193 protein-coding genes and 1 pseudogene (1 of these 194 cut by a window edge) are annotated in these 230,686 nt (G+C 67.6%); 105 read left to right on the plus strand and 89 right to left on the minus strand.

The annotated features are described in order from the left end of the window. Nucleotides 1–91: 91 nt before the first annotated feature. The gene (locus tag FHS74_RS11695) at nt 92–3,193 is read right to left on the minus strand and encodes a phosphoenolpyruvate carboxylase (protein WP_184800606.1); all 3,102 of its coding nucleotides are present in this window, start codon (nt 3,191–3,193) and stop codon (nt 92–94) included. A gap of 411 nt (nt 3,194–3,604) precedes the next feature. Here FHS74_RS11695 and FHS74_RS11700 point away from each other — a divergent pair, with 411 nt between their 5' ends. Continuing rightward, entirely contained in the window at nt 3,605–5,467 is a 1,863-nt protein-coding gene (locus FHS74_RS11700) for a CYTH and CHAD domain-containing protein (protein WP_184800608.1), read from the plus strand. Between the two features lie 15 nt (nt 5,468–5,482). On the opposite strand, the gene FHS74_RS11705 is transcribed toward FHS74_RS11700, so the two are convergent. The 3 genes from FHS74_RS11705 to FHS74_RS11715 form a co-directional block, all read right to left on the minus strand. Continuing rightward, entirely contained in the window at nt 5,483–6,181 is a 699-nt protein-coding gene (locus FHS74_RS11705) for an HdaA/DnaA family protein (RefSeq protein WP_184800610.1), read from the minus strand. 63 nt (nt 6,182–6,244) lie between these two features. Continuing rightward, complete coding sequence (locus FHS74_RS11710; protein WP_184800612.1) at nt 6,245–7,399, minus strand: AI-2E family transporter; 1,155 nt, start codon at nt 7,397–7,399, stop codon at nt 6,245–6,247. A gap of 89 nt (nt 7,400–7,488) precedes the next feature. After that, nucleotides 7,489–8,691 carry a DUF2066 domain-containing protein gene (locus FHS74_RS11715; protein ID WP_184800614.1) on the minus strand — a complete coding sequence of 401 codons (1,203 nt, stop codon included), beginning with the start codon at nt 8,689–8,691 and terminating at the stop codon, nt 7,489–7,491. Between the two features lie 213 nt (nt 8,692–8,904). Here FHS74_RS11715 and purM point away from each other — a divergent pair, with 213 nt between their 5' ends. Together purM and purN are read left to right on the plus strand one after the other, a co-directional pair. After that, nucleotides 8,905–9,972, plus strand: a complete 1,068-nt coding sequence (gene purM, locus FHS74_RS11720; RefSeq protein WP_184801181.1) for a phosphoribosylformylglycinamidine cyclo-ligase — start codon at nt 8,905–8,907, stop codon at nt 9,970–9,972. Next, on the plus strand, nt 9,960–10,637 hold the full coding sequence (purN, locus tag FHS74_RS11725; protein ID WP_184800616.1) for a phosphoribosylglycinamide formyltransferase: 678 nt from the start codon (nt 9,960–9,962) through the stop codon (nt 10,635–10,637). Before purM ends, purN begins: the two co-directional genes overlap by 13 nt. 58 nt (nt 10,638–10,695) lie before the next feature. Here the strand turns inward: purN and FHS74_RS11730 are convergent, their stop codons facing one another. Together FHS74_RS11730 and FHS74_RS11735 are read right to left on the minus strand one after the other, a co-directional pair. Further along, the gene (locus FHS74_RS11730; protein WP_184800618.1) at nt 10,696–11,046 is read right to left on the minus strand and encodes a hypothetical protein; all 351 of its coding nucleotides are present in this window, start codon (nt 11,044–11,046) and stop codon (nt 10,696–10,698) included. Between the two features lie 74 nt (nt 11,047–11,120). After that, on the minus strand, nt 11,121–11,573 hold the full coding sequence (locus FHS74_RS11735) for a MarR family winged helix-turn-helix transcriptional regulator (RefSeq protein WP_184800620.1): 453 nt from the start codon (nt 11,571–11,573) through the stop codon (nt 11,121–11,123). A 120-nt stretch (nt 11,574–11,693) separates the two neighbouring features. Here FHS74_RS11735 and FHS74_RS11740 point away from each other — a divergent pair, with 120 nt between their 5' ends. Both FHS74_RS11740 and FHS74_RS11745 read left to right on the plus strand, forming a co-directional pair. After that, a complete protein-coding gene (locus FHS74_RS11740; RefSeq protein WP_184800622.1) occupies nt 11,694–13,196 on the plus strand; it encodes an FAD-dependent oxidoreductase in 1,503 nt (500 codons plus the stop codon). 100 nt (nt 13,197–13,296) lie between these two features. Beyond that, a complete protein-coding gene (locus FHS74_RS11745) occupies nt 13,297–13,524 on the plus strand; it encodes a hypothetical protein (RefSeq protein ID WP_184800624.1) in 228 nt (75 codons plus the stop codon). A 138-nt stretch (nt 13,525–13,662) separates the two neighbouring features. Here FHS74_RS11745 and FHS74_RS11750 read toward each other — a convergent pair whose 3' ends face one another. The 10 genes from FHS74_RS11750 to FHS74_RS11795 all read right to left on the minus strand — a co-directional run bounded on the left by FHS74_RS11750 (nt 13,663) and on the right by FHS74_RS11795 (nt 25,126). Further along, nucleotides 13,663–14,013 carry a tRNA-binding protein gene (locus FHS74_RS11750; RefSeq protein ID WP_184800626.1) on the minus strand — a complete coding sequence of 117 codons (351 nt, stop codon included), beginning with the start codon at nt 14,011–14,013 and terminating at the stop codon, nt 13,663–13,665. Between the two features lie 116 nt (nt 14,014–14,129). Continuing rightward, nucleotides 14,130–15,590 (minus strand): NCS1 family nucleobase:cation symporter-1, encoded by a 1,461-nt coding sequence (locus FHS74_RS11755; RefSeq protein WP_184800628.1) that lies wholly within the window; start codon nt 15,588–15,590, stop codon nt 14,130–14,132. 105 nt (nt 15,591–15,695) lie between these two features. Further along, a complete protein-coding gene (gene hydA, locus FHS74_RS11760) occupies nt 15,696–17,156 on the minus strand; it encodes a dihydropyrimidinase (protein ID WP_184800631.1) in 1,461 nt (486 codons plus the stop codon). 179 nt (nt 17,157–17,335) lie between these two features. After that, nucleotides 17,336–18,034, minus strand: coding sequence for a TetR/AcrR family transcriptional regulator (locus FHS74_RS11765; RefSeq protein WP_184800633.1), 699 nt, complete (start codon nt 18,032–18,034; stop codon nt 17,336–17,338). Nucleotides 18,035–18,075: 41 nt separating this feature from the next. After that, entirely contained in the window at nt 18,076–19,332 is a 1,257-nt protein-coding gene (locus FHS74_RS11770) for a Zn-dependent hydrolase (RefSeq protein ID WP_184800635.1), read from the minus strand. 29 nt (nt 19,333–19,361) lie between these two features. Next, entirely contained in the window at nt 19,362–20,648 is a 1,287-nt protein-coding gene (preA, locus tag FHS74_RS11775; protein ID WP_184800637.1) for an NAD-dependent dihydropyrimidine dehydrogenase subunit PreA, read from the minus strand. 17 nt (nt 20,649–20,665) lie between these two features. Then, on the minus strand, nt 20,666–21,982 hold the full coding sequence (locus FHS74_RS11780) for an NAD(P)-dependent oxidoreductase (protein ID WP_184800639.1): 1,317 nt from the start codon (nt 21,980–21,982) through the stop codon (nt 20,666–20,668). 139 nt (nt 21,983–22,121) lie between these two features. Next, nucleotides 22,122–23,417: an omega-aminotransferase AptA gene (gene aptA / locus FHS74_RS11785; protein ID WP_184801183.1), complete on the minus strand. Its 1,296-nt coding sequence runs from the start codon at nt 23,415–23,417 to the stop codon at nt 22,122–22,124. 412 nt (nt 23,418–23,829) lie between these two features. Continuing rightward, a complete protein-coding gene (ndk, locus tag FHS74_RS11790) occupies nt 23,830–24,252 on the minus strand; it encodes a nucleoside-diphosphate kinase (protein ID WP_184800641.1) in 423 nt (140 codons plus the stop codon). Between the two features lie 277 nt (nt 24,253–24,529). Then, entirely contained in the window at nt 24,530–25,126 is a 597-nt protein-coding gene (locus FHS74_RS11795; protein WP_184800643.1) for a TetR/AcrR family transcriptional regulator, read from the minus strand. An 84-nt stretch (nt 25,127–25,210) separates the two neighbouring features. Between FHS74_RS11795 and FHS74_RS11800 the strand changes: the two genes are divergently transcribed. The 5 genes from FHS74_RS11800 to FHS74_RS11820 all read left to right on the plus strand — a co-directional run bounded on the left by FHS74_RS11800 (nt 25,211) and on the right by FHS74_RS11820 (nt 30,474). Further along, nucleotides 25,211–25,567 carry a hypothetical protein gene (locus FHS74_RS11800; RefSeq protein ID WP_184800645.1) on the plus strand — a complete coding sequence of 119 codons (357 nt, stop codon included), beginning with the start codon at nt 25,211–25,213 and terminating at the stop codon, nt 25,565–25,567. A gap of 36 nt (nt 25,568–25,603) precedes the next feature. Beyond that, nucleotides 25,604–26,413 (plus strand): DUF2145 domain-containing protein, encoded by an 810-nt coding sequence (locus FHS74_RS11805; protein ID WP_184800647.1) that lies wholly within the window; start codon nt 25,604–25,606, stop codon nt 26,411–26,413. A gap of 254 nt (nt 26,414–26,667) precedes the next feature. Then, nucleotides 26,668–27,597: a TolB family protein gene (locus FHS74_RS11810; protein ID WP_211106245.1), complete on the plus strand. Its 930-nt coding sequence runs from the start codon at nt 26,668–26,670 to the stop codon at nt 27,595–27,597. A 63-nt stretch (nt 27,598–27,660) separates the two neighbouring features. Then, nucleotides 27,661–29,547, plus strand: coding sequence for an ABC-F family ATP-binding cassette domain-containing protein (locus FHS74_RS11815; RefSeq protein ID WP_184800649.1), 1,887 nt, complete (start codon nt 27,661–27,663; stop codon nt 29,545–29,547). Nucleotides 29,548–29,802: 255 nt separating this feature from the next. Then, nucleotides 29,803–30,474 carry a class I SAM-dependent methyltransferase gene (locus tag FHS74_RS11820; protein WP_246463077.1) on the plus strand — a complete coding sequence of 224 codons (672 nt, stop codon included), beginning with the start codon at nt 29,803–29,805 and terminating at the stop codon, nt 30,472–30,474. A 59-nt stretch (nt 30,475–30,533) separates the two neighbouring features. Here the strand turns inward: FHS74_RS11820 and FHS74_RS11825 are convergent, their stop codons facing one another. After that, complete coding sequence (locus tag FHS74_RS11825; RefSeq protein ID WP_211106246.1) at nt 30,534–31,463, minus strand: LysR substrate-binding domain-containing protein; 930 nt, start codon at nt 31,461–31,463, stop codon at nt 30,534–30,536. 131 nt (nt 31,464–31,594) lie between these two features. Here FHS74_RS11825 and FHS74_RS11830 point away from each other — a divergent pair, with 131 nt between their 5' ends. Both FHS74_RS11830 and FHS74_RS11835 read left to right on the plus strand, forming a co-directional pair. Further along, complete coding sequence (locus FHS74_RS11830; protein ID WP_184800651.1) at nt 31,595–32,068, plus strand: RidA family protein; 474 nt, start codon at nt 31,595–31,597, stop codon at nt 32,066–32,068. 1 nt (nt 32,069) lies between these two features. Then, the gene (locus tag FHS74_RS11835; protein ID WP_184800653.1) at nt 32,070–33,287 is read left to right on the plus strand and encodes an aminotransferase class V-fold PLP-dependent enzyme; all 1,218 of its coding nucleotides are present in this window, start codon (nt 32,070–32,072) and stop codon (nt 33,285–33,287) included. On the opposite strand, the gene FHS74_RS11840 is transcribed toward FHS74_RS11835, so the two are convergent. After that, entirely contained in the window at nt 33,284–34,072 is a 789-nt protein-coding gene (locus tag FHS74_RS11840; protein ID WP_246463078.1) for an SDR family NAD(P)-dependent oxidoreductase, read from the minus strand. The two genes, FHS74_RS11835 and FHS74_RS11840, sit on opposite strands and share 4 nt — an antisense overlap. Before the next feature lie 245 nt (nt 34,073–34,317). Between FHS74_RS11840 and FHS74_RS11845 the strand changes: the two genes are divergently transcribed. Both FHS74_RS11845 and gmk read left to right on the plus strand, forming a co-directional pair. Continuing rightward, nucleotides 34,318–35,187, plus strand: coding sequence for a YicC/YloC family endoribonuclease (locus tag FHS74_RS11845; RefSeq protein WP_184801193.1), 870 nt, complete (start codon nt 34,318–34,320; stop codon nt 35,185–35,187). 11 nt (nt 35,188–35,198) lie between these two features. Then, nucleotides 35,199–35,861, plus strand: coding sequence for a guanylate kinase (gene gmk, locus FHS74_RS11850; protein ID WP_343066915.1), 663 nt, complete (start codon nt 35,199–35,201; stop codon nt 35,859–35,861). A gap of 66 nt (nt 35,862–35,927) precedes the next feature. On the opposite strand, the gene FHS74_RS11855 is transcribed toward gmk, so the two are convergent. Continuing rightward, nucleotides 35,928–36,824, minus strand: coding sequence for a hypothetical protein (locus FHS74_RS11855; RefSeq protein WP_184800657.1), 897 nt, complete (start codon nt 36,822–36,824; stop codon nt 35,928–35,930). A 94-nt stretch (nt 36,825–36,918) separates the two neighbouring features. Then, nucleotides 36,919–37,857: a GlxA family transcriptional regulator gene (locus FHS74_RS11860; RefSeq protein ID WP_184800659.1), complete on the minus strand. Its 939-nt coding sequence runs from the start codon at nt 37,855–37,857 to the stop codon at nt 36,919–36,921. 135 nt (nt 37,858–37,992) lie between these two features. On the opposite strand from FHS74_RS11860, the gene FHS74_RS11865 reads away from it, so the two are divergent. After that, nucleotides 37,993–38,799, plus strand: coding sequence for an SDR family NAD(P)-dependent oxidoreductase (locus tag FHS74_RS11865; protein WP_184800661.1), 807 nt, complete (start codon nt 37,993–37,995; stop codon nt 38,797–38,799). Nucleotides 38,800–38,841: 42 nt separating this feature from the next. Here FHS74_RS11865 and FHS74_RS11870 read toward each other — a convergent pair whose 3' ends face one another. Further along, nucleotides 38,842–41,295: a penicillin-binding protein 1A gene (locus FHS74_RS11870; protein ID WP_211106247.1), complete on the minus strand. Its 2,454-nt coding sequence runs from the start codon at nt 41,293–41,295 to the stop codon at nt 38,842–38,844. A gap of 146 nt (nt 41,296–41,441) precedes the next feature. Continuing rightward, nucleotides 41,442–42,785 carry an N-acetylmuramoyl-L-alanine amidase gene (locus tag FHS74_RS11875; protein WP_184800663.1) on the minus strand — a complete coding sequence of 448 codons (1,344 nt, stop codon included), beginning with the start codon at nt 42,783–42,785 and terminating at the stop codon, nt 41,442–41,444. Nucleotides 42,786–43,508: 723 nt separating this feature from the next. On the opposite strand from FHS74_RS11875, the gene FHS74_RS11880 reads away from it, so the two are divergent. From FHS74_RS11880 to FHS74_RS11920, 9 genes are all read left to right on the plus strand, one after another. After that, a complete protein-coding gene (locus FHS74_RS11880; RefSeq protein ID WP_184800665.1) occupies nt 43,509–46,763 on the plus strand; it encodes an Rne/Rng family ribonuclease in 3,255 nt (1,084 codons plus the stop codon). A 119-nt stretch (nt 46,764–46,882) separates the two neighbouring features. Further along, nucleotides 46,883–47,515 (plus strand): bifunctional nicotinamidase/pyrazinamidase, encoded by a 633-nt coding sequence (gene pncA / locus FHS74_RS11885; protein WP_184800667.1) that lies wholly within the window; start codon nt 46,883–46,885, stop codon nt 47,513–47,515. Between the two features lie 148 nt (nt 47,516–47,663). Continuing rightward, complete coding sequence (locus FHS74_RS11890; RefSeq protein ID WP_246463079.1) at nt 47,664–48,428, plus strand: glycosyltransferase family 2 protein; 765 nt, start codon at nt 47,664–47,666, stop codon at nt 48,426–48,428. A 3-nt stretch (nt 48,429–48,431) separates the two neighbouring features. Then, on the plus strand, nt 48,432–48,767 hold the full coding sequence (locus FHS74_RS11895; protein WP_184800669.1) for a lipid-A-disaccharide synthase N-terminal domain-containing protein: 336 nt from the start codon (nt 48,432–48,434) through the stop codon (nt 48,765–48,767). A 56-nt stretch (nt 48,768–48,823) separates the two neighbouring features. After that, nucleotides 48,824–50,656 carry an ArnT family glycosyltransferase gene (locus FHS74_RS11900; protein ID WP_184800671.1) on the plus strand — a complete coding sequence of 611 codons (1,833 nt, stop codon included), beginning with the start codon at nt 48,824–48,826 and terminating at the stop codon, nt 50,654–50,656. Next, nucleotides 50,653–51,348 carry a phosphatase PAP2 family protein gene (locus tag FHS74_RS11905; protein WP_184800673.1) on the plus strand — a complete coding sequence of 232 codons (696 nt, stop codon included), beginning with the start codon at nt 50,653–50,655 and terminating at the stop codon, nt 51,346–51,348. The genes FHS74_RS11900 and FHS74_RS11905 overlap by 4 nt, the downstream gene beginning before the upstream one ends. Before the next feature lie 19 nt (nt 51,349–51,367). Further along, a complete protein-coding gene (locus FHS74_RS11910; protein WP_184800675.1) occupies nt 51,368–51,835 on the plus strand; it encodes a RidA family protein in 468 nt (155 codons plus the stop codon). A gap of 85 nt (nt 51,836–51,920) precedes the next feature. Then, nucleotides 51,921–53,144 carry a GNAT family N-acetyltransferase gene (locus tag FHS74_RS11915; RefSeq protein WP_184800677.1) on the plus strand — a complete coding sequence of 408 codons (1,224 nt, stop codon included), beginning with the start codon at nt 51,921–51,923 and terminating at the stop codon, nt 53,142–53,144. Further along, nucleotides 53,141–53,881, plus strand: coding sequence for an alpha/beta fold hydrolase (locus FHS74_RS11920; protein ID WP_184800679.1), 741 nt, complete (start codon nt 53,141–53,143; stop codon nt 53,879–53,881). The genes FHS74_RS11915 and FHS74_RS11920 overlap by 4 nt, the downstream gene beginning before the upstream one ends. 1 nt (nt 53,882) lies before the next feature. On the opposite strand, the gene FHS74_RS11925 is transcribed toward FHS74_RS11920, so the two are convergent. Continuing rightward, on the minus strand, nt 53,883–54,659 hold the full coding sequence (locus FHS74_RS11925) for a sulfite exporter TauE/SafE family protein (RefSeq protein WP_184800681.1): 777 nt from the start codon (nt 54,657–54,659) through the stop codon (nt 53,883–53,885). Nucleotides 54,660–54,792: 133 nt separating this feature from the next. Further along, nucleotides 54,793–55,560, minus strand: coding sequence for a helix-turn-helix transcriptional regulator (locus FHS74_RS11930; RefSeq protein ID WP_184800683.1), 768 nt, complete (start codon nt 55,558–55,560; stop codon nt 54,793–54,795). Nucleotides 55,561–55,689: 129 nt separating this feature from the next. On the opposite strand from FHS74_RS11930, the gene FHS74_RS11935 reads away from it, so the two are divergent. Beyond that, entirely contained in the window at nt 55,690–56,307 is a 618-nt protein-coding gene (locus FHS74_RS11935; RefSeq protein ID WP_184800685.1) for an acyl-homoserine-lactone synthase, read from the plus strand. A 14-nt stretch (nt 56,308–56,321) separates the two neighbouring features. Next, nucleotides 56,322–57,662, plus strand: a complete 1,341-nt coding sequence (locus tag FHS74_RS11940) for a cytochrome P450 (RefSeq protein ID WP_184800687.1) — start codon at nt 56,322–56,324, stop codon at nt 57,660–57,662. Here the strand turns inward: FHS74_RS11940 and FHS74_RS11945 are convergent. Together FHS74_RS11945 and FHS74_RS11950 are read right to left on the minus strand one after the other, a co-directional pair. Further along, entirely contained in the window at nt 57,659–58,879 is a 1,221-nt protein-coding gene (locus tag FHS74_RS11945) for an SAM-dependent methyltransferase (RefSeq protein WP_184800689.1), read from the minus strand. The genes FHS74_RS11940 and FHS74_RS11945 overlap by 4 nt on opposite strands. Before the next feature lie 15 nt (nt 58,880–58,894). Then, the gene (locus FHS74_RS11950; RefSeq protein ID WP_184800691.1) at nt 58,895–59,761 is read right to left on the minus strand and encodes a DUF1365 domain-containing protein; all 867 of its coding nucleotides are present in this window, start codon (nt 59,759–59,761) and stop codon (nt 58,895–58,897) included. A 106-nt stretch (nt 59,762–59,867) separates the two neighbouring features. Here FHS74_RS11950 and FHS74_RS11955 point away from each other — a divergent pair, with 106 nt between their 5' ends. From FHS74_RS11955 to FHS74_RS11970, 4 genes are all read left to right on the plus strand, one after another. After that, on the plus strand, nt 59,868–60,638 hold the full coding sequence (locus FHS74_RS11955) for a sigma-70 family RNA polymerase sigma factor (protein WP_184800693.1): 771 nt from the start codon (nt 59,868–59,870) through the stop codon (nt 60,636–60,638). Between the two features lies 1 nt (nt 60,639). Further along, the gene (locus tag FHS74_RS11960; RefSeq protein ID WP_184800695.1) at nt 60,640–61,293 is read left to right on the plus strand and encodes a ChrR family anti-sigma-E factor; all 654 of its coding nucleotides are present in this window, start codon (nt 60,640–60,642) and stop codon (nt 61,291–61,293) included. Nucleotides 61,294–61,299: 6 nt separating this feature from the next. Beyond that, complete coding sequence (locus tag FHS74_RS11965) at nt 61,300–62,133, plus strand: DUF1295 domain-containing protein (RefSeq protein ID WP_184800697.1); 834 nt, start codon at nt 61,300–61,302, stop codon at nt 62,131–62,133. A gap of 66 nt (nt 62,134–62,199) precedes the next feature. Further along, nucleotides 62,200–62,688 (plus strand): hypothetical protein, encoded by a 489-nt coding sequence (locus FHS74_RS11970; RefSeq protein WP_184800699.1) that lies wholly within the window; start codon nt 62,200–62,202, stop codon nt 62,686–62,688. On the opposite strand, the gene FHS74_RS11975 is transcribed toward FHS74_RS11970, so the two are convergent. The 5 genes from FHS74_RS11975 to FHS74_RS11995 all read right to left on the minus strand — a co-directional run bounded on the left by FHS74_RS11975 (nt 62,667) and on the right by FHS74_RS11995 (nt 67,958). After that, complete coding sequence (locus FHS74_RS11975) at nt 62,667–63,098, minus strand: DUF2177 family protein (RefSeq protein ID WP_211106248.1); 432 nt, start codon at nt 63,096–63,098, stop codon at nt 62,667–62,669. The genes FHS74_RS11970 and FHS74_RS11975 overlap by 22 nt on opposite strands. Before the next feature lie 97 nt (nt 63,099–63,195). Further along, a complete protein-coding gene (locus tag FHS74_RS11980; RefSeq protein ID WP_184800701.1) occupies nt 63,196–63,432 on the minus strand; it encodes a hypothetical protein in 237 nt (78 codons plus the stop codon). A 90-nt stretch (nt 63,433–63,522) separates the two neighbouring features. Then, nucleotides 63,523–65,166 (minus strand): DEAD/DEAH box helicase, encoded by a 1,644-nt coding sequence (locus tag FHS74_RS11985; RefSeq protein ID WP_184800703.1) that lies wholly within the window; start codon nt 65,164–65,166, stop codon nt 63,523–63,525. A 389-nt stretch (nt 65,167–65,555) separates the two neighbouring features. Continuing rightward, nucleotides 65,556–66,260: a 4'-phosphopantetheinyl transferase family protein gene (locus FHS74_RS11990; RefSeq protein ID WP_184800705.1), complete on the minus strand. Its 705-nt coding sequence runs from the start codon at nt 66,258–66,260 to the stop codon at nt 65,556–65,558. A 114-nt stretch (nt 66,261–66,374) separates the two neighbouring features. Beyond that, entirely contained in the window at nt 66,375–67,958 is a 1,584-nt protein-coding gene (locus FHS74_RS11995) for an acid phosphatase (protein WP_184800707.1), read from the minus strand. A gap of 115 nt (nt 67,959–68,073) precedes the next feature. Here FHS74_RS11995 and FHS74_RS12000 point away from each other — a divergent pair, with 115 nt between their 5' ends. From FHS74_RS12000 to FHS74_RS12010, 3 genes are all read left to right on the plus strand, one after another. Then, nucleotides 68,074–69,273, plus strand: a complete 1,200-nt coding sequence (locus tag FHS74_RS12000) for a cytochrome-c peroxidase (RefSeq protein WP_246463080.1) — start codon at nt 68,074–68,076, stop codon at nt 69,271–69,273. Between the two features lie 220 nt (nt 69,274–69,493). Further along, nucleotides 69,494–70,537 (plus strand): EAL domain-containing protein, encoded by a 1,044-nt coding sequence (locus tag FHS74_RS12005; protein ID WP_184800711.1) that lies wholly within the window; start codon nt 69,494–69,496, stop codon nt 70,535–70,537. 169 nt (nt 70,538–70,706) lie between these two features. Then, nucleotides 70,707–71,066 (plus strand): catalase-related domain-containing protein, encoded by a 360-nt coding sequence (locus FHS74_RS12010; protein WP_184800713.1) that lies wholly within the window; start codon nt 70,707–70,709, stop codon nt 71,064–71,066. Between the two features lie 39 nt (nt 71,067–71,105). On the opposite strand, the gene FHS74_RS12015 is transcribed toward FHS74_RS12010, so the two are convergent. The 3 genes from FHS74_RS12015 to FHS74_RS12025 are packed head-to-tail and all read right to left on the minus strand — an operon-like array spanning nt 71,106 to nt 74,418. Continuing rightward, nucleotides 71,106–72,716, minus strand: a complete 1,611-nt coding sequence (locus tag FHS74_RS12015; protein WP_343066904.1) for a DHA2 family efflux MFS transporter permease subunit — start codon at nt 72,714–72,716, stop codon at nt 71,106–71,108. Further along, nucleotides 72,713–73,852: an HlyD family secretion protein gene (locus FHS74_RS12020; RefSeq protein ID WP_184800715.1), complete on the minus strand. Its 1,140-nt coding sequence runs from the start codon at nt 73,850–73,852 to the stop codon at nt 72,713–72,715. The genes FHS74_RS12015 and FHS74_RS12020 overlap by 4 nt, the downstream gene beginning before the upstream one ends. A gap of 14 nt (nt 73,853–73,866) precedes the next feature. Then, nucleotides 73,867–74,418, minus strand: a complete 552-nt coding sequence (locus FHS74_RS12025; RefSeq protein WP_246463081.1) for a winged helix-turn-helix transcriptional regulator — start codon at nt 74,416–74,418, stop codon at nt 73,867–73,869. Nucleotides 74,419–74,537: 119 nt separating this feature from the next. Here FHS74_RS12025 and FHS74_RS12030 point away from each other — a divergent pair, with 119 nt between their 5' ends. The 3 genes from FHS74_RS12030 to FHS74_RS12040 all read left to right on the plus strand — a co-directional run bounded on the left by FHS74_RS12030 (nt 74,538) and on the right by FHS74_RS12040 (nt 77,139). Continuing rightward, complete coding sequence (locus tag FHS74_RS12030) at nt 74,538–75,032, plus strand: MaoC family dehydratase (RefSeq protein WP_184800719.1); 495 nt, start codon at nt 74,538–74,540, stop codon at nt 75,030–75,032. Nucleotides 75,033–75,141: 109 nt separating this feature from the next. Further along, nucleotides 75,142–75,579 (plus strand): 6,7-dimethyl-8-ribityllumazine synthase, encoded by a 438-nt coding sequence (locus tag FHS74_RS12035; RefSeq protein ID WP_343066905.1) that lies wholly within the window; start codon nt 75,142–75,144, stop codon nt 75,577–75,579. A gap of 153 nt (nt 75,580–75,732) precedes the next feature. Beyond that, nucleotides 75,733–77,139: an MFS transporter gene (locus FHS74_RS12040; RefSeq protein WP_246463082.1), complete on the plus strand. Its 1,407-nt coding sequence runs from the start codon at nt 75,733–75,735 to the stop codon at nt 77,137–77,139. Here the strand turns inward: FHS74_RS12040 and FHS74_RS12045 are convergent. Continuing rightward, nucleotides 77,124–78,056: a Gfo/Idh/MocA family protein gene (locus FHS74_RS12045; RefSeq protein WP_184800721.1), complete on the minus strand. Its 933-nt coding sequence runs from the start codon at nt 78,054–78,056 to the stop codon at nt 77,124–77,126. The genes FHS74_RS12040 and FHS74_RS12045 overlap by 16 nt on opposite strands. A 211-nt stretch (nt 78,057–78,267) precedes the next feature. Here FHS74_RS12045 and FHS74_RS12050 point away from each other — a divergent pair, with 211 nt between their 5' ends. Continuing rightward, nucleotides 78,268–79,017 (plus strand): SDR family NAD(P)-dependent oxidoreductase, encoded by a 750-nt coding sequence (locus FHS74_RS12050; protein WP_184800723.1) that lies wholly within the window; start codon nt 78,268–78,270, stop codon nt 79,015–79,017. A 13-nt stretch (nt 79,018–79,030) separates the two neighbouring features. Here the strand turns inward: FHS74_RS12050 and FHS74_RS12055 are convergent, their stop codons facing one another. The 3 genes from FHS74_RS12055 to FHS74_RS12065 form a co-directional block, all read right to left on the minus strand. Then, nucleotides 79,031–79,702: a DUF3313 domain-containing protein gene (locus FHS74_RS12055; RefSeq protein ID WP_184800725.1), complete on the minus strand. Its 672-nt coding sequence runs from the start codon at nt 79,700–79,702 to the stop codon at nt 79,031–79,033. 192 nt (nt 79,703–79,894) lie between these two features. After that, on the minus strand, nt 79,895–80,476 hold the full coding sequence (locus tag FHS74_RS12060; protein ID WP_184800727.1) for a TetR/AcrR family transcriptional regulator: 582 nt from the start codon (nt 80,474–80,476) through the stop codon (nt 79,895–79,897). A gap of 179 nt (nt 80,477–80,655) precedes the next feature. Further along, complete coding sequence (locus FHS74_RS12065) at nt 80,656–83,685, minus strand: ATP-binding protein (protein WP_184800729.1); 3,030 nt, start codon at nt 83,683–83,685, stop codon at nt 80,656–80,658. Between the two features lie 480 nt (nt 83,686–84,165). Between FHS74_RS12065 and FHS74_RS12070 the strand changes: the two genes are divergently transcribed. Then, nucleotides 84,166–84,804, plus strand: coding sequence for a YbhB/YbcL family Raf kinase inhibitor-like protein (locus tag FHS74_RS12070; protein ID WP_184800731.1), 639 nt, complete (start codon nt 84,166–84,168; stop codon nt 84,802–84,804). 120 nt (nt 84,805–84,924) lie between these two features. Here FHS74_RS12070 and FHS74_RS12075 read toward each other — a convergent pair whose 3' ends face one another. After that, a complete protein-coding gene (locus FHS74_RS12075) occupies nt 84,925–86,226 on the minus strand; it encodes an MFS transporter (RefSeq protein WP_184800734.1) in 1,302 nt (433 codons plus the stop codon). 170 nt (nt 86,227–86,396) lie between these two features. Here FHS74_RS12075 and FHS74_RS12080 point away from each other — a divergent pair, with 170 nt between their 5' ends. The 3 genes from FHS74_RS12080 to FHS74_RS12090 all read left to right on the plus strand — a co-directional run bounded on the left by FHS74_RS12080 (nt 86,397) and on the right by FHS74_RS12090 (nt 91,941). Continuing rightward, on the plus strand, nt 86,397–87,878 hold the full coding sequence (locus FHS74_RS12080) for a FadR/GntR family transcriptional regulator (protein WP_184800735.1): 1,482 nt from the start codon (nt 86,397–86,399) through the stop codon (nt 87,876–87,878). An 81-nt stretch (nt 87,879–87,959) separates the two neighbouring features. After that, nucleotides 87,960–90,131 (plus strand): TonB-dependent receptor, encoded by a 2,172-nt coding sequence (locus FHS74_RS12085; protein ID WP_184800737.1) that lies wholly within the window; start codon nt 87,960–87,962, stop codon nt 90,129–90,131. A 40-nt stretch (nt 90,132–90,171) separates the two neighbouring features. Continuing rightward, nucleotides 90,172–91,941 carry a tannase/feruloyl esterase family alpha/beta hydrolase gene (locus tag FHS74_RS12090; protein ID WP_184800739.1) on the plus strand — a complete coding sequence of 590 codons (1,770 nt, stop codon included), beginning with the start codon at nt 90,172–90,174 and terminating at the stop codon, nt 91,939–91,941. A 4-nt stretch (nt 91,942–91,945) separates the two neighbouring features. Here the strand turns inward: FHS74_RS12090 and FHS74_RS12095 are convergent, their stop codons facing one another. The 7 genes and pseudogenes from FHS74_RS12095 to FHS74_RS12120 all read right to left on the minus strand — a co-directional run bounded on the left by FHS74_RS12095 (nt 91,946) and on the right by FHS74_RS12120 (nt 97,721). After that, entirely contained in the window at nt 91,946–92,917 is a 972-nt protein-coding gene (locus tag FHS74_RS12095) for a DMT family transporter (RefSeq protein ID WP_211106250.1), read from the minus strand. A 92-nt stretch (nt 92,918–93,009) separates the two neighbouring features. After that, nucleotides 93,010–93,285, minus strand: a complete 276-nt coding sequence (locus FHS74_RS12100) for a type II toxin-antitoxin system RelE/ParE family toxin (RefSeq protein WP_184801209.1) — start codon at nt 93,283–93,285, stop codon at nt 93,010–93,012. A 129-nt stretch (nt 93,286–93,414) separates the two neighbouring features. Beyond that, nucleotides 93,415–94,721, minus strand: a pseudogene (locus tag FHS74_RS12105) (IS701 family transposase). Nucleotides 94,722–94,896: 175 nt separating this feature from the next. Continuing rightward, nucleotides 94,897–95,460 (minus strand): hypothetical protein, encoded by a 564-nt coding sequence (locus FHS74_RS12110; RefSeq protein ID WP_184800741.1) that lies wholly within the window; start codon nt 95,458–95,460, stop codon nt 94,897–94,899. Between the two features lie 249 nt (nt 95,461–95,709). Next, the gene (locus FHS74_RS12115) at nt 95,710–96,615 is read right to left on the minus strand and encodes an IS5 family transposase (RefSeq protein ID WP_184800743.1); all 906 of its coding nucleotides are present in this window, start codon (nt 96,613–96,615) and stop codon (nt 95,710–95,712) included. Between the two features lie 88 nt (nt 96,616–96,703). Further along, complete coding sequence (gene relB, locus FHS74_RS31150) at nt 96,704–96,901, minus strand: type II toxin-antitoxin system RelB family antitoxin (protein WP_343066906.1); 198 nt, start codon at nt 96,899–96,901, stop codon at nt 96,704–96,706. 58 nt (nt 96,902–96,959) lie between these two features. Then, nucleotides 96,960–97,721 carry a helix-turn-helix transcriptional regulator gene (locus FHS74_RS12120; protein WP_184800745.1) on the minus strand — a complete coding sequence of 254 codons (762 nt, stop codon included), beginning with the start codon at nt 97,719–97,721 and terminating at the stop codon, nt 96,960–96,962. A gap of 311 nt (nt 97,722–98,032) precedes the next feature. Between FHS74_RS12120 and FHS74_RS12125 the strand changes: the two genes are divergently transcribed. The 4 genes from FHS74_RS12125 (at nt 98,033) to FHS74_RS12140 (ending at nt 105,801) form a co-directional block, all read left to right on the plus strand. Further along, the gene (locus tag FHS74_RS12125; RefSeq protein WP_184800747.1) at nt 98,033–99,199 is read left to right on the plus strand and encodes a porin; all 1,167 of its coding nucleotides are present in this window, start codon (nt 98,033–98,035) and stop codon (nt 99,197–99,199) included. 257 nt (nt 99,200–99,456) lie between these two features. Beyond that, nucleotides 99,457–102,909, plus strand: coding sequence for a hybrid sensor histidine kinase/response regulator (locus FHS74_RS12130; RefSeq protein WP_184800749.1), 3,453 nt, complete (start codon nt 99,457–99,459; stop codon nt 102,907–102,909). Beyond that, nucleotides 102,902–103,837, plus strand: coding sequence for a response regulator transcription factor (locus FHS74_RS12135; protein WP_246463083.1), 936 nt, complete (start codon nt 102,902–102,904; stop codon nt 103,835–103,837). The genes FHS74_RS12130 and FHS74_RS12135 overlap by 8 nt, the downstream gene beginning before the upstream one ends. 317 nt (nt 103,838–104,154) lie before the next feature. After that, entirely contained in the window at nt 104,155–105,801 is a 1,647-nt protein-coding gene (locus FHS74_RS12140) for a porin (protein ID WP_246463107.1), read from the plus strand. A 3-nt stretch (nt 105,802–105,804) separates the two neighbouring features. Here FHS74_RS12140 and FHS74_RS12145 read toward each other — a convergent pair whose 3' ends face one another. The 7 genes from FHS74_RS12145 to FHS74_RS12175 all read right to left on the minus strand — a co-directional run bounded on the left by FHS74_RS12145 (nt 105,805) and on the right by FHS74_RS12175 (nt 112,755). Beyond that, nucleotides 105,805–107,052 (minus strand): hypothetical protein, encoded by a 1,248-nt coding sequence (locus tag FHS74_RS12145; protein ID WP_184800751.1) that lies wholly within the window; start codon nt 107,050–107,052, stop codon nt 105,805–105,807. A 93-nt stretch (nt 107,053–107,145) separates the two neighbouring features. Then, nucleotides 107,146–107,874, minus strand: a complete 729-nt coding sequence (gene urtE, locus FHS74_RS12150) for an urea ABC transporter ATP-binding subunit UrtE (protein WP_184800753.1) — start codon at nt 107,872–107,874, stop codon at nt 107,146–107,148. Then, nucleotides 107,867–108,670 carry an urea ABC transporter ATP-binding protein UrtD gene (urtD, locus tag FHS74_RS12155; protein ID WP_184800755.1) on the minus strand — a complete coding sequence of 268 codons (804 nt, stop codon included), beginning with the start codon at nt 108,668–108,670 and terminating at the stop codon, nt 107,867–107,869. The genes urtE and urtD overlap by 8 nt, the downstream gene beginning before the upstream one ends. Continuing rightward, nucleotides 108,667–109,794, minus strand: a complete 1,128-nt coding sequence (urtC, locus tag FHS74_RS12160) for an urea ABC transporter permease subunit UrtC (protein WP_246463084.1) — start codon at nt 109,792–109,794, stop codon at nt 108,667–108,669. Before urtC ends, urtD begins: the two co-directional genes overlap by 4 nt. Before the next feature lie 28 nt (nt 109,795–109,822). Next, the gene (urtB, locus tag FHS74_RS12165; protein WP_184800759.1) at nt 109,823–110,731 is read right to left on the minus strand and encodes an urea ABC transporter permease subunit UrtB; all 909 of its coding nucleotides are present in this window, start codon (nt 110,729–110,731) and stop codon (nt 109,823–109,825) included. 172 nt (nt 110,732–110,903) lie between these two features. Beyond that, nucleotides 110,904–112,106 (minus strand): urea ABC transporter substrate-binding protein, encoded by a 1,203-nt coding sequence (gene urtA / locus FHS74_RS12170; protein WP_246463085.1) that lies wholly within the window; start codon nt 112,104–112,106, stop codon nt 110,904–110,906. A gap of 160 nt (nt 112,107–112,266) precedes the next feature. Beyond that, a complete protein-coding gene (locus tag FHS74_RS12175; RefSeq protein ID WP_184800761.1) occupies nt 112,267–112,755 on the minus strand; it encodes a hypothetical protein in 489 nt (162 codons plus the stop codon). Nucleotides 112,756–113,079: 324 nt separating this feature from the next. Here FHS74_RS12175 and FHS74_RS12180 point away from each other — a divergent pair, with 324 nt between their 5' ends. Further along, the gene (locus FHS74_RS12180) at nt 113,080–113,268 is read left to right on the plus strand and encodes a hypothetical protein (protein WP_184800763.1); all 189 of its coding nucleotides are present in this window, start codon (nt 113,080–113,082) and stop codon (nt 113,266–113,268) included. 17 nt (nt 113,269–113,285) lie between these two features. Beyond that, nucleotides 113,286–114,740, plus strand: coding sequence for a sulfotransferase family protein (locus tag FHS74_RS12185; protein WP_211106253.1), 1,455 nt, complete (start codon nt 113,286–113,288; stop codon nt 114,738–114,740). A 7-nt stretch (nt 114,741–114,747) separates the two neighbouring features. Here FHS74_RS12185 and FHS74_RS12190 read toward each other — a convergent pair whose 3' ends face one another. The 4 genes from FHS74_RS12190 to FHS74_RS12205 are packed head-to-tail and all read right to left on the minus strand — an operon-like array spanning nt 114,748 to nt 120,740. Next, on the minus strand, nt 114,748–116,832 hold the full coding sequence (locus tag FHS74_RS12190) for a 3-hydroxyacyl-CoA dehydrogenase NAD-binding domain-containing protein (protein WP_184800767.1): 2,085 nt from the start codon (nt 116,830–116,832) through the stop codon (nt 114,748–114,750). A 27-nt stretch (nt 116,833–116,859) separates the two neighbouring features. Then, the gene (gene bktB / locus FHS74_RS12195) at nt 116,860–118,038 is read right to left on the minus strand and encodes a beta-ketothiolase BktB (RefSeq protein WP_184800769.1); all 1,179 of its coding nucleotides are present in this window, start codon (nt 118,036–118,038) and stop codon (nt 116,860–116,862) included. Between the two features lie 28 nt (nt 118,039–118,066). Beyond that, nucleotides 118,067–119,920, minus strand: a complete 1,854-nt coding sequence (locus FHS74_RS12200; RefSeq protein WP_184800771.1) for an acyl-CoA dehydrogenase — start codon at nt 119,918–119,920, stop codon at nt 118,067–118,069. A 16-nt stretch (nt 119,921–119,936) separates the two neighbouring features. Further along, nucleotides 119,937–120,740: an SDR family oxidoreductase gene (locus FHS74_RS12205; RefSeq protein WP_184800773.1), complete on the minus strand. Its 804-nt coding sequence runs from the start codon at nt 120,738–120,740 to the stop codon at nt 119,937–119,939. Between the two features lie 305 nt (nt 120,741–121,045). Here FHS74_RS12205 and FHS74_RS12210 point away from each other — a divergent pair, with 305 nt between their 5' ends. The 8 genes from FHS74_RS12210 (at nt 121,046) to FHS74_RS12245 (ending at nt 129,306) form a co-directional block, all read left to right on the plus strand. Further along, nucleotides 121,046–121,810, plus strand: a complete 765-nt coding sequence (locus tag FHS74_RS12210; protein WP_184800775.1) for a FadR/GntR family transcriptional regulator — start codon at nt 121,046–121,048, stop codon at nt 121,808–121,810. Between the two features lie 652 nt (nt 121,811–122,462). Continuing rightward, nucleotides 122,463–123,359, plus strand: coding sequence for a ubiquinol oxidase subunit II (cyoA, locus tag FHS74_RS12215; RefSeq protein WP_184800777.1), 897 nt, complete (start codon nt 122,463–122,465; stop codon nt 123,357–123,359). Between the two features lie 3 nt (nt 123,360–123,362). Beyond that, the gene (cyoB, locus tag FHS74_RS12220; protein ID WP_184800779.1) at nt 123,363–125,342 is read left to right on the plus strand and encodes a cytochrome o ubiquinol oxidase subunit I; all 1,980 of its coding nucleotides are present in this window, start codon (nt 123,363–123,365) and stop codon (nt 125,340–125,342) included. Between the two features lies 1 nt (nt 125,343). Next, nucleotides 125,344–125,979: a cytochrome o ubiquinol oxidase subunit III gene (gene cyoC, locus FHS74_RS12225; protein ID WP_425491290.1), complete on the plus strand. Its 636-nt coding sequence runs from the start codon at nt 125,344–125,346 to the stop codon at nt 125,977–125,979. Then, nucleotides 125,979–126,374 (plus strand): cytochrome o ubiquinol oxidase subunit IV, encoded by a 396-nt coding sequence (gene cyoD / locus FHS74_RS12230; protein WP_184800780.1) that lies wholly within the window; start codon nt 125,979–125,981, stop codon nt 126,372–126,374. Before cyoC ends, cyoD begins: the two co-directional genes overlap by 1 nt. Nucleotides 126,375–126,588: 214 nt before the next feature. Then, nucleotides 126,589–127,902: an ATP-binding protein gene (locus FHS74_RS12235; protein ID WP_184800783.1), complete on the plus strand. Its 1,314-nt coding sequence runs from the start codon at nt 126,589–126,591 to the stop codon at nt 127,900–127,902. Beyond that, nucleotides 127,889–128,458 (plus strand): response regulator transcription factor, encoded by a 570-nt coding sequence (locus tag FHS74_RS12240; RefSeq protein WP_184800785.1) that lies wholly within the window; start codon nt 127,889–127,891, stop codon nt 128,456–128,458. The genes FHS74_RS12235 and FHS74_RS12240 overlap by 14 nt, the downstream gene beginning before the upstream one ends. Before the next feature lie 83 nt (nt 128,459–128,541). Beyond that, nucleotides 128,542–129,306 (plus strand): SDR family NAD(P)-dependent oxidoreductase, encoded by a 765-nt coding sequence (locus FHS74_RS12245; protein WP_211106254.1) that lies wholly within the window; start codon nt 128,542–128,544, stop codon nt 129,304–129,306. Here FHS74_RS12245 and FHS74_RS12250 read toward each other — a convergent pair. Further along, nucleotides 129,296–130,222: a LysR family transcriptional regulator gene (locus FHS74_RS12250; protein WP_184800788.1), complete on the minus strand. Its 927-nt coding sequence runs from the start codon at nt 130,220–130,222 to the stop codon at nt 129,296–129,298. The genes FHS74_RS12245 and FHS74_RS12250 overlap by 11 nt on opposite strands. Nucleotides 130,223–130,368: 146 nt before the next feature. Between FHS74_RS12250 and FHS74_RS12255 the strand changes: the two genes are divergently transcribed. The 3 genes from FHS74_RS12255 to FHS74_RS12265 all read left to right on the plus strand — a co-directional run bounded on the left by FHS74_RS12255 (nt 130,369) and on the right by FHS74_RS12265 (nt 133,038). Then, nucleotides 130,369–131,067 (plus strand): pirin family protein, encoded by a 699-nt coding sequence (locus FHS74_RS12255; protein WP_184800790.1) that lies wholly within the window; start codon nt 130,369–130,371, stop codon nt 131,065–131,067. Between the two features lie 291 nt (nt 131,068–131,358). After that, nucleotides 131,359–131,820, plus strand: coding sequence for a Dps family protein (locus tag FHS74_RS12260; RefSeq protein ID WP_184800792.1), 462 nt, complete (start codon nt 131,359–131,361; stop codon nt 131,818–131,820). A 387-nt stretch (nt 131,821–132,207) separates the two neighbouring features. Next, nucleotides 132,208–133,038 carry an alpha/beta fold hydrolase gene (locus FHS74_RS12265; RefSeq protein WP_184800794.1) on the plus strand — a complete coding sequence of 277 codons (831 nt, stop codon included), beginning with the start codon at nt 132,208–132,210 and terminating at the stop codon, nt 133,036–133,038. 39 nt (nt 133,039–133,077) lie between these two features. On the opposite strand, the gene FHS74_RS12270 is transcribed toward FHS74_RS12265, so the two are convergent. Then, nucleotides 133,078–134,304: a glycoside hydrolase family 55 protein gene (locus FHS74_RS12270; RefSeq protein WP_246463086.1), complete on the minus strand. Its 1,227-nt coding sequence runs from the start codon at nt 134,302–134,304 to the stop codon at nt 133,078–133,080. A gap of 741 nt (nt 134,305–135,045) precedes the next feature. Here FHS74_RS12270 and FHS74_RS12275 point away from each other — a divergent pair. From FHS74_RS12275 to FHS74_RS12345, 15 genes are all read left to right on the plus strand, one after another. Next, on the plus strand, nt 135,046–135,585 hold the full coding sequence (locus tag FHS74_RS12275) for a hypothetical protein (RefSeq protein WP_184800798.1): 540 nt from the start codon (nt 135,046–135,048) through the stop codon (nt 135,583–135,585). Nucleotides 135,586–135,613: 28 nt separating this feature from the next. Beyond that, entirely contained in the window at nt 135,614–136,405 is a 792-nt protein-coding gene (locus FHS74_RS12280) for a response regulator (RefSeq protein ID WP_184800800.1), read from the plus strand. Then, nucleotides 136,332–137,876 carry an ATP-binding protein gene (locus FHS74_RS31155; RefSeq protein ID WP_184800802.1) on the plus strand — a complete coding sequence of 515 codons (1,545 nt, stop codon included), beginning with the start codon at nt 136,332–136,334 and terminating at the stop codon, nt 137,874–137,876. Before FHS74_RS12280 ends, FHS74_RS31155 begins: the two co-directional genes overlap by 74 nt. 163 nt (nt 137,877–138,039) lie before the next feature. Then, entirely contained in the window at nt 138,040–140,052 is a 2,013-nt protein-coding gene (locus FHS74_RS12290; RefSeq protein WP_184800804.1) for a sulfatase-like hydrolase/transferase, read from the plus strand. A 263-nt stretch (nt 140,053–140,315) separates the two neighbouring features. After that, a complete protein-coding gene (locus FHS74_RS12295) occupies nt 140,316–141,779 on the plus strand; it encodes a mannose-1-phosphate guanylyltransferase/mannose-6-phosphate isomerase (protein ID WP_184800806.1) in 1,464 nt (487 codons plus the stop codon). A 353-nt stretch (nt 141,780–142,132) separates the two neighbouring features. After that, a complete protein-coding gene (locus tag FHS74_RS12300) occupies nt 142,133–143,371 on the plus strand; it encodes an outer membrane beta-barrel protein (protein ID WP_184800808.1) in 1,239 nt (412 codons plus the stop codon). A 194-nt stretch (nt 143,372–143,565) separates the two neighbouring features. After that, nucleotides 143,566–144,225, plus strand: a complete 660-nt coding sequence (locus tag FHS74_RS12305) for a polysaccharide biosynthesis/export family protein (RefSeq protein WP_184800810.1) — start codon at nt 143,566–143,568, stop codon at nt 144,223–144,225. Beyond that, the gene (locus tag FHS74_RS12310) at nt 144,225–146,513 is read left to right on the plus strand and encodes a GumC family protein (RefSeq protein ID WP_184800812.1); all 2,289 of its coding nucleotides are present in this window, start codon (nt 144,225–144,227) and stop codon (nt 146,511–146,513) included. The genes FHS74_RS12305 and FHS74_RS12310 overlap by 1 nt, the downstream gene beginning before the upstream one ends. A 25-nt stretch (nt 146,514–146,538) precedes the next feature. Continuing rightward, nucleotides 146,539–147,864: a glycosyltransferase gene (locus tag FHS74_RS12315; RefSeq protein ID WP_184800814.1), complete on the plus strand. Its 1,326-nt coding sequence runs from the start codon at nt 146,539–146,541 to the stop codon at nt 147,862–147,864. Beyond that, on the plus strand, nt 147,854–149,113 hold the full coding sequence (locus FHS74_RS12320; RefSeq protein ID WP_184800816.1) for a glycosyltransferase: 1,260 nt from the start codon (nt 147,854–147,856) through the stop codon (nt 149,111–149,113). Before FHS74_RS12315 ends, FHS74_RS12320 begins: the two co-directional genes overlap by 11 nt. Before the next feature lie 185 nt (nt 149,114–149,298). Further along, nucleotides 149,299–150,816, plus strand: coding sequence for an undecaprenyl-phosphate glucose phosphotransferase (locus FHS74_RS12325; protein WP_211106255.1), 1,518 nt, complete (start codon nt 149,299–149,301; stop codon nt 150,814–150,816). A 41-nt stretch (nt 150,817–150,857) separates the two neighbouring features. Further along, the gene (locus FHS74_RS12330; RefSeq protein WP_184800818.1) at nt 150,858–152,057 is read left to right on the plus strand and encodes a glycosyltransferase; all 1,200 of its coding nucleotides are present in this window, start codon (nt 150,858–150,860) and stop codon (nt 152,055–152,057) included. Further along, a complete protein-coding gene (locus FHS74_RS12335) occupies nt 152,054–153,472 on the plus strand; it encodes a hypothetical protein (RefSeq protein WP_184800820.1) in 1,419 nt (472 codons plus the stop codon). The genes FHS74_RS12330 and FHS74_RS12335 overlap by 4 nt, the downstream gene beginning before the upstream one ends. A gap of 58 nt (nt 153,473–153,530) precedes the next feature. Further along, entirely contained in the window at nt 153,531–154,961 is a 1,431-nt protein-coding gene (locus FHS74_RS12340) for a hypothetical protein (protein ID WP_184800822.1), read from the plus strand. Nucleotides 154,962–154,988: 27 nt separating this feature from the next. Beyond that, nucleotides 154,989–155,231 carry a hypothetical protein gene (locus FHS74_RS12345; RefSeq protein ID WP_184800824.1) on the plus strand — a complete coding sequence of 81 codons (243 nt, stop codon included), beginning with the start codon at nt 154,989–154,991 and terminating at the stop codon, nt 155,229–155,231. A gap of 12 nt (nt 155,232–155,243) precedes the next feature. On the opposite strand, the gene FHS74_RS12350 is transcribed toward FHS74_RS12345, so the two are convergent. From FHS74_RS12350 to FHS74_RS31160, 8 genes are all read right to left on the minus strand, one after another. Then, nucleotides 155,244–155,657 (minus strand): hypothetical protein, encoded by a 414-nt coding sequence (locus FHS74_RS12350; RefSeq protein WP_184800826.1) that lies wholly within the window; start codon nt 155,655–155,657, stop codon nt 155,244–155,246. 235 nt (nt 155,658–155,892) lie between these two features. Next, entirely contained in the window at nt 155,893–156,402 is a 510-nt protein-coding gene (locus FHS74_RS12355; RefSeq protein WP_211106256.1) for a hypothetical protein, read from the minus strand. 2 nt (nt 156,403–156,404) lie between these two features. Continuing rightward, nucleotides 156,405–157,370, minus strand: coding sequence for a hypothetical protein (locus tag FHS74_RS12360; RefSeq protein ID WP_184800830.1), 966 nt, complete (start codon nt 157,368–157,370; stop codon nt 156,405–156,407). 93 nt (nt 157,371–157,463) lie between these two features. Continuing rightward, nucleotides 157,464–158,297: an FkbM family methyltransferase gene (locus tag FHS74_RS12365; protein ID WP_184800832.1), complete on the minus strand. Its 834-nt coding sequence runs from the start codon at nt 158,295–158,297 to the stop codon at nt 157,464–157,466. Further along, complete coding sequence (locus FHS74_RS12370) at nt 158,294–159,829, minus strand: lipopolysaccharide biosynthesis protein (RefSeq protein ID WP_184800834.1); 1,536 nt, start codon at nt 159,827–159,829, stop codon at nt 158,294–158,296. Before FHS74_RS12370 ends, FHS74_RS12365 begins: the two co-directional genes overlap by 4 nt. 158 nt (nt 159,830–159,987) lie before the next feature. Next, nucleotides 159,988–160,962 carry a GDP-L-fucose synthase gene (fcl, locus tag FHS74_RS12375; protein WP_281384644.1) on the minus strand — a complete coding sequence of 325 codons (975 nt, stop codon included), beginning with the start codon at nt 160,960–160,962 and terminating at the stop codon, nt 159,988–159,990. Next, nucleotides 160,931–162,034 (minus strand): GDP-mannose 4,6-dehydratase, encoded by a 1,104-nt coding sequence (gene gmd, locus FHS74_RS12380; RefSeq protein ID WP_184800836.1) that lies wholly within the window; start codon nt 162,032–162,034, stop codon nt 160,931–160,933. Before gmd ends, fcl begins: the two co-directional genes overlap by 32 nt. 123 nt (nt 162,035–162,157) lie before the next feature. Further along, nucleotides 162,158–163,444: a glycosyltransferase gene (locus FHS74_RS31160; protein ID WP_184800838.1), complete on the minus strand. Its 1,287-nt coding sequence runs from the start codon at nt 163,442–163,444 to the stop codon at nt 162,158–162,160. 456 nt (nt 163,445–163,900) lie between these two features. Between FHS74_RS31160 and FHS74_RS12390 the strand changes: the two genes are divergently transcribed. Together FHS74_RS12390 and galE are read left to right on the plus strand one after the other, a co-directional pair. Next, nucleotides 163,901–165,211, plus strand: a complete 1,311-nt coding sequence (locus tag FHS74_RS12390; protein ID WP_184800840.1) for a glycosyltransferase family protein — start codon at nt 163,901–163,903, stop codon at nt 165,209–165,211. 66 nt (nt 165,212–165,277) lie between these two features. Beyond that, complete coding sequence (gene galE, locus FHS74_RS12395) at nt 165,278–166,312, plus strand: UDP-glucose 4-epimerase GalE (protein ID WP_184800842.1); 1,035 nt, start codon at nt 165,278–165,280, stop codon at nt 166,310–166,312. On the opposite strand, the gene FHS74_RS12400 is transcribed toward galE, so the two are convergent. Further along, nucleotides 166,309–166,710: a Rieske (2Fe-2S) protein gene (locus FHS74_RS12400; RefSeq protein ID WP_246463087.1), complete on the minus strand. Its 402-nt coding sequence runs from the start codon at nt 166,708–166,710 to the stop codon at nt 166,309–166,311. The genes galE and FHS74_RS12400 overlap by 4 nt on opposite strands. Next, a complete protein-coding gene (locus tag FHS74_RS12405; RefSeq protein WP_281384645.1) occupies nt 166,707–167,918 on the minus strand; it encodes an amino acid aminotransferase in 1,212 nt (403 codons plus the stop codon). The genes FHS74_RS12400 and FHS74_RS12405 overlap by 4 nt, the downstream gene beginning before the upstream one ends. A 151-nt stretch (nt 167,919–168,069) precedes the next feature. Here FHS74_RS12405 and FHS74_RS12410 point away from each other — a divergent pair, with 151 nt between their 5' ends. The 8 genes from FHS74_RS12410 to FHS74_RS12445 all read left to right on the plus strand — a co-directional run bounded on the left by FHS74_RS12410 (nt 168,070) and on the right by FHS74_RS12445 (nt 174,404). After that, on the plus strand, nt 168,070–168,540 hold the full coding sequence (locus FHS74_RS12410) for an Lrp/AsnC family transcriptional regulator (RefSeq protein ID WP_184800846.1): 471 nt from the start codon (nt 168,070–168,072) through the stop codon (nt 168,538–168,540). A 202-nt stretch (nt 168,541–168,742) separates the two neighbouring features. Then, nucleotides 168,743–170,062, plus strand: a complete 1,320-nt coding sequence (hmgA, locus tag FHS74_RS12415) for a homogentisate 1,2-dioxygenase (RefSeq protein WP_246463088.1) — start codon at nt 168,743–168,745, stop codon at nt 170,060–170,062. Nucleotides 170,063–170,073: 11 nt separating this feature from the next. After that, nucleotides 170,074–171,393 carry a fumarylacetoacetase gene (gene fahA / locus FHS74_RS12420; protein ID WP_246463089.1) on the plus strand — a complete coding sequence of 440 codons (1,320 nt, stop codon included), beginning with the start codon at nt 170,074–170,076 and terminating at the stop codon, nt 171,391–171,393. A gap of 28 nt (nt 171,394–171,421) precedes the next feature. Next, complete coding sequence (locus FHS74_RS12425) at nt 171,422–172,099, plus strand: SDR family NAD(P)-dependent oxidoreductase (protein WP_184800848.1); 678 nt, start codon at nt 171,422–171,424, stop codon at nt 172,097–172,099. Between the two features lie 42 nt (nt 172,100–172,141). Further along, nucleotides 172,142–172,426: a 4a-hydroxytetrahydrobiopterin dehydratase gene (locus FHS74_RS12430; RefSeq protein ID WP_184800851.1), complete on the plus strand. Its 285-nt coding sequence runs from the start codon at nt 172,142–172,144 to the stop codon at nt 172,424–172,426. A 56-nt stretch (nt 172,427–172,482) separates the two neighbouring features. Next, entirely contained in the window at nt 172,483–173,127 is a 645-nt protein-coding gene (locus FHS74_RS12435; RefSeq protein ID WP_211106257.1) for an ANTAR domain-containing response regulator, read from the plus strand. After that, a complete protein-coding gene (locus FHS74_RS12440; protein WP_184800853.1) occupies nt 173,124–174,164 on the plus strand; it encodes an ABC transporter substrate-binding protein in 1,041 nt (346 codons plus the stop codon). The genes FHS74_RS12435 and FHS74_RS12440 overlap by 4 nt, the downstream gene beginning before the upstream one ends. A 126-nt stretch (nt 174,165–174,290) precedes the next feature. Then, on the plus strand, nt 174,291–174,404 hold the full coding sequence (locus tag FHS74_RS12445; RefSeq protein ID WP_184800855.1) for a type II toxin-antitoxin system CcdA family antitoxin: 114 nt from the start codon (nt 174,291–174,293) through the stop codon (nt 174,402–174,404). Nucleotides 174,405–174,487: 83 nt separating this feature from the next. On the opposite strand, the gene FHS74_RS12450 is transcribed toward FHS74_RS12445, so the two are convergent. Beyond that, nucleotides 174,488–174,910, minus strand: coding sequence for a DUF1842 domain-containing protein (locus FHS74_RS12450; RefSeq protein ID WP_184800857.1), 423 nt, complete (start codon nt 174,908–174,910; stop codon nt 174,488–174,490). 162 nt (nt 174,911–175,072) lie between these two features. Next, entirely contained in the window at nt 175,073–176,776 is a 1,704-nt protein-coding gene (locus FHS74_RS12455) for a bifunctional protein-serine/threonine kinase/phosphatase (protein WP_246463090.1), read from the minus strand. A 425-nt stretch (nt 176,777–177,201) separates the two neighbouring features. Here FHS74_RS12455 and FHS74_RS12460 point away from each other — a divergent pair, with 425 nt between their 5' ends. From FHS74_RS12460 to FHS74_RS12495, 8 genes are all read left to right on the plus strand, one after another. Beyond that, on the plus strand, nt 177,202–178,413 hold the full coding sequence (locus FHS74_RS12460) for a nitrate/nitrite transporter (RefSeq protein WP_184800859.1): 1,212 nt from the start codon (nt 177,202–177,204) through the stop codon (nt 178,411–178,413). A 45-nt stretch (nt 178,414–178,458) separates the two neighbouring features. Continuing rightward, nucleotides 178,459–180,933 (plus strand): nitrite reductase large subunit NirB, encoded by a 2,475-nt coding sequence (gene nirB / locus FHS74_RS12465; protein WP_184800861.1) that lies wholly within the window; start codon nt 178,459–178,461, stop codon nt 180,931–180,933. Further along, nucleotides 180,933–181,271 (plus strand): nitrite reductase small subunit NirD, encoded by a 339-nt coding sequence (nirD, locus tag FHS74_RS12470; protein ID WP_184800863.1) that lies wholly within the window; start codon nt 180,933–180,935, stop codon nt 181,269–181,271. Before nirB ends, nirD begins: the two co-directional genes overlap by 1 nt. Before the next feature lie 11 nt (nt 181,272–181,282). Next, nucleotides 181,283–183,964, plus strand: a complete 2,682-nt coding sequence (locus FHS74_RS12475; protein ID WP_343066907.1) for a molybdopterin-dependent oxidoreductase — start codon at nt 181,283–181,285, stop codon at nt 183,962–183,964. Next, complete coding sequence (cobA, locus tag FHS74_RS12480; protein ID WP_184800867.1) at nt 183,945–184,766, plus strand: uroporphyrinogen-III C-methyltransferase; 822 nt, start codon at nt 183,945–183,947, stop codon at nt 184,764–184,766. The genes FHS74_RS12475 and cobA overlap by 20 nt, the downstream gene beginning before the upstream one ends. A gap of 20 nt (nt 184,767–184,786) precedes the next feature. Then, complete coding sequence (locus tag FHS74_RS12485) at nt 184,787–185,764, plus strand: glycosyl transferase family protein (RefSeq protein WP_184800869.1); 978 nt, start codon at nt 184,787–184,789, stop codon at nt 185,762–185,764. Nucleotides 185,765–185,793: 29 nt separating this feature from the next. Then, on the plus strand, nt 185,794–186,585 hold the full coding sequence (locus tag FHS74_RS12490) for a DUF4304 domain-containing protein (RefSeq protein WP_184800871.1): 792 nt from the start codon (nt 185,794–185,796) through the stop codon (nt 186,583–186,585). A 102-nt stretch (nt 186,586–186,687) separates the two neighbouring features. Then, nucleotides 186,688–187,113, plus strand: a complete 426-nt coding sequence (locus tag FHS74_RS12495) for an SgcJ/EcaC family oxidoreductase (protein ID WP_184800873.1) — start codon at nt 186,688–186,690, stop codon at nt 187,111–187,113. A 32-nt stretch (nt 187,114–187,145) separates the two neighbouring features. Here FHS74_RS12495 and FHS74_RS12500 read toward each other — a convergent pair whose 3' ends face one another. The 3 genes from FHS74_RS12500 to FHS74_RS12510 all read right to left on the minus strand — a co-directional run bounded on the left by FHS74_RS12500 (nt 187,146) and on the right by FHS74_RS12510 (nt 191,006). Further along, entirely contained in the window at nt 187,146–187,787 is a 642-nt protein-coding gene (locus FHS74_RS12500) for a GntR family transcriptional regulator (RefSeq protein ID WP_184800875.1), read from the minus strand. Between the two features lie 109 nt (nt 187,788–187,896). Next, nucleotides 187,897–189,417 carry a glycoside hydrolase family 27 protein gene (locus FHS74_RS12505; protein ID WP_184800877.1) on the minus strand — a complete coding sequence of 507 codons (1,521 nt, stop codon included), beginning with the start codon at nt 189,415–189,417 and terminating at the stop codon, nt 187,897–187,899. Beyond that, on the minus strand, nt 189,414–191,006 hold the full coding sequence (locus FHS74_RS12510; protein WP_184800879.1) for an alpha-N-arabinofuranosidase: 1,593 nt from the start codon (nt 191,004–191,006) through the stop codon (nt 189,414–189,416). The genes FHS74_RS12505 and FHS74_RS12510 overlap by 4 nt, the downstream gene beginning before the upstream one ends. A gap of 127 nt (nt 191,007–191,133) precedes the next feature. Between FHS74_RS12510 and FHS74_RS12515 the strand changes: the two genes are divergently transcribed. After that, on the plus strand, nt 191,134–192,912 hold the full coding sequence (locus FHS74_RS12515) for an alpha-amylase family protein (RefSeq protein WP_343066908.1): 1,779 nt from the start codon (nt 191,134–191,136) through the stop codon (nt 192,910–192,912). 55 nt (nt 192,913–192,967) lie between these two features. On the opposite strand, the gene FHS74_RS12520 is transcribed toward FHS74_RS12515, so the two are convergent. The 3 genes from FHS74_RS12520 to araD1 all read right to left on the minus strand — a co-directional run bounded on the left by FHS74_RS12520 (nt 192,968) and on the right by araD1 (nt 198,840). Then, nucleotides 192,968–194,380: an amino acid permease gene (locus tag FHS74_RS12520; RefSeq protein ID WP_184800881.1), complete on the minus strand. Its 1,413-nt coding sequence runs from the start codon at nt 194,378–194,380 to the stop codon at nt 192,968–192,970. Nucleotides 194,381–194,617: 237 nt separating this feature from the next. Then, nucleotides 194,618–197,560, minus strand: a complete 2,943-nt coding sequence (locus FHS74_RS12525) for a TonB-dependent receptor domain-containing protein (protein WP_184800883.1) — start codon at nt 197,558–197,560, stop codon at nt 194,618–194,620. Between the two features lie 272 nt (nt 197,561–197,832). Next, the gene (araD1, locus tag FHS74_RS12530; protein WP_184800885.1) at nt 197,833–198,840 is read right to left on the minus strand and encodes an AraD1 family protein; all 1,008 of its coding nucleotides are present in this window, start codon (nt 198,838–198,840) and stop codon (nt 197,833–197,835) included. Nucleotides 198,841–199,151: 311 nt separating this feature from the next. Between araD1 and FHS74_RS12535 the strand changes: the two genes are divergently transcribed. The 6 genes from FHS74_RS12535 to FHS74_RS12560 are packed head-to-tail and all read left to right on the plus strand — an operon-like array spanning nt 199,152 to nt 206,380. Then, nucleotides 199,152–200,156, plus strand: coding sequence for an ABC transporter substrate-binding protein (locus tag FHS74_RS12535; protein WP_281384646.1), 1,005 nt, complete (start codon nt 199,152–199,154; stop codon nt 200,154–200,156). Next, on the plus strand, nt 200,156–201,688 hold the full coding sequence (locus tag FHS74_RS12540; RefSeq protein WP_184800887.1) for a sugar ABC transporter ATP-binding protein: 1,533 nt from the start codon (nt 200,156–200,158) through the stop codon (nt 201,686–201,688). The genes FHS74_RS12535 and FHS74_RS12540 overlap by 1 nt, the downstream gene beginning before the upstream one ends. Further along, complete coding sequence (locus tag FHS74_RS12545) at nt 201,685–202,707, plus strand: ABC transporter permease (RefSeq protein ID WP_184800889.1); 1,023 nt, start codon at nt 201,685–201,687, stop codon at nt 202,705–202,707. The genes FHS74_RS12540 and FHS74_RS12545 overlap by 4 nt, the downstream gene beginning before the upstream one ends. Beyond that, on the plus strand, nt 202,704–203,780 hold the full coding sequence (yjfF, locus tag FHS74_RS12550; RefSeq protein WP_211106259.1) for a galactofuranose ABC transporter, permease protein YjfF: 1,077 nt from the start codon (nt 202,704–202,706) through the stop codon (nt 203,778–203,780). The genes FHS74_RS12545 and yjfF overlap by 4 nt, the downstream gene beginning before the upstream one ends. An 11-nt stretch (nt 203,781–203,791) precedes the next feature. Then, the gene (locus tag FHS74_RS12555) at nt 203,792–204,526 is read left to right on the plus strand and encodes a FadR/GntR family transcriptional regulator (RefSeq protein WP_184800891.1); all 735 of its coding nucleotides are present in this window, start codon (nt 203,792–203,794) and stop codon (nt 204,524–204,526) included. Between the two features lie 42 nt (nt 204,527–204,568). Next, a complete protein-coding gene (locus tag FHS74_RS12560; protein WP_184800893.1) occupies nt 204,569–206,380 on the plus strand; it encodes an IlvD/Edd family dehydratase in 1,812 nt (603 codons plus the stop codon). 59 nt (nt 206,381–206,439) lie between these two features. Here the strand turns inward: FHS74_RS12560 and FHS74_RS12565 are convergent, their stop codons facing one another. The 5 genes from FHS74_RS12565 to FHS74_RS12585 form a co-directional block, all read right to left on the minus strand. Beyond that, the gene (locus tag FHS74_RS12565; protein WP_184800895.1) at nt 206,440–207,948 is read right to left on the minus strand and encodes a tryptophan halogenase family protein; all 1,509 of its coding nucleotides are present in this window, start codon (nt 207,946–207,948) and stop codon (nt 206,440–206,442) included. Next, complete coding sequence (locus tag FHS74_RS12570) at nt 207,945–209,462, minus strand: tryptophan halogenase family protein (protein ID WP_184800897.1); 1,518 nt, start codon at nt 209,460–209,462, stop codon at nt 207,945–207,947. Before FHS74_RS12570 ends, FHS74_RS12565 begins: the two co-directional genes overlap by 4 nt. 157 nt (nt 209,463–209,619) lie before the next feature. Beyond that, the gene (locus tag FHS74_RS12575) at nt 209,620–212,922 is read right to left on the minus strand and encodes a TonB-dependent receptor (RefSeq protein WP_184800899.1); all 3,303 of its coding nucleotides are present in this window, start codon (nt 212,920–212,922) and stop codon (nt 209,620–209,622) included. Between the two features lie 468 nt (nt 212,923–213,390). Beyond that, a complete protein-coding gene (locus tag FHS74_RS12580) occupies nt 213,391–214,317 on the minus strand; it encodes a Gfo/Idh/MocA family protein (RefSeq protein ID WP_184800902.1) in 927 nt (308 codons plus the stop codon). A gap of 71 nt (nt 214,318–214,388) precedes the next feature. Then, entirely contained in the window at nt 214,389–215,966 is a 1,578-nt protein-coding gene (locus tag FHS74_RS12585) for an aldehyde dehydrogenase (NADP(+)) (protein ID WP_184800903.1), read from the minus strand. 394 nt (nt 215,967–216,360) lie between these two features. Between FHS74_RS12585 and FHS74_RS12590 the strand changes: the two genes are divergently transcribed. Further along, nucleotides 216,361–217,644 (plus strand): MFS transporter, encoded by a 1,284-nt coding sequence (locus FHS74_RS12590; protein WP_184800905.1) that lies wholly within the window; start codon nt 216,361–216,363, stop codon nt 217,642–217,644. Nucleotides 217,645–217,777: 133 nt separating this feature from the next. On the opposite strand, the gene wrbA is transcribed toward FHS74_RS12590, so the two are convergent. Continuing rightward, nucleotides 217,778–218,380: an NAD(P)H:quinone oxidoreductase gene (gene wrbA, locus FHS74_RS12595; RefSeq protein ID WP_184800907.1), complete on the minus strand. Its 603-nt coding sequence runs from the start codon at nt 218,378–218,380 to the stop codon at nt 217,778–217,780. Between the two features lie 215 nt (nt 218,381–218,595). Here wrbA and FHS74_RS12600 point away from each other — a divergent pair, with 215 nt between their 5' ends. The 6 genes from FHS74_RS12600 (at nt 218,596) to FHS74_RS12625 (ending at nt 222,794) form a co-directional block, all read left to right on the plus strand. Then, on the plus strand, nt 218,596–219,453 hold the full coding sequence (locus FHS74_RS12600; protein WP_184800909.1) for a TauD/TfdA dioxygenase family protein: 858 nt from the start codon (nt 218,596–218,598) through the stop codon (nt 219,451–219,453). Between the two features lie 124 nt (nt 219,454–219,577). Continuing rightward, nucleotides 219,578–220,456, plus strand: a complete 879-nt coding sequence (locus FHS74_RS12605) for an oxidoreductase (RefSeq protein WP_184800911.1) — start codon at nt 219,578–219,580, stop codon at nt 220,454–220,456. A 71-nt stretch (nt 220,457–220,527) separates the two neighbouring features. Further along, complete coding sequence (locus tag FHS74_RS12610; RefSeq protein ID WP_184800913.1) at nt 220,528–221,277, plus strand: hypothetical protein; 750 nt, start codon at nt 220,528–220,530, stop codon at nt 221,275–221,277. Nucleotides 221,278–221,288: 11 nt separating this feature from the next. Beyond that, nucleotides 221,289–221,630, plus strand: coding sequence for a PadR family transcriptional regulator (locus tag FHS74_RS12615; RefSeq protein ID WP_211106260.1), 342 nt, complete (start codon nt 221,289–221,291; stop codon nt 221,628–221,630). Next, nucleotides 221,623–222,366 (plus strand): permease prefix domain 1-containing protein, encoded by a 744-nt coding sequence (locus tag FHS74_RS12620; protein ID WP_184800915.1) that lies wholly within the window; start codon nt 221,623–221,625, stop codon nt 222,364–222,366. Before FHS74_RS12615 ends, FHS74_RS12620 begins: the two co-directional genes overlap by 8 nt. 29 nt (nt 222,367–222,395) lie before the next feature. After that, nucleotides 222,396–222,794 carry a hypothetical protein gene (locus tag FHS74_RS12625; RefSeq protein ID WP_184800917.1) on the plus strand — a complete coding sequence of 133 codons (399 nt, stop codon included), beginning with the start codon at nt 222,396–222,398 and terminating at the stop codon, nt 222,792–222,794. Nucleotides 222,795–222,804: 10 nt separating this feature from the next. Here the strand turns inward: FHS74_RS12625 and FHS74_RS12630 are convergent, their stop codons facing one another. The 6 genes from FHS74_RS12630 to FHS74_RS12655 form a co-directional block, all read right to left on the minus strand. Continuing rightward, on the minus strand, nt 222,805–223,518 hold the full coding sequence (locus FHS74_RS12630; RefSeq protein ID WP_184800919.1) for a cysteine hydrolase family protein: 714 nt from the start codon (nt 223,516–223,518) through the stop codon (nt 222,805–222,807). Continuing rightward, nucleotides 223,518–224,351, minus strand: coding sequence for a TauD/TfdA dioxygenase family protein (locus FHS74_RS12635; RefSeq protein ID WP_246463091.1), 834 nt, complete (start codon nt 224,349–224,351; stop codon nt 223,518–223,520). Before FHS74_RS12635 ends, FHS74_RS12630 begins: the two co-directional genes overlap by 1 nt. Nucleotides 224,352–224,356: 5 nt before the next feature. After that, entirely contained in the window at nt 224,357–225,466 is a 1,110-nt protein-coding gene (locus FHS74_RS12640) for an LLM class flavin-dependent oxidoreductase (RefSeq protein ID WP_184800923.1), read from the minus strand. Nucleotides 225,467–225,484: 18 nt separating this feature from the next. Then, complete coding sequence (locus FHS74_RS12645) at nt 225,485–227,794, minus strand: TonB-dependent receptor (RefSeq protein WP_246463092.1); 2,310 nt, start codon at nt 227,792–227,794, stop codon at nt 225,485–225,487. A 249-nt stretch (nt 227,795–228,043) separates the two neighbouring features. Then, nucleotides 228,044–229,321: an MFS transporter gene (locus tag FHS74_RS12650; RefSeq protein ID WP_184800925.1), complete on the minus strand. Its 1,278-nt coding sequence runs from the start codon at nt 229,319–229,321 to the stop codon at nt 228,044–228,046. A gap of 186 nt (nt 229,322–229,507) precedes the next feature. Beyond that, nucleotides 229,508–230,686, minus strand: partial view of an amidohydrolase family protein gene (locus FHS74_RS12655; RefSeq protein ID WP_184800927.1) — the 3' portion only. The gene runs 216 nt beyond the window's last position; only the last 1,179 of its 1,395 coding nucleotides appear in the window; its start codon lies beyond the right edge, outside the window; its stop codon occupies nt 229,508–229,510.

The following is a 230,686-nucleotide window of genomic DNA, read 5'->3' on the forward strand; positions in this document are numbered from 1 at the left end:
ATATGACTTGCCCATGATCCACCTCCGATAAAGATGAATCACATTCGACCTTCAATGGGAATCCTCTGATTCCGACTTCTGGTGCGATGCTCTAGCCGAAGAAGCCGATGCGCTGGGTGATGCCGTTGCCCACGCGGCGCACCAGGTCGTAGAGGTTGGCGATGGGCTTGAAGATGCGCTCGTTCTCCTGACCATAGTTCTGGCTGTCGTCGCTGGCGTAGGTCGCCGTCTCGCCGAAATCGCCATCGCCGGCCGCCTCACCCGTCACCGGGAAGATGCGGGACAGCAGGTCCAGCGCCCAGGGCACGTCCAGCTGCATCAGGCGGGCCAACAGGCGGCGGTGGGTGATGTTGTGCTGGCTGGAGAACTGCGGCACGTGGGTCGCGCGCAGGAACACCTCCTGGATCAGGGCGATGCGCAGGGCGTGCAGGACCAGCAGGCCGTTGCTGAGCGCCTCATCGGGCGGCGGCACCTGGCCCGGCACCGGCTGGCGTTCCACCCGGGCCAATCCCTCCTCCAGGATGTCGAAGTCGCGGTAGAGCTTGCGGAAGATGCGGATCAGGCGGCTGTGGAGGGGGTTGTCCTCCAGGATGCCGGCCAGGCGCCGCATCTCCTCCACCCGGGCGGGATCGGCGGTATGCGCCGCGCGCAGCAGCCAGAAGGCGGGGTCCAGGGTGTCGATATAGGCCTTCAGCGCATCCGGGCTGGCGATGGCCACGCCGTATTCCACCATGCCCATCAGCTGTCGGAAGCGGGGTGAAGCGCGGTACAGGTCGGCGAAGTGCTCCGGATCCTTGTCGATGGCCTCGCCCACGCCGCTGACGGTGTTCGCCGGCAGGCCCATCTGCTGCAGGATGGCGTTGTGGGGGATGGCGCGGAACTGCGAGGCGCGGCTCTGGTCCACATCGTCGGCGTTGCCATCGTGCTGGCGCTTGATGGCCCGGCTGCCCGAGGGATAAAGCAGGTTGGTGCCCAGCGCCGACAGCAGCGCGCCGTAGTTCGGGTCCTCCACCAGCGACACTTGGAACTGCTTCACCGTGGTGAAGAATTCGCGGATGTAGTCGGCGTCGCCGTAGAACGGGTCGTCGTCCAGCGTGGCGTGCTTGCCCCCCAGCATGTGTTCCAGGATGCGGGTGACCACCGCCAGCGCCCCCGGCGGGGTCACGAAGTAGAGATAGCCGTCGCCGCCCTGGAAGCTGACCTCCTGCTTGAAGGCGATCTTGTGGTGGCTCATGAACGACAGGGTGGCCGGCGCCGCGACATAGGCCAGCCGCTCCGGGAAGCCCGCCGGGTGGGCGCCACGGCCGATGGATTCGCCGTGGGTGTCGAAGATCACCAGTTGCACGCCATCCAGGCGGTGGCGGGTGAACAGACGGGCGATGCGCAGGCGCAGGCGCTCGATGCTGGCCGATGCGGGCGTCTGGCCCAGGTAGCGGCCGGCGTCGGAGAAGCCGGTCTGGATGCACAGCCGCCCCCGGCGCTTCACGTAGTCACGGTAGTGCGGGTTCTCCAGCAGTTGCTCGATCACCCGGCTGCCCACCTCCAGCGCGCGCTCCGTCTCGAACAGCGGACTGATGTCCACCTTGTCCGACACCCCGAACAGGCGCGCGTAATAGAGGGCGGTGAGCACGGTGAATGCGGATTCCGACTCCGCGATGAGGAAGCGGACCGGCACCGAGGCGTCGGCGTACTTCAGCATCTGGGCCACGACCATGAACAGCCGCTTGGCCGAGGTGCGCTCCGCAATGATGCTGCCGAAGTTGATGCGGGCGGGCCGCACCTCGTCCAGCAGGCCGGAGATGGCGGTGAGGTAGGACTGACGATAGCGCGGATCGTCCGGCGCGGTTTCCATGCCCACCGTCTTGCGCACGGCGTTGTGCAGCTGGGTGGCGTTGATGCGCACATGGGTGTGAGCCTGGCCCAGGCCGTAATTGGCCAATTCCGCCTTCAGGATGGCCAGGCGGTGCACCACCTCATGGCCCTTCTTCTCGCCCTTGCCCCCCTCTTTTCCGGCGGATGTCGCGAGACGGATGGCGCGCTCCACCTGCTCGATGGCGTGTGCCGCCTCCACCAGGCGCAGGGGCAGGCCTTCATGCATGCGCCGGGCGATGGTCTCGATGTCCTTCTGGCTGGCCTCCTGCCCGAAGGCGGCGATCTCATCCGTCACCTGGGCGATGGCCAGCGCCAGGCGGGATTCCAGCAGATCCAGGACATTGCGCAGGTCCTCCTGCACCGGGGCCACCTTGCGGATGCCCTGCACCTCGGCCAGGTAGTGGCGCAACTGGCCCACCTGCACCACCAGGCGCTTGTGCAGGGTGTCGGACCAGCGGATGTCCGACCGGCCGTCCAGGTCATAGCCGACCCAACTGGCCACGGTCAGCAGCCGGGGCGTCAATTCCGACCATTGGTCCGGGTAATGGGCCCGCGCCACGTCCAGCACGATGTCATAGACGGTGCGCAGAGCGGCCTGGATGTTGGTGATGGCCTCCAGCGACAGCCGATGTTCATCGATCAGCGACAACTCACCCGGGCGCAGCTCCGCCGACGCGACCGAGGCGATCAGGGCCTGGCGCGCGGCGGCCGTCAGCGGCACGCCGGCGTGGTCCCGCCCGGTGGCCAGCTGGGCCATGGCGTCCATCAACGTGCCCGTCAGATTGAACGTCGGGTGCGCGGTGATGACGATGCCGAAGATCTCCTTCTCCACCTGGCCGCGGAAGGCGTCGAACGCCGCCGTCTTGCCCTCGGCATCCACCGCCAGCCGCTCGATCAGGGCGCGGATGCGGGCGGCGTTGGCGGCGGGATCAGCCTCCCCCAGATAGGCGCCCAGGCGCCGGGCGCGGGCCAGGAAGCCCTCCGCGCCCAGATACTGGATGGCCTGCTCCACCGCCGCCAAATCCAGTTCCCCGTCGTGGAGGCGGCGGGACACGTCCAGCGCCAGCAGGGAGACGGGGTTGGCGAAGGGATCGGCGTCGGCCAGCTCGGTATAGCGCTTCAGCCGCGTCACCAGGTCGGCCGTCAGGCCCACGGCATCGCCCCTGTCCGCCGCCGGGCCTGAGCTGGTGAACTTGGCGACGGGTCGGGCCAACAGGGGACCGGCCTTGGCGAGCGCCGCCAGGGCCGCGACATCGGCCGCCTTCACGTCCACGCCGGGGGTGGCCGTGGCAGTGGTTTTGGGGGTCTTCGCCGGCGTCACTGTCTTGTCCGGGGACTGCCCGGAGTCGGTGGACTTTTCAGCGGACTTTTCAGCAGCCCGCGACGCTGCCAGCGATGACGTCATGATGGTTCAATGCCCAGTTTGGTTGCTCATCCCTGCCGCGCCGGACCGCCTGTTCCCATCGGGCCGCGTCCGACCGGTGCCAAGGACGACTGGGAAGCATTCCGAGTCATTATCCTACCTCGCACTGGCGAAAACGGCTGCCAGGGTGGGGGCCGATCGGGGGGTGGACCAAGGTGGCGATTTATTGTGACGCAACGGAGCGCTCAGACTATCGCAACTGTGCGCTGCAAAGCAACATGGCGGAAATAATTTTACCGTTCGCCCTGAATCGATGTAATTCCGCAACACGGCTTTAACGTAAGCCCCATCTTCGGTTATCCATGCGGGATGACGACAGGCCCCGCCCGCCCCCCATCGACCATCAGCGGCTCCGACCCCTCGCCCGAGGCGTCGGAACCTGACGCTGTCCTGGCCGGCGCCGGGATCGCCCAGCCGATACCCGATTCCCCGGCGCCCACGTCCCCGGCACCCAGGCCGCCGACCAAGCGCGCGCTGGCGGTGCGGGAGGTGGAGGTGAAGCTGGCGGCGACGCCGGCCGCCCTCGGCCGCCTGCAAGCGCTGCCCTTGCTGGCGCGCCTGGCCGATGGTCCGCCCGCCCATCGCCACCAGGTCACGACATATTATGACACCCCTGATCTGGCGCTGGCCGCCCACGGCCTGGCCCTGCGCGTGCGCCGGCAGAGCGGCCAAGGGGGCGGGAGGCGGGTGCAGACCGTAAAGACCTGGGCCTCGGACGCCGGCACCGCCGCCGCGGCCGGCCGGCGGGAATGGGAATGGGAATTGCCGGTGGACGGTGACGGGCCGGACCGGGCCCTGCTGCCCGCCACCCTGGCGGGGCTGCTGACGGAAGCGCAATGGGCGGAGGTGGCCCCCCGCTTCGCCACCGATATCCGGCGCACCGCCCTGCTGCTGCACCCCGACCCACGCACCACGGTGGAGATGGCCCTGGACCAGGGGGAGGTGAGCCTGTCCGTCCCGGGTGCCGGCGACGACACCACCTGGCCGGTGGCCGAGGTGGAACTGGAATTGAAGGGCGGACGCGTCGCCGCGCTGTTCGAGGTGGCGGCGGCCCTGCACCACCACGTGCCCTTGCGCCTGACCACGGGCAGCAAGGCGGACGCGGGCCTGCGGCTGCTGACGGGCCGCCCGGCGACAGCCATCGCACCCCATGCGTCGTCCCTGACGCCGGTGAGCACGGTGGCCGAAGGCTTCCGCCACACGGCACGCCTGGCCCTGGGCCACCTGCTGGAAAACGCGACCGTCCTGCTGGAAAGCGGTGACGTTCAGGCCGTGCGGCAGATGGCGGCGGCCAGCCGCCGGCTGGATACCGCCCTGCGGCTGCTGCGCCTGGTTATGGCCCTGCCTCCGGCGGCCCCCGCCCTCACCAACCCGCAGGGCGAAGCGGCGGAGTCCCTGCGGCGGCGGCTGACCACCCTGCGCACCCTGTTGGAAACCGCCCGCGGCTGGGACCGCCTGGCCGAGCGCGTCGCCCTTCTGCCAGACCGCAAAGGTGCGGCTGGCCTGAGCCGGCGTCAGCGCCTGGCCCTGGACCACGCCGCCGGCCAAGCCCGCCGGCGGTTGACCAAACATCTGCAGGGCGCCGGCCACACCGCGCTGGTGCTGGACCTGGCCGCCTGGATCGAAGGCGGCGGCTGGGCCTGCCCGGCCTTGGACCAGCCGTTGAAAGCCGTGGCCCCCCGCCTGCTGGCCGATTTGCAGGACAAGGTGGCCAAGGCCCTGACGCGGCTGGACCTGCCTCCCCCACCGTCCCCCGGCGCCAAACCGACCCCCATTACGACCAAGGCCGCAACGCCCGACGCCGACGCCCTGGAACGCCTGCGCCGCCGGGTCCAGCGCCTGCATGAGATGGCCGAGGTCTGCCGCGGCCTCTACCCCGTGACCGCCGCCAAGCCCAAGACGCCCAAGGGCACCAAGGGAGCCGGTACCAAGCGGCCGGCCGCCGACCCATTGGCGCCACTGATCCGCCTGCATGCCGCCGCCACCGCCCCGGCCAGCGCCCGCCAGGCCGCACGGCTGGTGGCGCAGCTGGCGAAGACCACCGGCCCCGGGGCCCGCAGCACCCGCCTGCTGTCACGGCTGGCGCAGGAAGAGGCGCTGGCCCTGGCCAAACTGCCGGCAACCTGGCGCGGTTATAGCCGGCGGCGCATGTTCTGGACGGTGGGGCGGTAACGCTACTGCCGGCCCCTATCCCTGCGCCGGCTTGTCCTTGGGCTCCAGCACCTGCCGGCAGAAGGCCACGGTGATGGGCTTCTTGGCGGCCAAGGCCGCGCGGTCCAGCAAGGCGACCGTGCGGCGGGCACCGTCGAAGGAGCGCTCAGTGTGGGTCATCAGCCAGGCGATGACATCCTCCCCCACCCGTACCTGGCGATCATCGAACAGCTTGACCAGCACGGCCATGAGCAAAGCGTCGTCGGGGGCGGCCATGCCGACCGCCGGGGCGGCGACGAGGCGGGAGCGCAGGTCCGGCAGGCGCAGGGTCCAGTTGACGGGGGCGTAGTGGGCCAGCAGCAGCAGCTGGCCGCCCGCCTCCTTGGTCAGGTTGTAGAGGTGCAGCAAGGCGCGCTCCCGCGCCGCGTCGCCCGAAACCTCATGGGTGCGGTCGATGACGGCGGTGCGGGTGGGCCCCAGCAGATGCGGCACCTCCGCCGGAACCAGATCCTCCGGCCCCAGCAACGGCGCGCGCGAGCGGGCGCGCCATACCTGGGCCAGGTGGCTTTTGCCGCAGCCCGGCGGGCCGTACAGCACCAGGGCCGGCGCCGGCCAGTCGGGCCAGGCGTCCAGCCAGGCCACCGCGTCGGCGTTGCCCGGCGCCACCAGGAAGTCGGCCTCCCCCATGGCGGAACGGTGCCCCAGATCCAGGGGCAATTGTCTCAAGTCGGCCATGATCCCAGGGTCTTGAACGGCGGCGTGCACTGTGGGCGGAACGAACGGGGGGCGGCACCGGGCTCAGGGAACCGGGGGCGAGGCCCCGGCATCCATCCCCGGCGGGACCAAGCCTTCCTGGGCCGGATCCGCGCGCGGCACCTCCACCTCCGGAGGCACGCCGGTGTAATAGCTGCTGGCGAGGTATTGGCGCAATGCGAAGCGCACCAGCACCCCGATGATGGCCGCCACCGGCACCGCCAGCAGCACGCCGGTGAAGCCGAACAGGCTGCCGCCGGCCAGCAGGGCGAACATGACCCAGACGGGGTGCAGCCCCACCTTGTCGCCCACCAGCTTGGGCGTCAGCACATACCCTTCCAGCAGGTGACCCAGGACGTAGAGCGCCACCACCAGCCCCTCCCGCCACACATCGTGGAACTGGAACAGGGCCACGCCCACGCTGGCGCCGAAGCCCACCACGGTGCCGACATAGGGGATGAAGGACAGGATGCCGGCGATCAGGCCGATGACCAGGCCGAAGTTCAGGCCCACCGCCGTCATGGTCAGCGCGTAGAAGGCGCCCAGCGCCAGGCAGACAGTCGCCTGGCCGCGGACGAATCCGGCCAGCGTCCGGTCCACGGCCCGCAGCTGCTCGCGGATCACGCCGGCATATTCGCGCGGCAGCCAACCGTCCAGGGTCGCCACCATGCGGTCCCAGTCGCGCAGCAGGTAGAAGGCCACCACCGGCGTGATGAACAGCAGGGAGATGAGACCGAACAGGGCGGCGCCGCCGGTGAACAGGTTCTTGATGAAATCGGCGCCCCAGCCCACCAGCGTGCCGGCATATTCGCTGGCGGCGCCGCGCAGCCGCTCGATATCGTCCGGTGGCAAGGCCGCGATCAGGCTGCGGACGCGCTGCATGGTCTCATCCCTGGCCCAGGTGATGATGGCCGGCAGGCTTTCGATCAATTGGCCAACCTGTTGCTGAATCAGGGGCACCAGCAACAGGATGCCCAGCCCCACCACGATGATGAAGACCAGCAGCACCACGCACGTGGCGGCCAGGCGGGGCATGCCGAAGCCCTCCAGCCGGTCGGCCACGGGGTCCAGCAGATAGGCGATTGCCATGCCAGCGACGAACGGCAGCAGCATGCCGCGCAGCAGCCAGATAAAGGCGACACCCAGCGCCAGCCCGATCAGCCAGAACCTTATCTGCCGCCCCACATGTGTCTCCGCCATCGTTCCCCCGACAAGCCCCTGAAGAGTGATCCGGCCGAACTGTAGCAGACAAGGCGCTGAATTCAGGCAGCCTTATGCCGGCGGCGACGTCAGGATCCGGCCAGACCGATCTGATAGCGAACCTCCGCCGGGCCCGGGCCGGCCGCAGGCTCCGCACCCGTCGCCGGCACGGCGGGCAGTTCCGACAGGATCAGGTCCCGCTGGGCCAAGGCCGTCTTCAGGTGGGCGACGTCACCCAACACCGTCAGGGTCAGCAGCGCCTCGGTGGTCTTCAGGGCCGTGGTGTCGACCTGGATCACCATGGGCACGCCGGCCAGGCGGCGGCGCACCTCCACCAGGGTGACCAAATCGGTCACCGGCACGCGCACGGCGACCTGGCCCGATAGATGGGCATCCACCACCACGCGGCGTTTCCACCCCTCCTCCACCCGGTCGACCACCGTGGCCACGGCCAGGCCCAGGGCCGGCGGCGGAACGGCGGCCCCCGGGACTGGCGCCGGGGCGTCGGCCGGGGCCGGAAGGGCGCGGGCGACGAACGCCGCCTGCGGCACCGTTTCAGGAGACGACAGCCCCTCCCCCGGAATGAAGATGCTGAGCGTCAGCTGGTAGCCCTTGGTGGCGTCGCCCTCCAGCCGCGCCAGCACCACCTGGCCGGCACCATGGCGGGCGGCGATGCGGGCCAGCACGGCCCCCAGTGTTCCAGGATCGGGGGTCAGCGCCGCCTTGGCCGGCAGGTCATTCTGGTCCGCCTGCTCCGGCGGGGCCAGGGTCACCGGCACCAGCCCGTCGACCGTCCCCATCTGCGCCCAGGCCTGGCGCCAGGGACCATCGGTCCACAGCGACGGCTCCCCGCCCGTGGCGTCCAGCGGCAGGACCAGGGCCGGCTTGCCTATCATCTCGGCATAGCGCACGCCGTTCTGCTGCAACAGCTGGCGCACGGCGCTGGGGCGGAAGCGGACGGTGAAGCGGCCGACATAACGGACGGAGGAGGCGCGCTCCTGCTCCAACTCGAAGCCCGACACCAGGGACTCCAGTTCCCCCTGGCTCACGGCCGGGGGCTGGTGGCCGTCGGCGGCGGGCGTCAGCTTGCGGAACAGGCGGGTCAGCGCCTCGCGCTGGGCTTGCAGGATGGCCTGGTCACGGGCCTGGTTGGCGTTGGCCGCGGTGACGTCGACCTCCACCCCCCGCTCCAGGAAGGCCTGCTCCGCCGCGGTGTCCGCCCTGCCCGCCTCGGCCCGGGCGGTTCCGGCAACCATCACGGCGGTCAGCGCCCCCATGGTCAACGCGCCCATGGCCGAAGCCAGGAAAAGCGCGCCCCGGAACCCGGTTCGGCGCAAGAGGGGGATGCAGCGCTGCGGCATTGCAAAGCCTTCCGATATTGCTATGTTCGGCGCCGAAACCGGGTGGGTCACGGCGCCGTCTCACAAGGACGGCCGTGGGTGGCGGCGTTGACGCCGGCCGCCCTGGCGGACGCCCCTTCTTAGCCCAGGCCCTGCGAGGACGCCATAAGCACCTATTCGTACAAGGACGCCGGTGTTGATATCGACGCGGGCAACGCCCTGGTCGAGGCGATCAAGCCCCTGGCCAAGTCCACCGCGCGCACCGGCTCCGACGCTGGCCTGGGCGGCTTCGGCGCCCTGTTCGACCTGCGCGCCGCCGGCTTCACCGACCCGCTGCTGGTGTCCACCACCGACGGCGTCGGCACCAAGCTGAAGGTCGCCATCGACGCCAAGCGCCATGACACGGTCGGCATCGACCTGGTGGCCATGTGCGTCAACGACCTGGTGGTGCAGGGTGCCGAGCCCTTGCTGTTCCTGGATTATTTCGCGACCGGAAAGTTGGACGTGGCCGCCGGTCGCGCCATCGTCGCCGGCATCGCCGAGGGTTGCCGCCAGGCCGGCTGCGCCCTGGTGGGGGGTGAGACGGCCGAGATGCCGGGCATGTACGCCGACGGCGACTATGACCTGGCCGGCTTTTCCGTCGGCGCCGTGGAACGCAGCCAGGTGCTGACCGGCGCCGGTGTCGCCGCCGGCGACGTGGTGCTGGGCCTGGCGTCCAGCGGCGTGCATTCCAACGGCTATTCCCTGGTGCGCAAGCTGGTCTCCGTCTCCGGCCTGTCGTATGAGGACGCCGCCCCCTTCGCCCCGGGCAAGACCCTGGGTGAGGCGTTGCTGACCCCCACCCGCATCTATGTGAAGAGCACGCTGGCCGCGGTGCGCGCCGGCCTGGTGAAGGCCATGGCCCACATCACCGGCGGTGGCCTGATCGAGAACATTCCCCGCGTGCTCCCCGATGGCCTGGGCGTCACGCTGGACGCCAACGCCTGGACCCTGCCGCCGGTGTTCCGCTGGCTGGCTGGCGTGGGCAACATCGCCGACCTGGAACTGGCCCGCACCTTCAACTGCGGCATCGGCATGGCCGTGGTCGTCCCCGCCGACAAGGCGGACGAGGCGATATCCGTCCTGACCCAGGGGGGCGAGACCGTCACCCGCATCGGCCAGGTGGTGGCCGTGGGTCCGGAAGCCGCCCATCGCGTCACGGTGACGGGCACGGACAAGGCATGGCACGCCTGAACGACGGGGCGCCCGGCCGTAGGCTTAAGCTGGGCGTCCTGATCTCCGGCCGGGGCAGCAACCTGCAGGCCCTGCTGGACGCCGCCACCGTCCCGGATTTCCCGGCGGCGGTGGCGCTTGTCCTGTCCAACAAGGCGGATGCCGCCGGGCTGGAGCGGGCGCGCGCCGCCGGCATCCCGGCCCTGGCCCTGCCGCACAAGGACTATGCCGACAAGCCGGCCCATGAGCAGGCCATGACCCGCGCGCTGGAGGATGCCGGCGTGGAGCTGGTCTGCCTGGCCGGCTTCATGCGCCTGTTGTCGCCCTGGTTCGTGGACCATTGGCGTGACCGGCTGATCAACATCCACCCGTCGCTGCTGCCGGCCTTCCCCGGCATCGACACCCATCAGCGTGCGCTGGACGCCGGCGTGCGCTTCCACGGCTGCACCGTGCACTATGTGCGCAGCGAAGTGGACAGCGGCCCCATCGTGGCCCAGGCGGCCGTGCCGGTGGCCCCGGACGACACCGCCGAGAGCCTGGCAGCCCGCGTGCTGGCGGCGGAGCATCAGATCTACCCGCTGGCTGTGCGCCTGATCGCGCAGGGCCAGGTGACGGTGGAGGGCGACCGCGCCCGGATGAGCGGCCCGCTGGTCCAGCCGGCCACGGCACTGAACCCCGCAGGCTAAAATGCGATCGGTTCACATGGAAACATCTGAACCGTGAATCGCACGACGGAACAATAGCTCAGCCCGGCACGGCCGGCACCTCCTGCCGCAGGTCGGGTTCGTTGTGGATGAAGGTGAGGCTCAGCGCCGCCGTCACCTCGACATCCGGGTCGCGGGCCGTCTGTCCCCGATCCACCAGGCTTGCCCGGCTTTCGTCATCCAGGACCACCCCCGCCGCCGCCAGGGCAGCCCCCCAGCCGGCCAGGCTTCCGGCGGGAATGGTGAAGCGCAGCGTGATGGCGATGTTGGAAAACCGGGTGCTGTCGGCCAGCCAGCCGCCCGCATCCGTGATGGCATCGATGACCGCCGTGGTGGCTTGGTGACGGTCCCGACGGGTCACGCCCGCCAGCATGAGAATTCGCGCCCTCATGGGCTTGCCTACCTTCGATGTTCAGGCGGTCGATGTTCAGGCGGTCCCCGACAAGCGGTCACGCCGGCCGGGGATCAGCCGCCGCCCTCTTCCTTGACCCACACCTTGGCGTCATCCGCCAAGCGCCGCAACAGATGGGTCAGGGTGGCCTTTTCCTCTTCCGTCCAGTGGGCCAGCACCGACGCGTACATGCGGCTGCGTGCCTGGCCGATGGCATCGACCATGGCCTGGCCGGCGGGGGTCACCACCGCCTCGCGCACGCGGGCGTCGGTGTCCCCCGCCCGCCGACGCACCAGCCCCAGGCTTTCCAGCTTCGCCACCTGGCGGCTGACCGTGGAATGGTCCCGGCCGACCAGTTCCGCCAATTCCACGACGCCGATGGGTCCCCGCAGACCGACGCGCACCAGCAGGGGAAACAAGGCGCGGTCCAAGGACACGCCGGCCAGTTTCAGCAGGTGCTGATCAGGCTGGGGTCGGTTGACCACCCCCACCAAATCCATCAGCGCTTCATGCAGATCGTTCTTCATGCGTGCATTATGCACATTTTCCTTGCTGCCCGTCCAGTCTGCGGATATATGTGCATTATACACGGATATCACGTCCGCTCGTCAAAATATGTGCATCGCGCACACATCAAGGAAGAAGCCATGGACCGTTTCGACACTGACATCCTGATCGTGGGCGCCGGCGCCGCCGGCCTCACCCTGGCGCTGGACCTGGCACGGCGGGGCGTCGATTTCCAACTGGTGGAAAAGAACCTCAGTCCCTTCCCCGGCTCCCGCGGCAAGGGACTGCAACCCCGCAGCCTGGAGGTGTTCGAGGATCTGGGCGTGCTCGCCGACCTACAGGCCGTGGGTGGCCCCTACCCCACCGTCGTGACCTATGACGGCGCGCAAGCGGTCCGCACCCAGGTGCATGACGCCGTGGCACCCACCCCGGCGGAGCCTTACGGGAGTCCGCTGATGGTGCCCCAGTTCCAGACCGAAGCCGTGCTGCGCCGCCATCTGGCGGTCCTGGGCCACACCCCGGCCTTCGCCTCCGAACTGGTGGCCTTTGACCAGGATGCCGACGGCGTCACCGCGCGCCTACGTACCACCGAGGGGGAAGCCACCGTGCGCGCCCGCTATCTGATAGGCACCGACGGCGGCCGCAGCTTCGTCCGCCACGCGCTGGACATCGGCTTTCCCGGCGAGACGCAGCCCTTCCGCGCCATTATCGGCGACATGCCCATCGCCGGGCTGGACTTCGGCGCCTGGCACCGCTGGTACACACCCGACGCCCTGTTGGCGCTCTGCCCGCTGGCCGGCACCACCCTGTTCCAGGTGGTGGCCCAGGTCACCGACGAGGTGACACCCACCCTGGATTTGGTGCAAGACATCGTCCGCACCCGCAGCGGCCGGGACGATCTGGTGGTGGGGGAACCCACCTGGCTGTCCACCCTGCGCGTCAACTTGCGCCTGGCCGACCGCTACCGCGTGGGTCGTGTCTTCATCGCCGGCGACGCCGCCCATGTGCATCCGCCCACCGGCGGCCAGGGCCTGAACACCAGCGTACAGGATGCCTATAATCTGGGCTGGAAGCTGGCCGCCGTGCTGAAAGGCGCGCCCGACAGCCTGTTGGACAGCTACGAGGCCGAGCGCCGCCCCATCGCCGCCCATGTCCTGGGCCTCAGCGGCCGGCTGCTGGGCCAGGTCGGCCAGCCGGAGGGGATGCGCCGGGGCCGGGAGATGCGGGAACTGGACCTGACCTACCGCGGCGGCCCCCTGGCGCCGGACACCCCTGCGCGGCCTGGCCGCGTGCAGGCCGGCGACCGCGCGCCCGACGCCCCTTGCCGGGCGCGGAACGGCACCTCCACCCGGCTGTTCAAGGCGTATCAGGGCCCACACTTCACCCTGCTGGGCTATGGCGCGGCAGTGGCGGACGTAGCGGCCGGCCTGCCCGGCGTGACGGCCCTCTCGGTCGCGCCGCAGGGCGGCGGCGAAGACGCGGATCTGGTGGACGACTCCGGCCACATCCGCGACGCCTACGATATCGCCCCCGGCACGCTGCTGCTGGTTCGGCCGGACGGCTACGTCGGCGCGCTGACCGACGACCCCGCCGCCCTACGCGACACCCTGAGCCGCTGGCTGGGCGTCACAACCAAGGCGTGACCTGAACCGTTCGCCGGACAACGCGGCCCCTTGCCAGCGGACGGGTTTGTGCATAAACCAGAGGAAACGGGTTTGGTCTCGGCATAAGGGAGGGCTTGATATGGCCAGTGCTCACGGCGGTGCGGTCGCGGTCAGCGACGTTGTGGTCAAGGAACATGCCGAGGGCTGGCATGCGTTCACCCGCTTCGTGACGGCGGGCATCATCGCCGTCGTCCTCCTGCTGCTGATGTTCCTGGCGCACTTCGCGCTGGGCTGGGGCTTCTCCATGTTCCTGATGATCGTCGGCGACATCATCCTGGTCCTGGCCCTGCTGCTGGGCAAGGTGTAGCCCCCCCCTTGCAAGCATCCTGATCCCGCCGACGGACGGCGGGCCTTCACGCCGGTTCCCATCGGCGCTTTCCGTAATTCGTGCGTCACGAACCCCCGGAAGGCGCCGACGTGTTTTCAGCCCTTGAGAGCCACGGCCTCAGTACACCGTTTCCCCCGGCGGCACGGCCGACCAGGGGGTCAGCACGATGACGTTACCCTCGGCATTGCGGGCGCCCAGGATCAGGACTTCCGATTGGAAGCCGGCGATGTTGCGAGCGGGGAAGTTGCAGACGCAGACCACCTGGGCCCCCACCAGATCATCGGGCGCATAGTGGGTGATCTGGGCGCTGGACCATTTGACACCCAGCTCGCCCAGGTCGACCGCCACCTTGTAGGACGGGTTGCGCGCCTTGGGAAAGGGCTGCACCTCCACCACCCGGCCGACGCGAATGTCCAGGTTCAGGAAATTCGCCACCTCTGCTGGTGGTTTCAGGGGGGCGACCGCCATCGTCTTCTCCTCGCGCCAGGTCATGCACAGGGCGCGGAGTATGGCAGGGGCCGTCCTGGCGGTCTTGGCCCAGGCTGCCGAATCCTGGGCCAAGACTCCCATTGATCACAGGACCATCAGGCCGGCCGGCGCATCAGCGCCGCATAGACGGCGGTGGCGATGAACAGGCCGGTGAACCAGGCATAGCTGTAAATGGCCTGGAAAAAGGCCGGCACACCGCCGAACGTGGCGGGGAAGGCCGCGTGCAGGAAGCCTGGGATGTTGGGCAGCACGGCGGCGGCGAAGGCCAGCAGCGCCGTCAGGTTCCAGCCGCCGTTGTAGGCGTAGGGTCCGTTGAGGTCGAACAGCCCCTCCAGGCTCAGCTTCGCCCGCCGCACCAGCCAGTAGTCGGCCAGCATGATGCCCAGCAGCGGCCCCAGCAGGGCGCCATAGCCCAGCAGCCAGGTGAAGATATAGCCCTGGGTGCTCTCGATCAGCTTCCACGGCATCATGATGACACCGATGGCGGCGGTGATGTAGCCGCCACGGCTGAAGTTCACCGCGCGGGGGAAGATGGCGGCGAAATCATAGGCGGGGCCCACGGTATTGGCCGCCAGGTTCACACACAGCGTGTCGATGACGATGATGGCGAGGCCGATGGCCACCGCGATGCCCTCCATCCGGCCCGCCAGGTCCACCGGATCCCAGATGGCCTTGCCATAGACGGTGATGGTGGCCGAGGTCACCGCCACGCTGATGAAGGCCAGGCCCGCCATGGGCAGGGGCAGGCCCAGCGCCTGGCCCTGGTACTGGTCCTTCTGGCTGCGGGCGAAGCGGGTGAAGTCCGGGATGTTGATGGCCAGGGTGGACCAGTAGCCCACCATGGCGGTCAGGCCCGGCAGGAAGGCCACCCAGAACCCACCCTCCTTGGCGCCACCGGGGCCGAACTGCGATTGCGCGGACAGCAACGTGCCCCAGCCGCCGGCTTTGTCATAGGCCCACCACAGCAAGGCCAGGACGATCAGGATCTTCAGGGGCGCCGTCACCGTCTCCACCCAGCGGATGGAGTCGGGGCCCTTGGCGATGAAATAAAGGTGCAGCGCCCAGAAGATCATGAAGCAGACCAGCTGGCCGGCATTGATGCCGATCCAGCCCAGCCTGGCCCCCTCCAGCGCGCCGGCGGTCAGTATGTTGCCGATGGCGTAGATGGCGCTACCGCCGACCCAGCATTGGATGCCGAACCAACCGCAGGCGATCAGCGCGCGCAGCAAGGCCGGCAGCTTGTTGCCGCGCACCCCGAAGGAGGAGCGAACGATGACGGCGAAGGGCACGCCATACTTGGCGCCGGAATGCCCCACCAGCAGCATGGGCACCAGCACGATCAGGTTGCCCAGCAGCACGGTGCCCACCGCCTGCCACGCCGACATACCCTGCTCGATGAGGCCCGACGCCAGCATGTAGGACGGGATGCACATCACCATGCCCACCCACAGCGCCGCGAAATGCACCCAGCGCCAGGTACGGTGGGCCGCGTCCACCGGCGCCAGATCCGCGTTCCAGATTTCCGACGCCGTGTCGACGCCGCTGCCCGTACCCATTCTTGCCCCCAGTCCAACCTTATGGTTGCTTATACCCCTGGCGACGCCGTCCCCGTTTTCGCTTTTTATTATGTGCGCAAATTATTCTGTACGCGAAATGGCGTCTCAGCCCCGGTCGACTCCTTCAGGCCTCAGCGCCTCGCGCCGCTTGGCGGCGGCGTCGAAGCCCGGCGCGAAGGCCGGGCGGTTGACGTAGCGGCCGGCGCCCCGCACGGCCCGCAAATCGCCATCCTGCCAGGCGATCTGGCCAGCGGTCAGGGTCACGCGCGGCAGGCCCCGCACCTCCATGCCCTCGAAGATGTTGTAGTCCGCGTTCTGGTGGTGGGTCCTGGCGGAGATGGTCTTGGTGGCCGCCGGATCCCACACCACCAGATCAGCATCGGCACCGACAGCCACCGTTCCCTTGCGCGGATAGATGTTGAAGATCTGGGCGGCGTTGGCCGAGGTGACCTTCACGAACTCGTTCATCGTCAGGCGGCCGCTGTTCACGCCGTGGTGCCACAGCACGGCCATGCGATCCTCCACCCCGCCGGTGCCGTTGGGGATGCGGGAGAAATCGTTGCGGCCGGCGGCCTTCTGCGGCGCGCAGAAGCAGCAATGGTCGGTGGCGGTGGTGTGCAGGGTGCCGGACTGCAGGCCGTGCCACAAGGCGGCCTGATGCTCCTTGGGCCGGAAGGGCGGGCTCATGACATGGGCGGCGGCCACGTCGAAATCCGGGTGGCGATAGACGCTGTCGTCCACCAACAGGTGCCCGGCCAGCACCTCGCCATAGACGCGGTGGCCATCCATGCGACCGCGCGCGATGGCCTCCAACGCTTCGCGACAGCTGACATGCACGATGTAGAGCGGTACGCCCAGCACCTTGGCGATCTGGATGGCGCGATTCGCCGCCTCCCCCTCCACCGCCGTGGGGCGGGACAGGGGATGGGCCTCCGGCCCGGTCAGGCCTTGCGCCAGCAGCTGCTTTTGCAGCTGGAACACCAGCTCGCCGTTCTCGGCGTGAACGGTGGGCATGGCGCCCAGTTCCAACGCCCGGCTGAAGCTGTTCACCAGCACCTCATCATCGCACATGATGGCGTTCTTGTAGGCCATGAAGTGCTTGAAGCTGTTAACGCCATGGTCGCGCACCAAGGTGCCCATGTCGGCATGCACGCTCTCATCCCACCAGGTGATGGCGACGTGGAAGGAGTAATCAGCCGCCGCCTTCTCGGCCCAGCCGCGCCAGGTGCGGTAGGCCTCCATCACGTTCTGCTTCGGGTTGGGGATGACGAAGTCGATGATCATGGTGGTGCCGCCGGCCAAACCGGCCGCGGTGCCGCTGTAGAAATCGTCGCTGGCCACCGTGCCCATGAAGGGCAGCTGCATGTGGGTGTGCGGGTCGATGCCGCCTGGCATGACGTAGCAGCCGCCGGCATCCACCACCGTGACCCCCGTCGGCGCCTCCAGATCCGGCCCCACCGCCCTGATCACGCCGCCCTCGGCATAAACGTCGGCGCGGAAGGTCTGGTCGGCGGTGACGACGGTGCCACCCCAGATCAGGGTGCGGGCGGTGGGGGTGGCGGTCATAGGGTCATCTCCCGTTCTCTTTCAGTACGCCCTCTGCCAGTACGCCCTCAGGCGCCGGGCGCCGCCATCCGGCGGCTTGGATTCCTCATTTTCCAGTCCGCTACGCTCCCCGGAAAACTCCGGCGGACGCGATCGCGTCCTACAACGGCATGAGCCAAGGCTCACGCCGTTGACATATCTCAGGTGCTCGGCAGGGACAGCCCCGCCCCGCGCAGGATGAAGCGCACGACCTCGGCCGTGATGGTGTCGAAGTCGCGGCGGGTCAACTTTTTGCGCCCCAGCACGGCACGGACCTGGGCGTCGAAGTCGGCGTAATGCTGCGTCACCGCCCAGATGAAAAAGAAGAAGTGCCGGGTGTCCACCGGCGCCATGCGGCCTTCCGCGATCCAGCCGTCCAGCACCGCCGCCTTCTCGTCCACCAGGCTCTTCAGATCGGCGGTCAGGAAGCCCCAGATCTCCTCGGCGCCATGGATGATCTCACCGGCGAAGACCTTGGACACCACCGGCCGGTCACGCGTCGCCCGCATCTTGGCGCGGATATAGCCCGCCAGCGCCTGGGCCGGGTCACTGTCCGGCGTGACATGGGCCAGCGGGTCCAGCCACTGCTTCAGGATGTCGGCCAGCACAGCGCGATAGAGGTCACGCTTGGTGCTGAAATAATAGTGCACATTGGCCTTGGGCAGCCCCGCCCGCAGCGCGATGGCCGCCGTGGTGGCACCGCCATAGCCTTGCTCCGCGAACACCTGCTCCGCCGCCGTCAGGATGCGCCGCAGATTCTCCCGCCGAATTCCACCCTCCGGCGCCGCGGCCGCCACGTCCGCCCGTACCGTCCCACCCGCTTTTTCCTTCCGGGGAACGCCCCCTGACGCTTGCGCCATGTGTACTCCCAACACCCGTACCGTTTTAGTCGGAACGCGGGTCAGGCAGCATCGGCCTTCGCCACCACGGCCCGCAACAGAACATTGCACCCGGCTTCACACCATTCCGGATGCGCATGTTCAATCTCGTTATGGCTGATGCCGTCGACACAAGGAATGAAGATCATCGATGTCGGGGTCACACGCGCCAGGTAGCAGGCGTCATGCCCCGCCCCGGACACCATGTCGCGGTTGCTGTAGCCCAATTCGGCGACGGCGCCGCGCACGGCCTCCACGCAACCGGCGTCGAACTTCACCGGGGCGTAGTACCAGATCTGCTCGAATGCCGTTTCCAGGCCGATGTCCTCGGCGACTCGTGTAACCGTGTTACGCAGCTTGGCGTCCATCTCCGCCAGCACCGCGTCGTCGGGGTGGCGGAAGTCGACGGTGAAGAACACCCGGCCGGGAATGACGTTGCGCGAATTGGGATGGATCTGCATCAGGCCCACGGTGGCGCAGGCGTAGGGCGCATGCTCCAGCCCAATGCGGTTCACCGCCTCGACGATGCGGGCGGCACCCAGCAGGGCGTCGCGCCGGCGGCTCATCGGCGTGGGGCCGGCGTGGGCCTCCTGCCCCGTGAAGGTGATCTCATACCAGCGCTGGCCCTGGCAGTCGGTGACCACGCCAATGGTCTTGTCCTCCGCCTCCAGGATGGGGCCCTGCTCGATATGGGCCTCGAAATAGGCACCCAAATCCCGGCCGCGGATGGGGGCGTCGCCGGCATAGCCGATGCGGGCCAACTCCTCCCCCATGGTCTTGCCGTCCAGATCCTTGCGCGACAGGCCGTACTCCAGGTCGAAGGTGCCGGCGAACACGCCCGAGGCCACCATGGCGGGCGCGAAGCGCGACCCTTCCTCATTGGTCCAGGCCACCACCTCGATGGGCGCCTCGGTCTGGTAGTTCAGGTCGTTCAGGGTGCGCACCACCTCCAGCCCGGCCAGCACGCCATAGACGCCGTCGAACTTGCCACCCGTCGGCTGGCTGTCGAGGTGGCTGCCCATCAGGATGGGCGGCAGGGCGTTGTTGCGGCCGGGGCGGCGGGCGAAGATGTTGCCGATGGCGTCCACGGTGATGGTGCAGCCGGCGGCCTCGCACCACGCGACGAACAGGTCGCGGCTCTGCTTGTCGAGGTCGGTCAGCGCCAAACGGCAGACGCCGCCCTTGGGCGTGGCGCCGATCTTGGCCATTCCCATCAAGCTGTCCCACAGGCGGCCGCCGTTGATGGCGACGTTCGTGCCGAACTTCGTTTCCGTGGTCATGGATAAGACGCTCCCTTATTCGGCGGCCCTTATTCGGCGGCTTGCGGCGGCTGGACGCGCATCGGGTTGCCGGGATGCTCCGGCCAGGTCAGGTAGGGCAGGCCGTTGGCCTGCGGGTGCATGGTGATGCATTCCGGCACCGGGCAGACATGGGCGCACAGGTTGCAGCCCACGCAGTCCTCATCCACCACCTCGAACAGCCGTTTGCCGTCGCCGGGCAGGATGCGGATGGCCTGGTGCGAGGTGTCCTCGCAAGCGATGTGGCAACGGCCGCAGTCGATGCACAGATCCTTGTCGATCTTCGCCTTGGTAACGAAGTTCATGTTGAGATCGTTCCAGTTGACGACGTTCCGCACCGCCCGGCCCTGGAAGTCGGCCAGGGTGCGATAGCCCTTCTCATCCATCCAGGCGGACAGACCATCGATCATGTCCTCAACAACGCGGAAGCCATAGACCATGGCGGCGGTGCAGACCTGGACCGAACCGCAGCCCAGCGCCAGGAACTCCGCCGCGTCGCGCCACGTGCCGATACCGCCGATACCGGAGATGGGCAGGCCATGGGTCTCGGCGTTGCGCGCGATCTCCGCCACCATGTTGAGCGCGATGGGCTTCACCGCCGGCCCGCAATAGCCGCCGTGGGTGCCCTTGCCGTCCACCGTGGGGGTGGGCGCCATGGCGTCCAGGTCGATGGAGGCGATGGAGTTGACGGTGTTGATCAGCGACACGGCGTCGGCCCCGCCGCGCTTGGCGGCCTCCGCCGACCACAGCACGTTGGTGATGTTGGGCGTCAGCTTGACGATCACCGGCAGGCGGGTGGCGTTCTTCACCCAGCGGGTCACCTGCTCCACCATTTCCGGCACCTGGCCGATGGCGGAGCCCATGCCACGCTCACACATGCCATGGGGGCAGCCGAAGTTCAGCTCCAGCCCATCGGCACCCGTCGGCTCGATCCGGCGGGCGAGGCCGGCCCAGGCCTCCTCCGTCATCACCGCCATGAGGGAGACGACCATGGCACGGTCGGGCCAGGCCTTCTTCACCGCCGCGATTTCCCGCAGGTTCACCTCCAGCGGGCGATCGGTGATCAGTTCAATGTTGTTGAAGCCGATCAGGCCGCGATTGCCGTCCAGCAGGGCGCCATAGCGGCTGCTGACGTTGACCACGGGGGGATCCTCGCCCAGGGTCTTCCACACCACGCCGCCCCAGCCGGCCTTGAAGGCGCGGACGACGTTGTATTCCTTGTCCGTCGGCGGGGCGGAGGCCAGCCAGAACGGATTGGGCGATTTGATGCCGGCGATGGTGCTGCTGAGATCGGCCATGGGTCGTCCCTCCCCGTTCAAGCCTTGAGGTAGGCGTCGATGGCGAAAGCCGCCGCCTTGCCGTCCGCCACGGACTGCACGGTCAGGTCCTCACCGCTTTTGATGCAATCGCCGCCGGCGTAGACGCCGGGCAGGCTGGTGGCGAGATGCCCGTCCACCTGGATGCGACCGCCGGCCAGGGCCAGGCCGTCCAGCCCGCCCGCCACCAGCTTCTGGCCCACGGCCTTCAGCACCACGTCGCAGGGCTCCGTCACCCGCTCGCCGGTGCCGATGAGGCGCCCGCCTTCCATCACCATCCGCTCGAACTCGACGGCGGTGACGGCCCCGCCCATGCCCTCGATCGCGCGGGGCGCCAACCAGGTGCGCAGAACCACGCCCTGGGTACGGGCCAGATCCTGCTCGTGCCCGGTGGCGCCCATCTGGGCGGAACCACGGCGATAGGCCAGGACCACATCGGCGGCGCCGGCGCACAGCGACTGGATGGCGGCGTCGATGGCGGTGTTGCCGCCGCCGATGACCACCACGCGGCGGCCGGCAAGCTCCACCGGCGGCGCGGTTTTCTGGCGCAGGGCGGCGATGACGTCCACCGCGGCCACCACGCCGGCCAGATCCTCGCCCTCCACGCCCAAGGTGTTGGTGCCGGCGAGGCCCAAGCCCAGGAACACGGCGTCGAAATCCTGGCGCAGTTCGGTCAACGTCACATCACGCCCCAGCGCGACGCCCGTCTTCACCGTGATGCCGCCCAGGGACAGGATGAAGTCCACCTCGCGCTGGGCGAAGTCATCCACCATCTTGTAGGCGGCCAAGCCGTATTCGTTGAGGCCGCCAGCCTTGGCCCGCGCCTCGAACACCGTGACCTCATGGCCCAGCATGGCCAGACGGTGGGCGCAGGCCAGGCCCGCCGGGCCGCCGCCCACCACCGCCACCCGCTTGCCCGTGGGCGCCTGGCGGGCGAAGGGCTGAACCCCCGCCGTGAACAGCGCGTCGGTGGCGTAGCGCTGCAGGCGGCCGATCCGTACCGGCTCGCTTTCCGCCTTGTTGCGCACGCAGGCCTGTTCGCACAGCACCTCCGTCGGGCAGGCACGGGCGCAGGTGCCGCCCATGATGTTGGCGTCCAGGATGGTGCGGGCGGCCCCCTTCACATTGCCGGTGCCGATCTTGCGGATGAAGCCCGGAATGTCGATGGCGGTCGGGCAGGCCGTCACACAGGCGGCCTCATAGCAATACAGACACCGGCTGCTCTCGGCCATGGCCTGCAGGGCGGTGAAGGGGGAAACCAGGTCCCGGTCCAGACCCAAGGCGCCCCCCGGGGCGGCCCCATGAACGCCACTCATCTACAGCTCCCGTCCTTGCCGCCGCCGGGACGGTCGTGCGTTCCCGGCGGCCCTGTTCCAAAGGTACGCGTGTCGCAGGCGTATGCCCTTGATTCTTTTTATTAACAAGCCCGCCCATGCCCGTGGGCGGGGAATCCGCTCACGGCAGGTCGCGCAGAATGTCGGCCAGAATGCCGAAGATCTGGTCGATATGGTCCTTCTCGATGATCAACGGCGGCGACAGCGCGATGATGTCACCCGTGGTGCGGATCAGCAGCCCCTTGTCGAAGGCCCGCAGGAAGGCCTCGAAGGCCCGCGCGGTGGGTTTGCCGGCGATGGGTTCCAGCTCGATGCCCGCGATCAGACCCAGATTGCGCACGTCGATGACGTGGGGCAGGCCGCGCAGGCTGTGCGCCGCCTCCTGCCAGTACGCCGCCAGGTCCGCGCCACGGGTCAGCAGCCCCTCCTCCTTGTAGATCTTGAGGGTGGCGAGGCCGGCGGCGGTGGCCAGCGGATGGCCGGAATAGGTGTAGCCGTGGAACAGCTCGATGGCGTTCTCCGGCCCGGTCATGAAGGCGTCGTAGATCGCGTTCTTGAAGAACACGGCCCCCATGGGAACGGTGGCGTTGGTCAGGCCCTTGGCCGCCGTGATGATGTCCGGCACCACGCCGAAATAGTCGGTGGCGAAGGGCGTGCCCAGGCGGCCGAAGCCGGTGATGACCTCATCGAAGATCAGCAGGATGCCGTGGCGGTCGCAAATGGCCCGCAGCTTTTCCAGATAGCCCTTGGGCGGCAGCAGCACGCCGGTGGATCCGGCCACCGGCTCCACGATCACGGCGGCGATGGTGGAGGCGTCATGCAAGGCGACGATGCGTTCCAAATCGTCGGCCAGGTGGGCGCCCCACTCCGGCTGGCCCTGGGTGAAGGCCTGGTGGGCCTTGTCATGGGTGTGCGGCAGGTGGTCGACGCCGGCCAGCATGGGGCCAAAGAACTTGCGGTTGGTGACGATGCCGCCGACGGAGATGCCGCCGAAGCCCACGCCGTGATAGCCGCGTTCCCGCCCGATGAAGCGGGTGCGCGTCCCCTCCCCCCGGGCACGGTGATAGGCCAGCGCCACCTTCAGCGCCGTGTCCACGGATTCGGAGCCGGAATTGGTGAAGAACACCTTGTCCATGCCGGTGGGCAGCAGGGCCGACAGTTGCGCCGCCAGCTCGAAGGCGCCGGGATGGCCCATCTGGAAGGCGGGGGCGTAGTCCATGGCCGCCACCTGGTCCTGCACCGCCTTGACGATTTCCGGGCGGCAGTGGCCGGCGTTCACGCACCACAGGCCGGCGGTGCCGTCCAGCACCTGGCGCCCGTCATCGGTGGTGTAGTGCATGTCCTTGGCGCCCACGAACAGGCGCGGCGCCTTCTTGAACTGGCGGTTGGCCGTGAACGGCATCCAGAAGGCGTCCATGTTGTTGGGCACGCTTCCGGACCCGCGACCGTCCGGGGCCGCGAAAGGGATGGAGGGGTGGACGCCGAAGCCGTCGTGACGCTGTGCCAAAGCCGCTCTCCCACAAGCGCCCAGCCCCTGTCGGCCAGGCATTCCCGCGATTATAGCCCGTGATTTATGAGAAGGAGAGTGACACGATTTTGACCATTTGGTCAGGATTTTTTGGCCCACGGCCAGAAAAATGCGCGAATTCGCGCCAACCCCATGGCTGCCTAATCCAGCGGCAAAATCCGATCGCTTCCACCTCTCCACAATCCGGATCGCCCGCGCGGACAAGCCCGGAGGCCCCCCATCGCGATCCTGCCCCTAAGAAAAACGGCCCCGAGATCACTCCCGGGGCCGCTTCCTAAATCATCATCCGTGACGCCGGCGATCAGCCGACGATCTCGGTACCGGCGAAGAAGTAGGCGATCTCGATCTTCGCGTTCTCCAGGCTGTCGGAGCCGTGGACGGAGTTGGCTTCGATCGATTCGGCGAATTCCTTGCGGATGGTGCCGGCGTCGGCGTTGGCCGGGTTGGTGGCGCCCATGATCTCGCGGTTGCGGGCCACGGCGTTCTCACCCTCCAGGATCTGCACGACAACGGGGCCGGAGGTCATGAAGGCCACCAGGTCGCCGTAGAACGGACGGGCGGCGTGCACTTCGTAGAACTTCTCGGCCTGCTGCTTGGACAGCTGGACGCGCTTCTGGGCAACGATGCGCAGACCGGCTTCCTCGAACTTGGCGTTGATCTTGCCGGTCAGGTTGCGACGGGTGGCGTCGGGCTTAATGATCGAGAAAGTCTGTTCGACGGCCATGGCCGGATCTCCTGGGATTTGAAGTCTGGAATTTGAAGTACGGAATCTCGAAAGTGGCGGCGTTATATACGGGCGCACGCGGGGCTGCAACGCCCGACGTCGCCCCGCCACCCCAATGCGCGCCGCCCTCCCATGCGAACGGCACGGAACATCTGGCCCGCGCCGCGCCGTACTGAAATGGCCCCGTCGGCAAGGCCGTCTGAAAACCATCGCAGCGCGGACTCTTGCTCCTCCAACGGCACCGGTTGCCAGAGCTTCTGTGAACGTCGGGGGAACTTTAATCAGTCCCCGTCAGGTATCGCCTGACGATCGACCGGGCGATTTCCTTGGAGTCGATGTCTCCGGCGAAAAACTCGTAATTGCCCCCACTGGCAAGCGATGCAACGCCTTGCAATGCCGCCCACAGGGCGACGACAGCTTTCTGCCTTGCCAAGGCGTCGGTAAAGAGTGGGGCGATCGCCGTGGCGACAATCTCAATCAATCGCGCGCGCGGACGAGAATAGGATTCGGGAACCGCTTCTCCCGGCCGGGGCGGTTGCTTCAACAGTGCCGCCCAGAGCCGTGGGTTCTTGAGGACGAAATCGACATACTTTTCGGCGATCGCCAAGGCGTTCTCGAGCGTGCCCGGCACATGGGCGGCCATGACCGCGTCAAGTTGATCGGCCATCTCCGTCAATGTCGTCGCGTTGACCTGGCGTAGCACCGCCTCCAGATCACCGACGGCATTGTAGATGCTGCCGGGCGCATACCCGATCAGGGCGCCCATCTTGCGCATGGTCACGGCTTCGGCACCCTCCTCCACGACTATCTTTCGCGCCGCTTCCAGCACAAGTGCCGCCAACTCATCGCGGGAATGATCGGATCGTCTGGCCATGGATGCTCCAAAAAATATATTGAACGATGTTCATAATCCGTATATAAATTTGAACGTTGTTCAATTCTAGCTCCGGAGCGACAGATGTCAAAAATCAAAATCACTGGCTTGGCGGGCGTCGGACTTTTCGCCGCCATCGCCGTCACAGGCTGCGCTGGCGGCAACTCGAATGCCGGTGTCGCCATCAAGCAGGCATCGCAGGCGGGTGGACTGGCAAGCGCCAGCACGGCGCATGCCGTCGTCGCCTCGGGACAGGCGGTCTTAGGCGCGGCTTCCGTCCCCTTGGCGATAGGCGGCGCTGTACTTGGCGACGTCGGTGGCGCGAGCGCAACCGTGGCGAGGGCATCAGCGCACGCAGCCTCGGCGCCAACCGGAAAGGCGCTGCCTGTTACCGATCAGACGATCACCGTCATTCCCCCCGACCGCGCGTTGGAAAAGTAGTTCCGCATTTCAGATGCGTTGGCCATGGAGAGGCAAATGGTGGGATTTTGGGCGAGGGCTTTTGTCCTCCTTTGTATTTCCGCATCAACCATCTCGAAAGCCGATGCGGCCGGCCTGAGCGCAAGTAGCCGTGGCGCAACCGACGAGAGTCATTTTAGACCGGCTGAACTCGCGACCTTCGCAAAGAAGGTTGAGAGAGAGCTCGCGGCAACGGGAGTCCGCGTGGCAATCGTCGGCAGGGTCGGGGTGCCGCTTGATCAGGTTCCGGAAGGCTTTCACTACTCCCATGTCGGATTTGCCATTTACTCTCAAATAAAGACAAAAAGCGGGGACACAATTCCCGGATATGCTATGTATAATTTATATCAGGATGACAAACATCCAGATGTCAGCAATCTTGTACAAGATTATCCGCTCGATTTTTTCTCGGGTATCCAATCCCTCGATGCTGGCGTCATCATACCATCGGACGAGCTACAAAGCCGTATCCTGGGCATCATAACGTCACCGACCTACGCTGCTCTGCATGACCCCCATTACTCGATTATCGCTAACCCATATAACCTTGGTCGGCAGAACTGTACGGAGTTTGTGCTCGACGTCTTGATGGCAGCGATTTACAGGACCGACAACATCGCCCAGATCAAAGCGGCGGAAAACGCCTATTTTAGAGCTCAGCCGGTCACGGTGAGCCCGTTCAAACTCTTAGTCGGGTCGATGTTCATGCCCGGGGTATCCACCTCGGACCAAACCGAGGCGCCCGTCACCGCGACATTCGAGCGTATTTCCGACTTCTTGCGCAAATATGACGCAGGATCCCAAGAATTCACCGTTCTATCAGACTGAAATCTATCACCTGACTGCAAATACGATCCGGTGCCTGGCTAATACTCCCGCCGCTGCCGAGCGCTAAAATCCCTAACATTAGAAAATCTGCCAATTCTCACGCAGCCAGGGATCGAATTGGCTGCTTTTTATTGGCCACCCGCAGGCGGCGGCGAGATGCGCCTGGATTGCCGGATTGATTGTGCCCCACACGAACGGCAAGATGAAACCGCCCCGGCCGCGACGCGGCTTCCCCCATGCCCCATGAGAGCCGAATGAGACTTGGTCGCCACGTCGCGTATGTCCCCGTCGTCCTCAGCGCCCTGATGGCAAGCTGCGTCGGCGCGATGGCGAACCCGGGAGCCGAACGGGTGGTGCACTGGGCGCCGGCCGGTGTCGCGTCGGACCAATATGAGTCGCATCCAGCTTTCGATCCCCTGACCGGCGACCTCTATTTCGTGCGCAGCACCCCGCAGTTCCGCGGGTGGCGCATCCTCTACAGCCACTGCACCCCCTCCGGCTGGAGCCCGCCGCAGGACGCCCCCTTCGCCGGCGACGGGGTGGAGGCCGACCCCTGGTTTTCACCGGATGGGCGCACCGTGTGGTTCATATCCAACCGCACGACCGACGGCATACACCGGGAGGACCTGGACATCTGGCGCGCCGACCGCGACGCCGACGGCCATTGGGGGCAGCCCGTAAGGCTGCCGGCACCGATCAATTCGACGGGATATGAATGGTTCCCCCGCCCGGCCCCCGACGGCTGGCTCTATTTCGGATCCGACCGGCCCGGCGGTTTCGGCAAGACCGACATCTGGCGCGCCCGACCCGACAACCAGGGCGGCTGGACGGTTGAGAACGCCGGCCCCGCCCTGAACGGGCCGGACGATGAGTACGAGGCCTTGCCCTCACCGGACGGCCAACGCCTGGTGCTGATGGCGGAAAACGCGGCGGGGGACGTGCGCACCCTGTATGAAAGCCACAAGACCGGCCAAGGCTGGTCGCCGCGCCGCCAGCTTGGACCGGAGGTGAACGCGACCGGCTCCGAAATCGGCGCGCTGTTCTCGCCCACCGGCCGGACATTGATGTTCGCGCGGGATCTGCACGGAAGCCAAAGCGGGGAGTTCTTCGTCTGGCGCCGCCCGGCGGATACGGGCGGCGGGGTGGAGGACTGGCCGCCGGCCTGCCCGGCGGCACCCCCCTGACACCCCACCCCCTCTCAGGCCGCCCCTTTCAGGCCGCCCCACGCCCATGCTAAGAGGGCGGCCATGCTGACCATCACCGACCTCACCTATCGCATCGCCGGCCGGACCCTTTTGGACCAGGCCTCCGTCGTCGTTCCCAAGGGCCACAAGGTGGCCCTGGTGGGACGCAACGGCACGGGCAAGTCCACCCTGTTCAAGCTGATCGCCGGCGAACTGCACCCCGACGGCGGGGAGATCAGTCTGCCGGCGGGCCTGCGCATGGGCATGGTGCGGCAGGAGGTGCCGGCCGGCTCCACCAGCCTGCTCGACACGGTGATGGCGGCGGATACCGAACGCACGGCCCTGCTGGCGGAGGCCGAGACCGCCACCGACCCCGCCCGCATCGCCGACATCCACACCCGCCTGGCCGACATCGGCGCCCATTCGGCGGAGGCGCGGGCGGCGCAGATCCTGTCCGGCCTGGGCTTCGACGCGGCGGCGCAGCAGCGGCCCTGTTCCGATTTTTCCGGTGGCTGGCGCATGCGCGTGGCGCTGGCCGGTGTGCTGTTCACCCAGCCCGACCTGCTGCTGCTGGACGAGCCCACCAACCATTTGGACCTGGAAGCGACGGTGTGGCTGGAGAGCTATCTCAAGAACTATCCCCACACCATCCTGCTGATCAGCCATGACCGTGAACTGCTGAACAAGGTGCCGACCACCACCATCCACCTGGACCAGCAGAAGCTGACATCCTACAGCGGCGGCTATGACCAGTTCGTGGTGGTGCGGGCGGCCAAGCTGGAGAACCTGAAGGCCCAGTCGGTCAAGCAGGAGGCCCAGCGCCGCCACATGCAGGACTTCGTGGACCGCTTCCGTGCCAAGGCCAGCAAGGCCAAGCAGGCGCAAAGCCGGCTGAAGGCGCTGGAGAAGCTGGGCCCCGCCATCACCGTGCTGGAGGAGCACCGCACCCGCTTCGATTTCCCCTCGCCCGAACCGATGCCGCCGCCGCTGATCAACATGGACAACGCGGTGGTGGGCTATGGCGACAAGGCCATCCTGCGCAACCTGAACCTGCGCATCGACCCGGAGGACCGCATCGCCCTGCTGGGCGCCAACGGCAACGGCAAGTCCACGCTGGTCAAGATGCTGGCCGGCCGGCTGGACGCCATGGGTGGGGAGGTCCGCCGCTCCTCCAAGCTGAAGGTGGGCTACTTCGCCCAGCACCAGGCGGAGGAGCTGACCCTGGGCTGGACGCCGGTGCAGCAGACCCAGGCCGCCATGAAGAACGCGACCGAGCAGCAGGTGCGCAACCATCTGGGCCGCTTCGGCTTTCCCCAGCTGAAGGCCGACACCCTGATCCGCGACCTGTCGGGCGGCGAGAAGGCGCGGCTGCTGTTCGCGCTGATGAGCCGCGAGGCGCCGGGCATCCTGCTGCTGGACGAACCGACCAACCACCTGGACATCGACAGCCGCGAGGCGCTGGTGGAGGCCATCAACGGCTACCGGGGCGCCGTCATCCTCATCAGCCACGACCCGCATCTGGTGGAGCTGACGGCCGATCAGCTGTGGCTGGTGGCCGATGGCACCTGCAAGCCCTATGATGGCGACCTGGACGAATACCGCGCCTGGCTGCTGGACCAGCGCCGGGGCGACAGCGCCCCACGGGACGCCACGCCCGCGGCATCGCGTGATCGCAAGGAGGAACGCCGGGCGGCGGCCGAATTGCGCCAGCAGCTGGCCCCCCTGCGCCGCAAGGTGGAAGACGCGGAGAAGCGCATGGCGCAGCTGGGCGCCAAGAAGACCAAGCTGGACGAGAAACTGGCCGACCCCGCCCTGTATCAAGGCCCCAAGGAGGCCGTGACCAAGCTGCAGATCGAGCTGGGCCAGGTGCAGAAGGACCTGGAGACGGCGGAGGAAACCTGGCTGATCCTGTCGGAGGAGTACGAACAGGCCATGGCCGCCGGGGCGTGATTCGGCCCGGGAACCGGCCCTGCGCCCCTGCGTCGCACCCCGGCCCTTGGACCAAATCGGAAATTGCGTAACGGAAACCGGGGTGTAACACACCCGTCATTGCAAAACGGGGCGCTGCGTGCCATCTCTGCCCCTATGTTCCGTGCACGCACTTGTTTCGGGGGCCCCCGGCCCCTGAGTACCGATCTGGACAGCCCTACGCCCCATCGTGGGTGCGCCACCGCTGGAATGCCGATGCTGAGGAACGCCTAAGCCATGCCGACCGACCGCGCCGAGACGACCTTGAACGGCAAGAAATTCGCCGCGCGGGGAACCGCAAAGAACGGCCACCCGCGCGGGCATGGCCCCCGCCCCCACAGCCCGGCCCAGGAGAACCCCGCCTGGCTGTTCTTCCGTCGTTGGGCCGCTAACCCCGTCTCCATCGCCTCCATCACCCCATCGGCCCCGTCGCTGGGCCGGCTGATGGCCCGCCATGTGCGGCGGGAGGCTGATGAGATCGTGGTGGAATATGGTGGCGGCACCGGCGCCATCACCCGGGCCCTGCTGGAATCGGGCATCCCCGCCTCGCGCCTGTTCGTCATCGAGCGGGACAAGGAGCTGCACGCCTATATGGCGGCGAAGTTCCCCACCGTCACGGTGCTGCACGGCGACGTGAAGGACGTGCGCAGCCTGCTGCCCCCGCAATATCTCGGCAAGGTCGGCACCATTGTCTGCGGCATCCCCATGATCCTGATCCCCATCGAGGCCCAGCGCCAGATCATCGACGAGGCCTACGCCGTGATGCCCCAGGGGCGCCAGTTCCTGGCCTTCACCTATTCCCTGCGCTCCCCCCTGCGCCGGCAGGCCCTGACCCTGACGGGCAAGCGTCTGGGCTGGGCCATGTCCAACATCCCGCCGGCGGCGGTGTGGGGCTATACCAGGTCCTAATTTGCCTTCCGCTCCGGCCGGCCCCAAAAGGTCCGGCGGCCGCCGTCGCGGCCTGGAATTCAGACGGGGGGAGCCACAAGGGGGGCGGCCACCTCCGCGGTGATCCAGTCCATGAAGGCCGTCATGGCCGGCGTGCACGTCCGCGCCTCGGCCCAGACCAGCCAGTGGGCGACGCGGGGTGTTTCCACCAGAATGCCGGGGAACAGCCGCACCAGCAGCCCCGCCCGGATGCGATCCTCGATCAGCAGCGCGCGCCCCATCGCCACGCCCTGGCCGTCCACCGCCGCCTGCAAGACGATGTTGTAGTCGGTCAGCTGCAGGGTGCGGGCGCCCCGCAGATCTAGCTGCGCCGCCACCGCCCAGGCGTCCCATTCGAACGGGCGGAGCGTGAACAGCAGCGGATGGGCCAGCAGGTCCGCCGGCACCCGGAGGGGCGGCCCCCGGCGCAGCAGGTCGGGGCTGGCCACCGGCGCCAGGCGATCCATATGCAGCAGGCGGCCCACCAGCCCGTCCCCCGGCTGCGGACCGGGGCCGTAGCGGATGCCGATGTCAGCCGCCCCGCCGGCCACGTCCACCCGGTCCAGCGTCGGGTCCAGGGTCAGATCGATGTCCGGATGGGCGGCGGCGAAGCGGGCCAGGCGCGGCGCCAGCCAATTGGCGGCGAAGGATGGCACCATGCTGACCTTCAGCGCCCGGCGCGCCGCCTGCCCCCGCACATCGCGCGTGGCGCCGGCGATCAGGTCGAAGGCCTGGCACACCACCGCCAGGTAGCGCGCCCCCGCTGTCGTCAAGGTCACGCCCCGGGCGTGGCGGATGAACAGGGCGACGCCCAAGCTATCCTCCAGCTGGCGGATATGATGGCTGACGGCGCTCTGGGTGATCAGCAACTCCTCCCCCGCCTGGCGGAAGCTCAGCAGACGGCCGGCGGCTTCGAAGGCGCGCAGGGCCGGCAGGGGCGGAAGGGTGGCGGACAGGCGCATGAACGCCATTGTAGCCAGGCACCGACCCATGAGCCAGATCGATCACCGCCCCCGGCCTCTTTGAATTAGCCAGGGGTTGGGTGGGCCGGCATGCTGTCTCCCGAACGAATGAATTGCGCCATCAGGGAATCGCCGCCGCCATGTCCGCCACCACGCCCCCGGGCAGCATCACCGGAAAGGTCCACGCCCTGGGCCTCACCCTCCCCCAGCCGTCCGGCCCCGGCGGCAATTATGTCTCCACCACCAGGATTGGCCCCCTGCTGTTCGTGGCGGGACAGATAGACCCCGCCGCCGCCTTGGGACGGCTGGGGGACACCGTGTCGGTGGAAGACGGCGCGCGCGCCGCCCGGGCGGCCGCTCTCAACATCATCGCCCATGTCGTCAAGGCGGCGGGCGACGACCTGGCCGCCGTGCGCCGGGTGGCCAAGCTGACCGTCTTTGTCGCCAGCACGCCGGACTTCACACAGCAGCCGCTGGTGGCCAACGGCGCGTCGGATCTGCTGGTGGCGGTGTTCGGCGATGCCGGCCGGCACGCCCGCTCCGCCGTCGGCGTCGCGGCCCTGCCCCGGGGGGCGTCGGTCGAGGTCGAGGCCATCGTCGAGCTGTCGGTGTGAGATGACCGGACTGACGGACGACCAGATCGAGGGCTTGCGGGCCGACACGCCGGGCTGCGGCCCAGACCATGTCCACTTCAACCACGCCGGTGCCAGCCTGCCCTCCCGCCAAACCCTGGCGGCCATCACCGACCATCTGCGTCTGGAGGCCCGCCTGGGCCCCATGGAGGCGGGGGCGCTGGCGGCGGAGGGCGTGGCCAAGGCCCGCGCGGCGGCGGCCACCCTGCTGAACGCCGCCCCGGGGGAGATCGCCTTCGCCACCGGCGGGTCGGTCGCCTGGGGCATGGCGGTGGCGAGCCTGCCCCCCTTGCGCGCCGGCGATCGCGTCCTGGTCGGCCGGCAGGAATGGGGCGGCAACCTGACCACCCTGCACGACAAGGCGGCCCGCGCCGGCGCGACGGTGGAGGTCATCCCCAGCCTCGAGGATGGGCGCGTCGATGCGGACGCCCTGGCCGGCCTGATCGACGACCGTGTGCGGCTGGTCAGCCTGACCTGGGGGGCGGCCAACAGCGGCCTGGTCAATGACGCGGCGGCGGTGGGCCGGGTGACGCGGGCGGCCGGCGTGCCCTATGTCATCGACGCCGCCCAGGTGGTGGGCCAGATCCCGGTGGACGTGGCGGCCCTGGGCTGCGACATGCTGAAGGCACCGGGCCGCAAGCATCTGCGGGGGCCGCGCGGCACCGCCCTGCTGTATGTCCGCCACGACTTCCTGGACAAGGTCGCGCCCGCCTGGCTGGACGTGCAGTCAGCACCCTGGAATTCCCCTTGGGGGGCAGACCACAGCCCGGTATCGCCCCGCGACGACGCCCGCCGGCTGGAATCGGCGGAGGCGTCCGTGGCCTTGCTGCTGGGCCTGGGGGCGGCCTTGAATCTAGCGCTAGACCTGGGCGTGGCCGCGATCCGCGCCCGCATCCACCATCTGGCCCAGGAACTGCGCGCCCGCCTGGACGCCATTCCCGGTGTCACCATCCGTGATATCGGCGATCCCGAAACCCGCAGCGGCCTGGTGTCCTTCACCGTTGACGGCCTGACGGGGTCGGCTGTGCGGACCCGGCTGGCGGACCAGGGCCTGACGCTGGGCGCCAACGGCGTGCCCTACACCCCCCTGGACATGACGGCCCGCGGCCTGACGGAGATCGCCCGCGCCTCCGTCAGCTACCTGACGAGGGAGGGTGAACTGGACCGGCTGGCCAACGCCGTGGCCGGGCTGACGCCTTAAGCCTTGCGCGGCGCCTGGGCCAGTAGGGCGTCCGTCCACCCCGGTGGCAACACGCCCAGCAGCCAGGACACGGCGTAGGTCGGCCAGGGGAAGGCGATGCGCGCCCGGTTGGCGGCCAGGCCGTGGACAACGATGCGTGCGGCCTTGTCCGCGTCCATCAGGAAGGGCATGGGGAAGGTGTTCACCGCCGTCATGCGGCTGCGCACGAATCCGGGGCAGATGACGGAGACCCGCACGCCCTTGCCCATCAGCTCCCCCCGCAGGCCCTCGCCATAGGAGCGGACCGCCGCCTTGGACGCGCAATAGGCGGGTGCCCCTGGCATGCCGCGGAAGGCGGCCAGGGAGGACATGAGCGCCAACTGCCCCCGCTTGCGCGCCACCATGCGGGGGATCAGGGGGTGGATGGTGTTCAGCACGCCCTCGATGTTGACGGCCAGGATGCGGCGCGCCTGTTCCTCCGTCTCGCCCAGCATGCCCTCGCCACCCCCGCCGGTGCCGCCGGAAATGCCGGCGTTGGCGATGGCGAGGTCGATGGGCACACCGTCATCGGCCGCCTGGATCCAGGCGCTGAGCGCCGGGCGGTCCAGCACGTCCAGTGCCGCCGCCGTCACCCGGGCGCCCTTGGCGCGCGCGGCCTCGGCCACGGCGTCCAGCCGGCCCTGGTCCCGCCCCGTCAGCCACAGCTGACGTCCCGGCACCGCATAGGCCAGGGCCAAGGCCTCGCCGATGCCGCTGGAGGCGCCGGTGATCAGAATACTGTTCGGCGACTGCAACCCGTCCCCCATCGCTCGGTCCCGTCCGGCGGGCCCACCCCGTCAAGGATCACCGTCCCCGTGGCCCGCCCCACGGTGTTGTGACCCTCGCTTGTTTGTGGCCGCCGCCACGGGCTATAACCCTTGGCACTCAGACGATGCAGCATGTCTCGCCGCCGGTCCAGCCGGCAGCGTGGGCCCGATGCCTCCGTCCCCCGTCCTTCTCCCTCACCCTCATGGGGACCCGCCCTTTGACCAAGCCCTCCCCCATCGCCAGCATGACCGGCTTCGCCCGCGCGGAAGGGGCGGCCGGCGCCGCCTCGTGGATCGTCGAGGTGAAAAGCGTCAACGGCCGCGCGCTGGATCTGCGCACCCGCCAGCCCTCCGGCCTGGACGGCGTTGAAGCCCTGGCCCGCGCGGAGGTGAGCCGCCTGATCCGCCGCGGCAACATCACCCTGAACGTCAACGTCAGCCGCACGGCCACCACCGCCCCCTTGCGCCTGAACCGCGACTTCCTGGCCCAGGTGCTGGAACTGGCCCGCGAGATCGAGGGGGCCGGCGCCGCCCCACCCCGGCTGGATGCCCTGCTGGCCATCCGGGGCGTCATCGACACGGGCGAGGAAGCGGAACAGCCGGAGGATCGCGCCGCGCTTGAGGCCGCCATCGGCAAGACCGTGACCCAGGCCATCCTGGCGCTGTCCACCGCCCGCCTGGCCGAAGGCGCCCGCCTGGTCACCGTGCTGGCCGGCCATCTGGAGGAGATCGCCTCGCTGACCGAGGCCGCCGCCAACACGGCGACGCTGCAGCCGCAGGCCCTGCGCGACAAGTTGAAGGCCCAGGTCCAGGCCCTGCTGGAGGCGGTGCCCGCCCTGCCGGAAGAGCGCCTGGCCCAGGAAGCGGCATTGCTGATCGCAAAGGCCGACGTGCAGGAGGAACTGGACCGTCTGCGCGCCCACATCGCCCAGGCCCGCGACATGCTGGCCGAGGGGGGTGCCGTGGGCCGCCGGCTGGACTTCCTCTGCCAGGAATTCAACCGCGAGGCCAACACCCTCTGTTCCAAGTCCGCCGACGTGGAACTGACCCGCATCGGCCTGTCGCTGAAGGCGACGATCGAGCAGTTCCGCGAACAGGTCCAGAATATCGAATGAGCACGCCGCCGATGACCACCGACACCCCGTCCCCCGCCCTGCACCCCTACATGCACCGCCGTGGCCTGATGCTGGTGCTGTCGTCGCCGTCCGGCGCCGGCAAGACCACCATCGCCCGCCGCCTGCTGGAGCAGGACGCCGAGCTGACCATGTCGGTCTCCGCCACCACGCGCGCCAAGCGGCCGGGCGAGGTGGCGGGCGTGGACTATCACTTCACCGACCTGACCGAGTTCGACCTGATGGTGAACCAGGGCAGGCTGCTGGAATACGCCAAGGTGTTCGACAACTATTACGGCACCCCGCGTGAGCCGGTGGAACAGGCCCTGGCCGGCGGCCGCGACGTGCTGTTCGACATCGACTGGCAGGGCACGCAGCAGCTGAAGGAAAAGGCCCGCGACGACCTGGTCAGCATCTTCATCCTGCCGCCCTCGGCCCGTGAGCTGGAACGCCGCCTGACCAGCCGCGCCCAGGACAGCCAGGCCGAGATCGCCAAGCGCATGAGCAAGGCGTCCAACGAGATGAGCCACTGGGCCGAGTACGACTACGTCATCATCAACAACGACGTCGACAGCTCCGTCGCCAAGGCCCACGCCATCCTGACGGCCGAACGCCTGGTGCGCCGCCGCCAGGTAGGCCTGTCGGAATTCGTGAAGGGGCTGCAGGCGGGGGTGTGATGCCCAATCGCGACTAGGCGAGGCCGCCCCACGTATCACGTTGGGCGGCCAATCCCCGGAAATCGCTTAGAACGACACGCGGCCGGTGAAGATCCAGGCGTGGTCCAGGGTCGGCGTCAGGGCCGGTTCGCGCTGCAGCGTGGGTGACACCGCGAACTGGTAGCCGAAGCCGAAATTGGCCTTGGAGTGGCCCCCCAGGGGGAAGCGGCCGAAGATGATGCCGGGGGTCAGCAGCACCTGGTTCTTGCCGTCGCGCAGGCCGCCGGCCCAATAGGTGTCGTTCACCTCCAGCTCCGGCCAGAAATAGTCGGCGACATGGTATTGGAAGGTCACGTTGGTCGCGACCGCCTTGCCGATGGTGTCCTCATGCGCCATGGGCAGGGCCACGCCCACGGTTCCCTGGACGTCGAACCGGCCGAAGCCCTTGCCGGCGGCCAGGGTGGGTGTCACCAGCCAGGCGTTGTTGGTGAAGGCCTTGATGCCGGTGGGCGCCTGGAAGCCCAGGAAGGCGGTGACGATGTAGTCCCCGCCCCAAGCGTGGTCCGGGTCGGCATTGGCGGACAGCAGGCGCTGCTTGACCAGCAGCACGGGATCGTCGCCGAAGCCCTGCACCGGCTTGACGTTGGAGCGCACCTGGTAGGGCGGGATGTTCAGCACCACCTCGGTGGTGGCGGTCGGGATCAGTTCCAGCCCCTTGCCGCCCCCGTAGTTGCGCACCATGGCGCCCGTGCCCTGGTACTGGTTCAGCTGGTCGAAACGGAATTCCTGCTCCAGCCGGGGCGTCACCGTCACCAGCGGCGTCACCCAGCCGGGCTGGCTGGACTGCGCCTGGTCAACGTGGGCGTACCAGTTAACGAAATACTCGCTGATGGCGTCGGTGGCTTCGGCCTGGGCCGTACCCACCAGGGCTATGGAGACAAGAAGGCTTGACATCACCAGGCCAGCGATAGCGTGACGGATCATGATGAGGGCTTCCTTACGGGATTTTCGTTATGTTCTCCCGTATATATCGGACCTCATCACCAGACCGATTAAATTACGTTTTAATCGGACACTCTCAGGCGCTGAGGCGGGCCGCCCGCTGGAAGGCCTGGGGCGGCTGGCCAAAGGCGCGCAGGAAGGCGCGGCGCATGCGTTCCCGGTCGCCGAAGCCGGTTTCGCGCACGATGATCTCCATGGGGTGGCGCCCCTCCTCCATCAGCACCCGGGCCGCCTCCAGCCGCAGGTTCTCCACCGCCTTGGCCGGTGACTGGCCCGTCTCGGCATGGAATGCGCGGCTGAACTGCCGGGGGCTCAGATGCGCCACCTCCGCCAGGCGGTCCACCGACAGGTCTTGCTTCAGGTTTTCCCGGGCGAAGCGCAGGGCGGTCTGGATGCGGTCGGACCGGGGCTCCAGTTCCAGCAGGGCGGAGAACTGCGATTGCCCGCCGGGCCGGCGGTGATAGACCACCATCTTGCGCGCCACGGCGCGGGAGACATCGGGGCCCACATCAGCCTCCACCAGGGCCAGCGCCAGGTCGATGGCGGCGGTCATGCCGGCGGAGGTCCAGATCGGGCCGTCCTGGGTGAAGATGCGGTCCTCCTCCATCCGCACGCGGGGAAAGTCCCGCTGCAGGGCGCGCGCGACCATCCAGTGGGTGGTGGCGCGCCGCCCATCCAGCAGACCGGCCTGGGCCAGGATCAGGGCGCCGGTGCAGATGCTGGCGGTGCGACGGGAGACGCGGGCCGCCGCCCCGACCAGGTCCACCAGGCTGGCCGGCGCCGGCCCCATCTCCAACGCCCCCGCCACCATCAGCGTGTCGTACGCCAGGTCGCCGGGCGCGTCGGTCTCCACCGCCACGCCGGCGGAACTGACCACCCGGCCCCCGCCCTCCGACAGCAGATGCACCTCATAGATCGGCCGCCCGGCCAAGCCGTTCGCGACCTCGAACACCGTGGCCACCACCAGGTCCAGGATCTGGAAACCGGGGAAGACGACAATGCCGACGCGCTTCATGGGATTCTCCTGGTCACGGCACGGATTGATGTCTCAAAAGGTGGCATGAATGACATTCAGGCCAAGACCCTGCGCGCCTATCCTTCCCTTGTCAACGCCGGCACCCCGCCGGCGGATGGAAAAGGGACCCGGATCATGAGCACCATTTCTTCCTCAAAGGGGACGGCCGTCGTCACCGGCGCCTCCTCCGGCATCGGCGCGATCTATGCCGACCGCCTGGCCCGCCGCGGCTATGACTTGATCCTGGTGGCGCGCAACGCCACCCGCCTGGCGGAGCGCGCCCAGCGTCTGGCGGCGGAAACCGGCCGCAATGTCCAGGTGCTGGCTGCCGACCTGACCAAGGCCACCGACCTGCGCGCGGTCGAGGCCCGGCTGCGGGAGGATGCCAGCATCACCGCCCTGGTGAACAACGCCGGCGTCGGCGCCGCCGGCCCCCTGCTGGACACCGACGTCGACGCCATGGAGGCCATGATCCAGTTGAACGTGACGGCGCTGACCCGCCTGACCTACGCCGCCGTGCCGGGCCTGGTGAAGCGCGGCGGTGGCTTGGTGATCAACATCGCCTCCATCGTCGGCATCGCCCCGGAGATGCTGAACGGCACCTACGGCGGCACCAAGGCCTTCGTCCTCGCCTTCACCCAGTCACTGCACCATGAACTGGCGGGTAAGGGCCTGCGCGCCCAAGCCGTGCTGCCCGGCGCCACCCGCACGGAGTTCTGGGATGTCGCCGGCGTGCCGGTCGATCATCTGCCGCAGGAGATCGTCATGTCGGCGGAGGAGATGGTGGACGCCGCATTGGCCGGGCTGGACCAGGGTGAACTGATCACCATCCCGGCACTGCCCGACGCCGCCGACTGGCAGGCCTATGAGGCCGCCCGCCAAAAGCTGATGCCCAACCTGTCGCGCAGCGAAGCGGCGGCGCGGTTCAAGCCGGCGGCGTGAGCCTGTTCACCTGAAAATGGGCGGGCGCCGGCACCAGAGGCGCTAATAGACCGTGCCGGTCCCCGTCCCCATCTGATTGTTCTGCTGCTGGGCGGCGGGCGCGGCCTGCACCCAGACGCTGCCGCCGTCACCGCCATCCAGCACGCCTTCGCTGCCCTTGGGCTCGGTGCCGGGGATGAAGGCTTCCCAGATGGCGCGGCGGTCGCCCGGTTCGGCCAGGCGGCCGTTTTCGGGGTTCACGCGCACCAGGCGCACCCCCGGCGGCACGCGGAAGGGCAGCGAGGGCTTGTCGGCCAGCGCCGTCTCCATGAACTCCTTGAAGATGGGCACGGCGACTGAGGCGCCCGTCTCATGATCGCCCAGGGAGCGCGGCTGGTCATAGCCGGTGAAGACACCGAACACCAGGTCGGGGGAGAAGCCGACGAACCAGGCGTCCTGGCTGTCGTTGGTGGTGCCGGTCTTGCCCGCCAGGGTCTTGCCCAGCACCCGCAACTGCGCCGCCGTGCCCCGGTCCACCACCCCCTGCAGAATGTTGACGATCTGGTAGACGGTGCGCGGGTCCTCGATCTGCTCGCGCGTGTCGGGCACGTCGGGCACCGCGCCCACGTCGGCGGCGGCGTCCACGGAACCGGGCGTCAGCTGGCAGCCCTCGCAGGCGCGCTGGTCGTGGCGGTAGATGGTCTTGCCGGTGGCGTCCTGCACGCGGTCGACGAAGGTGGGGGTGATGCGCTTGCCGCCATTGTCCAGCATGGCATAGGCGGTGGTCAGCTTCAGCACCGTGGTCTCACCCGCACCCAGCGCCATGGACAGTTCCGGCGCCAGATGGTCGCTGATGCCGAACAGCTTGGCCTCATTCACCACCGCCTGCATGCCGATGTTCTGCGCCAGGCGCACGGTCATGACGTTCCGCGACTTCTCGATGCCCACGCGCAAGGGTGTGGGGCCGTAGAACTGGTCGGTGTAGTTGCTGGGGCGCCACTTCTCCTGCCCCGGTCCCTGCTCCAGCGAGAAGGGCGCGTCCAGCACCAGGCTGGACGGGGTGAAGCCCCGGTCCAGCGCCGCCAGATAGACGAAGGGCTTGAAGGACGAACCGGGCTGGCGGTTGGCCTGCGTCGCCCGGTTGAACGAACTGATGCGGGCGCTGAAGCCGCCGCTCATGGCCAGCACGCGACCGGTGCGCGGGTCCATGGCGACCACGGCGCCCTGCAGCTCGGGGATCTGGCGCAGGGCGTAGATGCCGGGAATGGGCGCCGGCTCTTCCGCCTTCTGGCCTTTCGATGCTGGCTTGGCCTCGGACATAGCGGGCTCGACCAGGATCAAGTCACCGGCCGTCAGCGCGTTGGCGCGCTTGGCCCAGCGGACGTCGGCCGCCTGCAGCCGGCCCTGGGCGCCGTCCTTCAGGCCCAGGGCGGCCTCCTCGCCATCGGCCTTCAGCACGACGGCCAGTTGCCAATGCTCCCCACCCGCGGGCAGGGTGGCCTTGGCCAGCTGGTCCTGCCAGTTGGCCGTGCTGTCGAGATGGGCCACGGGGCCGCGCCAGCCCTTGCGCCGGTCAAACGCCTCCAGCCCATGGCGCAGGGCCTCCACCGCCGCCTTCTGCAACTTGGCGTCCAGGGTGGTGCGGATGGACAAGCCGCCTTCATAGAGCTTGGATTCGCCGTAGACGGACAGCAGCTCGCGCCGCACCTCCTCCACGAAGTAGTCGGCATCCACCTGGTCGCCGGCGTGGCGGTCGCGGAATTCCAGGGTGCGGGCCTGCGCCTCCTTGGCCTCCGCCGCGGTGATGTAGCCATCCTCCGCCATGCGCCCCAGGACGTAATTGCGGCGGGCCACGGCGGCGTCATGGAAACGGTCGCGGTAATAGCGGTCCGGCGCCTTGGGCAGGGAGGCGAGGAAGGCCGCCTCATCAACCGTCAGCTCATCCAAGGACTTGTTGAAGTAGTTCAGCGCCGCCGCCGCCACGCCGAAGGAGCGGTTGCCCAGGAAAATCTCGTTCAGGTACAGCTCCAGGATGCGGTCCTTGGACAGCGCCTCCTCAATCCGGTAGGAGAGGATGGCTTCCTTGATCTTGCGGACGTAGCTGACCTCGTTGTTCAGCAGGAACAGGCGCGTCACCTGCTGGGTGATGGTGGAGGCGCCGATGGGCCGCCGGTCCTGGCCGACACGCTCCACATTGGTCGCCATGGCGCGGGCGATGGCCAGCCAGTCCACGCCGCCATGTTGATAGAAATTCTGGTCCTCGGCCGAGACGAAAGCCTGGCGCACGCGCTTGGGGATCAGGCTGATGGGCACGAACACCCGCCGCTCCGCCGCGAACTCCGCGATCAGGCGGCCATCGCCGGCCTGCACCCGGGTGGCCGTGGGCGGCTGATAGTCCACCAGCTGGTGATAATCCGGCAGGTCGGCGGCGTAGTGGCGATAGCCCAGGTACAGGCCGACGCAGCCCGCCCCGGCCAAAATCAACAACAGCACCAACAGCTTGACGAGAATGCGCATGGAACCGACCGACACCCGCAGGCGATAGGGACAAAAGACGGCGGCACCCTAGCAGGAAGCGCCCGCCCTGTCGCCGTCCGGCCGGCGGCGGCGCGCATGCCCCAGGCGCACGACTGCCTTCAGCACCCTGCCCCTGTGACTATGGCTTATTTGCGGGAGGTGGCGCGGCGCGGCCCGAAATACCGGTCGATGGCCCGCACCAGATCGGTGGCGAAGCGGCGGCGGTGGCCGTCCGTCGTCAGCAGGCGGGCATCCACGGGGTGGGACAGATAGCCCATCTCCACCAGGATGGCGGGCACATCCGGTGCCGTCAGCACGGCGAAGCCGGCGGAGCGCAGGGGCGAATTCAGCAGCGCGATGTCACGCCCCACGCTGTCCACCACCAGGTTGGCCAGGCGGCGCGACTGGTTGCGGGTGTCGCGCTGCGCCAAATCGATCAGGATGGTCGCCACCTGTTCGCTCTGGTCCGCCAGATCCATGCCGACGATGGCATCGGACCGGTTCTCACGCTGCGCCAGCATATCGGCCTCGCGGTCGGTCGCCTTGTCGGACAGGGTGTAGACCGACAGGCCGCGCACCGGCCGCCCCACGACAATGTCGGCATGCAGGGAGATGAACAGGTCGGCCCCCAGCGCGCGGGCCTTGGCCGGCCGGTCGCGCAAGGGGATGAAGACATCGCTGTCGCGGGTCAGCGCCACACGATAGCGGCCAGTCGCCTCCAGCGCGCGGGCCACCGCCCGGGCCATGGCCAGGGTGATGTCCTTTTCATGATCACCGTTCACGGACGTGGCGCCGGGGTCATCGCCGCCATGCCCCGGATCCAGGACGATCAAGGGCGTGCGGTCGCGCAAGGTGGGCTTGGCCCCGGGGGCCGGGGGCACCATCATGACCGGCGCCGCCTTGGGCGGGGGTGGCGGCTCGGGCGCCTGGTTGGACAGGGACGCGTTGGGAAGGGGTGCGGGCAGCGCCCCCATGCGGCTGGCGGCGGGAACGACGGCGCCACCCGACGCGGGCGTGTCCGGCACCGGCGTTCCCGGCAGCAGGGCGATATCCTTTTCCTCAGACCGCGCGGGGGGCGGTGGAAGGGAGGGACTGGCCACGGCCGCCATCAGGCTGCCCAGGTCGCCATGGGCCAGATCCAGCACCAGGCGCGGCGGGTGGCCATCGCGTGCCGGCAGGAAATCGGCGTTGGCCACGCGGACGGGGCCATCGGTCTCCAGCACCACCTGGGCGGCGCCCATCAGGCTGTTGCTCATGCGCACGGCCTTGACCAGCCCACGTCCGCCGCCGGGCAGCGCCGCCTGCCACGCCACCGCCGGCAGGTCGATGACCACCTGGGTCGGGCTGACCGATGTCGCCACGCGATAGTCGGTGCGCTCACTCATTTCCAGGACGAAGCGGGTCATCTCCCCCTGAAGGCCCAGCCGCACAGCCAGGACGGCGCTACGCTTGGGCGAGGAGGGTACCCGCAGCACCTGGGCCTGGGCCATGTCCACGGTGCCCAGGCTGCCGGCTGAAACCGGGGATGAAAGGGTGAGGCCGGCCAGACCGAGGATGGCCGCAAGGGCGGCCGTCCGGGCCGCTGCCCGCGTCCCCCGGCATCCCAAGAACAACCATGGTCGGCGCCCAAAGGCGGGCAAGACAGGATCCCCCCGAACCGAACGAGACGAGCCTCAGTACGGGCGGTTATACCGCCCTTGAATCAATCGCTTCAAGCATGATCATCAGATCTTGCCTAAGAAACGGCGGAGAACCGCCACCCCCGGGGCGGCGGCGGGACCAGGATGCGACATCCGTGTCATGCCCCGCCCCAACGGGTGCGATTCTTTCATTGTAGTATGGGGACACCCGTGTTTATCTTGAATTGCGACAACCAGCATCCTGGCCCGCCCCTCCCCGGGGCGGGGGGCGTCGCTCCCGGTTCCCCGTGTTACAGCCAGCCAAGTCCGCTGCGATACGGTCCGAGGGTGGGACGCCTGGAAGGATGCTCGGTCCTGTGAAACCACGAAGCTGGCGTTGGCCCTCCATTGGTACGGGGCCGGTGCCAGGTTCCGGTCGCCCGCCCCCCCGCTGGCCGCTTCCTGGAAGCGCCGTTTCGGGGTGTTCTTCCCAAGGCGGCGATGGGGGCCCGATGCTTCGGCTATAAACGGTGGCACACCGGTGGGTTCGTCCGTCGCGCGGACCCCGCCGTCCCTGTGCCATGAGGATAAAAAATGGCCAAGCGTATGCTTGTCGACGCGACGCATCCGGAGCAGACCCGGGTCGTCGTCCTTAATGGCAACAAGCTCGATGAGCTTGATTTCGAAATCGCCAGCCGGAAGCAGCTGAAGGGCAATATCTATCTTGCCAAGGTGATCCGGGTGGAGCCGTCGCTGCAGGCGGCCTTCGTGGAATATGGCGGCAACCGCCACGGCTTCCTCGCCTTCTCTGAAATCCATCCCGACTATTACCGCATCCCGGTCGCCGACCGCGAGGCCCTGATCCGGGAACAGGAAGAGCTGGAGCGCGAGCGCGAAGCCCTGGAGCATGAGGAGGAGGAGGCCCTGCACGCGGCGGAGCATCCGCCCCTGCTGGAGGCCGGCGCCTCCGCCGCCCCGACCTATGAGCCCACCGAAGCGTCGGCGGCCGTGGCCGACGAGGTCGGCGCCCATGAGACGGTCGCCACCGACCTGGTGGTGCCCCAGGGCCATCCCGAGGACGCCTACGTCCCGGCCGCCCAGCCCCTGAACATCGAGCAGCCCTACATCACCGAGGAACTGCCGGTCGAGGCCACGAGCGGCGACGCCGATGGCGAGACGGCCGAGTTCACCGAGGGTGAGGATTACGACGCCGACTATAACGGCGGCGACTACCAGGGCGGTGACTACAACGGCGAAGGCGACGAGGGCGAAGCCCACGAAGGCGAAGCCGCGGAAGGTGAGAGCGCCGAGGGGGCGAACAGCCGCCAGGGTGGCGATGCAGGCCGCCGTCATCGCGGCCGCCGCGGCCGTCGCGGTCGCGAGCGGGGTGACCGCGCGCCGCAGGAAAGCGGTAACGCCGAAGCCGTGCACGCCGAGGGTGAGGGCGAGGAACGCCGCCGTCCCCGCTCCCTGCGGTCCTACAAGATCCAGGAAGTCATCCGCCGCCGGCAGATCCTGCTGGTGCAGGTGACGAAGGAAGAGCGCGGCACCAAGGGTGCGGCGCTGACCACCTACCTGTCCCTGCCCGGCCGCTACTGCGTGCTGATGCCCAACACCCCCCGGGGCGGCGGCATTTCGCGCAAGATCACCAACCCGCAGGACCGCAAGCGCCTGAAGGAGCTGCTGGAAGAGCTGGACATCCCGAAGGGCATGGCCGTCATCCTGCGCACCGCCGGCATGGAACGGTCCAAGCAGGAGATCAAGCGCGACCTTGAGTACCTCATGCGGCTCTGGGACAACATCCGCGAGCAGACCATGCAAGCGGTGGCGCCGTCGCTGATCTATGAGGAAGCGAACCTCATCAAGCGGTCGATCCGCGACCTCTACGCCAGCGACATCGACGAGGTCCATGTGGAAGGCGAGGCGGGCTACCGCACCGCCAAGGACTTCATGCGCATGCTGATGCCCAGCCACGCCAAGAAGATCCAGGCCTACACGGACGATATTCCGCTGTTCCACCGCTTCCAGGTGGACGCCCAGATCGACGCCATGTTCAACCCGGTGGTGCAGCTGCGCTCCGGTGGCTACATCGTCATCAACCAGACGGAAGCCCTGGTCGCCATCGACGTCAACTCCGGCCGCGCCACCAAGGAGCGGAACATCGAGGAGACGGCGCTGCGCACCAACCTGGAGGCCGCGGAGGAAGTGGCCCGCCAGCTGCGTCTGCGCGACCTGGCCGGCCTGATCGTCATCGATTTCATCGACATGGAGGACGGCCGCAACAACGCCGCCGTCGAGAAGCGCCTGAAGGAGGCCATGAAGGCCGACCGGGCGCGCATACAGCTGGGTCGTATCTCGCCCTTCGGCCTGATGGAGCTGTCGCGTCAGCGCCTGCGCCCCAGCCTGCAGGAAATCAACTTCGAACGCTGCCCGCACTGTGAAGGCACCGGCATGGTCCGGTCGCTGGAGAGCGCCGCCCTGGCCGTGCTGCGCGCCATCGAGGATGAGGGCATCCGTCGCCGCTCCACCGAGATCACCGTGACGGCCGCCAGCGCGGTCACCTTGTACATCCTGAACCAGAAGCGCGACGCCCTGACGGCCATCGAGCGCCGCTACAGCTTCCGCGTCTTCCTGTCGGCCGACGACAGCCTGGTGCCGCCGGATCACCGTCTGGAGCGCATCCGCGCCCGCACGGCCGCCGACGACGCGCCCGCCGCCGCCGTCAGCGCCGAGCGGATCTACGCCGAAACCGACCGCGCGCTGGAGCACGTGGACGAAGTGGAGGACGAGGTCGCCGAGGAGGAGGTCGAGGAGACCTCGACCGAGGCCGCGAATGGCGAGGGCAGTCCGCAGGACCGCCGCCGCCGCCGTCGCCGCCGCCGTGGCGGCCAGGAACGTCCCGAGGGCGTGCCCCAGGTCGCGGAAGCGACTGAAGGGGAGCAGCCCGCCGCCGAGGCCGAGTTGGCCGGTGGCGAGGACGCCGATGGCGAAGGTGCCGAGACCGTCGAAACCGCCGACGCGGGCGACAGCGATCTGGACGCCAATGGTGAGCGCAAGAAGCGCCGGCGCGGCAAGCGCGGCGGCCGCCGGCGTGGCCGCCATGGCGCCGAAGGCGCGAACGGTGAGGATGGCGAGGACGGTGACGTCGCCGCCGAGGGTGCCGAGGAAGCTGGCGACGCTGGTGAAGATGTGACCGCCCCGGCGGAAGCGATCGAAGCCGCCGCCGACGTGCCGGTGCCGGCGACCGAACCGGTGGTTGAGGCCCCGGCGACGGACGCCGACGCCGCACCGGCCGAGGCTGTCGCTGCCGAAGCCCCGGCTGCCGAAGCTGCGGTAACGGAAGCCGCTGTGGCGGAAGCCACCCCGGTCGCCGAGGAAGCGCCGGCCAAGCCCAAGCGCGCCACCCGCAGCCGCAAGAAGGCCGCCCCCGCCGCTGAGGAAGCCCCGGTGGTGACCGACGGCGAGGCCACGCCGGCCGAAGCGCCGGTTGCGGACGCCGCCCCGGCCGAGTCGGTCGCGGAGGAAGCGCCGGCCAAGCCCAAGCGCGCCACCCGCAGCCGCAAGAAGGCCGTCCCCGCCGCCGAGGAAGCCCCGGTGGTGACCGAGGCCTCGGTCGAGGCTGTCGTCGAGCCCACCCCGGTTGAACCCACGCCCGTTGAACCCACGCCCGTTGAACCCACGCCGGCCGCCGAGCCGGTGGCGGTGGAACCGGCGGCCGCCGAGACCGCCCCTGTGGCGGCACCCGAGGCGGCACCGGCGGACGAGACCCCGGCGGTCCATCCGGCGGTTGAGCTGAACCCGACGGTGGAGCAGCCCAAGAAGGGCTGGTGGAACCGTATCCTGAAGTAAGCGCCGTGTGGCCTTGATCCCAAGGCCCCGATGCGACGGACAAGCCCCCTCAGTCTTCGGATCGAGGGGGCTTTTTCATGTATGCTCTCCCCGTCCCTCTCCCCGCGCCAGGCCACCCCATGCCTACCGACAGCGACGCCCTGATCCTGATCGACATCCAGAACGACTTCTGCCCGGGTGGCGCGCTGGCGGTGGCGGACGGCGACGCGGTGGTGACACCCGCCAACACCCTGGCGGCCCACTTCGGCATCGTCATCCTGACCCAGGACTGGCACCCCGCCGGCCATCACTCCTTCGCCAGCGCCCACGCGGGCAAGCGGCCCTTCGACGTGGCGGAACTGGCCTACGGCCCCCAGGTGCTGTGGCCCGACCATTGCGTCCAGGGGACCGCCGGCGCCCAGTTCCATGCCGGCCTGGCCCCGGCGGTGGACAGGGCGCAACTGATCGTGCGCAAGGGCTTCCGTCCCACCATCGACAGCTACTCGGCCTTTTTCGAGAATGACCGGGTCACGCCCACCGGACTTTCCGGCGCGCTGCGCGACCGGGGCGTGCGCCGGGTGTTCCTGGCTGGCCTCGCCACCGACTATTGCGTGGCCTACTCCGCGACCGACGCGGCACGCCTGGGTTTCGAGGCGCTGATCGTGGAAGAGGCCTGCCGCGCCATCGACCTGGACGGCTCCCTCGCCGCCGCCCGGCGCGACTGGATGGCGGCCGGGGTGAAGGGCGCCACCGTGGCGGAGGCCTTGGCATAGGCGCCGAACGATGAGCCGGCGCGCCGTTCAAGGCGCCCCGCCGCAAGGCACCCCTGCCCCCTGCGGCCGGCGACGGCAGGCCGCCCTTGTTGACGCTGGCGGCAAACTGTAGCTTTCTGCCCCGAATGATCCCCGGGGCGCCTCAACCATGGCGGCGACCCGGCCTTGTCTGTTGCCCTTCGTGCCCGAGGTGATGGGTTTGCGCTACACCATCCTGATTTCCGTCCTGAACGAGCAGGGCAACATCCTGCCGTTGCTGGAAGAATTGCAAGCCGTCGCCCCCTACCCCGGCGAGTACGAGGTTCTGTTCGTCGATGACGGCAGCACCGACAACACGCCGGTGGAGTTGCAGCAGGCCAAGGCCAAGTTCCCCTTCGTGCGCGTCATGCGCCACGGCACCCGGGCCGGCAAGAGCCGCGCCATCCGGACGGGCTGCCACGCCGCCAAGACCGACTGGATCATGATGGTCGATGGCGACATGCAGAACGACCCCCGCGACATCGCGCCCATGCTGGCGGCGGTGGAACGCGACCCGGAGGTGAAGGTGGTCTGCGGCATCCGCCGCCGGCGGGACGACACCCTGGCCAAGAAGATCACCTCGCGCCTGGGCAACGGCATCCGCCGGTCGCTGCTGCGCGATGGCTGCCCGGACACGGGCTGCGGCTTCAAGCTGGTGCACCGCGCCGCCATGCTGGAATTGCCGCAGTTCGACGCCATCCACCGCTTCATCCCCACGGTGGCCACATACAGCGGCTGGAAGATGGCCAACGTGCCCATCAACGACCGCAAGCGTCACGCCGGCCGGTCGAAGTACACCAATTTGGGTCGGGCGGCGGTGGGCTTCTTCGACCTGCTGGGCATGCTGTGGATGCTGCACCGGAACACCATGCCCGGCACGGCGCGGGAGGTCTGATCCATGGTCTGGGATCACATCGCGCAGTTCCTGATGCACTGGTGGCAGGAAGCGTTGGGCAAGAACGGCTGGATCGCCGCCTTCGGCCTGTTCGGCCAGGCGATGTTCATGTCCCGCTTCATCGTGCAGTGGATTTCCAGCGAGCGCGCCCGGCGCAGCGTCGTGCCCGTCGCCTTCTGGTATTTCAGTCTGGCGGGCGGCAGCCTGGTGCTGTTGTACGGCCTGCTGAAGCCCGACCTGGTGATCATCGCCGGCCAGTTGCCGGGCCTGGTGGTCTATGCCCGCAACCTGCACCTGATCCATAAACACAAGCGCACCGAAACCGCCGCCGCGACCTGACGCCCGGCGCCTCCGGGGCCGCCCCCGGGACGCATGTCCCCAAAGACGCGAGTCCGATGACCGATACTTTCCGCCCCGCCGTCCTGCGGCCCGTGCACTATGTGATCCTGGCGCTGCTGGCGCTGGCGACCTTCCTGCCCGGCTTCACCACCATCCCGCCCTTCGACCGGGATGAAAGCCGCTTCGCCCAGGCGACACGGCAGATGCTGGAGACGCACGACTTCGTCTCCATCCGTTTCCAGGACGAGGCGCGCAACAAGAAGCCGGTAGGCATCCACTGGCTGCAGAGCGCCACGGTGACGGCGGTGCAGGCCATCACCGGCGACACCAATCCCGAGACCACGCCCATCTGGGCCTACCGCCTGCCCTCGCTGATTGGCGCCGTCGTCGCCGTGCTGCTGACCGCCTGGGCGGGGCAGCTGCTGTTCGGCGCCACCGCCGGTTTCGGCGCCGCCCTGCTGATGGCGGTCAGCGTGCTGCTGGGTGTCGAGGCGCGCATGGCCAAAACCGACGCCGTGCTACTGGCCACGGTGGTGGCGGCCATGGGCGCATTGGGCCGCATCTATATGGACCGGCGCAAGCCCATCCCCCCCACCTGGGGCCTGACGCTGACCTTCTGGGTAGCACTGGGCGTCGGCATCCTAATCAAGGGGCCGGTCATCCTGCTGCCCGTGCTGGGCAGCATCATCACCCTGGGCTTCGCCGACCGCGACTGGTCCTGGCTGAAGGGCCTGCGCCCCCTGCCCGGCCTGGCCATCGTGTTGGCCATGGTCCTGCCCTGGGCCATCGCCATCGCCATCGCCACCAAGGGCCAGTTCTTCGCCGACGCCATCGGCCATGAGTTCCTGGGAAAGGTGAATTCGGGCCAGGAGAAGCACGCGGGCCCGCCGGGCTATTACCTCATCACCTTCTGGCTCAGCTTCTGGCCGGGCAGCCTGCTGGTGGGCCTGGGTGCTGCCTGGGCCTGGCGCCGCCGGCATGACGACGCCGTGCGCTTCTGCCTGGCCTGGATCGTGCCCACCTGGCTGATCTTCGAGGCGGTGGCGACCAAGCTGCCCCATTACGTCCTGCCCACCTTCCCGGCCCTGGCCTTCCTTGGCATGGCGGCCCTGTTGTCGCGCATCGACGCCAAGGCGGCGGCCGAGCGGGCGGCCAACCGCAACCTGCCGCGGGAGGAGCGCAAGCCCGCATTGGCCGGCCGCATCGGCCGCTGGGCCGTCATCGTCCTCTACCTGCTGATCACCCTGGCGGTGGCCATGCTGGGTGCCGGTGCGCCCCTGCGCCTGGAGGGCACCAACCTGCCGGCGGGAATCGTCGCCGGCGGCCTGGCCCTGGCCACCGGCATCGCCTTCGTGGTGCTGGAGCGCATCGGCTGCGTGAAGCGGCTGACGCTGGCCGTGGCCGCTGGTGGGGCCCTCAGCCTGATCAGCATCCTGGGCCTGGTCATGCCCAGCCTGAAGGCCATGTGGCTCAGCCCCGCCATCGCCCAGGCCGTGGCCGACCACCGCCTGTGCCCCACCACCGTGCTGGCCGCCGCCGGCTATACCGAGCCCAGCCTGGTCTTCCTGGCGGGGACCAAGACCAAGCTGGGTGAGCCGGACATGGTGGCCAACCACCTGGCCGACGATCCGTCCTGCGGCCTGGCCCTGGTGCGCGACAAGGAAGAACCCGCTTTCGCCGCCCAGTTGGCCGCGCGCGGCCTGGCGCCGGAGTTGATCAAGCACTTCCGGGGCTTCAACTACTCCCGGGGTAATTGGGCCAACCTGGCGCTCTATCGCGCGGGCGCGCCGGTGAACGCCCCGGCCCCCGCCGCGGAACCGCCCGCGGTGGAACCACCCCCTGCGGAACCGCCCGCCGCCACGCCGGCGCCGGCGACGCCGCAGCCGTGACCCGGCGGCGGTTGCGCGCCGCCCCCTGGATCCTGGCAGGGGGCGGCTTCCTGCTGGTGGAAGCGGTCCTGATGGTATGGGTCGATCGGCCCTTCACCCTATGGGCCGCCACCCTGCCGGCCGGAATCAAGTCCCTCAGCCACCGGCTGACCCTGGCGGGCGACAGCCTGTACAGCCTGCTGCCGCTGGGCCTGGGGGCCATTGCCCTGATGACCGCCCGCGCCCAGGCGGAAGGGGTGCAGCGCGAACGCCTGGGCCGCTGGCTGACCATGGTGGCCTTCGTCTTCCTGGCTGTGGCCCTGTCCGGCCTGGCGGTGGACGCGGTCAAGGCGGTGGTGGGCCGCCCCCGGCCCCAGGTCTTCCTGGCCGAGGGCGACTATCTGCCCCAGCCCTTCCACATGGGCTTCCGTTACTACTCCTTCCCCTCCGGCCACGCGAACACGCTGGTGGCGCTGGCCCTGTCCGTGGGCGTCCTGTGGCCGCGCGGGCGCCTTCCCCTGCTGTTGGCGGCATTGGCCCTGGCCACGACGCGGCTCTGGGTCGGCGCCCACTATCCGTCCGACGTGGTGGCGGGGGCGGTCCTGGCGGCCCTGACCACCAGCCTTTTGCGCGATCGTTTCATACGCCGCGGCTGGCTGCCGGCACCGGATGGCGTTATGGTCCCGGCCGAGGAATCGCGGCAACAATCTTGACCTACCCCAGGAGGAAACCATGGCTGGCCAAATCGACGCCCGTCTAAAGGAACTCGCCATCGAGTTGCCGACCCCGGCCATTCCGGTGGCGGCTTATGTCCCGGCCGTACGCACCGGCAACACCCTGTTCCTGTCCGGCCAGGTGCCGTTCTGGAACGGCGAACTGCGCTGCGTCGGCAAGCTGGGCGACACCTTCACCGTGGAACAGGGCGTGGAAGCGGCCCGGCTGTGCGCCCTGAACCTGATCGCCCAGGCCAAGGCCGCCCTGGGTGGCGACCTGGACCGGGTGGTGCGCGTGGTGAAGCTGGTGGGCTTCGTCAACTCCACCGGCGACTTCACCGACCAGCCCAAGGTCATCAACGGCGCGTCGGAGACCTTCGTCCAGGTGTTCGGCGACGCCGGCCGCCACGCCCGCTCCGCCGTCAGCGCCTCAGCCCTGCCCCTGGGCGTGGCCGTCGAGGTCGAGGCCATCCTGGAAGTGGCGTAAGGCCGCATACCAGTCCGCCCGCCCTTGTTAAATTCCGGCCGACACCCGACTATTGAAGCAGGTGCCGGCCGGATTGGGATAAGCGATGGCGGATGGAAATGATGATTGGACGGTGGGCCTGACGGTGGGCGTAGCGCCGCGCATCGATGCGCTGGCCCCGGCCGATTGGGACCGTCTGGTGGATGAAGACGCTTTCCCCGGCCACCCCTTCATCCGCCACGCCTTCCTGCGCATCCTGGAAGACAGCGGTTCCGTCGGACGCAAATCCGGCTGGATGCCGCAGCACCTGACGGTGCGGGACGCCCAGGGCCGCCTGGTGGGCGCGGCGCCGATGTACCTGAAGTCGCATTCCTATGGCGAATACGTCTTCGACCAGGGCTGGGCCAACGCCTATGAGCGCGCCGGCGGCCAGTATTATCCCAAGCTTCAGGTTTCCATCCCCTTCACCCCGGTGACGGGCCCCCGCCTGCTGGCCGATCCGAACTGCCCCGCCCCCGATGCCGTGCGCCGCCGCCTGGTCGCGGCGTTGCGCCAGGCGGTGACGGACAACAATTTGTCGTCCGTCCACGTCACCTTCCCGTCGCAGGCCGACCGCGCCGCGCTGACCGGTCCCGGCTGGCTGGAGCGCCACGGCGTGCAATACCATTGGGAAAACCGGGGTTACCGCGACTTCACCGATTTCCTGGCCACGTTCAGCAGCCGCAAGCGCAAGGCCGTGCGCAAGGAACGCCAGACGGTGGCCGACAGCGGGGTGGAGGTGCTGACCCTGACTGGCGCCGACCTGAAGGAAGAGCATTGGGACGCCTTCTTCAGCCTGTACAACGCCACCAGCGACCGCAAATGGGGCTGGGCCTACCTGTCGGAGGAGTTCTTCCACCAGTTGGGCGCGGAGATGGCGGACAACGTCGTGCTGGTCATGGCCCGCGACCCCGCCCGCCCCGACGCCCACGGCCGCCCCACCTGGGTGGGGGGCGCGTTGAACCTGATGGGCGACGACACCCTGTACGGGCGCAATTGGGGATCGGCCGGCGACTATCCCTTCCTGCATTTCGAAGCCTGCTACTACCGCGCCATCGAGTTCGCCATCGAGCGTGGGCTGAAACGGGTGGAGGCGGGCGCGCAGGGTGAGCACAAGGTGCAGCGGGGCTACCTGCCGGTCACGACCCATAGCGCCCACTACATCGCCGACCCGGCCCTGCGCCGCGCCGTGGCCGATTTCGTGGACCGGGAGCGGGAAGGCGTGGCCGCGGATATCGCGGCGCTGTCGGCGGACAGCCCCTACCGCCAGGCCGATGGCGACCCGGGATGAACCACGTCCACCGGCTGACCGTGGGTGGCCACGGCCTCAGTCTCTTGGCCGCCGGACCGGACCCGGTGGAACAGGCGGCGCGGCCCGTCATCCTGGTGCACGGCACCCCGGGCAGCGCCGGCGGCTGGCGCTGGTTCCTCCGCCATGGCCCCGAGGGTCTATCGCTGCTGGCACCCGACCGGCCGGGCTTCGGCCACAGCGCGCCCAAGGAAGCGCTGATCGGCCTGAAAGCGCAGGCCGGCCGCCTGGCGCCGTTATTGTCGCTGAACCCCGCCAACCCACCGGCCATCCTGGTGGGCCATTCCATGGGCGGCCCGGTGGTCGCCCGCCTGGCGCTGGACCAGCCGCACCGCGTGGCGGCCCTGGTGCTGGTGGCGACATCCTTTGATCCGGACCTGGAGCATCTGCATCCCCTGCAGTCCTGGGCTGACCGGGAACCCTGGCGGCGCCTGCTGCCCCGCTCCTTGCGCAACGCCAACCGGGAACTGCTGACCATCGTGCCCGAGTTGCGCGCCCTGGCCGGCGACTTGACGCACATCCACTGCCCCGTCGTCATCCTGCATGGCACGGCCGATCGTGAATCGCCTTACGGCAACGTCGCCTACCTGAAGCGCCACCTGACCAACGCCACGGTGGAGGTGCGGCCACTGGACGGCGCCGGCCACTTCCTGCCATGGACGCGGCGCCGCGATGTCATGGCTGCCATGGAGCGGGCCCGCGCCTTGTGTAGTGCCTAAGCTAGAACGGCGCCTTGTCCAGCACGCCGAAGGCCAGGCTGAACAGCAGGGCGGCGTTCAGCAACATCAGCGGTGGGGTGACCCAGGCAGCGTATGCGCCGAATTGCCGCCCTACCGCGCGGCCGGCCACCGCCACCGTCATCAGGCTGGGCACGGTTCCAAGGGCGAAGGCGGCCAGCACCAGCGCGCCGCCCAAAGCCGATCCGCTGCTGACCGCCGCCGCCAGGGCGGCGTAGACCATGCCACAGGGGATGAAGCCCAGCAGAATGCCCAGGAAATAGCCGTTCAGGCCCCGTGGGTCGGCGAACAGCGGCCGCAGGGGCCGCGCCAACGCCGCCGTCAGGCGCGCGGCCCCGACCGTGCCCAGGCTGAGCCGCCCGGCGGGAAGGAGCCGCAGCAGCCGGGGGGCCACCCTGCCCAGGCCGGCCAGCCCCTGGCGCAGGAACAGGGCCGCCGCCACGCCGAGGAACAGCGCCAGCAACCAGCGATACTCGGTCACCTGAACCACCAGGCTGGACAGGCCGCCGGCCACCGCCCCAAGTGCCGCGTAGGTTGTCATGCGCCCCAGGTGATAGGGCAGCAGCAGGCCGCCCGCGGCGCGCAGCAACGCCGGCCCGCCGGCCCTGCCCGGTGCGGCGCCGACTTGCGCCAACACGAAGGGGCCGCACATGCCGACGCAGTGGCCGAATCCCCCGGTCAGGCCGGCCATGAACACGGCGGCCATCAAGGCCGGCAGGCTCAACGGCGCGGATTGCAACATGGACAGGTGGTCATGCATGGCGGGTGTCCGGATCAAGATCTACCACCAGCCATAAACCATGTGGCCACCGCATCGCTTGATCCGGATCAGTTCCCGAACGCTTTTGGTTTTATCGCCGCGTTTCAGCGGCCACGATCAGAGGCAGCCGGCATCACGGCGCGATCAGGCGCAGGTGCACCGCCATGGCGATCGCGTGGAATTTACTGTGCACGCCCAGTTTGCGCATGGTGTTGGTCAGGTGGAATTCCACCGTCCGGTCGGACACCCCCAGGATGTCCGCCGTCTCCTGGCGGGTTTTACCGCGACAGGCCCACACCAGGCATTCCCGTTCCCGATCCGTCAGCGACGGGGGCAACAAGGGCGGCGGCCTCAGGTCATGGCGCAGGTGCAGGGCGCGTTCATGATAGAAGGCGCCGGCGAGCCGCAGCCAGGCCGGCCGGTGCTCCGGGCGCGCCAGCAGCGCCGGCTCCTGGCGCCAGAACAGGCTGATCAAGGCCGACGCCGGGAAGCCATGACCATCCACCGCATGCAGCGGCAGCACAAAACCCTGGCGGTAACCGAAATCCCGCGCGATATCCATGACTTGCCGTGCCCGGTTGCGCGCGCCGCGGCCGCCGCCCCGGGGCGGCCGGTATTCAGGCACATCCGCCCAGGTGAAGGGTGTGTTGCTGGTGGCCGCCCGGTTCACCACCGGGTCGTACCCCAGAAGATCCTCCGCCAGATACGTCGCCAGGAAATCCGGACGCAACGACGTTTGGTAGAATGGAACTGGCTCGTCTGCAATCGGCAGGCGTCGAACGTCAACGTAGCTCGCCGCCTCATACCCCAGACCCGCCACCAGCCGGTCCAGGGTGCGCTTCAACTCATCCAGCGTTGCCGCCGTGGCGAACGCGGACAACATCTCCTCGATTTCTCGCATGGCCTTCTCTTCATCGCGGGTGGATGCCTCGAGAGGGCCGGCGTGAGGAAATACCCCGGTATTCGCCCAGCTTTTTCGAGGCCCCTAACGATGGCGTACTGACCTCGGAAAAACGGGCGGAGTTGGACCATGACATCGTTACGCGTCGTAAGTTTCTTGGGCCCGGAATCACCGGAGCTGCTGGCCCAGGCCTGGCGGTTGCGGCACCGGGTTTTTCGCGAAGGCTTGGGCTGGGACGTGGCGTCGGTCGATCTGCTGGAGTTCGACGGCTTCGATCGGAAGGCCTGGCATTGCGCGGCCCTGCAGGGGGGCCGCATGGTGGGATACTGGCGTGCCTTGCCCACCACAGAACCCTATCTGCTGGAACGCGACTTTCCCATGCTGCTTGGGGACAGGCCGGCGCCCCGCTCCCGCGATGTTTGGGAAATCAGCCGCTTCGTCATCTGCCCCGACGTGGCCAACAGGCGCGATGTGGGCAAGGTGCTGGTCCAGGCGATAGGCGCCTTCGGCCTGGCGCGTGACGCCCGCCGCCTGATCGCGGTGGTGGAACCCGCCTTCGGACGCTTCGTGCGGCTGTGCGGGCTGCCGGTGGTGGAGGAAACGGCCCCCATCCATGTCGGCCAGGGGCACAAGGGCGACATCCACGCCATCATCATCGCCCTGGACATGCCGGCCTACGCCGCCCGCCGGCCCACTCCCACCCCCTTGCCCGCAACAACGGCCGGCGCCGACCACCGCGCCGCCTGACGGAGACACATCCCATGAGCGTGCTGACCCGACTGCGCGACACGGCGCGGCGTGCCCTGCTGGGCGACCTTCCGGCCTTCGCCGCCGACCCCATCGGCTTCGTCGAACACCACGGCATCGGCGCCAACGCCCCCGTGGCCCTGCGCCTGGGGCCGAAGCCGGCCTTCCTCATCAGCCATCCCGCAGGCTTTCAGCGGGTGCTGGTGGAAAATCGTGACGCCTACGGCAAGGGGGCCGAACAGGCACGCCTGCGCCCCCTGTTCGGCGACGGCATGGTCACGGCCAACGGTCCCCGATGGGAGGCGGCCCGCCAAGCCGCCAAGGCCGCCTTCTCGCAAAGCCGCCTGAACCACGGACTGGAACTGGCGCTGTGCGTCCTGGCGCAGGAGGCGGGACGGCTGGCCGGCAACGACGGCGCGGAGGTGGATTTGCATAGCCTGATGGGGCGGCTGACCATGCGCATGGTGGTGGCCGCCCTGTTCCACGAGCGCCTGGAGAATGGCGACAGCGCCGACGCCATCTACCAGGCTGGCTGTGTCGCCCACCGCCATCTCAGCCTGTCGATGTGGCGACTGGTGGATCTGGACCTGCACCTGCCCACGCGCCAGGGCCGCGCCTTCCGTGCCGCCATCGCCGAGATGGAACGCCAGATCGCCGACTTCGCCCAGGCGCCCAAGGGCTTCCTCGCCGCGTTGCATCCCCTGGTGGCGGAATATGGCCCGGCGGTGATGCGGGACGAGGCCATCACGGCCCTGGTCGCGGGGTTCGAGACCACGGCCACCGCCGGCTGCTGGCTGGCCTATGCCCTGGCCCAGCGTCCCGAGTTGGCCGCCGGGCTGCGGCAGGAGGTGGAGGAGCGCCTGCCCGCTGATGGCGAGCTGCGCCCGGCCCTGCTGCGCGACCTGCCCCGCACCCGGGCTTTGGTGCAGGAGGTGCTGCGCCTCTATCCCTCCGCCTGGTGGTTCGCGCGCACGGCGCTGGCGGACGACATCGTGTCGGGTGTGCACATTCCCAAGGGGGCATCCATCCTGCTGTGCCCATGGGCGCTGCACCGCCAGCCGTCGCTATGGGTGGCACCCCTGGACCTGAAGCCCGGCCGCTTCCTGGAAGGCGCGCCGGCCGACAAGTTCGCCTATCTGCCGTTCGGCGCCGGCCCACGCGCCTGCATCGGGGCGCAACTGGCAACGGCGGAGCTGACGGCGCTGGCCGCCATGCTGGTCACCACCTTCGATATCCAGGCCCTGTCCGGCCCCCTGGCCGCCCAGGTGCCGGAGGGCGGCATCACCCTGGGCGCCCCCCGTGCCGGCATGACGGTGCGGCTGTCAGTACGGCAACCGATGCGCAAGGTCGCCTAGGAAACCGGCCGCAGGCGATAGAGGCCGACATCAATCAGCCCGGCACGGAAGCCCGCCTCGCAGTACGCCAGGTAATAGTCCCACAGACGACGGAAGCGGGGCGGGAAGCCCTGGGCCTGGATGTCGGACCAGGCGGCGTGGAAACGCACCCGCCATTCGGCCAGCGTGCGGGCGTAGCTGTCGCCGAAGGTCAGCGCCGTTTCCAGATGTAGGCCGGCGGCGGCGGCCTCCTGCGCCAGGCGCGCGGGGGACGGCAGCATGCCGCCCGGGAAGACATGGCGCTGGATGAAGTCGACCTCGCGGCGATAGCGGTGGAAGCGCGCATCATCAATGGTGATGACCTGCAAGACCGCCACCCCGTCGCTGGCCAACCGCTGGCGCAGCGTCTGAAAATAGACAGGCCAGTACCGCTCCCCCACCGCCTCCAGCATCTCGATGGACACCACGCGGTCATAGGTGCCGCCGACATCGCGATAGTCCTGCAGGCGCAGGTCGGCGCGGTTGCCCAAATCGGCGTCGATCAGCCGGTCCTGGGCCACAGAAAGCTGCGCCGGCGACAGGGTCAGGCCGGTGACGTGGCAGCCTTGGCGGGCGATCCGTTCCGCCAGCCCACCCCAGCCGCAGCCGATCTCCAGCACCCGCTCCTTTCCACTCAGGCCCAGCAACGCGACGATGCGCTCCAGCTTGGCCGCCTGCGCCGTCTCCAGCGTCTGGGCGCCGTCGGTGTAGAGCGCGGAGGAATACACCATGCCCTCGTCCAGCCAGCGGGCGTAGAAGTGGTTGCCCAGGTCGTAATGGGCCATGATGTTGCGCCGGCTGCCGCCCCGGGAATTGGGCCGGCGGCGGTGGACCAGGCGATTGACCACGCGGGCCAGTGGCGTGCCCGCCATCGGGCCGTCCAGGCCCCCGATGTTGCGCGCCGCCAGCTCCAACAAGGCCGGCAGATCGGGGCTGGACCAGTCGCCATCGGCGTAGGCCTCGGCGAAGGCGATGTCACCTCCCAGGGCCAGGCGACGAAGGGCCCGCCAGTTGTGCAGGACCAGCACGGCTTGCGGCCCCGGTGTCGCGGCTTCCCGGGTGAGGCGGCAGCCATCCGGCAGTTGCACGGTGATGTGGCCCAGCGCCAACCGTGCCATCATCCGCGTCAGAAGCGCCGACGCCAGGCGCCGCAAGGGCGGGGTCGACGCCGGTGGGGCGAAGGGGGTGTCCAGAGTCATGAGGCGTGATGGATCCTAGAGGCTGGGCTTGTGAGGGGAAACGACGGATACCGGGGTCAACGGCGGAGGCGGGCTACGGCGAAAGCCGACGCCCTTGAGCAGCAGGCGCAAGGCCTCCCAATGAATGGCGGCCACGACCTTCCACGTCAGCAGGGGCTGGGCTGTCCACGCGGCCAGCACGCCGATGTCGGTCAATGCGCGCCGGCGGCCGGCGAAGCAGGCGGACAGGATAGGGGTTGCCTGGTCGGGCGCACGCGCCTGGATGGCCACGGTCAATTTTTCAGCCGGCAGGGACACCCGGAAATCATAGCGCATGTCCATGTCCAGGAAAGGCGAGACATGCATATGCTTGTCGCACTGTTGGCGTACCACCCTATCGGCCGGCACCGGTCCCGTGACCGGGATGACGTAGCTGTGCCGCTGGCCGAAGGTGTTGTTGACCTCATGCACCAGGGCGCACAGCGACCCGTCGCTGCGGTGACAGAAGTAGACGCTGATGGGGTTGAAGACGTGGCCCAGCACCCGGGGCATGCACCACAGGCGGATGGCGCCGCCATCATAGCCGGCGCCGGCGTCGGCCAGCATCCGGGTGATCTGCGCCGCCAGCGGTGTGTCGGAACCATCGCCATGATCGGCGTCATGGAAGGACAGCAGGTTGAAACGGTTGTGGGAGAACAGCCGAAGCTGCCGGTCCAGGGCCCCCAGTTCGTCCAGATCCACCAGCAGGGACCAGACGCGATAGTGCAGATGGTGCCGGCGCGGCCAGGTGCGGCGGTGCGACACCGAACCCCGGTATATGCCGCTGGCCCAGCCCCCGCCGGGAATCGTCCCCGCCCCGCCCCCCGCGTCCGCCAGCCGTGTGTCCGCCAGTGGTTCCTGCATCGCGCCCGTCCAGTTAAAGCTTGCGGTCCCTATACGCGCCGGGGTGAATACTGGATCAGTCGTTCACGCGAGTGATCCGAACCGGCCGTGGTTCGTATATGGAAGCATGCATGAGACAAACGACCTACGAACAGCCTTTCCCACACGCCGCCGGGCCCGCCTGGCCGGCGGCCGGGCGGCGGCCGCTCGGCCCCTGCCTTGGGCGCCGGCCCAGCGGGACAGCCGCGTGACCCCCGGTGGCGACAGCCCGGCCGGTTCGGACAAGGTGACGCCCCCCGCGCCGCCGCCACCGGCAGAGGACGCCAGCGGCGGGCATGCCGCGGTGGGGGCCGTTGGGGGGGACGTTTTCTCCCATCATCTGCGGGCCATTGCCATCCAGGGCGATCGCGCGGCCTTCGCCGCCATTTTCCGCCACTATGCGCCCCGCATCAAAAGTTACCTGATGACGACCGGCCTACCCGCGATGGAAGCGGAGGAACTGGCGCAGGAGGCCATGCTGGCCGTCTGGCGCAAGGCGCCATCCTTCGACCCGGCACGCGCCGGCGCCTCCACCTGGATTTTCACCATCGCCCGCAATCTGCGCATCGACGCGCTGCGCCGCGACCGGGTGGCCGACGTGGCCACCGCCCACGAGGTCCTGGCCCTGCCCGAACCAGATGCCGCCGATGATGTCCTTTCCGCCACCGAGGCCGCCACCCGGCTGCGGGCCAGTTTGGAAACCTTGCCCCCCGACCAGTTGGCGGTGGTGCGCCTGTCCTTTTTCGAGGACGCGCCCCACCCCGACATCGCCCAACGCCTGGGCATCCCGCTGGGCACCGTGAAGTCGCGCCTGCGTTTGGCCATGGCGCGTTTGCGGGGGCTGATCGATGACGTCTGACATGCCCCTTCCGACCCCCACGCACCACCCTGACGCCGAACTGCTGGCCCGCTACGCCGCCGGCACCCTGGACCACGGGCCGGCCCTGATCGTGGCCACCCACCTGGATTTCTGCCCGGCCTGTCGTCGCCACGTCCGCAAGTGGGAGGCGCTGGGCGGCGCGTTGCTGGACACGCTGCCGCCCGCCATCATGGCGCCGGACGCGCTGGAACGCACGCTTGCCCGCCTCACCACCGGCGCGCGGACCAGCCCTACAGCCAGCGCCACCACGGCCGGCGACCCAGGCTTGCCGCCGGCGCTTCGCCGGGAACGGCTGGCACCCTGGCGCTTCGTGGCGCCGGGTATCAGCGGCCGGGCGGTGCAGGTGGATCCGGCGCAGGGTTACAAGGTCATGCTGTTCCGGGTGAAAGCGGGCATGTCCATCCCCATGCACGGCCACCGCGGCCTGGAATACACCTGCGTGATCGACGGCGCCTTCGGCGACAGCCTGGGGCACTTCGGTCCGGGCGACATGATCGCGGTGGATGCCGCCGTGGATCACGAGCCGACGGTCAGCCGGCAGGATGGTGACTGCCTTTGCTTGATCGCGGTACGCGGTCGCCTGCGTATCCATAGCCTGCTGGGTCGCCTGGCCCAAACCTTCGCCGGGCTTTAGGGTCTCATGACCATACCCCCGCCTGTGCTGCTGCTGGCCGGCATCGCCCTTGGCCAATGCCTCGCCATGGCGTTGGCCTGGGGCCTACAGCGCAAGACGGGGCAGTCGGGCTGGGTGGACGCGTGCTGGTCCTTCGCCACCGGCGCCGGCGGCCTGACCGCGTCGCTGTTTCCCCTGGACGACGCACCCCTGACCGCCCGCCAAGCGCTGGTGGGCACCCTGATCGCCCTATGGTCGCTGCGGCTGGGGCTGCATATCGTCAAACGGACGCGCGGCGGGGGTGACGACCCCCGCTATGCGGACTTGAGGCGGGCCTGGGGTCCCCGGGCGGCGTCCCGCATGTTCCTGTTCCTGCAAAGCCAAGCCCTGGCCGCCGCCGTGCTGACGGTCACACTCTATGCGGCCGCCCGCAACCCGGCGCCCGGCCTGGGGGTGTGGGACGGGGTGGGCGTGCTGCTGCTGCTGGCCGGCGTGCTGGGTGAAGGGGTGGCCGATGCCCAACTGGCGCGCTTCCGCCGCCGGGCGGACGCCCACGGTCGCGTCTGTGACGCCGGGCTGTGGCGCTGGTCGCGCCATCCCAACTATTTCTTCGAGTGGCTGGGGTGGCTGGCCTATCCCTGCTTCGCCCTGGCCCCCGGTCCGCTGGCCGGCGTTGACGGGGTTTGGGCCTGGGGCTGGCTGGCGTTCAGCGGTCCGGCCATCATGTATGTGCTGCTGGTCCATGTGTCGGGCATCCCGCTGCTGGAGGCTCACATGGCCCGGTCGCGCGGCGCGGCGTTCACCGATTATCGCCAACGCACCAGCGCCTTTTTCCCGTGGCCGCCCCGGACCCCCGATTAGTCCCTTGACCCGCCTCCCCCCCGGGCGATTAGCTGGGATGGGACAGCGGCGGTGAGGAAACAAGGCATGCGCGGATGGATGGCGGCGGTCAGCACCCTGGCCCTGGGTGTCGGCTTGGCCCTCACGGGCTGTTCCGGTGACGAGGCGATGGGCCCCGGTCCAGACCAGATGATGTTGCAGGCGGCCTGCGCCCTGACCCTGCACACCACCCGGCCCACCGGCACCGATGTGCTGTCGATGTTCCGCATCGAGGTGCCCCTGACGCCGGTGGATGTGCGACGGGTGGAATCAACCGTCCTGGTCGACGGGCGCGACACCTACTACGTGCGGGCCAAGTTCAACGACCAAGTCTGCATCGGCGGGGACGTGACGATGGTGTCGCTGGCCAACGGCCAGGTGCATGTGCACTACGAATTGGCGGACCTGGCCCATCTGGACATGATGGGCAAACCGGTCTTCAGGCGCCTGACGCTGGACGACACTTTCGACTACACCCCCGGCCAGACGGTCAACCGCGCGGCCGGCGGCCAGTATTACGGCTTCCAGCTGAAATAGGCCGCGACCAGGGCGCCCGCCGCCGCCGCCACACCCGTCAGCACGGTACCCCAGGCCATGTCCACCATGCTGAGACGCGCCGACCATAGACGCAGGGTCGCGTGGTTGGTCAGGTCATAGGTGGCATAGGTGAAAAAGCCGAACAGGGCGCCGCGGAGCGCCGCCTGGGCCAGCGGCGTATCGGTGCGCAGGGCCGGGGCCACCCCAAAAAAGACGATGCCGGCCGCCATCAGGAGATAGAACACGGCCGCCGGGCCCAGGCGCGGCTGGGCCGCCACCATGTCGCCCATGACCTGGCGATAGAAGCCCGACATGCGGGTCAGCCAGACGGCGTCCAGGGCGACGAACACCACCAGGGTGGCGCCATAAACGGCCAGAAGGCGCGGCAGCGCGGCGGCGGACGGCATCATGAAGGGCACCCCTCGCAAAAGAAAAACGCCCCGGGGCTTGGGCCACAGGGCGTTTCTCAATACGCGTCACCGATCCGGATGGATCAGCGCCAACCGTTCAGCGAACCGGCGAACGGGTCATCGTCTTGATGCGGCCCCGGGGGCTGCCGGACATCAGGGCGATTTCCCGATCCTGCGCCTCGATGATGGCGCGGGCGGGCTCATCGCCGTCCAGGCCGCCCAGTTCGGACGAGGGCACGCGGCGATTGGACGACCGCGAACCATCGTCATACAGAACGTCGAACAGGACGAACTCGCTGACGGACTTGGATTTCGGCTTGTTACTGCGGCCCATGGGGGACCTCCTCTTTCCTAAAGAACCATCACAACTCAATACACAAGGCCGGACACAGGGCCGGACCCGCCGGCCGGAGGGCGGTCGGGATCAGCGACGACGCGGACGCTCACGGCCCTCACGGGCCGGTTGCTGCTGATCCTCATTGGCGTTCAACGCCGCCACGAAGCTGGAGAACGGCGTGCCCCGGCCATCCTGCGCCGGGCGCGGAGCGGCCGGGCGGGGGGCGGTGGGACGCGCGGCGTTCTGCGCCGGACGCGCGGCGCCGGGCTGGGCGGGACGCTGACCCTGCGGCTGGGCCGGACGCGCGCCTTGCGGGCGGGCCTGCTGCTGCGGGCGACCCTGGCCCTGCGGGCGGGCCTGGCCTTGCGGGCGGCCGCCCTCGGACCGGGTCCCTTCAGACCGCGCGCCGTCAGCACGCCCGCCATCGGCGCGCGCACCATCGGCACGGGCCGGACGCTGGCCCTGCGGCCGGCCTTCCGACCGGTCCTCGGCCGAGCGGGCGCCCTGCGCGCGGGGCTGGGACCGGCCGCCACCATTGCGGGCCGGGCGGGCCTGCAGGGGCGGACGGCTGACCGGGGCTGCGGCAGCCTGGGGCGTGCCCTCCGGCCGCTCACCCACCGGGATGGTGCGGCGGATCAGCTTCTCGATATCGCGCAGGAAACCGCGCTCCTCCCCCTCCGCGCACAGCGACACGGCGACGCCGGAGGCGCCGGCACGGGCGGTGCGGCCGATGCGGTGGACGTAGGTCTCAGGCTCGTTGGGCAGGTCGAAGTTCACCACATGGGTGACGCCGTCCACGTCGATGCCGCGGGCGGCGATGTCGGTCGCCACCAGCACCTTGACGGTGCCGGCGCGGAAGCCGTCCAGCGCCTTCTGCCGCGCGTTCTGCGACTTGTTGCCATGGATGGCCGCGGCCTCGATGCCCGCCTGCTCCAGCTGCACCGACACGCGGTTGGCGCCGTGCTTGGTGCGGGTGAAGACAATGCTGCGCTGCATGCCGGTGTCACGGCGGATCAGGTCGACCAGCACGTGGCGCTTCTCCGCCGCCGGGACGAAGATGACCTTCTGGTCGATGCGTTCGGCGGTGGTGGAGACGGGCGTCACCTCCACCCGCAGCGGCTCGCGCAGCATCTTGTTGGCCAGTTCCGACACGTCGGCCGGCATGGTGGCGGAGAAGAACAGCGTCTGCCGGTTGGTCGGCAGCTTGGCCATGATCTTCTTCAAGCTATGGATGAAGCCCATGTCCAGCATGCGGTCGGCTTCGTCCAGCACCAGCACCTCGACCTTGTCCAGGCGCACATGGCCCTGGGTCATCAGGTCCAGCAAGCGGCCGGGCGTGGCGACGACGATATCGACACCATTGGTCAGGGCCTTCACCTGGCTGCCCTGGCCGACGCCGCCCAGGATGACGGTGTGGTGGATCTTCAGGCCTGTGCCATAGCTGGTGATGCTCTCACCAATCTGCACCGCCAGCTCACGCGTCGGGGTCAGGATCAGGGCGCGGGGCATGCGCAGCGGCAGGGCCGACGGGGCGGCCCCCAGGCGCTGCAGGATGGGCAGGGTGAAGGCGGCGGTCTTGCCGGTGCCGGTCTGGGCGATGCCCAGGATGTCGCGGCCCGCCAAGGCATGCGGGATGGCCCGCGCCTGGATCGGGGTGGCGGTGTGATGGCCCAATTGGGCCAGGGCGGCCTGAATCTCAGGCCGTAGGGAAAGGGTATCGAAAGCGGTCAATGTGTGAATCCCAGGGCGACGCGCCGGCCGCATCATCAGCGGCCGCGGATCGCGGTCAAGCCCTTGCCCGGGCGCGTGCCGGCAGGCGTGGTGTAAAAGGGTAAGCATGCCCGGGGTGCTACAGGGGCGATTTTGCCGCCACCGCTACGCGCCACCCTCGGGATACCGCCAAGCCTGGCGGCCTGGCATCAGGATGGGACATATGCATCCCTTCCTTAAGATCGCATAAGTGGATGCTACCGGTCCCAGGCACAAGGAAAATCGCGCGACGGCCCCCGAATTGCTGCCATGCCCGCGCCCCGCCCCCGTTGTCACACAACCGCCAAGCTTGTCCGCCAGTCTATCGGGCCCCGCATCGCACCATCGGCAGGACGGGCCCATCCCCGCCCTCACCACAGGTCGGCCAAGCCCTCCCCGACCCTCAAGTCGGCCAGGGCCTGGTCTTCCGGCGCCAGCAGGGCCAAGGCCGCCTTGTGGCCGCTGGGCAGGTCCCGCGCCCACAGGCGGCACGCCTGCCCCGCCGGCAGGGAGCCGCCGTGGCGGACCAGCGCCAGGGTATCGGGCAGGATGGCGAAGCTGTCGGTGGGCAGCGACAAGCCCTGCCCCAACGCCTTGATATAGGCCTCCTTCAAGGTCCAGAAGGCGATGACATCGCGCCCGCCCCGGCCGGCGGGCCGACTGTCCAACCAGGCCAGTTCTTCCGCCGCGAACATGGCCGTCGCCACGTCCGCCCCCACCGCGCGGTCCGCCACCTCCACATCCACGCCCACCCGGGTACCGGGCGCCCATGTCACGGCGCAGGCGACCAGACCATCGGTGTGCGACAGGTTGAAATCCAGGTCCGCCGGACCGTCCACCAGCCCCGGCTTGCCCTGTGGCGTCACCGGGGCAAAGGTCAGCGCCGCCGGCGACCGGTCCAGCAGGCGCCCCAGCCACAGCCGCGCCAAGCCGTGGGCCGCCACGTATTCGCGCCGGTTGCGCTCAAAAACGAAACGGAGCGCCCTTGCCTGCTCCGCCCCATCGAGCAGCCCCCACAGCCGGCCATACGCGGCCTCATCCAACAGGGCCAGGGGCAGGGTCCGTAACAGCGGCATGGGGATCCGGTCGGCGAGAGGGCGCAGGGGGAAAACCCCACCAGATCAGGGCCGTGGCCGAGCCGTTGTCAAGGCCGTCCACGGCGCCCGCGCCCACCGCGTCGTGATCCCCCCTTACTTCTGGGCGAAGTCCAAGGCCCCTGTCAGGTCACCCAGCGCGGGGCTGCCGTTGGCGGCCAAGGCCGCGTCGCGCTGCTTGATGCCTTCCAGCTTAGGCAAGTCGAAGCGGCGGGTGATGAAGCGCAGGATGGAGGTCGTGTCGTAGAAGGTATGGTCGACATAGCCCTTCTTGGCGTAGGGCGAGATGATGATGGCCGGGATGCGGGTGCCGGGGCCCCAGCGGTCGGCCTTGGGCGGGGCGACATGGTCCCAGTAACCGCCGTTTTCGTCATAGGTCACCACCACCAGCATGTTCTTCCACTGCGGGGATGCCTGCAGGTGCTTGATGACGTCGGCGATATGGGCGTCACCCGAGGCCACGTCGGCATAGCCGGAATGCTGGGTCAGGTTGCCCTGCGGCTTATAGAAGGTGACGGCGGGCAGTTTGCCGGCGTCGACATCCTTGAGGAAGGCCTTACCCTCCAGCCCGCCGTCGCGCAGATGTTCCTTCCGCGCCTCGGTGCCCGGGGCCATGTCGGCGAAATAGTTGAAGGGCTGGTGGTGGTACTGGAAGTTGGGCACGGGCTCCGCGTGGCCATGGTCCAGCGTTTCCTGCCAGGCGCCGCCGTACCAGGCCCAACCGATCTTCTTTTGGCTCAGCAGGTCACCGATGTTGGGCATGGTCTGCGGTGGCAGGGTGGTGGGGTTGGCCGGGTCGGCGAACCGCGCGTCGCCCCCCGGCGCGGGCTTGTTGCCGCTGGGCTGGTAGGGCGGCTGCATGGTGTTCACGGCGTGGAAGTCGGGCGTCAGGTTGCCGCTGTTCACGAACTTCGGCGGCCCCTCCAGCGCCGACTTGGGCGAGTTCGGCGCCTGGGTCAGGCTGACGCCATCGGGATTCACCACCGAGATCGACTCCTTGGCCGGCCCCTGGTCGGCATTGGGATAATAGGGCGCGCAGGAGCAGATCAGGACGAAGTGGTTGAAGAAGGAACCGCCAAAGCCCCCCATGAAGAAGTTGTCGGCCAGGGTGTATTGCCGCGCCAGCGTCCACATCGCCTGCCTGGTCCCATCGTAATGGCCCATGACCAGCGCGCCGGAATCGGCATAGGCGACGAATTTGTCGTTCTTGCCGCCGTCGATCTGCATCTGGTTCTCATAGAATCGGTGCACCAGGTCGCGGGTGATGACGCCCTGCCCCTGGTTGAAGCCCGTGGGGTCGTCGATGGCGAAGGGCTGGTTGGGCAGGTGCTCGGTCTGGGCCTGCGTCACCTCCGGCGTCACGCCGCGGGCGGTCAGGCCCTTCCAGATGGGCGGCAGTTCCTTCAGCACCGCACCGTCACGGTCGCGCTGAGCCAGGCTGTCCTGCGGGGCGTTGGCGATGCCGTTGGCGCCGGGGAAGGTGCCGTACAGGTTGTCGAAGCCCCGGTTTTCCGCGTAAATCACCACCACGGTCTTGATCTTCGCCAGATCGGGGGCGGCGCCGCCGGCCTGGCCCGCCGCCATCGCCCCGTCACCAAACCCTGCCATGATGCCGACGGCCAGCGCCACCGCGGCCACACCCTGACGCAAGCTTCCGCCCCGTCCCATGCCTACTGCCATGATGTTCCCCTTCTTCGTCGTTCGGACTTTACTCAAGCTCTTATATGGACGCGCCGAAAAACGCACCCCCCGGGCGGGTGCGACGTTTTTCCTGGCCGTCGGGGTAGGATTGGTGATGGGTGCGGTCCCCATGGCCACGGCCCAGGGCCTGAGCCGGGAGGAGGTCCGCCGCCAGACGGCGGCCTTGGCCGAAGTCGGGCAACGGCTGTTCTTCGACACCCGCCTGTCGGCCAGCGGCACCCTGGCCTGCGCCAGCTGCCACGATCCGGCGCACGCCTTCGGGCCCCCGGACGGCGCGGCCGTGCGCCTGGGTGGGGCGGACGGCAAGACGCCGGGCCTGCGCGCCGTGCCGTCGCTGAAGTACCTGCAGGACGTCCCCGCCTTCACCGAGCATTACCGCACGCCGGAGGATGAGGGGGACGAGAGCGTCGACAACGGCCCCACCGGCGGCCTGACCTGGGACGGCCGGGTGGACGGGCAGCGGGAGCAGGCGCGCCTGCCGCTGTTCAGCCCCTTCGAGATGGGCAACGCCGATGCCGCTGATCTGGGGGGCCGCTTGGAACAGGCGGGCTACGGCGCCCAGCTGCGGGCGGCGATGGCGGGTACCGGCGGCCAAGCGGATGTGGTGGAACTGGCGCTTCGCGCCCTCGACGTCTTTCAGCAGGATGGGGCCCTGTTCCATCCCTACACGTCCAAGTACGACGCCTATCTGGCCGGCCGGGCCACGCTGACGGAGGAGGAGGCGCGCGGCCTGGCGGCCTTCGAGGATCCGGCGCGGGGCAACTGCGCCAGTTGCCACATCAGCCAGCGGGGGCATGACGGCACACCGCCCCACTTCACCGACTATGGCCTGATCGCCATCGGCGTGCCCCGCAACCGCGACATTCCGGCCAACGCCGATCCCGCCTATTTCGACCAGGGCCTGTGCGGGCCGCTGCGCACCGACTTCACGGGGCGCGCCGATTATTGCGGCCGCTTCCGCACCCCCAGCCTGCGCAACGTGGCGCTGCGCCAGGTGTTCATGCACAACGGCGTCTTCCACACCCTGGAACAGGTGATGGACTTCTATGTCGAGCGCGACAGTGATTCCGCCAAATGGTACCCGCGCGGCCCCGACGGCGGCGTCCTGAAGTTTGATGACCTGCCGGCGGCGGCGCGCGGGGCGTTCAACATGGAACCGCCCTTCGGCCGGCGGCCGGGCGACCCGCCGGCACTGAACACGCGCGACATTCACGACATCATCGCCTTTCTGGGCACCCTGACGGACGGCTGGTGGGCGGACAACTGGTCAGCCCCGAAAACCGCCGGACCATAATCCACGCGCATCTCAACATGATGACAGCGCCCGCGCTTGGGACGCGGCCCCCTAACACCTAGGTAGGGGATCACAGACCGGGGCGAAGATCCCAAGATCGCCCCGTCAGCGGCAGGGCGGGCCGCACGGGGAAACGGGGGCAGCGGCGATGGCCATCACAGCGGCACCACAACTCTTTCAGCACGATGACCGGAACGGCCGCGCATCTCGCGAGTATCCCATGGTTCTTCCCCTGCTTTCCCCCACCCGGCGCGACAGCGGCCTCCTGAACCTGCTGGCGGGCGGCGGCGTGCTGGCCGTGCTGCTGGCGGTGCTGACCTGGGATGGCCTGCGCGATGTGGTGGCGGCGCTGACGGGCCTCAGCATGGCGCGCGGCGAAATGCTGAGCCTGCTGGCGCTGCTGGCCATCGCCGGGTTGATCGCCCAACTGGGCCGCCGCATCTGGACCATGATCCCCCACACCCGGTTCTCAGCGGAGGAGCGGCGCATCCTGCGCGCCCTGCCCCAGGCCCTGGCGCGGGGGGAAATCCAGCCGCATTTCCAGCCGGTGGTGGACGCCGACACCGGCCAGGTGGTGGCGGTGGAGGCGTTGGCCCGCTGGATCAAGGCGGACGGCAGCATCCTGCCGCCCGGCCAGTTCATCGGCCTGGCGGAGCGCGCCGGCCTGATCCGCCTGTTGACCAAAGGCATCATGGAACATGCGGTGCGAACCGCCGCCGCCTGGCGGACGCATGACCTGGACATCCCCATCTCCATCAACCTGTCGGTGGAGGATCTGGAGGCCAGCGACCTGGTGGATCACCTGATCGCCCTGTGCGACCGGCACGGCGTGCCCCACGCCGCCATCCGGGTGGAACTGACGGAAACCCAGTCCATCGTTCATTTCGACGTGGTTGACCGGGCGGTGGCCACGCTGCGCCAAGCCGGCATGGCGGTCTATCTGGACGACTTCGGCACCGGCTATGCCTCGCTCAGCGTGCTGCACCGCATCCCCTTCACCGGCATCAAGCTGGACCAGAGCTTCATCCGCCGCCTGCGTGACGACCCGCGCGCCGACGCCATCGTGCGGGCCAGCGTGGCCATCGCCCGCGACCTGGGGCTGGCCCTGGTGGCGGAAGGGGTGGAGGATAGTGAGACGCGCGACCGCCTGGGCCAGCTGGGCGTGAGCCACATCCAGGGTTATGTCTATGCCCGGGCCATGCCGGCCCACGACATCGTCGACTTCGCCCGCCAGACCCAGCCGGCCCTGACCCTGTCGCTCTAAGCGGATCTTTTCCCCGCCGCCATCCCCCGCTACCGATAGACGCCACACAGACGGACAAAAGGTCGCCTGGCCGTACAAGCCATGGACGGCCGCGACGATCATGCTGTCGGCGTGGTTCAACCCAGCCCTGAGCCCAGCCCTGAGCCCAGCCCGGAGGAAGGTGACGAATATGGCCCGCTATCCTGCCCTGTTCTGCCTTACCTGTGGGCGCGTCGAGTCCGTTCCCGGGCGCATGCCCCTGCCGCCCCTGCCCGCCGCCGCCAATACCCCAGCGGCGGCGATCCCCCAGTCTGATGAGGGAGCACGCATCATGGCCAACATGAACGCCTTGTTCGGGCTGCTGAGCCCGGCGCAGCGCGCCATCCTGATGGATGACGTCGCCGCCTCCATGCGAGGATTGCCGCCCGCCCTGCAGCAGCGCCAGCTGGCCCATTTCGGCCGTACCGACCCCGCCTATGGCGCCGGCCTGGCCGCCCGCCTGGGCCTGAACGCGCCGGCGCTGGCGGAGGCAAGCAATCAGGCCGGGTGATCGCCCACCCGGCCTGATTGAACAGAGCCACAATTCCCATCAGTGCGCGTCGGCCGACGGCCCTTTGGGCGGCGCCACCTTGCGCATGGCTGGCACCAGCAGCGTGGCGATGACGAAGCACATGGTGATGACCAGGAAGGCGTCGGCATAGGCCATGGTCTGCGCCTCGCGATAGGCCAGGGACCACAGCTGTTTCAGCGCCGCCCCCTGCCCGCGCGTCACGTCGCCGCCCAGCGTGGCCACGTCCGACGCCCCAACCTTGGCCACCAGGGCCCGCATGGGATCGCTGGCGGGCGTCAGATGTTCCGCCAGGCGCAGGAAGTGCAGGTTGGTGCGGTCGTTCAGGATGGTGCCGCAGACGGCGATGCCGATGGCGCCCCCCAGGTTGCGCATCAGGTTGAACAGCCCCGAGGCCTGCTTCAGCCGGGACGGCGCCAGGCCGCCCAGGGTCAGGGTGACGACGGGCGCCACCGCGAACTGCTGGGAGAGGCCACGGAAAGCCTGGGGTATCAGCAGCTCCCGCCAGCCCCACTCATGCGTGATGGGGGTGAAGTTCCACATGCTGAGGGCGAAGCCGCCGAGGCCCACCATCATCAGCCAGCGCAAATCCACCCGCTTGGCCAGGACGGTGTAGAGGGGAATGGCGCTGACCTGGAACAGGCCGGTGGAGAACACCGTCAGGCCGATGTCCAGCGCGCTGAACCCCCGCACCCGGCCCAGGAACAGGGGCGTCAGGTAGATGGTGGCGAAGATGCCGATGCCGGTGATGAAGGAGAACAGGCAGCCCAGGGCGAAGTTGCGGCTTTTCAACGCCCGCAAATCGACCACCGGGTTGGCGCAGGTCAGGCTGCGCCAGATGAAGGCGACACCGGCGACGCCGGAGATCCAGGCCGTCAGCCGGATCGTTTCGTCATCGAACCAATCCCAGCGCGGCCCTTCCTCCAACGTGTATTCCAGGCAGCCCAGGAAGATCGCCATCAGCACCATGCCGGCATAGTCGGCCCCCTTGATCAGCGACCAGTCAGGCTCATCAATGCGCACCAGCAGGGGCACGACGATGGCGACGAACAGGCCCGGCACCAGGTTGACGAAGAACAGCCAGTGCCAGGAATAATGGTCGGTGATCCAACCGCCCACCGTCGGGCCCAGGGTGGGGGCCAGCGAGGACAAGGCGCCCACCGTGGCGGCGGCCACCACCACGCGGGGGCCGGCGAAGAAGGCGAAGGCGGAGGTGAAGACCATGGGGATCATGGACCCGCCCAGGAAACCCTGCAGCGCCCGGAAGGCGATCATGCTCTGGATATCCCAGGCCCAGCCGCACAGCAGGCTGGTCAGGGTGAAGCCGGCGGCGGAGACGGCGAACAGCCAGCGGGTGGACATCACACGCGCCAGCCAGCCGGACAGGGGGATGACGATGATCTCCGCGATCAGATAGCTGGTCTGGACCCAGGCCGTCTCATCGGTGCCGGCCGACAGGCCACCCCCAATGTCGCGCAACGACGCGGAGACGATCTGGATATCCAGCAGCGCGATAAACATGCCCACGCACATGACGGCGAAGGCGAAGATCTTGGCGCGGGGCGACAGCTCCTTGCGTTGCGGGGCGGCCATCGCCGCCCCCGGTCCCCCGGCCGTTGCGGCGGCGCTCACGGCGCCGTCGTCCCGGGCGCGGCCAACGTGTGCTGAACGGCACCTTCCTTGGTGTTGATGGCGGCTGTCACCGACAGGCCGGGGCGCAGGCTGCCCAGCAGGCTGCCCTCGCCATCCAACAGGATGCGCACCGGCACGCGCTGCACGATCTTGGTGAAGTTGCCGGTGGCGTTTTCCGGCGGCAGCACGCTGAACTGCGCGCCGGTGGCCGGCGCCATGCTGACCACCCGGCCGTGGAATTCCCGACCCGGCAGCACGTCGGCCTCCACCAGTACCGGCTGGCCGGCCTTCAGGCCCGCGATCTGGCTTTCCTTGAAATTGGCGTCCACCCATAGGCCTTGCGCCGGCACGATGGCGATCAGCTGCGCCCCCACGGTGGCATAGGCGCCGGACCGGGCGCTGCGGTTGCCCACCGTGCCATCGATGGGCGACCGCAGCTCGGTATAGCTGAGGTTCAGCTGGGCGGTGTCGCGATCGGCGATGGCGCCGGCCAGCGCCGCCTCCGCCTGACGCTTCTGGGTGTCGATGACATCGATCTGGCGCTGGGCGGCCTGTAGGGTGGCCGTGGCCTTGTCGCCATTGGCCACCGCCTGCTTGTAGGCCGCGTCCGCCTTCTCGAACGCCTGGGCCGAGGCCGCGGCCGTGGCCGACAGGGCGCGGTAGCGGTCCTGGTCGTACCGGGCACGGTCGGTCTCGGCCTTGGCCGCCCCCACCCCAGCGGCGGCCTGGCTGATGACCGCCTGCTGCAGGCGGCGCTGGGCATCCAGGTTGGCCAGCGTCGCCTCCTGCGCTTCAACGGCGGCGGTGGCGCGGGCCAAGGCGGCACGGTAGTCGCGGTCGTCCAGCTTCAGCAGCAGGTCGCCGGCGTGCACCGCCTGGTTGTCGGTCACCGCCACGCGGGCGATGAAGCCCGACACCTTGGGCGCGATCACCGTAACGTCGCCGCCAACGTAAGCGTCGTCCGTGCTTTCAATGAAGCGGCCCGCCGTCCACCAGTCATAGCCATAGGCGGCGACGGCGACACCGATGCCGAGACCCAAGGCGGTAAGAAGAAGCGTGCGGCCCAGGCGGCGGGCTTTCATAGGCGTGCCGGCATCCGCCCGGCCGTTCTGCTGCTCATACATCTGCGTGGTCATGGGATGGGCATCCTTCAAGCGGCGTCGGCCGCGTTGGCGGCGGGCTTGGTTTCAGGCGCTGGGGTCGGTTCGCGGGCGGGCCAAACCGGATAGCGGGCCTTGGTCCGCGCATCGGCGGCGGGCCCAGCGACGGTGCGGAAGGCGGGCCAGGTCAGGGGACGACCGCTGTGGCGATCAATCAGCAGCGGATCGGCCGGGGCGCCGGTGGCGCTGTCGACCAACTGGATGGCCGTCCCCTCGGGCGCGAAGTGTTTGTTGCCCCAGGCCATGATGGCCCACAGCACCTGGCGGAAATCCTGGCCGGCGGGGGTCAGCACATATTCATGACGCAAGGGACGGGTGCTGTAGGGGCGCTTTTCCAGCAGACCGTCGGCCACCAGGGCGTTCAGCCGGCGGGTCAGCATGTTGGGGGCGATGCCCAGGTTCTTCTGAAACTGGTCGAAACGGCTGGCGCCCAGGAACGCCTCGCGCAGAATGAGAATGCTCCACCATTCCCCCACCCGCTCCAGGCTGCGACCGATGGGGCATTGTGGATTGAGCGGGCTGTTGTGCTGCATGACGGCCATCTCTATGTTGCTTTCATAATGAAAGCGACGAGTGCCATATAGCTCTAGTTACTTTCATTATGCAAGTTACAAACCTGGCCCTTTCCGGCCCAAAACCCTGTGACGGGAGCAAACCACCCATGTCCGAAACGGCGACGCCCTCCACCCCCACCCTCGATGCCGGGAAGCTGTACCTGGATGACCTGGCCGCCGGTCAGCGCCACGTCACCGGCAGCCACACGCTGACCGCCGACGCGATCAAGGCCTTCGCGGCGCAGTTCGACCCCCAACCCTTCCACCTGGATGAAGACGCGGCCAACCGCAGTTTCTTCGGTGGCCTGGCGGCCAGCGGTTGGCACACGGCGGCCGTGACCATGCGGCTGATGGTGGACGGCCTGCCCATCGCCGGCGGCGTTATCGGTGCCGGCGGGGAAATCAGCTGGCCGGCCCCCACCCGGCCCGGCGACACCCTGCAAGTCCATTGCGAGATCCTGGAGGTGCGCCCCTCCCGCTCACGGCCGGACCGGGGCATGATCACCATGCGCAGCGAGACCCGGAACCAGCGGGGCGAGACGGTGCAGGTGCTGACCACCAAGGTGGTGGTGTTCCGCCGGCCAGCGGCGGCGGTGGGCTGATCCGCCGGATGGGTAGCGCCCCTTCCTTCCCCCACACGGGTGTTTTGGTCATACTGCCGCGCGGCGGCGCCGGAATGGTCACCGCCGCGTCATATCGGGAGTAGAATCCGTGTCCAAGAAAAGCGGGGTCGCCATCGTCGTCGGCTCCTTCCACAAGAACGAATGCGAGACGATGCTGGCCGCCGCGGCCGGCGCCATCAAGGAACGCGGCATGGACCTGCGCGCCGTGGTGCGTGTGCCCGGGTCCTATGAAAAGCCGCTGGCCACCAAGCGCCTGCTGCTGCGCGACGATGTCGACGCCGTGGTGGTGCTGGGCATCATCGAACATGGCGAGACCGCCCACGGCCGCGTCATGGGCCAATCGGTCAGCGACGCGCTGGTCACCCTGCAACTGGAGTTCATGAAGCCCATCGGCGTCGGCATCATTGGCCCCGAGGTGTTCCCCACCCAGATCCAGCCCCGCCTGGTGGGCCATGCCGTGGCCGCCGTCGCCGCGGTCGAGGTCATGCTGGCCGGCGCCGAATCCCCATACGAGATCGGCGCCTGACCGAGTCCGGTCCCACGGCGACCGGGCGGCGGCATGGCACGCCAGCGCTTTCGGCGCGCCTATCCGGCCGGCACTTCGACTATCCCAGGCGGGTGATGCGAGCCGCCCGGCTCCCCGGTTCGGGACAAGGCGGCGCCTGCCTGGGATGGGTCAATGACCGCTGACGCGATGGACGCCCCGAAAACAGTCCCGGCCGACGGCCTGCCCGACCGGCCCCGGTTCTGGGCCATGGCCGCCATCCTGACGGCGGTGGGCATGGCCACGCTGGACACCGCCATCGCCAACACGGCGTTGCCCACCATCGCCGGCGACTTCCGGGCCACCGCCGCCGATTCCGTGTGGGTGGTGAACGCCTATCAGCTGGCGGTGGCCGCCGCCGTTCTGCCGCTGGCGTCCCTGGGCGACCTACTGGGACAGAAGCGTGTCTACCTGGCCGGCCTGGCGTTGTTCGCCCTGTCGTCGCTGGCCTGCGGCCTGGCCACCACGCTGCCCCTGCTGGAGGTGGCGCGGGTGGTGCAAGGCCTGGGGGCGGCGGCGATCATGAGTGTCAATCTCGCGCTCATCCGCCATATCTATCCCGCCCGCATCATGGGCCGGGGCTTCGGTCGCAACGCCCTGGCGGTGGCCATTTCCTTCGCCGTGGGGCCGACGGTCACCTCCACCATCCTGTCGATGGCCACCTGGCACTGGCTGTTCCTGGTGAATGTCCCGTTCTGCCTGTTGGCGCTGGGGTTGGGCTACGTCACCCTGCCCACCATTCCGCCGTTGGGCCACCGCTTCGACCGGGTCGCGGCCCTGCTGACGGCGGGCCTGTTTGCCCTGTTGGTGCTGGGCATGGGAGAGGCGGCGCACGCCGCCCCCTGGCCGCAGGTGTTGGCCGAACTGGCGGGCGCGGCGTTGTGCGGCTTCCTCCTGCTGCGCCGGCAACGGGGCCATCCCGCCCCCATGCTGGCCATCGACCTGTTCCGCAACCGGGTCTTCACCCTGTCGGCCCTGACATCGATCTGCACCTTCACGGCGCAGGGCCTGGCCTTCGTCGCCCTGCCCTTCCTGTTCCAGTCGGTCATGGGCCGGTCGGCGGTGGAAACGGGCCTGCTCATCACCCCCTGGTCGGTGGTGGTGGCGGTGATGGCCCCCATCGCCGGCAAGCTGTCCGACCGCTATCCCGCCGGCATCCTGGGCGGATTGGGCCTGGCGATGCTGTGCCTGGGCATGGCGCTGACGGCCCTGATGCCGGCCCACCCGTCCAGCCTGGACATCGCCTGGCGCCTGGGCGTCTGCGGCGCCGGCTTCGGCTTTTTCCAGTCACCCAACCTGAAGGCCATCATGAGCAGCACGCCCCTGCACCGCAGTGGCGGCGCCAGCGGCATCGTCGCCACCTCGCGCCTGCTTGGCCAGTCGACCGGGGCCGCGCTGACCGCCGCCTGCTTCGGCCTGCTGGCCAACCACGACCTGACCTATGGCGCCACCCTGGCGTTATGGTTGGGCGCCCTCGCCGCCGGCGCCGCCAGCGTCGCCAGCTTCCTGCGCCTCACCGTGAAGCCTCAGCCGGCCGCCTGACGCTGAACCTCTTCCACCACCACCTCGCACAGGCGGTGGGTCTCCAAGGCGTCGCGAGCGCTCAACACCCGGCCGGCGCTCAGCGCGGCCAGGAAATGGTCCACCGCCTGGCGGATGCCGCGCTGGTCGGCGACGGGAGTCCAATCGCCCCGCCGGTTGCTCGTCTGGGTCCCGGCCTCGGCGACATGCATCTCGGCCAGGTCGACGATGCGGTGGCGCAGGGCCTGGCCATCCCGCCCCATGCCCGACACCTCCAACACCTCCTCATTCACACCCGCGACACGGTTCATGGTGCCGATGGCGGTGCAAGCGGTGGCCCCGGTCCCACCCGAGAGGGTCAGCACCACATGGTGCAGCAGGCCATCGATCACCCGGGTATCCACCCGCAGGTCGCGCACCGGCGCCGGCAGCAGGAAGCGCAACGTGTCCACCACATGGATGAAGTCGTCGAACACCACGGTGCGGGGCGGGTCGGCCAGGTCCACCCGATGCTTCTGCATCAACACCAGGTCGCGGGGAACGCCCGCCAGGGCGGCGTAGGCCGGGGCGTGGCGACGGTTGAAGCCCACCATCAGGCTGACACCGCGCGCCTCCGCCAGGGCCACCAGCCGTTCCGAGGCGGCGCCCGTGTCAGCCAGGGGCTTGTCCACGTAGGTCGGGATGCCGGCCGTCAGCAGGCGGGTCACCAGCTGCTCGTGCGCGGCCGTGGCGGCATGGACGAAGGCGGCGTCCACCCCGTCGAGCAACAGGGTGTCGAAGTCGCTATAGACCTGGGGCACCCGCCAATCGGCCGCGACCGCGTGGACCTTGGCCGCGTCTCGCGACATCAAGGACAGAGTGATGTCCCTGCGGGTCGCCAACACCGGCAGGTAGGCCTTGCGGGCGATGTCGCCCACGCCGATCATTGCCACGCGCATGCATCCCCCCTGGGTAGTCCCGATCATCCAGGCCCCCACCCTACCGCCCCGACCGGTTGGAAAACCAGCGGCGGCGAGGCGTGATATCGCATGCACTTTCAAAATAGGGCCTGAATTGTACAAGCGGCGACAGCCGAACAGCGGCACCCTGCGCCTCAAAAGCGGCCCTTCAACCCGCCTGCGGCACCCTCCATCCCCGGAAACGACTGGCATGAGAAAAAAATTGGCCGGCAAGGTGGCCTTGGTTACCGGCGGCTCTCGCGGCATCGGGGCGGCGACGGCGAAGGCCCTGGCTGGTGAAGGGGCGGATGTGGCGATCAGCTATCTGGCCTCGCCCACCCTGGCTGACGCGGTGGTACGGGACATGCGCGCGCAAGGGCGGCGGGCGGCGGCGTTCAAGGTGGACCAGGGCGATATCCAGGAGGTGGAGGACCTGGTCCGAAGCGTGGTGGCCCAGTTCGGCCGCCTGGACATCCTGGTCAACAACGCCGGCATGTTCGCCACCGGCGACGTGGATGATCCCGACAGCGATATCGAGGCGTTGACCCGGCAGCACACGGTGAACTTCAACGGCGTGGTCACCGCCATCCGCGCGGCATCGCGCGTGCTGGCCGATGATGGCCGCATCATCACGGTGGGGGCATGCGTGGCCAGCCGCGTGGGCTTCCCCGGCCTGGCCGACTATACCGCCGCCAAGGCGGCCGTCGCCGGCTACTGCAAGGGGGCCGCCCGAGATCTCGCCCCCCGCCGCATCACCGTCAACGTGGTCCAGCCCGGGTCCATCGACACCGACCTGAACCCCGCCAACGGCCCGTACGCCGCCGTCCAGATGGCGGCCAACGCCTTCGGCCGCTACGGCACGCCGGAGGAGGTGGCGGCCGGCATCGTCTTCCTGGCCAGCCCCGACGCCTCCTTCGTCACCGGTTCCGTCCTGACGATAGACGGCGGCTACGGGGCGTGACCGCGCCGGCCGATCAGGTGCCGGGGCTCAATTGGTCGACCAGGGCCTCGGCCCCCTTCTCGATACCGGTCTTGGCCGCCCCCAGCGCGCCGAAACTGGCACCGATGTTCATGGCGCCGGGGTACTGCTTGGTGATGTAGGCGGACAGCAGCTTGCCGCTGGCGGCGTCCTGGATCTCAACGGCGTACACGACCGAACCGCTGACCATCCCCTGGCGTCCCCGGACGGCCTGCACGCCGTTGTACAAGCCGCCCGCCAGGTCGAAATGGCTGAAGGGCCCGATCACGGCCGGTGTGGTGGTCGCCCCGGTCAACGTCAAACGGACGCGCAGGGTACCCCGCCCCGCCGTGCCGGCGATCTGAAAGCGTGTCGCCAGCTTCTCCCGGAACTGGGCCTGCATATAATCGGCCAGCTCCACCTTGTCCTTTTCCTCCATATCACCGAACTGGCCATCGGCACCGTAATAGATCGCCACCGGATCGATGATCACCTTGGTATAGGACCGCCAGTCCACCGGCGTGGAATAGCGATAGGGAACGCGGCCGCTGTCATCGGATGGGTCGGGCCGGAGATAGGGGGCGGAGGCGATATCCCGATACGGGGCGGGATCGATGCTGCCGCAGCCGGCCAAAAGGGCGCACGCGGCCATCAGCGGCAACAGCCGCCGGGTCAACAACAGGGACATTGGTGTCTCCACAAGGGCATGGGGGCGCTGTTCCGGCCGGAAGGACCGGCCGAATCAATCGCGCGATGAAAGCAACGACGTACCGCGATGGTCGGCCAACAGGCGACCGATCGCCGAGCGCCACCCTAGCAATCCATAAACAATCCGTCTAGTCGGTTTTTGTGATTTCCTCCCGTCGGGAGTTGGACGGCCTTAAAACGCCTTGGCACCCGCGCCGGCCGCCGCCCAACGCCGGCTGTCGGCCAGCAGATCGAACAGGCGCGCCCGCTCTTCATCCCCCAGTGGCGAAAGCCCGAAGATGGTCGTGACAGCCAAGCCCTGGGCCGCGACCCAGCGCAGCGTCGCCAAATCGGGATCCGCGGCCTCCGCCCGGATCCTTTCCACCACAGGGGCGGTTTCCGACCGCACGGTCGACAGCAACTGGGGATCTTCCGCCATCGCCCCCAACAGCGCAAACGCCACCGAGTGGGGGTTCGACACCACGTCGCGCAGGGTTTCGATATGCGCCACAAGCTGGGCCTCGGGATGATCGGGCCCCAGCTTCGCCAGCAGGGCACGGGTCACGTCGGCGGAATAGACCATCTGGTGTTCAAGCAGGGCCTCCAGCACCGCCTGCTTGGTCTTGAACTGATGCATCACCCCGCCCTTGCTGATGCCGCTTTCCCGCGCGATGGCGTCCAGCGTCAACTTGCCGGCCCCATCTCGGGCAATGATGGTCAGTGCCGCCTTGATGACGGCGGCGCGGGTACGTTCTGAACGGGTGGCGTTGTCCATGGGGGCGCTCGTGGGGATGGAACGGATGTACCGGTGGCGGCGATCCCGCGATGGTCCGGCAACGGTAGTGATCCGATTACCCCGTCGACACGGGAAAGGCAATCCGACTGGTCTGTTTCCGCCGTGGGGCGGATCGCCCGAAGGCGGAATCGCCTTTGGGCGTGCGCAACCGGCTATAGCTAACAGGCCACACCGGGGGCCCGAAACGGTATGACCTCCGCTTCCCAGCCCTGGCGCGACGGCGGGCGCGGGGCGCCAGGCGCTGCCACGCCACCCTCCCGCAGGCTAGCCGGCGGCGGATTGGCCATGTCCTGGGTCAGACCGGCCAGCAGATGGCGGGCGACGGCCAGATCGGCGGTGTCGAAGCCTTCGGTAAAACGGCTGTAGACGCCGCTGAGCAAGGCATGGGCATCGGTCTGGCGCCCCTGGCCACGCCACAGCCGCGCCAAGCTGGTGGCGGCCCGCAATTCCCAGGATAGGGCGCCCTGCCGCCGGGCCCAGTCCAGAGCCTCGTGGAAATACGCCTCGGCGCCCATCACATCATCGCCCAGCAACAGGTCACCCTTGACGCGCAGCAGTTCCGGCATGCACCAGCGGATGCCGCCCGCATCGGACCGGGCCAAGGCCTGATCCACCGCCTGCAGCCCCTCGCGCACCTGCCCGGCCCGGCCCAGGCATTCCGCCCAATCACCCAGATAGCCGACGTAGCGCAGGGCGAAATTAAGGTCCGCCAGATCCTCCAAGGCGGCGCCCATGCCGGCCAGGCCGGGGGCCGTCGCTTCCCGGGCGACATGCAGCCGATGCCTGAAATACCGTCCAAGGACGGCCCACGGCCCCAAGCCGTGGCGGGTGGAATGATCCTGCAGCAGGCTGACATAGCGGTCGGTCGCCGTCAGATCCCCGACCAGCAAGGCCACCTGGCAAGCGGCGGTGGCCAGCACGTAGCCCAGCGTCAGGGCATGGTCCATCGCCCGCGCCTCCTCGACCGCCGTGCTCATCATGGCCATCGCCTGCTCCGGGCAACCCTGGATCCATAGGATGACTGACAGCGGCACGCTGGCCGCCACCCGCTGGTCATACTGATAACGGACGAGATGGCCCCGATGGGCGGGCCGGACATAGCGCCTCAGCCCCTCCTCGATATGGTGGCGGGCGGTCGCGTGATCGCCGATCAGGTGCAGGGCGAAGCCGCGGATGCGGTCGGCCGCCATCAAGTCCACAGGATCGCCCGACCGGGCCGCCACCAGCCGGAAACGATCCGAAATCTCCAGCGCCCGGGCGTAGCGGCCCTCGTTGAAGGTTTCGACGAACAATCCCCAAAGGGCGCGCAGTTGATAGTCCAAATTGTCCAGCCGTTGCGCCAGAGCCAGCGCCTGGTTCAGCGCCGCCCTGATTTCCGGCCCGGGGCCCTTGGTGTAAATCAGCGACAGGCCCAGCGCCGTCAGCAGGCGCAGGATGCGGTCGGCCTCGGCCCCCCGAACCGCGTCCGCCGCCATCATGCCGGGCGGCATCTGGTCCAGCGCGCGCCTCACCCCTTCCCGGCACTCGTTCATCAGCGACAGCTGCATCCACAGCGGCACGGCGGCGGCGGTCAGGGCGATGCCCAGGCTGGCGTCGCCCTCCGGGCCAAAGGCCCAAAGCAGGGCCGCCCGCAGGTTGTCGACCTGCCGGCCGTGGACATCCAGCCATTCCGCCGTCGGCCGGCGGTCCCATTCCTGTTCCGCCCGAACCAGCAGGTCGCGATGGCATTCCGCATGTCGACGCCGCACCTGTGCCAGGTCACCACTTTCCGTCAGTTTCTCCAGGGCATAGGCCCGCGTCATCTCCAGCAACCGGTAGGTGATCTGGGCGCCACCAGCATCGGAGACCAAGAGGGACTTCGCCACCAGATTCGCCAGCGCCGCCAGAACGTCGGCCTGGTTCAGCGCCGCATCGCCCGCCACGGCGGCGGCGGATTCCATGGCGAATCCACCCGCGAATACCGACAGACGGTGCAGCACGGCACGTTCCACCGCCGGCAGCAGCTCATAGCTCCAGTCCAGCATCGCACGCAGCGTCTGGTGCCGGGGCAAGGCCGTGCGCCGCCCCCGCACCAGCAGGGCGAAACGGTCGTTCAGACGGGCGGCCAGGCCCCGCAGGCCGAACAGGTCCAAACGCGCCGCCGCCAGCTCGATGGCCAGCGGAATGCCGTCCAGGCCCCGGCAGATTTCCACCACCAGGGGCACTTCCGCGTCACCGAAGCAAAAGGTGTCCACACTGGCCGTGGCCCGCTCGACAAACAGCTCCACCGCCGAAAAGGTCATGGCTTGCGCCGCGTCCAGGGTGGCGGTCACCGGCGGCGTCTCCAGCGACGCCAGGCGTTGCACCCATTCCCCCTCGGCCAGCAAGGGCTCCCGGCTGGTGGCCAGGATATGCACGCCGGGCGCCCCGCGCAGCACGGCTTCGGCCAGGACGGCCGCCGTGCCCACCACGTGCTCGCAGTTGTCCAGGACCAGCAACAGCCGCTTGTCCCGCAGGATGCCGGCAAGGTCGGCGATGGAATCGATGGCCACACCCAGGGCTCCGGCCAGGACGCTGGCGGCCAACGTGGCGTCGGCGAGGGTGGCGTTGTTCACCGGCGCGAAATCGACAAAGCGCACACCATGTTCGTAACCCGGCGCCAGTTCCTCGGCCAACGCCAAGGCCACCGTCGTCTTGCCGATGCCGCCCGGCCCCACCAGGGTGATGAAACGCCGCGCCGGCAGTTGCCCGGCCAGCGCGCGGATGATGGCCGCCCGGCCGACCACCCGGGTCAGGCGCACCGGCAGGTTGTGGGGGACGCTCAAAGCGACCGGGGGGGCCGCCAGCGGGGGCGGGTGGTCCCCTTCTTCCAGACGGGTGATGGGTGCCACGAAGCAATAGCCGCGCCCGGGAATGTTGGCAATGTAGCGGGCGCCGTCGCGCCCATCGCCCAAGGCCTTGCGCAGGGCGGCGATATTGACCCGCAGGTTGGCGTCATCAACGTGGGTGTCGGGCCAGACATTGGCGACCAATTCGTCCTTGGCCACGACCTGGCCGGCCCGCTCCGCCAAAACGACGAGAATGTCCAAGGCCCTGCTGCCCAGACGCAAAGGTACGTCGCCATCCAGCAGGACCTTGCGGCCGGGAACAAGCCGAAAGGGACCGAACGTGAGTATCCGTTCGAAGCCTGAGCCAACCGGACCGGTCATGCCATGCCCCCCACGGCCCCACGCCCCCTTCCCACAGCCACAGGCGGCCAACGACACCGGACAGGCCGACGCCTATCATTCACCGGCGAAATAACTCAAGGGATGCTGTCCCAGGAAAGGGGATTGAGCAATTGTTCTTGCGGCAATACCCCCTTAAGACAGCAGGAATTGAAAAAAAGCGCGCCATTCTCCTATACGCGGACCGATTTGGCGCTTCACCGTTACTCGTGAGCGCGCGCACCGAATCCTTGCCCGGGGCATCTTACAAAAAAATACAGCGCTTAATTCGCCCCCATGGGCCACGGCGGGCAAACTTCCCTCATCGCAAAATCGGCCCTGGGGTCGCGTATGGGAGGTGGCGGTGGACGGGGACGCCCCCCGCCCAGCCACGCGCGTGCGCGGCGCTTGGCCAAATGATTGAAAACATCTTGAGTTTTGCACGCTTTATCGTGCCATATGCGGGGGTTAAGAAGGGACCCCATGCAGATCACCAGCAACAGTTTCCGTGACGGTGGCCGCCTGCCAGACGCCTGCGCCTTCGCCGTCGCCTCGCCCGCCGGACGTGTCCGCCCAGGCCCGAACCGCAATCCGCACATCGCATGGAGCGATCCGCCGGTGGGAACGCGCTCCTTCGTGCTGACCATGTATTGCCCCGACGCCCCCCACCGCTGGCACGATGCCAACCGTCACGGGCGGACCCTATCGCCCGACATGCCGCGTGTGCCCTTTCATCATTGGATCCTGATCGACCTGTCCCCCCGGCTGCGGGAAATCAAGGAGGGACGGCACAGTGCTGGCATCACCAACCGGGGCAAGGCCGGCCCTTCGGCGCCGGAAGCGGGCGCCCGCCACGGGATGAACGACTTCACGATACTGTTCTTGGAGGACCGCGCGCGCATCGGCGACTATTACGGCTATGACGGTCCCTGCCCGCCGTGGAACGACAGCATCTTCCACCGCTATATCTTCACCATCCATGCCCTGGACATCCCGCGGCTGGCGGTGGTCGGCCCCATCAACAGCACATCCACCCTGCTGGCCATGACCGGCCATGTCCTGGGCCAGGCCAGCATGGTGGGTGGGTATTCGCTGAACCCGGCCCTGCTTGGCACCAACTAGAGCAGATCGCCCAAAGGTGGAATCGCCTTTGGGCGTGAAGCTGCTCGCGGACAGACTCAGCTATAGCCGGCTGTGGTTCCGATTAAACGCAGCCGGCTATAGGCTGTGACAACCGGGCCCTCAGGGCCCCAGCGTCTCCACCGCCACCGCGACCGTGGCGCGCCCACGCAGGGGATAGAGGGCTGCCAAGCTGATGATGGCCGCCACCGTCAGGTAGAGCCCGACATACGGCAGGCCGCCCGATTGGGCCAGGGACTGCGCCAGCACGGGCGCGATGCCGCCGCCCAGGATGCCACCCAGGTTGAAGGTCATGGAGGTGCCGGTATAGCGCACCCGGGCCGGGAACAGGCTGGGCAGCCAAGCGCCCAGCGGGCCATAGACAAAGCCCATGACCAGCAAAGCCAGGCAGAGGAACAGGGCGACGATGGCGAGGGAGCCGCTGGCCATCATGGGCGCCAGCACCAGCCCGACCCCCACCGTCATGACGCAACCGGCCATCAGCACACGGCGCGGTGACGCCTTGTCCGCCCACCAGCCCGCCAGGACGATGCCCAGGGCCAGGAACAGGATGGCCCCCAACTGCACCCCCAGGAAGGCGGTGCGGCTGTAGCCCAGGGTGGTGGTGCCGTAGCCGAGCGCGAAGGCGGTCGCGAGGTAGAACAGGGCGAAACAGACGATGGCGGCGAAGGTGCCGCCGATGGTCTGGCGGGGATAGTCGCGGGCCACCTCCGCCAGAGGGACGGTCGGCGGCGGCGCCTCCTGCAGCGCCTGGGCGAAGGCGGGGGTCTCCGTCAGCTTCAGGCGCACCCACAGGCCCAAAAGCACCAGCACGGCGCTGCCCAGGAAGGGGAGGCGCCAGCCCCAAGCCTGGAACTGGCCGGGCGTCAGCAACTCCCCCAGCAGCAGGAACAGGCCGTTGGCGGCGATGAAGCCCACCGGCGCGCCGATCTGCGGGAACATGCCATAGCGGGCGCGGTGGCTGGGCGGCGCGTTCTCCACCGCCAGCAGGACGGCACCACCCCATTCGCCACCCAGGCCGAAACCCTGGCCGAAGCGCAGCACACACAACAGCGCCGGCGCCAGCCAGCCGATGCTGTCATAGGTGGGCAACAGCCCGATCAGCACCGTGGACCCGCCCATCAGCAACAGCGACGCCACCAGGGTGGACTTGCGGCCGACGCGGTCACCGAAATGGCCGAAGACGATGGAACCCAGGGGACGCGCCAGGAAGGCGATGCCGAAGCTGCCATAGGAGAGCATGAGCTGCGCCGAGGGGGACGCCGCGGGAAAGAACAGCGGCCCGAAGACCAGCGAGGCGGCCGTGGCATAGATGTAAAAATCATAGAACTCGACCGCGGTGCCCACCAGGCTGGCCACCAGCACACGCGCCGATGACGGACGCCCCCGTCCCTGTGCCGCCATCGCAGCCCCCTCTCTCAAGCAACTTCCCGGATCCGGTATGACCGCCATGGGCAACGGGGTCAAGGCGCGCCGCCGAGCACGAAGCGGCATAAGGCGCATTGACAAAAGTTATGCTTTATAACAGTGTTTACTCAACACGGTCCGCAGAGGCCGGCACGGGGAGACCTGACATGGGACAGCCGCACCACCGCCTGTCGATCCCGACAACCGCCCCCGTCGTCCTGGCGCTCAATCCCGCCGTGGACAGGACCGCGGCCTGGATGAAGACCGCCTATTACGCCGCCATCGCCACCGAACTGGAGGATGAGGCCGGCCTGGGCGCCATCACCGCCGCCGCCATCGAGGACGCGCTGGTGGAGCACGGTTGGCCCGTGAATGCCGTCTGCGGGCCGGAGGGCATGCTGGCCAGCAATTTCAACGTCAGCGTCCGCCTGGCCCGGCAAGCCTTCCGCATCCTGGAAACGCGTGGCGCGTGCCGCATGCGGCGGGGCCCGGCCGGCGGCCTGGTCGTGCAACTGCCCCAGCGTGTTGATGCCGCCCGCGCGCTGGCCAGCCACATGCGCTGGACCGGCGCCACCCCGGCGGAGGTGTGGGCGGCCCGCCGGCTGATCGAGCCCATGGCCCTGGGCCTGGCCGCCACCAACCGCCGCCATCTGGACCTGCCCTTGGACACGGGCCGGCTGCCCCTGGGCAGCCTGGTGGGCAATCCCTGTTTCGCCCTGGCTTTGGACAGCCTGGAACAGTTTCCCGGCGGATTGGGCACGACCGTCACGCAGGTCCGCAAAGCCCTGCGCGACGCCGTGGAGCGGGGTGACGACAGGGATGCCGGGTGCTTGGCCATGGCCGACCTCGACGCGCGCGTGGCGGCCTATGCCCAGGCGCACGGCGCTGATTGGCCGCTGCACCACGCGGAGCAGGCCGTCAACGGCAATGACCCGCACCGCAACCTGGCCACCGCCGTCGCCCGGCGCATTGGCGCCGACCTGCGGCATGACCGTTGCCGCGACCATGATCGCCTCGGTTCGCTGGCCGACTTGGCGGAGCGCTATCACGCCAGCCTATCAGTGATGGTCGAGGCGGTGCGCATCCTGGAGGATCTGGGCGTGGTGGAAAGTCGGCGCGGCCGGGGCGGCGGCGTGGTGTTGTCGGTGCCGTCACCCGCCTGCGTCATGCGCCTGGTCCACGGTTTCCTGGCCGCGTCCCGCGTCGATCGCCTGCAATGCGACGATTTCACCGACGCGCTGAACGCTGCCGTCATCGAACAGGCGGCAACGCTGCCAGCCGGGGGCCATGCGCGCGGCCTGGATGCCACCGCGCACGGGATGCGCGGCGCGGAAGGCGGCACCGCGATGCTGCTGTATCTGGAGATGATGCGCACCGTCTACGACATGGTCGGCAACTCGGTGCTGCACACTCTCATCCGCTGTTTCGCGGGCCACAAGACCCGCGTCTACGCCCGTGACGTGGGCATCCTGGTGCGGCACGACCATTATCCCGAACTGATGCTGGCCGGACAGACCATCATTCAAGGCGTGCTGGCCCGCGATCCGGCGCTGGCCCGCCAGGGCCAGGATATCACCGCCGCCACCTGCCGCATGGTGCAGTCCCAACGACTGGCCATCGGCGACCGGCGCATTGTGGGCTCTATTTAGCGGCCCGTCCCTTTTCTAGACTGATCAACAGGCGCCCCCGGCCCAGGGATGCGTCCAAAAAATAAACTGGGAGGCTCTCAAATGGTGAAACATACTTTCCATGGCACATTGACCTTGTGGGGGTCGGCCATGGCCCTGTGCCTGTCGACCCCGGCCCTGGCCCAGTCCGTCAGCGATACGCTGGAGGACATCGTGGTGACGGCCGAACGCCGTACCGAGAATTTGCAGAACGTGGCCATCGCCGCCACCGCCATCAGCGGCGACAAGCTGTCGGAGAAGGCGATCACCCGCCTGTCTGACCTGCAATTCGCGTCCCCCGCGCTGACCGTCACCGACGCCGGCCTGACCCAATCGGTCAACATCCGCGGCATCGGCCTGGCCAGCGGATCGCCCCAGGTGGCCAACGGTGTGGCCACATATGTCGACGGCCTGTTCCAGCCGCCCATCGTCACCACCAACAGCTTCTACGACATCGCGAATGTCGAGGTTCTGCGCGGCCCCCAGGGCACGCTGGTCGGGTCCAACTCCACCGGCGGCGCCATGTTCATCACCAGCAAGAACCCTGTGCTGGACCGGGTGGAAGGCTACGGCGAGGTGGGCTACGGAAACTACGCCACGGTGGCGACGCAGGGGGCGCTGAACATCCCGCTGACCGACACGTTGGCCGTACGCGTCGCCGCCAACCATCGGGAGCACGACAGCTACTATGACGATGTCGGCCCCAACAACAATCATCCCGGCGCGTTGAATGAAACCGACGGCCGCCTGGGCGTGCTGTGGCGTCCCGGCGCCTTCCAGGCCCTGCTGAAGGTGGAGGCCGCGAACAAGAACACCGGCGGCTACGCCTACCGCCCCATCCAGGGCACCCAGTACGCCAGCGACGCCGTGCCCGGCATCCGCAACCTCGACTACAACGCGCCCACCCAGAATTCCGAGCGCGCCATCATCAACAGCCTGGAACTGCGCTACGAGTTCGACGACGGCATCACCGTGCGCTCACTGAGCGGCTTCCAGAACAAGCGCATCAACAACCTGTACGACAGCGACGCCACCGAAGCCGCGACGCAGACCCAGCAGCAGTACGTGCGCGAACGCGAGTGGACGGAGGAGGTCAACGTCCTGTCACCCACCGATGGCCCCTTCAACTGGATCGTCGGCGGCTATTACCAACGCAACAAGATCGACGTCGACATCCTGAACATGAATGCCGGCTTCCCCACCAATATCGGCACCAAGAACAACAAGTTGACCACGGGCGTTTTCGCCCAGGGCGGCTACAAGATCACGCCCGACCTGGAGGTGCAGGTGGGCGCCCGGGAAAGCTGGTTCCATGTGACGGGCGATGGCGGCGTTTATATCGGGCGGGGCATCCCGGGCTTCCCCGCCAACGGTTTGCAGGTGGCCGACACCGCCGGCCGGCACGACGACAGCATGCCCACGGGCAAGGTGGCCCTGAACTGGAAGCCTGACGCCGATACCCTGGTCTACGCCTTCGCGGCACGCGGCTACAAACCAGGCGGCTTCAATTCCTCAACCTCGGAATTCAGGCCGGAAACGGTCTGGGACTATGAAGTGGGCTGGAAATCCACCTTCCTGGACGGTCACCTGCGCACCCAGCTGGGTGCCTTCTACAACGATTACAAGGGCTTCCAGTTCGGCCGCATCGACCTGACCACCGGCCAGAACGGCGTCACCAACCTGGCCGACGCCACGATCAAGGGGGTGGAGGGCCAGGTGCAGGCCAAGTTCGGCGGCTTCGGCGCCGATGCCGGCTTCGCCTATGTCGACAGCCAGTTGGGATCGGTGACGGTGGTCAACACCCGTCTGCTGCCCTCCGGCACATTGGGGCCGCAATGCCCAACCGGCACCGCATCCAACCCGCCGGTGTGCTTTGACTATAGCGGCTATCTGCGCACCGGCGGCGGCGGCGCGAATCTGTTCTCTCCCAAATGGACCTACAACGCCGGCGTCGATTACACCGTGGAACTGCCGAACGGCATGACACTGACCCCGCGTCTGAACGTCGCCTATGTCGGGTCCAGCTATACCGACATCCTCTATTCCCGCGTCACCGACTATCTGGCCGGCCACACCCTGCTGTCCGCCCTGATCACCCTTCGGTCAGGTGACTGGACAGTGGAGGCCTACGGCACCAACCTGACCGACCGCAAATACGTCACCGGCCAGTCCGGCAATAACGAGTTCTACGGGGCGCCCCGCGAATACGGCGTCCGCCTGCATCGCGAGTTCTGAGCGCCCATCAAAAAGGCCCTGAGACGGAGAGAGAAACACCATGCCCCATCATTCCCGGACATCGGCCTTGCGCCTGTCGGTGGCGACCCTACTGGTGACCGCAGCACCACTGGCCCTGTCCACCGGCGCGCAGGCGGCGGAGGCGGACCTGAAAGGCCGTTGCTTGGCGCTGGAGAAGGTCATGTCCGGCCATTGGCCGGACGCCAGCACCCGTATCGTCTCCGCCACGCCCCAGCCCGCCGGCCCCGTCACCCTGCCGCCGATGATGCCCGGCGCCCCCGGCACGCCGGTCCAATTGCCCGAACATTGCGAGGTCTATGGCATCCTGCATGAACGCACCGGCGTGGACGGCCAGGCGTACGCCATCCGCTTCCATGTCCGCCTGCCCGCCGCCTGGAACCAGGGCTTCTTCTTTCAGGGTGGCGGCGGCACCAATGGCGAGGTCGGCAACGCCATCGGCCCCACCCTGTCGGACACGCCGCCGGCCCTGGCCCAAGGCTATGCCGTCGTCAGCCAGGATTCCGGGCACGACAACCAGCGCAACACCGACCCGACGCATGGCGGCACGGCGGCCTTCGGCTTCGACCCCCAGGCGCGGGCCGATTACGGCAACGCCTCGCTGAAGCCGGTGGCGGATGCCGCCAAGGCCCTGGTCGCCGCCTTCTATGGCAACGCCCCGCGCCGGTCGTACTTCGTGGGCTGTTCCAAGGGCGGCGAGGAGGGCATGGTCTTCGCCCAGCAGCATCCCGAGGAATTCGACGGCATCATCGCCGCCGCCCCCGGCTTCGCCCTGCCGCGCGCGGCGCTGGCCCAAGCCTGGGACGTCCAGGCCTTCGCCCCCCTGGCCAAGGGACCGGATGGCCAGCCCAGCTTCACCCAGTTCGCCAGCGCCTTCAGCGATGCCGATCTGGGGTTGGTGCGTGACGCGGTGCTGGAGGCGTGCGACGCCGACGACGGCGCCAAGGACGGCATCGTCGGCACCTTCGCGCAGTGTACCGCCGCGAAGGTCGCCCCCGCGCTGAAGGCCCGCACCTGCGCGCCCAATGCCCAAGGTGCCGCCAAGGCCGACGGCTGCCTGACCCCCGCCCAGGTCACCGCCATCACCCAGTCCCTTGGCGGGCCGCGCACCAAGGCCGGCCAGGCGATCTACAGCGACTGGCCCTGGGACGGCGGCGTGGGCGCGCCCGGCTGGCGCGTGTGGAAGCTGGGCATCCCCGACAGGGTGCCCGCGCTCAACGTCATGCTGGGCGCCGCCTCGCTGTCCTCCGTCTTCACCGTCCCGCCCACGCCCCTGCCCGCCGACCCGCAGTCGGCGCTGCGGTGGCAGCTGGGCCTGGACATGGACCAGGTGGCGGGGCAACTGACGGCCACCAGCGCCACCTTCCCCCGGTCGGCCTGGCAGGACGTCTCCGCCCATTCGGCCGACCTGTCGGCCTTCAAGGCGCGGGGGGCCAAGCTGATGGTGCCGCATGGCGCCTCGGACCCCGTCTTCTCCATCAACGACACCATCGCCTGGTGGCGGGAGGTGGACGCGAAACAAGGCGGCAAGGCGGCGGACTTCGTCCGCGTCTTCCCCGTGCCGGGTATGAACCACTGTGCCGGCGGCCCCGCCACCAGCCATTATGACGCCTTCGGCGCCCTAGTGCGGTGGGTGGAGCAGGGACAGGCGCCCGATCGCCTCAACGCCAGCGCCGGGCCCGACACCCCCTGGCCCGGGCGCACCCGGCCCCTATGCCCCTACCCCAAGGTGGCGCGCTACAAGGGCTCGGGCGACCTGAACAGCGCCGACAGCTTCGCCTGCGACCTGTAACAACTCATGCCGCTTCCGGGGTCACGGCCTCGGAAGCGGCTTGCGGTTGGCGGTGGTGCCGGCCGACGCACAGGGCCACGCTGGCGACCAGCGCCAGGATGGCCAAGCCTTCCATCAGGGTGGGCCAGCGTCCGTCCCAGAGGAAACCGTAAAGCAAGGCGAACAGGGTTTCGAACAGGATCATCTGCCCCGTCAGGGTGAGGGGCAGCAGTCGGCTGGCCCGGTTCCAGAAGGCGTTGCCCAGCACGCTGGCGCCGATGGCCACCCCACCGCTGACGCCCCAGAACAGCGCCCAGTCGCCCGGCGCGTGCGGGACGCCACCCCAGAGGAAGGCGGGTGCGGCCAAGCCCAGGGCCAGGGTACCGGTGGCAACGCCCGTCAGCAGCGACCAGTCATGCGCCGAAACACTGGGCAAGCGCGTCAGCCAGCGGCTGTTCAGCACGGCATACAGGGTCCAGGACACCAGGGCGCCAGCGGCGCAGGCGAGGCCCAGCAGCCGCTGCGCGGTCGTCAGTCCCCCCTCCACCGGCCGGCCCAGCAGGTCGATGCCGATCAGCGAGACGCCGATAGCGCCCAGCGCCAGCGGCAGCACCAGGGCGCGCAAGGGCACCGCCCCTTGCTCCCGGCTGCCCACCAGGGTGACGGCCATGGGCAGCAAGCCGATGATCAGCGAGGTGGCGGCGACCCCGGCCAGATGCACGGCGCTGGCGACGAAGACGTAGTAGACGATGTTGCCCAGCAGGCTGAGCCGCAACAGGGCCAAAGCTTCCGTCCGTCCCACCTTGGGCGCCAGCGCCCGCCAGCGCGGCAGGATCAGCACCACGGAGATCAGGCCGTACAGCAGGTAGCGCGACGCGGACAATTGCATCGGCGAAAACGCGTGCAGCACGCGGGGGCCCAGGAACACCGTTCCCCAGAACGCCCCCGCCAGCACCCCATAGCCCATCCCGGCCAGAATGGCCCTGTCCATCTTCATCAGCGTCACTCCATCGTCGCGCCCAGGTTGGCGACAGGGCGACGACGCTTATAGACGAATGCTCGCGTTGTTTGGGCCAGGGCTACCGCCGTTCAGGGATAGTGTTGCCGCGTGTGCAGAACCGCCAACACCTCGATATGGGTGTCCCGCACCTCGTAAATCACGATATAGTTTGGATGGGCGACAATCTTGCGCGTGCCCGGTACGCGGCCCGGACGGAAAATATACCGATGCGTAGCGGCGGGGAGGACCGAATCCTCAATCACCTGCCGCATTCCACGGGCAGCGAAAGGATTGCGCTCGGCGATGAATGCAATGATCCGCGCCAAATCATTCCGGGCCGATTCGCGCCAGGAGATGACCAGCATCACGGGGCCCTACTTCTACTATGTCATAAAATGCGCCTTTGGTGGCAGCAAGGGCAGCGAGGCAGAGCCTTGGCGAGAGCCATCGCGATGGTTATGCGCATGGTGGCGATGGAGGTTGGCACGTGGCGCTCAGGCCGTGTGGGTGGCGCCTCTTGGCGTGTAGCCTTTGGAAATGTCAGGCGCTTTGATGCTCCCGGCTTTGGCAGGAGCTGAGGGGGGAATCGCGGCTCGTTCGCGGAGCAAGAAGCGTAAGCGGCGATGCAGAGGGTGGCGTGGTGGTGGAATCCACGCCACCCCCGGCCCTCATAATGGCCGAGGCCGAGTTCCTGCTTGAGTTCGAGGTAGTCGCGCTCGATGCGCCAGCGCAGCTTGGCGGTATCGACCAGTTCCGGTAGCGGCGTCGTTTCCGGCAAGGTTGACAGCCAATACTTGACGGGCTCGTCCTCTCCCTCCGGCCATTCGATGAGCAGCCATTCCGCCGGCCGCCCTTCGGAGCGCTCATTGTCGCGATGGGCGGGATGGGTCCGGACGGCGGCGAAGCGGGAGGTGAGCGGGGTGTTGGTGCCTTCGCGCCAGGTGACGGTCTGCCACGCTTCCGGTGCCAGGCCGGTGGCCAGGGCCTTGGCCGACACCGGTTCGTGTCCAGGGCCGCGGCGAAGCCGCGATGGGGGTCGTCCCTTGCCGCTCCAGGGCTTGGGCGGCAGCGGCGCCACACCCGGCGGCCAGACGGTGACCGTCGATTGGACGCCAGCGACATAGGCCAAGCCCAGCGCGCTTATCCCATCGCGCAGATCGGTGTCGGTGCCATAGCCGGCGTCCATCAGCACCACACCGGGAGGCAGGCCAGCCGCCATCGCCGCCCGGACCTGGTCCAGGGCGATGGCCGGCTTGGTCTGGAAGGTGACGGCTTCGGGTACGCCGGCCTTGATCCGCAAGGCCGGATCGTTGGCCCAAGCCTCCGGCAGGTAGAGTTGGAAGGCGACAGGAAGGCTGGCATGGTCGGAGGCCACCGACAGCGATACGGCGACCTGGCAATTGTCCTGCTTGCCCAGTTAGCCACAATACTGCCGGGCCACGCCGACGGAATGGCGGCCCTTCTTGGGCATGCCCGTATCATCGATGATCCAGGCCCGGATCGGGCCACGGCTTTACAACGCCGGTAACACCAAGTCCCGCACCGCCCCCAGCACCGCCACATCATCCCAGGCTGCCTTGGCGACGAAGTGGTGCAGGGACTGGTGCGCGGCCCCGACACGCCCTGGCTCCACCAGCGCCGCCATCGACTCCACGCTCTTGCGCTCCCCCGGAAGCATCAGCCCGGTGCAGTAGCTTCGAAACGGGGCCATTCGATCCGCATGACCCAAGGTCGATGCGACGTGGTCAACATAAGCCGCAAACCGTGTGTCGCTGGTGCCATCCGGCGCTGGAGATGCCATCCACCCCCCGAACAGAGCGTGAATCTCCTTTACAATCCAGCCTCATTTTATCGCTATGTTTATGACACAGTAGAATTAGACGAGTTCGCGAATTTCGCCAACGCCTGCCCCAGATAAAAGCCGATAGTCATAATTCCCCCCATATAGCGCAACGAAGAAAAATAACGCGTGAAAATTAGCGTATGGTGAAGGAGATTAAACACCCACCGCCCGAAGTGAAGTCAGCAATAGCCTCATGATAATCGAGTTTTAATCGGTATTGATATGGCATAATCATTTTATCTAAACCTGTAACTCCATGATAAACAACTACCCACCCTTGGGAATTCATAGAACTCAACATCATATCCGGCCTTACACAAATTCCGCCAACTGGTTCAGGAAATGCGCTAAATCGTCCCTTCTTTTGCCCCCACTGAAACAAGAACGTCATTGAGCTGCCGTTTTTATCAACTTCCGACGGCATCAAAATAATATCATAATACCAATCAACGGGAGCCAACGCCACCATTTGCACCGGGGCACCAGGAATCCAATCCATCTTAATGGCATGCATTTTTAAACCAAAAATATATTCAACATGATCTCGATTTATATTCTCTCTGGGCGAGGCCGTTATTTTTGAAATATTCCCCCACAAATCTAACGCATTAAATGGAAATGGAGGCTCAAAATCATTAGGCGCAGCTATATTGATTAGCTCCGCGCTTGCGGGAATGTTTTGCAATTCAACGCTCATGTAAACGCTCATTGGGTCAAGCATTATAACCATCCATTTGAGGTTGAATGGATTCCAGAGAGCTTCGCGTAACGGTACTGCCCGACTATCGGCGCGCGTATCAGGCGATCTCGGCGGGCGCCGTGCGTCGTAGGGTATGGATTTGGGCTAGGTCACAGCCATTTTTCCCTGATTCCCTCGTGTGGAAGAGAGACTCCGCCCGTCATGCCGTCAGTACCAGGGCGCGGCGGAGGTTGATGGCGGCGCACATCAGGTGCAGATGACACGTATTGCGGGAGCGTCCACGGTAGCGGCCCCCCGATACCTATAGTGCCGCTTCATGGTGGCGAACGCCCGCTCCACACCCGCCCGGATCGGCGACATCGCCTTGTTGAACCAGAATTGGGCCGGGGTCAGCGGCTTGTTGCGGGCCGCACGGCGCAGGATGCGGCTTTTGATCCCGGCCGCCGCCAGTTCGTTGCGCAATGCCTGGCTGTCGTAGGCCTTGTCGGCGTGGACCGCCTCCTCATCCCCTTGGATCAGGGTCCGGGCCACCTGGCTGCCATGCACCTCGGCACTGGTCAGCACCGCCGCCCGGATCAGGTTGGCCCCCGCGTCCACCGTCCCATGCGCCTTGTAACCGAAGGTGCTCTCGCCGTTCTTCGTCGTCCACCCGGCATCCGGGTCCCGCTCCGATACCGTGCCTTCCGAGCATGCTGGCGGCTTCACCGCCGCCTTCACGATCGACGCGTCCATCAGCGTGCCCCGACGCACGACCAGGCCCCGGGCGTCCAGTTGCCGCGTCACTTCGCCGAAAAGCTGTTCTGACAGAACGTCCTTCGCCAAGCACTGACGGAAACGCCAGATCGTCGAATGATCCGGAACACCTTCATCCAAAGGTAGGCCCGCGAACCGCCGAAACGACAGGCGATCGTCCACCGCTTCCTCCCATCCAGGGCCCGACAGCCCGTACCACTGCTGCAACAGCAGCAACTTCACCAGCGTCCGCAGCGGATACGAGGGCCGCCCCTCATCGCTGGCATAGACAGACTCCAGTAATCGGTCGATCGCTCGCCATTCCACAAGGCGCTCAACATCCGACAACCACTCCAGGCGTCCCGCTCGTTGATTGACCAGACCGTCCGCAAAGCTCGTCTGCCTCAAGTCACGAGGCATCACCAATCACCCGGAAATCAATTAATTAAATAATATTATATGGTTATTGGTTGCGCAAAGCGCTCTCTATGTTTATGACACAGTAGAATTACCAGGATGGCGTGGAATTGCGCCCAACCATCCGTTCTTCAGCACGCCGGATGATCTCAGCCATGACAGCGTCATGGGGGATAAGCGGGCAGCCATCTTCTCGGCTGGCGCGCACCTTCTCCCGAAGCCAGCGGTCGTAGCGGACCGCCGCTTCTTCAGACTCATGCTCCGACGCGATGGGGGATAAAGCGCTCATGCGGGTATGATACCACACCCCGGTCTCGGTCACAGGTCGTCTTTGAATCAGACTTCCCTCACCGTCCCTGCCGGTGCTGTCGGCGATACGCCGCCGGGGTCAGGCCCACGGCGCGGCGCATGGCGCGGGTCAGCGCGCTTTGGTCCGCGTAGCCGCCCTGGTAGGCGATCTGGGCGATCGACAGCGTGGTGCCCGCCAGTTGGTCCATGACACGGGTGAGGCGCAGATTGGCCAGATAAGCCTGGGGCGTCTGGTCCAGCTCCTCACGGAACAGGGCATGCAGGCGGCTGGCGCTGAATCCCGCCGTGCGCGCCATGGCCTCCACCGTCCAGGGGTGTTCGGGCGCCGCCTTTAGCCGCGCCAGCAGGGCGTGCAGGCGCGAGGTGGGACGGGTGGGCGCCGCCATCAGCGTGTCCAGCAGCAGCGGCGTCCAGTGCCGGGCGACGGCATCGAGGTCGCGGACTGCCGCCAAAGTGATGAAGTCCACCAGGTGGCGCACCGCCGGTGTCACACGCAGGAAGCCCTGGCGGCCCAATCGGTCCAGCATGCCCTCATCCGGCGCGTGGGCGCCGTCGCCGGCGCAATCCACGATCAGGGAACGGTTCGCCCCCGCCGCCCACTGGCAGTGCGCGGCACCTGGCGCCACGAAGGCGGCGACACCGGCATCCAGCCGGGCGCCGCGGCCCTCGATCTCCAACTCCAGCGATCCTGCGACCGGCAGCACGATCTGGGCATGGCCGTGGCTATGGACCGGCCCCAGATCGCGGTACTGGCGGAAGCTGAGGCGGCTGTCGGCGGCGGCAGTGGTGGTGGCGGTCATGGTTGCCGTCCAGGGTAAAGGGCCCGCCATCGTCTCACGGCACGCGCGCGAGCGGAAGCGCGGCGGCGGCAAGGCCGGCGCGTGCAAGAGGAACGTCGCCGCCGCCACGGACATCGGCGGTCTCTATTACGGCAATCCCAATCCTGAACCAGTGAATGCTTATGTAGCGGCACACCAGCAAACAAAACATACGCAGTTTGACGTATTAGGATTTGGCGCCCCCGCGCCCATCCTGCCCCCGAAGCCGACGCCGGGGCATGAGCCCTCGGGATTGAGAACGGCACCGGGACATCAGGACGGGGGAGTACATCATGTCGGGTATCATCACCATAGCGCATCAACGCCTGCGCGCGGCCCTGCTGACCACGGCCATCGCCCTGCCTGCCCTGGCGATGGGCACGGCGCATGCCGGCGAGACCATTTCCGCTGGGGGCGACAAGTCCATCACCGTGGGCCTGGGCGTGCGCAGCAGCTTCACCAGCGTCGACGACGGGGCGCCGGACGGCACCTCCCGCTCCGCTGATTTCAACCTGGACAGCGTGCGCCTGTATGTCAGCGGCCAGCTGACACCGATGATCAAGGCCACCTTCAACACCGAGCGTGATGGCAACGGCCGTATCGAGGTGCTGGACGGCTATGCCCAGTTCGAACCGGCGGACGGCATCAACCTGTGGGTGGGCCGCATGCTGCCGCCCAGCGACCGCGCCAACCTGGACGGTCCCTACTACCTGAACACCTGGAACTATCCGGGCACCGTCTCGCAATACCCGGCGAAGTTCGCCGGCCGCAACGACGGCGCCACCGTCTGGGGCAAGCTGCTGGACAAGAAGCTGGTCTACTCGGTCGGCGCGTTCGAGGGGCACAACCGCATAGCCGGCGCCAGCAACCAGTCCGACAACCTGCTGTACGCCGGCCGCGTCGCCTATAACTTCCTGGATGCCGAGCCCGACCCCGCCTACTACACCAGCAGCACCTATTACGGGTCCGTCGACGTGCTGACCCTGGCCTTCGCCGGCCAGTTCCAGAAGGACGGCGTGGGCAGCCTCAGTCACCGTGGCGACTACGGCGCCTGGAACGTCGATGGGCTGTTCGAGAAAAAGCTGGAGGGCATCGGTGTGGTGACGCTGGAGGGCGCCTACTACCAGTACGACACCGGCGGCGTGGCCGATGTGCCCAGCAGCTTCGGTGGCGCCGGCGCCACCGACAACGTCGGCGGCCTGACCCAGGGCAAGGCCTATCTGGTGGGCGGCGCCTTCCTGTTCCCGGCCAAGGTGGGCTGGGGCCAGTTCCAGCCCACGGTGCGCTACCAGCATTTCGACGCCGACCTGACCGGCATCTCCGCCAGCCAGACGGATCTGGGCGTCAACTACATCATCGACGGCCACAACGCCCGCATCAGCGCGGAGTATGTGATCACCAGCACCACAGGCAAGTCCGACGGCAACGCCGTGGTCCTGGGCGTGCAGCTGCAATTTTAGGGTAAGGCCCATACGTCAAACGCCCCATGGGGATGCCCGCGCGCCCCGCCTTATCCTGTCGGCGGCGGCCAGCCACCCTGCCCCATGGCCGGGATCCCTCTTCCTTCGCCGAACTTTGTTTGGGGGGAAAGGGTCCCGGGGCTTCCTTACAGCCCCGCGACCGGTAAAGTCGGTCGCGGGGCCATCTCTTGGAAGCTGTGACGGGGACGATGGGGGATAGCGGGGCCGCCGGGACGGCGGGGGGCCGGAATGCAGGTATGAGCGCGCGGCAGCGGATCGTCAGGGAACGGCGCCAATACAACCAGCTGGCCGCCAGCCAGACGCTGGAGGACTACGCCCTGCGCTTCACCGCCACGCGGGCGCGGCGCTGGTCGTCCTTCCGCGTCGCCAATACCGCCTTCGGCGCCATCAGCTTTTTGGCATGCGAGGCCATCGGCGGCAGCGCCACCCTGACCTACGGCTATGCCAACGCCAGCGCCGCCATCCTGGCCGTGGCCGTGCTGATGTTCCTGGTGGGCCTGCCCATCACCTATTACGCCGCCCGCTATGGCGTGGACATCGACCTGCTGACCCGCGGGGCGGGTTTCGGCTATCTGGGCTCCACCCTCACCTCCCTGATCTACGCCAGCTTCACCTTCCTGCTGTTCTCCATCGAGGCCAGCATCATGTCGGCGGCCTTGCAGATGGCGCTGGGCATCCCGCTGTGGCTGGCCCACATCATCAGTTCGCTGGTCGTCATTCCCATCGCCGTCTACGGCATCCGCCTGATCAGCCGCATGCAGCTGCTGACCCAGCCCATCTGGCTGGTGCTGCAACTGGCGCCGCTGGCCTATCTGGCACTGAACCACGGCGGCGATCTTGCGGCCTGGCGGCAGTTTCCCGGAACCCTGGGCCATGCGGACGGCCATATCGACCCGCTGCTGTTCAGCATGGCGGCCAGCATGCTGCTGTCGCTGCTGCCCCAGATCGGGGAACAGGCGGACTATCTGCGCTTCCTGCCCACCTTGCGCAAGGCCGGCCGCTGGGGCTGGTGGACGGCGCTGATCACCACGGGGCCCGGCTGGGTCGCCATGGGCGGGTTGAAGCTGCTGGCCGGGTCCTTCCTGGCCGTGGTCGCCCTGCGCCACGGCCTGTCGGCGGAGCGGGCGACGCAGCCGACGGAGGTGTTCTACATCGCCTTCCAGGAGATGCTGTCCTCCCCCACCACGGCCCTGGTGCTGACCGGAATCTTCGTCGTCGTCTGCCAGATCAAGATCAACGTCACCAACGCCTATGCCGGGTCCATCGCCTGGTCCAACTTCTTCTCCCGCCTGACGCACAGCCATCCGGGGCGGGTGGTGTGGCTGGTGTTCAACGTCCTGCTGGCCCTGATGCTGATGGAACTGGGCATCTTCCGGGTGATCGAGGGCATCCTGGGCCTGTACGCCAACTTCGCCGCCGGCTGGATCGGGGCGCTGACGGCAGACCTGGTGATCAACAAGCCGCTGGGCCTGAGCCCGCCGGGCATCGAGTTCAAGCGCGCCCATCTCTATGACATCAACCCCGTCGGCGTGGGCGCCATGGCCCTGTCGGTCGTGGCCTCCACCCTCGCCTCCCTGGGGGCCTTCGGGCCATTGCTAGGCCCCCTGCCCCAGGCGATGGCGCCCTTCATCGGCCTGGCCGTGGCCTTCGCCACCGCCCCGCTGATCGCCAAGGCGACACAGGGCCGCTTCTACCTGGCGCGGCCCGACACCGACCTGCCGCCGGAAAGGGAGGCGCGCTGCGCCATCTGCGAGAACGTGTTCGAACGGCCGGACATGGCCCACTGCCCCGCTTATGCCGGGCCCATCTGTTCCTTGTGCTGCACCCTGGAAAGCCGCTGCCACGATCTCTGCAAGAAGCAGAGCCGCATCACCGACCAACTGGCCCACCTGATGGAGACCCTGCTTCCGGCCAGGATGGCCGGTGGCGTGCGCACCCGCACCGCCCGCTTCCTGGGCGTCATGGCCGTCTTCACGGTGGTGAACGGCGGCCTGCTGTCCTTCATCGGCCTGCAATACGGCGCGGTGGCGCCGGAGGCGCGGGGCGTGGTCGCCACCACCCTGTGGATCGTCTTCTTCGCCCTGCTGATCGTGTCCGGCGTCGCCGCCTGGCTGCTGGTCCTGGCCCTGGAAAGCCGCCGCGTGGCGGAGGAGGAAACGGCGCGCCAGACCGGCATGCTGATGGAGGAGATCGAGGCGCATGAGCGCACCGACGCCGCCTTACAGAAAGCGAAGGAGGTGGCGGAGGCCGCCAATGTGGCCAAGAGCCGCTACATCATTGGCATCAGCCATGAAATCCGCACGCCGCTGAACGCCATCTTCGGCTATGCCCAACTGCTGGAACGCGATGCCAGCATCCGCAACCCCGACGGCGTGCGCGTCATCCGCCGCAGCGCGGAGCATCTGGCCAATCTGGTGGACGGTCTGCTGGACATCAGCAAGATCGAAAGCGGCCTGCTGCGCCTGACCCGCGACAAGGTCCGGCTGGTGGAATTCCTGGACCAGATCGTGGACATGTTCCGCCTGCAGGCCAGCGCCAAGGGCATTCAGTTCCACTACGACCGCCCGGCATATCTGCCGGCCTTCGTCCATACCGACCAGAAGCGCCTGCGCCAGATCCTGATCAACCTGCTGTCCAATGCGCTGAAATACACGGAGCGCGGCCATGCCCGCCTGCGGGTGCGCTATCGCAGCCAGGTGGCGGAGTTCGAGGTGTCGGACACCGGCTTCGGCATCCTGGCCGACGATATGGAACGCATCTTCGAACCGTTCGAGCGGGGTCGGACGGCCAGCGCGCAGGCCGTGCCCGGCACCGGCCTGGGCCTGACCATCACCCGCCTGCTGACCCGCATCATGGGCGGGGAGATCGCGGTGACCAGCACGCCCGGCCAGGGCAGCGTCTTCACCGTGCGCCTGCTGCTGTCGGAGGCGCAGTCCGGACCCGACGACCCGCCGGCGGCCAAGACCATCCATGGCTATGCCGGCCCGCGCCTGCGCGTGCTGGTGGCCGACGACGACCCCGACCACCTGGCGCTGATCCAGAACCTGTTGCGCCCGTTGGACTTCCTGCTGTTCACCGCCCGCGACGGACGGGAGTGCGTGGCCCTGGCCCAGGAATGCCGGCCGGACCTGGCCTTGCTGGACATCTCCATGCCCCATATGACGGGGTGGGAGGCGGCGGCGGCCCTGCGGCGGCTGGATCTGCCACGCCTGAAGATCATGATGGTGTCGGCCAACGCCCACGACTACACCCCGGGCCGCGCGGCGGCGGGCGGGGAGGAGGGCGTGCCCGCCGACCACGACGCCTTCCTGATCAAGCCCGTGGACATGGACGTGCTGCTGGATCGCGTCGGCACCCTGCTGGGTGTGGAATGGCTCTACGCCCCCGCCGTCCCGGCCCCGGTCGCCACCGACACCGTGCCGACGGCGGCGCATCGGCACCTGGAGGCGTTGTGGCAGCTGGGCCGCATCGGCCATGTGCGGGGCATCGAGGCCAAGTTGCGCGAGATGGAGGCGGAGGATGGGGACACCGCCGCCTTCGCCGCCCGGCTGCACGCCCTGGTGCGCGCCTTCGACCTGAAGCGCTATATGGCGGTGCTGGAAACGGCGAGAACCGCCACCACACCCGAGGGAGGAAGCGATGGCGACGGCGGAACCGATAACGGCCGGATGGAGCATGCCGATGACTGACGCCGCCATGCCGGAGAGCGCCCCGGGCCGCCGCGACACCGTGCTGGTGGTGGACGACACACCGGAAACCCTGGGCTTCCTGACCGACGCCCTGGACCAGGCCGGCCTGACCGTGCTGGTGGCGACGGACGGGGAAAGCGCCCTGGCCCTGCTGGAACAAGTGACGCCGGATCTGGTGCTGATGGATGCGGTCATGCCGGGCCTGGATGGGTTCGAAACCTGTCGCCGGCTGAAGCGCGACAAGGCCCTGGCCCACCTGCCCGTCATCTTCATGACAGGCCTCAGCGAAACCGAGCATGTGGTGCGGGGCCTGCAGGCCGGCGGGGTGGACTATGTCACCAAGCCCATCGTGGTGGATGAACTGATGGCCCGCATCCGCGTCCACCTCGCCAACGCCCGCGTGGCCTATGGCGCCCAGGTGGCGCTGGACACCACCGGCCGCTATCTGCTGGCGACCGATGCGCGCGGGCGGTTGCGCTGGTGCACCCCCCAGGCCCAGCGCCTGCTGGCGGCCTTCTTCCCCGACGCCGGGGTGGCGGACGCCCTGCCGGCAGCGGTGGCGGAGCGCATGGCCCATCTGCGCCGCGACGGCACGCCGAACCAGTCCATCCTGATCGATGGCCAGGACACCCGCCGGCTGGAGGTCGCCTACCTCAGCCAGACGGAGCCGGACGAATTCCTGTTCCGCATCAGCGAGACCGGCGCCGGCCGCGCGGAACGCGCCCTGCAGCAGGCCCTTAATCTGACAGCGCGCGAGGCTGAGGTGCTGGTCTGGATCGCCCATGGCAAATCGAACCGCGACATCAGCGACATCCTGGGCATCAGCCCGCGCACGGTGAACAAGCACCTGGAGCAGATCTTCGTGAAGCTGGGCGTGGAAAACCGGGCGTCAGCCGCCGCCGTGGCGGTGCGGGTGATGGCGGGGTAACTATCTGTTAACCAATATCTTTTCCCGAACCTATTGGGATTCGGGATACGAAACTGAGTCTAAAAATTAATTTAGAATCCTGAAACCGTATTTAATTTCTTAAATGCCCATCACGCCCTCTAATCAAATCATCAGCGATAGTGATGAAGGCCGACGGCACTTCGGGCCGGACCGGTAAAGAGCAAGAAACGCCACCACGACCTTAAGCACTCATCTTCAGGAGTGCATCCTGTCGGCCCCCGTGCGGCCGCCGGGCGCGGCCTTCTCATGCCGCTGACAAGAAAAACCGTCATTGGGGAGGGTCTTTCGTGACCTTGATGAAGAAGCATGCCGGCGCGTCGCGCCGGATCGGGCGATGCTGGCCCGTCGCCATGACGCCCCTGGCCATGACGGCCGTATGCGCCCTGGTGTCATTGGCACCGGCAACCGCCCGGGCTAGCGACGCCGACGAATTGCGCAAGCTGCGCCAACAGATGCAGGAGGCGCAGGCCCAAATGGCGGCCCAGGGCAAAGCGATGCAGGCCTTGCAGGATCGCCTGAACACCTTGGAAAGCCAGCAGACGCAAACCGCCAGCCAAACCGCCGCCAGCGGCCAGGCCGCGGCCCAGGCGGCACAACAGGCCCTGACGGCGGCGCAGACCGCCCAGCGCGTGGCGGATGAGGCGGCCCATCCCAAACTGCCCAAGGACGGCAGCCTGACCTTCTACGGCATCACCCTCTACGGCACGGTGGACATGGGCCTGTCCTACCAGTCGCACGGTGCGCCGCTGAGCCCGTATTATCCGCCTGGCCTGGATTTCCTGGTCAGCAAGAATGGCAACAAGGGCATCGCCTCGCTGGCGGGCAATGGCCTCAGCCAGTCCAAGGTGGGGCTCCGGGGGAGCGAGGAGTTCGCCGAAGGCTGGTCGGCCGTGTTCAAGGTGGAGACCGGCTTCAACCCGCAATCAGGCCAACTGGCCGACGGCCCGCGCTCCATGATCGCCAATAATGGCGTGGCGCTGACCAAGCAGACGGCCAACGGCGATTCCAGCCACGACGGCCAGGCCTTCAACCGCGGCGCCTATGTCGGCGTCAGTTCCACGCAGTGGGGCACCCTGACCTTCGGCCGCCAGACCACGCTGATGGCCGACAACGTTCTCAGCTACGATCCCCAGCAGGCCTCCTACGCCTTCTCGGTCATCGGCTTCTCCGGTCTGACGGGTGGCGGCGGCAGCACCGAGGATTTCCGCCTGGATAATTCGCTGAAATACACGAACAAGCTGGGACCGTTGCGCGTGGGCGCCATGTACCAGTTCGGCGAGGATAACGGCGGCATGCACGGCAACGCGCTGCAACTGAACGTCGGCACCGACCTCGCCGGCCTGTCGGTGGACGCCACGTACGCCCAGAAGCAGGACATGGTGTCGGCCGCGTCCCTGTCAGCGGCCCAGGTGACGCAGGCGACGGCGCTGGGCTTCGACCCCAGTTCCTCCATGGCGGCCACCATCTCCGACAACACCTCCTACGGTCTGATGGCGTCCTACACCATCGACCCGGCGCTGAAGCTGTACGGGGGGTATGAATACATCGACTTCGCCAATCCGTCGGTGCCCTTGCGCGCCGGTTCCATCGACGTCGGCGGCTACACCCTGGCCTTCGTCAACAACAGCGCCTTCGTCCACGACAAGATCATCCAGGTGTCATGGACCGGCGCCCGTTACGCCGTGACGCCCAAGGTCGATCTGGCGGCGGCCTTCTACCACTATGATCAGAACAGCTACGGCGCCAAGAGCTGCTCGGACACCAGCGCCGCCACCTGCTCCGGCACGCTGAACGCCTATTCCCTGGTGGCCGACTACCGCTTCGCCCGCCGCTTCGACGCCTATCTGGGCGTCATGTACTCCGAGGTCGCGGGTGGGCTGGCGGCAGGCTATCTGCACGCCGACAACATCTCGCCCACCACGGGCGTGCGGTTCAATTTCTAAAGCTCACGCCAGGGGCGGGTCCGCCGGCAGTTTCGGGCGATTGAGATGGGGGCTGGGCAGCGGGACCCAGGCGTCCGCCGCCGGGTGCGGCAAATGCCGCAGCCGGCAGGACGCCTCCCGAACCTGGCTGACATAGGCCACCAGCACGCCGGGCTTCACCGCCGGATCGAAGGTGGCGCCCACGGGGACGGTGGCGTCCATGCAGCCGTGCGGGGCGGTGTTGATAGTCAGCACGTCCGGCCGCGCCACCATCAGCAGGACTTGGCTGGCGATCAGCGCCGCCAGCCAACCCGTCGGAACCTCCAGCGTCGCCAACAGGACGGCGACGGCCAGCAGCGACGGAATCTGATATCCGACCTCAGCCGGCAGATAGGCGAACATCAGGGTGCTGTACCCCAGGACGCCCAACGCCCCGGCCACCACCAGCCGCCGTTCCGCCGACAGGCCCTGCCAGGCGGCACGATCCCGCGCCAAGCGCCATAGGCGGGGTCCCAGCGCCAAAACCAGGATCACCGCCCCGACATTGCCGTACAGGCCCGGTGTCTTCCACAGGAAGCGGACGACATGGGCCAACGGGAAGTTGTTGGACGGTCCGGTGTGGTACAGGAAGTTCGTCGTGACCCGCGCGTTGATCAATGCCGGCAGATAGAACAGGCCGGAAACCAGGCAGAATCCCACCACCCGTTCCATCCGGTCGCGCCGCCGCCCGGGTGGCGCCATCATCCAGGCGGCGACCAGCACGCCCAGGCCCAAGGGGCCATAGACGATACGGCTGCCAGTGGCGAAGGCCAGGGCCAGCATCGCCGCCGTGGCCCATTGCCGGCTCAGCAACCACATGCCCAGGACGAAGAAGAAGGCGCCGTAGACATAGTCGAGTGAGGTGCTGCCGGCGATGGCCCAATGCGGGTTGGCCATGACGAACAGGGTGGCCGGCAAGGCACCCGGCAGCTTCAGCCGCCGCAGGCCATCATAACCCAAGGCCAGCGTCGCCAGGGCCAACAGGACCGAGAGGGTGTTGGACGCCAGCGATCCCCCCCGTGACGCCAGCCAGCCGATGGCCAGCTCCGGCACGGGATAGCCCTGCCCCCTTGAAGGAACATAGACACCCACGTCGACCATATGCTGCCAGGTGCGCAGGATGGCGTAGGTGTCGGAATTCTGACCATACCCCAGGGTCGCCAGCCAGCCGTACAGGCCCACCAGCGCCGCGGCGCACATCAAGTAGGGAACACGCTGGATGGTGGAGGGCATTAGCGACGCTGGACATTGGCGGAGACGGATGGGCGATTATTACCAAAGCGATATGCGCGGCACCAGCCCAGCCCCGCCCGTGGCCGGGGCGCGTTAAATATTCACCAGGTGCGCCACCTCCGCCGCCGTCTCCTCCCGCGTGCTGCCCGCACGGATGATGCGGCCGCGCTGCATGACGCGGTAGCTGTCGGCGAAGGACCAGGCGAAGTCCAGATACTGCTCCACAATCAGGACGGTGACGCCCAGTTCGGCGCGGACACGGCGCAGCGCGTCCTCGATCTGCTGCACGACGGAGGGCTGGATGCCTTCCGTCGGTTCGTCCAGCAGCAGCAGGCTGGACTGTCCCGCCAACGCCCGGCCGATGGCCAACTGCTGCTGCTCGCCACCACTCAGAACGCCGCCCTTGCGATTGCTGATCTGGGCCAGCTTGGGGAACAGGTCGAAGATATGATCGGGGATGCCAGCCTTGATGGCGCCGGCGCCGCCGGCCCGACCGGCCAGGGCGGATAGGCCGGTCTCAAGGTTCTCCCGCACCGTCAGGTGGGGGAAGATGTGGCGGCCCTGGGGGACGAAGCCGATGCCGGCGCGGGCGCGCTGGTGCGGGCCCAGGGCGCTGACGTCGCGGCCCTGGAAGGTCATGCGGCCGGCGGTCAGGCGCTGCGCGCCGATGATGGTCTTCAGCAGCGTGGTCTTGCCCACGCCGTTGCGGCCGATCAAGGCCACGGCGCTGCCGGCCGGCACATCCAGGTCGATGTCCCACAGCACCTGGCTCTGGCCATAGGATGTCGCGACACCGTCCAGTTTCAGCAGGGGTTCAGCCATGCTTCTCCTCCTTCGTCCGGCCCAGATAGACGGCGGCGACGTCCGCGTCCTCACGGATGGCGGCCACGCTGCCCTCCTTCAGGAACTGGCCCTGGTGCATGACGGTGACGCGGGCGTCCAGCTGTTCCAGGAAGCTCATGTCATGGTCGATGACCAGCACCGTGTGCTGCCCCACCAGGCGGCGGATCAGGGCCGCCGTCTGGCTGGTTTCCGCCGGGCCCATGCCGGCGGTGGGCTCGTCCAGCAGCAGCAGGTCGGCGCGGGTCGCCACCACCATGCCGATCTCCAGCCACTGCTTCTCGCCATGGGCCAATTGGCCGGCGGGGATGTGGGCACGATCCGCCAGGCCGATGGTCTCCAGGATGTCGGCCACGCGAGCCTTTTCCTCGGCATCGACGCCTTGCCGGAAGGAACACCACCAGCGCCGGTCGCGCCTGGCCGCGATCATCAGGTTGTCCACCACCGACAGGCCGGACAGCACACCCGGCGTCTGGAACTTGCGGCAGATGCCCCGGCGCACGATCTCATGCTCCGGCAAATGGGTGATGTCCTGGCCCTTGAAGATCACCCGGCCGCTGGTGGCCCGCACCCGGCCGATGATGGTGTCGCACAGGGTGGACTTGCCCGCGCCGTTGGGGCCGATGAGGACGCGCAAGGTGCCCCGGTCCAGGGTCAGGCTGAAGCCGTTGAGGGCCTTGAAGCCGTCGAAATCCACCGTCACCCCATCCACCGCCAACAGCAGGTTGGTGACGGGATCGATGGTGCCGATGTGGGAAGCGGGCGCCGTCGCATTCATTTCGATCTCCCAACGATGATGGATTTCAGGCGCTTCGCCCAAGATGTGTCGGCCACATCGCCCACCAGGCCGGCGAAGCCGCCGGGCAGCAGGGTCACCACCAGCACGAACACCAAGCCCAGCGCATAGAGCCACAGGTCCGGGAAGGCGCTGCTGACCCCGTCCTTGGCCAGGTTGACGGCCAGGGTGCCGGCGATGGCGCCGGCCAGGCTGTTGCGGCCACCCACCGCCACCCAGATCACCATCTCGATGGACGGCACCACGCCCACCAGGGCCGGCGACACCACGCCGGCATGCAGGGTGAACAGGGCGCCGGCCAAGCCCGCCAGCACGGCGCCGATGGTGAAGGCCACCACCTTGAACGGGGTGGGGTCGTAGCCCAGAAAGCGGATGCGGTTCTCGCCATCGCGGATGGCGCGCAGCAGCATGCCATAGCGGGAATTCATCAGCAGACGCAGCCCCAGGAAGGCGCCCGCCACCAGGGCCAGCGTCAGCCAGTAGAGACCATGGGCGGCGGCCGTCGACCCCAGGTCCACCCCCATCAGGGTTTGGAAGTCCGTCAGGCCATTGAAACCGCCGGTGGACGGCTGCTGGCTGACCAGCAAGGTGGCGAAGGCCAGGGCCAGCGCCTGTGTGATGAGAGCGAAATAGACGCCGCCAACCCGCCGCCGGAACACCGCCCAGGAGAACAGGGCCGCCAGCACGCCCGGCACCAGCATCACGCCCAGGATGGCGACCAGGGGGCTCTTGAACGGCACCCACCACCAGGGCAGGGCATCCAGGCCGCTCCACACCATGAAATCCGGCAACTCCCCCTCGCCCAGCGCCGCCAGCTTCATGTGCATGGCGATGGCGTAACCGCCGAGGCCGAAGAACACACCCTGGCCCAGGCTGAGCACCCCGCCCTGCCCCCAGACCAGCACCAGGCCCATGGCCAGCAGCCCCATGGCCAGGAAACGGGCCAGCAGATTCAGCTCATAGGCCGAGACCAGCCAGGGCGCCAGCGCCGCCACGGCCACCAGGGCCAGCGACAGGGCAACCGGACGGCTGAAGCGCGGGCCCGCCATCGGGCCAGACAGAGGCGCCCCAGTCAGGGGGGTGGGGGTGTCCCTATGGATGCTCATGTCCATGCCGTCCTCCTTCATCTGATCCTCACGCGTCCAGCGCGCGGGAACGCACGGCCACGACACCCTGGGGACGGAACTGGATGAACCCGATGACGAACAGCAGCAGCAGCACTTGCGTCAGGCTGACATCCACCAGGATCTGCACCAGCGCCGAGAACAGCCCCACGATGAGGGAGGCGATGGCCGTGCCCTTCAGGCTGCCCAGGCCACCCAGCACCACCACCAGGAAGGCCGGCACGACATAGCTCTGCCCGACATTGGGGGTGACCGGGCCCAGCAGCGCCAGCACCACCCCGGCGAGGCCGGCGATGCCGGTGCCCAGGCAGAAGACCGACAGGTCCACCGCCCGCACATTGATGCCCGTGGCCGCCGCCATGCCCCGGTCCTGATTGACAGCCCGGACCAGCAGGCCGATGCGCGTGCGCGCCAGCAGCAGGCTCAAGGCCCCCATGACGGCGAAGGCCACGGCCAGGATGAACAGGCGGGTGGCGGGGATGGTCAGCCCCTCCAGAAAGCCGGACGGCACCGTATAGGCGTGGTTGAGCCATTGCGGCGCCCGCACGTCCACGCCGATGGCGCCGAAGAGGTTGCGCGCCGCCTGTTGCAGGATGAGGCTGACGCCCCAGGTGGCCAACAGCGTGTCCAGCGGGCGGGCGGACAGGCGCTTGATCAGCGTCGCCTCCAGCACCGCCCCCACGGCGGCCGCACCCAGGAAGGCCACCGGCATGGCCGCCAGGATACCCAGCGGCCCCGGCACCACCTGCAAGGTCAGGTAGGCCAGGTAGCCGCCCAGCATCAGCATCTCACCATGGGCCATGTTGATGACGCGCATGAGGCCGAAGCTGAGCGCCAAGCCCAGCGCCGCCAGCACGTAGAGCGAGGCGACACTGAACCCGTTGAAGATCTGGCCAGCAATTAGAGGCCATTCACCCATGACGTTGTCCCCTTGTGTCAACCACCTGAGGCCTTGCCTAAGGTGGTTGTAGGACGCGACCGCGTCCGCCGGAGCGAGCACCGCAGGGCGCAGCGAAGAAGCTAAGCCGCCGGATGGCGGCGCCCGGCGATTGAGGGGGCTGTTGATCGTCATCGATCAACAGCCACAGGTATCAAGAGGCCGGGCACTTCTTGCCCGGGAAGACCAGCGGATCGTAGGGGTCAGGGTCGATGGTGCCCTTGGACTGCCAGATGATCTTGAACTGGCCGGTGGGGTCCAACTGGCCGATGTAGCCTGTCTGCACGAGGCTTTGGTTGGCGGCGAACTTAACCTTGCCCATGGCGGTGTCGAGGTAGTCCAGCGTCACCGCCGCCGCCCGCACCTTCTCCGGATCAAAGCTGCCGGCCTTCTCTACCGCCGCCTTCCAGGCATAGACGTCGACATAGCCGTGGACCATGGGGTCGGTGACGGCGGCACCGGCGCCGAACTTGGCCTGGTAGGCCGCGACGAACTTCTTGTTAGCGGGGGTGTCCAGGCTCTGGAAATAGTTCCAGGCGGCGAAGCTGCCTTCCACCAGGCTGGGGCCCATGGCCACGGCCTCCTGCTCGCCGATGCTGAAGGACATGACCGGCAGCTTGGCCGACGGCAGGCCGGCAGCCGCCATCTGCTTGAAAAAGCTGACGTTGCTGTCGCCGTTCAGGGTGCTGAAGATGATGTCGGGTTTCGCCGCCTGCACCTTGGCGATGACGGCGCTGAAATCGGTGCCGCCCAGGGGCACATATTCCTCCCCCGCGACCTTCAGCTTGGAGGATTCGATATGCTTCTTCAGAATCAGGTTGGCGGTGCGGGGGAAGACATAGTCGGAGCCAATGAGGAAGTAGCTCTTGTAGCCCTTCTCCACCGCCCATTGCAGGGCCGGCAGGATCTGCTGGTTGGGCTGGGCGCCGGAATACATGATGTTGGGCGAGCACTCGTTGCCCTCGAACTGCACCGGGTACCACAGCAGGCTTTTCAGCTTCTGGAACACCGGCAGCATGGCCTTGCGGCTGGCGGAGGTCCATCCGCCGAAGACGGTGACCACCCCGCCGTCCTGCACCAGCTTGGTCGCCTTCTGGGCGAAGATGGCGGGGTCGGAGGCGCCGTCCTCCACCACCGGCTCGATCTTTTTGCCCAGCACGCCGCCGCCGGCGTTGATCTCGTCGATGGCCAGGATCTCGGCGTTCTTCACCGTAACCTCGCTGATGGCCATGGTGCCGGTCAGCGATTGCAGCACACCCACCTTCACCGCGTCCGCCGCCTGGGCCACCGGTGCCGACAGGCTGGTCGCCGCCAGCAACAGGGCCACCAGGCCGACCGGCTTGTACATCCCCCTCATCACCATCCCCTTCCCGTTCGCTTGGTCCTCCGCCGCTTCGGGCGCGGCGATCACGGGGCAAAGGCTAGGGCGGGTCCGGAGAACCGGGTATGGGGTGTTTGACGTAGGGGGGGATGGGTCGCGGGCGGCACGGGGGTGGCGCCGCCCGCGACCTCAAGCCTCAGTACCGCTCATCGATCCGCTTGTCGGTGATGGCGTGTTCCACGGCGTGTCGCGCCTCCTCCAGGTGGTGGAAGGCGGCGTTGCGCCAACGGGCGGCATCGGGATTGTCTTCCTCTGACCGCAGATCGCGCTCGGCGGACCCGATCAACTCCAGCGCCTTGGTCAGGCGGCCGCGATGGTCCATGTGGGCGTCGATGGGCGGGTTCCAGTTGGGATCCTTGCCGTCGTCATAACTGGCGTGGCGGATTTCGCCGATGGCACCGTTGACATGGTCGATGGCGGCGAATTGGTCGCGCACCACGTTGTATTCCGCCGGCCGATCCAACATGGCACGCGCCAACCTCAGATCCGACAGGGCATGCAGATAGGCCGGATGAACCGGCTGCGCATGCGCCGGACCGGGCACGCCGGCGCACGCCGACGCGGCCAACATGACCAGGGCGGCACCCAAGCCCCTCATCTGCTTCATCTTGGTATGCTTCATCATTCGTCTTCTCCTTCCTTCCGGACGGTGGTTCACCCGTCCCTCTACCCGCCCAAGGTCAGGGCGGATTGGAGCCGAAATGGGGCGCCCCGGCGGCAGGTCCACGGCGGCGCCCGCGCCAAAACGGCGCACCCGAAAGGGGCGCACCCGTTCAGCCAATACCGGCGCGCACCTCTCAAATCATTGATGGTATTCAGCGATTTTCCGGCGTCATAGGCCGCCACGCCTTTTTGGATAGGCCTTTGGAGGGCGACGGTTCGCCATTTTCCTGCCGTATCACCAGGAGAAAACTGCTCCACGACCTGATCGAAAAGGGGTGTGAGAACCATGGAAAGCACGGTTCTACTTGGTGGCCTGTCAGGGATATTGAGCGCTTACAGTCTATCCCAAGGTCAATTGGGCTGGCCCATGCTGCTGGCATTGAAACAGAAGCTGGACAGGGGCGCCCTTTCGAACGGCACCGTCCTCGGCAAGGCCAACGCCTTCCGCGAAACACGCGCCGGTGCGCCGTCATGACGGTAATGGCTATGAGAATGCCGACAGCGGCCAGCCCCGCCCCTTGGTCGGTTCCCCAGCCCGCCGCCGGCCGACGTGTCGTGGTGCTGCTGGGCATGCACCGCAGCGGCACCAGCGCGCTGACCCGGAGCCTGGTGGCCCTGGGGGTGGATTTGGGCGATTGCCTGATGCCGCCCACGGAGGAGAACGCCAAGGGCTATTGGGAAGACACGGAAATCGTGGCCTTGAACGACCAGTTGCTGGCCCGTTTTGGCCATAGCTGGCACACCATCGCCGATATTCCCGCCGACCAGCTCACGAGTGAGGCCACGGCGGACCTGATGCTGGAGGCGGCCACCCTGCTGCGCCGCAAGCTGAAGGATGGCGCGGTCTTCGGCATGAAAGACCCCCGCCTGGCCCGCTTGCTGCCCTTCTGGCAGGCGGTGTTCGATCATCTGGGCATCGCCGCGTCTTACGTCATCGCGGTGCGCAATCCCATCAGCGTGGCGGCGTCACTGCGCCACCGCAACGGCTTTCCGGCGGAGAAGAGCCATTATCTATGGCTGGGCCATGTCGTGGCCGCCCTGCGCGGCACCAGAGGCCAGGCCAGGGTCATCGTCGACTATGATGTAATGATGGCCGAGCCGCTGCCTCAGTTGGAGCGGCTGGCGGCAGCACTCCGCCTGGACCTCGACCCGACGGAAGGCGCCCGCTACGCCCACGATTTCCTGTCGCCCGATTTGCGGCACGCCCTGTTCGAAGCGGAAGATCTGCGTTTGGCGCCCGCCGTGCCGGAGGATGCCGCGACCGCCTACGCCCTGCTGCGCCAGGTGGCGACCGATGCGCTGCCCTCAGCGATCCCAGCGCTGGACCATATAGCGGAGGATCTGGCGCATTCCTTCACCGCGCTGCGTCCCGCCTTCACCTATATGGGCCGCATGGACAGGACGGTGGACGTGTTGAACCACCAGGTGGAAGAACAGGCCCACCAGATCGTCACGCTGACCCAAACGGTCTCGGCAACGGACGCCCGCGCCCAGGCGTTGGCCCGCGAACTGGCGGCAGCAAGCGATGAAAGGGTCGAACGCGCGCGGCTAACCTACCAGGTTGAAACCCAGGCCCAGCAGATCACCGACCTGACGCTGGCCCTGGCCGCCGCCGAGACCCGCGCCCAGGCCCTGGCCAGCGAGGTGGAAACGCTGAGCGGCGTGCTGGCGGACTGCAGTGCGCAGATGATGGCGCCGATGCCGGACGCGCCGTCCAAGGAGACGATCCGCGTGAACGGACTGTCCCGGCACACGGACGCCCTGATCGACGGCGTACGCCGAGGCGTGGCCGAAATCCATCGGTTGCGGAACCGTCTGACGGCGATCGAGAGCAGCACCACCTGGCGCGTCACCCGGCCCCTGCGGCGGTTCTGCCGGTCCTGGCCGTCGGCGCGACGCGTCCTCCACGTCGCGATGACGCTGCTGACGTTCGGCTTGTTGCGATAGCCCGTGCTCAGGCGGTCAGCCGCCGCCCCGCGCTGGCTTTTTCCCACAGCAGCGGCGCCGGCCGCCAGAACTGGCCCTGATAGCCGCCGAGGAACCCTTCCATCAGGCGCAGCACGTTTTCCAGGCCCAGGCTGTCGGCATGGTACATCGGGCCGCCCTTGTGCGCCGGGAAGCCATAGCCGTTGAGGTAGACGACGTCGATGTCCGAGGCGCGCTGCGCGATGCCCTCGCCCAGCAGGGCCGCCCCCTCGTTGGCCAACGCCAACAGGCAGCGGGCCACGATCTCATCATCCCCGATGACCCGGGGGGGCAGGCCGATTTCCTTGGCGTGGGCCTGGGCCAGGGCGTCGATCTCGGGATCGGTCTCGCGCGCCCGGGTGGCGGGGTCGTACTGGTAATAGCCCTTGCCCGTCTTCTGACCGAAACGGCCCAGGGCGCAGACCTTGTCGGGAAAGGTGGAATAGGGACGATCGTCACCCGCCGCCGCGCGGCCGACGCGAATGGCGCGGCCGATGTCGTTGCCCGCCAAATCCATGGTGGCGAAGGGGCCCATGGCCATGCCCCAGCGCTCCAGCGCCCCATCCACCTGCCAAGGCAGCAGTCCTTCGTCCACCAGGAAATAGGCCTGACGCAGCAGCTCCTCGACCATGCGGTTGCCGATGAAGCCGTTGCAGACACCGGCCACCACGCCGACCTTGCCCAGCTTGCGGCTGAGCGTCATGGCCGTGGCCAGCACCGCCGGGGCGGTCTTGGCGCCGCGCACCACCTCCAGCAGGCGCATCACCGGCGCCGGGCTGAAGAAGTGCAGGCCCACCACGTTTTCCGGCCGACTGGTGATGTCGGCGATGGCATCGAGGTCCAGGGTGGAGGTGTTGCTGGCCAGGATGGTGTCCGGCCCGCAGACCTTGTCCAGGGTGCGGAAGATGTCCTGCTTGACGCCCATGTCCTCGAACGCCGCCTCGATCACCAGGTCCACGGCGGCGCAGGCGGCGAGGTCCGTGGCGGTGTGCAGGCGGCCCAGGCGGCGGTCGCGCTCCGCTTCGTCCATGCGGCCCTTGGCCACGGCGGACTCATAGCTTTTGGTGATACCGGCGAGACCCTTCCTCACCGACGCCTCGTCCCGGTCCAGCAGGATGACCTCCAGCCCGGCGTTGGCGGCCACGGTGGCGATGCCGCTGCCCATCGTGCCGGCACCGATGACGGCCACCCGCTCAATGGCGCGCGGCCGCGCGTCGGCGGCCAGTCCATCGATGCGGGCGGCGCGGCGCTCGGCGAAGAAGGCGTACTGCAACGCCTTGGATTCCGGCGTCACCACCAGTTCGCGGAACAGGTTGAATTCCTTCTGCAGACCTTGGTTGAAGGGCAGTTCCACCGCCGCCCGCACCGCCTCGATACAGGCCAGCGGCGCCGGCAGGGGCCGCTTCAGCCCGTTCATCCGCTGCTGGAACCAGTCGGCGCCGGCGTCCGCCGGCATTTCCGCCCGTTGCAGGGACAGGCGCGGCTTGGCGCCGTCGCGGGCCGCCTGCCGCGCCACGGCGACGGCATCCTCGATCAGGTCGCCGGTCGACAGCGTGGCGAGACCCAGCTTGGCGGCCTTGGCGGCATTCACCGGGGTGCCGGACAGGATCATGTCCAGGGCCGCGTTCACGCCGATGGCGCGGGGCAGGCGCTGGGTGCCGCCGGCGCCGGGCAGGATGCCCAGCTTCACTTCCGGCAGGCCCAGGCTGGCATTCGGTGCCACCACGCGGTGATGACAGCCCAGCGCCACTTCCAACCCGCCGCCCAGGCAGGTGCCGGCGATGGCGGCCACCACGGGCTTGGCCGCCTGGTCCAGGTCGATGATCACATCCGGCAGGGTGGGCACGGCCGTCGCCCCGCCCCGGACGCCCGACGCGAACTCCTCGATATCCGCCCCGGCGGAGAAGTGCCGCGTGCCGCCGGTCAACACCACCGCCTGCACCGCCGGATTGGTCATGACCATGGCCAACGCCGCCCGCAGGTCGCGGCGCAACGTCAGATCCAAGCTGTTGACCGGCGGGCGGTCCAGGGTCAGGACGGCGACACCGTCCCGCAAGTCGACGTGCACCGGCATGGGGCGAACACTCCTCTCCAGGGAACTTCAGACCGATTCGACAAGGGCGGCAATGCCCTGCCCACCACCAATGCACATGGTGACCAGGGCGCGACCGCCGCCGACACGGCGCAGCTCATAGACCGCCTTCACCAGGTTGATGGCGCCGGTGGCCCCCACCGGGTGACCCAGGGAGATGCCGCTGCCGTTAGGGTTCACCCGATCGGGCTCGAAGTCCAGCTCCCGCGCCACGGCGCAGGCCTGGGCGGCGAACGCCTCGTTGGATTCGATCAGGGTCAGATCCTGGACCGACAGACCGGCGCGGGCCAGCAGCGTGCGCGTGGCCGGCACGGGACCGATGCCCATGTAGGCGGGGTCCACCCCGGCGTGGGCATAGCCCACCAGCCGGGCCAGGGGCGTCAGGCCCAGGCGCTTCACCGCCTCGCCCGAGGCCAGGACCAGGGCCGCGGCACCGTCGTTGATGCCGGACGCGTTACCGGCGGTGACGCTGCCGTCCTTCTGGAAGACGGTGCGCAACTTGGCCAGGTCGCCGGCCGTCAGGTCGGGGCGCACATGCTCGTCGGTGGCGAAGGCGACCGTCTGGCGCTTCACCGTCACCTCAATGGGCAGGATCTGCTCGGTGAAGCGGCCCTCGGCTTGGGCGCGGGCCGCCCGGCGGTGGCTTTCCAGGGCCAAGGCGTCCTGGTCCTCGCGGCTGATGCCGTAGCGCCGGGCCACGTTCTCCGCCGTCACGCCCATCAGGTTGCGGTCGAAGGGGTCGGACAGGGTGCCGTTCAGCGTGTCGACCATGCGGGCATCGCCCATCTTGCTGCCCCAGCGGGCGTCGGGCAGCAGGTAGGGCGCGCGGCTCATGTTTTCCGCGCCCCCGGCCACCGCGACGTCGCAGTCGCCCAGCAGCACCGCCTGCGCCGCCGACACCACCGCCTGCAGGCCCGACCCGCACAGGCGGTTCACGGTCAAGGCCGGTACCGCCACCGGCAACCCGGCATTGATGCCCGCCACGCGGGCGAGGTAGGCGTCGCGCGGTTCGGTCGGAATGACCTGGCCGAAAACGACATGGCCCACCGCCTCATTGGCCACGCCGGCGCGGTCCAGGGCGGCGCGGGTCACCTTGGCCGCCAGCTCACCCGGCGCCACGTCTTTCAACGCGCCACCGAAATCGCCGATGGCCGTCCGCACGCCGGCGACAATGTACACCTCGGTCATGATCTCGCTCCCTTGGGGATGCCCGCCGTCAGAAGCCGGCGGGGTCGAAGGTCTGGGTCAGGTCGCTGCGCCGGCCGACGATGCCCAGCCAGACATCGACGCGCGGCACCTCGGTCTCGAAGAAGAAACGGCACGCGGCCAGCTTGCCGGCGCGGAAGGCGGCCTCCTCGGCGTCGCCGCCATCGGGGAGGCCGCCGTCGGGGAGACTGGACGCCACCACCGCCTGGTCCAGCCACAGCCAGGCCATCACGGCATGGCCGAAGGCGGACAGGAAAGGTGTGGCCTGCGCCAGGCTGGCGGCATCATCGCCGGCGGCCTTCAGATGGGCGACCAGGGCGCCGATACGGGCCCAGGTGACGTCCAGCACATGCGCGAAATCGGCCAGCGCCGGCAGGTCCCGCGCCCTGTCCAGCGTGGCGTTGATCCGATGGCGCAGGATGGCCAGCGAAGCGCCATCGTCGCGCAAGGTCTTGCGCCCCATCAGATCCAGGCCCTGGATGCCGGTGGTGCCCTCATGGATGGGGTTCAGGCGGTTGTCGCGGTAGAGCTGCTCCACATCGAAATCGCGGGTATAGCCGTAGCCGCCGTGCACCTGGATGGCCAGATCGTTGGCGGCCAGGCCCCATTCCGACGGCCAGGTCTTGGCGATGGGGGTCAGCAGGCCTAGCAGGCTGGCGGCCTCCCCCCGCCCTTCCACAGGCCCGTGCAGTTCCTCATCCACCAGGCGGGCGCAGTACAGCACCAGGGCCAGCGCCCCCTCGGCATAGGCTTTCTGCGCCAGCAGCAGGCGGCGGACATCCGGATGGTCGATAATGGCGACAGGCGCCCCGCCTCTCGCCGCCAGCGGCCTGCCCTGCCTGCGGTCACGGGCATAGTCCACCGCCAGGCGGTAGCCGCGATAGCCCAGCATGGCGGCACCCAGGCCGACCGACAGGCGGGCCTCGTTCATCATCAGGAACATGATGGGCAGGCCCTGCCCCACCCCGCCCACGCGGTAGCCCACGGCCCCGGCCTCACCACCCGGGCGGTGGCGGGCGCCCTCACCGAAATTCAGCAGGCAGTTGGCGGTGCCGCGATAGCCCATCTTGTGGTTCAGGCCGGCCACGACGACATCGTTGCGCTGGCCGGCGTATTCAGAGCCCTCGACCAGCACCTTGGGCACGACGAACAGGCTGATGCCCTGGGTGCCGGCCACCAGCTTGCCATCCGGCCCCGGCACCTTGGCCAGCACCAGGTGGATGATGTTGGCGCTGGCGTCCTGGTCCCCGCCGGAAATCCACATCTTGTTGCCGAACAGGCGGTAGCGCGCGCCCAGATCATCGCTGCCGTCCGGCACGGCGCGGGTGGCGATGTCGGCCAGCGATGAGCCCGCCTGGGGTTCCGACAGGCACATGGTGCCGAAATAGCGCCCCTCGATCTCCGGCAGGGCGCAGGCCTTGACCAGCGCCTCATTGGCGTAGCGCACCAGCAGCTTGGCGTTGCCGGCGGTCAACATGGGATAGGCCGAGGTCGCCACATTGGCGGCCATGAACTGCGCCATGGCGGCGCTGTAGACCAGCTGCGGCAGTTGCAGGCCGCCAAACTCCGCATCGAAGGGGGCGGCGAACATGCCGATCTCAGCGAAAGCCGCCAGCGCCTGATGGATGGCGGGCAGGATGCGCACCTGCCCCTCCACCAGATGCGGTTCGTGCTGATATTGGTCGGCCGCCTTGTAGTGGGTCAGGAAGGTGTCCGCCGCCACCCGGCCGGCGATGTCCAGCATGGCGTCCACGGTCTCGCGGCTGTGCTCCTGGAAATGCGGGTAGGCCAGCAGGCTGTCCAGCTTCAGCCAATCGTGCAGCAGGAAACCGAGATCGCGGGGGCGCACCGGGGGCGTGGTCATGACGGCGTTCCCCCGGTCAGATGACGCTGACGCCGCCATCCACCGCCAGGATCTGGCCGGTGATGTGGCCGCCGGCACTGGACGCCAACAGCAGGGCGGCGCCCTTCAGGTCCTGGTCATTGCCCAGCTTGCCCAGCGGCGTGCCGTCCACCAGGTCGGCCTCATGCTTGGCCAAGGTGCCCCGTGTCATCTTGGAGGGGAAGAAGCCCGGCGCCAAGGCGTTGACGGTGATGCCCAGCGGCCCCCACTCGGCCGCCAGCACCCGGGTCATGTTGACCAGCGCGCCCTTGGTCGTGCCATAGGCGACGGTGCCCATCATGCGGGGATGGTGGCCCTGCAGGCCGGCGATGGAGGCGACGTTGACGATGCGCCCCCGCTTCAGCGGCAGCATGGCCGCCCGGGCCACCGCCTGGGTCAGGAAGAAGACGGCGTTCAGGTTCAGATCCACCACCTTGGCCCACTGTTCCGGCGTGTGGTCCTGGGCCGGCGCCCCCCAGGTGGTGCCGGCATTGTTGACCAGCACGTCGATGCGGCCATGGTCGGCCATCACCTTGTCCACCAGCGGGGCCATCGCCTCCTGCCGGCTGAGGTCGGCGGGAATGGCGCTGGCGGGGATGCCTTGGGCCGCCAGATGGGCCACCGCGGCCTCCAGCTCCTCCGCCTTGCGCGCCACCAGCACGGGGTGCGCGCCGAACTCGCCCAGCGCCTCCGCGATCTGCAGGCCCAGGCCGCGGGACCCGCCGGTGATCAGGGCCACCTGGCCGGTGAGATCGAACAGGCGGTGCAGGGCGTCGGTCCTGGTTCCGGCGGACGGGGACATGATGGCGTTTCCTCCTGTCGGGATCGGGTGTCCCGGATGCGTTGCCGGGGCCGATATTCATCTGGCGGCCCTTCTGGTGAAGGTTGCCGCGCGGCGGCACTGTATGCCATTGTTCGTTTGTTGGACAATTGAAATATCGTCCTGAAAACCAAGATCAATCCGGCTGGCGTTCCGCCCGGGGGTGGCTTGTGTTAGAGGAGCGGCACGTGGTGGCGGCCGCAGTGAACTGCCGCCCGGGTTTATGAGATCGGTACCGGGGAAGTGTCAGGCTGATCCGGCGGCGCGGGCAAAGGGGCATTAGGCGCATGGCGTTCGCACGGTTGGCCATCCTGCCCACCTACAAGGTGGTCAGTGACACCATAGAGCGGGAGATCCTGGCCGGCCGGCTGACCGCCGGTGACATCCTGCCGACTGAAACCGAACTGGCCGACCAGTTCGGCGTCACACGCCATACCGTGCGTGAGGGCATCCGTATCCTGGAGCAAAGCGGCCTGGTGCGGCGGGAGGCTGGCCGCCGGCTCTACGTGGCAGAGCCGCACTACGGCGATTTGGCCCCCCGCCTGTCCCGCGCCATGGTGATGCAGCGCGTCACCTTCCGCGAGCTGTGGGAGGTGTCGATGGACCTGGAGCCCAGCGCCGCCGCCCATGCCGCCGTGCGCATCGACGCCGACCGCCTGGCCCAGTTGCGGGCCAACGTCATGGCGACGGAGCAAGCGCTGGCGGCCGGCGCCTCCATCATCCCCCTGGACGTGGCCTTCCACATACTGGTGGCGGAGGCGGCGGGCAACCGTGCCCTGCTGCTGGCGCGCGAGCCGGTGACCCAGCTGTTCTACCCGGCGCTGGAACGGCTGTTCACCCACCCCAAGACCGCCAGTGTCGGCCCCCGCCGCCTGATCGAGGCGCACCGCCGCATCGTCGACGCCCTGGCGGACGGCGACGCCACCCTGGCCCGGGAATGGATGCGCAAGCACATGGTGGATTTTCGCCGCGGCTATGACACCGCCGGCCTGGACCTGGATGACGCCCTGGAAGCGACGGCGGCGCCGCCCGCCGCCCCGGCCCGCCGCTGAGGCCACCACCATCGGGCGAGAGGGCGCAACCGTTCGCGCACGCAGCAATTGCGGCCACAACCGTGGTTCCGGCGCTTAACGGTTCCCTAACCATAAACCGTTGGTGGTGCTTACTGATTCCGAATCAGATGGTTCCTGGCGGTGAAATCCGCGCCCTGTCGCCCCCTTGACCATGAATGGCGGTTGAACCCTGGGCGCGGCAGATCTACGCCCCATGCATGCCATAGGGAACCAAACCACTGGACGGGGCGACAATTCGCCGACAATAGCAAAAATATTTCTTCAATATCAGTTTATTAGGTGAGTTGACCACGAGGGGCGCCGCCCGTGGGCGCACCCGGCACGGCCCCGCCCTTGGACCAATTGTCCAATCCCCCCTACACAATGAACTCGATAAATGACGCGGCGAAGGTCTAGTTCTTTTGCAGTGCGAAACCTCACGCGACACGGGCGGGCTGGTTCAGCGGGGATATGGGCCGACTGGGTTCAGTCCACGCGGCGGTAGCCACAACCCAAGCGCGCCGTCGGCTAGCCGCCCAAAAATTAGAATTCATGCGTTGACGATCACTCACGGCCTTACGTGGACAGAATGACTGCGACCCTTAGACTTTTGCGGCGCCTTCGCGGCCGCACAAAATCCCTGGCGGCACTCATGGCCGCAGCCCCCTTGCTCAGCGGCTGCGACATGGCCCTGCTGGACCCGGCGGGCCCCATCGGTGCCGAGGAAAAGTCGATCATCATCCTGGCCACGTGCCTGATGCTCATCGTCGTGATCCCCGTCATCGCCATGGTCCTGCTGTTCGCCTGGCGCTACCGCGCCTCGAACAAGGCGGCGACCTTCAAGCCGGACTGGGACCACTCCTCCAAGATCGAAGTGGCGGTGTGGGGCGTGCCCTGCATCATCATCGCCGTCCTGGCCTATGTCACCTGGGTTTCCTCGCACACGCTGGAACCCAGCCGTGAACTGGTGACCGAGAAGAAGGCCATTGAGGTCGAGGTCGTCTCGATGGACTGGAAGTGGCTGTTCATCTATCCCGAGCTGCAGATCGCCTCGGTGAATGAGCTGGCCTTCCCGGCCGACACGCCCGTCCACTTCAAGCTGACCTCCGCCACGGTGATGAACTCCTTCTTCATCCCCCGCCTGGGCAGCCAGATCTACACCATGCCCGGCATGGAAACGAAGCTGAGCCTGCTGGCCAGCGCCGTTGGCGACTATGACGGCCTGTCCGCCAACTACAGCGGCGGCGGCTTCTCCGACATGCATTTCGTGGCGCACGCCCTCAGCGACGCCGACTTCGCCCAGTGGGTGGAGAAGGTGCGCGCCGGCGAGGGCAAGCTGACGATGGCCAAGTACCGCGAGCTGGCCAAGCCCAGCGAGAAGGATCCGGTCACCACCTACGCCGAGGTCGAGCCCACGCTCTACCACGACATTCTCAACAAGTGCTCGGACGGTTCCACCTGCATGGACGCGGCGGTCAGCCTGGCGATGGCCAAGGAAGTGGCTGGCGGCGACCTTCAGCTGTGCAATCCCGCCAAGCCGAGGGGTTAATCCATGTTTGGCAAACTGACTCTTGAGGCCATTCCTTACCACGAGCCCATCATCATGGCGGCCGTGGCGATGATGGTCCTGGGTGGCGCCGCCCTGGTGGCGGGCATCACCTTCTTCCGCCTGTGGGGCCCGCTGTGGTCCAAGTGGCTGACCTCGGTCGACCACAAGAACATCGGCATCATGTACATCATCCTGGCCCTGGTCATGCTGCTGCGCGGCTTCGCCGACGCCGTGATGATGCGCACCCAGCAGGCGATGGCCTCCACCGGCGCCGCCGGTCCCCTGCCGCCCGAGCATTTCGACCAGGTGTTCACCGCCCATGGCGTCATCATGATCTTCTTCATGGCGATGCCCTTCATGGTCGGCCTGATGAACGTGGTCGTGCCGCTGCAGATCGGCGCCCGCGACGTGGCCTTCCCCTACCTGAACAACCTCAGCTTCTGGCTGACGGCCGCTGGCGCGCTGCTGATCAACATCTCGCTGGCGGTGGGTGAGTTCGCCCGCACCGGCTGGCTGGCCTACCCGCCCCTGTCGGAGCTGCAGTACAGCCCCGGCGTCGGCGTGGATTACTACCTGTGGGCCTTGCAGATCTCAGGCATCGGCACCTTGCTGGCCGGCGTGAACATGATCACGACCATCCTGAAGATGCGGGCGCCGGGCATGACCATGATGCGCATGCCGATTTTCACCTGGACCACGCTCTGCTCCAACATGCTGATCGTGGCGGCCTTCCCCATCCTGACGGCCACGCTGGCGATGCTGTCGCTGGACCGTTACCTGGGCATGCACTTCTTCACCAACGACGGTGGCGGCAACGCCATGATGTACGTGAACCTCATCTGGGCCTGGGGCCATCCTGAGGTGTACATCCTGGTCCTGCCGGCCTTCGGCATCTTCTCCGAAGTCATCTCCACCTTCTCGTCCAAGAAGCTGTTCGGCTACACCTCGATGGTCTACGCCACGGTCTGCATCACCGTGCTGTCGTTCATCGTCTGGCTGCACCACTTCTTCACCATGGGTGCGGGCGCCAACGTGAATGCCTTCTTCGGCATTTCCACGATGATCATCTCCATCCCCACCGGCGCCAAGATCTTCAACTGGCTGTTCACCATGTACCGCGGCCGGGTGCAGTTCACCGTGCCGGTGCTGTGGACCCTGGGCTTCATGGTCACCTTCACCATCGGCGGCATGACCGGCGTGCTGATGGCGGTGCCGGCGGCCGACTTCGTCCTGCACAACAGCCTGTTCCTGATCGCCCACTTCCACAACGTCATCATCGGCGGTGTGCTGTTCGGCTACCTGGCCGGTTTCACCTACTGGTTCCCCAAGGCCTTCGGCTTCAAGCTGAACGAGACCCTGGGCAAGGTGTCGTTCTGGTGCTGGCTGGTCGGCTTCTACCTGGCCTTCATGCCCCTGTACGCCCTGGGCCTGATGGGCATGACCCGTCGCATGAACCATGTCGACAACGTCGTCTGGCACAACTACCTGCTGGTGGCGGCGCTGGGTGCGGCCATCATCGCCTGCGGCATCGGCGCCTTCGTCCTGCAGATCCTGGTGAGCGTGCTGAACCGCAAGTCGCTGCGCGACCTGACCGGCGATCCGTGGAATGGCCGTACCCTGGAATGGGCCACCTCCTCCCCGCCGGCCTTCTACAACTTCCCGGAGACGCCGGTGGTCACCGCCCGCGACGCCTTCTGGGAGCAGAAGCAGTCCACGGGTGCAGGCCTGCAGCCGCTGGCCGCCTACCGCAAGATCCACATGCCCCACAACACGGGCACCGGCGTCATCGTCGGCGGGTTCGTGGCGCTGCTGGGCTTCGCGTTGATCTGGCACATCTGGTGGCTGGTCGTGGCGACCTTCGCCGGTGCCGCCGCCGTCGCCATCGGTCACTCGTTCAACGAGAACCGGGACTACTACGTCCCCTCCACCCAGGTGGCGGAGACCGAGGGCAAGTACTTCAACCAACTGACGTCGCAGGTCTGAGATGACGGGCAACACCCAAATGCTGGCCGGTGACGCGGCCCTCCTCCATGACGTGGAGGCTCATGACGAGCACCACGACGACGGTTCCAAAACCACGCTGGGGTTTTGGATCTACCTGATGAGCGACTGCATCCTGTTCGCCGCCGTGTTCGCGAGCTTCGCGGTGCTGCGCGGACAGACGGCCGGCGGGCCGGACGCCAAGGAGCTGTTCAGCCTGCCCTACGTGGCCGGCGAAACCGCCTGCCTGCTGCTGTCCAGCTTCACCTACGGCATGGCCATGATCGCGGCCGAGCGGCAGCAGCGGTCGGCCACCCTGCGCTGGCTGGGCGTGACCCTGGCGCTGGGCCTGGGCTTCATGTTCATGGAGCTGCATGAGTTCGCCGAACTGATCGCCGAGGGGGCGGGCCCCGACCGCTCAGCCTTCCTGTCGTCGTTCTTCACCCTGGTCGGCACCCACGGCCTGCACGTCCTGTCCGGCATGGTCTGGATGGTGGTGCTGATGGCCCACGTGCTGCGCCGCGGCCTGACCCAGGCCAACATCGTCCGCCTGACCTGCCTCAGCCTGTTCTGGCACTTCCTGGACATCGTCTGGATCGGCGTGTTCACCATCGTCTACCTGACCGGAGTGGCCGCGTGATGGCTACCGCACATACCTCCGCGCACGGCCATGATCATGGCCATGACCATTCCTCCCACGGCCACGGCCACGGTGAAGGCGCCCACGGCAGCGTGAAGTCCTACATCGTCGGCTTCATCCTGTCGGTCATCCTGACCGCCATTCCCTTCGCCCTGGTCATGTCGGGCACGGTCCCGGCGGCCACGGCGGTGCCGGTCTGCTTCGGCCTGGGCATCGTCCAGATCGTCGTGCACCTGGTGTACTTCCTGCACATGAACAGCTCCTCCGCCCGGTCCTGGAACATGGCGGCCTTCCTGTTCACGCTGCTGATCGTCGCCATCCTGGTGGTCGGTTCCTGGTGGGTCATGGCCCACCTGAACGCCAACATGATGCCCGGCGCCATGCCCATGGAGTAAGGCGTGTTCCCCGGGGGTGGGCGGGTCACCACCCTCCCCTCCCCCGGGCCGCTTCCCTGAAAATCATGCCGCCGACGACCTTCAGGGCGATCACGAGACCATCCCGACCGGCCCGGCGGGATGGCCCCGTGATCGCCTTCGTCATTGCCGGCCCCCCGATGAACCGCTAGTCCTACCGAAAAGACATCCGTCACCGGGGAGGACTAGGGACAGGATGGAAGAGATTTCGATCCAGGACACGACCAACAAGAACAACCTGCTGCTGCTTGTCACCCTGCGTTGGCTGGCGGTCGGCGGCCAAGTGGTCACCATCGCCGCGGCCCAGGCCTGGTTCGATATCGAGCTGCCGCTCATCCCCATGGCCGGCGTGTTGCTGTTCCTGGTGCTGCTGAACCTGGTCAGCCTGATCCGCAGCCGCAGCAGCCCCCACATCACCAGTACCGAACTGTTCCTGGGCCTGCTGTTGGACGTGGCCGCGCTGACCATGCAGCTGTATCTCAGCGGTGGCGCCACCAACCCCTTCATCTCGCTGTTCCTGCTGCAGGTCATCCTCGGCGCGGTGCTGCTGCAATCCCCCCTGACCTGGACCCTGGTGGCGGTGACCAGCGCCTGCTTCGTCGGGCTGACCGCCTTCCATCATGACATCGCCCTGTTCTCGCAGGGGCTGGCGTCGGCCGGCGGGGCCTGGCCCCGGGTGTTCGACCTGTACCTGGCGGGCACCTTCATCTGCTTCCTGCTGGCCTCGGTGCTGGCCGTCAGTTTCGTCACCCGCATCAACACCAACCTGCGCCGGCGTGACGCCCGCCTGTCGGACCTGCGCCAGAAGTCGGCGGAGGAAGACCACATCGTGCGCATGGGCCTGCTGGCCTCGGGCGCCGCGCACGAACTGGGCACCCCCTTGGCCACCCTGTCGGTCATCCTGAATGACTGGCAGCACATGCCGGCCAACCAGCCGCAGGCGGAGTTCCTGGACGAGGTGGCGGAGATGCAGGCGGCCGTGGGCCGCTGCAAGGAGATCGTGTCCCGCATCCTGCTGACGGCGGGCGAGGCGCGGGGCGAAGGGGCGAAGCGCACCACCCTGGTGCGCTTCCTGGACGACGTGGTGGACGACTGGCGCCGGGCGCACCCCGACCGCACCATAGACTACGCCAACCACATCATGGACGACGTCGCCATCGCGTCGGACACCGCCATCAAGCAAAGCCTGTTCAACGTCTTCGACAACGCGTTGGAGGCGTCGCCCCAGTGGGTCGGCATCGATGTCGCCTGTCACGATGGTCTGTTGACCGTTACGGTGCAGGATAGGGGACCGGGCTTCGCCCCCGACATCCTGACGCGTTTCGGCAAACCCTACCAGTCCACCAAGAACAGGCCCGGTAGCGGCCTGGGCCTCTTCCTTACCGTCAACGTGGCGCGCAAACTGGGGGGAAGGGTGACGGCCGGCAACAACCCGGCCGGCGGCGCCACCGTTGAATTGCGCCTGCCCATCGAGTCTCTGGTGATCGAGGATACCGATGATGGACGATAGCCCCACCCTGGACGGCGGTGTTGACGACGACGCCCCCCTCCTGCTGATCGTGGAGGACGACCCCTCCTTCGGCCGGGCGCTGAAACGCTCCTTCGAGCGGCGCGGCTACCATGTGATGACCTGCGACCGGGCCGAGGCCCTGCCCGGCCTGCTGGCCGACGCCACGCCCGATTTCGCCGTGGTGGATTTGAAGCTGGCCGGCGCCTCCGGCCTGGAATGCGTGAAGACCCTGCACGCCCACGATCCGGAAATGAAGATCGTGGTGCTGACCGGCTTCGCCAGCATCGCCACGGCGGTGGAGGCCATCAAGCTGGGCGCCTGCCACTACCTGGCCAAGCCGTCGAACACCGACGACATCGAGGCCGCCTTCGACCGGGCCGAGGGCGACAGCGGCGTCAGCCTCAGCAGCCGCGCCACCTCCATCAAGACGCTGGAGTGGGAACGCATCCACGAGACCCTGGCCGACACCGACTTCAACGTGTCGGAAGCGGCCCGCCGCCTGGGCATGCATCGCCGCACACTGGCGCGCAAGCTGGCGAAGCAGCGGGTGAGCTGATTTTTGGTTGACGCCACAACTTCCTCCGGTGGGAAATGGGGGCCGCCTTGAAAGCGGCTCACAACAACATCGGGAGATGCCCCTTGGACCTGTTCAGCCTGGGCGGCAAGCGCGCCCTCATCACCGGCTCCACCCGTGGCCTGGGGCAGGCCATCGCGCGGGAAATGGCCCGCGCCGGCGCCAGCGTCCTCATTTCCAGCGAGGTGCCGGACGATTGCCGACGGGTGGCGGCGGAGTTCCGGGCGCAGGGGCTGGACGCCCATCCCCTTCCCTGCGACGTGGCCGACGACGATGCTCTGGACGCCCTGGCCACGGCGGCCGAGGCGTTGCCGGGCGGCGTCGACATCCTGGTCTGCAACGCCGGCCTGAACCTGCACAACGGCCCCAGCGCCACCACGCCGGATGACGCCTATGAGCGCGTCATGGCCATCAACCTGCGCAGCGCCTTCCGCCTGTGCAACCGCATCGTCCCCGCCATGGCGGAGCGGGGCGACGGTGCGGTGATCCTGATGTCCAGCCTGTCCGGCCTGCGCGGCAACCGCGGCCTGGGGGTCTATTCCATGACCAAGGCGGCCCTGGCCCAGATGGCGCGCAATCTGGCGGTGGAGCACGGGCCCCGCAATGTGCGGGTCAACGCCATCAGCCCCGGGTTGATCGATACCGACCTGTCGGCGGTATTCAAGGCGGACCCCGCCCGCCTGGAAAAGCGCATGGCCCAGACGCCCCTGCGCCGCATGGGCACCCCGCAGGAAATCGCGGGCACGGCGGTCTATCTGGCCTCCGCCGCCGGCGCCTTTGTCACCGGGCACAACCTGGTGGTGGACGGCGGCACCCTCATCACAGATTGAAATCCTTCGTCCAGGGCGCGGAGCCCGCTGTGAAGCGGCGGGCGAGGAAGTCCAGCAGCACGGCCACGCGGGCGGCGCGGGGACCGCCCGCCGGCGTCACCAGGTTGATGGCCAGGGGCGGGGGCGCCCAGTCCGGCAGGGCGATGACCAGACGGCCATCGCGCACGGCCTCCCACGCCAGGAAATCCGGCTGCAAGGCGATGCCCAGGCCGGCCAGCAGCGCGTCCTGCAAAGCGTCGGCGTTGGTGGCGCTCAAGGGGCCCTTGACCCGCACCGCCTCCTCCGTCCCGTCCAGATGGGTGAAGCGCCACGTCTCCCCCGTCGCCAGATAGCTGTAGACCAGGCAGGCGTGGTCCTTGAGATCGCGCGGGCGGCCGGGCAGGCCGCGGCGGGCGAAATAGGCGGGCGCCCCCACCACCCAGCGCCGCACCGGGCACAGCCGCCGGGTGATCAGGCTGGAGTCCGCCAGTTCGGCGATGCGCAGCGCCACATCGACGCCGCCGGCGACCAGGTCCACCAGCCGGTCATCCAGTTGCAGATCCACGGTTACGTCCGGATAGGCCGCCAGGAAATCGGGCAGGGCCGGGGCCACGTGGCGCACGCCGAAGGACATGGGTGCCGCCAGCCGCACCCGCCCGTGTGGCTGGCTGGACTTGGCCTGGGCCTCCGCCTCCACCGCCTCGCCTTCCGCCAGGATTTGCGCGGCGCGCACCGCCAGCACGCGGCCCGTCTCGGTCAGGGAGAAACGGCGGGACGTGCGGTGGATCAACCGCTCGCCCAACCGCTCCTCCAGCCGCTTCACCGCCTTGGACACCGTGGCGTTGGACAGGCCGAAATCGCTGGCGGCGGCGGCGAAGGAGCCAGTTTCCGCCACCTTGGCGAAGATGGCCCAGGCCTCAAGGTCGGGGATGGGCATGGGATAAGGTCTCGGCTTCGATGTCAAAAATGGAAATGATGAAGTTCCATAGTTTCTATTTTCGCGCACGGCGTCCAGGGCCATCTTAAGTCCTGTCAGCGGCGCCCACCGGCACCGCACCGAAGATGAAAGCAAGGAGCTGTGTCATGATTGAACGTCGGCCGTTCGCCAAACTGGGTGGCGCCAACCATGGTTGGCTGAAGGCCAAGCATCATTTCTCGTTCGCCAGCTACTACGATCCCAGCCGCATGAACTGGGGTAGTCTGCGGGTCTGGAACGACGATGAGATCGCGGCCAAGTCCGGCTTTCCCCCGCACCCCCATGCGGACATGGAGATCATCACCTATGTCCGCGATGGTGCCATCACCCATCAGGACAGCGTGGGCAACCAGGGCCGCACCGAAGCTGGCGACGTGCAGGTGATGTCGGCCGGTTCCGGCATCCGCCATTCGGAATACAATCTGGAAGATGAGACCACCCGCATCTTCCAGATCTGGATCCAGCCGGAAACGCGGGGCGGCACGCCGTCCTGGGGCGCCAAGCCCTTCCCCAAGGCCGACCGCTCCGGCCGGTTCGTGACGCTGGCCAGCGGCTTCGCCGAAGATGAGGGCGCCCTGCCCATCCGCGCCAAGGCCCGGGTCATGGGGGCCACGGTGAAGGCGGGTGAACGGGTCAGCCTGACCCTGGACCCCAGCCGTCACGTCTACCTGGTCCCGGCCAAGGGCGTGGTGGAGATCGACGGCGTCCGCATCGAGGCCCGCGACGGCGCCGCCATCACCGACCAGAGTGTGCTGGAGGTGGTGGGCATTGAGGACGCCGAGGTGGTGCTGGTCGACGCCGCGTGACAACCGCGTGGCGTGACAACGGGGGAGAGGGCGCGCGCCCGCGAATGGCGCGCGTCCACCTCGCCGGCGACCCGCCGCTGTCGGCCTTATATCCCATGGCCGAGGAGCGTCCGCCCCTCTTGGAACGATGGCGCCGGGCCCTACATGCATGAGGCTGGCCGACCCGGTTAACCCGGGGCATATGCCGATGATAGCCGCGCAACCGTTCAAGACCGGGGCAACCCTTCAAGACGGGGCGGCGCCGGGCTGCTAGGCCCGGAGCATCCATTTCCCAAACGGAGAGTCCGACCGATGAGCACCAAGCCGAATTTCCAGGGGGTCCCCGGCGCGCTGACGCCGCTGCTGGCCGATATGTTCGCCCTGTACCTCAAGACCAAGAATTTCCACTGGCACATCTCCGGTCCCCATTTCCGGGAATACCATCTGCTGTTGGACGCCCAGGCGGCGGAGATTTTCGCCACCACCGACGCCATCGCCGAACGGGTGCGCAAGGTCGGCGGTACCACCCTGAAGTCCATCGGACAGATCAGCAAACTGCAGCGCATCAAGGACAACGACGCCGAGAAGGTGGGCGCCCTGGACATGCTGCGCGAACTGCACGAGGACAACGTCACCCTGGCCGGGATCCTGCGCGAGGCGCACGAGGTCTGCGACGAGGCGGGCGACGTGGCCTCGGCCAGCCTGCTGGAGAACTGGATCGACGAAGCGGAACAGCGCGCCTGGTTCCTGGCGGAGACCGTCAGCGCCGACTGAAGGCGCGCCGCCCGCCCCTTCCTTCGGTCGGGCAATTATTTCAGCGCACGATCCATCAAATCGCGTTCATCCCTGCAAGTCACCGCCCCCCGCCGCCCCTACCTTGGGTGTCGCGGGGGCCGGTAGCCGGTTCCGCACAGTCGAAGGAACGGCAGGGACATGACACTGGACAGCGAACACCCGTCACCCAATCCCACGAATGGCCACCAGGCGCCCAATGGTCCGCCCGGTGAAGGGTCGGCCGCGACGCGACGTGCCGTCTTGGTAGGCGGTGGCGCCCTCGCAGCCTTGACCGTCCTTCCGGTTGGCGCCGCCCCGGCGCTGGCGTCCCTGGCCGACTCCCCCTCCCCCACCCATGGCCCTATGGCCGGCAAAGGAACCCCCTCCATGAGCTTCATCACCACCAAGGACGGCGCCCAGATCTTCTACAAGGATTGGGGCCCCAAGACCGCCCAGCCTGTCGTCTTCCATCACGGCTGGCCGCTGACCGCCGATGACTGGGACAACCAGATGATGTTCTTCCTGGGTCAGGGCTATCGCGTCATCGCCCATGACCGGCGCGGGCACGGCCGCTCCAGCCAGACCGACACTGGCAACGAGATGGACACCTACGCCGCCGACGTCATCGCGCTGGCCGCCGCCCTGGATCTGAAAGGGGCCGTCCATATCGGCCATTCCACCGGCGGCGGCGAGGTGGCGCACTACGTCGCCCGGGCCGAGAAGGGTCGCGTGTCCAAGGCCGTGCTGGTCGGCGCTGTGCCGCCCGTCATGGTCAAGTCCGACAAGAACCCCGGCGGCCTGCCCATGGAGGTGTTCGACGGCTTCCGCGCCCAGTTGGTGGCGAACCGCGCCCAGTTCTACCGCGACATTCCGGCCGGCCCCTTCTACGGGTTCAACCGCCCAGGCGCCAAAGTCTCGGAAGGCGTGATCGACAATTGGTGGCGTCAGGGCATGATGGGCGGCATCAAGGCCCATTACGACTGCATCAAGGCCTTCTCGGAAACCGACTTCACGGAAGATCTGAAGAAGATCGACGTGCCGGTGTTGATCATGCACGGCGACGACGACCAGATCGTGCCCATCGCGGACTCAGCACTGCTGTCCGCCAAGCTGGTGAAGAACGGCACGCTGAAGGTTTACAAGGGCTTCCCCCACGGCATGGCCACCACCCACGCCGACACCATCAACGCCGACCTGCTGGCCTTCATCAAGGCCTGAGTACCGTGACAGGGGCGCGGCCGCCACGCCGCGCCCTTTTCAGCCCGACGTGATGGTGGCCTTGAGGCTAAGCGTTCCCTTGGGCGAGGTGCCGGAGCAATTCTCCGCCGCCCAGGTGCAGCTGGTACCGCTGACAAGGTCGAAGCCGCCGCCGGATTGCCGCATCAGCACGTGGCCGGCGGCATTGCCGTTCACCTGCGCCAGGCGCGACTTGCCGGTGGTCGCCATGGTGCCGCCGGACGACTGGTCGCAGTTGTCGAGCACGGACAAGGTGCTGAACCAGCCGCGTACCAGATAGGTGGCGCCGCCGCCCTCGTTATAGCCGGTGCAGTTGCGCATGCGGATTTGAACCAGCGCATAGACATGGGCCCCGTTGGCGTCCCCCGGCGCCAACGAGCGGCAGTTGTTCTCGAACCCGACCTGCTCGATCGCGGCGCCGCTGGAGGTGCCGTTGTTGTAGTAGAAGCCGTAGCTGCCGTTGTCGCGGCAGTAGCCGCCGAGGATGCGCACATCGGTCGTGCCGCCGTAGGTGGAATCGAAGTTGGTGGCCATCATCCCGCACTTCGTGTTTTGGGCGAAAAAGCAGCCGACGACGGTGATGGCGGAACAGATGCCGCCCTTGGACTGGGCGAAGACGGCACCGTTCTGCTTACAGTCCTGGAAGAAGCACCCCATCAACAGGCTTTCGAAGACGTTGCCTTCGAACAGCAGGCCATTCAGCCCCGCGCCCTCGACGCACAGCCCATCCAGCGTCACGTTGTAAAAGAAGTAGGAACTGCCGTAAGCGATGATGCGCAGTCCGTTACCGTCCTTGCCGGTACCCAGGATCTTCATGGCGCCCAGGATGCGGAAATAGCGGACGGTGTTCACCGCCTGCAAGCACATGATGTCCGCGCCGTTGGTGATGGACGACACCAGCGTGGCGCCCTGCGCCTGCAAGCCCCAGGGCTTGCCCGCATCCTGGGTGGACACGAAGGATATGGACTTGGCGATGGCGTAGGTGCCGGCCGGCACGATGACCATCAGTCCCTTGGTGGCGGCGGCGGCCAGGGCCTTGGAGAAGGCGGCGCTGTCGTCGGTGACGCCATCACCGACGGCGCCAAAATCATACACCGTGGGCGTGGCCTTGGTCGTGGAGGTCTGCGCCACCTGGACGTGCCCCTGGGACTTGTCCATGGCCAGGGCCGTGGCCGCGCGTGACGGACCGACGGAAGACAAACCGAAAGGCAGCGCGGCACCGGCCGCGATCAAATGTCGGCGATCCATCATATACCTCGCTGAAGATCATTGAGGGCGCCCGCCGTCACCCCTGACAAAGGGGTAAGGTCTTCAAGGGACGGAAGTTCCACCTTCGGTGCCCGAAGCTCCAGGAAGAAGCGAACCAGGCGCCCCTTCCGCGTGAGCCCGTATCAGAATTCACGTCTCTGGACAGTCCCGCAAGTCGAAAACAGCATTGCTCGAGTGGCATCCGACATAGGTCTGCGAACAAAAATAGTCGCCATCTATGTCAAATTCGTTCTGGATGCGAATTGATACAGGTTCCCGTCATAGAACTTGATACCTTGGACATATACCGCCAGCGCCATGTGACGAAACTGTGTTCGCCAAATGCTCAATGGCGAGTGCAGGCGATTACGAGGCATTGTTGTCCTGTTCTCGGACCTCACCGATCTGGCCTATATATCGCCTTTGTCTTAAATTGCATGTAACTTTAGGTTGCTCGATTTACGTTGAGAGCGCTGCTAAGTTCCAGGGCATCAGCATGGCCTTTAGGTAGGACAAGCGGACTGTTCCCGCGCCACGGTGATGCCATGATCCCGTGCGACGAAGGGGACGGACGATCTCTCAAATCAAAAAGATGGCGGCGGCCCCAGCCTACCGGGGACCGAGGCCGACGAAGGCAGGCTCCCCGGGAGGGACCACCCCAATGAAACGCGTGCCCTGCCCCCGGCCTATCCCCGGGACGCTTGGGCTGACGGAGGTCGTCCCTTATGGAGGTTTTCTGTGGTGTGCGCGAAACTCTGGCAACGGGCAGGCCTGACCGGGCTGATGCTACTGTCGGGCTGCACCGCCTGGTTGCCCCCGTGGGAGCAGACCAAGCCTATCCCCCCGCAAAAGATCGCGGCGGCCCGTCCCGCCGCCGCCCGCAGCAAGGCGCCCGCCGTCGCGGCTGGTGACACTGCCACCAGCACCCGGGTCGCGTCCGCACGGCGCCCCCCCTCGTCCGCCATTCCCGTAACCCAGACCGCAAGCCCCGCGTCGGCCGCGACCACCGCCACGCTGACCGTGTCGGAGGTGGATCTGGTGGGAATGGACGAATCCCAATTAAGGGCCCTCATCGGCCCGCCTTCCTCACAGCAGGACCTCGCCCCGGGGAAGGAATGGCTTTACCGGCATGGGGCCTGCACCGTCGATCTGACACTGTACCCCGACATCAAGACGCAGGCGTACCGCGTCCTAAGCTATGAGGTGACAAGTGATAACGACATCGGTGACCGCAAACGCCACTGCCTGGCCGACCTCCGGGCCGTGGCTCAAGCCAAATGACGCACCGCCGGCCGTTCCGGCCCGTGTGGTGCTGATCGACGACGACGACGCCTTCCGCGAGGCGGCGACGGGCGAATTGGAGGACCAGGGCTTCACCGTCACGGGCCTCCCCGATGCCAAGTCGCTGATCGCCCATCTGTCCAGCGAGGACGGTTCCGCCCTGGATGACTCCATCGCCGACATCCTGGTCATCGACTGGTGCCTGGAACGGACCCTGGGCATCGACCTGCTGCCCGACCTGCGGCGTCGCGGCTGCCGTATCCCGGTGATCTTCCTGACCGGCATGTCCATGCCCGCCAATGAGACGCTCGCCCTGGACCGCGGCGCCGTGGATTTCATCGACAAGACCCGCGGCATATCCGTGCTGGCCCGTCGCATCCGCCTGATCGTACGCCCCCCCTCGGCCCCGTCGCCCAGCCCGACGACCGGCGCGGGCGAGGAGATCATATGCGGAAAACTTACCCTTAAGCCTAAGGTCAACCGAGCCTTTTGGCAGGGCCGTGACGTGATGCTTACGGTCACCGAATTTAGTATCGTCGAGTACATGGTGGCCAATTTGGGCGAGCATGTCACCTACCGGGCCATCTATGACCGCGTGCACTGGAGCGGCTTCATCGCCGGCAGCGGGGAAGACGGCTTCCGGACCAACGTTCGCTCATCGATCAAGCGGATCCGGAGCAAGTTCAATGCTATCGATCGTGGGTTTGCGGAAATTGAGAATTTCGCGGCCTTCGGCTACCGATGGCGTGACCCGGCAGCCAGCGACACCGACACGGCTGAGATGGGCCGCCCGGAGGATATCCGGATCGCTCACGGTTAGACTGGGCTTCCTGCTGGTCATTTTTGCCGCCCTTCCCTTCATCCTGTACGGCCAATTCGAGACGGCGGATCGCAAGGAAAGGGAGATTGTCACCCGGAACCTCCGGTACAGCAGCTGGCTCATCGCCCAGGCGTTGAAGCCGCTGCTGAACCGGGAGAGCGGCCCACCCACGGCCTCGCTGAACGAGGAGTTGGCCAAGTACGACGGTGACGGCACGAACCTGAAACTGATGTTCCAGCCCAACGGCGGCGCCGCTGGCCGGGACGGCGGATTTTACTTCCTGGCGTCCGCGCCCAAGGTTGGCATGGCCGACCTGGGCGCCACGCTGGACAATCTGCAACGTCACGGCATCGTGTCCCAGGTCGCGGAGAGCTGCACCTGGGACAAGCCCGTGGACATCCGCTACACCCAGCCCACGGGCCATGAGGAGATACTGACCTCGGTCGTGCCCATTCAGAGCCGTTGGGGCTGCTGGGTCCTGGTTTCCTCCCACGTGACGTCGGAATTGCTGGCCACCGCCATCGGGCGGCCCTATTGGCAGACGCCGCAGGTGCGCCTGGCCCTGATGCTGTACCTGGCCTTGGCCGTCGTCGCCTTGCTGACGGCCTTGTCGGTGCGGCGCCATATCGGCCACTTCCGCCATGTCGCCCGCGAAATCCGCCAGGGTCGGGTGGCCGGCAACACCTTCGCCAGCCGCAACGCCATTCCGGAGCTGGACAGCGTGGCGCAAGACTTCGACGGGCTGGTCCACGACCTGCATCACGTGGCTGGCGTCATCCGCCAGACGGCGGAGGACAACGCCCATTCCTTCAAGGGGCCGGTCGCCACCATCCAGGCCTGCCTGGAACCGCTGAAGCGCCTGATCCCGCCTGACCATGCCCGCGGCCAACGCGCGGCTGAACTGATCGAGCTGTCGCTGGATCGGCTGAAGGCCCTGATCTCCGCCTCGCAATGCCTGGATAACACCATGGCGGACATGATCGAATCGCCGCGCGAAAGCGTGGACCTGACCCAGATCGTCGCCGACATCCTGAAAAGCTATCGCGAGGTGCTGGTGACCCGCCAGATTCGCCTGAGCCGCCAGCTGCAACCGGAGGTGCATGTCCGCGCCGGCAAGGTGGCGCTGGCCGTTGTCGTGGAGAACATCCTGGACAACGCCGTCAGCTTTTCCCCCGACAGCGGCGCCATCGCCGTGCGCCTGTCGGAAGAAGGGGGCGTCATCAACCTGACCATCGAGGACACCGGTCCCGGCATCGACCCGGACAAGCTTCACAACATCTTCGACCGCTATTTCTCGCTGCGCCCTCCCGACCACGCCCGCCGTGACGCCAAGACGGGCTCGCCGGGCCATGCCGGGCTGGGCCTGTGGATGGTGAAGCGCAATGTGGAGGCGCTGGGCGGCACTGTCACCGCGGCCAACCGGGTGGGCGGGGGCCTGAAGGTCCACATCATCCTGCCTGCGGCGACATGATGACCCAACATTATCAACTTTTAAGTGATTTGTTTCATAAAACTTCCCGCTGATGTATGGTGATCGCGCCGACACAACCCGCCAAAGTTGCCGACCCATGGCCAGCAACGCGACATCCGCTGATGCGGGGCTGGCGGCCGAGCACGGGAAGGAACGCATCGCCATGAGTACAAACCCGAACATCCTTCTGGTCACCACCGACCAGTACCGCTTTCCCCGTTTCTCTTATGGACCGGAGGGCGGTTTCGCGGAGCAGTTGAAGCGGATCCTGGGTTTCCAGGGGGAGGTCGATGTCGGCCACAACCCGTATGCCGCCTTCTTCCCCGGCCTGTTGCGCCTGCGCCATAACGCGGTCGTCCTGCGCAATCACACCATCGCCGCCAGCGCCTGCACCCCCAGCCGGGCGACCATCTATACCGGGCAGTACGGGACGCGCACCGGCGTGACGCAGACCGACGGCTTGTTCAAGAACGGCGACGCCGCCAACTTTCCCTGGCTGGCCCCGGACGGCATCCCGACCCTGGGCAGTTGGATGCGGGCCGCCGGATACAGCACCCACTATTTCGGCAAATGGCATGTGAGCAACCCGCCGGATCATAGCCTGAACGCCTATGGTTTCGACGACTGGGAGGAATCCTATCCCGAGCCACACGGCGCCTCCCCCAACAACCTGGGCACCTATCGTGACATCGGCTTCGCCGATTCCGTGTGCACCTTCCTGAAGCGCAAGGCCCTTGGGCTGAACTATGACCGCGCCGCGGCCATCAAGAGCGACAAGGCCCCCAACAGCGACGCCCCCGATCCGGCCAAGGCGCGCCCCTGGTTCGCCGTCGCCTCCTTCGCCAACCCCCACGACATCGCCACATATCCGGCCGTGCTGGCCCAGGCCCTGCCGTCGGACAGCGGCAAGCCGCCCATCACCCTGCCCAATGGCCAGACCGTGGGCGCCACGCAATCCGTCTTCGGCCCCCTGACCGTGCCCTTGCAGGGCGACCGGACGCCGCCGCCGACGGGCGGAACGTTCCAGGTGGCGCTGAACCCGCTGGGCTTCCCGCAAGACTGCGCCAACAACCCGCCAACCCTGCTTGAGGATTTGTCGACCAAACCAAGCTGCCAGCACGACTATGCCTACAAGATGGGTTTGGCGCTGTCCGCCAAGGTCGGCTATTCCGTCGGCGGGGCGGTGCCGAACGACAAGCTCGACGCGGCCGTGGCGGCGACGCTGAAAAGCTGCATCCCCTTCCAGCTGGCGTCCGACCCGGCCACCTCGGCCCTGGACTTCATCCAGCTGTACGCCTACCTGCACGCGGTGGTGGACACACAGATCGATCGGGTGCTGCGCACCTTGGAAGAGTCGGGCCTGGCAGACAACACCATCGTCGTGTTCCTGGCCGACCACGGCGAATATGCCGCCGCCCATGGCATGATGATCGAGAAGTGGCACACCGCCTATCAGGAGGCGCTGCACGTCCCCGTGGTGGTGCAGTTCCCGCCGTCGCACCGGGTTCACGGTGGCCTGCGGCAGTTGGATCAAGTCACCAGCCATATCGACATCCTGCCCACCATCCTGGGCCTGGCGGGGGCTGACCAGGCCGCCGCCGCCGCCGAGTTGGCGGACAGCCGCAGGCCATTCCCCCCACTGCCTGGCGCCAATCTGGCGCCCCTGATCCGGGGCGAGACGGATGTGGTGCGCGACCCGGATGGCCAGCCGCGCCGGGGCGTATTGTTCATCACCGACGATGAGATCACCGAACCGCTGCCCCCCATCGGCGATCCACACGAAACCGCGTCATACGGCCAATTCGCGGTGTTTGACGCGACGGTGGCGGCGGTGCGGGAAGGGGTGGATGGCAAGGGACCGGTGCCCGGCTTGGCCCCGGGGCCGGTGCGCCAACCCAACCATGTCCGCTGCGTGCGCACCGCCCATTTCAAGCTGGCGCGCTATTGCGATCCGGGCGGGTGCGTCCCCCAGGAGTGGGAGATGTATGACCTGCGGCACGATCCCAACGAAACCGTGAACCTGGTCCAGGTTCGGGTATCGCCGCCGACAGCACGGCATGATCTGCCGGACTGGACGACGCACGCCGCCGTGCAGGCGCAGGCCAACGACCTCGCCACCCTGCTGGCCACGCTGGAGGCGCGCGACCTGCCACCGCTGGCGCCCGCCGACGCCTGACCGGCACAGACTATCGCCGAAAACGTGCAACGCCGCCCACGACGGGGCGGCGTTGCTGCATCCGCATCCCCGCATCGTCCCTGCACTTGAACAGAGCGATCACCATCCTGCCCGTCCTGGGCGCAAAGGCCGGCGCCCGGTGCGCCCATTTGTTCAGGACTTCGCCGGGCCATCGCGGCCACCGCTTGGTCACTGGCCCCGTTCAAGCCCGCCCCGTAGCGTGTGCCGCAAAGGTCCCCACCCTGAAGCGGAGCGGTCAAAAAATGCATGACGTGACGGAGCGCGTGTCCACCCGGGCCCTGCGGACGACACAAATCCATCCGGTCCTCCTGTCCGGCGGCGCCGGCACCCGGCTGTGGCCCCTCTCCCGGGCGATCTATCCCAAGCAGTTCCTGGCCCTGACCTCGGACCGGACGTTGTTGCAGGAGACGGCCGCGCGCAGCCTGGGCGACGCCGGCTTCGCCGACCCCATCGTCATCTGCAACGAGGATCACCGTTTCATGATCCATGAGCAATTGAACGGGATCGGAATCCAGCCACAGTCCATCATCCTGGAGAGCGCCGCCCGCAACACCGCGCCGGCCATCGCCGCCGTGGCCTTGTGGCTGATGGACCGCGACCCGGACGCCCTGATGCTGGCCCAGCCCTGCGACCACCTGATCGGCGCCCTGCCGGACTTCTACCTGGCGGTCGCCAAGGGCGTCCCGGCGGCCCAGGCTGGCCATCTGGTGACCTTCGGCGTGGTCCCGGACAAGCCTGAGACGGGCTACGGCTACATCCGCGTCGGCGCCCCTCTGGGCGGGCTGGACGGCGTCCGGGCGGTCGAGCACTTCGCCGAGAAGCCCTCCCTGGAAACGGCGGAACAATACCTGGCCAGCGGCAACTATCTGTGGAACAGCGGCATCTTCCTGATGTCGGCCCGCCACTACATCGGCGAGTTGGAGCGGCTGCAGCCCGACATGGTCACGGCCGTACGCGAGGCCATTTCCGCCGGCAAGGAGGACAACGGCTTCTTCCGCCTGGATGAGGCCTGCTTCAGCGCCGCGGCCGCCCTGTCCATTGATCACGCGGTGATGGAGCACACCGACAAGGTGGCGGTCATTCCGGTGGATATGGCCTGGTGCGACGTCGGCTCGTGGCGGTCCTTGTGGGACGTGAGCCAGAAGGACGGGGACGGCAACGTCGAGCAGGGTGACGTCATCCTTCAGGACGTTAAGAACAGCTACATCCATTCCGACGGGCGCCTGGTGGCCGCCATCGGGGTCGAGGATCTGGTCATCGTCGCCACCGACGACGCCGTGCTGGTCGCCGACGCCGCCCACGCCAAATACGTGGGCAAGGTGGTGGACCAGCTTCGCCGGCGCAACCGCTCAGAGGAAACCCACCACACCACGGTCTACCGGCCGTGGGGATATTACCGCGCCGTGGACATCGGCTACCGCTTCCAGGTGAAGCGCCTCATGGTGAAGCCGGGCGCCCGCCTCAGCCTGCAGAAACATCACCACCGCGCGGAACATTGGATCGTCGTCCAGGGCACCGCGCTGGTGCAGCGTGACGGCGAAGACCGCCTGGTGCGGGAGAATGAATCCGTTCACATCCCCATCGGCATGGAGCACCGCCTGGAAAACCCCGGCAAGCTGCCCCTGCACCTGATTGAAGTGCAATCTGGCGCGTATCTGGGCGAGGACGACATCGTGCGTCTGTCCGACACCTATGGCCGCGCCTAGAGCGGACAGACTCAGCTGTCGCCGGCCGCGGTTCCGATCAAGCGCGGCCAGCCACAGACGCGGCCCCATCTTCCGGAAACCAGCCCGGGGGAGCGAGCCAGCTTGACATGGAAGCGGGCGGGGAACGGGGGGCAACCCGTTTTTAAACCAAGACGCGGCCCGGTGAAGGCAACGCGTCCAGCCCGAGGTCAAATCCGATGCCTGCATATCAAGACCGTCACCAGCCCCCGGCGAGCCGTGGGCCATCACCATTCTGGGGGGGCAAGCCGTTCCGCATCACCTACACCCGCCCCCTCGCCAGCCTTCATCCCGCCCCCGCGCCGGCACGCCCCAGCGCCTTCAGACAGCGACTATTGCTGGCCGCAGCCGGCCTGACGCTGACCGGCGGGCTGGCCATACCCGCCAATGCCCAGACCGACACGTCGCCCGACGACACGGTGGCCACCCGCCAGCACCCGGACTATGACCCCGTGGGGATACGGATGGGCGGCTTCATCCTCTATCCCAGCGTCACGCTGGAAGAGGTCTATGACAGCAACATCTATGCGACGCAGGGGAACGACACCAGCGACCTGATCACCGTGTTGCAGCCCAAGCTGGAACTGAAGTCCGACTGGAACGTCCATCAACTGAACCTGCACGCCAGCGGCGACCTCGATTGGTACGCCCGGCACAGCCGGGAGAACTACGCCAACTACGACATCGGCGCCAACGGCCGGGTGGAGATTTATCACGACGCCTGGATCGCCGGCGGCGCCGACTACAGCCTGTGGCACCTGCCCCGCACCTCGCCCAACAGCGTCGCCGGCCAGGCCGACCCCACCGAATACAACCAGACCGCGGCGAACGTCACCGCCCACAAGGACTTCGGCAACCTGTTGCTGGAGGTGGGGGACAGCTACAATCGCTATGACTTCACCAACGCCGTCACCTTCGACGGCCGCTCCATCCTGTGGGAACGCCAGAACCACGATGAGAACGAGGTCAGTGTCCGCACCGGCTATCAGGTGGACGGGCTGTATGAGTTGTATGTGAAGGGCGCCTACAACGTCCGCACCTATGATTTCACCGCCGACATGAGCGGGTACAACCGCAACTCCACCGGCTACACCGCCGTGGTCGGCGGCAAGTACAACCTGACCGGAATCACCTCGCTGGACCTGTTCGCCGGCTACCGCTCGCAGGACTATGACGATCCGCGCCTGGGGACCTTCTCCGGCCCCACGGGGGGCGCCAAGGTCACCTGGAACGTCACGACGCTCACCACCGTGACAGGGGAGATCACCCGCGACATCAATGAAACCATCGTCGTGGGCGCCGCCGGCTACTTCGGCACCAGGGAAACGCTGACGGCTGACCATGAGTTGCTGCGCAACGTTCAACTCCACCTGCAGCTAAGCCATGAGGCCGACGATTTCCAGAATATAGACCGAATAGACGATGTCTACGCTATTGGACTGGGCGCGAAATATATGATGAGCCAAATGACCGCCATCAACGTCCGGTACAACTATCAAATCCGGTCATCTAATAGGACCGGAATTGGCTATGCGGACCACAACATTCTGGTCGGCTTAACCCTTCATATTTAAGGTAATACTGCCGTTAGCCGGCACAATCACAATGCCGGAGGGAACGGCCCTCGTTTGATCACAACCGCCGCCCCCCGCTTTTGGTAAAACAAACGTGTACGCCCCACGAAACGGGCCGTCATCACACCGAACCCCCAGCGAGCCCCCGGACGCACCGCGGCCGGGCCGCCTCCGATCAAGCAGAAGGTGCCGGAATGCTGCCTTCCCGCCTCCCCCGTAAATCCTCGCCCCGGCTGGCCGTATTGGCTGTCGTGGCGGGAACCCTCGTGCTTCCCCTCGCCTCCGTTCACGCCCAGGGCAACGGCGAACCGCCGGCGCCGAGCGCCACGGTGGGCGCCGTTACCACCAGCGACGCCCCGGCGGCGCCCAGTGCCGGGGGCAGTGTCGCCGCCGCCGACTATCAACTGGGCCCGGGTGACCGGGTGCGCATCACCGTATTCGGCCAGCAGGACCTGTCGGGCGAGTACGCGGTCGACGGCACCGGCGCCCTCTCCTTCCCGCTGGTCGGGCAGGTGCACGCCGGATCGATGACGGCGAGCCAATTGGGCAAGTCGCTGGAGACCAGCCTGTCGCCCGCCTACATCAAGAACCCCCACATCAGCGTGGAGGTGCTGAGCTATCGGCCCTTCTACATCCTGGGCGAGGTCAAGACCCCCGGCAGCTACGCCTACGTCTCCGGCATGACCGTGCTGAATGCCGTGGCGCTGGCCGGGGGGTTCACCTACCGCGCCCGAGACGATGACTTCCGTCTGCAGCGCACGGCCAAGGACGGCAACAAGACCCAGGTCGACGCCGAACCGACGACGCCGGTCCAACCCGGCGACGTCATCACAGTCCGGGAGCGCTATTTCTGATGACCTTGCCAGAGCAGCCGCGCGCCCTGGGTGGTGGCCCCATCCTCCCCCGGCGCCTCACCGCCGCACCGCCGGCACCCCGCCCCGTGTACATGCCCCCGCCGCCGCCCCAGCGTGACGTGCTGGACACCTACCGCAAGATCTGGGCCCACCGCCGCCTGGTCCTGGCCTGCACCGTCGGTGCGGCGCTGCTGGCCGGCATCGTCGGTTACAGCATGCCGTCGCGCTACACCTCGGAAGCGCGGGTGCTGGTGGGCGTCCCGCAACCGTCGCTGGAAGGCATCGGCCCCACCATGGCCTCGATGACCTTCAACGCCGAACGGGTTCAGAGCGAAGGGCTGGTGGCGCAATCGCGGGAGCTGGCCAAGAAGGTCATCGACCGGTTGCACTTGAATGACGATCCGGAGTTCAATCCGGACTCCAAGACGGTGGCGCCGGAGCTACCCGCCTGGGCCCGCCTGCTGCCCAGCAACATTGCCGACTGGCTGACCAAGCCCAAGACCCCGCCCGCGGCGACCCCCGCGCAACAGGCCCGGACGGCGGCGATGATAGAGAACCGTACGGTGGACATCCTGCTGTCCAAGCTGGATATCGCCACCGTCGGCCGATCCGATGTGCTGAAGATCCAGGCGACGACCCGCAATCCGGAAACCGCCTCCCTGGTGGCCAACGCGGTGGCCGACGCCTACCTGGCCGAGCAGCGCGACGTCAAGGTCGGCACCGCCAGCCGGGTGGAAGAATACATGGAGGGCCGCATCGCCGACCTGCGCCACCAGGTGGAGGACAGCGAAAAGGCCATCGAGGATTACCGCAAGCAGTATGGGTTGTACGATCAGGGAAATGGCACCGGCATCATGGGCCAGCGCCTGACCGAACTGAACACCCAGCTGATCACCGCCCAGACGGCCAAGGCCGACGCCGAGGCGCACCTGAACGACGCCCAGAACCTGATGCGCCAGGGCATCACCGGCGACAGCGTGCCGGAGGTACTGAACAACCCGCTGATCCAGTCCCTGAAGCAGCAGCAGGCCGCCGCCGAGCAGCGCCTGGCCCAGCTGTCGGCGACATATGGCGACAAGCACCCGCAGGTGACCGATGCCCGGGCCCAGATCGCCGATGCCCAGCGCAAGATCAAGGGTGAGATGCAGGGCATCATCAACGGCCTGCAGAACGTGTCCAGGACGGCCAACGCCCGCTACCAGGCGGTGCTGCGCGACTTCAACGAGGCCAAGGGCTCGCTGGGCGCCGACAACCAGAACGCCATCCACCTGGAAGCGATGGAACGCGACGCCGCCGTCAACCGGCACCTGCTGGAAACGATGCTGACGGAGGAAAAGCGTCTGATCGGCCGGCAGCAGCTGGAGGCGCCGGACGCCCGCGTCATCTCCAAGGCCACCCCGCCCATGGCCGCGAGCTACCCGCCCAAGGCCCTGATCCTGCTGTTGGGAACCCTCGTCGGCGCCGTCGCCGGCATGCTCATCGCCCTGTTGATGGAGGAGGCCGGCCAGACCTTCCGCCAGAGCAGCCAGATCGAGGCGGCGACGGGTATCCCGGTGGTGGCGCTGGTGCCCGAGGTGAAAGGCAAATCGCCCACCGCCCAGGTGCTGCGCGAGCCTGTGTCCCCCTTCGCCGAAACCCTGCGCAAGATCCATATCGCGCTGGAACTGTCGGAGCTGGAGTACAGCCCCCGGACGGTTCTGCTGTCCTCCGCCGCCCCCGGCGAAGGCAAGAGCGTCATCATCGCGGCGTTGGGGCGGTTGCTGGCCAGCCACGGACGGCGAATACTGATCGTCGATTGCGACTGGCGGTCCCCGTCGCAGCACAAGCTGTTCAACGTGTCCAACAAGCATGGCCTGGCCTCGCTGCTGACCGATGACACCGTGGTGCTGGACGACTGCATCCACCACGACACGCTGTCGGGGCTGGAACTGATCACCGCCGGCCACTGGACATCCAAGGACACCCGCATGCTGACCTCTGACCGGATGCGGGTCCTGTTGCAGACCTTCGCCAAGAACTACGACCTGGTGCTGATCGACACGGCGCCGGTCCTGGTGGGGGCGGAGGTCCTGGCCATGGCGCGGATGGTGGACAAGGTGCTGTTCACCGTGCGCTGGGACCACACCCGCCGCAACGCCGCCCTGCAGGCCCTGCGCCAGCTGGTGGACGTGCAGTGCGACCTGGCCGGCGTGATCATGTCCCGGGTCGACCCGCGCCGCTACCGCCAATATGGCTACGGTCCGCTGAACTACGACTACGCCCGTCCCTTGGCTGATCACTTCGGGTGAGGCCACTTCGATTGAGGACCGCCCCATGGAGCGAGAAGCCCTGCGTGACTTGCCGCCGGAGGGGGTAGAGGGGACGGATCTTCCTCCTTCCTCCGTTCCCGCCCCCCAGGCGGCCCTTTTGACCCGCGCCTATCCGCCGGAGCTGATCGGCTCCGCGCCGCAATGCGCCGATCTGGCCGAATGGCTGACCCGATCGGGGTGCGAGACCACGGTGTTCACCGGCCTGCCCTACTATCCGGGCAACGAGGTCTTCACCCAGTACCGGGACTTCAAGGGTGGTCATGAGGTCCTGAACGGCGTGCGGGTGGAACGCCTGCGCGCCATGATCCCCCGCAAGGGGTCGGCCAAGGCCCGCATCATGGCCGAGGCCAGTTTCCTGCTGGCCGGGCTATGGGCGCGGGCATCGGGTCGGCTGAAAACCAAGCCCCTGGTCATCAGCCTGTGCCCCTCCATCCTGACGGTGGCCTTGGGCTGTCTGGTCCGCCAGCGCGACGGCCGCCATGTCGCCATAATCCACGACATACAGTCCGGCATGGCTCAAGGACTGAACATGGTGTCCAGCGGCGGCCTGGTGAAGGTGATGCGCTGGTGTGAGCGCACGGTGCTGAACCGCGTCGACCTGATCGTCGTGCTGACGGATCACATGGCCGACCAGTTGCGGGAGCTTGGGGTGGTGCAGGATATCGAGGTCGTGCCCATCTGGGTCGATACCGACCGTCTGTACCCCGAAACGCACGTTCCCCGCGTCCCGGCCAACGACAGCCCCGCCACCCCCGCCCTTCCGCCGACGGCCGCCCGCCTGCTGTACAGCGGCAATTTCGGCCTGAAGCAGGGGCTGGGCCAGGTCCTTTCCATGGCGGAAGACCTGCAGCGCCGGACCGACGACGTGGAGATCATCCTGCGCGGCAGCGGGGCCATGCGCGCCACGCTGGAGGATGAAATCTCCGCCCGCGCCCTGCGCCGGGTCCGTGTCACCGGCCTGCTGCCACCCGAAGAGTTGCGTCATGGGTTGGCGGAGGGCGACATCCACCTGGTGCCGCAGGAACCCGACGCCGCCGCCTTCGCCATCCCGTCCAAGATCTTCAACATAATGGCCGTCGGCCGCCCCTTCGTCGCCACCGCCAAGCCGCACAGCCCCCTCTGGCATCTGCAGGAACGCAGCGGCGCCTTCATCTGTGTGCCGCCGCACGATACCGACGCCTTCACCCAGGCCGTCCTGCGCCTGGTGCGGGATGTACCCCTGCGGCGGGAGCTGGGCGCCCGCGGCCGGCGCTTCGTGGAACAGCATTACGCGCGGTCCCACGTTCTGGGGGGATTGGCCCGCCGATTGGATGCGCTCTATGCCAAGTAAACGGCGCGCGGCCGTGCCAACGGCGTTGTCCGATAGTCCCCGTTCCTTCGTCATCTTCGAGCCCGACGCGGAGGGTCATCCTTGCGAGTGGCTGAAACACCTCATGCATTTCGCCGCCGCCGACGAACGGGACTACCGGGTCCATTTCGTCGTGGCGCGCGAACTTTATGACGAATTGGCGGCCGATGGCGCCGCCAGCCGCCAAGACCGGGTGCGGGTGGTGCCGCTGGAACCGTCGGAACAGGCGCTATGCCGCCACGCCCTGCTGCCCGTGCGGGGCTTCGCCCGCTGGTGGGTCATGCGCCGCTATCTGGAGCGCACCCGCTCGGAAGCCGGTCACTTCCTGTCCATGGATCATTTGACTCTGCCGCTGGCCCTGTCCCTGGGTGCCGGCGGCCGCCGGCTCTGCGGCATCCTGTTCCGCCCCTCCGTCCACTACCGCGACCTCGGTAGCTATGAGCCCAGCCTGAAAGAATGGCTGCGCGACGCGCGCAAGGCCTTGCTCTATCCCCTGATGCTGCGCAACTCGGCGGTCCACCGCGTGCTGACGCTGGACCCCTATTTCCCCACATACGCCCAAGGCCGCTATGTCCAGGGGAAAAAGGTGCGGACCGTGGTGGATCCCGTGCACCCCTTCGTGAATGAGAAGCCGGAGGAGCGGGTGCTGGCCGACACGATGCCAACCGACCGCGTGACCCTGTTGCTGTTCGGCTTCCTCACCGAGCGCAAGGGCATCCTGTCCTTGCTGGACGCCTTGCACCGGTTGCCGGCGGACGCCGCCGGCAAGGTGGGCGTCATGATCGCCGGCAAGGTCGACCCCGCCCTGCGTGAGCGCGTGCGCGCCGGCCTTGACCGCCTGGCCCAGGAACAGCCCCGCCTGTGGGTCCATCTCGAGGACCGGCGCTTGAGCGGCGGCGAGATCAACGCCCTGATCAAGGAAGCGTCCGTGGTGCTGGCACCCTACCAACGCTTCGTCGGATCCAGCGGCGTGCTGTTGTGGGCGGCCCAGGCGGGCAAGCCCGTGCTGACCCAGGATCTGGGCCTTTTGGGCTGTCTCGCCCGCACCCATCGGCTAGGTCTCGCGTTGGATACGACTGACAGCGAGACACTCTCCAAAGGAATAGAATATATATCGGAAAGCGATACCCGCAGCTATTTCGATCAAGAATCAGCAGCGAATTATATCCGCCACCAGAGCCCACAGAATTTCGCTTCCGAAATATTCTCTAGCCTTATGGGCACCCCCTGATTCAACCACATTTATGCTTTTTCTCGCATGTGCGAGAAAGTCCCAGCTTGGTCACAGGACTTATTTTTACCGACGTGGCCTGATGTAGGCGAACTTGGCTGTTGATCAGCCACCCCTGACCTCGAGACCGCCGCGCCCCCGCGCGGCAGGACGGCCACGGGTCGCCGCATTCCAGGAACACGCCCATGCCCCCAGCCCTGTCCGAAGCCATTTCCACGCCGTTGGCCACGCCGCTTGTCACCCTGCGTGAAAACCAGGCGGCCGGGACCGCCATGCCGCCAGCCTTGCGCCGCGGCCGCCCCCTGGCCCCCCAGGTCATCACCGGCACCGTCGCCGCCGTGGACGCCACGGCCATCCTGGCCACCGGTCTGGCGGCCGCCGCCTTGGCGGAGGGCACCGTCCCCCGCCCGCTGTTGGGCTTGGTCCTGATCGCCGGACTGATCCTGGGCCTGCATGCCCTGCGCTGGACCGGCGCCCACCAGTTCGGCCGCCTGCGCAAGCCGGCCGATAGCCTGCTGCCCCTGTCCCTGGCCTGGGCCGGCACCGCGGGCACCCTGGTCGTCCTGTTGGCGCTGCTGGGCGCCATTGACCCGCCCATGACCAGCTGGCTTGCCATCTGGTCGCTGCTGGCCCTGGGCACCCTGGTGGCCGGACGCCTGGCCACCAGCCTGACCCTGGGCGCCTGGCACAGCGCCGGCCGTCTGACCCAGGCGGTGGCCGTCGTCGGCACGGGCCCCGAAGGACAACGCCTGCTACGCCGCTATCGCGCCGACCCGCGCGACGATCGCCACGTGGTGGGCGTCTATGACGACAACCGCGCCAGCCAGGCCCGCTTTTGCGTGGGCTATCCTATCCGCGGCGGCCTGAACGATCTGTTGACCGAGATCCGTGAGGGCCGCGTGGACAAGGTCATCCTGGCCCTGCCGCTGTCGGACGAGAACCATGCGCTGGCGGCGGCGTTGGATACGCTCAGCCTGGCGCCGGTGGATGTGGGCCTGTGCCTGGATCAGGTGGAAATCCACCGGCAGGAGCGGGGCTGGCGCGAGGGCGACGGCGACGAACCGCCGGTGCTGGACCTGCTGCGCCACCCCCTGGCCGGCTGGCGCTCCGTGGCCAAGACGGTGGAGGATCGGGTGCTGGCAGCACTCATCCTGGCCCTGATCTCACCCATCATGCTGGCCGTCGCCATCGCCATCAAACTGGAGAGCCGCGGCCCGGTCCTCTTCAAACAGAAGCGGCACGGCTACAACAACCAGCTGATCGAGGTGTACAAGTTCCGCTCCATGTATCACCACATGGCGGACGCGAACGCCGAGAAGCTGGCCCAGCGCAACGATCCCCGCATCACTCGGCTGGGACGCATCCTACGCCGGACCAGCCTGGATGAATTGCCCCAGTTCATCAATGTGCTGCGCGGCGAGATGTCCATCGTCGGCCCCCGCCCCCACGCCCAGTCGGCCAAGGCCGGCGGCCTGTTGTACCGCGACGCGGTCGCCCTCTACGACAGCCGCCATCGCATGAAGCCCGGCATCACCGGGTTGGCCCAGGTCAGCGGCTGGCGCGGCGAGACCATCACCGTGGAGCAGATCGAGAAACGGGTGGAGCACGACCTCCGCTACATCGCGACCTGGACCGTTCTCGGCGACCTTAAAATCATCGTCCGCACGGTGACGAGCAGCATCTTCGCCAAGAACGCGTATTGAGCCCCGCCTGCAGACCGACACGACAGAAGGGACCGTAGCCCATGCGCTGCCTCTGGATCACGCTGGCCGACCCCGATCCGCCCCATAACGGACAGTTCATCTATTCCGGCGGGTTGATCGGAAGTATGGCGGAAGCGGGCGCCGATATGGACGTGCTGGGTTTGAGCCGGCCGGACGGCAAGCGCGGCGACGGCGACCGGGAGACGCCCGGCCAGGGCGCCATTGCCTGGCATCTGGCCGAGCACAAGCCCCGGTCGCGGTGGACCAGCCTGCGCTCCCCTTTGCCCAACATCGCCCATCGCTGCGGCACGCCGGACATGCACGCCCGGCTGCGCCGGCTGCTGGCGGCGGGCCCATGGGACAGCGTGGTCATGGACGGCGTCGGCTCGGGCTGGGCGTTGGCAGACTTCAAACGCCAGTTCCCCAATCGCCGCGCCCGCCCCAAACTGATCTACGTCTCGCACAACCATGAGGAATCGCTGCGCGCGCAGCTGGCGCGGAACCAGTCCAGCCTGCTGAAGCACCAGGCCATGCGCCTGGACTCCGCCAAGGTGACACGCCTGGAACGCGCCTTGGTGGAAGAGGCGGATCTGGTCACGGCCATCACGCCGGACGACGCCGAACTGTACCGCCAACGCTGGCCCGACAAGCCCATGGTGGTGCTGACGCCGGGGTACCGCGCCACCGAACGGGAGAAGAAGCCCATCAGCCGCGACCTGCCCCGCCGGGCGGTCATCGTCGGCAGCTTCGACTGGATCGCCAAGCGCATGAACCTGGAAGAGTTCATCAGCGTGGCCGACGCCATCTTCGCCGCCAACGGCGTGGAACTGGAGGTGGTGGGCAGCGGCGACGCCACCTTCCTGGCCGGCATGCGCAAGCGCGTCCTGGCCACCCGCTTCACCGGCACGGTGGACGACGTGCGCAGCCACATGGACGCCGCCCGCATCGCACTGGTGCCGGAGCGCAGTGGCGGTGGCTTCAAGCTGAAGGTCCTGGACTATGTCTTCAACCACCTGCCCATCCTGGCGCTGAAGGGATCCGTGGCCGGCGTGCCGCTGGAGCAGGAGGAGAGCATCCTGCTGTATCCCGGGCACGAGGACCTTGCCATGGGCGTGGTGCAGTTCATCGACGATCTGGACCGCCTGAACGGCCTGCAGGAATCGGCCTATCGCGCCTGCCGCGACAGCTTCCACTGGACCAGCAGGGGGCCGCATCTGCTGTCGGCCATCAGCGCGGCATGACGACCTGGACCGAATGGGCGGGCTACGGCGCCATTCCCCACGGCAGCGCCGCGCGGCGGCGGCCGCTGGGGATCGTGGATTGGGTGTTGCTGGTGGGCTTCCTGCTGGGCATCTACACCGGCTTCGCCATCCAGATCACACCCACGATCCCTTTCCCCGCCGCCATCTCCGGCGTCACCGGCGTTGTGCTGCTGTGGCGACGGCGGCATCGCATCTCGCCCTCAGGGCTGGCCGCCTTCCTGGGGGTGACCCTGCTGCTGCTGGCGTCCATCCTCTACGCGCCAGGCCTGGACCTGTTGTCCAAGCGCACCACCGGCCTGCTGCAGATGATCTATTCGCTCGCGATCTCCTACGCCCTGTTCCTGACGGTGGTGGAGGCGGGTGCCGCGGCCTTCTGCCGGCTGATGCTGGTCTTCATCCTGACCATCATCGTGGGCACGCTGCTGGAAACCTATGCCGGCCTCGCCGTCATCAGCGACGCGGTGCGGCAGAAGATTTACACCTCGGGTGTTTATGACGCCGATATCCGGGACGAACTGCTGTACGGCAAGGTGCGCCCCAAGCTGTTCACGTCCGAACCGTCGGCCGTCACCTTCTCCTACACGCTGTTCTCCTTCTGCTGGCTTTTGACCAGCAGCTGGCGCTACAGGCGCTTGGGCTATCTGGCCATGATGTCGGCCGCCATGGTGGCTATGCCCGGCCCCACCCTGCTGCTGATGCTGCTGCTGCTGGGCCTGCATGAGATGGTGCCCAAGGGCGAGGAGCGGACGCCGACCCCGCTGAGCGTCCGCCTGATCAAGATCGGCACCGTGGCCGGGTTGGCCCTGATCGCCTTCGCCATCATCGCCGGCTCGGTCTATTCCGCCCGGCTGGACAACATCGCCAACGGCGACGACGAAAGCTTTTTCTACCGGGTCATCGGTCCCTTCCTGGTGACGCTGGAAGTGGTCAAGAACCATCCCATCCTGGGCATAGGCCTGACGGGCGAGCAGATGATCGCCGACAGCATCGCCACCGTCTTCCTGAGGTCAGGCTCTTTCTCCCCGCTGTGGAACATCCCGGATCCGCAGGAGGTGATGACCAACTACTTCTGGCTGCACTGGGTTTATCTGGGCATCTGCGGCGGGCTGGTGATGATGCTGGCCCTGACCGGCTGGCTGCGCAGCCTGGGCGTCCACGCCCTGGCGCTGTGCTGGGTGGGCTGGGCCATCCTGGGCCAGGCCTCCGGCGCCTATGTCAGCCCCAAGACCTGGACCGTGCTGATGCTGATCGCGGCGTGCAGCATCCTGCATGCCGAGGCCCACAAGCGGAAAACACCCGCCCCCATTCCCGCCCCGCCGCCCCCGCCGCGGCCCTACCCGCCCGGCACGCTGGTGGCCATCGGCGGCAGCGGCCGGCCCCGCTATCGACCCTAGCCGGCACCGCCATGAGACCGGCACCCACACCATAGCCACCAAGCCTTGAGGCAGTGCGATGACCCTAGCAACCCAGTGGACGGCCCCCGACATCGGCACGTGGCAGCCGCAACGATCCTGGGAGGTGGAAGCGCCGCAGGCCGGCATGGCGCTGACCGACTGGACGCTGCTGGTGATCTTCCTCTTGGGCATCTACACCGGCTTCTCCATCCAGATCACCGCCAACATCCCCTTCCCCGCCGCCATCTCCGGCGTGGCGGGCGTCGTCCTCCTGTGGCGGCGGCGCCATCGCGTCTCCCCCACCGGGCTTGCGGCCTTCCTGGGGGTGACCCTGCTGCTGCTGGCATCCATCCTCTACGCCCCAGGTTTGGACCTGCTGTCCAAGCGCACCACCGGCCTGCTGCAGATGATGTATTCGCTGGTCATCTCCTACGCCCTGTTCCTGACGGTGGTGGAGGCGGGGGCGGGGGCCTTCTCCCGCCTGATGCTGGTATTCATCGTCACCATCGTCATTGGCACGGTGCTGGAAAGCTACGCCGGCCTGAACCGCGTCAGCGACGCCGTGCGCCTGGCGATCTATCACCAGGGCATCTACGAATCCGACATCCGGGACGAGATGCTGTATGGCCGGGTGCGCCCCAAACTGTTCACCACCGAGCCGTCGGCCGTCACCTTCGCCTACACCCTGTTCTCCTTCTGCTGGCTGCTGACCAGTGATTGGCGGCACAAGCGGCTGGGCTACCTCGCCATGACGGCGGCCGCCATGGTGGCCATGCCCGGGCCCACCCTGCTGCTGCTGGTGCTGTTGCTGGCGCTGCATGAGTTGGGCCCGGGCGACGACGCCCAGTCGTCCGCCGCCACCCGCATCATCAAGCTGACGGCCGTGGGCGTCCTGGCCTTGGTCGCCTTCGCCATCGTCGGCAGCACCGTCTACGCCAACCGCCTGAACGAGATCGCCTCAGGCAATGATGAAAGCTTTTTCTACCGCGTCATCGGCCCCTTCCTGGTGGCGGTCGACGTGGTGAAGCACCATCCCATCCTGGGCGTGGGGCTGACGGGCGAACAGCTGGTCAGTGATAACATCGCCGATGTCTTCCTGCGCTCCGGCGCCTTCTCGCCCCTATGGAATATCCCGGAGCCCAACGAGGTCCTGATCAACTATTTCTTCCTGCACTGGGTCTATCTGGGCCTGTGCGGCGGCGTCGTCCTGATCCTGGCCATCAGCGGCTGGCTGCGGGCGCTGGGCGTGCGCGCCCTGCTGATGTGCTGGCTGGCCTGGGCGGTGCTGGGCCAGGCCTCGGGCGCCTATGTCAGCCCCAAGACCTGGACCGTGCTGTTCCTGATCGGCGCCTGCAGCGTGCTGCACGCCCAGGCCAAGCGCCGGACGCCGGCACCGGTGCCGGCCCCTATGGAGCCAACCCAGATCCTGCCGGCGGCGGCCCTGCCACCCGGCCCGCCCACCATCCCACCCCTGGCGACCTCGCACTGACCTGACCGGCAAGAGGGAGCACTGCCCATGGACCTCTGGCCCGATGCTGCCCCCACCGACCCTGACTCTCCCAGCGACAGAACCACCGTCGTGGCGGCCGCATCCCCGTCGCCGTTCGAGATCGCCGGCGGCGCCATCGACCTGCCACCCAGCGCATCCGAACGGCGGGCCGCAGCCGCCATGGCGCGGGCGGCCTATGCCCTGTCGGCCCAGGCGGGCGGACGGCGCCCCGCCATGATGCAAGAAACCGGGCTGTCGCTGATCATATAGATCGGGGGTCCCTCACACACATCCGACATGTCCGGTGAGCACGACCCATCGGCCGAACGCGTTGAGAACCCAGAACTGGCCGCCACAGCCCGTCACACCAGCCGAAACCAGCGCGACATGCCACAGCGGCATCGCTATGAATCTGGCATCCATCAACGGGTGTGGCGCGCAATTTGGTTTATGTCCGTCGTCAATATACATCCCGAAACAAAATTCATAGCCTTCACTCTCGCTGAATTTATGAATAATTGCCTTCGGGTATTTATTTTTCATTACATCAAATATATCGTCGCTGTGATCATCTCCATTGATCGAAAAATAATACTCCCCCTCCATATCACTGGATCCAATATAACTTATGAGGGCTGCCAGTGCGGAACGCTCCATATCTTCTGCATCGAATGACATCGGCGCGAACTTTAACATGAGGAAAAGACATAAAAGCGCAGAAAACGAGAGAACGGATAGGGTGCGACATATCCATCGCCCGGCCAATCTAGGAATACGCATTCTCAGTTCCCCTGGTGATGGAGCGAAACATCGCCGGTCTATATCTCAATTTTAGGAATGCATTGGCTTTGATATTCCGTCCGCGCGGCACACATCGACGTCCAGGTACTTCCGCTTCCTGGATCGTCACTATGACGATAGGCTACCAGCCTCAGGGCTGCTGGTCCGAGACGACAACGCCCAGGGTGCAGCAGTTAATGTGAGACTTCAGTAAGTACCATTTGCCGGCGATTTTTGCCGCCATCCCTCTGCCGCCACATCCGCGTGTTGTGAAACTAACGAAGGCCAAATATTTTGCTGGCATGTGCTCAAACCTGGCGCGAAGGATATTTTTGTCTTCGCACGAACTGTCCTGATCTCGTTCATCCGGCACATTGCATTCCGGAAGCTCACTTAAATTGTGTATGGATATAATATTATTGCCATTATTACTGATAATACTATTTTCAGGATCGCGTCCATTTATTGATATATAGACATCACCCTTCTCAATACCCAGATATTCACATACGAGAACCGCGGCCGCTTGATCAGCATCCTCGACAAAGACCCCGGGAGAATCATATATAAATATGTATATTATAAATAACAATGCCAAGAACGAGAAAGCGCCAATCGACATTGATATAGATATCAATATGCGTTTCATGTATTTAATCATGATCACTTTCCCGGCATGTGGGCAATAGCAAAAGCATCGGCGCAACATTCATCGTCCGGCCCGCAATTCCCGCCTTGCTTCTGATGCCCCAACTCGTGCCGGAGAAAAAATTGCATACTTTGTCTGGCTGTGGTCTTCTTCAGCCCAAGTCCCGGAATTGCGGTCGGCGCCGCCGCACTCATATAAATTTTCGACGTATTGGTTCTCGGATCTGTCAATCCGCCAGCTACGAATCCACCTGTCAATCCGTTGGCCTGCGAAAGTGCAGCCTCCATCGATCCTGACAGCAATGGATCGTCCATGGTTTTTGTGGTGGCTGCGAACCAAGGAACAAAAGAAAATCTTTCAAAATCCTGCTTTGAAATGAGTCCATCCCTCAGCATTCCCGCCAATTCTTCGTTAAATAATTTCTTCGCGTCAGCTTGACTAAGTATCTCGTTTTTATATATTGGGTATATTCCGCATGTTTTGGGTGCGTTTTGCGCCCCCTTCTTTTCGGGCGCAATAGAGGGTTGCTTCGGCGCGGCCCCAGCTCCCACCTGCTTAACCTTGACGGGTTCCTTCGATGCCCCGCCGCCCTCATCCGTCCAACGCCCATGGTCATCTCGCGGCTGGTCAGGGCTGTACTTCGCCAGGTTGTCATTGGCCCGCGCCAGCCGGACAGCGGCGTCCCAATCCAGATCGGACAGACGCAGGTGCACGGCGCGGATCATGGCCTGGGGCAGGTCGCCCCGGTTCAGCGCGGCGGCAATCTTGGTGAGGCCAGGCAGGATGGCGGCATTCGGCTCCGCGCCAGCGTAGGCGCGCTTCAGCAACACAGCCACTTCGGCCGCTGAACGGGCATGGAAGCCACCGGCGCCCTTGGCCAGCAGGGGCACGCCGGCCAGGGCCAAGCCCTCGGCCGTACAACTGAGGCCCAGGGCGCCAGGACCATTGCTCAGGCGATATCGACGCTGCCAACCGTCCATGCTTGCTCTCCCTGTTAAAGGAAGAGCACTATATGTTCTTATTTTGTTCTAGTCAACTTATGCGCGAACCCGCAGGTCACCTCAAGCGCGCCACTACTCCCGCGCCAACTCCGCCGCGATGTTGGCCAAGGCGCCGGGGGAGTCCTGCCGGGACAGGAACAGGAAGTTGTTCACGTAGTCGCCAAACTGGCTGCGGGCCAGGCCCGGGCGGTAGTCCGCGATGTCCTCCGGCCGCTGCATGGTCACCGCGTCGAAGGCGTCCAAGGTGCGCAGCTGGCCGCGATAGAGGAAGTAGCCCTGGTAATCGATGGCATCGAAGAAGCGGGCGATGCGGTCGATGGACCCACGTGAATGGCGTTCCTCGATCTCCACCAGGATGCGGGGGTGGGAGCGGGCGATGGTTTGCCGGCTGCCCTCCAGCACCGCTTCCTCATGCCCCTCGACATCGATCTTGATGAAGGCGACGTCGCCGGAATAGACGGCGTCCAGGGGGGCCGAGGTCACCTTGATCTCGCGCTGCGCCGGCTGATCGGCCAGCGCCGTGGGCGACAGGGTGGACAGGCCGGTCTCCGCCAGCCCCCCCACCAGGGGGATGTGCAGGCGGGCGATGCCGGAGGAGTGGGACAGCGCCGTGGGATAGACCACGACATTATCACCGAACTTGGCCGCCAGGCGGTCCGCCAGCCAGGGCACAGGCTCGAACGCATAGACGCGCCGGGCATAGGGCCGCATGAAGTGGATGTAGCAGCCTTCGTTGGCGCCCACGTCGATGGCATCGCGCCCGGGTTCGCACAGATGGCGCACCAGGCGGGTTTCGGATTCACCGAAATGCTCGAAATACTTGTGTTCAAGCCACAGCATCATCGGCGTGGGACAGACGGTGCGAACCAGTTGTTTCGCACCCCGTCTCAGCGCACCGGGGATCATTCGGCCACCTCCTCCGCGAAGGACGCTGCCGGCTGGGGCCGGGACACAAGGGACTGGACGACGCTCTTCAGGGCGTCCCGGCTCTGCCGTATCAGCAGGAAACTGAGCCCGGCGGTGAGGATACCCACCGCCGCGGCCACGGCCAGCGCCACCAGGGGGGCCACCAGCAGGCTGTCGGGCATCACACCATGCCGTGCGACCCAGACGACGCCGGCCACCGCCAGCGAGGCCCACACCGAGGGCATGATACGGACATAGAGATCACGCTGGGTCACCGGCCCATGGACGGCCGCCAGGTAGAAGCAGACCGGCAGGCGCACCACCAGGCCCATCGCGGCATAGGCGGCGGCCACGCCCACCGCCCCGAAGGGGATGCCGGCGACGAAGGAGGCCACGGCCAGGCCCACATCGATGGCGGTGGCCCGCAACAGGTCGCTCGGGCGCCCCTGGGGCAGGTAGATCAGGCCGGCGGTCATCAGGGTGGGCTGGACGGCGGCCACCAGAGCGAAACAGGTGATGAGGGGCGACATCGCCTCCCACTTCGGGCCAAACAGCAGGTCGGTCACCCAGTCGGACGCGACGGCGGCACCCGCGGCGGCCGGCATGGTCACCATGGCCACCCGCTCGATCAGGACACCGAAGGCCCGGCGGAAGCGGTGAGGTTCGTCCACCAGGCGGCTCAACGCCGGCATGGCGACGGAATAGAGCGGGGCGTTGATGCTGTTGATGGGCACCAGCACCAGACGCGCCGCCCGCTCGTAGAGGCCCAAGGTCGCCGCACCGAACAGGCGGCCCACCAGGATCTGGTCGATGCTGCGGCCCAGGGTCGACAGGATGCCGCAACCGGAAACCGACAGGCCGAAGCCCAGCAGGCCCGGGATGCCCGGCGTGCGCCGCGGCGGCGACGGGCGCCAGCGGCACAGCGCCCAGCACCCGGCCATCACCAGGAAGGGGGCGGTCACGCGCTGCGCCACCAGGGCCCAGTAGCCCCACCCCTGAAAGGCGAGGACGACGGCCACGACGAACGCCAGCAATTCGCTGCCCGTCTCGACGATGGCGATGGCGGAGAAGCGCATCTGCCGGCGCAGCAGGGCCCAGTGCTGGACCGTGGCGCCGCTCATGACGAATCCCAGCGCCAGCCAGCGGGTGACAGGCACCAGGTTGGGCTGCCCGTAGAAGCTTGCGATCGCCGGCGCGCCCACCGCCAGGCAGGCGGCGATCAGGCAGCCGGCGCCGGTGTTGATCCAGAACAGGGCGCTGACCTGGTCGTGGGTGATGTCCGTGCGCTGCATGGTGGCGGCGGACAGACCCAGTTCCTTCACGATTTCGAATAGGGCGGTCAGGGCGCCCACCATGGCGATGAGACCGAACTCCGCCGGGGCCAGCACACGGGCCAGCACGATGACGGAGCCGAACTGGGCCACCAGCTTCACCAGCTGCGCGGCCATCATGATGGTGCCCCCACGGGTCGCCCGGCGGCCGATATCGCCAACCAGGTGATCGGTATTCAGATCGCCGTTCCGATCACGCATTAACACCTCTCACCGGCGGCCCGACACGCGGGCGGCCGTTGCTGGGATGGGGAGCCAATGCCCGGCCCGGCAAGGGCAATCACCGGGCCGGGCATCGGCAGCGGCGGCCGGATCCCGGGGGGTATGGTGGGCACTGGCCGCCGCAGGGACGTCCGTTGTCAGGCGAGGACAGCGGGCGCGCCCCGTACCGAGCCGATATTTTCCACGTACCAGCGGTAGGTCTGGGCAAGGCCGTCGTCGATGGACGTCGGCGCCCGCCAGCCCAAGGCCTCAAGCCGGCTGTTGTCCATCACCTTGCGCGGCGTGCCGTCGGGCTTGCCGCGGTCATGGACGATGCCGCCCTGGAAACCGACGACCCGACAGATCCGTTCCGCCAATTCGGCAATGGAAACCTCCTGGCTGCTGCCCAGGTTCAGCGGCTCCTCCTCGGAATAGTGCTTCATGACGAAGACCATGCCGTCGGCGGCGTCGTCGACGTACAGCAGCTCGCGCAGCGGCGTGCCGCTACCCCAGATTTCCAGGGACTTGGCCCCCTCGATTTTGGCCTTGTGGGCCTTCACCATCAGGGCCGGCACGACATGGCTGCCCATCAGGTCGAAGTTGTCGCCGGGGCCATACAGGTTGGTGGGCATGACCGAAGTGAAGTCACAGCCGTACTGCCGCCGGTAAGCCTGGCACAGCTTGATGCCGGCGATCTTGGCGATCGCGTACCACTGGTTCGTGGGTTCCAGCGGGCCGGTCAACAGCGCCTCCTCCGGGATGGGCTGGGGCGCCATGCGCGGATAGATGCAGGAGGAGCCCAGGAACAGCAGCTTCTCCACGCCCGAGCGATGGGCGCTGTCGATGACGTTGCCCTCGATCATCAGGTTGTCGTAGAGGAACTCCGCCGGCCGGCTGTCGTTGGCGTGGATGCCGCCGACATGGGCGGCCGCCAGGAAGACGGCGTCAGGACGCAGATCCTTCATCCACTTGTCCACCTGGCTGCCGGACCGCAGGTCGCAGTGGTGGCGGCCCACGGTCAGGATGTCGCACCCCTCCCGCTCCAGCCGCCGCACCAGGGCGGAGCCCACCAGGCCGCGGTGACCCGCGACCCAGACGCGTTTATTGCGCAGCTCGTAAGGGGGCTTGTGCATCGTGCTGTCCTTCCCACTGCTTGATGGGTGTGTGATCCAGAAGGGCGCGATCGGCGTTCACCATCTCGAACACCAGCTCCTCGAAGGCGATGCGGTGCTGCCAGCCCAGGACCGTCTTCGCCTTGGTCGGATCGCCCAGCAGGAAGTCCACCTCCGCCGGGCGGTAATAGGCGGGGTCGACCGCCACCAGCACCTTGCCCGTCCGCCGGCAGTAACCGCGCTCGTTGATGCCCTCCCCCCGCCACACCAGGGGACGACCGATGCAGTGGAAAGCCAGTTCCACGAACTCGCGCACCGAATGGGCCTCGCCGGTGGCCAGCACGTAGTCGTCGGGCTTGTCCTGCTGCATCATCAGCCACATGCCCTCGACGTAGTCGCGGGCGTGGCCCCAGTCGCGGCGGGCCTCAAGGTTGCCGAGGTAGAGACAGTTCTGCAAGCCGCGTTCGATGGAGGCGACGGCGCGGCTGATCTTGCGGGTGACGAAGGTCTCACCGCGCTCCGGCGATTCGTGATTGAACAGGATGCCGTTGGAAGCGTGCATATTGTACGCCTCGCGGTAGTTCACCGTGATCCAATAGCCATACATCTTGGCCACCGCGTAGGGGCTGCGCGGATGGAAGGGCGTCGTCTCCGACAGCGGCTCGCTGCTGATGCCGCCGTAGAGTTCGGAGGTCGACGCCTGGTAGAAGCGCACGTCATCCTGCATCTTCAGCAACCGCACCGCCTCCAGCAGGCGCAGCGTGCCGGTGGCGTCGACATTGGCGGTATATTCCGGCATCTCGAAGCTGACGGCCACATGGCTCATGGCCGCCAGGTTGTAGATTTCCGTCGGCCGCGTATCGGCGATCAGCCGGGTCAGCGCCAGACTGTCCGTCATGTCGCCATAGTGCAGCGAGAACTCGAAGCCACCCTCGTGCCGGTCGCGGTAAATATGGTCCAGCCGGTCGGTGTTGATGGATGACGAACGGCGCTTCAGGCCGTGGACCACATATCCCCGGGCCAGAAGGAACGAGGCCAGGTACGACCCGTCCTGGCCGGTGATACCCGTGATCAACGCGGTTCTATTCGACATAGGCTGCTCCGTTCATCAAAGGGTTGGACGCTGTTCTCAGCAAAATCCTGGGGTTTTGGTGGTGGGGTTCTTGTTCTGTGGGCGCCCCTTCGCCCGCCGCCGGGAGCGGCACCGGCCGTCCCGTCACGGGAACAGCACGGCACGCGCGACGCGGTCCCAGTTGTAGGTTTCCAGCACGTTGTTCTGGCCGCGGGCGCCCATGACCGCCAGGCGCTGCGGATCGGACACGGCATGGACGATGAGGTCGGCCAGGTCGCCGGGGTCGGCCCGGGCCGCCAGAAAGCCGTAGCGGCCGTCGCCGGTGATCTCCGGCAGGCCGTTGCGCATCAAGCCCAGCACAGGGGTGCGGGAGATCAGCGCCTCCAGGTACACCTGGCCCCACGGGTCGTTCAGCATGGGCTGCACCAGCAGGGACGACCGGCGGTACAGCTCTTGCAATTCCGCCCAGGGCAGGCCGGAGCGGAAGTCGATGGCCGGATGCGCCGGCACCTGGTCGCGCACCGAGGGGTCGGCCACGATGGTCAGGGTCAGGTCGGGGCGGCGCATCAGGGCCTGCTGAAAGGCCTCAACCACCAATTCGCCGCCCTTTTCCCGGAAGAGATGCTTGCAGACGAACAGCAGCCTGGGCTTGGCGTAATCCTTGGGGCCGATATAGGGCTTGATGTCGCCCATGCCCGATCCCACGGCCGTCACGCGGGCCGCCGGCACGCCATAGTGGGCGATGATGTGGTCACGGACATACCGTCCGAAGGTGAAGACATGATCGACGCTGTGCAGCGACCGGCGTTCCAGATCCTCATAGGCCGCCAGCGCGCGCGCGCTGTAGCCGGCGATGTCGGGACGGTGTTGCGCCGCCAGCGCCCAGGTGTGGTCGCAGTAGAGATAGTGGTGGACGCGGTGCGCCCTGTCGTACATGGGGTCGGCGGTGGCCTGCTCCTCCACCGCGGGCAAGTCCAGGGCACCGGTGTGGATGATATGGCGGGTCCCGCGCTGGGCCGCCTGGGCGGCGAGCTGGCGGGCCAGATGCCGCCGGGCCGGGGCGGCGCGGTAGAGCTGTTCCGACGTCATCAGCCTGCCGTAGCCACCCATCATGTGGCGCGCGGCCAAACCCATCTTGAAGGTCTTGGACAGATGGGGATGGAAGCCCTCCACCGTCACGCCCAGCTTCTCCAGCGCCACGCCCAGGTTGCGCGGCGCGCCGGACCAGGTGCGGGGGCTGCTGGGGTCGCCGAACACCGAGGTGATGGCGACACGGTCGAAGCGGCGTCCCTCCTCCTCCCGGGGGGCGGGCGCCAGGGCGGGGACCGAGGCCGGGGATTGAACGGGCGCTGCCTCGCCTGAGAACGCGCCGAAGGCCGGCGGCGGCTGTGGCGGGCGCCCGGATTGGGACATGGGGATGTGCGCAGCCACGGCCTTGGTCTCTCCCGTCGGTGGGTCCAGTCGCATCCAGTGGGCAAGACGGTTGGGGGAAAGGCGCTGGGGGAACCTGCCGGCCAAAAGGACGTTTGGGCACAGGCGGCTTCCAGGACCGAACCCACCGGGACCAAGCCCACGGGATGTCGTGATTGAAATCAAACAAATCCGACCGCACCACCGCCAGTGACCAACCTGTGACCGGTAACCTCTAGCTGCCACGCTCCAGTCACAGGGCCTTCATTTGTGGAAAAAAGGCATACGCCCTTTAATGAATAGGGATCCCTGTTTTGTCACAGCACGGATTTCCCGCGCCAGGCCATGATCAAATACTTCGCAATGACCGCAAATGGGTACGCCCCCGTGTCGTCAAGAACTCCCAGCGCTGCAATCATCGATAACAGTATGGCCGGCGCCGCCCCGTCGACTTCACCGGACAGCACGATTCAAAGCGTGGCGGGCGCTGAAGCGGTGGCCGACTGGATAGGCCATCGCGGTGCTTCCCACCCCCGCGATCCCGGGCCCGACCCCTCGGGAAAAGCCGGCCTGGTGTTCCTGACCCAGGACATCACCGACGTCAGCACCATCAAGCGGGTGCGGGAGTTCCTGGACAACGGCCTGCCCGTCCTGGTCCTGGGCTTTGAGCGGGAACGGTACAACAGCGGCTACCGCCCGCCGTGGCCCCATGTCCTGCTGGGCCGCACGGTGGACGGCAAGTACGCCCATCGCCTGCAGGCCCTGGTGGGCGCCTTGCGTGTCATCTTCCGCATCCGGGCGCGCGTGACCGACGCCACCATCCTGTATGCCCGTAACATCGACCAGTTGCTGCTGGCACTGGTGATGAAGCTGTTCATCAGCCGACGGGCGGACGTGGTGTACGAGGTGTTGGACATCCAGCCCATGTTCGTGGCCCACGGCCTGCGCTCCATCCTGCTGCGCCTGGTGGAACGGCTGTGCCTGACCCAGGTGAAATTGCTGGTCCTGTCCTCCCCCGGCTTCCATCGTCACTACTTCGCGCCTATGCAAAAGTTCCCCGGCCCCTGGCTGCTGGTGGAAAACAAGCTGCCCCGCCCCGGCCTTCCCGACAGGCCCAAGCCGGCACCGGCGTCCGTGTCTCCCGCCCAGCCTTCCGGCACCCGTCCCCTGATGCCGCCCGACCGCCCCTGGGTCATCGGCTATTTCGGCCTGATCCGGGGTGAGCAGACGGTGGACCTGATGCACCGCCTGGCCCAGCGCCTGCCCGACCGCCTGCAAATCCGCTTCCGTGGCGTGCTGACCACGGTCGACGAGAAGCGCTTTTTCAAGACGCTGGGGGCTTGCCCCAACATCCTCTACGGCGGCCGCTACGACCATCCCGGCGACCTGGCGGACATGTATGCCGAGGTGGATTTCGCCTGGGCGCTGGATTTGGAGAACACGCGGCACAACTCGCGCTGGCTGCTGCCGAACCGCTTCTACGAGGCGGGCTATTTCGGCGTGCCCTGCCTCAGCGTCCAGGGTTTCGAGGTCGACCGCCTGGTGCGCCGCCATGACGTGGGATGGGGCTTCGACCAACCGCTGGAGGACAGCATGGTCCGCTTCTTCCAGACGCTGACCGTGGAGGAGTACGAGCGCAAACGCCGGCGCCTGCTGACCCTGCCGGATGAAACCTTCGTCGCCGGTGAGGAGATACGGGCCCTGTGCCGCTTTTTCGCCCGGCGGATTCCGGTCCCGCCGAAAAGGCCACCCATTGAAGAGGGGATGCGACCCCATCCCGCCTCCTGACCACGCTGATCAAAATTCCCGGAGGGCCGAGGCCCAGACGGGAACGAACCACGAAGGGACAAGGCGATGAGTGATACCGTGGTGGTGACCGGCGGCGCCGGCTTTATCGGCAGCCATGCCTGCAAGGCGTTGGCCCAGGCGGGCTTCGCACCGGTGACCTACGACAATCTGAGCCGCGGGCCGCGCAAAGCGGTGCTGTACGGCCCGCTGGAGGTTGGCGACATCGCCGACCATGCGCGGCTGACGGCGGTGCTGCGCGACTATGACCCCTGCGCCGTCATGCACTTCGCCGCTTACGCCCATGTCGGCGAGTCGGTGTCGGACCCGTTGCTGTACTACCGCAACAACGTGTCGGGGTCGATCGGCCTGCTGGAGGCCATGCGGGACGCCGGCGTCGGCAATCTGGTGTTTTCCAGCACCTGCGCCGTTTACGGCGTGCCCCAGCGGGTGCCCATCACCGAAGGCCATCCCCAGGCCCCCATCAACCCCTACGGCGCCAGCAAGCAGATGATGGAGCGCGTCATCGCCGACTGCGAACCCGCCTGGGGCCTGCGCGCCGTCATCCTGCGCTATTTCAACGCCGCCGGCGCCGACCCGGACGGCGACCTGGGCGAGAACCACGACCCCGAGCCACACCTGATTCCCAACGTGCTGGACGCCGCCCTGGGCCGCAAGGACGGGCTGACGGTCAATGGCGCCGACTATCCCACGCCGGACGGCACCTGCATCCGCGACTACATCCATGTCAGCGATCTGGCCGACGCCCATGTCCTGGCGCTAAAACACCTGCTGGACGATGGGCCGTCCATGGCCCTGAATTTGGGCAACGGCAGCGGCTATTCCGTGCGCGAGGTGATGGAGGCGGCGGAACGGGTGACGGGCCTGCCCATCCCCTGGCAGGTGGGGCCCCGCCGTCCGGGCGATCCGCCGGCCCTGGTGGGCGACGCCACCCAGGCCCGGCGCATCCTGGGCTGGACCCCGGAACGCAGCGACCTGGAGGTGCAGATCGCCGATGCCTGGCGCCGACGCCTGCGCGAGTTGCGGGCGCCCGGGGATGCCGGCGTGGCCGCGAGCGAAGCACCCGCGCGCAAAACCGCCTAAGCGGTTTCGACGAACCCCTCCCGCACCACCACCGGCCAGGGCAGCAGCCCCTGGCCGGGGCAGGGGCCAGCCACACAGCGGCCGGTGTCGATGTCGAACAGGGCGCTGTGCCAGCCGCAGCGGATGACGTCGCGGCCGGTCAGGTCCTGGCTCAGATAATCGTCCAGCGTGAAAGCCAGGGGCACCCCGGCATGAGGACAGCGGTCGACGTAGCCGTGGATCGCATCGCCCCGCCGCACCACGAAGCCGTGGAAGCGGTCGCCCTTGACCTCCAGCACGAAGTTGCGGGCACCCAAGGTCGCCAAGTCATCCGCCGCGCACAACCGCACCCCCGCCGGGGTCTTGGTCAGGCGCGGACGGATGCCGCCCGCCTCGGGCCGCCCGCCCCCGTCCGTCAACGCACGGCCTTCAGCGACTGGATGAGCTGCGGCACCGTGGCCAGCGTCAGGCCGGCCAGGTTCACCCGGCCCGACCCCGCCATGTAGACGGCGTGGTCGCGCCGCAGGATGCCCACCTGCTCCCCCGACAGGGGCAGCAGCGAGAACATGCCGCGCTGGCGGCCCAGGAAGGCCAGGCTGGGATCACCGGCGGCCAGGGCCTGGCGCACCTGGTTGATGCGCGCGCGCATGCCGTCCAGCTCCGCCCGCCAATTGGCGGTCAGACCGGCATCATCCAGGATGATGCGCACCAGGGCCGCGCCGTGATCCGGCGGCATGGACCAGTTGGCCCGCGCCAGCGACAGGATGTTGGAGCGGATCAGCTCCGTCCGCGCCGGCGTGGCGGCCTTGACGTACAGCGCGCCCACGCGATCACGATAGACACCGAAGTTCTTGTCGCAGGAATAGGCCAGCAGGGCGTCGGGCACGGCGTCCAGCACCAGGCGAGCGCCGGTGGCGTCCTCCTCCAGCCCATCGCCCAGTCCCTGATAGGCCAGGTCGATCAGAGGGATCAGGCCGCGTTCGGCCACCAGCCGCGCCACCGCCCGCCACTGGTCCAAATCCAGGTCCGCGCCCGCAGGGTTGTGGCAGCAGCCGTGCAGCAGCACGATGTCGCCGGCGGCGGCACCCTTCAGAGCCTCCACCATCTCATCGAACAGCACCGTCTGGGAGGCCTGGTCGTAATAGCGGTAGGTGGCGACGGCCAGGCCGGCGGCGGCCATGATGGGGGCGTGGTTGGGCCAGGTGGGCGTGCCCAGCCAGACCTTGACGCCAGCCCCCTTACCGTTCGCCTGGGCCGCCGCGATAAGTTCCGCCGCCAGGCGCAGGGCGCCAGTGCCGCCCGGGGTCTGCACCCCGGCCAACCGATCCGCCGGCACGGCCTTGCCAAAAACGATGGGCTGCAGCAGTTCGGTGTAGCGGATGTCGCCTTCCGGCCCCAGATAGCTCTTGCTGTCCTGGGTTTCCAGCAGCCGGGCCTCCGCCGCCTTGACCGCGCGCAGCACCGGGGTCGCCCCCGTCTCATCACGATAGACGCCCACGCCCAGATCCAGCTTCTGCGGACGGGGGTCGTCGCGGTAGAGACCGATCAGGGACAGGAGGGCGTCGGCGGGCTGCTGCTTCAGGGCATCGAACAGCGTCGAACCATCAAATGGCGTCGGGGCGGACATCTTGGAAGACTCCCTTGGGGGGCTGGCCGCTCCCATCGGCGGCGGCCCATATCGTTGCTGAATGATTTTATGCGAAACCTGTGACAATGTCCTTTCATTGGCGCGACCAGGTTGGCAGTTCTGGGAAGCGTATTCCGCAGGGTGTCAAAAAATGAAATACCTTGATCAGTTCGATGAAATCGATCACCGCATCCTGCGCGCCCTGCAACGCGACGCCAGCTTGAGCCATGCCGCCTTGGCGGAGGAGGTCGGCGCCTCCCCCGCCTCGTGCTGGCGGCGCATCAAGGCGCTGGAAGGCGCCGGCGTCCTGGGACCCGCCGTGCGCCTGGTCAACGCCGCCAAGGTGGGCCGGGGGGTCAGCGTCATGTGCCAATTGCGCATGAAGACCCATGCCACCAAGGACCGGCAGGAGTTCGAGGCCTTCATCCAGACGCGTGGCGAGATCATGGACTGCCACAGCATGTCGGGTGAATGGGACTATCTGCTGCGGGTCGTCGTGGCCGACGTCGCCAGCTATGAGCGCTTCCTGATGCGGGAATTGCTGGCCCATCCGGCGGTGGCCGCCGCCGCCTCGCACTTCGCCTTGAGCCAGGTGAAATACACCACCGCCCTGCCGATCTGATCGGACTGTTTCCAGAAGGGCGCTTTGGCGGAAGAACCTTTCACCGCCCTGGGGTTGCGCCCCGGCGATTGAAAGGTTTTCACGCCGTCCGTGGCGTATCCTTATCAGGGGCCGGAAACGGCGGCGTTTATCCATTTGACAAGCGCTGAAGATCATTCCTTATATCGTTTCAAATGAAACGATCTGGCGGAGGTGCCGACCCATGACTCAGCGATCCATGCCCAGGGACACCCCTTTCGAGACCATGAGCGGTTTCGCCAACAGCTTCGCGACCGAGGCCGTGCCCGGCGCCCTGCCGGTGGGCCGCAACTCCCCCCAAAAGACGCCCTTCGGCCTGTATGCGGAGCAGCTGTCGGGCAGCGCCTTCACGGCACCGCGCACGGAGAACCGACGGTCCTGGCTGTACCGGCTGCGCCCCACCGCCAGCCATGCGCCGTTCAATCCCTACGAAAGGGCGGGCCTGCTGCGCTCCGGCCCCTTCGATGAGGTGCCCCCCACGCCCAACCGCCTGCGTTGGGATCCGCTGCCCCTGCCGGACGCCCCCACCGACTTCGTCGATGGGCTAGTGACCTACGGCGGCAACGGCGACGTCGGTACAGGCAACGGCATCGCCATCCACCTCTACGCCGCCAACCAGCCCATGGCATCAAGGGTGTTCTACAACGCGGACGGCGAACTGCTGCTGCTGCCGCAGCAGGGCCGCCTGCGTCTGGAGACGGAGCTGGGCCGGCTTGAGGTGGCGCCAGGAGAGATCGCGGTGGTGCCGCGCGGCGTGCGCTTCCGCGTCCTGCTGCCGGACGGCACCGCCCGGGGCTATGTCTGCGAGAATTACGGCGCCCTGTTCAAGCTGCCCGATCTGGGACCCATCGGCGCCAACGGCCTGGCCAACCCGCGCGACTTCCTCACCCCCGTCGCCTGGTTCGAGGATGTGGATGAGCGCACGGAGGTGGTGCAGAAGTACCAGGGCCGCCTGTGGACCACGACGCTGGACCACAGTCCCCTGGACGTGGTGGCCTGGCACGGCAACCTGGCGCCTTACAAATATGATCTGGCGCGGTTCAACACCATCAACACCGTGTCCTTCGACCACCCCGACCCGTCCATCTTCACCGTGCTGACGGCCCCGTCGGAAATCGCCGGCACGGCCAATTGCGACTTCGTCATCTTCCCGCCGCGCTGGATGGTGGCGGAGGACACGTTCCGCCCGCCCTGGTTCCATCGCAATATCATGAATGAATTCATGGGCCTGATCCACGGCGCCTATGACGCCAAGGCCGGCGGTTTCGCCCCCGGCGGCGCCTCGCTGCACAATTGCATGAGCGGCCATGGCCCCGACCGCACCAGCTATGAGCGGGCGGTGACGGCGGACCTGAAGCCGCACAAGATCGAGAACACCATGGCCTTCATGTTTGAAAGCCGCTGGGTCATCCGTCCCACCCGTTTCGCCACCGAAACCCCGCTGATGCAGTTGGATTATGACGACTGCTGGGCCGGATTCGCCAAGGCCGACTTGCCCCGATGAGCCCCCCTGTGATGAAGACCGCCATGATCGATGAGACCCACAATCCCAGCCTGACCAGCTGGGTCGGCAGCGCCAACGGCCATTCCGACTTCCCCATCCAGAACCTGCCGCTGGGCGTGTTCAGCGCGGGAAGCGAGCTGCCGCGCGGCGGTGTGGCCATCGGCGACATGATCCTGGATCTGGCCAAGGCCGGCCGCTCCGGCCTGCTGACCGGCGACGCGCAGGACGCCGCCATCGCCGCCAGCGGTCCGACACTGAACCCGTTGCTGGCGCTGGGCGCGGGTCCCCGCCGGGCCTTGCGCCGTCGGCTGTCGCAACTGCTGGCCACCGGCAGTGACGACCGGCGCATCGTGGAAGGCCTGCTTTACCCTGCCGAGAACTGCACCTTGCACCTGCCGGCGGCCATCGGCGGCTACACCGATTTCTACGCCGGCATCCATCACGCGCTGAATGTCGGCCGCCAGTTCCGCCCGGACAACCCGCTGCTGCCCAACTACAAGCATGTGCCCATCGGCTATCACGGCCGAGCCTCCAGCGTGCGCGTGTCGGGGGCCGACGTGCGGCGCCCCAACGGCCAGCGGAAGGCGCCCGATGCCGAGACCCCGACCTTCGGCCCCAGCCAACGCCTGGACCTGGAGTTGGAACTGGGCATCTGGATCGGCCCCGGCAACGACCTGGGCAGCCCCATTCCCATCGGTGAGGCCGACAGCCACATCGCCGGCTTGAGCCTGCTCAACGACTGGTCCGCCCGCGACCTGCAGGCCTGGGAATACCAGCCGCTGGGCCCCTTCCTGGCCAAGAACTTCCTGACCACCGTGTCGCCCTGGATCGTGACGGCGGAGGCGCTGGCCCCGTTCCGCACCCGCCAGCCGGCACGCGGCGCCGACGATCCCCGGCCCCTGCCCTATCTCTGGGACGAGACTGACCAGGATCGCGGCGCCTATGGCATAGCGCTGTCGGTGCTGATCCGCACGACCAGGATGCGCGAGGAGGGCCAGGCGCCCCATCGTCTGGGCACCGGCCCCGCCACCAACCTCTATTGGACGGCGGCGCAGCTGGTGGCCCACCACACCTGCAACGGCTGTGACCTCAACCCCGGCGATCTGCTGGGCACCGGCACCATTTCCACCCCCGACGACAGCGGCGTGGGTAGCCTGCTGGAGCTGTCACGGGGCGGCAAGGCGCCCATCACCCTGCCCAACGGCGAGACGCGCGCCTTCCTGGCCGATGGCGATGAGTTGATCCTGGCCGGCCGGGCGGTGGCCGACGGCTATGTCGCCATCGGCTTCGGTGACTGTCGTGGCCAGGTGACCCCCGCCCTCGCCCTTTGAGAAACCGGACCCTGTGAGGAAAACGACCATGACACGGAAAGTCATCATCACCGGCGGCGCCGGGATTCTGGGCGCCGCCGTGGCCCAGGCCTTCCTGGCGGCCGGCCATCAGGTCGCCGTCGTCGACCACGCGCCAGCACCCGCTGCCGCGACGGACGGGTTGGTGCATATTGGCGGGGTGGATCTGACCGACGGGGCCCAAGCCCAGAGCGCCTTCGACCAGGCCAAGGCCAGCCTGGGCGGGGCCGACGTCCTGGTCAACGTGGCCGGCGGCTTCCGCTGGCAGACGGTGGCGGACGGCGACCCCGCCGTGTGGGAAAAGCTGTTCGCCGTCAACGCCCGCACCTGCCTGAACATGTGCCGGGCCGGCGTCACCGGGCTGTCCGATGGCGGGGCCATCGTCAATGTCGGCGCGGCGGCGGCGGAGAAGGCGGGCGCCGGCATGGGCGCCTATGCCGCGTCCAAGGCCGCCGTGGCCCGCCTGACGGAAAGCCTGGCCGTCGAACTGGGCGGGCGCATCCGCGTCAACGCCGTGCTGCCCCTGGTCATGGACACGCCGCAGAACCGGGCGGACATGCCGGACGTCGATCCCAAGGCGTGGACCGCCACGGCGGCAGTGGCCGACGCCATCGTCTTCCTGGCCAGCCGGGCGGCCCGCGCCATCAACGGCGCCCTGGTCCCCGTCACCGCCCCCACCCCCGACTGACCCCTTGCCGACTGACCCCTTTACCGACTGAGGAGGCCCACCATGGTTGCCCGCTTGACCGCCGCCGACCTTCCCCCCCTGCCCGGCTGGACCGTGACGCCGGAGGGCGACGCCCTGACGCGCCGCTGCGTCTTCACCGACTTCCGCGCCGCCTTCGGCTTCATGACGCAGGTGGCCCTGCTGGCGGAGAAGGCGGACCACCACCCGGAATGGTTCAATGTCTACAACCGCGTCGACATCCGCCTGACCACCCACGATGCCGGCGGTCTGTCGCAGCGCGACGTCGACATGGCCCTGGCCATCGACCGTTTGTTGCCGGTGCTCTGACCTTCCGGACATATTTGACAGGAGCGGACTTGCGCGGGAGGCTGGTTGGCGACTAGATGGTCGCCCGCCAACCAACCTGCCCCCGTGTGCCGCCGGTGAAAGTCCTGATCGCCGACACAGTTCATTTGAGCGACCCGGGCCATCTGGGCGACCCGGGCCGCATCGTCGAGGCGGACTTGATGGCCGCCGGCGCCACGCAGATCGTGCGCCTGGGCGCCGGCGAGCTATTGGCCGACGCCGTGCTGCGCGAGGCGCCGGATCTGGTGATCGTGGACATGGCCCGCCCCGACCGCGACGGCCTGGAAGACATCCGGGCCATCGCGCGCCACGCCCCGCGCCCCATCGTCATGTTCGTCGACCAGGACGACCCGGCCTTCATGGAGGCGGCGATCGAGGCGGGCGTCAGTTCCTACAACGTGGTCGGCGCCTCCCTGCCGGCGATCAAGCCGGTGGTGCAGGCGGCCGTGGCCATGTTCCGCCGCTTCCGCCAGGTGGAAACCAGCCTGCACAAGGCCGAGACCTCCTTGCGGGAGCGCGAGGCCATCGACCGGGCCAAGGCCCTGCTGATGCGCCAGCGCGGCATGACGGAGCCCGACGCCTACCGCTGGCTGCGCCGCCAGGCCATGGAGCAGAGCCGCAAGCTGGCCGCCGTGGCGGCCGAATTGGTGGCGGCCGACAAGAGCAAAGGAGGCGGGTCATGACCGTCGCGCATCCCGTCCGCATCGGCCTGCTGCGCCTGACCGACAGCGCCCCCGTCATCCATGCCCACACCGCCGGCCTGTTCGCCGCCGAGGGCTTGGACGTCACGCTGTCGGTGGAGCCTAGCTGGGCCAACCTGGCGGACAAGCTGTCCTACGGCCTGCTGGACGCCGCCATCCTGCTGCCGCCCCTGGTGCTGGCCATGGCGCTGGGCCTGCGCCCAGCGGCAGCCCCCCTGATCATCCCCATGAGCCTCAGCCAACATGGCGACGCGGTGACGCTGTCCAACACCCTGGCCGCCCCCATCCTGGCGGGCGGCCGGCCAACCGCCGCCGAGGCGGGGCGCCGGCTGGCGGCGGCGCTGCGCGGACGCCCCCGCGTCACGCTGTCGGTGGTGCACGCCTGGTCGCCCCACGCCCTACTGTTCAAAAGCTGGCTGCACGCCGCCGGCATAGACCCGCAGGCGGACGTGGATTGGGCCATCGTGCCCCCGGCCGACACCATCGCCGCCATCGAAAGCGGGCGTATCGACGGCTTCTGCGCCGGCGCCCCCTGGGGGGCGGTGGCGGCATCCGCCGGGGTGGGCCGCACCGTGGCCCTGTCGTCCGACATCATGCCGGGCCACCCGGAGAAGTGCCTGGCGGTGCGCGAGGCCTGGGCCGACCAGCATCCGGACGCCCTGCAAGACCTGCTGCGCGCCCTGCTGCACGCGGCGGCCGACTGCGCCGATCCGGCCAACGCGCCGGCCATCGCCGCCACCCTGGCCCAGCCCGCCTTCCTCAACCTGCCCGCCGAGATCATCGCCGCCTCCCTGCCCGGTGGCGCCCGCGATGGCGTGGGCCAGGACACCGACGTCTGCCGCTTCGGCACGCCCGAGGTCACCCGCCCCACCCTGGAACAAGCCCGCTGGTTCCTGGACCAGATGGCCCGCTGGCGCGACCTGCCGGCCAGCGGCGCCGAGGCGGAAGCTGTGGCCGCGCGCATCTACCGGCCGGATTTGTATGAGATTGCGGCAGTGCGGGCGGTGGGCGGCGTGTGAATGGAATCGTGGCCTACAGCTTAGCCGCGCTGTTTATCATTCAGGGTACTGCCGACTGCCTATGAGTGTTGGCCATGTCAGATGAGTAAGTCTTCCGGTGACCGTCATTCCAAGGTGCGGCAACGCATGAGCGAAGAACAGGCCGCCCGAGGGCAGGCTGAGAACCAAGCAGCCATCGCCGAGTGGAACGAGTTCATCGAGAAACATGGCCTTCCCTTGGCCAAGTACCGCTCATTCTGATCCCCGGCAGAGATTAAGAAAAGGCCGCGCCCGGGCAGGGTCGCGGCCTTCAGTTGTGGGGACGGGTCGAAAGGACGTGCGCCTCAGGCGCGGTGCACCGGCTGTTCCACCACGTGCCACGGGCCGGTCAGGTCGGTGCGGTATTCGTAGCGGATGATGCCCGAGGCGTAGTTAGGCTCCAGCAACAAGGTGGCCTTGTAGTTCTGCGGGATGACGGGGCCGATTCCGGCCTGCTTGGGCCAGTGGATCTCCGGCCAGCCGTTCAGGTCGATGCGGACCTTGGAGCCCGGGCCGATGACGGTTTCATAGATCAGCGTGCCGGTGACATGGGAGGCCACGTGGAGCGGCGGGTTGACGGCCTGGCTGACCACCGAGTGGCCGGTCACTTCCCGATTGGGGGTGTAGACCGTCAGGGTCAGGGTGTCGGTCGGGGCGCCGGGGGCGCCGCCGGAGATCAGCTCCAGGCGGAACAGGCCGGCCAGGGTGGTGGCTTCAGCTGTGCTCATGGTGGGATTCCTTCTGAAGAGTCTTATGGATTTGGTGGCTCGCCCCAGCGTGATCGTCTGCGGCGACGCACAACTATTGATACACACCACAGAAGGTTTAAATCGAATAAGTTTAAACCGTTTTAGTTGCAGACCTCATAAATTACCACTCCCGGATAGGTGTCACCCCCGCGCCAGCGACAGGATCAGCAGCACCAGCAGCACAAGCGCCGTGATCTTCCAGAAGCGCACCGGGTCGCGGTCGTGGAAGGAGCGGCGGCGGGAGGGCCGGGGGGCGGGGTGGGCGGCGCCGGCTTCCAGTTCCAGGGCGAATTCCAGGACGTCGCCGTGGCGGTCCGCCGGGTTGGCGGCCACGGCCTTCATCACCGAGAGATCCAGCCAGGTGGGCAGGTCGGGACGGCGCTGCTGCAGCGGCACAGGCGGACCGAAGCGGGGGCGCTGGAAGGGTTCCACCTCGCCATAGGGATAGCCGCCGGTGAACAGGTGATAGACGGTGACGCCCAGGGCGTAGAGGTCGGTGCGCTCATCCCCCGGCTCACCCGCCAGCAGTTCCGGCGCCATATAGCTGGGCGTGCCCGGGATCTGTTCGGCCGGGAAGTCCTCCATCCCCGGCAGCCGCACCACGCCCAAATCGATGAGGCGCAGGCCGCCCTGGCCATCGATGATCACGTTGTCCGGTTTGATGTCGCGGTGGATGATGCCGGCGCGGTGCAGGGCCGCCACCGCCTTGGCCAACTTCACCGACAGGCCCACGCCCTCCGCCATGCCGACGCGCGGCGGGGCCACCAACCGCTGGGCCAGGGTCTGGCCGGGGTAGTAGGGCATGACGGTGTAGAGCCGCGTCTGCCGGCCGGGCGGCACCTCCACCACCTCCCCCAGCCAGGGACTGCGCACCCGGGCGGCCACCCAACCCTCCCGCACGAAGGCCAGGCGGTAGACGGCGTCGGCCGCCACCGCCGGCTTGGGGAACTTCAGCACCAGGGGCGCCTCCCCACCCGTGGGCTCCGTCAGGAACAAGGCGCTGTAGCGCCCGTCGGACAACTGGCGGCCCAGGCGATAGCCATCGACCCGGTCGCCCGGCTTGGGCAGGGGCAGGATGGGCAGGTCCGCCGTATGGTCGGCCAGTTCATCCTGGTCGGCCGGCGGCAGGGCCAGGATGTCGATGACCAGGGCGGTGGCGTTGTCGTGGCTGCCGCCCGCCAGGGCCGCCGCCACCATCTCCCGCGCCGCGGCCTCCGGCGTCGGGTCGGCAGCGGCCAGGCGGGTCAGGTCGCGCGACGACAGGACGCCGTGCACCCCGTCGGTCAACAGCACCAGCCGGTCGCCCTCGCGCAGCGGCTCGGCGCTGTAGTCGGCGCGCAGCGCGTCCTCCAGCCCGATGGCACGGCGCAGGATGTGGCGCTGGTCCGGCCCGCTGTGCACGTGGTCCTCGGTCAGCCGGCTCAGCCGGCCATCGCGCAGGCGGTACAGGCGGGTGTCACCCACGTGCAGGATGTGGGCGCGCCGGTCGCGCAGGATGACGGCGGTCAGGGTGGTGGCCATGCCGGCACGGTCCGGATCGGTACGCCCCTGGGCGTGGATCCAGCGGTTGATCGCCTCCATCGCATGGGCAGCGGCCCGGCGGACACCCAGGGTCTCGCGTTCGCCCAGGTAGAAATCGATGAAGCCGCGCACCGCCAGTTCCGCCGCCACCCGGCCGCCCGGCGCGCCGGAGACGCCATCGGCGATGGCGGCCACCACCCCCTGGCGGCTGCGCTGCGTGGCGCCGCCCAGGCAGACGCCGACATAATCCTCATTGCGTGAGCGGCGGCCGGTCTCGCTGCACCAGCCCACGCGCAGATCGATCTGCCGCGCCCCCATCCCCATGCAAGCCCCCGAATGCCTAAATAATGACCATTTGCGCATCAGATCTTTCATATGCGCGAAAATTAGGCAAGCCTCCAACCGCAGCCCCGTTCAAAACCCCAGGTTTTCCGCGATTGCGAAATTGGCACGGCGGTTGCGAAGAAGATTACACGAGCAGGGGGCCAAAAGGTTCTTTTCTGCATCGGGGCGACCCCAACGGCGGGGTGGCCCCGCCTCCGGGATGACGCGATGACGCCTCATCCCCTGTGGTTCGATCGGCGGGTCAACGGCGGCCTGTCAGCGTCCGGTCTCCGGGCCCTACCCACCCTCCGCGGGGCGCGTTCGCCCCGTACCCCGATCCACCACCCCTTTCGGTGACAGGCGGCGCCTGTGTCTGGCAGCCCCGTCCCCAAAAGGCCCGCAGCCCTGCTGTCCGGAGGCATCCGATGAACAAGAGTTTCTTGAAGGCCGGTCATCTGCCCACCCTGTTCGCGGCGTTTCTCTATTTCGATATGAGCTTCATGGCCTGGGTCATCCTGGGCCCCCTGGGCGTGCAGATCGCCAAGGATTTGGGCCTGTCACCCGCGCAGAAGGGCCTGATGGTGGCCGTGCCGGTGCTGGCCGGCGCCTTCTTCCGCGTCATCAACGGCATCCTGGTGGACCACCTGGGGCCCAAGCGCACCGGTGTCCTGGCCCAGCTGGTGGTTATCGCCGGCCTGATCGCCGTCTGGTATTTCGGGGTGCACAGCTTCAACGCCACGCTGCTGACCGGCGCCATCCTGGGCGTGGCCGGCGCCTCCTTCGCCGTGGCCCTGCCGCTGGCGTCGCGCTGGTATCCGCCGGAACACCAGGGCACGGCCCTGGGCCTGGCCGGTGCCGGCAATTCGGGCACCGTGTTCGCCTCGCTCTTCGCGCCGGCCCTGGCGGTCGCCTATGGCTGGAACAACGTGCTGGGCCTGCTGGCCATCCCGCTGGCGCTGACGCTGGTGGTCTACACCGTGCTGGCCAAGGACAGCCCGGAATGCCCGCCGGCCAAGTCGTTCGCCGAATACCTGGCGGTGCTGAAGATCGGCGACGCCTGGTGGTTCATGTTCTTCTACAGCGTCACCTTCGGCGGCTTCGTCGGCCTCGCCTCCTCCCTCACCATCTACTTCAATGACCAGTATGGGCTGAGCCCGGTCGTCGCCGGCTACTTCACCGCGGCCTGCGTCTTCGCCGGGTCCCTGGTGCGGCCCATCGGCGGCGCCGTGGCCGACCGCATCGGCGGCGTCCGCTCGCTGACGGTCATGTACGCCGTCGCCGCCAGCGCCCTGGTGGTGGTCAGCTTCGCCCTGCCCCAGGCCTGGATGGCCCTGGCCGTCTTCGTCGTCGCCATGCTGGCGCTCGGCATGGGTAACGGCGCCGTCTTCCAGCTGGTGCCGCAGCGCTTCCGCAAGGAAATCGGCGTCATGACCGGCCTGGTCGGCATGATGGGTGGTGTGGGCGGCTTCTACCTGGCATCCAGCCTCGGCTACTCCAAGCAGCTGACCGGCGGCTACCAGGCGGGCTTCCTGCTGTTCGCCCTGCTGGCCCTGGCCGCCCTGGTGGGCCTGACCGGCGTGAAGCGCCGGTGGCGCACCACCTGGGGCTCCGCCGCCCTCAGCACCGCCCGCGTCTGATCCCGACACGTCAGATTTAGATTAGATCAAGGGAAGGGTTCCCCCATGGACACGCATATGCCCCCGCGCCAGAAGCTGGTGGTCGTCGGCAACGGTATGGCCGGAATGCGGACGGTGGACGAACTGCTGAAGCGCAACCCGCTGAAGTACGACATCACGGTCTTCGGCGCCGAACCACACGTGAACTACGACCGCATCATGCTGTCGTCCGTGCTGGCCGGCGAAAAGGACCTGGAGCAGATCGTCATCAACCCCCGCAGCTGGTACGACGAAAACGGCATCACGCTGATCACCGGCGACGCGGTGGTCGCCATCGACACCGCGGCCCGTACCGTGACCTCCGCCAGCGGCCGGGTGGTGGCGTATGACAAGGTGTTGCTGGCCACGGGGTCCCGGCCCATCGCCCCGCCCGTGCCGGGCCTGGACCTGCCCGGCGTCTGCGCCTTCCGCGACATCGCCGATGTCAACACCATGATCGCGGCGTCGGAACAGCATAAACGGGCCATCGTCATCGGCGGCGGCCTGCTGGGGCTGGAGGCCGCCAACGGCCTGTTGCGCCGGGGCATGCAGGTGGCCGTCGTCCACCTGATGGGCACCCTGATGGAACGCCAGCTGGACAAGGCGGCGGCCGAGCTGCTGCAGCGCGAGCTGGACGAGCGCGGCATGAACTTCTTCACCAACGGCCAGACCGAGGAGATCTTCGGCGAGGGCCGCGTGCAGGGCGTGCGCCTGGCCGATGGCCGGGAAATTCCGGGCGATCTGGTGGTGCTGGCCATCGGCATCCGCCCCAACATCGACCTGGCCCGCGCCTCGGGCCTGGCCATCAACCGCGGCATCGAGGTGGGCGACGACATGCGCACCTCCGTGCCTGAAATCTTCGCCGTGGGTGAATGCGTGGAGCATCGCGGCAAGACCTACGGCCTGGTTGCCCCGCTGTGGGACATGGCCAAGGTCTGCGCCGACCATCTGGCGCGCGAGGATGCCACGTCGGACTATGTCCCCGCCGCCATGGCCACCCGCCTGAAGGTCACGGGCATCGACGTCTTCTCCGCCGGCGACTTCATCGGCGACGAGACGACGGAGGAAGTGGTCTTCCGCGACGCCGCCCGCAACACCTACAAGCGCCTAGTGCTGCGCGACGACCGCCTGGTGGGCGCCGTGCTGTACGGCGACGCTCAGGACGGCGGCTGGTACTTCCAGCTGCTGCGCGAGGACAAGCCCCTGGGAGCCTTGCGCGACACCCTGATCTTCGGCCAGGCCTTCGCCACCCTGGCATCGGGCCAGCCGGCCGCCGACCCCACCGCCGCCGTGGCGGCCTTGCCCGATGAGGCCGAGATCTGCGGCTGCAACGGCGTTTGCAAGGGCAAGATCATGGGGGCCATCGCCGAGCATGGCCTGACCACCCTGGACGGGGTGCGGGCGCGCACCAAGGCGTCGGCCTCCTGCGGCAGTTGCACACCGCAGGTGGAACAGCTGCTGACCCTGGCGCTGGGCGACGCCTACGCCGCCAAGCCCGCTGGTGAAAAGCCGCTGTGCAAGTGCACCAGCCACAGCCATGACCAGGTGCGCCAGGCCATCACAGCGCAGGCGCTGCGCACCATGCCGGAGGTGATGCGGTCCTTGGGCTGGACCACGCCCGACGGCTGCCACGTCTGCCGCCCCGCCCTGAACTTCTACCTGCTGGTGGCCTGGCCCGGGGAGTATGTGGACGACCAGCAGTCGCGCTTTGTCAACGAGCGCATGCACGCCAACATCCAGAAGGATGGCACCTACTCCGTCATCCCGCGCATGTGGGGCGGCCTGACCACGGCCGATGAGCTGCGCGCCATCGCCGACGTGGTGGACAAGTACGACATCCCCACGGTGAAGGTGACGGGCGGCCAGCGCATCGACCTGCTGGGCGTGAAGCGCGAGCAGCTGCCCCATGTGTGGAAGGATTTGAACGACGCCGGCATGGTCTCCGGCCATGCCTACGGCAAGGCGCTGCGCACGGTGAAGACCTGCGTGGGGTCCGAATGGTGCCGCTTCGGCACCCAGGACAGCACCGGCATGGGCGTGAAGCTGGAACGCATGACCTGGGGCTCCTGGCATGCCCACAAGGTGAAGCTGGCCGTGTCCGGCTGCCCCCGCAACTGCGCCGAGGCCACCATCAAGGACTTCGGCGTCGTGGCGGTGGACAGCGGCTGGGAACTGCATGTCGGCGGCAACGGCGGCATCCACGTCCGCGCCACCGACCTGTTGTGCAAGGTGACGACGGAGGACGAGGTGCTGGAATACTGCGGCGCCTACCTGCAGCTGTACCGTGAGGAAGCCCGCTATCTGGAACGCACGGCCCCCTGGATCGAGCGGGTGGGCCTGGCCCACGTCGTCGACCGCGTCGTGAAGGATGAGGCCGGGCGCAAGGCGCTCCACGCCAAGTTCCTCCATGCCCAGAAATTCAGCCAGGACGACCCGTGGGCCGAGCGCGCGCCCGGCTCCCGCGCCGCCGCCCCCTTCCGCACCCTGGCCACGGTGGAGTGATGACGATGGACAGCGTTGGTACTGAAAGCCGCTGGGTCGAGGTCGGCATGGTCGAGGACGTTCCCCGCCAGGGCGCCCGCGTGGTCGCCACCCCCCGGGGGGACGTCGCCGTGTTCCGCACCCTGGACGATGCCGTCTTCGCCCTGGACGACCGCTGCCCGCACAAGGGCGGACCGCTGTCGCAGGGCACGGTGCACGGCCATGCCGTCACCTGCCCCCTGCACAACTGGGTGATCGATTTCAAGACGGGCGAGGCCTGCGCCCCGGATGAGGGCTGCGTCACCCGCATCCCCGTGCGGGTGCAGGACGGCCGCATCCTGCTGGCGATGGTGGCGTGATGCCGGAAGGTGTGACACATACCGCGCCGGAGGCGGCATCCGTCGCGGCCACCGGCACGGTGCGGTCCACCTGCCCCTATTGCGGCGTGGGCTGCGGCGTCGTCGCCAAGCCGGACGGCACGGTGGCGGGTGACATCAACCATCCCGCCAATCTGGGCCGCCTGTGCTCCAAGGGGTCGGCGCTGGCGGAGACGCTGAAGAATGACGACCGCCTGACCCAGCCGCTGATCGACGGCCGGGCGGCGGAGTGGGGCCAGGCCCTGGATCTGGTGGCGCAGCGCTTCCGCGCCACGATCGCCGAGCACGGCCCCGACAGCGTCGCCTTCTACGTCTCCGGCCAATGCCTGACGGAGGATTATTACGTCGCCAACAAGCTGATGAAGGGCTTCATCGGCAGCGGCAACATCGACACCAATTCGCGGCTGTGCATGGCCTCCTCCGTCGCCGGTCACAATCGCGCCTTCGGCGCCGACGTGGTGCCCGGCACGTACGAGGACCTGGAGCTGGCCGACCTGGTGGTGCTGGTCGGCAGCAATTCCGCCTGGTGCCACCCCGTGCTGCACCAGCGCCTGCTGGCGGCCAAGGCCAAGCGCCCTCTCCGCATCGTCGCCATCGATCCCCGCCGCACCGCCACCTGCGAGGACGCGGACCTGCACCTGGCGCTGCGCCCCGGCACCGACGTCGCCCTGTTCAACGGCCTGCTGGCCCACCTGGCCGACCAGGACGCGCTGGACCACGGCTGGATGGCCGCCCACACGGAGGGGGCGGAGGCCGCCCTGGCGGCGGCGAGCGCGGGGGCCGCCCAGACGGCGGAGATCACCGGGCTGGACCCGGCCGACCTCGCCCGTTTCTACGCCTGGTTCGCCGGCACCCCGCGCGTCGTCACCGTCTATTCCCAGGGCGTGAACCAGTCCTCCGTCGGGACCGACAAGGTCAACGCCATCATCAACTGCCATCTGGCGACGGGGCGCATCGGCAAGCCCGGCTGCGGCCCCTTCTCCATCACCGGCCAGCCCAACGCCATGGGCGGACGCGAGGTGGGCGGCCTGGCCAACCAACTGGCCGCCCACATGCGCTTCGACCAGCCCGAGGCCCTGGACCGCGTGCGCCGCTTCTGGCGGGCGCCGAACCTGGCGACCAAGCCGGGCCTGAAGGCGGTGGAGATGTTCGACGCCGTGCTGGACGGTCGCATCAAGGCCCTGTGGATCATCGCCACCAACCCGGCCGACAGTCTGCCCCGCGCCGCCCGCGTGCGCGAGGCGCTGCGCGCCTGCCCCTTCGTCGTCGTCTCCGACTGCTGGCCCAACGACACCACCGCGCTGGCCGATGTGGTGCTGCCCGCCGCCGGCTGGGGGGAGCGGGACGGCACCGTCACCAATTCCGAACGCGTCATTTCCCGCCAGCGCCCCTTCCGGCTGCCCCCCGGAGAGGCGCGGGCGGACTGGCGGGTGCTGGCATCCGTGGCCCAGCGCATGGGCTGGAAGGACGCGTTCTCATGGTCCAACTCCGCCGCCGTGTTCCGCGAGCATGCGGCGCTGTCGGGCTTCGAGAAGGGCGGCACCCGCCCCTTTGACATCAGCGGCCTGGCCATGCTGACCGACGGGCAGTATGACGCCCTGGCGCCCGTGCGCTGGCCCGTGCGCTGGGCGGGGGATGCGGGTGGGCGCCTGTTCGGGCAGGGCGGCTTCGCCACGCCGAACGGCCGGGGCCGCCTGGTGCCCACCCCCTTCCGCCCGCCCGCCACCCGCACGGACGAGGCCTATCCCCTGGTGCTGAACACCGGCCGCATCCGCGACCAGTGGCACACCATGACCCGCACCGGCCGCGTGCCCCGGCTGCTGGCCCACACCGGAGAGCCGCGCGCGGCCGTATCGCCCACGGACGCCGCCCGCCTGGGCCTGACCGATGGCGACCTGGTCCGCATCGAAAGCGTCCACGCCAGCACGGTGGTGCGCGCCACCATCGACGCCGGCCAGCGGGTGGGCGAGCTGTTCCTGCCCATGCACTGGACGGACGAGTTCTGCTCGGCCGGGCCTGCCGGCCGGCTGGTGAGCGCCGCCCTGGATCCCATCTCCGGCCAGCCGGAACTGAAGCTGACCGCCGTGCGGGCGCAGGCGGTGCCCACCGCCTGGCGGGGGCTGCTGCTGCATGCCCAGGGCGTCCGGCCCCAGGGCGTGGGTTACTGGTCCCGCGTGCCGCTGGGCAACGGCCATGCCTTCGAACTGGTGGGGTCCGAGCCCCTGCCCGAAGGGGCGGCGATGTCGCCCTTCGTGGAAGGGTTGCTGCAACCCCCGGCCGGGGCGGAATGGCTGCAACTGACCGATGCCGGGCGCGGCACGCTGCGCGTCGCCATCCTGGTGGATGGCCGGCTGGAATCCTGCCTGTTCCTGGCCACCGGGCCCGCCGCCCAACTGCCCTCGCGCGAGGTGGTGGCCGCCTTGCTGGGCGAACGGGTGCAGGATGAGGCGCGTCCCAGCCTGCTGTCGGGCCGACCACCAGCGGGGGTGAAGGCCGGCGGGCGCACCGTCTGCGCCTGTTTCTCCGTCGGCCTGGTCACCATCCAGGACGCCATCGTCGCCCGGCGCCTGACGACGCCTGAGGAAATCGGCGCCTGCCTGAAGGCCGGCACCAACTGCGGGTCCTGCGTCCCGGAACTGAAGGAGATCCTGCGCGATGTCGCCCTTTCCGCCTGAAGCACCGACGCCTGGGAAAAGCGGCCGCGCCAGCCTGGTGGGGGCCGGCCCCGGCGACCCCGAGCTGCTGACCGTGAAGGCCCTGCGCCGCATCGAAAGCGCCGACGTGCTGCTGTACGACAAGCTGGTGGACCCGCGCATCCTGGACCTGGCGCCGGCCCACGCCCGGCGCATCGACGTGGGCAAACGCTGCGGCCGGCATGAGATGAGCCAGGCCGCCATCAACCGTCTGATCGTCGCCCATGCCCGGGCCGGATCCCACGTCGTGCGCCTGAAGGGGGGCGACCCCATGGTCTTCGGCCGGGCGGGGGAGGAACTGGAAGCCCTGGCCGCCGCCGGCGTGCCGGCGGAGGTGGTGCCCGGCATCACCGTGGCCTGCGCCGCCGCCGCATCCATGGGCATGCCCCTGACCCAGCGCGGCTACAGCCGCAGCCTGCACCTGATCACCGGGCATGCGTGTCAGGACGGGGGGGCGGACGAGGCGCTGCCCGCCCACGACTGGAACGCCCTGGCCGCCTGCGACGGCACCATCGCCATCTATATGGGCAGCCGCACGCTGGGGCAGGTGACCCAGCGCCTGCTGGCCGCCGGCCTGAGCCCCGGCACGCCCGCCATCGCCATCGAGAACGCGACCCTGGCGACCGAGCGCCGCCTGCCAGGCACCGTGGCCGACATCGCGGCCGTGGTGGCGGATGCGGCGGTGACCGGCCCCACCCTGGTGCTGGTGGGACGGGTGGTGGCGTTGCGACGGCGGGACGCGGTAGAGTCGGCGATGACTGAGGTGCGGTCCCGCGCCGCCTGAAACTTGAGCCCGCCTGCCCCATGACCGATGAACACGTCTTCGCCCAATATGTCCGCACCCTGGGCCGCGGCCCCGGCCGTTCCCGCTCCCTGACGCGGGACGAGGCGCGCACGGCCCTGGGCATGGTGCTGAGGGGGGAGGCCGACCCCCACCAGGTGGGCGCTTTCCTCATGCTGCTGCGCTATCGCGGCGAGGATCCGGATGAGGTGGCCGGCCTGGTGGAGGCCGCGCGGGACGCGGCGGGCATCAGCGATGGCGCCTGCACCGGCGCCGCCGATCTGGACTGGCCCTCCTACGGCGCCGGCCGCACGCGCGATGAGCCCTGGTTCTTGCTGTCGGCCCTGGCGCTGACCCAGGCCGGGCACCGCGTCATCATGCACGGCAGCAACGCCTTCACCCAGGGCCGCGACGTGCCCGACGCCCTGGCCGAGTTGGGCCTGCGCCCGGCGACCAGCCGCGACAACGCCAAGGCCCTGGTGGCGCAGACGGGTTTCGCCTATCTGCCGCTGTCGGCCTTCAGCCCAGCCCTGGACCAGTTGCTGAACCTGCGCCACCTGCTGGGCCTGCGCAGCCCCATCAACACCGTCTGCCGCCTGCTGGACCCGTTCGACACCGTTGCTGCCGTCGACGGCGTCTTCCACCCGCCCTACATCGACCTGCACCTGGGCGTCGCCCAACGCCTGGGCCGCCCCCGCCTGGTGGTGGTCAAGGGCGGCGGCGGCGAGGTGGAACGCAACCCCGCCAAGCCCAGCACCGCCTATGTCCAGGTGGGCGCCGAGCGCCGGGAACTCCCCCTCCCCGCCCTCACCGCCACCAAGGCGACGGCCCAGGGCCTGCTGTCCGTGTGGCGCGGCGAGGCCGGCCTGGAGGCGGAAACCGCCACCGTGGTGGCCACCGTCGCCCTGGGGGTGCTGGCGCTGGGGCTGGCCGACGATGCGGGGGACGCAGACCGGGTGGCGGTGGAGATTTGGGCGGGGCGCAGGGCCATTACTGGCTGACTCATTGGCGGGTAAGGAGTCTGGTCAGCATGGCGAAGTCACTATCTTTCGGTGAGAGTGTACTGGCGATGGCGCGCCATAAAGCCGAAGCCGCCAAGGGACGCTCGCAGGCCGATATCGCCGCCGAGAAGCCACGGGATATCATTCTCGCCGCGTGCAGAGACATAGGGCAGCGACTGGCCCCGCAGGGTTTTGTTTTCCTTAAGAGCGGCCCTCTGCTGAAGCGGACCCAAGGCGACCTCACGTTTCAGATTTACTTTCAATCTGACCGTAACAATATCGCAGGCGGGAGGGCAGCGCTTTGGATGCACGCAGGCGTCCTATCCCGCAACCTGGCGCAGTGGAAAAAGCAGCATCCGGTCCCATGGGGAAGCCGTTCTCCGCTTCCCGGGCCCGCTGCCGTCGCTGGCGGCCAAATTGGAAATTTGACGTCGCCTCCCGGATGGATGACGTGGAACTTCGCTGATCCGGCCACGCGTCCGGATGTCCTTGATGACGCGGTGGCTTCAATCGAGAAGTTAATCCTGCCATTCTTCGCCCTGTTCGACGACCCGGCGGGGAATATTGGGAGAATCCTCGACCTGCAATCATTCGGGCTACAGCCGCTGGAATATGCCATGGCCTGTCTTGGTCATGAGGTGGCGGAGGCGGCTGGCCGCACCTATTTGTTGGGTCGCGAACCTGCCATCCAAAATCGTTTCAGGCAGGCTTATGCCGCGTTCACCCAAGGCCACGACTTGCCGACCACTCAAGGCGAGGTGGGCCGCGACCTCGCGGCTCTGGCGTTCGTTCATAACCTCGACCTGGGCTTCCGGGATTAGAGCCGCGTCGGACGCCTGCCCGTTCCTTAAAAAACCAATCCCCCTGTAGCTTTCCTCCCTCATCGTTCGTCTTCCAGGTTCAACGACCATCGGAGGAGCGATATGGAAGAGGTGAAGAAGGTCCTGGAGGCCTACCGCCAAGCGGCGTGGGATCGGGACGCAGACGCGCTGCTGACCCTCTACGCCGAGGACGCCGTGGTATTCGACACCTGGGACAGTTGGTCCTATCCGGACCGGATCGCCTGGGGCCAGTCGGTCAAGGCCTGGCTGGGCGGCCTGGGCGATGAGCGGGTGGAGGTCACGGCGGAAAACGTGCGCGTTGTCGGCGGCGGCGACACGGCTGGCCTCAGCGCCTTCCTGACCTATACCGCCCTGTCACCGGAGGGCGCCAAGCTGCGCTCCATGCAGAACCGCCTGAGCTGGACCTTGGTGAAGCGGGACGGCGGCTGGCGCATCGCGCAGGAACACACCTCCGTCCCCATCGCGCCCGACAACCTGATGGGGCGATTGAGCCGGCAATCAGATTAAGAGGCCCCACCTTGCGCGGGTGAGGCACCCCCTCACCCCGCCAACTCCCGCTGCAGATCCTCCAGCGTGCCCCGGATGTGCTGCCCGGTCAGCGCCTCCACCGCCGGGGCGTCGCCGGACGCCCACGCCTCGAACAGGGCGCGGTGCTCTTCCCGGGCGCGGCCGGCGCGGCCCTGGGGTTCCAGGTGGACGCGGACATAGCGTTCGGACAGGACGTGCAGGCGTTCCATCAACTGGCCGGTGATGCCGCCGGCCGGGCGGATCAGGGCCATGTGGAAGGCGCGGTTGAGGGTGACGTGGCCGGTGCCGGCCGTCCCCTGCTCCCGCTCCAGGGCCAGCAGCTCATCGCGGGCGTGGTCCCGGTCGGCGGCGGTGGCGCGGCGGGCGCCGTCGGCGGTGGCGCCCGGTTCCAGCTTCAGGCGCAGGGCGAACACCTCCGTCGCCTCCTCCGCCGTCAGGGTGTTCACGACATAGCCCCGGTTGGGGAAGGAGGTGACCAGGCCGTCCTGCTCCAAGCGGCTGAGCGCCTCCCGCAGGGGGATCTTGCTGATGCCCAGCTGGCCAGCGATGGCCCCCTGCTGCACCGCCGTTCCCGGCGCCATGGTGCCCAGCAGGATATGCTCCCGCACGATTTCATAGGCCTGGTCGGGCAGGCTGCGGACGATGATGCTCATGCGGTGGGTTTCATGCGGGGAAACAGGGACACCGGCGGAAGGCCCGTGCCACCGGATGGTAGCATTTCTGGCGCGAAAACACCGCCCCTCACGCTGGTAGCGCTAACAATCAGCGCGTCGCCCGCACCATCACCACGCCGTGCGCCGGCACCGTCTGGGCCGTCCCCGGCGCCACGGAACGATGAGCCCACAGGTCCCGCACTCGGGGATGGTCGCCCAGGCCCAGCGCCGGCCAGTCGGCGGACAGGGTCACGGGCGCGTCGGTGCGGTTGAACAGGGCCACCGCCACCGAGCCATCGGCCAGCGGCCGGGTCCACACCTCCGTCCCGTCGCGCTTCAGGACCGGCAGGCCCTGGCGGCCCAGGGGGTCCTGGTCCACGGCGATGACCTCGGCGTTGCCCAGCAGGGCCAGCGTCTCCCGGGTCATGGCGCGCACGTCGTTGCCCATCAGCAAGGGGGCGGCCATCATGGCCCACAGGCTGATGTGGGTGCGGTATTCCTCCACGCTCATGCCGCCGTTGCCGACCTCCAGCATGTCGGGATCGTTCCAGCCGCCGGGGCCAGTGTGGCGGGGCACGCCGTTCTTGTCGAAGCCGATGGCCGACATGCTGGCGTAGCTGTCCTCGATATCGCCGGTGGTGCGCCACAAATTGCCGCCCACGTCGCGGCCCCAGGCGCCGACGTCGAACCGGCCGTATTCGCACAGGCTGTAGACGATGGGCCGGCCGGTGGCGGACTGGGCGGCGGCCAGGGCCGCCCCCATCTGCTGATAGGTGGCCTTCACCGTTTCGGCGGTGTGGTAGAAGCCCTCCCCCGAGCACAGGTCATACTTCAGGTAATCGATGCCCCAGTCCGCCCAGGTGCGGGCGTCCTGCTCGACATGGCCATAGCTGCCGGTATAGCCGGCGCAGGATTTGGGGCCGGGGGAGCTGTAGATGCCCAGCTTCAGCCCCCGGGCGTGGACATAGTCGGCCAGCGCCTTCATGTCCGGGAACTTGGCATTGGGGCGCAACACCCCGTCCGCCCCCCGCTCCCCCTGCCAGCCGTCATCGATGTTGACGTAGACATAGCCGGCGTCGCGCAGGCCTGACCGCACCAGGGCGTCGGCGATCTCCCGCACCGTCTTGTCGTCGATGGCTTCCGCGAACTTGTTCCAGCTGCTCCACCCCATGGGTGGGGTGCGGGCCAAACCGTTGCTGGGCACGTAAACCGGGGCGGGCAGCGGATAGGTGGGGAATGCCAGGGCCGCCATCTCCGCCGCGGTGGCGCGATGGGCGGCGGCCTCCTGCTTCTCATACCAGACCTGGCCGGTCAGGCGCAGGCCCTGGCCGTCCGGGGCCAGGGTCAGATCAAGGGGCTTCAGCTTGGGATTGCCGTTGTCGATGTGGAAGACCAGGTCCTCTCCTGCCGCCCCCTGCCCCACTGTCTTCAGGTCCAGCATGGGCAGGTCGCCATACCATTGCGAGGTGATGGTGCCGTGCAGGCCGCTGGCATCCTGGCGGATCGCCATCTTGGTGAAGCCGGGGAAGGACGGGGCGGATTGGAAGACCCAATCGCCCGTCAGGTCGGCCGCCCCGGCTTGGCCCATGAGCGCCAAGCCGGCCAGGACGCCGCAGAAAAGCTTGTTCATTGCAGATCGAGAACGACGACGGACTTGGCCGGCAGGGTCAGGCTGACGGTATCGCCCGACAGCTTGGCGTCCTTGAACGGCGCCGGTGCCACGACCTGCGGATGGTCGAAGCTGTTGACGCTGTTCATGGCCGGGGCCGTCAGGATGCGGCCACCGACCTTGCCGGCCTTCAGCCCGGCCAGGCGCACCTGCACGGTGGCGGCCTTGCCGGGATCGACATTGGCCAGCGCCAGACGGGTGACGCCGTCCGTGCCACGACCGGCCGACGCGCTGACCGCCGGGACGGTGCGGCCGCCGACGCTGTAATCCGGCCCGGTCACCACGACCGGCAGGCTGGTGGCACCCTGGAAGCCCTGGTACATGTCGAAGACGTGATATGTCGGGGTCAGCAGCATGCGCGGCCCGTCCGTCAGGATCATGGCCTGCAGCACGTTCACCATCTGGGCGATGTTGGCCATGCGCACGCGGTCGGCATGGGCATGGAAGATGTTCAGGCTGACCGCCGCCACCACGGCGTCGCGCAGGCTGTTCTGCTGATAAAGGAAGCCGGGGTTGCTGCCCGGCTCCGGGTCATGCCACGTGCCCCATTCGTCCACCACCAGGGCCACCTTCTTTTCCGGGTCGTACTTGTCCATCACGGCGCTGTGGTGGCTGATCAGCACGTCGGTCTGATAGGCGCCGAAGACGCTGGCGAACCATTCCGTCTCATTGAACTGGGTGGCGGAGCCCTTGGCCTTCCAGGTGCCCTTGGGCACGCTATTCAGCGAGGCGACGTCGTAATAGTGCATGGACAGGGCGTCGATGTCCTTGCCGGCGCGCGCCATGATGGTTTCGGTCCAGGCCGTGTCGTCGTCCGATGGGCCGACGGCGATGATCTTGGTGGGCTGGCCCGGCGCCGGCTTCAGATAGGTGCGGGTCTGGCGCAGCAGGTCGGCGTAATAGTCGGCCCGCATGTTGCCGCCACAGCCCCAGGACTCGTTGCCCACGGCGAACCAATGCAGCGTCCAGGGCTTGTCCCGGCCGTTGGCCTTGCGCTCCTGCACCAGGGTGCTGCGCGTGTCGGCGGTCATGTAGCTGATCCAGTCCGCCATCTCCTGCGGGCCGCCGGTGCCGAGGTTGCCGTTGACATAGGCCTCCGCCCCGATCAGCTCGGAGAAGTCCATGAACTCATGGGTGCCGAAGGCGTTGCTTTCCTCCACCCCGCCCCAGTTGCTGTTGACCCGCACCGGCCGCTTGTCGCGCGGGCCGATGCCGTCGCGCCAATGGTATTCATCGGCGAAGCAGCCGCCCGGCCAGCGCACCACCGGCACATGCAGGGCCTTCAGCGCCTCCACCACGTCCTTGCGGTAGCCGTGGATGTTGGGGATGGGGCTGTCCGGCCCGACCCAGATGCCCTCATAGATCAGGCGGCCCAGATGCTCCGCGAACTGGCCATAGATCTCCTTGGCGATGACCGGGCCGGGATGATCGGCCTGCACGGCCACCGTCGCGGCGGGGGCGGCGGCGCGGGCCAGTGGTGCCGCCAGGGCGGTGCCCGCCAGCAGGGCCGCGGCGGCAAGGCGCCCGGCGGGGGTTGGGACGCGGATCATTCCTGAGGACACTCCCTGTGGCTTTTTTTAAAGTCGTATAATATTACTATCGGCCGGCGGGAACGTTGTAAACCATTACGCGCCGCCCGCCCCAAAAGAAACATGCAGGAACAAGGAGACGCCCGCCGTGGCCCCCATCGTTACCCGCCGCGCCTTCCTGGCGAGCGGCGCCGGCACCGCCGCCCTGACCGCCAGCCTGACCGCGACCGGGGTCGCCACAGGCGCCGTCGCGGCCGGCACGCCCAGCCCGGACCTGCGCTTGCTGACCTCCCGCACCGGCATCCACACCCCGGCCAAGGGCGAGGCGGTGCTGCAGTTCAGCTTCGACTTTCCCGAGGCGTCGGTGCAGGTGGGGCCCCTGCTGATGGGATTCCGGGTGCAGACCTATGAAAACGCCTATGCCATCGACCCCACGGTGACCCGCGTGGTGCGCGACGGCGATCGCGTCACCCTGGCCTGCGACGGGCTGCTGTGGGCCGGCGGCCAGGAGAAGGCGCCGGGCAAGCTGGTGGCCGAGTTCACGGTGGAGGCTGACGGCACGGTGCAATGGACGGCGCGGGCCGAGGCCCAGCACCCGGTGAAGTCCATCACCACCGTGGTGCGCGGCCTGCCGCGCGGCGAAATCTCCGTCTCCGGCCAGGAATTCACCGACCTGAAGGACGATGAGAAGGTCTTCGAGTACCCCAACTTCTTCCACGGCGTGGCGACGCCGCTGGCCGTGCTGAAGGCCGCCGACGGTCGCCACTATTCCCTGTCGGCCCGGCAGACCGCGGTGCGCACCTGCCGCTTCTTCTTCCAGCCGGGGCCGGACGGCTATCGCGTCGAACTGATCCATGAGGGCGAGGGCTGGGCCAAGACCACCAGCCTGGCGACCCCGCCCTGGCGGGTAGGACCGGCGGCGGACTACGCCACGGCGGCGGCGGCGCACTTCGCCCATGTGGAAAAGACTTACGGCATCCCGCCGGTGGCCAGCCGGCCCGATATGCCGGCCTGGATGCGCGAGGTGGATCTGGTGCTGAGCATCCACGGCGCCCACTGGACGGGCTATATCTTCAACGACTATGCCCGCACGCTGGAAATCCTGCGCTGGGCGGCCAAGCAGATCGATCCCAAGCGGGTCATGGTCTTCCTGCCCGCCTGGGACGGGCGCTATTATTGGAACTATCCCTTGTACCAGCCCGACCCGCGCATGGGCGGGGTGGAGGGCTTCCAGCGTCTGGTCACCCAGGCCCGGAAACTGGGCTTCCGCATCGTCCCCATGTTCGGCGCCAATTCCGCCAACACGGTGTGGGAGGAGTTCAAGCAGTTCGCCGACGCCACCACCGACCGCGTCGACGGCGACGCCTTCGACCTGAATTGGGTGGACTGGGACAACGACCGCTCCGGCGAGGGGTGGATGCCCTTCATGAACCTGGGCGTGGAATCCTGGCGCCGCTGGCTGACGGAGCGCATCTCCGCCACCATCAAGCAGTTCGGCGTCGACGGCTATTTCCTGGATATCGCCGGCGCGGCCGTCAACAACACCAAGGCCGACATGCATGAGGGCACGCGGCTGCTGGTGGAGGAACTGGCCCGCCGCCACCCCGGCATCCCGCCGGTGGGGGAGATGCTGTACGACGCCCAGATGGCCTTCATCCCTATGAGCCACGTGACGCGCTACGCCCTGGCCCCGGCTGCCTGCGACGACCATGTGCGCAGCTATCAGCACCTGAGCCGCCCGGCCCCCGGCCGGGGCAGCACCGGCGTGCACGAGGCGGGCTTCGGCCATTACAAGCCGCAGATCCCCGCCGGCCAGCGCGCCATCCCCACCATCACATTGGTCGATGACACCTTCGACAAGGAACGCGCCGCCATGGCCGATTATATCAAGCAGGCCAAGACCTGGGGCGAAGCGCGACGGATGTAAAATAAGGGCCGCCGGCCCTGGTCGGCTGGCGGCCCTTTCCTGAATATCGGCTTTGTTACGCGGACTTGTTCAGCAAGCTCGCCCGGCGGCTGTAGGCCAGATAGATCACCAGGCCGACGACATGCCAGATGACGAAGTAGCGCTTCGTGACGGGGGGCAGGGAATACATGAAGTAAAGGCAACCGATGACGGCGACCGGCGCGACCAGCCACACGGCAGGGCAACGGAACACACGGGGAAAATCGGGCCGGGTCACGCGCAAAACCATGACGCAGAGGGAGACGGAGATGAAGGCCGCCAGCGTACCGGCGTTCGACATCTCCGCGATCTGGTTTAGGCTGAAGAAGCCGCCGACGAACGCCACGAACAGCCCCACCAGCAGGGTCACCTTGATCGGTGCACGGCGGTCAGGCCCCAGGTCACTTAGCCAACCCGGCAGCAGCCCATCACGCGACATGACGAAAAACACGCGGGTCTGGCCGAACATCATCACCAGGATGACGCTGGGCAACGCGATGATCGCGGCGGCGCCGATAGCCCACGCCGCACCCGGGTGGTTAAGGCTCCGCAGGATGAGGGCCAACGGTTCCTTGCTGCCCGCGAACTCCGCGAAAGGCAAGGCGCCCACGGCGCAAGCCGCAACGCCCATATAGATAAGCGTGGAGATGATCATGGATCCCAGGATGCCGATGGTCAGGTCGCGCTTGGGGTCCTTCACCTCCTCCGCCGACGTCGATACCGCGTCGAAGCCGAAGAAGGCGAAGAAGACAATCGTGGCGGCCGCCATCACACCGCGCGGTTGATCGCCTTCCATATGTGTGACGAAGCCGTAGGGCATGAAGGGCGTGAAGTTTTCCGGCACCAAAGTGAACACCGTCAGGCCCACGAACACCGCCAACGCGATGATCTTGATGGCGACCAGCGCAATGTTCACCGTGGCACTTTCCTTGGCGCCCTTGGCCAGTAGCGCCGTGACCACGAGGGTGATGGCGACGGCTGGGAGGTTGATCAATCCGCCGTCAATGGGCCCAGCCACCAAGGAATGCGGCAGATGTATCCCCATGCTTTCCAGCAAGCCGACCATATAGCCCGACCAGCCCACGGCGACGACGCCACAAGTGACGGCATATTCCAGCACCAGGGACCACCCCACAATCCAGGCCAACCCCTCGCCCAGCACCGAGTAGGTGTACGTATAGGCGCTGCCCGCGACCGGCAGCATGGTGGCCATCTCAGCGTAGGTCAGAGCCGCGAATGCGCACAGGATGCCGCAGGCGGCGAAGGCCAGGACGACAGCCGGGCCGGCGCGCTCCGCACCTGAGCCGGTCAGGGTATAGATGCCGGTGCCGATGATGCCGCCGATGCCCAGCGCCACCAGGTGCGGCCAGCTCAGGGTCTTGCGCAGCTGCCGGCTTTGGTCCACGTGCGCCAAAGCGTCCAACGCCTTACGGCGCGTCCAGAACGTCATAAAGCAGTCCCCATCTAGAACGTGTTTCAGCCCCCGCCGCCGATGCGCCGCCCCCTGTCCCAAGGGCTGGCCTCACCGGCACCCAGCTGTTTGGACATTGATCGGCATGGCCGTCAACATCTTAACTGCCATGGCCTTTTTAAACGACATTTTGTGGCGCGGAACGGCCCTTCCCCAAGAAAAAACCCCGCCCGGAACCGTCCGGGCGGGGATATCTTCGCGAGCGACCTTCCGGCCTCAGAACTCCACCGTGGCACCGACGAAGATGACACGGCCCAGCGGGTCATAGACACCGGGGTAGGTGTTGCCGTTGCCGAAGCTGCTGAGCAGGCCCGAAGCGATGGCCGGCGGGTCGCGGTCGAGGATGTTGTTCACACCCGCGCGCAGCGACAGGTAGTCGGTCATCTTGTAGGTCATCGCCACGTCGAAGTAGCTGTACGACGGCAGCCGGCTGTTGATGCCGACATAGTCGGAGGTGAGGAAGGCGTTGGCCGTGTTGCTCGACAGCGTCGTCGGGCCGATGAAGCGCCAGTTGACGGACACCGTGGCCGGGACCCAGGGGCTGGACCAGGTGGTGCGGAACTGGTGGCGCCACCGCGGGCTGGGCTGGCCGCAAGTGGGGCCGAACAGGCCGGTGCAGTCATAGGTGCCCAGGCCTGGCAGCTGCTCCGTCTCGCTGGTCAGCAGCACGGTGCCATTGAGGTTGAAGTCCAGGCTGCCCCAGTTGTGGTTGACGAGGTCCTCAAGCTCCAGCTTGTACGACAGGTCGACGTCCACGCCGGAGGTCTTCAGGAAACCGGTGTTCTGGTTGGTGGACTTGATGTAGCCGTCGGTGCCGAACAGCACGCCGGACTTGGGATCGCGGTGGAACAGGCCGCAGAAGTAGGAACTGCCGGTGGTGGCGCACTGGTTGATGGCCGTCTGGGCATCGACGCCGGCGATATAGCCGTCCACGGTGATGTTGTAATAGTCCAGCGTGGCCGAGAAGTTGGGCAGGAAAGTCGGCGTCAGCACGACGCCGGCGGTGAAGGTGTCCGCCGTTTCCGGCTTCAGCGCCGAGTTGCCACCACCCTGGGCGGAGCAGAGGTCCGTCGGGCACTCGGCGATCTTGCCATACTGGGCGGCCGAGACACCGGTCAAGGCGCACTGCGCCAGCGAGGCCGTCGGGCTGGACCCGGAGCAAGGATCCTGGGCGGAGACGTTGCCGACCGTCTGCGGCGCGAACAGCTCGGAGATGCTGGCCGCGCGGACGGCGCGGTTATAGCTGCCGCGGAAGCGGATGTCCGTGACCGGGGCGTATTGCAGCTCAAACTTGTAGGTGCTGACGCCACTGTCCAGGTAATCGTACTTGGAATAGCGGTAACCGGTGTTGAACAGCAGTTCCTGCACCAGGGGCTTGTCCTGGACCAGGGGGACCTGCAGTTCCATGTAGCCTTCGTTGACGCTGATGGCGCCCGAGGACGGCAGGGTGCCGCCCGCCTGCGCCACCGCGTCGGCGGTGAAGTTCAGCGTCTCTTCCCGGTGCTCAAAGCCCAGGGCCAGCGCGGCGCCCTTGTTGGCCCACGGGCTCTTCACCCCATATTGCCCCAGGTCGCCGGTGAGCGACAGGCTGGCCACCTTTTCCGTCTCGGCGTCATGGGTGTGGCTGGGAGAATAGAGGTAATTATAACCGGCGGTGCTGATGCCGTTGTACTGGAAGACGTTGATGGGAACGCAGGTCGGGTCGGTGCCGTCGATGACGGACTTGCAGGTCGGCACCCCGTTGACGTTCACCACCTCCAGCGCGCGCTGGGCCTTGGTGTTGTCGACGTTGTTCAGGTACGTCTCATTCACGATGGTCTTGGAATACAGGAAGTTGGCGTCGTAGTTCCAACCGTCCCACACTTCGCCGCGCAGGCCGAAGGTGCCACGATAATCGATATGGCGCAGGTCGTCGCGGCGCGGCTGGCTGCCGGGGCCGGCCAGGCGATAGCCGATGAAGCTCTGGGCGTCGGTGGACGTGCCGGCGGCGGTGCCGCAGAGCGTGGAGGCCTGGGCCGACGACATCAGCGGGTTGTTGCAGTTGATGTTGAACGTCGTGCCCTGGAACAGGGCGGACGGCGCCACCTGCGAGAAGCTGTGGTCGTTCATGTACATGAAGCTGCCGTAGGCTTCGATTTCCTTGGCAAATTCATAGTGGGCCTGGAGACCCGCGTTCTCACGCTTGTCCGACCGCTGGATGTAGTTGGTGGGCGTGTAATTGTAGGCGTAGCTGCTGTCGTAGGGCACCCAGGTCTTGGTGCCGTCCTTGCTATTCACCAGGCGGCTGTTCGCGTTGGGACCGCTCAGCAGGTAGAACAGGCCATAGGCATTGTTGCTGGAGCCGCCGCAGGTGAAGGTGTCGGCGGTGGCCAGATTCAGGTCGCAGTTGGAATAGTCACGCTTATTCTGCGTCACCGGCATGGAGTACTGATAGCCGGCGAACAGCGTGACGTTGCCCTTGTTGTTGTCGAAATTCTTGCCGGCGGCGACACTGATGTTCTTCTTGATGCCATCCCAGACTTCGCTGGGTGCCGTGGTGAAGCCCTTGGCCTGGCTGAGCGAACGCAGGGCGGTATTGCCGTTGTCGTGCTGCGCGATGGTGTACTGCATGTCGGCGCGGACGCCATCCAGGTTCTTGCGCAGGATGAAGTTCACCACACCCGACACAGCGTCCGACCCGTAGACCGCCGAGGCGCCACCCGACACGACGTCCACCCGGTCCACCATCGCGGTGGGGATGAAGTTCAGGTCGTTCATCTCGACCGGCAGCATGCGCTGGCCGTCGATCAGCACCAGATTGCGATTGGAACCCAGGTTGCGCAGGTTGACGCGGGCGGTGCCGTCGGAGCCGTTGGACCCGTTCTCGTTTGAATCGGCCGTCACCTGCGGCAGGCGGTTCAGCGCGTTCTCGATGTTGGTCGTGCCCTGATACTGCAGTTCCTGCTGGCCAACGACGGTCAGCGGGCTGGCCGTCGTCAGGTTCGCCTGCTTGATGCGCGAGCCGGTGACGACGATTTCCTGCAGGTCGTCGATCGCCGAATCCGGCGCCGTTTGGGCCAGCGCTTGGCCACCGGCCATCAACGCGATCAGGGCGGTGCCCGCAGCCAGCGCCGCCGCCCGGGCGGCCGCTTGAGCGGTCTTTGGATGTGACTTTCGCATTTTTATCTCCCAGACCGCGCACCCCCGTTAGTGCGCGCTGTGCAACCGTCCCGCAAATGCCACGAACCTGTCAAATATCTTATATCGTATATCGTATGATTTATTCAGGGGTGTGGCGCGGACGCATCAGCGCCGGGAAAACGTGACCTGGTTTCAGTGGGTTAAGTTTATGGCGCCGCAGAAACGCCAAAAACCGCCCTCCCCCGATGGGGAGGGCGGTTGCACATTTGCCGGGTCAGGCCGGCGGCGGGGCTAACGCATCTGCGGCAGGGTCAGAGCGCCGTCACGGCCACCGTCTCCGCCGCCTTGACGGCCAACGGATTGCGCAGGGGCAGGCCGAAGGGGGCGGCCTCCACCTCGAACCGGTCGCCCGGCCGGGTGGTGAAACCGTCGCTGAACGACAGGGTGGCGGTGCCGAAGTAGTGGACATGGGCATCGCCCGGCCGGCGGAAGCCAGCATACTTGAAGTGATGGTGCTCCAGGTTCGCCAGGGTGTGGCACATGTTGGCCTCCCCCGACAGGAAGGGCTTTTCCCACACCACCTGGCCGTCACGCACGATGCGCGTCGCCCCCCGGATGTCGTCCGGCAGCGGCCCCACCAGCAGTTCCGGCCCGAAGGAACAGGGGCGCAGCTTGGAATGCGCCAGATAGAGATAGTTCTGCCGCTCCGTCACGTGGTCGGAGAACTCATTGCCCAGGGCGTAGCCCAGGCGGAAGGGCGTGCCGTCGGGGCCGATGACGTAAAGGCCGACGATCTCCGGCTCCTCGCCGCCGTCCAGCGCGAACGCGGGGGAGGACAGCGGCGCCTCGGGGGCGGTGACGATGCCGCCGTCGCCCTTGAAGAACCATTCGGGCTGCGCGCCCACCCAGTCGGCACCGGCCCCGGCGGGCGGCTTGCCCCCTTCCAGGCCCAGGCGGAACATGCGCATCGAGTCGGTCTGCTTGGCGGGATCGGCCAGATCCTTGTGCATCTTGTCCCGGCCTTCGGCGGAGCCCAGGTGGGTCAGGCCCGTGCCGCTGACCAGCAGATGGGCCGCGTCGGGATGGTCCAGCGGGGCCAACAGGCGGCCCTCCGCCACCAGTGCCGCCAGGTCCACGGGCTCGCCGACACCGGCGGCCGCGACCACCGCCGCCAGGCCCTTGCCCTCCGCGATGGCCTGTTGCGCCAAATCGTAGACGCTGGCCGCCCCTGGCACGACGGCGGCGGGACCGTCATCCTGGCGGGCGGCGACGGCGCGGGCGCCGGTGGCGTCGACATATTGGATAAGGCGCAGGACCATGGGTGTTCCCCTGACTATTGTTTTGAGTGAGTGTGGCGGGCGCCCGTACCGTCAGCGGCATCAGGGGCTGGACGTGCTCATTTAATAATACTATTTGTCTCTAGCCCAAGCCCTTTTCCAGGGCAAGCGCCTTTGTGGGGGAGCCGGCCGGAGCGATGGCGCCACCCGCTTGCCAAAGGGGCTTGAGCGGCCCTCATAAATAATATCATATGACCCATAACAACACGCGACGGCCCCGTTGAAGGAGGGCCCGGCGGACTGCCACAGCCGGGACGTTTCCGGCCTGGGGCGCATAGGGAATAGGGACGGACATGAAAACGCTGCTGACAAGTCGGATGCTGGGAAATCGGTCTGGAAAGCGCCTGCTGGGCATGGGGACTGCAGTCCTGCTCGGCGCCCTGGCCGCTGGATGCGACAGCGGGGACAAGAAGGGCCTGACCGTGGGCTTTTCCCAGATCGGGTCGGAGTCCGGCTGGCGCGCGGCGGAGACCAAGCTGGCCCGCCAGGGGGCCGAGGCCAAGGGCATCACCCTGAAATTCTCCGACGCGCAGCAGCGCCAGGAAAACCAGATCAAGGCCGTGCGCTCCTTCATCGCCCAGGGCGTGGACGCCATTCTGTTGGCCCCCGTCGTTTCCAGCGGCTGGGATGAGGTGCTGGGCGAGGCCAAGGCCGCCAACATCCCCGTCATCCTGCTGGACCGCCAGATCGACACCCCCAACGTGGACCTCTACCTGACGGCCGTGACCTCGGACACCATCGAAGAGGGGCGCGTGGCCGGCCGCTGGCTGGCGGGCAAGGTCCAGGGCCGAGACTGCCGCATCGTGGAAATCCAGGGCACGGTGGGCGCCAGCCTGGTGGCCAACCGCAAGAAGGGGTTCGAGGAGGCCATCGCCACCGCCCCCAACCTGCATCTGGTGCGCACGCAGTCGGGTGAATTCACCCGCGCCAAGGGCAAGGAAGTGATGGAAGGCTTCCTGAAGGCCGAGGCGCCGGGCAGCATCTGCGCCGTCTATTCCCACAACGACGATATGATGATCGGCGCCATCCAGGCCATCAAGGAAGCGGGCCTGAAGCCCGGCACCGACATCCTGACCGTGTCCATCGACGGCGTGCCCGACATCTTCAAGGCCATGGCCGACGGCGACGCCAACGCCACGGTGGAACTGGCGCCGGACATGGCGCCGCGCGCCTACGACATCCTGCTGGCCTATCGCAAGGACCACGCCCCGCCGCCCAAGTGGGTGCAAACCCCGTCCAAGCTGTATGAGCCCGACACCGCCGCCGCGGAATACGCGCGCCGCAAGGACCTGTATTAATGCCCCAGACCGAAACCCCGGTGGTGCTGGCGGCCCGGGGCCTGACCCGGCAATACCCCGGTGTCCGGGCCCTGGACGGCGTCGACCTGACCCTGCGCGCGGGCGAAATCCACGCGCTGCTGGGGGAGAACGGCGCCGGCAAGTCCACCCTGATCAACCTGCTGACGGGCGCCCAGCGGCGCGACGGCGGTACCATCATCGTGGACGGGATGGAGATCGACCCGGATGGCCCCGGTGGCGCCGTCCGGGCCGGCATCGCCGCCGTCTACCAGGAGATCACGCTGCTACCCAACCTGTCGGTGGCGCAGAACCTGTATCTGGGGCGGGAGCCCACCCGCTGGGGCCTGGTGCACCGCGCGGCCATGAACCGGGACGCCGGGGCGCTGCTGCGGCGCTTCGGCCTTGCCATCGACGCCAGCCGGCCGCTTTCCGACTTTTCCACCGCCGTGCAGCAGTTGATCGCCATCGCCCGCGCCGTGGATTTGTCGGCCAAGGTGCTGATCCTGGATGAACCCACGGCCAGCCTGGACACCGCCGAAGTGCAGGCGCTGTTCACCCTCTTGCGCACCCTGCGCGACCAGGGGTTGGCCATCGTCTTCGTCACCCACTTCCTGGATCAGGTCTACGCCCTGACGGACCGCATCACCGTGCTGCGCAACGGGCGGCTGGTGGGCGAGCGGCGGACGGCCGACCTGCCCCGCCTGGAACTGGTGTCCATGATGCTGGGCAAGGCGCCCACGGCGGAAAGCCATCTGGCGCGCCGGCCGGCGACGTCGGCAGGCACGGGTGCGCCGCTGGTGCGGGCGGAAGGCCTGGGCCGCCGCCGCCTGGTGGGCGCGTTCGATGCCGACCTGCACGCCGGCGCGGTCCTGGGGGCCGCCGGCCTGCTGGGCTCCGGCCGTACGGAGACCGCCTTGTTGTTGTTCGGGGTGGAGACGGCGGACCAGGGCCAGCTGATGGTGGACGGCAAACCCGTCACCCTGCGCAGCCCGCGCGACGCCATCCGCCTGGGCTTCGGCTTCTGTCCGGAGGACCGCAAGCTGGACGGCATCGTCGCCGGCCTCAGCATCCGGGAGAATATCGTGCTGGCGTTGCAGGCCAAGCGCGGCTGGTGGCGGCGGCTGTCCTCGGCCCAACAGCATGAACTGGCCGATCGCTACATCAAGCTGCTGGACATCCGCACGCCGGATGCGGAAAAGCCCATCCAGCTGCTGTCGGGCGGCAACCAGCAGAAGGCCCTGCTGGCCCGCTGGCTGGCCACCGACCCCCGCCTGCTGATCCTGGACGAACCGACGCGCGGCATCGACGTCGGCGCCCATGCCGAAATCGTGCGTCTGCTGGAGGATCTGCGCGACCGGGGCATGGCGCTGTACGTCATCTCCTCGGAGATCGAAGAGGTGGCGGCCTATTCCGACCGGGTGCTGGTCATGCGCGATCGCGCGCCAGTCGGCCTGCTGGAGGGGGACTCCATCACCCCCGCCGCCATCGTCAACGCCATCGCGGCGGAGCATCACACGGGAGGGGCGGCATGAACGCGCTCATCCGGACCCTGGCCCCTCGCCTCAAGGCGGCGCGGCCGCAGCTCGCCCTGCTGATCCTGGCCTTGCTGGTCAACGTCATCGTGGCGCCGGGCTTCCTCGATTTGCGCATGCAGGACGGGCGGCTGTTCGGCGGCCTGATCGACATCCTGAACCGGGGTGCCCCCGTCATGCTGCTGGCCGTGGGCATGGCCCCGGTCATCGCCACCCGGGGCATCGACCTGTCGGTGGGCGTCATCATGGCCATCTCCGGCGCGGTGGCGGCGGCGGCCGTCAATGCCGGCCTGGCCTGGCCCCTGGCCCTGCTGGCGGCGCTGGCCACCGGCCTGGTTTGCGGCCTGTGGAACGGGCTACTGGTGGCCGTGTTCCGCCTGCAGCCCATCGTCGCCACCTTGATCCTCATGGTGGCCGGCCGGGGCATCGCCCAGCTGGTGACCGAGGGCCGCATCCTGACCTTCACCGAGCCGCACCTGATCGCGGTGGCTGGCAGCACCGTGGCGGCGTTGCCCCTGCCCGTCGTGCTGGCGCTTGCCGCGTCCGGCCTGACCGGCCTGCTGGTGCGGGCCGCGGCGCTGGGCCTGTTCGTCGAAGCGGTGGGCACCAACCCGCGTTCCAGCCGCCTGGCCGGCGTCCATACCGGCTTGGTGCTGGGTACCGTCTATGTCTGGTCCGGATTGATGGCGGCCATGGCCGGCCTGATCGCCGCCGCCGACATCCGGGGGGCGGACGCCAACAACGCCGGCCTGTGGCTGGAACTGGACGCCATCCTGGCCGTCGTCATCGGCGGCACCAGCCTTTATGGCGGACGGTTCAGCATCGGCCGCTCCGTCCTGGGCGCCCTGGTGTTGCAGGCCATGCGCACCGCCATCCTGCGGGCGGGCCTGCCGCCCGAACTCAACCTGGTGCTGATGGCCCTGGTTGTGGCGGCCGTGCTGACCCAGCAATCACCCGCCTTCCGTCCCCTGGCCGCCCGCTTGGCGGCGCGCCTGAAGAACAAGGAGGCCCGGGCATGATGGGCCGCTTGCTGAATACCCGCACCCTGCCCCTACTGGCCACGGTGGTGGTGTTCGTCCTGATCTACGCCGTCTGTGCGGCACAGTACCCCGCCATGCTGGGCCTGCGGGTTCTGGGCAATCTGCTGACCGACAACGCCTTCCTCGGCATCCTGGCGGTGGGCATGACCGTGGTGGTGGTGGCGGGCGGCATCGACCTGTCGGTGGGCGCAGTCATGGGCCTGACCACGGTGGCGCTGGCCCGCCTGATCGAGGGGGCCGGCCTGCCGCCGCTGGCGGCGTTCGCCCTGGTGCTGGCCGGCGGGGCGCTGTTCGGCGCCGGCATCGGCGCCGCCATCCATGTGCTGAAGGCGCCCGCCTTCATCGTCACCCTGACCGCCATGTTCCTGGCCCGGGGCTGCGCCCTGCTGATCAGCACGGATTCCATTCCCATCCATACCGCGGGCTATGACGCCCTGGCGGGCGCCGGCCTGGCCCTGCCCGGCGGCGGCCGGCTGACCCTGGTGGCCGGCATCATGCTGCTGACCTTTATCGGTGGCGGCATTCTGCTGCATGGCACCCGCTTCGGCGCCCGGGTCTTCGCGCTGGGCGGCAACGCCCACTTCGCCCAGCTGATGGGCATCAACACGCGCTCCACCACCATCCTGGTGCACGCCTTCTGCAGCCTGATGGCGGCGCTGGCCGGCATCGTCTTCTCCCTCTACACCCGGTCCGGCTATGCCCTGACCGGAACGGGGGTGGAGCTGGACGCCATCGCCGCCGTGGTCATCGGCGGCACCTTGCTGACCGGCGGCGTGGGCGGCGTCGCCGGCTCCTTCATCGGGGTGCTGATCCAGGGCCTGATCCTGACCTGGATCACCTTCGACGGCACCCTTTCCAGCTGGTGGACCAAAATCGCCATCGGGGCCTTGCTCTTTGTCTTCATCGCCGTACAACGCTTGATTTTACTCGCCTCCACCCGGTATGGCCGATCGGGGGCCGGGCCTGGCGCCCCCACCACGCCCCATCCTGCCGCCTCCACCCCGGTTGCCCGTTCCTCCGCCCCTGGCGCCGCCGCGCCGTCCGCCCCGTGAGCCCCACCCCCATGACCCTGTCGACCTGGTCATCGCCCGAACGTCCGCTGTCGCACCACGAACAGATCGTGCGCACCCTGGGCATGGAGATCCTGAGCGGCGCCATGCCCGTGGGCGTTAACCTGCCACCGGAGCCGGACCTGCTGGTCCGCTTCCAGATCTCGCGCACCGTGCTGCGTGAGGTGATGAAGACCCTGGCGGCCAAGGGGCTGGTCGTGTCCAAGACACGGGTTGGCACCAAGGTGCAGGACCCGGCGCATTGGAACTTCTTCGACGCCGACCTGCTGTCCTGGCGGGTCAGCCTGGGCCTGGACGACGCCATGCGCCGCCACCTCTATGAGATGCGCAGCGCGGTGGAGCCCCGCGCCGCCGCCTTGGCCGCCCGCCGCCGGACGCCGGAGCAACTGGCCGACATGCGCCGCGCCATCGCCCGCATGGCGCAACCCGGCCACAACCGGCGCAGCTTCGCCGAGGCCGATCTGGCCTTCCACGTGGCGGTCAGCGCCGCGTCCGGCAACCCGATGATGCGGTCGCTGGCGGCGGTGATCGAGGCGGCGCTGCTGGCGTCGTTCTCGCTATCCTCACCCGTGGACGAATCCACCTTGCAGCAGGAGGTGGTGGACAGCCACGCCGCCATCGCCGAGGCCATCGAGGCCGGCGACAGCGGGCGTGCCGCCCGTGCCATGCTGGCCGTCATCGATTCAGGCTTCGACCGGTTGGACCTGCCCGACCCCGACGCCCTTTGATTTCATTCACCACACCGACCGCATTCCGAAGAAAGCCCCCCAATGACCGAGTCCGCCCCTTCCAACGCCGGCAAGCCCAAACTGCGGTCCCGCGCCTGGTTCGACAACCCGGACAACCCGGACATGACGGCGCTGTATCTGGAGCGCTACCTGAACTACGGCCTGACCCTGGATGAGCTGCAGTCCGGCATGCCCATCATCGGCATCGCCCAGACCGGCTCGGACCTGTCGCCCTGCAACCGCCACCATCTGGTGCTGGCCCAACGTCTGCGCGAAGGCATCCGCCAGGCGGGCGGCATCGCCATCGAGTTCCCGGTCCACCCCATCCAGGAAACGGGCAAGCGCCCCACGGCGGGCCTGGACCGCAACCTGGCCTATCTGGGCCTGGTGGAACTGCTGCACGGCTATCCCATTGACGGCGTGGTGCTGACCATCGGTTGCGACAAGACCACGCCCGCCTGCCTGATGGCCGCCGCCACGGTCAACATTCCCGCCATCGCCCTGTCCGTCGGCCCCATGCTCAACGGCTGGCACAATGGGGAGCGCACCGGCTCCGGCACCATCGTGTGGAAGGCGCGCCAGATGCTGGCGGCGGGGGAGATCGACCAGCGCAAGTTCATCGAGCTGGTGGCCAGCTCCGCCCCCTCCACCGGCTATTGCAACACCATGGGCACGGCCACGACCATGAACAGCCTGGCGGAGGTGCTGGGCATGCAACTGCCAGGCTCCGCCGCCATTCCGGCACCCTACCGGGAGCGCCAGCAGGTGGCGTACGAGACGGGCAAGCGCATCGTCGAGATGGTGCATGAGGACCAGAAGCCGTCCGACATCATGACGCGTGAGGCCTTCCTGAACGCCATCGTGGTGAACTCCGCCATCGGCGGTTCGACCAACGCCCCCATCCACCTGGCCGCCATCGCCCGGCATATCGGCGTCGAGCTGGAGCTGCAGGACTGGCAGACCCATGGCCACAAGGTGCCGCTGCTGGTGAACCTGCAGCCGGCCGGCGAGTATCTGGGGGAGGATTATCATCACGCCGGCGGCGTGCCGGCGGTGGTCAATGAGCTGATGAAGCAGGGCCTGATCCACGAAGGCGCCATGACCGCCAACGGCAAGACCATCGGCGACAATTGCCGCGACGCCGAGATCAAGCTGCCCGACGTCATCCGCCCCTTCGACAAGCCCTTGAAGACGGACGCGGGCTTCCTCGTCCTGCGCGGCAACCTGTTCGACAACGCCATCATGAAGACCAGCGTGATCTCGGCGGAGTTCCGCGACCGCTACCTGTCCAACCCCGACGATCCGGAAGCCTTCGAGGGCAAGGCCGTGGTGTTCGACGGGCCGGAGGACTATCACGCCCGCATCGACGATCCGGCCCTGGGCATCGACGCCCATACCCTGCTGTTCATGCGCGGCGCCGGCCCGGTGGGCTACCCCGGCGCGGCGGAGGTGGTGAACATGCGCCCGCCCGCCTACCTGATCAAACAGGGCATCACCGCCCTGCCCTGCATCGGCGACGGCCGCCAGTCCGGCACCTCCGGCTCCCCCTCCATCCTCAACGCCTCACCGGAGGCGGCGGCCGGCGGCACCATCGCCCTGCTGCGGACAGGTGACCGGGTGCGCATCGACCTCCGGAAGGGCACCGCCAACATCCTGGTGAGCGATGCCGAGTTGGCCGCCCGCCGGCAGGCCCTGGACGCCGCCGGCGGCTACCAGTACCCGGCCAGCCAAACGCCGTGGCAGGAGATCCAGCGCGGCATGGTGGGCCAGTTGGGCGATGGCGCGGTGCTGGAACCCGCGGTGAAGTATCAGCGCGTGGCCCAGACCCACGGGATCCCGCGCGACAACCACTGAGACGTGGAACAGCGGAAGGCGGCGGCACCGGGGAAGGGCCGCCGCCTTTTGTCTGCGTGTCAGGCGCCCGCCCGGCAGTGGCGGGCGATGAAGTCCGCATGGGTTGGCAAGCGGGACGCCGCTTGCGCCAGGCTGTTGCGGCGCAAGCGCAGGGTTTCCACGATGTCCTCCCGCTTCTGCACCGCCATCAGGGGGTCGCGGCGGGTCGGGATCAGGCCCAGGCCAACGAACAGGGCCTGCCAGCTGGGCGTGACGAAGGTCTCCTCGTTCAGCAGCACCACGTGGCCGGTCTCGCGGAAGGTCTCGATGCGTTCGGCCAGGCTGTCCGGCAGGGCCATGGACCGCCGCTCGCGCCAGAAGGCGGTGTCGTCGCGTCCGTTCAGCGCATAGTGCATGATGATGAAGTCGCGGATACGGTCGAATTCCAGCGCCTGGATACGATTGTACTCCGCCGCCAGCGCCGGATTGAAGCCCTGGTCCGGCAGCAGGCCGATCAGACGGGTGATGCCGCCCTGGATCAGCGAGATGGATGTCGATTCCAGCGGCTCGACAAAGCCCGATGACAGGCCGATGGCAACACAATTGCGCGCCCAGAAGCGCTGACGCCGCCCGGTCTTGAAACGCAGCAGCCGGGGCTCGTCCAGGGCCGCGCCATCCAGGCCATCCAACAGGCGGGCCCGCGCCTCATCCTCCGACACATGCGCGCTGGAAAAGACATAGCCATTGCCGGTGCGGTGCTGCAACGGGATGCGCCATTGCCAGCCGCCCTCCAGCGCCGTGGCGCGGGTGTAGGGCAGTAGCGGGCCATGGCCGGCGCAGGGCACGGCCCAGGCCCGGTCCACCGGCAGCCAGTGGCTGTAGTCCAGGAAGGGCTCCCCCAACACCTTATCCGCCAGGAGAGAGACGAAGCCGGAGCAGTCGATGAACAGATCAGCCAAGAGATCCCGGCCGTCCTCCAGCCGCACGCCCCGAATGAAGCCCGTCTCCGGATCCAGGTTGGTGCCGGTGATGCGCCCTTCATGCCGCACCACCCCCTCACGCTCCGCCTTGGTGCGCAGCAGGCGGGCGTAAAGGCCGGCATCGAAGTGATAGGCGTAGCTGAAGTAATGATAAGGCGAGCGTGGGTCGGTCTCCGGCACGGTGAAGCGCCCGGCATGGGCCATGACGGCGGCCATGTGATAGGCGTCGAACTCCCCCGCCGCGTCCCCCACCAGATCGCGGGCCACCAGCCAGTGGTTCAAGGTGGAAAAGGGGCCGGTGTTGACGACGGTGTCACCGAAGCCGTGGAAAAAGCGCGTGCCCACCGCGCGCCAGTCCCGGAATTCGATCCCCAGCTTGAAGGTGCCCTGGGTCGCCTTCATGAAGGTGGCCTCGTCCAGGCCAATGTCCTGGTTGAATTGCCGGATGGAGGGAACGGTCGCCTCCCCCACCCCCACCGTGCCGATGGCATCCGACTCAACCAATTCCACCCGCGTGCCGCCCAGGCGAACGGCCTGGTTCAGGGCGCAGGCCGCCATCCACCCGGCCGTGCCGCCCCCGACGATCAGGATGCGGCGCAGCGGCGTCATGCGCGGCTCCGCGTCGCGGCGGGCGCCGCACCCAGGAAGGCCTCATGCGGCCGGCAGCTGTCCGCCACCTGATGGACCGTGCGCCGCATGGCGTCGAAGCCGCTGCGGATCTCCTCCAGCGGCGCTGTGTCGGCCAAGGGGTCGTAGGCCTGGGGCTCGATCCCTTGGCCCAGCATGACCGCCAGCCAGTTGGGTTCCTGGAACAGCGTCTGGTTGGGGAAGATGGCGAAGCCCCGGGCGCGGAACAGGTCCATCTTCTCCACCAGGCTGTCGGGGATGGGCATGGCGCGCACCCGGTCCCACAGCGGTTCGCCGACCCGCTGGTTGGCGTGGTAGTGGAAGATCAGGAAGTCGCGCACCTGCTCCAGCTCCTCCCCCATGATGCGGTTGTAGATGCCGGTGGACACCGGATCATCCTTGGCCAGGGGGAAGGTGGCGGCGAACTTGATCAGGGCATGCTGGATGAAATGGATGCTGGTGGATTCCAGTGGTTCCAGGAAGCCGGAGCTGAGCCCCACGGCCAGCACGTTCTTGTGCCGGGACTGCCGGCGCCGGCCGGTGGTGAAGCGCAGGAAGCGCGGATCACCGACGGCCGGGGCGTCCAGGTTGGCCAGCAGCATCGCCGCCGCCTCATCATCGCTGATCAGGTCGCTGACATAGACATAGCCGTTGCCGGTGCGGTGGCGCAGGTTGATGCGCCATTGCCAGCCGGCGGCGCGGGCCGTCGCCGTGGTATAGGGCACCGGCGGCGCCACCCGTTCGGACGGCACGGCCACCGCCCGGTTGGCGGGCAGGTAATGTGACCAGTCCTCATACTCCCGGCCCAGGGCGTGGCCGATCAGCAGGCCGCGAAAGCCGGTGCAGTCGATGAAGAAATCACCCTCCACCCGCCGGCCGTCGGTCAGCTCCAGATGACTGACGGTGCCGTCGGCCCCATCCAAAGCGACCGAGCCCACCGTCGCCTCGATGCGCCGAACGCTCCGGGATTCCGCGATGCGCCGCAGGAACTGACCATAGAGGCCGGCATCAAAGTGATAGGCGTAGGATAGGGTGGATTTGGGCGTGCGCGGATCGGATGACGGAAAGTCGAAGCGGTTCTTGCGGGCCAACACCTCACTCATCCAGAAATCGGACAGCGGGTGGGGATAGCCCGCCGCCTTCAGCCGCAACCACCAGGCATGAAATGAGGCGCCGTTGATCGCCTGGCCGGGTTGGCCGAAGGGGTGCATATAGCGGTGGCCGGGCCGCAGCCAGTCCACAAACTCGATCCCCAGCTTGTAGGTGCCCTCCGTGGCGCGAAGGAATTCCGCCTCATCGATGCCCACGGCCTTGTTGAAGACCTGGATGGGGGGAATGGTCGCCTCCCCCACCCCCACGGTCCCGATCTCCGCCGATTCCACCACGGTCAGCGTGAGCTGGCGTGCGGGAAACAGACTGGACAGGAAAGCGGCGGCCATCCAGCCGGCGGTGCCCCCGCCGACGATGACCAACCGCGTGACCGTGGACGCGGACATGGAATCACTCCCCCCGAAAGCCGGCCCCCGATGAGGGGCCTTCAGGTCTGTCAGACGCGGCTTGGCCGCCGGACATCCCATTTTCGTGTTCTATCGCAAATCAGGCGGCGCCGATGTCCCCACCGGCGCCGCCTGTACTTTATAATCAGCGCCCGCCTTAGAATTGCGCGCGCATGACCAAGGAGTAGCGACGGTCCGCGACCGTGTAGTTGTGCTTGTAGATCAGGCTGTTGCTCATATTCCCCTGGGTCCCGTAGTACCAGTTGTCACGCTCGTCGATCGAGATGACGTTCTTGGTCGCCAGCAGGTTCGCCGCCTGGACACCCACCTTGATGTTCTCGGTGAGCGAGTAGATCAGCGACGCGTCCAGCTGGCCATAGTCCTCCATGTAGGCTGGCGCCTGAACGTTGGAGGCCGAGGCTGCCATCAGGTAGCGCGACCGCCAGTTGTAGGCCAGGCGGAAATCGAAGTCATACTTGGTGTACAGCAGGGCGGCGTTCAGGGTGTAGGTCGACAACTGTTCCAGGGGCAGCTTCAGCTTGCTGGCCCCGATCTGGCTGCCGTCGAAGACGCTGCCCGAGGTGTTCTGCGTGCCGCTGCTGTCCAGGATGGTGAAGTTGACGTCCGTGCCCAGGCCACTGAGAATGCCAGGCAGGAAGTCATAGAAATAAGTCACCTGACCTTCCAGGCCCATGATGCGGCCATGGCCGTGGTTCTGGGGCACGTTGCCGACGACGTTCTCGGTGATGCCATTGTTGGTCACCTGGACAACGGTCTGGTCGCTCTGGATGTAGTCGTAGATTTCCTTGTCGAACACGCCGAACGACACCATCGACCCAGGCTTCAGATACCATTCGTAAGACAGGTCGAAGGACTGAGCCCGCATGGGCTTCAGCTTCGGATTGCCGGTGTTGAAGGCGAAGGAAACACCGGTGTTGTACATGACGGGGCTGCCCGTCGCCGCCGCCGCATTCAGTTCCGCCTGGGTATAGGGCAGGTTCGTGACGGTGTTGATCACCTTGTCGGTAACCAGGGCCGGTCGGTTCTGGTAGGTGCCGGTCATCGTGAAGGATGGCGACAGCTGATAGAAGTCCGGACGCACGATGGAGGTGGCCGCCGCGAAGCGGATGGCCATGTCATCCTGCGGCTTGAAACGCAGGTTCAGGCTGGGCAGCACGTCGGTGTAATGGTTGCTGAACGACGTGAGCGCGTTGGCGCCGTTGGCGAACAGCAGCGCCTGCAACGCCGTTGCCGAATAGGACGAGGTGTCGCCATTCTGGCTGAGCGACGCGACATGGCCGAAGCCCATGGATTCGCTGTCCGTACGCACGACACGGACACCGATGTTGCCATCCCAGGGCAGGTTCCAACCGAACAGGTCATCATGGCCAAAACGGAGCTGGGCGTAGATGGCGTTGGTCCGTTCCGTCTGGTCGTTGGTTCCCAGGCCGGAGGTGGAGGTCGGGGCGTAGTTGTAGTTGCCGTTGAAGGGCTGCCAGAAGGTGATGTTGCTGCCCACCGGCTGGGTCGTGCTGAGCAGGTTGTTGTTGGCATCCACCGGCGCGCCCGCCCAGATGGGCAGGTAACCGGCCAGGCTGCCGTTGGGGAAGGGGCTGTACTTGCCACCATTGGCTGCCCAGGTGGGGATGGTGCCATGGCCGCAGGTGGCGCAATAATAGCCGTAGGTGCCGTCGGTGTAGGCGGCCAGATTGGTGCCCAGGTTGGGCGTGTACAGCAGTTTCTGGATGTAGCTGGACAGCAGCGTCTTGTTCTTGGCCAGGTCGACGCTGGGCATCCACAGCGACGGCATGGAGCCGCCGAAGAAGTTGTTGAAGTTGACCACTTGCTGGTTCTGGGGGAACTGCCCCACGGTCGCGGTCTGGCCGGTGAAGGCCCAGGGGGCGGAAATCAGCGCCCAATTGTAACCGCCGTCCCTTTGGATGGAGTGGCGGTCCGTGGAGCGGAAGCCGAATTTCAACGACCGCAGGAAATCGCCGTCGATATCGTAGGTGGTATCCAGCTTGCCCGTCGTCTGATCGGCCTTGTCGATCTCGTTATGATCCATGGCCGCGTAGAGGTTGAACACGTTGGGCGTGGCGGTCAGGTCCTGCATCTTGATGATGGGCACGTCACCGCGCAGGTCCAGGCCCACACCGCCCGTGGCCGTGACCGTGTTGTAGACGGTCATGTCATAGTCGTCACGGCGGGAGAAGATGCGCTGGAAGTCGGCGTTGACATGCCAGCGACCGTGATTCCACTTCACGCCACCCGCCGCGTCCCAGGTCTCACTATTATCCTCACCGTAGCGGGTGCCCAGGTTCAGCAGGAAGCTGTTGGGCACGCCGTTACCGCCGCCTTGGCCATCGACGATGGTGCCGCTCAGGAAATTGCCGTCGGCATCATAGGTGAAACCGGTGCCGGCCGCCGGCTGGTTCAGGAAATTCTGGTTGTTGGTGGCCGAGCAGCAGGCTGATGTCTGGGCGAAATGGTCGGTGCTGACCAGCTTGGATGTGGTGCGGAAGTAGGTGCCGTAGAACTCCAGCTCATCATTCGGCTTCCACTGGAGGGCGGCGTACTGGCCGTCACGGGTCTTGTCGCGGTCTTCCAGGCGGTATTCCACGCCGGTTGGCACCATGACGACTGACTTCGGCTGACCCGAAATCGAGTTGTCGCCGTTGAAGTTCAGCGTCGTGCCGCCGTCATAGGACGACTTGGTGCTGGTGGAATGGGCGTTGTAGGGGTCGACCTCGATGGCGTTCAGCCGGCTGCTGAGTTCCGAGTGGGCCACGTCCACCAAGATGCCGATCTCACCGATCTTGGTATCCCAGCGGTTGGAATACAGGCCGGAAGCCGACGGCGTCCACTTGTGGCGCAGGTCGCCGTTGGTGGCGTCAGCGGACAGCCCGATGACCTGGTCATTGCTGTCAAACGGCATGCGCGTGCGCAGGTTGATGGTGCCGCCCAGACCGCCTTCGACGATGTCGGCCGAGGGGTTCTTGTAGACGTCGACGCCGGCCGCCAGTTCTGGCGTCACGTCTTCCCATCCCAGCGCACGGCCGTTCTTGGCGCCGAAGCTGTCGCGGCCATTGATTTCAGAACGCACCCAGGTCAGGCCGCGGATCTGAACGCCCGACCCTTCGATATTCAGGCGGTCGATGTCGCGGGGTTCATTGGTGCGGCCGATGCTGATGCCGGGCACGCGCTGCAGCGCCTCGGTCACGGAACGGTCAGGCAGCGCGCCGATGTCGACCGCGGAAATCGAGTCCACAATCTCTTCAGAATTGCGTTTGAATTCTTGCGCGTTATTCAGGGCCTTGCGCATGCCCACGATGACGATTTCTTCCAGGGAATCGTCCTTTGGGGCGGCGTCAGCCGCAGATTGGGCATGGGCGACGCCCGCCCACGTGAACGCCAGTGCCGAGACGGATAGTAGTGCGACGGCCTTTGAGGTAGCGCGCATCTTTTTCTCTCCCAATTTAATTTATTTATTTGTGGACACAAAAACGCTGTCGCGGCCCCTACCGGCCACGCGCGAGAATCGGTCGTTTGATGCTGATATCCTTCATTTTCCTCCCCCGTTTTTTTTTGCTGCGACCCTTGGCCCTGGTCAGCAAGCCAGGCATCTTTGATAGCGCATGACAACCTTGTCAAGGGACGATCGCGCCCCTGCAACCGTCCGATTTGCGGTCGTCGCAATTGTGAAGGAAAAATATATTATTAATCATCGCCTTGCCGCAGGTCGGCCGGCGCAAAAAAATATCAGTGCGTTCCATCACAGTTGTGCAACGACGCTCGGGCGCCTCGCCCGCCTCGACTCGCACTAGGCCATTCGGCCTATCTCCTCGCATGCGCCTGTTCGGCGCGGACGCGAAAAAGGCCGGCGAAGCCTCGCCGGCCTTGGTCCTTCACGCCCGGAGATCGCGGGACGTCAGTCGTGAAAATCCTCCACCATCACCCGATGGCCACACAGAAAGGCATCGGCCACATGGCTGAGCGGCGCCAAATCCACGTCGACCTGGCGCTCGCGCACCAGGCGGCTGAACAGGGCGTAGAGGTTGGCGTATTCCGCCTCCGGTTCTTCCAGGTGCGGGACGCCGTCTATGCTCATGGCCGCACCGCCACGGTTCAACGTCAGCGTGCCGTCGGTCGTCTCGACCACGATGTCCCAGCTTTGCGGGCCGGTCTGGCGCCAGTCGAACTCCGCCCGCACCGGCACGCCGGACAGGTCGCGGAAGTCCAGTTGGGCGGCGATGGGGGCCTGGCGGTTGGCCGGGAACTCCAGCGTCGCGGCCTTCAGCACCAGGGCGCGGGGCAGGATGTGGGTGATGATGGACAGCGCGTTGATGCCGGGGTCGAACACCCCCAGGCCGCCGGGCTGCCAGATCCAGTCCTGGCCGGGATGCCAGTGGCGCACATCCTCCTTCCACGACACGGTGACCGAGGTCAGCGTGCGGCCGGCCAGCCAGGCGCGGGCCGGTTCCACGGCGGGGGCGTAGCGGGAATGCCAGGTGGCCAGCAGGGCCAGGCCCTTTTCCTTGGCCAGAGCCACCAAGTCGTGCACCTCGGCCAAGGTAGCGCCCGGCGGCTTTTCCAGCAGGACGTGCCGGCCGCGTTCCAGCGCGTGGCGGGCCAGGGCGTGGCGCCCCTGCGGCGGGGTGCACAGGGCCACGGCCTCGATTTCCGGCCGGGCGTCGAGCAGGGCGTCGAGGCTGCCGTAGCTGTCCACGCCATCCAGCGTGGCGTTGCGGCTGGCGACCGCCACCAGCTCATAGTCCGGATTGGCGGCGATGACGGGCAGGTGCTGGTCGCGGGCGATCTTGCCCACGCCCACCAAGCCGATCTTGATCGGTGACATGCGCTCTCGAGGCTCCCCTGGTTTTTATAGGAAAAGGGGCGGGCCGGCTTTCCCGACCCGCCCCTGGCGTCTCACTTGCCCGGCTGGACCACGCCGTCCACCCGGCGGTTCAGCCCCAGCGGATTGGCGTGCTTCACCGCCGCCGGCAGCAGGGCGTCCGGCAGATCCTGGTAGCAGACCGGGCGCAGGAAGCGGTCGATGGCCAGCGTGCCGACCGAGGTGGTGCGGCCGTCGGAGGTGGAGGGATACGGGCCGCCGTGCACCATGGCGTGGCAGACCTCGACCCCCGTGGGCCAGGCGTTGGCCAGGATGCGGCCCACGCGGCGCTCCAGCGTCGGGATCAGGCTGGCGGCCGCGTCATGGTCGGCCTCGTCCAGGTGGAGGGTGGCGGTCAGCTGGCCTTCCAGCCCTTCCAGCACGGCCTTCACCGCCGCGACGTCCGGGCAGCGGACGATGACGGAGGACGAACCGAAGACCTCATGCGCCAACGCCGGGTCGGCCAGGAAGTCGGCCGCCGACACGCTGAACAGCACGGCGGAGCAGACATTGCCCTCACCCTCGGCCGCCTGGGCCAGGATGGTGGCGCTGGGGCTGCCGGCCAGGGCCTTCACGCCCTGCTTGTAGGCCTTGGCGATGCCAGGGGTCAGCATGACCAGCGGCGTGGTCTTGCCCACCGCCTCGGTGGCCGCGGCGATGAAGCGTTCCAGATCCGGGCCGTCCACGGCGATGATCAGGCCGGGGTTGGTGCAGAACTGGCCGGCCCCCATGGTCAGCGACCCGACGAAGGCCTGGCCCAGGGCCTCGGCCCGCGCCTTCAGCGCGGCGGGCAGCAGAACCACGGGGTTGATGCTGCTCATCTCCGCATAGACGGGGATGGGTTCCGGCCGGGCCTGGGCGATGCGCACCAGGGCCAGGCCACCGGCGCGGGAGCCGGTGAAGCCCACGGCCTTGATCCGCGGATCGGCGACCAGCGCGCCGCCCAGTTCGTTGGTGGTGCCGCTCAGCAGGCTGAACACGCCCTCGGGCAGGCCCAGTTCCTTGACGGCGGCGGCGATGGCCTCGCCCACCAGTTCACTGGTGCCGGGGTGGGCGGGATGGCCCTTCACCACCACCGGGCAACCGGCGGCCAGCGCCGAGGCGGTGTCGCCACCGGCGACGGAGAAGGCCAGCGGGAAGTTGCTGGCGCCGAACACGGCCACCGGCCCCACCGGGATGTGGCGCAGGCGCAGGTCGGCGCGGGGCAGCGGCTTGCGCTCCGGCTGGGCCGGGTCGACGCGCACGCCCAGCCAGTCGCCCTGGCGGATGACACTGGCGAACAGGCGCAGCTGACCCATGGTGCGGCCGCGTTCACCCTCCAGGCGGGCGCGGGGCAGGCCGCTCTCGGCACCGGCGCGCACCAGCAGGTCGTCGCCGATCGCCAGGATGTTGTCGGCGATCTTTTCCAGCAGGCTGGCGCGGAGTTCCAGGCTGGTCTCGCGGAAGCTGTCGAAGGCGGCGGCGGCCAGGGCGCAGGCCTGGGCCACGTGGTCGGCGCCCGCCTGGGCGAAGGCGGTGTCCAGAGTCCCGTTGGTGGCGGGATCGATGGCGGCGAAGGTGGCGTCGGTGGCGACGCGGGCGCTGCCGATCAGCAGCTTACCGTGCAAAGACATCTGGTGTTCCTATCCCTCTGGGTGGCCCCCGTCTGGGTGACCAGTTGGTGGGGCGCCGCCCCTTGTTAGCCAAATTTGTACGATAAATCCACACTTCCCCGGTGGCGGCGCCATGGCCGGGGGTGTTGACAGGCTTCATCACAGCCGAAATGTAGGGTTGATACCGGTAACATGCAACCGCGCGCGCCGGCGTCCAGCCCCGCCAAAAACAAGGGGCCGGGCGCCCCTGATCAAGATCGCCCGCGCCCATTTGCTATGCTGCACCGCAACGCATGCCCCTAACCCACGGGCGGGGCGAAGCAAATGCGACGGGCAGTTGGGTCCTGGCGGGATGGGCGGATCGGCCCTTCCTTGCCGGGGCCGTCACCGACATCTCATATAAGGGAATTGTGCCATGACCATTCCCGCCGCCCTCCCCGGCACCCTGGCGGATCAGGCGCCCCGCCCCGCCCGCATGACGCCGGCCCAGGCCCGGCTTCTGTTCGCCGCCACCATGGGGAATTTCATGAGCGCCACGCCGGTGTTGTACACCGTCTTCGGCATGGCGCTGATCCCCATCTCCCAAGAATTCGCCTGGCCGCGCGCGCAGGTGGCGGGCGTGCTGGGCCTGGCCGCCCTGTTCGCCGCCCTGATGGCCTTCGTCACCGGGCCGCTGGTCGACCGCTATGGTCCCCGCCGCCTGATCCTGTTCGGCAGCCTGTCGTTCGCCCTGGCGCTGGCCCTGTTCTCCTGCGCGCCGGCCCGGGTGCTGCCCTTCTACGGCCTGTTCCTACTGGCTGACATCGCCGCCGCCTTCGCCTCCCCCATGACGTTCAGCAAGGCGGTGTCGGGCTGGTTCGACCGGAGCAGGGGTGCCGCGCTGGGCTTCGCCGGCGGGGTGGGCAACGGCCTGGGCGCCACCATCATCCCCATTGTCGGCGGCATGCTGCTGTCGCATTTCGGATGGCGCGTGACCTACCAGGGCATGGCCCTGATGGTGGGCGTCATCGGCTTCCCCATCCTGCTGCGCTGGTTGCGCGACCCGCCGCCGGGCGGCTTCCGCGATACGCTGCCGGCGCGGCATGAAGCGGCGCCGGCGCACGCCGTCAACGACCTGACCCTGCGCCAGGCGGTGGCCACCCGTGCCTTCTGGATCATGGCGCTGGCCATCGGCCTGTGTGCCGCCTGCATGACGGCGATGTTCACCAACGTGGTGCCGGTGCTGACCGAGCGCGGCTTCGGCCTGGGGGACGGCGTGACGGTGGTGACCATCTTCGCCCTGGTCTGCGCCGTGTGGCAGTGGCTGATGGGTCTGCTGCTGGACCGCATCGCCCGGCCGCTGATCCTGGTGCCCTTCTATCTGCTGGGCCTGGGCGGCCTGTTGCTGCTGCAGTACGGGCCCAGCATGCCCTGGCTGGCGGCGGCGGGGGTGCTGATGGGCCTGGGGCTCGGCGCGGAGTACAGCGCCCTGCCCTTCCTGCTGTCGCGCTATTTCGGCTTCCGCAGCTACGGCGCCATCGCCGGCATGCTGTACGGCGGCATCAATGTCGGCATGGGACTGATCCCCTTCGCCATGAACGGCATCTTCGACGCCTACCGTTCCTATGACCCGGCCTTGCACATCATCCAGGGGCTGATGCTGGCCGCCACCATCGCCTTCCTGTTCCTGCCGCCGCATGACCGCCCCTTGAAGGGCTGAGTGTTTTAATGGCCCGGCGGATGCGGTCGCATCCTACGATCTGAGGCAATCCCTCAGATGGCCCCTCTCCAGAGCGCAGGCGTGAAAAAGGCGGGGAGGACAATCCCCGCCTTTCCTCATTCCGATAGTGCGATCAGCCGGCCAGCTTGGCGGCCAGCTTGGCGACGTGCGCGCCCTGGAAGCTGGCGATGCCCAGTTCGGCCTCGGACGGCTGGCGGGAACCGTCGCTGGCCGAGAGCGTGGTGGCGCCATAGGGCGTGCCGCCCTGCACCACGCCCAACTCACCCAGGCGGGGCTCGGCATAGGGCACACCCACCACCACCATGCCGTGGTGCAGCAGGCTGGTGTGGAAGGACAGCAGGGTGCTTTCCTGGCCGCCATGCTGGGTGGCGGTGGAGGCGAAGACGCTGCCGATCTTGCCGATCAGCTTGCCCTGGGCCCACAGGGCGCCCGTCTGGTCCAGGAAGTTGCGCATCTGCGCCGCCATCATGCCAAAGCGGGTGGGCGTGCCGAAGATGATGGCGTCATAGTCGGCCAGCTCTTCCGGCGTGGCGATCGGCGCCTCCTGGTCCAGCTTGGCATAGGCCTTCTCGGCCACGTCGCGCGGCATCAGCTCCGGCACCCGCTTCACCACCACCTCGGTGCCGGCCACGGACTTGGCGCCATCGGCCACGGCGTATGCCATCTTCTCGATATGGCCCCAGGTGGAATAGTACAGCACAAGGATCTTCGCCATCGTCAGTCTCCAGGCGGGTTAACAGAAGCCCGGCATATGCCACGCCCCCCGGGGCCGGCCAAGGCACGGGCCGCCTGAGGCAAGAAGCCGGGCAGTTCTGGACAAGACGGGCCGGATGGCCTTCCCTACCCTCACAGTCGCGACGGACCTGGTGTCGTGGATGCTGGGACATCCCCATCGGACGGTCCGCGCGGACAGGAGAGTGAGGATAGGTTTTGGAAACCCTCGAAGCCCTGCGCACGCGCCCTTTGAAGCCCGGTTTCGGCGCGGAAATTCTGGATGTGGATTTGAAGACGGCATCGCCGGAGGAAGTGGACCAGGTGGTGGACGCCTTCCACCGCTTTGGCGCCATCCTGCTGCGCGACCAGGATCTGGACCCGGCCGGCCTGAAGGCCTTCCTGGGCCGCTTCGGCGCCCTGGAGGGCCACACCCAGAAGCAGTTCACCCTGCCCGATCATCCCGAAATCTACATCCTGTCCAACAAGGTGGTGGACGGTAAGCCCATCGGCGCCCACAACGACGGCGTGGGCTGGCACACCGACTATTCCTACAAGGCCGAGCCGGTGATGTGCACCATGCTATACGCGGTGGAGGTGCCGGATGAGGGCTCCGACACCCTGCTGGCCGACCTGTGCGCCGCCTACGACGCCCTGCCCAAGGACAAGCGGGCGCGGCTGGACGGGCTGAAGCTCCATCACAGTTACGAATACTTCATGACCAGCCGCCAGTTCCTGCGGGTGGACAAGTTGAGCCCCGAACTGAAGGCCGAGAACCCTGACGTCATCCACCCCCTGATCCGGACCCATCCGGCCGACGGGCGCAAGGCCCTGTGGGTGAGCACCGGCACGGTGAAGGAGGTGGTGGGCATGCCCAACCCGGAGGGGCTGGACCTGTTGGAGGAGCTGGTGGCGTTCGTCACCCAGGAGCGCTTCGTCCATGCCCACAAGTGGCGGGTGGGCGACATCCTGATCTGGGACAACCGCTGCACCCTGCACACCGGCACACTGTACGACGACAAGAAGTACACCCGCCTGATGCACCGCATGTGGGTGAAGGGCGACAGGCCTTTTTGATAGCCCCTCACACGCCGGGCGCCGGCATCCGCCGCCTTGGCTGTCCATTTTAGTGAGGTTCGTATCTCCGAAGACTGGCCGTGGGTGAGACATCCCACGGCCTTTTTCACGAATGGGGCGTTCGATGACGACGAAAAGACCGCGCACATGGCTGATCACCGGCGTCAGCTCAGGCTTCGGCCGGGCGCTGGCCCAGGCGGTGCTGGACCGGGGGGAGCGGGTGTGGGGCACCGTGCGCACCGAGGCCGATGCCGACGCCTTCCGCGCCCTGGCGCCGGACCTGGCGCGCGCGCCGCTGCTGGACGTGACGGACGAGGCCGCGGTGCACCGCGTGGTGGCGGCGGTAGAGGCGGATAGTGGCGGCATGGGTGGGGGCGGCATCGACGTCCTGGTCAACAACGCCGGCTATGGCCTGGTGGGCGGCGTGGAGGAAACCAGCCTGGCCGACGCCCGCGCCCAGTTCGAGGTCAACGTCTTCGGCGCGCTGGCCATGATGCAGGCGGTGCTGCCCTTCATGCGCGGGCGCCGGGCCGGCCATATCGTCACCATCACCTCCGTTTCCGGATTGGTGGGCTGGCCCAGCCTGGGCATCTATTCCGGCAGCAAGTTCGCGCTGGAGGGCATCACCGAGACGCTGGCGCAGGAGGTGGCACCCCTGGGCATAAAGGTGACGATGGTGGAGCCCGGCGGCTTCCGGACCGACTTCGCCGGCCGGTCGCGCAAGCGCAGCGCGGCGGACGCGGAACGGGCCGAGCTGAGCGCCGACTACGATGCCACCGTGGGCGCCTGCAAGCGCCTGCTGGCCAGCCACGCGGGCCACGAGCGGGGCGACCCGGCCCGCGCCGCCCTGGCCATCCTGAAAGCCGTGGACGCCGAAACCCCACCCCTGCGCCTGCTGTTGGGCGAGGACGCGGTAGGCTACGCCACTGACAAACTGACCCGCCAGTTGGCTGATATCGAGGCCTGGCGGGCGGTTTCCGTGGATACCGACTTCCTGTCCTGAGCCTGTCCATATCGTCCTTGCCATACCTTGCAGCGCGAGGCAATATGCCTCGTATCACGAGGTATGGGGGTATGATGTTCGATCGTTTACACGAACGCCTGCTGACGGCGGGCATAGCGCCACGCCATGCCCGCCGCTACATCACGGAACTGCGGGAACACGCGTCCGACCTGACGGCGGAGGAAATGGCGGCCGGCTGCTCCCGGATTGACGCGGAGACCCGCGCCCTCGCCCGCCTCGGCAATCAGGATGAGTTGGCCCAGGCGCTGCTGCGGCGTGGCGACTTCCGTTCCTGGGGCGCCCGGGCACCCTGGGCGGTTTACGGCATCGGCGCCGTGCTGAGCACGCTGGCCACCTTCGTCGTGGCGCTGGCCACCATTGCCGCCATCATTGAAACGCACCGCCCCGCCCCGGACGCGCATCCGGTGTTGCCCCACTGGTTCGGCAACGCGGTCACCATCATCAGCTACGTCCAGAGCCTGGTCCTGCCATTGCTGATCGGCGGCGGCTTCGCGGTCATGGCGGCGCGCCAGCGCATGCCGGCCCTGTGGCCCAGCCTGGCCCTGCTGGCGGTGGGCGTCCTGGGTGCCGGCAGCATGTGGAGCATCCAGCCGCCCGCCACTCCGGATAGCCAATGGTCCGTCGGAATCGGCTTCGTCCTGTTTCCCCCCTATATGCACCTCGACACCGCCCTAGGGCACATCGTCGTGAACCTGATGCTGACCCTGTTGCCCTATCTGTCCTGGCACGCCTGGCGCAAGGCAATGGGAACGCCGGTGCCGAAAGGCCTGGATCATCCCGACCACCTGATTGAAACCTGAGCCCCGTCATCATGGCCGAAAACAATTCCAACTTCATGAGCGGCGTGCCCGAACTGCTGATCCTGCGCCTGGTGCGGGAGAAGGAGATGTACGGGTATGAACTGGTGCAGGCCATCCGGGAGCGCAGCAATGAGGCCATCGCCCTGGGTGAAGGCGTCATCTATCCCGTGCTGCACGCGCTGGAACGCGATGGCGCCCTATCGTCCTCCCGCAAGACCGTGAACGGCCGCAGCCGCGTCTACTACGCTCTGACCGCCACCGGCGCCAAGCGGCTGGACGACTTGGCCGGCAACTGGTCGCGCCTGACCGGGGCCATCCAGTCCATCCTGGTCAGCGGCGTGCAGCATGCTTGACGGGTTAACCGTGGTGCGGGAGCGCCTGCTGACCGCCGGCATCGCCCCCCGCCATGCCCGCCGCTATGTCGCCGAACTGCGTGACCACGCGGCCGACCTGGTGGAGGAGGAGATGGCCGCCGGCCTGCCGCCGGACGAGGCGGACGCCCGCGCACTGAGCCGCCTGGGTGGGCCGGACGAACTGGTCCATGCCATGGTGGTGCGCGGCGACTTCCGCTCGTGGGGTGTCCGCGCGCCCTGGGCGGTCTACGGCCTGGGCTCGCTGGGCGGGCTGGCGGCGGCCTATGCCCTGGCCGTGGCCATTCTGGCAGGCATCATCGAGACCCACCGTCCGGGATGGGACGCCCATCCCGAATTGCCCCTCTGGTTCGACACGGCCTTCGCATTCATCCGCTACGGCACCGGCGTATTGGCGCCGCCGGCGCTGGGCGGCCTGTTCGCCCTCATGGCGACACGCCAGCGCATGGCGGTGCGATGGCCCACCATCGCCCTGCTGATCATTGCCATCGCCGGCGCCGCCGGCACCTGGTCCTTCGATCCCGGCGACAGCCATGGCAGCCCGATGGAACTGGGCCTGACCTTCGGCCTGTCCACCGTCGACAGCAGCCTGCGCCACATCGTCATCAACCTGCTGCTGACGCTGGCGCCCTACATCGCCTGGCATGTCTGGCAAAAGGCGATGGCGCGGTACTCGGCGCTGGAGGATGAGCCGGGCGGCCCCCTGGTCCACGGCTGACGCACCCCAAACGTCAAGGAACACCCGTTATGCCCATGCGACCGGGGAAAGGCCGCAGCCTTTCCGCCCTGATGCTGGCGGCCGCCCTCGTCCCGGCACCAGCCAGCGCGCAACAGCAGGTGGCGGCCCCCGTGGCCGCCGGTCCCGCCACCACCCAGCCCGCCCCCCCACCTGGACAGGATAGCGGGCTGGTAGGGGAAATCATCGTCACCCCCAGCTTCCTGCCCACGCCGGAGGAAGTGAAGGCGTATCACGACGCGGAATACGGCCGCCTGAAAGGCATCTACGCCCCCGACCCGCCGGTGGTATCACGCGCCGACGTGTTGAGCCGGCCCAAGGACCTGAACACCGGCACGGTGGCGGGCCCGAAGTCCATTAACTGCGCCAATGTGGGCGAATGCCGGTCCGCCTACAGCGGCGACAAGTGATCCGGACGGGTCACCCGCCCCACGCCGCCACCACGTCCCCGCTTTCCACCAGCAGGGCGCAATTCTTGGACAGGGCGTGGAGAGCGCCCCAGTGCAAGGCCGGCTCATAGGCGGCACAGGCGTCGGCCACCAGGAAGACATGGAAATCGCGGTGGAAGGCGTCGCGCACGGTGCAGTCGACGCAGCATTCCGTGGTGAAGCCACAGACCACCAGGGTGTCGATGCCACGGGATCTCAGCCGGGCCTCGAAATCCGTGCCGGCGAAGGCGGAGAACAGCACCTTCTCCACCTCCATCTCGCCGGCATGGGGGGCCACGCCGTAGTAGTCGGCACCGGGGGTGCCCGCGCGGCAGATGCCCACCGCCTCCACCGGCCAGCCGCGACGCTCATAAAGGGCCTTCAACGCCGTGCCATCGGTTTCAGGCCGGGTGATGACGCGGATGAAGACGGGTGCCACGCCCACCGCCCGGGCGGCGGCCAGCAGCGGCCGGATGCGACCCAGCGTGGGCTCGACCACGCCCAGGTCCAGGCCCGCCTGGCCGATGGCGCCCTCGGGCGCGATGAAGTCCACCTGCGGATCGATGATCAGCAGGGCGGTGCGCTCCGGCCGGATCAGGGGCGCCAGTGCTGCCGCCGGAACCGGCGGGTCCAGCGTCAGGATGACGGTCACGGCCGCCGCCGGGACGCCCGTTGCCGGCGCGCCCTCTTTCAGGATGGTCGGCATCAGTAGGGCTTGTCCCCGGCAACGGTGACGCGGAAGCCGGAACGGACGCTGGGGAAATAATCCCACACCGCCAGATGCTGCACCGCGCGGTTATCCCAGAAGGCCACCGAATGGGGTTCCCAACGGAAGCGGATCTGGAAGTTCGGATTCTTCACATGGTCGAACAGGAACTTCAGGATGGCCGCGCTCTCCTCCTCCGGGACGCCCTCGATGCGGGTGGTGTAGGAGCCGTTCACGAACAGGCACTTGCGCCCGGTCACCGGATGGGTGCGCACCACCGGATGGCTGTTGCAGGGGTAGCGCTTGTCGTAGTCCTTGAACAGCGCGTGATAGACGGGGTTGGCGTCGTGCACCGCCGTCAGCCCGTCCAGGTAGGACTTCATGCGGTCCGACAAAGCGTCGTACGCGGCAACCATGCTGGAAAAACAGGTGTCGCCCCCCACCGGCGGCAGGGTGTGGATGTAAAGGATGCTGCCCAGCGGCGGCTCCGCATCACAGCTGAGGTCGCTGTGCCAGTTCTCCCCCGCCACATACTTGGAATTGGCATCCGCGTGGATGGCCACGATCTCCGGATGACCGTCGATGCCGGCCACGGCGGAATGGATGGCGAGATTGCCGAAGTGCCGGCCGAAGGCCTTGTGCGCCTCATGCGTCAGCGCCCGCTGGTCACGGAAGAAGATGACCTGGTAGCGGGCGAAGGCGTCCTTCACCTCCGCCACCTGCAGGTCGGTCAGCGGCTGCGACAGGTCGATGTCCAGCAGTTCCGCCCCCAGCGCCACGGCGCTGGGTTTGACCCGGAAGCTCTGATACTCGCGGATGCCGTTGTCCATCATCGTCCTCACAGCGTGCCCGGGAAGGCCTCACGGATGGCGGGCAGCACCTCCTGGGCGAAGCGCGGCACGCCGGTGATATAGTCGGGGAAGATCAGCATCATGCCGTCCAGGTCACAGCCGCCCAGCATGTCGATCAGCTTGGCCGCCAGCGTGGCGGGCGCCCCCATCAGGTGGCTGGACATGAAGCCCGACCGGGCCTTGGTGGTGAAATCGTTCTGGCGGCCGATCTCCACATCCAGGAAGCCGTAGGCCTTCATCATGCCGCGCCAGGCGCCTTCATCGAAGCCTTCGACATATTTCGCCGCCAGGGCCTCGGCCTCCGCGTCCGTGTCGCCCAGCACCAGGGTCATCATGGAATAGGTCTTGATCGTGCGCCCGGCCTCTTTCGCCATGGCCTTGGCCATGCCGCTGTTCTTGGCCAATTCCTCCTTGGTCGTGCCCGACAGGAAGATGGCGTCCATCTCATTGATGGTGAAGGCCATCCCCCGCTTGGAGGAGCCGGCGCAGACCAGGAAGGGACGCGAGAAGGGCTTGGGATCGGACTGGCAATCCGTCAGGGTCACATACTTGCCCTGATAATCGACCGTGTCCTCAGTCCACAGCCGCTTGATGGCGTGCACCCATTCCTCGGCGAAGGTGTAGCGCTCGTCATGGTCCAGCTCTTCCCGCCAGGCGCCCATCTGCTCGAATTCGCCCTTGTAGGACCCGTTGACGACGTTCAGGCCGGCGCGGCCCTGGCTGATGTGGTCCAGGGTCATGATCATCTTGGCGGTGACCGCCGGGTTCTGCAGCAAGGTGTGGACCGTGGCCCACACCTTGACCTCCTTGGTCACCTCCGCCAGGCCGGCCATCATCATCTGGCTTTCCATGGCGTAGCGCCAATGGTCGGTCGTGCCGCCATAGCCGCGCCACTTGGCCATGGCCATGATGAAGTCGTACCCGGCACCATCGGCCAGCTGCGCCACCTGGCGGTTATAGGCGTAGGAGCCATCGATAGGGGGGGCCGAGGAGGACAGGATCCAGCCGCCGTTGGCGATGGGCAGGAAGATGCCCAGATCCTTGCCCCCCGTGTCGGAGGGCAAGGGCGCGCGCTTCAGGTCGATCGTCTGCGTCATGATGGAACCAGGCCTCCCTTAGAACGAGTAATTGACGCTGACCAGCATCTGGCGCGGCGGAATGTACTGGTTGCTGACCACACCGCTGCCGTAGGGGTCGGTGTAGCGGCCGGCGACACCGGCGCGGTCCAGCAGGTTGGTGACGGTGAAGGTGGCCCGCCACGGGCCGCTTTGCGGCGTGTATTCGAAGAATAGGTTGACCTGGCTATAAGATGGCACATGGTCCACCCCGGCCTCGTTGAACACCCGCGCCTGGTAATCGCTGCGGAACAGCAACTCCGCCCGCGACACCAGGGTACCGTAACTGCCCAGGGTTTGCTGCCAGCTGGCGTTGACCCCGCCGGCGGCGCCCGGCATGTCGGGCGGCGTGTTGCCCTTCACGTTGATGGACTGGGCCGCGCGGATGGCGAACCACTGCGCGCTCCACGGATAGGTGACCCCGGCGGCCACGGCCTTGGCGGCGGCGGCATCGGCCAGGCGCCGGTCCAACGCCAGGTAAGTGTCCGGGATTTCGCCATCCATGAGGGTCAGGTTGCCGCCCAGCTCCAGCCGGTTGTCCAGCAAGCGGTACTTGGCCTCCACCTCAGCACCCCACATGTTCACCTTGGGGATGTTGCCGATGCCGCCGCTGTAGGGTACCGGGTCCTCCTCGATGTACTGCATGTTGCTGTACTTGGAATAGAAGGCCGAGATGTTGACGTTCAGGTGGTTGCCCAGGAAGCGGTTCTTGGACCCGACCTCGAAGCTGTCCACCGTTTCCTTGTTGTAGGTGCCGGAGACCACCGCGGCGGTGCTGGTGCCGGTGTTGACGCCACCCGGCTTATAGCCGCGCGACCAGCTGGCATAGACCATGTTGTCGTCTGTCAGGTCGAAGTCGCTCTCGGCCTTGCCGGTCAGGGCATAGACTTCCTTCGACAGCTTCACCGGGGCCGCATAGTAGTTGGAGCCCCAGCCGCTGTACTGATCGACATTGTAGCGGATGCCGCCCGTCAGGCGCCACCGGTCGGTAAGGTGGTAGGTGCCCTGCAGGAAGGGCGCCACGCTGTCGCGATCCACCTCGGACAGGTTCTCGTAGCTGAGGTTGGACGGCAGGGCGGAGGGCGAAGTGCTGGTCGACAGCACCGGCGTGGGGTCGTTGGCCCCGGTGCCCTTGTATTCCACCACGTACTGGCTGCTGTGGGAGTGCATGTAGAAGACGCCGGCGATCCAATCCAGGTCGGTCCCCGGGTTGGAACTGAGGGTCATCTCCTCCATGATCGCGCGGCTCTTGGTGTTCCAGGCCGCGACCGTGTCATAGCCGCCGAAGTTGGCGTAGGTGCTGCGGTCGCTGTCGAACGACTGCTTGGCGTCCATGTACTGATAGCTGCTGATCGACTTCAGGTTGGCGAAGGGCAGCGAGTAGTTGAGGGTCAGGGTATCGACATCCATGCCCAGCTTGAACTTGGCCGGGAAATCCTGGGTCACCTGGCGCGGGTCGGGATTGGGATCGTCCACGGACTTCAGCGCGCTGCCGTGGTGGTCATCCTCGAAATGCTGGCCGGTCAGGGTGACGGTCAAATTGTCGGTCGGCTGCCACAGGCCCGACAGCTTGTAGTTCACGTTGTTGGCGTCATCCAGGCCATAGCCGCCGGCCACACCGGTGGCGGTGGAATAGCCGTCGTGGCTGGTCTTCTGCACCACGGCACGGATGGCGGCGGTATCGCCCACCGGCACGTTCAGCGCCGCTTTGCCCATGGCGTAGCTGTAGTTGCCGAAGGTGGCGGTGACGTCACCGCCCAGCTTGCCCAGTTCGGGCTGCTTGGCTATGACGTTGATGGCGCCGCCGGTGGAGCTTTGGCCGAACACCGTGCCCTGCGGCCCGCGCAGCACCTCGACATGGTCGACGTCGAGGAAGCCCAGGTTCAGCGCGATGTTGTTGGGGATATAGACGTTGTCGATGTGGAAGGACACGCCGGGCTGGGTATAAAAATTCTCCGGCGTCTGCGAGCCCACGCCGCGGATGGAGACCATGACCTCGGACCCGCCGCTGGGGGTGATCTGCAGGCCGGGAACGTAACCGTTCAGACCCAACGGCCCCGTGACGTTGCCCTTTTCCAGCGTGTCGGCGGAGACGGCGGTGACCGACAAGGCCGCCTTCTGCAAATCCACCTGCCGCTTTTCCGCCGTGACGATGATGGGTTCCAACGCGTCCAGATCGGCGGCGCCGGCGGCGGCGTCAGAGGGGGCGGCGGCCGGAGCCGGCGGGGTTTCAGCGTAGGCGGACGCGGCCGTCATCATCGCCGCCGCCAGCGCACCGTGCCATAAACGCAGCTTCACATCTCTCAACATGCCCGGACCCCCATTCTTGGTAGATGACGATGTGCATCGCCTTGGGACCAAGCATGCGGGCATCCCGTAAAGTATTCTTGTTATAGGACGCCCGAGAAATTGCCTGAATTCACCATTCCCCATACCCACCACCTGCCCACCAATGTGATATATTCTATCATTCTTGGAACGACGCGAAACGCCATCCGCAGATTCTTCCGCAGATGGCGCCCGATCGCCGGCTATTTTATTTTTATTATTTGAATACGTTCAACTTGCCTGCGCCTGCGGCACGGCGCCTTCGTCCGGGACGGCGCGCCGGGCGAAAGGGCCGGCACCAGCCCGCAGGGGCCGGCCCAGCATGACCAGCGGGATGATCGCCGCCACCATGAGGACGGCATAAAGGTAGAAGATGGGCGCGAAGGTGCCGATCTGGTCGGCGATGGCCCCGGCCGCCACTGGGCCGGCCGCGGCCACGGTGGTCAGCGTCCACACCATGCCCAGCACCTGCGACCCGATATCCTTGCCAAAATATTCCAGCAACAGGACGCTGGCGGCGAGGTAGGCCACGCCCCAGCCGATGCCGAAGATCAGCGCGAAGGCGCCGATGCCCACCAGCGTGCCGGCATGGGCGAACAGCGCGATGCCCACCACCTGCAGGGCCATGCCCACGACCAACAACAGCCGGGTGGACACGATCTCGCACAAGGGGCCGGCGACGCCCTTGGCCACGGTCATGACCAGCGCCATGCTGGCCAGCGCGAAAGCCGCCGTGTCCGGCGCCACGCCGAGCAGGCCCAGATGATTGAGGGCGACGCTGTTGATGGTGGTGACGCAGGCCATGGTCATGGTCATGGAGCCGGCGACCGCCAGGAACTGCGGCGTGGCGATGGCGCCACGATAGGTCCAGCCGCTGGCGGCAACACCGGCCTCCGTCTCCGCCGGGTTGGTGCCGGCGCCGTCCGCCACCGGCGCGTCGGCCTCGATGGCGCGGTCACGCAGGCACAGCAGGTTCACCAGGGTGACGGCCACGGCGACACCGGCCATCTCCAGCCAGTAGACGCGCCAATCGGCGCTGAAGGAGACGATGGCCCGGGCAAGAGGGGGGCCCACCACGCCGCCGAAGGCCCCGATCATCAGGTACAGCCCGATCATGCGGGCCGACCGGCGCGGGAACCAGCAGGCGATGGTGTAGATGGCCGGTACGTTGCCGGCCAGCGAATAGCCCAGACCCAGCAGTAGCATGGCGGTGTAGAAGGCCAGCAGGCCATGGGTGTATGAGGCCAGCGCGTAGGCCGCCACCAACACCACGCCACCCAGGGTCATGGTGTAGCGGGGGCCGATCCGCCGTATCAACGTGGTGGGAAAAACGCTGGACAGGCCACAGGCGATGCCCAGAAGGGAGAAGCTGAAACCGGCCGCCTTATAGGACCAGTGCAATTCGCCGACCATGGTGTAGAGCACCACGCCCAGCGAGGCGAACGTCGCGGCGTTGAGGAAGAAAAAGCTCAACGACACCGCCGCCAGGACCAACCACTCTCGCCGCATCAGGGAACCCCCGGGCTATGGGTGAAGTCATCTCCGAAACGCTACCAGCCGATGCGGTCGCCACGCTTGTCAGCAGGCGAACAAACTTATGCGGAAAACGTTCGCCCACTGTGATGATAGGCACAGTTACGGGCCCTATCGCCCAAAAAAACAGCGTTATTAAAAATGCTCAATAATTAACCAAACTCAACGGACGGGCCAGGCGCCCCGGGGCGTGATACCGGCCCGGGCCAGCAGGGCCGCCTGGGATTCCCGCGCCGCCTGCCGCAGGGCGTCCTCATCCACCGTGAGGCAGCGGCCATCGCGCACGACGACGCGCCCCTCCACCACCACGTCGCGGACGGAGCGGCCGTCCGTTCCCCATACCAGATGCAGGGCGGGATCCCCCGCCACCAGGAAGGGGGCGGAGCGCGGGTCGTGCACCACCAGGTCGGCACGCTTGCCCACCTCCAGCGAGCCGACGCGGTCGGCCATGCCGATGGCCCGCGCACCCTCGATGGTCGCGAGCGCAAAGGCCGTATCGGCCCCGAAACGATGGGCGTCCAGGCTCATATCCCGGGCCAGGCCGGCGGCCAGCGTGGCGGCGCGGTGAATATCCGGCAGGTCGCCCGCGTTGGGCGCGTCGCAGCCCAGCGCCATCCGGCCGCCACGCTGGACGATCTCGGCATGCCGGCCGGCGCGGCTGACACCCTGGGCCAGGCGCAGATAGGCCCAGGGGCAATAGGCGACCGCCGTGTCGCTGGCCAGCAGCGCCGCAACCTCCGCATCGTCCAGCCAGACGGCATGGGCCAACAGCAGATGCGGCCCCAGCACGCCCAGGTCCGCCAGGTGCAGCAGGGGGCGCCGGCCCGACCGGCGCAGATAGGCCGCGACGTCGGCCTCGGTCGGGGAGATGTGCATGGTCATGCCCACGCCCCGCCGCCGCGCCAGGTCGGCGGCACCGGCCAGCAGGACGTCGCTGGCGAGATCATGCCCCACCAGGGTCACCCACCCCTCCACCAGCCCTCCCCTGGGCAGGGCGTCCAGCACCGCCTGTTGGCGGGCCAGCACCTCATCCGCCGGGGCGGCGTAGGGCGCGTTGTCAATGTCCCAGCCCCAACAGCCCACCGCACCCCGGATGCCCACCCGGGCCAGCCCGGCGGCCACGCGCCGGGGATGGGCCACGGTTCCAGCCTCCACCACCGTGGTGGTGCCGTATTTCAGCGATTCCACCGCGCTGAGCGTGGCCGACAGTTCGTCATCGTCGGCACTGTGGGCGCCGTGGATAGGCACAGCCCAGCCGAAAATGGACTCGTCGGAGCTTTGCCGATCCGGGATCAGGCTGCGCACCAGCGGATCACCCGTCAGGTGCTGGTGCGCGTTGAT

The organism is Nitrospirillum iridis (assembly GCF_014205765.1).
Lineage (GTDB): Bacteria > Pseudomonadota > Alphaproteobacteria > Azospirillales > Azospirillaceae > Nitrospirillum > Nitrospirillum iridis.

Excerpts from the sequence above, each read along its gene's own strand:
- FHS74_RS11820 (WP_246463077.1), top strand. The coding sequence starts at position 29,803 with ATGCCGACCGACCGCGCCGAGACGACCTTGAACGGCAAGAAATTCGCC.
- FHS74_RS11955 (WP_184800693.1), top strand. The coding sequence starts at position 59,868 with ATGCATGAGACAAACGACCTACGAACAGCCTTTCCCACACGCCGCCGG.
- FHS74_RS12240 (WP_184800785.1), top strand. The coding sequence starts at position 127,889 with ATGATGGACGATAGCCCCACCCTGGACGGCGGTGTTGACGACGACGCC.
- FHS74_RS11710 (WP_184800612.1), bottom strand. The coding sequence starts at position 7,399 with ATGGCGGAGACACATGTGGGGCGGCAGATAAGGTTCTGGCTGATCGGG.
- FHS74_RS12115 (WP_184800743.1), bottom strand. The coding sequence starts at position 96,615 with ATGCCTCGTGACTTGAGGCAGACGAGCTTTGCGGACGGTCTGGTCAAT.
- bktB (WP_184800769.1), bottom strand. The coding sequence starts at position 118,038 with ATGACCGAGGTGTACATTGTCGCCGGCGTGCGGACGGCCATCGGCGAT.
- FHS74_RS12255 (WP_184800790.1), top strand. The coding sequence starts at position 130,369 with ATGATTGAACGTCGGCCGTTCGCCAAACTGGGTGGCGCCAACCATGGT.
- hydA (WP_184800631.1), bottom strand. The coding sequence starts at position 17,156 with ATGACCGCCACCCCCACCGCCCGCACCCTGATCTGGGGTGGCACCGTC.
- nirB (WP_184800861.1), top strand. The coding sequence starts at position 178,459 with ATGGACACGCATATGCCCCCGCGCCAGAAGCTGGTGGTCGTCGGCAAC.
- FHS74_RS11925 (WP_184800681.1), bottom strand. The coding sequence starts at position 54,659 with ATGCATGACCACCTGTCCATGTTGCAATCCGCGCCGTTGAGCCTGCCG.
- FHS74_RS12590 (WP_184800905.1), top strand. The coding sequence starts at position 216,361 with ATGACCATTCCCGCCGCCCTCCCCGGCACCCTGGCGGATCAGGCGCCC.
- FHS74_RS12555 (WP_184800891.1), top strand. The coding sequence starts at position 203,792 with ATGACCCTGTCGACCTGGTCATCGCCCGAACGTCCGCTGTCGCACCAC.
- FHS74_RS12520 (WP_184800881.1), bottom strand. The coding sequence starts at position 194,380 with ATGACGTTCTGGACGCGCCGTAAGGCGTTGGACGCTTTGGCGCACGTG.
- FHS74_RS12095 (WP_211106250.1), bottom strand. The coding sequence starts at position 92,917 with ATGAAGATGGACAGGGCCATTCTGGCCGGGATGGGCTATGGGGTGCTG.
- FHS74_RS12290 (WP_184800804.1), top strand. The coding sequence starts at position 138,040 with ATGAGTACAAACCCGAACATCCTTCTGGTCACCACCGACCAGTACCGC.
- urtA (WP_246463085.1), bottom strand. The coding sequence starts at position 112,106 with ATGAGGGGGATGTACAAGCCGGTCGGCCTGGTGGCCCTGTTGCTGGCG.
- FHS74_RS12625 (WP_184800917.1), top strand. The coding sequence starts at position 222,396 with ATGCCCATGCGACCGGGGAAAGGCCGCAGCCTTTCCGCCCTGATGCTG.
- FHS74_RS12495 (WP_184800873.1), top strand. The coding sequence starts at position 186,688 with ATGGAAGAGGTGAAGAAGGTCCTGGAGGCCTACCGCCAAGCGGCGTGG.
- FHS74_RS12615 (WP_211106260.1), top strand. The coding sequence starts at position 221,289 with ATGGCCGAAAACAATTCCAACTTCATGAGCGGCGTGCCCGAACTGCTG.
- FHS74_RS12360 (WP_184800830.1), bottom strand. The coding sequence starts at position 157,370 with ATGGACGGTTGGCAGCGTCGATATCGCCTGAGCAATGGTCCTGGCGCC.
- urtB (WP_184800759.1), bottom strand. The coding sequence starts at position 110,731 with ATGGGTGAATGGCCTCTAATTGCTGGCCAGATCTTCAACGGGTTCAGT.
- FHS74_RS12135 (WP_246463083.1), top strand. The coding sequence starts at position 102,902 with ATGACTGACGCCGCCATGCCGGAGAGCGCCCCGGGCCGCCGCGACACC.
- FHS74_RS12485 (WP_184800869.1), top strand. The coding sequence starts at position 184,787 with ATGACCGATGAACACGTCTTCGCCCAATATGTCCGCACCCTGGGCCGC.
- pncA (WP_184800667.1), top strand. The coding sequence starts at position 46,883 with ATGCCTACCGACAGCGACGCCCTGATCCTGATCGACATCCAGAACGAC.
- FHS74_RS11895 (WP_184800669.1), top strand. The coding sequence starts at position 48,432 with ATGGTCTGGGATCACATCGCGCAGTTCCTGATGCACTGGTGGCAGGAA.
- FHS74_RS12265 (WP_184800794.1), top strand. The coding sequence starts at position 132,208 with ATGAGCTTCATCACCACCAAGGACGGCGCCCAGATCTTCTACAAGGAT.
- FHS74_RS11910 (WP_184800675.1), top strand. The coding sequence starts at position 51,368 with ATGGCTGGCCAAATCGACGCCCGTCTAAAGGAACTCGCCATCGAGTTG.
- FHS74_RS12365 (WP_184800832.1), bottom strand. The coding sequence starts at position 158,297 with ATGATCCCCGGTGCGCTGAGACGGGGTGCGAAACAACTGGTTCGCACC.
- cobA (WP_184800867.1), top strand. The coding sequence starts at position 183,945 with ATGTCGCCCTTTCCGCCTGAAGCACCGACGCCTGGGAAAAGCGGCCGC.
- FHS74_RS12020 (WP_184800715.1), bottom strand. The coding sequence starts at position 73,852 with ATGACCACGCAGATGTATGAGCAGCAGAACGGCCGGGCGGATGCCGGC.
- FHS74_RS11860 (WP_184800659.1), bottom strand. The coding sequence starts at position 37,857 with ATGAAGCGCGTCGGCATTGTCGTCTTCCCCGGTTTCCAGATCCTGGAC.
- FHS74_RS12510 (WP_184800879.1), bottom strand. The coding sequence starts at position 191,006 with ATGATCCGCGTCCCAACCCCCGCCGGGCGCCTTGCCGCCGCGGCCCTG.
- FHS74_RS11765 (WP_184800633.1), bottom strand. The coding sequence starts at position 18,034 with ATGGCGCAAGCGTCAGGGGGCGTTCCCCGGAAGGAAAAAGCGGGTGGG.
- FHS74_RS12080 (WP_184800735.1), top strand. The coding sequence starts at position 86,397 with ATGGGACAGCCGCACCACCGCCTGTCGATCCCGACAACCGCCCCCGTC.
- FHS74_RS12640 (WP_184800923.1), bottom strand. The coding sequence starts at position 225,466 with ATGACGCAGACGATCGACCTGAAGCGCGCGCCCTTGCCCTCCGACACG.
- FHS74_RS11830 (WP_184800651.1), top strand. The coding sequence starts at position 31,595 with ATGTCCGCCACCACGCCCCCGGGCAGCATCACCGGAAAGGTCCACGCC.
- FHS74_RS11840 (WP_246463078.1), bottom strand. The coding sequence starts at position 34,072 with ATGGGGGACGGGTTGCAGTCGCCGAACAGTATTCTGATCACCGGCGCC.
- FHS74_RS12490 (WP_184800871.1), top strand. The coding sequence starts at position 185,794 with ATGGCGAAGTCACTATCTTTCGGTGAGAGTGTACTGGCGATGGCGCGC.
- FHS74_RS11990 (WP_184800705.1), bottom strand. The coding sequence starts at position 66,260 with ATGCCGCTGTTACGGACCCTGCCCCTGGCCCTGTTGGATGAGGCCGCG.
- FHS74_RS11950 (WP_184800691.1), bottom strand. The coding sequence starts at position 59,761 with ATGCAGGAACCACTGGCGGACACACGGCTGGCGGACGCGGGGGGCGGG.
- FHS74_RS12500 (WP_184800875.1), bottom strand. The coding sequence starts at position 187,787 with ATGAGCATCATCGTCCGCAGCCTGCCCGACCAGGCCTATGAAATCGTG.
- FHS74_RS12310 (WP_184800812.1), top strand. The coding sequence starts at position 144,225 with ATGACCTTGCCAGAGCAGCCGCGCGCCCTGGGTGGTGGCCCCATCCTC.
- FHS74_RS12560 (WP_184800893.1), top strand. The coding sequence starts at position 204,569 with ATGACCGAGTCCGCCCCTTCCAACGCCGGCAAGCCCAAACTGCGGTCC.
- hmgA (WP_246463088.1), top strand. The coding sequence starts at position 168,743 with ATGACTCAGCGATCCATGCCCAGGGACACCCCTTTCGAGACCATGAGC.
- FHS74_RS12630 (WP_184800919.1), bottom strand. The coding sequence starts at position 223,518 with ATGCCGACCATCCTGAAAGAGGGCGCGCCGGCAACGGGCGTCCCGGCG.
- ndk (WP_184800641.1), bottom strand. The coding sequence starts at position 24,252 with ATGGCCGTCGAACAGACTTTCTCGATCATTAAGCCCGACGCCACCCGT.
- FHS74_RS12635 (WP_246463091.1), bottom strand. The coding sequence starts at position 224,351 with ATGATGGACAACGGCATCCGCGAGTATCAGAGCTTCCGGGTCAAACCC.
- FHS74_RS12570 (WP_184800897.1), bottom strand. The coding sequence starts at position 209,462 with ATGTCCGCGTCCACGGTCACGCGGTTGGTCATCGTCGGCGGGGGCACC.
- FHS74_RS11845 (WP_184801193.1), top strand. The coding sequence starts at position 34,318 with ATGACCGGCTTCGCCCGCGCGGAAGGGGCGGCCGGCGCCGCCTCGTGG.
- FHS74_RS12140 (WP_246463107.1), top strand. The coding sequence starts at position 104,155 with ATGAAGAAGCATGCCGGCGCGTCGCGCCGGATCGGGCGATGCTGGCCC.
- FHS74_RS12075 (WP_184800734.1), bottom strand. The coding sequence starts at position 86,226 with ATGGCGGCACAGGGACGGGGGCGTCCGTCATCGGCGCGTGTGCTGGTG.
- FHS74_RS11745 (WP_184800624.1), top strand. The coding sequence starts at position 13,297 with ATGGCCAGTGCTCACGGCGGTGCGGTCGCGGTCAGCGACGTTGTGGTC.
- FHS74_RS12050 (WP_184800723.1), top strand. The coding sequence starts at position 78,268 with ATGAGAAAAAAATTGGCCGGCAAGGTGGCCTTGGTTACCGGCGGCTCT.
- FHS74_RS11935 (WP_184800685.1), top strand. The coding sequence starts at position 55,690 with ATGACATCGTTACGCGTCGTAAGTTTCTTGGGCCCGGAATCACCGGAG.
- FHS74_RS11890 (WP_246463079.1), top strand. The coding sequence starts at position 47,664 with ATGGCGGCGACCCGGCCTTGTCTGTTGCCCTTCGTGCCCGAGGTGATG.
- FHS74_RS12430 (WP_184800851.1), top strand. The coding sequence starts at position 172,142 with ATGGTTGCCCGCTTGACCGCCGCCGACCTTCCCCCCCTGCCCGGCTGG.
- urtC (WP_246463084.1), bottom strand. The coding sequence starts at position 109,794 with ATGAGCATCCATAGGGACACCCCCACCCCCCTGACTGGGGCGCCTCTG.
- FHS74_RS12110 (WP_184800741.1), bottom strand. The coding sequence starts at position 95,460 with ATGAGCGTTGAATTGCAAAACATTCCCGCAAGCGCGGAGCTAATCAAT.
- FHS74_RS12325 (WP_211106255.1), top strand. The coding sequence starts at position 149,299 with ATGCCCCCAGCCCTGTCCGAAGCCATTTCCACGCCGTTGGCCACGCCG.
- FHS74_RS12450 (WP_184800857.1), bottom strand. The coding sequence starts at position 174,910 with ATGAGCACAGCTGAAGCCACCACCCTGGCCGGCCTGTTCCGCCTGGAG.
- FHS74_RS12410 (WP_184800846.1), top strand. The coding sequence starts at position 168,070 with ATGAAATACCTTGATCAGTTCGATGAAATCGATCACCGCATCCTGCGC.
- FHS74_RS12100 (WP_184801209.1), bottom strand. The coding sequence starts at position 93,285 with ATGCTGGTCATCTCCTGGCGCGAATCGGCCCGGAATGATTTGGCGCGG.
- FHS74_RS12460 (WP_184800859.1), top strand. The coding sequence starts at position 177,202 with ATGAACAAGAGTTTCTTGAAGGCCGGTCATCTGCCCACCCTGTTCGCG.
- FHS74_RS12575 (WP_184800899.1), bottom strand. The coding sequence starts at position 212,922 with ATGCGCGCTACCTCAAAGGCCGTCGCACTACTATCCGTCTCGGCACTG.
- FHS74_RS12335 (WP_184800820.1), top strand. The coding sequence starts at position 152,054 with ATGACGACCTGGACCGAATGGGCGGGCTACGGCGCCATTCCCCACGGC.
- FHS74_RS12200 (WP_184800771.1), bottom strand. The coding sequence starts at position 119,920 with ATGACCACGCCCCCGGTGCGCCCCCGCGATCTCGGTTTCCTGCTGCAC.
- FHS74_RS12120 (WP_184800745.1), bottom strand. The coding sequence starts at position 97,721 with ATGACCGCCACCACCACTGCCGCCGCCGACAGCCGCCTCAGCTTCCGC.
- FHS74_RS12540 (WP_184800887.1), top strand. The coding sequence starts at position 200,156 with ATGCCCCAGACCGAAACCCCGGTGGTGCTGGCGGCCCGGGGCCTGACC.
- FHS74_RS11975 (WP_211106248.1), bottom strand. The coding sequence starts at position 63,098 with ATGATGCCGTCCGCCGCCGCGCTGCCGCGCCTTCTGGCCGTTTATGGC.
- FHS74_RS12205 (WP_184800773.1), bottom strand. The coding sequence starts at position 120,740 with ATGTCCCCGTCCGCCGGAACCAGGACCGACGCCCTGCACCGCCTGTTC.
- FHS74_RS12340 (WP_184800822.1), top strand. The coding sequence starts at position 153,531 with ATGACCCTAGCAACCCAGTGGACGGCCCCCGACATCGGCACGTGGCAG.
- FHS74_RS12235 (WP_184800783.1), top strand. The coding sequence starts at position 126,589 with ATGGAAGAGATTTCGATCCAGGACACGACCAACAAGAACAACCTGCTG.
- FHS74_RS11815 (WP_184800649.1), top strand. The coding sequence starts at position 27,661 with ATGCTGACCATCACCGACCTCACCTATCGCATCGCCGGCCGGACCCTT.
- FHS74_RS12260 (WP_184800792.1), top strand. The coding sequence starts at position 131,359 with ATGAGCACCAAGCCGAATTTCCAGGGGGTCCCCGGCGCGCTGACGCCG.
- FHS74_RS11780 (WP_184800639.1), bottom strand. The coding sequence starts at position 21,982 with ATGAGTGGCGTTCATGGGGCCGCCCCGGGGGGCGCCTTGGGTCTGGAC.
- gmd (WP_184800836.1), bottom strand. The coding sequence starts at position 162,034 with ATGTCGAATAGAACCGCGTTGATCACGGGTATCACCGGCCAGGACGGG.
- FHS74_RS12315 (WP_184800814.1), top strand. The coding sequence starts at position 146,539 with ATGGAGCGAGAAGCCCTGCGTGACTTGCCGCCGGAGGGGGTAGAGGGG.
- relB (WP_343066906.1), bottom strand. The coding sequence starts at position 96,901 with ATGAGCGCTTTATCCCCCATCGCGTCGGAGCATGAGTCTGAAGAAGCG.
- FHS74_RS12085 (WP_184800737.1), top strand. The coding sequence starts at position 87,960 with ATGGTGAAACATACTTTCCATGGCACATTGACCTTGTGGGGGTCGGCC.
- FHS74_RS12505 (WP_184800877.1), bottom strand. The coding sequence starts at position 189,417 with ATGAACAAGCTTTTCTGCGGCGTCCTGGCCGGCTTGGCGCTCATGGGC.
- FHS74_RS12250 (WP_184800788.1), bottom strand. The coding sequence starts at position 130,222 with ATGCCCATCCCCGACCTTGAGGCCTGGGCCATCTTCGCCAAGGTGGCG.
- FHS74_RS12175 (WP_184800761.1), bottom strand. The coding sequence starts at position 112,755 with ATGATGAAGCATACCAAGATGAAGCAGATGAGGGGCTTGGGTGCCGCC.
- FHS74_RS11735 (WP_184800620.1), bottom strand. The coding sequence starts at position 11,573 with ATGAAGAACGATCTGCATGAAGCGCTGATGGATTTGGTGGGGGTGGTC.
- FHS74_RS12440 (WP_184800853.1), top strand. The coding sequence starts at position 173,124 with ATGACCGTCGCGCATCCCGTCCGCATCGGCCTGCTGCGCCTGACCGAC.
- FHS74_RS11970 (WP_184800699.1), top strand. The coding sequence starts at position 62,200 with ATGCGCGGATGGATGGCGGCGGTCAGCACCCTGGCCCTGGGTGTCGGC.
- wrbA (WP_184800907.1), bottom strand. The coding sequence starts at position 218,380 with ATGGCGAAGATCCTTGTGCTGTACTATTCCACCTGGGGCCATATCGAG.
- preA (WP_184800637.1), bottom strand. The coding sequence starts at position 20,648 with ATGGCCGATCTCAGCAGCACCATCGCCGGCATCAAATCGCCCAATCCG.
- nirD (WP_184800863.1), top strand. The coding sequence starts at position 180,933 with ATGACGATGGACAGCGTTGGTACTGAAAGCCGCTGGGTCGAGGTCGGC.
- cyoB (WP_184800779.1), top strand. The coding sequence starts at position 123,363 with ATGTTTGGCAAACTGACTCTTGAGGCCATTCCTTACCACGAGCCCATC.
- FHS74_RS12405 (WP_281384645.1), bottom strand. The coding sequence starts at position 167,918 with ATGTCCGCCCCGACGCCATTTGATGGTTCGACGCTGTTCGATGCCCTG.
- FHS74_RS11995 (WP_184800707.1), bottom strand. The coding sequence starts at position 67,958 with ATGGCAGTAGGCATGGGACGGGGCGGAAGCTTGCGTCAGGGTGTGGCC.
- FHS74_RS12435 (WP_211106257.1), top strand. The coding sequence starts at position 172,483 with ATGGTCGCCCGCCAACCAACCTGCCCCCGTGTGCCGCCGGTGAAAGTC.
- FHS74_RS12580 (WP_184800902.1), bottom strand. The coding sequence starts at position 214,317 with ATGTCACCGATCAAGATCGGCTTGGTGGGCGTGGGCAAGATCGCCCGC.
- FHS74_RS11805 (WP_184800647.1), top strand. The coding sequence starts at position 25,604 with ATGGTGGGATTTTGGGCGAGGGCTTTTGTCCTCCTTTGTATTTCCGCA.
- urtD (WP_184800755.1), bottom strand. The coding sequence starts at position 108,670 with ATGAATGCGACGGCGCCCGCTTCCCACATCGGCACCATCGATCCCGTC.
- FHS74_RS12060 (WP_184800727.1), bottom strand. The coding sequence starts at position 80,476 with ATGGACAACGCCACCCGTTCAGAACGTACCCGCGCCGCCGTCATCAAG.
- FHS74_RS11795 (WP_184800643.1), bottom strand. The coding sequence starts at position 25,126 with ATGGCCAGACGATCCGATCATTCCCGCGATGAGTTGGCGGCACTTGTG.
- FHS74_RS11800 (WP_184800645.1), top strand. The coding sequence starts at position 25,211 with ATGTCAAAAATCAAAATCACTGGCTTGGCGGGCGTCGGACTTTTCGCC.
- FHS74_RS12355 (WP_211106256.1), bottom strand. The coding sequence starts at position 156,402 with ATGATTAAATACATGAAACGCATATTGATATCTATATCAATGTCGATT.
- FHS74_RS12185 (WP_211106253.1), top strand. The coding sequence starts at position 113,286 with ATGCCGACAGCGGCCAGCCCCGCCCCTTGGTCGGTTCCCCAGCCCGCC.
- FHS74_RS12585 (WP_184800903.1), bottom strand. The coding sequence starts at position 215,966 with ATGTCTTTGCACGGTAAGCTGCTGATCGGCAGCGCCCGCGTCGCCACC.
- FHS74_RS11855 (WP_184800657.1), bottom strand. The coding sequence starts at position 36,824 with ATGATCCGTCACGCTATCGCTGGCCTGGTGATGTCAAGCCTTCTTGTC.
- FHS74_RS11730 (WP_184800618.1), bottom strand. The coding sequence starts at position 11,046 with ATGAGGGCGCGAATTCTCATGCTGGCGGGCGTGACCCGTCGGGACCGT.
- FHS74_RS12620 (WP_184800915.1), top strand. The coding sequence starts at position 221,623 with ATGCTTGACGGGTTAACCGTGGTGCGGGAGCGCCTGCTGACCGCCGGC.
- aptA (WP_184801183.1), bottom strand. The coding sequence starts at position 23,417 with ATGGACGCCTTCTGGATGCCGTTCACGGCCAACCGCCAGTTCAAGAAG.
- FHS74_RS12295 (WP_184800806.1), top strand. The coding sequence starts at position 140,316 with ATGCATGACGTGACGGAGCGCGTGTCCACCCGGGCCCTGCGGACGACA.
- FHS74_RS12055 (WP_184800725.1), bottom strand. The coding sequence starts at position 79,702 with ATGTCCCTGTTGTTGACCCGGCGGCTGTTGCCGCTGATGGCCGCGTGC.
- gmk (WP_343066915.1), top strand. The coding sequence starts at position 35,199 with ATGACCACCGACACCCCGTCCCCCGCCCTGCACCCCTACATGCACCGC.
- fahA (WP_246463089.1), top strand. The coding sequence starts at position 170,074 with ATGAAGACCGCCATGATCGATGAGACCCACAATCCCAGCCTGACCAGC.
- FHS74_RS11875 (WP_184800663.1), bottom strand. The coding sequence starts at position 42,785 with ATGGCCCAGGCCCAGGTGCTGCGGGTACCCTCCTCGCCCAAGCGTAGC.
- cyoC (WP_425491290.1), top strand. The coding sequence starts at position 125,344 with ATGACGGGCAACACCCAAATGCTGGCCGGTGACGCGGCCCTCCTCCAT.
- FHS74_RS11705 (WP_184800610.1), bottom strand. The coding sequence starts at position 6,181 with ATGGCCGACTTGAGACAATTGCCCCTGGATCTGGGGCACCGTTCCGCC.
- cyoD (WP_184800780.1), top strand. The coding sequence starts at position 125,979 with ATGGCTACCGCACATACCTCCGCGCACGGCCATGATCATGGCCATGAC.
- FHS74_RS12065 (WP_184800729.1), bottom strand. The coding sequence starts at position 83,685 with ATGACCGGTCCGGTTGGCTCAGGCTTCGAACGGATACTCACGTTCGGT.
- FHS74_RS12345 (WP_184800824.1), top strand. The coding sequence starts at position 154,989 with ATGGACCTCTGGCCCGATGCTGCCCCCACCGACCCTGACTCTCCCAGC.
- FHS74_RS12645 (WP_246463092.1), bottom strand. The coding sequence starts at position 227,794 with ATGTTGAGAGATGTGAAGCTGCGTTTATGGCACGGTGCGCTGGCGGCG.
- FHS74_RS11810 (WP_211106245.1), top strand. The coding sequence starts at position 26,668 with ATGAGACTTGGTCGCCACGTCGCGTATGTCCCCGTCGTCCTCAGCGCC.
- FHS74_RS11920 (WP_184800679.1), top strand. The coding sequence starts at position 53,141 with ATGAACCACGTCCACCGGCTGACCGTGGGTGGCCACGGCCTCAGTCTC.
- FHS74_RS12545 (WP_184800889.1), top strand. The coding sequence starts at position 201,685 with ATGAACGCGCTCATCCGGACCCTGGCCCCTCGCCTCAAGGCGGCGCGG.
- FHS74_RS11770 (WP_184800635.1), bottom strand. The coding sequence starts at position 19,332 with ATGACCACGGAAACGAAGTTCGGCACGAACGTCGCCATCAACGGCGGC.
- FHS74_RS12370 (WP_184800834.1), bottom strand. The coding sequence starts at position 159,829 with ATGCGTGATCGGAACGGCGATCTGAATACCGATCACCTGGTTGGCGAT.
- FHS74_RS11835 (WP_184800653.1), top strand. The coding sequence starts at position 32,070 with ATGACCGGACTGACGGACGACCAGATCGAGGGCTTGCGGGCCGACACG.
- FHS74_RS11715 (WP_184800614.1), bottom strand. The coding sequence starts at position 8,691 with ATGGGCGCGTTGACCATGGGGGCGCTGACCGCCGTGATGGTTGCCGGA.
- FHS74_RS12010 (WP_184800713.1), top strand. The coding sequence starts at position 70,707 with ATGGCCCGCTATCCTGCCCTGTTCTGCCTTACCTGTGGGCGCGTCGAG.
- FHS74_RS11960 (WP_184800695.1), top strand. The coding sequence starts at position 60,640 with ATGCCCCTTCCGACCCCCACGCACCACCCTGACGCCGAACTGCTGGCC.
- FHS74_RS12070 (WP_184800731.1), top strand. The coding sequence starts at position 84,166 with ATGCAGATCACCAGCAACAGTTTCCGTGACGGTGGCCGCCTGCCAGAC.
- FHS74_RS12565 (WP_184800895.1), bottom strand. The coding sequence starts at position 207,948 with ATGACGCCGCTGCGCCGCATCCTGATCGTCGGGGGCGGCACGGCCGGG.
- FHS74_RS11930 (WP_184800683.1), bottom strand. The coding sequence starts at position 55,560 with ATGCGAGAAATCGAGGAGATGTTGTCCGCGTTCGCCACGGCGGCAACG.
- FHS74_RS12270 (WP_246463086.1), bottom strand. The coding sequence starts at position 134,304 with ATGGATCGCCGACATTTGATCGCGGCCGGTGCCGCGCTGCCTTTCGGT.
- FHS74_RS11740 (WP_184800622.1), top strand. The coding sequence starts at position 11,694 with ATGGACCGTTTCGACACTGACATCCTGATCGTGGGCGCCGGCGCCGCC.
- FHS74_RS12425 (WP_184800848.1), top strand. The coding sequence starts at position 171,422 with ATGACACGGAAAGTCATCATCACCGGCGGCGCCGGGATTCTGGGCGCC.
- FHS74_RS12305 (WP_184800810.1), top strand. The coding sequence starts at position 143,566 with ATGCTGCCTTCCCGCCTCCCCCGTAAATCCTCGCCCCGGCTGGCCGTA.
- FHS74_RS12210 (WP_184800775.1), top strand. The coding sequence starts at position 121,046 with ATGGCGTTCGCACGGTTGGCCATCCTGCCCACCTACAAGGTGGTCAGT.
- FHS74_RS11700 (WP_184800608.1), top strand. The coding sequence starts at position 3,605 with ATGACGACAGGCCCCGCCCGCCCCCCATCGACCATCAGCGGCTCCGAC.
- FHS74_RS11980 (WP_184800701.1), bottom strand. The coding sequence starts at position 63,432 with ATGGGCCGCAGTAACAAGCCGAAATCCAAGTCCGTCAGCGAGTTCGTC.
- yjfF (WP_211106259.1), top strand. The coding sequence starts at position 202,704 with ATGATGGGCCGCTTGCTGAATACCCGCACCCTGCCCCTACTGGCCACG.
- FHS74_RS11915 (WP_184800677.1), top strand. The coding sequence starts at position 51,921 with ATGGCGGATGGAAATGATGATTGGACGGTGGGCCTGACGGTGGGCGTA.
- FHS74_RS11880 (WP_184800665.1), top strand. The coding sequence starts at position 43,509 with ATGGCCAAGCGTATGCTTGTCGACGCGACGCATCCGGAGCAGACCCGG.
- araD1 (WP_184800885.1), bottom strand. The coding sequence starts at position 198,840 with ATGGTCCTGCGCCTTATCCAATATGTCGACGCCACCGGCGCCCGCGCC.
- FHS74_RS11965 (WP_184800697.1), top strand. The coding sequence starts at position 61,300 with ATGACCATACCCCCGCCTGTGCTGCTGCTGGCCGGCATCGCCCTTGGC.
- FHS74_RS12180 (WP_184800763.1), top strand. The coding sequence starts at position 113,080 with ATGGAAAGCACGGTTCTACTTGGTGGCCTGTCAGGGATATTGAGCGCT.
- FHS74_RS11900 (WP_184800671.1), top strand. The coding sequence starts at position 48,824 with ATGACCGATACTTTCCGCCCCGCCGTCCTGCGGCCCGTGCACTATGTG.
- FHS74_RS11945 (WP_184800689.1), bottom strand. The coding sequence starts at position 58,879 with ATGACTCTGGACACCCCCTTCGCCCCACCGGCGTCGACCCCGCCCTTG.
- FHS74_RS12005 (WP_184800711.1), top strand. The coding sequence starts at position 69,494 with ATGGTTCTTCCCCTGCTTTCCCCCACCCGGCGCGACAGCGGCCTCCTG.
- FHS74_RS11865 (WP_184800661.1), top strand. The coding sequence starts at position 37,993 with ATGAGCACCATTTCTTCCTCAAAGGGGACGGCCGTCGTCACCGGCGCC.
- urtE (WP_184800753.1), bottom strand. The coding sequence starts at position 107,874 with ATGGCTGAACCCCTGCTGAAACTGGACGGTGTCGCGACATCCTATGGC.
- FHS74_RS12030 (WP_184800719.1), top strand. The coding sequence starts at position 74,538 with ATGTCCGAAACGGCGACGCCCTCCACCCCCACCCTCGATGCCGGGAAG.
- FHS74_RS12190 (WP_184800767.1), bottom strand. The coding sequence starts at position 116,832 with ATGCCGGTGCACGTCGACTTGCGGGACGGTGTCGCCGTCCTGACCCTG.
- FHS74_RS12330 (WP_184800818.1), top strand. The coding sequence starts at position 150,858 with ATGCGCTGCCTCTGGATCACGCTGGCCGACCCCGATCCGCCCCATAAC.
- FHS74_RS11870 (WP_211106247.1), bottom strand. The coding sequence starts at position 41,295 with ATGCGCATTCTCGTCAAGCTGTTGGTGCTGTTGTTGATTTTGGCCGGG.
- FHS74_RS12090 (WP_184800739.1), top strand. The coding sequence starts at position 90,172 with ATGCCCCATCATTCCCGGACATCGGCCTTGCGCCTGTCGGTGGCGACC.
- FHS74_RS11750 (WP_184800626.1), bottom strand. The coding sequence starts at position 14,013 with ATGGCGGTCGCCCCCCTGAAACCACCAGCAGAGGTGGCGAATTTCCTG.
- FHS74_RS11755 (WP_184800628.1), bottom strand. The coding sequence starts at position 15,590 with ATGGGTACGGGCAGCGGCGTCGACACGGCGTCGGAAATCTGGAACGCG.
- FHS74_RS12650 (WP_184800925.1), bottom strand. The coding sequence starts at position 229,321 with ATGCGGCGAGAGTGGTTGGTCCTGGCGGCGGTGTCGTTGAGCTTTTTC.
- FHS74_RS12605 (WP_184800911.1), top strand. The coding sequence starts at position 219,578 with ATGACGACGAAAAGACCGCGCACATGGCTGATCACCGGCGTCAGCTCA.
- FHS74_RS12045 (WP_184800721.1), bottom strand. The coding sequence starts at position 78,056 with ATGCGCGTGGCAATGATCGGCGTGGGCGACATCGCCCGCAAGGCCTAC.
- FHS74_RS12145 (WP_184800751.1), bottom strand. The coding sequence starts at position 107,052 with ATGCCCTCCACCATCCAGCGTGTTCCCTACTTGATGTGCGCCGCGGCG.
- FHS74_RS12130 (WP_184800749.1), top strand. The coding sequence starts at position 99,457 with ATGAGCGCGCGGCAGCGGATCGTCAGGGAACGGCGCCAATACAACCAG.
- FHS74_RS12025 (WP_246463081.1), bottom strand. The coding sequence starts at position 74,418 with ATGGCCGTCATGCAGCACAACAGCCCGCTCAATCCACAATGCCCCATC.
- FHS74_RS12125 (WP_184800747.1), top strand. The coding sequence starts at position 98,033 with ATGTCGGGTATCATCACCATAGCGCATCAACGCCTGCGCGCGGCCCTG.
- FHS74_RS12320 (WP_184800816.1), top strand. The coding sequence starts at position 147,854 with ATGCCAAGTAAACGGCGCGCGGCCGTGCCAACGGCGTTGTCCGATAGT.
- FHS74_RS12445 (WP_184800855.1), top strand. The coding sequence starts at position 174,291 with ATGAGCGAAGAACAGGCCGCCCGAGGGCAGGCTGAGAACCAAGCAGCC.
- FHS74_RS11940 (WP_184800687.1), top strand. The coding sequence starts at position 56,322 with ATGAGCGTGCTGACCCGACTGCGCGACACGGCGCGGCGTGCCCTGCTG.
- FHS74_RS11825 (WP_211106246.1), bottom strand. The coding sequence starts at position 31,463 with ATGGCGTTCATGCGCCTGTCCGCCACCCTTCCGCCCCTGCCGGCCCTG.
- FHS74_RS12040 (WP_246463082.1), top strand. The coding sequence starts at position 75,733 with ATGACCGCTGACGCGATGGACGCCCCGAAAACAGTCCCGGCCGACGGC.
- FHS74_RS12535 (WP_281384646.1), top strand. The coding sequence starts at position 199,152 with ATGAAAACGCTGCTGACAAGTCGGATGCTGGGAAATCGGTCTGGAAAG.
- FHS74_RS12455 (WP_246463090.1), bottom strand. The coding sequence starts at position 176,776 with ATGGGGATGGGGGCGCGGCAGATCGATCTGCGCGTGGGCTGGTGCAGC.
- purN (WP_184800616.1), top strand. The coding sequence starts at position 9,960 with ATGGCACGCCTGAACGACGGGGCGCCCGGCCGTAGGCTTAAGCTGGGC.
- FHS74_RS12000 (WP_246463080.1), top strand. The coding sequence starts at position 68,074 with ATGGGTGCGGTCCCCATGGCCACGGCCCAGGGCCTGAGCCGGGAGGAG.
- FHS74_RS12610 (WP_184800913.1), top strand. The coding sequence starts at position 220,528 with ATGATGTTCGATCGTTTACACGAACGCCTGCTGACGGCGGGCATAGCG.
- FHS74_RS12525 (WP_184800883.1), bottom strand. The coding sequence starts at position 197,560 with ATGCGAAAGTCACATCCAAAGACCGCTCAAGCGGCCGCCCGGGCGGCG.
- FHS74_RS12350 (WP_184800826.1), bottom strand. The coding sequence starts at position 155,657 with ATGTTAAAGTTCGCGCCGATGTCATTCGATGCAGAAGATATGGAGCGT.
- fcl (WP_281384644.1), bottom strand. The coding sequence starts at position 160,962 with ATGCACAAGCCCCCTTACGAGCTGCGCAATAAACGCGTCTGGGTCGCG.
- galE (WP_184800842.1), top strand. The coding sequence starts at position 165,278 with ATGAGTGATACCGTGGTGGTGACCGGCGGCGCCGGCTTTATCGGCAGC.
- cyoA (WP_184800777.1), top strand. The coding sequence starts at position 122,463 with ATGGCCGCAGCCCCCTTGCTCAGCGGCTGCGACATGGCCCTGCTGGAC.